The sequence below is a fragment of the Burkholderia sp. KBS0801 genome, from assembly GCF_005937855.2.
GTDB classification, from domain to species: Bacteria; Pseudomonadota; Gammaproteobacteria; order Burkholderiales; family Burkholderiaceae; genus Burkholderia; species Burkholderia ambifaria.
Genome location: NZ_CP042177.1, coordinates 2,102,827 through 2,333,512 on the forward strand (window position 1 = coordinate 2,102,827; position 230,686 = coordinate 2,333,512).

Genomic DNA, 230,686 nt, shown 5'->3' on the forward strand with positions numbered 1-230,686 from the left:
GGCGCACGCGCTCGTCGAGACGCACCGGCTGCGGCTGGCCGCGAAGCCGCTCGGCATCGTCAAGATCGACGCGAGCGAGGCCGCGATCGGGCTGCAGTTCGAGCCGAACCCGCCGATCGATCCGATGCGGATCATCGAAATGGTGCAGAAGCACCGGCACATCAAGCTCGCGGGCCAGGACAAGCTGCGCATCGAGACGCGCTCGCCCGATCTCGCGATCCGCGTGTCGACGATCAAGGAAACGCTGCGCGCGCTCGCGCCGCGCGCCGACGCCGCGACCGCGGCACGCTGAGCGCGCGGCCGAGATGCTGCACCGCATCGCGGCCGGCGAAGGCGGGCCGGCGCGTTTTTGAGTATGATTTTCCCATTCCTCAGACGGAGTTTTGCCATGTCCACTCTCGACGCGACGGCGCCGTCCGCCGCCGACCAAGGCGACGCTTCGCTCGTCAGCCTGCCCTGGATCAAGCAGCTGGTGTCGATGGACACGACGAGCCGCGTGCCGAACCTCGGCCTGATCGAAGCGGTGCGCGACGCGCTGGCCGCCAAGGGCATCGTGTCGACGCTCACGCACGATCCGCGCGAAGGCTGGGCCAACCTGTTTGCGACCGTGCCCGCGCACGACGGCTCGACCGACGGCGGCATCGTGCTGTCGGGGCACACCGACGTCGTGCCGGTCGACGGCCAGCAGTGGGACAGCAACCCGTTTGCGCCGGAAATCCGTGATGGCCGCCTGTACGGCCGCGGCACCTGCGACATGAAGGGCTTCATCGGCACGGCGCTCGCGCTGCTGCCCGAGATGCAGGCGACGAAGCTCGCGAAGCCGATTCATTTCGCGCTGTCCTACGACGAGGAAATCGGCTGCGCGGGCGCACCGCTGCTGATCGCCGATCTCGTCAAGCGCGGCGTGAAGCCGTCCGGCTGCATCGTCGGCGAGCCGACCAGCATGCGGCCGATCATCGCGCACAAGGGCATCAACGCGTACCGCTGCTGCGTGCGCGGTCACGCCGCGCACTCGTCGCTGACGCCGAAGGGCCTGAACGCGATCGAATACGCGGCGCGCCTCATCTGCCACATCCGCGACATCGCCGAGCGCTTCCGTGCCGAAGGCCCGTTCGACGAGCTGTACGACGTACCGTTCACGACCGCGCAGACGAGCACGATCCAGGGCGGCAACGCGATCAACACGGTGCCGGCCGAATGCCGGTTCGACTTCGAGTTCCGCAACCTGCCGACGCTCGATCCCGAGCAGATCTTCGCGCGCATCGAAGCGTATGCGCAGGAAACGCTGCTGCCGCAGATGCTGCGCGAACATCCGAACGCGGCGATCGAGTTCTCGAAGATCGCGGCGGCACCCGGCCTCGACGCGACGGAACAGGCCGCGATCACGCAGCTCGTGCGCGCGCTGACGGCCGACCAGGACAAGCGCAAGGTCGCGTACGGCACCGAGGCCGGCCTGTTCGAACGCGCGGGCATCCCGAGCGTCGTGTGCGGGCCCGGCAACATCGAGCAGGCGCACAAGCCGAACGAATATGTCGAGCTCGCGCAGCTCGCCGCCTGCGAGCAGTTCCTGCGCAAGTTCATCCGCAGCATGTCGGTCGACGCACACTGACTGCCCCCCGCCACGCCGGCCTGCGTGTGCGGGCCGGCCCCACCCCCGCCACCCGCCACGTCATGTCGACTGAACAACAGGGCACCGCCCATACGACGATCGACGGCGAGCCGATTCCGACGCTCGACGAAATCGCCGCGCAGCATTTCGCGTTGTCGCCGTGGGTCGCACGCACGCCGGTGTTCGAGCGCGCCGATCTCCCATCCCTCGAGGGCACGCACGTCAACTTCAAGTTCGAGCTGCTGCAGGCGAGCGGCAGCTTCAAGGCGCGCGGTGCGTTCACGCACCTGCTGGCCCTCGACGAAGCGCGCAAGAACGCCGGCGTCACGTGTGTGTCGGCCGGCAATCATGCGGCGGCCGTCGCGTATGCGGCGATGCGGCTCGGCAGCAGTGCGAAGGTCGTGATGTTCCATACCGCGAGCCCGACGCGCATCGCGCAGTGCAAGCAGTACCGCGCGGAAGTCGTGCTGGCCGGCAGCGCGTCGCAGGCGTTCGACCTCGTGCGGCGGATCGAGGCCGAGGAAGGCCGCTTCTTCATCCATCCGTTCAACGGCTATCACACGATTCTCGGCACCGCGACGCTCGGCTACGAATGGGCGACGCAGACGCCCGATCTCGACGCGGTGATCGTGCCGATCGGCGGCGGCGGGCTCGCGGCCGGCATGGCGACCGCGCTGCGGCTCGCAAATCCGCGCGTGCACGTGTACGGCGTCGAGCCGGAAGGCGCCGACGCGATGTGCCGCAGCTTCGCGGCGAATCATACGATCAAGATGAGCGCGATGCAGACCATCGCCGATTCGCTGATGGCGCCGCATACCGAGGAATACAGCTACCAGCTGTGCCGGCGCCACATCGACCGCATCGTCACGGTGTCCGACGACGCGCTGCGCGCGGCGATGCTGTTCCTGTTCTCCCACCTGAAGCTCGCGGTCGAACCGGCGTGCGCGGCGGCGCTCGCGGCGCTGCTCGGGCCGTTGCGCGAGACCCTGCAGGGCAAGCGGGTCGGCGTGCTGCTGTCGGGCACGAATACCGACCCCGCGACACTCGGCATGCATCTCGCGCACGCGAAACTGCAGCACTGAAGCTGCGCATGGCGCTGCGGGTTATCCCCAGTTTATGTTGACAGCCCTGTTGATAACCCGCCGGGCAAGCACGCAAGTGGTTGAGCGCGCAGCGTTTTACAAGCGCGAAGCGTGCCGGACGCGAAATAGGCAGATGACGCCGCCGACGCACGTGTGCTGACGCACGACGACACGCAAAAAAAAACGGGCGCCCGAAGGCGCCCGTCGCATGCGAAACATCCGCGTATCGCTTACTTGTTCTCGAACATGTCCATGATCTGCTGCTTCTCCTGCTGCGTGACGGGCGGCGGCGCAAGCCCGGCCGCGCCGGCCGAGCCGAGCGCGTCGTTCGCGCTGATCGCATTCTCGGCCGGGTTGATGTCCACGCTCCCGACGAAGCCGTTGCCCGGCGTGCGATCGGCGTAGTACAGCTCGCCGTCGACCGTCGTCAGGCCGTCCGGCATCGGCATCTGCTGCTCGGGCACGCCGTTCAGCGCGGTGCGCATGTAGTTCACCCAGATCGGCAGCGCGAGCTGCGCGCCGAATTCGCGGCTGCCGAGGCTCTTCGGCTGGTCGAAGCCCATCCACGCGACCGCGACGAGCGACTGCTGGTAGCCGGCGAACCAGCCGTCCTTCGCATCGTTCGTCGTACCCGTCTTGCCCTGCAGGTCGCCGCGACCAAGCGCGTTGGTGCCGGCGCCCGTGCCGGCCGTCGCGACCGTATGCAGCAGGCTGTTCATCACGTACGCGTTGCGACCTTCGATCGTGCGCGGCGCCGTGCCGCCGGCCACGACCGGCTGCGACCGCTGCAGCGCCTGCCCGTGCGCGTCGTCGACTTCGGCGATCAGGTACGGATCGACCTTGTAGCCGCCGTTCGCGAACACCGCATAGCCGGTCGCGAGCTGCAGCGGCGTGACGAGCCCCGCACCGAGCGCCATCGGCAGATACGGCGGCGTCTTCGCCGGATCGAAGCCGAAGCGCTGCGTCACGTACTGCTGCGCGTACTGCGTGCCGATCGACGCGAGGATCCGGATCGACACGAGGTTCTTCGAACGCTGCAGGCCGGTACGCATCGACATCGGGCCATCCGGCTGATCGTCGTCCTTCGGCTCCCACGCGGTGCCGCCCGGCACGCTCGGCGGGAAGTACAGCGGTGCGTCGTTGATGATCGTCGCCGGTCCGAGGCCCTTGTCGAGCGACGCCGAATAAATGAACGGCTTGAACGACGAACCCGGCTGGCGCCACGCCTGCGTCACGTGGTTGAACTTGCTCTTGTTGAAGTCGAAGCCGCCGACGAGCGAGCGGATCGCCCCGTCCTGCGGCGCGATCGCGACGAGCGCGCCTTCGACCTGCGGCAGCTGCACGACCTGCCAGCCCGTCTTGCCGTCCTTCAGCACGCGCACGATCGAACCCGGCTTGATCCGCAGCGTGGCATTCGCGCGCTGATTCAGCGCGCCCGACACGAAGCGCAGCCCGGCCGGGCCGATCGTCGTCGTCGCGCCGCCGACGAACTGCACCTCGACCGCATTCGGCGACGCCGCCAGCACCACCGCCGATTGCAGATCTCCGTTGTCCGGATGATCGGCGAGCGCGTCGTCGATCGCCTCGTCGCGCTCGTCGCCGGCCGCCGGCAGGTTGATCGAGCCTTCCGGCCCGCGATAGCCGTGGCGGCGCTCGTAATCGAGAATGCCGCGGCGCACGGCCTGGTACGCCGCTTCCTGGTCGGCCGAGTTGATCGTCGTCGTGACGGTCAGTCCGCGCGTATAGGTTTCGTCCTTGTACTGCTGGTACATCATCTGCCGCACCATCTCGGACACGTATTCGCCATGCACCGCATACTGGTTGCCCGGCGTGCGCACGCGGATCTCCTCCTTCACCGCCTGGTCGTACTGCGGCTGCGTGATGTAGCCGATCTCGAGCATGCGCTTCAGGATGTATTCCTGACGCACCTTCGCGCGCTTCGGATTGACGACCGGGTTATACGCCGACGGCGCCTTCGGCAGCCCCGCGAGCATCGCCGCTTCGGCGAGCGTGATGTCCTTCAGGTCCTTGCCGAAATACACGCGCGCGGCGGCCGCGAAGCCATACGAGCGCTGGCCCAGGTAGATCTGGTTCATGTACAGCTCGAGGATCTGGTCCTTCGTCAGCGCCTTCTCGATCTTGTACGCGAGCAGCATCTCGTAGATCTTGCGCGTGTAGGTCTTTTCACTCGACAGGAAGAAGTTGCGCGCGACCTGCATCGTGATCGTGCTCGCGCCCTGGCGCGCGCCGCCGTGCATCAGGTCGGCCACGCCCGCGCGCAGGATGCCGAGGAAGTCGACGCCGCCGTGTTCGTAGAAGCGGTAGTCCTCGATCGCGAGCACGGCCTTCTTCATCACGTCGGGAATGTCCTGGAAGCGCACGAGGCTGCGGCGCTCCTCGCCGAACTCGCCGATCAGCACGTGATCGGCGGTGAATACGCGCAACGGCACCTTCGGCTGGTAGTTGGTCAACGCATCGAGCGACGGCAGTTGCGGTGCCATCACGACGAGTGCGTAGCCGACGATCAGCGCGCCGACGACCGCGAGCGTCGCGAACAGTCCGACGAACCACAGCGCGACGCGCGAGCCGAACGAGCGGCGGCCGCCGCCGCCCCCGCCTCCACGGCGCTGCGTGCGGCGATCGTCGTCGCCGTTGTCGTCATCGGGGTAGTAGGCTCCCGACGGCGAACGGCGCAATGTGTAGTGAGGTTCGTTCCGGTCGGAAGAAGAAGGCGGTCGTTTGATAATTGGCATGTCGGAATGGCAGGCGGCGTGGCGCCCTCGGACGCATGCGGAAATGCAAGCGGATGAATCAGAGTGTGGTGCATCGTGGCAACTGTCACGTCGACAGACCCCGCCGCGCGGCGATCCGTTCCCGCGACGTGACAGCGCATTTTAATGAAATCGACCGGTTGACTTCGCGATTTTTTGTAAAAATTCCCGCACGGCCGTGATTTGCGGAACGTATTGGCCGCATGCTCCGCCTATCATGGACTCGCAGCCCGGCGCGTGCGACGGCGTGGCTTTCAAACGCGAAAGGTTCGAGTACGGCACACGCACGGCGCTTGAACTCCGGCGCTTAAGCCGTATTTAAGGAGCCGGCGGTGTAATATCCGCCGGCTCACGCGGGTCGGAACCGATTCGCGACGGGTACTGCCGCTCACGCGGCACCTTTCAACCACGGAGGATTTCATGTCGCTTTTCGACTCTATTTCGCGCACGATCAAAGGCCTGCTGAACGATGCGGCCGACTCGGTACAGGATCCGTCGCGCGACGCACGGCAGATCGTGCGGGAGCTCGACGACAGCATCGGCCGTGCCGAGAATTCGCTGATCGAGATCGAGGCACAAGTCGCGACCCAGCGCAGCAAGCGCGATGCGGCCGACGACAAGGTGAAGAAGTACGAAGACGGCGCGAAGCGCGCGCTGCAGGCCGGTGACGAAGCCCTCGCACGCGAGGCGCTCGCCGCGCAGTCGAACGCGGAAGCCGAACGCGATGCACTCGCGGCCGAGCTGACCACGCTCGAACCGTCGGTCGACAAGCTGAAGGGGCAGATCGCCGACATGCGGCAGCGTCGCAACGACCTGAACTCGCGCTCGAACATCCTGCAGGCGAAGCATGAAATCGCGCAGGCGAAGGACGTCGCGGCAACCGCGCTCGGCGGCATCGGCGGCAAGAACCTGTCCGAGGACCTCCAGAAGCTCGAGGACAAGGTCGCACTGCAGAACGCGCGCTCGGACGCACGCCTGAACTCGGCCGACACGTCGAGCGGCAAGGCGCTCGAGGACAAGCTCGCCGCGCTGAACAAGGGCCCGTCGGTGGAAGACCGCCTCGCCGCGCTGAAGAAGCAGCTCGACACGCCCGCGCAGTAACGGCAACCGCGCCGCGGCCCACCCGGCTCGCGGCGCGCATCGATCGTCAGGAGACGGGCGCTCGCGCCCGGTTCGACCATGAAGAAATCTCTCGCCGCACTCGGCTTCTCGCTGATGCTGCTGTCGTCCGCGGCATTCGCAGTCCCGTCGCTGCAGCAAGTCGAGCAGTCGATCGCCCAGCGCGACTGGCAACGCGCCGACTCGCAGCTGTCGCAAGTCATCGACGCCCACCCGAACAACGCGCATGCGCGCTACCTGTACGCGCAGGTGCTGGACCGCGAAGGCCGCGCGTCGGACGCGCTCGCGCAACTGCAGCGGGCGAAGTCGCTCGATCCGCAACTGCGCTTCACCGACGCGTCGCACTTCGCGCAGACCGAATCGCGCATTCGCGCGGACGCCGCGCGCGTGAGCGGCAACACACCGTCGGCCACGCAGGCCGGCTCGTTGCAGTCGTCGCTCGCGCCGGCCGCGCCGGTCGCGAAACACGGTCCGTCGACCGGCATGTGGATCGGCATCGCGCTGATCGTCGCGCTCATCGCGCTGGTGCTGCGCTGGACGCTGCGGCGCGCGCGCTCGGCCGACGACGGCCGCGCCGACGACGAACGCCGCACGCAATTGAAGCGCGCGACCGACGTGCTGAACGACATTCGTCCGCTGAAACTCGACGCGAAGCTGTCGACGGCGCCCGGCGCCGCCGCGCTCACCGGCGAGCTCGAAGGCATCGAGACCGATGCACGCACGCTCGTCGAAACGCTGTCGAACGGCAAGAACCCGGTGCCGCCGTATCGCATCGACGAACTCGAGCAGCGGCATGCGAGCGTGAAGGCACGCGTCGAAGGCCGCCCCGATCCGGGCGCGCAGCCCGCCGCGCCGGCGAACGGCAGCGGCTCCGTGTATGCGCAGGAAGCCGATCGCATGACCGGCACGCAAGGCCAGCCGTATCAGCAACCGCCATACCCGCAACAGCCGTATCCCCCGCAACCGTATCCGCAACAGCAGCCGCCCGTCGTGGTCCAGCAAGGCGGCGGTTTCGGCGGCGGGATGGGCGGGCTGCTGACCGGCGTGCTGCTCGGCGAAGCGATGTCGGGCGGGCGCGAGCGCGTGGTCGAGCGCGACGTGATCGTCGACGACCAGCGCCGGCGCCAGGAGAACAACGATCCGGGCTTCGACTTCGGTCGCGGCGACGATTCGAACTGGAGCGACGGCAACGGCGGCGGCGGTGTCGATCTCGGCAGCAACGACGACGGCTGGACCGACGACAACACCTGAGCATGCGCACGCGGGCGTCGACGCATCGCGCGACGCCCACCTCTCACGCCGCCATCCTTTCACTCCCGCGCACGCCGGCCGCCCGGCCGATCGCCGGCCGCGGATTTGTCAATCATTTCAAGACGGGCTACCGGCAATGGGGCACGTTCGCTATCATGCGGCCATCGGCGTGCCTCCGATCCCATCCGACGTTTCGCAGCCCTGCGCGTCGCGGCACGCCTTCCCCTAGCCTCAATCAGGAGAAAGCCGCTCATGAGCATAATCAAGGAATTCAAGGAGTTCGCCGTCAAAGGCAATGTGATGGATCTCGCCGTCGGCGTGATCATCGGCGGCGCGTTCTCGAAGATCGTCGACTCGGTCGTGAAAGATCTCATCATGCCGGTGATCGGCGTGCTGACCGGCGGTCTGGATTTCTCGAACAAGTTCGTTCTGCTCGGCACCATCCCCCCGACGTTCAAGGGTAATCCCGATTCGTTCAAGGACCTGCAAGCCGCGGGCGTCGCCGCATTCGGCTACGGCTCGTTCATCACCGTGGCGATCAACTTCGTGATCCTTGCGTTCATCATTTTCCTGATGGTGAAATTCATCAACAAGCTGCGCAAGCCGGAAGAAGCCGCGCCGGCCGCGACGCCGGAAGACATCGTGCTGCTGCGCGAGATCCGCGATTCGCTCAAGCAACGCTGAGCACCGCGCCACGCTGCATCTGCCGGGCCCGCAAAATGCGGGCCTTTTTCATGCGCGTGCCGCACGCCGCCGCGCGACGCTTATCTCACTTTTTTGTGACGCACGAATGCACGCGCGGGAAAAGCAGGTCTATGATGGAGACTAAACGACAGTACGGGCGCCGAGACGCTGGCTGTGTCGATCATCGTGGCAAGCGGGTCGACGGGAGACATTGATCGTCGTACCGCACGAGTGCAGCATTTTCGTGTGCTATAAAGGATCGACATGCGGCGTACATAGCCGGGAGTGGGTCGCATGAAAGTGCCGCATTTCTTGCAATTGTTTTTGAGGCGAGTGTTTATGTCCTTCCCGAAAAAACGTCGACGCGCGCAGCAGGATGGCCAGGAGTCATTCCTCGCGGTATTGCGCCATTCGAAACCGTTTGCGCAGCTCGACACCAAGATTGCCCGCGCCCGTGCGCAGGACGAACCCGTCCTCTACGCGCATGTGCTGCCCGGCCTCGACGTGCTCCTGTGCAGCGTGCGCGGCGCGCAGCCGCCCTATCCGGCCATCGCCGAATTGCGCAAGCGCTGCATCGAGTCGATCGCCAACGCGCTCGAACAGCCGCTCGACGGCCTCGAGAACGGCGGATATTGGTACGAGGCGAACGGCTTCGGCTTCCTCGTGTTCGCGAGCCGCGCCCGCGCGCGCATCCTGCCCGAATTTGGTGCGGGCACGAAGGCGAGCCTGCGCGGCGGCCTCGGACGCCAGAACGCCGGCGACACGACACCGCGCTCCCTCGGCTGAACCGACACCGACACGATGGGCCGCCTCCGGGGCGGCCCATCGGCCATTCAGGCTTCCCGCTTCACCGCCGCCACGCGCTCACTGCGCCGTCCCGCGCCCGTTGCCGGGCCGGACGATGTCGATGAACGCGGCGAAATCGGCGCCGGCGAGGCCCTGCGCGGCACCCAGCCGCAGCACCTGCTGCACCGTGGCCGACACGGGCATCACCGCGCCCGTGTCGCGCGCGGCGTCGGCGATCGCATCGACATCCTTCTGGAACGTGCTCAGCGCACCCATCGGCGGGTGGCCGCCTGACGTCATGCGCGGCACGAAAGTCTGCAGCAGCACCGAGTCGGCCCACCCGCCGGACAGCGCATCGGCCAGACGCGCGGCGTCGATGCCGCTCGCCTGCGCCAGGCCGACCGCTTCCGCGATCGCGGTCACCGTCGCGGTGACGATCGCCTGGTTGCACAGCTTCGCGGTCTGGCCCGCGCCCGCGTCGCCCATGTGCGTGATGCGCGACGCGTAGGCGTCGATCAGCGGCCGCACCGCGTCGAGGTCGGCCGCGGCGCCGCCCGCCATCACCGCGAGCGTACCGGCCTGCGCGCCGGGCACGCCGCCCGATACGGGCGCGTCGATCCAGCCGACGCCGAGCGCGGCCGCGCGCGCCGCGTAGTCGCGCGTCGTCGCAGGCGGAATGCTCGAATGATCGACGATGCGCTTCAAGCGTCGTGCGTTCGCATCGCCTGCAAGAAGCCCGTGCTCGCCGAACACGACGTCGCCGACCGCACGGCCGTCGAGCACGCACATGAACACCGTGTCGACTCGCTCGGCGAGTTCGCGCGGCGTGTCGACCACCTGCGCGCCGTCTTTTTCAAGCGCCTCGGCCTTGCCGCGCGTCCGGTTCCATACGCTGACCCTGTGGCCCGCCGCCAGCAAATGCCGAATCATCGGCGCGCCCATCAATCCCGGTCCGCAAAATCCGACTTCCACGATATTCCCGTCTCCAATTGAGGTTGCACTTGCCGCCCATCATACCTATCACTCAAGAAGCCGGACACGCGCGGCGCCGCTTCGGGGCCGCCACTTTCGCCGGCCATACCGACCACATACCGACACACCAGGGAGCGCATCATGAGCGACCACGTCTACAAGCTGATCGAACTGACCGGCTCGTCGCGGCAATCGTGCGACGACGCCATCCGCAACGCGATCTCGAAAGCCGGCAAGACGCTGCATAACCTGCACTGGTTCCAGGTGACCGAAACACGCGGCCACATCGAAGGCGACCAGGTCATCCACTGGCAGGTCACGCTGAAAGTCGGCATGCGCATCGACGACTGACGCGCCGCGCGCGGTGCCCTGACCACCGGATGCGTGCAATGCGCATCCGCGCGGCGCCCCGCCCGCCTGCATTGCGCTCCGTTCGGGCTCCGTGTCGAGGCCCGGCCGGCGGGCGTCTGCGGGTATCCATCTCTTGACGCTGGTTTTCGTTCATATTAAAAACCATATACCCCCACGCCCCCTCGATCAGCCCGGACATATAAACGGAGATATCATGAGTCAGCAACGCGAGGCGATCGACACGTACCTCTTGCGCGTCTTGCACACCTTGTTGATGGAGCGCAGCGTCACGCGCGCGGCCGTCAAACTGAACCAGTCGCAACCGGCGATCAGCGCCGCGCTGCGGCGCCTGCGCGACATCACCGGCGACCCGCTCCTCGTGCGCGGCAAGTCCGGCATGGTCCCGACCGAATACGGGCTGCGCCTGCTCGAACCGGTGCAGAACGCACTGCGTGAAATCGAGCGCATCAAGTTCCAGCAGCACAATTTCGACCCGGCCACGTCGATTCGCTGCTATCGGATCGGCTGCCCCGACTACCTGAACGTGCTGTTCGTGCCGACCGTCGTCGAACGCTTCCGCCAGGCCGCGCCGAATGCGACGCTCGAGTTCCACTCGCTCGGCCCCGCGTTCGACTACGAGCTCGCGCTGGAAGACGGCAAGCTCGACATCGTCGTCGGCAACTGGCCCGAGCCGCCTGAACAGCTGCACCTGTCGAACCTGTTCGTCGACGAAATCGTCTGCCTGATGAGCAACACGCATCCGTTCGCGAAGCGCGGCGGGCTCACGCTCGACCAGTACCTGAACGCGCCGCATCTCGCGCCGACGCCGTATTCGGTCGGCCAGCGCGGCGCGATCGACGTGCACCTCGCGCGCGAGCGGCTCAAGCGCCACGTGGTCGTCACGCTGCCGTACTTCAACCTCGCACCGTACGTGCTGGTGAAGTCCGACCTGATCTTCACGACGACGCGCCTGTTCGCCGATCATTACGCGAAGTTCCTGCCGCTGTCGGTCGTGCCGGCGCCGCTCGACTTCCCGCCGATGCAGTACTACCAGCTGTGGCACGAACGCTGCCACTATTCCGACGAAGTGCGCTGGCTGCGCAGCCTCGTCGCCGAAGCGACCCGCACGCTGATCGAGGCTTGATCGCGCCCGGCGCGCGCCGGTCAGGCCGTCGCGGTACGGCCTGGCAGCCGCAACCGCCGCCGCCCGCCTGATCCGCCGCGCGCGGCGCGAGCCCCGCGCCCGTGCGTCAGCGCGACGCCTCCACGAGGGCGTGCGCCAGGGCGTTGTGGCGCTCGATGACGGGCGGCAGGTCGAGCGTCGCGAGCCGCCCTTCCCGCACCACCACCTTCCCGTTCACCACCGTGTACGCCGTCTGCGACGGCGCGCAGAACACGAGCGCCGCGACCGGATCGTGCAGCGCGCCCGCGAACAGCGGCTGGCGCAGGTCGAACGCGGCGAAGTCCGCGGCCATGCCGGGCTTGAGCGCGCCGATATCGTCGCGGTTCAGCACCTTCGCGCCACCGAGCGTCGCGATCTCGAGCGCTTCCCGCGCGGTCATCGCATCGGGCCCGAAGCCGACCCGCTGCAGCAGCAGCGCCTGCCGCACTTCCGCGACCATCTGCGCGCCGTCGTTCGATGCGGAACCGTCGACGCCGATCCCGACCGGCACGCCCGCGAGACGCATCTTCTTCACCGGCGCGATGCCCGACGCGAGCCGCATGTTCGAACACGGACAGTGCGCGACGCCCGTACCGGTGCGCGCGAACAGGCCGATGCCCGCATCGTCGAGCTGCACGCAGTGCGCGTGCCACACGTCGTGGCCGACCCAGCCGAGATCTTCCGCGTATTCGGCGGGCGTCATCCCGAACTTCTCGCGGCTGTACGCGATGTCGTTGACGTTCTCGGCCAGGTGCGTGTGCAACGACACGCCGTAGTCGCGGGCCAGCACGGCCGCGTCGCGCATCAGGCCGCGGCTCACCGAGAACGGTGAGCACGGCGCGACGACCACGCGCAGCATCGCGTAGCGGCCTTCGTCGTGATAGGTCTCGATCAGGCGCTGCGCGTCGCGCAGGATGTCGGGCTCGCGCTCGACGACCGAGTCGGGCGGCAGCCCGCCGTCGCGCTGGCCGACGCTCATCGCGCCGCGGCTCGCGTGAAACCGCATGCCGATCCGGTGCGCGGCGCCGATGCTGTCGTCGAGCCGGCTGCCGTTCGGATAGATGTACAGGTGATCGCTCGACGTCGTGCAGCCCGACTGCAGCAGCTCGGCCATCGCGGTCAGCGTCGACACCTCGATCATCTCGGGCGTCAGGTGCGCCCAGATCCGGTACAGGTTCGTGAGCCAGCCGAACAGCTCGGCGTTCTGCGCGGCCGGCACCGCGCGCGTGAGGCTCTGGTACATGTGATGGTGCGTGTTCACGAGCCCCGGGATCACTAGGTGGCCACGCAGGTCGAGCACTTCGTCGGCGCTATCGGGCAGCTCGGCGCTCGGGCCGACCGCGACGATCCGGTTGTCTTCGATATAGAGCCCCGCGTCGCGCAGTTCGCGCCGCGTGTCGTCCATGGTCACGAGCACGTCGGCGTGCTTGACCAGCAGGGTTTTCGGGCGGGATGAAGATGGCTGTGGCGCGCGTGCGCCGGCGTGCTGCTCGAGGTTCATGCGTTCTCCGCGTCGTTCTGCCGCCGGGAGCCGCTCCCGGTGACGTTCACAAAGCCGTTCGAACGCTGATTCGCGGCACGCCCCGGTGCCTGCGTCCGTTCGAACGCGCTGGCCCGGTTACCCGGCGTGCACGCCGTCTTCGGGGTGCGCGCGGGCTCACGGCCCGACGTGCACGGCGGCAGCATCGCCCAAGCGCGCGCGGCGCACAATGCGCGATCCCGAATACCGCGCTTCACGGTTTCGATATGGTACGCCGCGCAGGGGGCGCCAAGCGCCGGAATCGCAGGCCGCGGGCCGCTCCCGGCGTGCCGTCGACAGCGGTTCATGCGCGGCGCATTATCTTTGATATCGCGCCCGTATTTGCGCGGGGAACCTTTTTACAATGCCTGCACGGCGCTCGCTTCACTCTCGCCGACGGGTATGTAGCCACGTGACGTGGAGCCTCGATCCGCCGCATAGTCAATGGATCGAGTCGCCGCCGAACCTCGCATTCACACAAGGACACAACGAATGGGAAAGCTCACTACCCACGTACTCGATACGGCGCACGGTCGTCCCGGCGCGGCCATCAAGGTGGACCTCTACGCGCTGGACGGCGAATCGCGCCGCGCGATCAAGACCGTGCTGACCAATAGCGACGGCCGCTGCGACGCACCGCTGCTCGAAGGCGCCGCGCTCGCCGCCGGCGAATACGAACTCGTATTCCATGCCGGCGACTACTTCGCGTCGCTCGGCGTGAAGGTGCCCGAACCCCGTTTCGTCGACCGCGTCGTGCTGCGCTTCGGCATCGCCGACACCGCATCGCACTATCACGTGCCGCTGCTCGTGTCGCCGTGGTCTTACAGCACCTATCGCGGCAGCTGACAGCGCACCGGCGCCCGACGCATCGGCGCCCGCATCAAAGATAACGATCTGAGTCTGGAGGAGTTTCATGGAAGGCTTCATCACCGATTGGCTGAACCTCGCGCTGCGATGGCTGCACGTCATCGTCGCCATTGCGTGGATCGGCGAGTCGTTCTATTTCGTCGCGCTCGACAACAGCCTGAAACCGCCGACCGACGCGAACCAGCGCAAGCGCGGCGTGTTCGGCGAGCTGTGGCATGTCCATGGCGGCGGTTTCTACAACATGCAGAAGTACACCGTCGCCCCGCCGGAAATGCCGGATGACCTGCACTGGTCGAAGTGGCCGTCGTACACGACCTGGCTGTCGGGCTTCTCGCTGTTCTTCGTGCTGTACCTGCTTGCACCGAACACCTACCTGATCGACAAGAGCGTGCTCGACATGGGCCCGGTCGTCGCCGTCGCGTCCGCGCTCGGCTTCCTCGCGGCCGGCTGGATCGTCTACGACTCGCTGTGCCGCATCCTCGGCACCAACGATCGCGTGCTCGGCATTTGCGTGGGCCTGTATGTCGTCGCCGCCGCGTATCTCGCGTGCCACATCTTCGCGGGCCGCGCGGCGTACCTGATCGTCGGTGCGATGCTCGCGACGATCATGTCGGCGAACGTGTTCTTCGTGATCATCCCGGGCCAGCGCAAGATGGTCGACAAGATGCTCAAGGGGGAAGAGCCGAACCCGATCTACGGCAAGCGCGGCAAGCAGCGCTCGGTGCACAACACGTATTTCACGCTGCCGGTCGTGTTCGCGATGCTGTCGAACCACTATGCGATGACGTACACGAACAAGTTCAACTGGGTCGTGCTCGTGCTGATCATGCTGGCCGGCGCGCTGATCCGTCAGTTCTTCGTGATGCGTCACCGCGGCCAGCAGCTGTGGTACCTGCCGATCGGCGGCGTCGCGCTGCTGTCGGGCGCGCTCGTGTGGACGATGCCGAAGCCGGTCGCACCGGAAGCGCAGGCCGCGAACGCACCGAAGATCGCGATCAACGACATCATGCCGATCCTGCAGCAGCGCTGCGTCGAGTGCCACTCGGCCAAGCCGACGCTGATGGGCAGCGCGCCCGCCGGCGTGATGTTCGACACGCCGGACGAAGTATCGAAGAACGCGCAGCGTATCTACGAACAGGCCGTGCGCCTGAAGGCGATGCCGATCGGCAACGTCACGCACATGACCGACGACGAGCGCGTGAAGCTCGCCGCCTGGTTCGAGGGCGGCGCGGTCAAGTAAGCCGCCGTGCGCCGGCGGTCGGTTGCCGCCGCATCCTCTCCGTTCGCGGGCCCGGAAACGGGCCCGTTTTTTTGCCTGTGCGAAACGCGTCGCCCGCTAGCCGCGCATCGCGTCGCGCTGCAGCGCGACGAGCGCATCGAGCGCGCGCGGGCCATCGTCGAACGGCACGAAGATGTGGTCATGATACGCAGCGGCCATCACGTTGCAGCTGATGCCGGCCGCGCCCAAAGCCCGCGCGAACGCGGCCGTCAGGCCGACCGCAGCGAGATCCGAATGCACGGTCAGCGTGATCCACGCGGCGCGAAACAGCACGGGCCAGCCGCGGCGTGCCGCAGTCTCTTCGTCGACGACGACCGTCATGCCTTCCGCTTCGCGGAACGTCGCGATCGCTTCGGATAACGATATTTCGGCATCGGCCGGCAGCGTGACGAATGCGAAGGCACCGCGATGCAGCTCGGGCTGCATCGTGCGCAGCAGGACGGCGAGGTCGTGTTCAGGTTGACTCATTGTGAACGGGTCCGGAACCGGACTTCGGGCGGTGGCGATGCGGGCACGATAGCACGCGGCACGCATAAAAAAACCCGCGCGGCGCGCGGGTTTCCTTGTTGCGTCGAACGGCAACGGCAGCAATCCGACTCTCAGGCCGTCAGCGCATGCAGCGCGTCCTCGGTGAGCCACAGCGATTCCTGCAGATCCTGTTCATTCAGGTTGAGGCCTTCACCGCCGCGATCGACGACGATGAAGTCGCTGACGCCGCCGAGTGCGATCAGCGGATGATGCCACACGCCCTTCGCGTAGTTCACGCCCTGCCACCCGCTCGTCACGAACGCGCGGATCTTCGACGGATCGAGATCGCCCGCCGGCGCGACGACGACCAGATACGGCTGCTCGTTCAGCGGCACGAACGCCTGGCTGCCGAGCGGATGGCGCTCGAGCATCTTCACCTCGAACGGCAGCGTGCGCGGCTGACCGCGGAACAGGTTGACGAGCGTGCGGCCGCCTTCGTCCGCCACATCGACTTTCGCGAGATCGTGAAAGCGGATCGTCGTGCCGAGGTTGATCGGAATCTGCTTCGCGCCCTCCGTTTCGATCACGTCGCCGAACGGCGCGAACGCTTCCCGGGTCAGCGGTTCGATGGCAAGCGTCTTCATTTGTCGAGCGTCCCCCACAGACGCACGCGCGATACGCCACCGTCCGGAATGATGTTCAGGCGGACGTGCGTCACCGGGCCCAGCGACGCGATTTCGTGTTCGAAATAATGCTGCTTGTCCATCTGCAGCTTCTGTTCGCCGAGCAGCACCGGCCAGAACATCGACTGCGTGATCAGCGAGCTGTCGGTGCCGCCCGACACGTACGCGGCCTGGATCGAGCAGCGGTCCGGATAGTTGCCCTTGAAGAACGCGGTATCGACTTCGATCTTGCGGATCACGCCCGGCTGCGCGAGCGCGATGATCGCCCAGTCGTTGCCCGGTTCGCGGCGGCGCCGGGTTTCCCAGCCGTCGCCCATGTTCACGCCGCGGCCCGGCAGCAGCAGGTTCGACGCGACGCCGAAGTGCTGGTTGTTCGCCGCCACCACGTAGCCGCCGTTTTCCATCGCCGCGAGGTCGAACTGCTCGGTCGCGCTCGCGCCGGCCCAGTCGAGCTGCGGCTGGCCGTACACGCGCAGGCGCGCGACGCCGCCGTCCGGATAGATGTTCACGCGCAGGTGCGTGAACGCACGCGCGTCGCTCGCTTCGACGTAGTGATGGCTGTTGCCCTGCAGCGTCGTCGACGGCACGATCTCGCACCACTCGGTCGCATGCGTCGGCGCGCCGTCGGCCACGTATGCGGCCTCGATCGACGCGGCCGGCGGGAAGTTGCCGGTGAAGTGGCTCGTGTCGATGTCGACACCCTTGATCACGCCCGGCCGCGCGAGCTTGACGATGCACCAGTCATAGCCCGTCGTGCGCTTGCGGCGCGTCTCCCAGCCGTCCATCCACTTGCCGTGATCGTCGTACTTGCCGGGGATGAACACCGCCGGCTCGGGGTTCAGCATCCGCTCCTTCGGCGCGAAAAAGTCGTCGCTGGCCTCGAGCGCCTGCGCACCGAGACGCGGGTCGGCGAGGTTCACGTAGCGCCGCGTGAAATCGGGTGCGTCGGGATCGAGAAGCGGAACAGCCATGATGTTTCCTTGTTTCAGTGAGGCGGTGTCAGGCCGCTGCGACGCAGCAGGCCGTGTTGCGGTGTCAGGCGTCGATCAGGTCGTCGAGCCGAAAGCGCGCGATCCGGTAGATCTGGTCCAGGCTCGCGCGCAGCTCCTCGGCGCGCGAATGATTCACGCGCGACTCGAAGTTCGCGATGATGCCGTGCCGGTCATAGCCGCGCACCGCGAGGATGAACGGGAAACCGAATTTCTCGCGATACGTGCGGTTCAGCGTCAGCAGCTTGTCGAACTCTTCCTGCGTGCACTGGTCGAGACCCGCGCCGCTCTGCTCGCGCGTCGACTCGGCCGTCAGCTCGCCGCGCACGGCGGCCTTGCCGGCCAGCTCCGGGTGAGCGTTGATCAGCGCGAGCTGGCGCGCTTCGCCGCCCGTCTCGACCGCATCCGACATCGTCTTGTGCAGCGCGTCGATGCTTGCGAACGGCCGCTCGGCCGCGGCGACCTCGGCCACCCACGGCGAATGTTCGAAGATTCCCGACAGCGCCGCGACGAATGCGCTCGGCGCCATCGTGTTGAGTTGATCCAACGTGTAACGCATCGCCTTCATGCTTTCCCTTCGTTTCGATGATTGGGCTGATACGGATGATGTTCACGCCAATGACGCGCGATATCGACACGGCGCGTCACCCATACGCGATCGTGCTGCTCGATGTGGTCGAGGAAACGCTGCAGCCCGCGAAAACGCCCCGGCCGGCCCAGCAGCCGGCAGTGCATGCCGATCGACAGCATCTTCGGCGCTTCGTCGCCCTCGGCGTACAGCACGTCGAATGCGTCGCGCAGGTAGTCGAAGAAGTGCTCGCCGGTGTTGAAGCCCTGCGGCGTCGCGAAGCGCATGTCGTTCGTATCGAGCGTGTACGGGACGATCAGCTGCGGCGACGTAGCGCCGCCCGACACCGCGACGTCCATCCAGAACGGCAGGTCGTCGCCATAGTTGTCGGAGTCGTACAGGAAGCCGCCGTATTCCGCGACGAGACGGTGCGTGTTCGGGCTGTCGCGGCCGGTATACCAGCCGAGCGGACGCTCGCCCGTCACGCGCTCGATCGCTTCCATCCCGAGGCGCATGTGCTCGGCCTCGAGCTCGGGCGTCATGCTCTGGTAGTGGATCCAGCGCCAGCCGTGGCACGCGATCTCGTGACCGAGTTCGACGAACGCGCGCGCGAGTTCCGGATAGCGCTCGATCGCCATGCCGACGCCGAACACCGTCAGCGGCAGCCCGCGCTTCTCGAATTCGCGCAGGATGCGCCATACGCCGGCACGCGAACCGTATTCGTAGATCGACTCCATGCTCATGTGGCGGTCCGGATACGCGGCCGCGCCGACGATTTCGGACAGGAACTGCTCGGAGGCAGGATCGCCGTGCAGCACGCAGTTCTCGCCGCCCTCCTCGTAGTTCAGCACGAATTGCACGGCGACGCGGGCACGCCCGGGCCAGTTCGCCTGCACGGGATGGCGGCCGTAGCCGATCAGGTCGCGAGGATAGTTGGGATCGAGTGACATGGGTTCGAAGTGCGACGAAAGCTTGCCGGAATAAAGGGTTCGCATCGACCCGCGCGTGTGCCGAAGGCCGGCCGCGCGGGCCGATGCGATGACGGCCCAGTGTAGCGAAAAGGTGCAGACGCGCCCATACAGCGGCGCAGATAGTGCAGGTCAGACGGTGTGTATGTGCGGGTGCGGCAAATCTGGCATCCGTTCCGGCTCGGCGCTCCCGCTGCACGCCATGGCGGCGGCCGGCGCGGCTGCCGATGCGGCCTCCGCCGGGCTGAAGCGCGCGAACTCGCCGTCATAGCGCTTCGCCAGCGGCCGCGCATAGTCGCCGCGCTTCGCGGTCGCGAGGCGCAGCGCGACGAGCGCCTCGGCCCATTTGACGGCCGCCGTCACGCCTTCCACGACCGGCGCGCCGATCTGCTGCTCGATCTCGTGCGCGAATTCGGCCATCCCCGCGCAGCCGAGCACGATCGCGTCGGCGCCGTCCTCGTCGAGCGCGCGCCGGCATTCGTCGACGATGATCCGCCGCGCGGCCGAACCTGGCCGGTCGAGCTCGAGCACCGCGACGTCGGTCGCGCGCACGTTGCGGCAGAAGCGCTTCATCCCGTAGCGCTCGGCGAGATGCCATGCCATCCCGCAGGTGCGCGCGAGCGTCGTGACGACCGAGAAGCCCGTCGCGACCACGCTCGCCGCGTGCATCGCCGCCTCGGCGATCCCGATCACCGGCCCGCGCGCGAGCTCGCGCGCCGCATACAGGCCCGGATCGCCGAAACACGCGATCACGTACGCGTCGCAGCCGTCGCGCTCGCCCTGTGCGACCTCGGCGAGGAGCCCGGGCGTCGCGAGCGCCTCGTCGTAATAGCCTTCGATCGACGGTGGCCCCATCGGCGGGCTCACCGCGACGATCTCGGTGCCCGCGGCCGCGACTTCACGCGCGCAACGGCCCATCGCATCCGTCATCCGCTGCGTCGTATTGGGATTGATCAGCTTGATCTTCATCGCGCGCTCCTCAGGCCTTCGTGCTCACGAGCAGCCGGTAGAACGCGAAGCCGAGCCCCGCGCCGATGAACCACGAGAAGTTCGCGGCGGCCTGCCAGCCCGGCACCATCACGCAGACGACCGCGATCACCGCGGCCGGCAGCAGCGCGGCGAGCGCGCGGCGGTTCACGCCGCCCGTGTACCAGTAGGTGCCGCTCTCCGACATCGTGTACAGATCGTCGCGCACGAGGCGGCCGCGCTTGACGAGATAGAAGTCGGCGATCAGCACGCCGTACAGCGGGCCGATGAATGCGCCGAGCACGTCGAGCGTGTAGTGGATCACGGCCGGGTTGTTGAACAGGTTCCACGGCGTGATGAAGATCGACGCGACGGCGGCGAGCATCCCGCCCGCGCGCCAGCTGATCAGCCGCGGCGCGACGTTCGAGAAGTCGAACGCGGGCGACACGAAGTTCGCGACGATGTTGATGCCGATCGTCGCGATCGTGAAGGTCAGCGCGCCGAGGATCACCGCGGTCGGATGATCGATGCGGCCGACCGTCGCGACCGGGTCGGTGATCAGTTCGCCGAACACCGGCAGCGTCGCGGCCGTCGTGATCACCGTGACGAGCGAGAACGCGAGGAAGTTGACCGGCAACCCCCAGAAGTTGCCGCGCTTCACGTCGCCGAACGAGCGGCAATAGCGCGAGAAGTCGCCGAAGTTCAGCATCGGCCCGGAGAAGTACGACACGACGAGGGACACGGCCGTGATCATCACCGGAATCACTTCCGCGCCGTGATACTTGACGCCGCCGAGGTTCAGGCCGATGTTGCGCCAGCCCGCGCGCCATACCATGTAGCCGGCCAGGATGAACATCACGACGTAGACGGCCGGGCCCGCGAAGTCGATGAACTTCTTGATCGTCTCCATCCCGTTCCAGAACACGAACGCCTGCAGCACCCACAGCAGCATGAAGCCGGCCCAGCCGACCGCGGACAGCCCGAGGAAGCCGTAACGATGGACGTCCGCATACGGCAGCCATTGCGGGAAGAACTTCAGCACGACGATCACGAGCGCGCTGGACGCGAGATAGGTCTGGATGCCGTACCACGCGATCGCGATCAGCCCGCGGATCACGGCCGGCACGTTCGCGCCGAGCACGCCGAACGTCGCGCGGCACGCGACCGGATACGGCACGCCGATCTGCTGGCTCGGGCGCGCGATCAGATTGCACAGCCGGTTCACGATCGTGATGCCGACGATCAGTGCGATCAGCACCTGCCAGCTCGTCAGCCCGAGCGCGAACAGGCTGCCTGCGAACACGTAGCCGCCGACACTGTGCACGTCCGACATCCAGAACGCGAAGATGTTGTACGAACCCCATGTCTGATTCTTTAGGGGTGCCAAATCTTCGTTGTACAAACGTCGACTGTAACCGTCCGGCAACGCGGAACCGCCGCCCTCGCCGCCTTCTTCCGCCGGATACGCGCTGTCGTGCGCCACACTGAACTGAGCCATGACTTCTCCTTGACGCGGCCGCCCGGCCGCTCCACCGTCATCGATATCGCTCCGGATCGTCGCCCGGAGTCGGACTGGCGGCCGGCGGCGCAAACCGCCGGCCTGCATTGCTCTCGTCGTGTGGCGCGCGGGCCGGTTCGCGTCGCCGCTCAGGCGCCGCCGAACACTTCGCGCAAATCGACCTGCCCTTGCGCGGGCCGGTCCAGCATCTTCAGTTCGACATGCTGCAGGTGGTGCGCCATCAGCGTCACCGCCCGCTTCGGATCCCCCGCTTCCAGCGCGCTCAGGATCTCGTCGTGGTCATCGCACGAGCACGGGCTGCGCCCGTGCGATTCGTACAGTGCCGACATCAGCGTCGAGCGTGCGACGAGCCCGTCGAGGCACTCGCAAAGCGTCGCATTGCCCGTCAGCGCCGCGAGCGCCGTATGGAATTCGCCCGACAGGCGGATCCACGCCGCGAAATCGTGCCGCTCGAACGCCTTGCGTTCCTTGTCGATCAGCGCGGCGACGCCCTTCAGCCGCTTCGCGCCCGGCCCCGTCGCGAGCCGCTCGACGACGGCCAGCTCGATGATCCGGCGCATCTCGAACACCTCGTGCACGTCCTGCAGCGTCGGACTCGCGACGAACGCGCCGCGGTTCGGCTCGAGATCGACCAGCTTGTCGGCCGCGAGCAGCGCGAGCGCCTGCCGGATCGTCCCGCGCTTCACGCCGAACACGTCGCAGAGCTGCGCCTCCGTCAGCTTCGCGCCGGGCGCGAGCCGATGCTCGAGGATCGCGGTGCGGATCCGCTCGGCGATCGCTTCGGGGCCGGCTGTACCGGACGCATGGGAATCGGGCTCGTTCATGATCTGCATCGTGTGATGGTCCTCATCCTAGGATGGACATAAAGATTGTCAACAATTCTTTTCTCTAAACTCGCACAATCCGTGTGCACGCCGTCGCGCCAGATCCGTGCATCGCGCACGAAACCCAGGCACACCGGTCGTTTCACGCTTATTCAATGCGGCTTACGGTGTATACCCTTCCGGCTATTTTGTTGACAAAAATGGTGCACGCCATGAGACAAACCCGATCGGTGGTGACGGAAATTTATGACCGTTAGTTGCACGCATACTCAAAGAAAAGGCGGGGAACCCCCGCCTTTCGATGGTGCCTGCCCAGCTTAGCCGAGATATGGATAGTCCGACAGCGTAAGCCGGAAACCGTGCGCATTCGCGACGAGCTGCGCCTGCGCGCCGAACGGCAGCGTCAGCAGGTCGGGCACATGGCCGAACTGCAGCCCCGTCACGACCGGGATGCCGATCACCGCGCGAACCTGGTCGATCATCGCCTGCATGTCGTAGCCGTTGTCGTAGTCGAACGGCCGCGCGCCCGTGAACTGCCCGAGCACGAGCGCCTGCTGGCGCGCGAGCAGCCCCGACAGATGCAGTTGATAGATCATCCGTTCGATCCGGAACGGCTGCTCGTTGACGTCCTCGATGAACAGGATGCCGCCTTCGATATCGGGCATGTACGGCGTGCCGACGAGCGACGTCAGGATCGCGAGGTTGCCGCCCCACAGCGTGCCCGTCACGTTCACGGTCTGCACCTGCGGCGCTTCGGTGATGATCGTCGTGGTCGGCTGCGACAGCGTCTGCCAGAAGTGTTGCATCGTGAAGTCGCTCGGTGTTTCCGCGCCGAAGTCGGCCGACAGCATCGGGCCGCCGAAGGTCTTGATGCGCGCCTTCGCGTACAGCGCGAGCTGGACCGCGGTGAAGTCGCTGTGGCCCACCAGCGCGATCGGCTGGTCGCGCAGGCGGCGCTCGAGCCCGCGATAGTCGAGCCCGTGCAGGATGCGGGCGGCACCGTAGCCACCGCGCACCGCGAGCCCGATGTCCGGCAGCGCACGCTCCGGATCCGCCAGCCGATTCAGGTCGCCTGCCCGCTCGCCGTCGGTCCCGCCGAAGCGCTGAAAGCGGCGCTGCGTCGCCTCGATGTTCTCGATGCGCTGTTGCGCGCCGCTCAGGCGTTCGAGCGCGCGATTGATCGCGTCGGGATCATGCGGATAACCGGACGGCGCCAGCAGGCGGATGGTGTAGGACGCGGCGGGCTGGAAGGACATGGCGGAAGGGTTCAGGGTCGTCAAACCTGCTTAGAGGGTCCGAACCGTCTCGGGTTCACGGAACCGGGCAGCCCGCCCCGCTTCGGGGGACGGGCGCGTTCGGGGGCGCGTGCTTATGACGCGCCGGCTTCGGCGTCGCGGGCGAGCCGCGCTTCGCGCAGCGCGCGGCGGCGTTCCGCGAAGAACGACTTCAGCGCGGCGCCGCACTCGTCGGCGAGCACGCCGCCGGTCACCTCGGTATGGTGGTTGAGCTGCGGATTCGCGAACGCGTCGATCACGCTGCCGCACGCGCCCGTCTTCGGATCGGCGGCGCCGTAGACGACCCGTGCGATGCGGGCGTGCATGATCGCGCCCGCGCACATCAGGCATGGCTCGAGCGTCACGTACAGCTCGCAGCCGGGCATCCGGTAGTTCTGCAGATGCTGCGCGGCCATGCGCAGCGCGGCCATTTCCGCATGGGCCGACGGGTCGTGCCCGCCGATCGGATGGTTGAAGCCGCGCGCGATCACCTCGTCGCCGCACACCAGCACCGCGCCGACCGGCACTTCACCGGCCGCGCGCGCCTCGTCGGCGGCGGCCTGCGCGAGACGCATGAAATGCAGGTCGCGCGCCGACACGGGTGCGGCTTCGGGAACGGGAGAATCGGTAGAGGCAGCGGATCCGGCTGCCGCGTCGTGCAGCGCGTCGACGCTCACATCGGCCCCGCTTCGGCGGGCATGTCGTCGAGCCCGCGCTCGCAGAGGCGCTCAGCGATGCGCCGGCAATAGTCGCGCGGCATCACCATCGGGCCGCCGCGCAGCGATTCGAGCGCCATGTCGAGCGCGAGGATCTTCGCCTGCAGCCGACAGCGCGCGGCGCGGTCGCTGACCGCCTGCAGTTCGTCCTGCAGGTTGCGCAGCGCGCGCAGTTGCTCGACGGCCGGCGGCACGAAGCCCGCGTTCTTCAGGATACGGTTGGCCACCCGCACCTCCTCGGGTACGAGCAGGTCGTCATCCAGCGCCTGCGGCGCGCCGGTACCCGGCAAATCGTCGAACTCGCCCCGCGCGGCGGCGGCGGCGATTCGTTGTTCGACCAGTGCGTCAAGCAGTCTCATCAGTCAATCGGAACAATGCGGCAGCCGAATTCTAGCAGGGTGACGCGTGTATGACAGGCCATTCGAACGGATGCTCGATATTGTGGTTTTAGGGGCCGAATCCGCGCGCATGCATGCCGATCGCCGCGACTTGCCGCTGTGCTGCGCCGCAGCAGGCTTCGCGGGGATTTGGCGCGTGTGTGGCCTGATTTGTGCATGCGCCGCCGCCCCCGGTTTTTTTTATTTTCGTCGGCACGAACTCGCAGTCGTCATCTCGCGGAAATCGCCATTTCAGAGCGGCCAGGTCATGCGGCAACCGGCTGCGAACGTTCCTTGGGAAACGGCCGGAACATCATCGCGACGAGGAACGCGCCGATGCCGATCGCGAACGATCCGAGGTACAGCCAGCCGTAGCTACCCAGCGCATCGACGATCAGGCCGCCGGCGACCGGCCCCGCCGCCATCCCGAGGCTGCCGGCCATCGCGCAGCCCCCGATCACGGTGCCCATCATCCGCAGCGGGAAGTTCTCGCGCGCGAGCACCGCATAGAGCGGCATCACGCCCGCATAGATGAAGCCGAACAGCGTCGCGACCGCGTAGAAGCCGTCCAGCGTGCGCACGAAGTAATAGCCGAGCGCGCCCAGCGCCTGCGCGAGCAGCCCCGCCACCAGCATGCGCTTCGCGCCGAGGCGGTCGCCCAGCAGCCCGAACGCGATGCGTCCGCCCATGCCGGCGAGCCCCTCGACGCTGTAGATCGACACCGCGGCGATCAGCGGGATCCCGCAGGTCACCGCGTAGCTGACCGTATGGAAGATCGGGCCGGAGTGCGTCGCGCAGCAGAAGAAGTTGGTCAGCACCAGCACGATGAACTGCGGCGAGCGCAGCGCGCCGCCGACCGACAGCGGCGCGGTCGCGGGCCCGCCCGCCGGCGTCGGCCCCGCGTGCGGCTCATCGAGCGCGGGCGCACGGCGCACGAGCAGCGACGCCGGAATCATCACGACGGCGGCCAGCGCGGCGATCGCCAGCATCGACGTGCGCCAGCCGTGACCCGACACGAGCCAGGCCGCGAGCGGCGCCATCGTCATCGGCGCCATGCCCATGCCGGCCGACACCAGCGATACCGCGAGGCTGCGGTGCGTGTCGAACCAGCCGGTCACGCAGGCCATCATCGGCGCGAACACCGCGGCCGTCGCACTCCCGACGGCCAGCCCGAAAATCAGCTGGAACGCGAGCAGCGACGGTGCACGGCTCGCGAGCGCCAGGCTCGCCGACAGCAGCACGGCGCCCGTCACGACCACCACGCGCGTGCCGATCCGGTCCGACAGGCTGCCCCAACCGATGCTCGCGAAGGCCATCGCGATGAAGCCGAGCGTCATCGCGGCGGAAATGCCGGTCATCGACCAGCCGGTGTCGCGTGCAATGGCCCGCAGGAACACGGGCAGCGAGAACATCGCGCCGATCGCGATGCAGCCCATCAGGCCGCCCGCGGCGACGATCACCCAACGATAGCGGGAATCAGGCATCTGGTCTCTCCTTTCTCTCCGTCGTACAGGCATCGATCAGGAACCGGACCGCGGCCGCCCGGCCAGCCCGGTCGATATCAACACGACGAACGGCGTACCGGAAAATCGACACGCACGACGCCGGCCAGCGCGAATGTCCGATCGTCGGCCACTGCGAGCGACCGACCGGGGGCAAATCCCGACGCGCATCGGCCGCGCCGCCGCGCCCCTTTTCCGGAATCGGAAAGTCGAAATCAGAAATCGTTGGTTGGGACGCGCGAGCGCGCTCACTACACTCGAGCCATCTTGTCATAACAAGTTGACCGATGACCCCACCCAACGTCGTGCCGCTGTCGGCGGCCCCGCTCTACGTGCAGATCAAGGACACGCTGCGCGCACGGATCCTCGACGGCACCCATGCGCCGCACAGCAGGATGCCGTCCGAGCACGAACTGTGCGCGATGTTCGACGTGAGCCGCATCACGGTGCGTCAGGCGCTCGGCGACCTGCAGAAGGAAGGCCTGCTGTTCAAGTTGCACGGCAAGGGCACCTTCGTGTCGAAGCCGAAGGCGTTCCAGAACGTGACGTCGCTGCAGGGCTTCGCCGAGGCGATGTCGTCGATGGGCTACGAGATCGTCAACCAGCTGCGCAGCGTTCGCACCATGAAGGCCGACCGCCATCTCGCAACGAAGCTGAACGTGCCGGAAGGCGCGGCGCTCGTCGAGATCCACCGCGTGCGGATGCTCAACCGCGAGCCCGTGTCGCTCGAACAGACATGGGTGCCCGAGGCGCTCGGCAAGCGGCTCGCGGGCGCGGATCTCGCGACCCGCGACATCTTCCTGATCCTCGAGAACGATTGCGGCGTGCCGCTCGGCCACGCCGACGTGTCGATCGACGCGATCCTCGCCGACGATGAAATCGTCGATGCGCTGCGCGTCGAGGAAAGCAGCCCGGTGCTGCGGATCGAGCGTCTGACGCATGACGCGTCGGGTACGCCGATCGACTACGAACACCTGTACTTCCGCGGCGACGCCTTCCAGTACCGGTTGCGCATCGATCGGCAGAAGGCGCTCCAACCTGCAAGGAACCCGCAATGAATACCCATGTACTCGAATACGACATCGTCGTGGTCGGCGGCGGCACGGCCGGCCCGATGGCTGCGATCAAGGCCAAGGAGCGCGACCCGTCGCTGCGCGTGCTGCTGCTGGAGAAGGCCAACGTGAAACGCAGCGGCGCGATCTCGATGGGGATGGACGGCCTGAACAACGCGGTGATCCCCGGCCATGCGACGCCCGAGCAGTACACGCGCGAGATCACGATCGCCAACGACGGGATCGTCGACCAGGAAGCCGTCTACGCATATGCGACGCACAGCTTCGCGACAATCGAGCAGCTCGACCGCTGGGGCGTGAAGTTCGAAAAGGACGGCACCGGCGACTACGCGGTGAAGAAGGTGCACCACATGGGTTCGTACGTGCTGCCGATGCCGGAAGGACACGACATCAAGAAGGTGCTGTACCGGCAGCTGAAGCGCGCGCGCATCGCGATCACGAACCGGATCGTCGCGACGCGCGTGCTGACCGACGCGCAGGGCCGCGCGAGCGGCGTGCTCGGCTTCGACTGCCGCACCGCCGATTTTCACGTGATCCGCGCGAAGGCCGTGGTCCTGTGCTGCGGCGCGGCCGGCCGTCTCGGGCTGCCGGCGTCCGGCTACCTGATGGGCACGTACGAGAACCCGACCAACGCGGGCGACGGCTACGCGATGGCGTACCACGCGGGCGCGGCGCTCGCGAACCTCGAGTGCTTCCAGATCAACCCGCTGATCAAGGACTACAACGGCCCGGCCTGCGCGTACGTGACGGGCCCGCTCGGCGGCTTCACCGCGAACGGCAAGGGCGAGCGCTTCATCGAGTGCGACTACTGGAGCGGCCAGATGATGTGGGAGTTCTACCAGGAACTGCAAAGCGGCAACGGTCCGGTGTTCCTGAAGCTCGACCACCTCGCCGAGGAAACGATCCAGACCATCGAGCAGATCCTGCACACGAACGAGCGGCCGAGCCGCGGCCGCTTCCATGCGGGACGCGGCACCGACTACCGGCGCCAGATGGTCGAGATGCACATCTCCGAGATCGGTTTGTGCAGCGGCCACAGCGCGTCCGGCGTGTACGTGAATGCGCGCGCGGAAACGACCGTGCCGGGGCTCTACGCGGCCGGCGACATGGCGGCCGTCCCGCACAACTACATGCTCGGCGCGTTCACCTACGGCTGGTTCGCCGGGCAGAACGCCGCCGACTACGTGGCCGGCCGCGATCACGCGCCGGTGGACGACGAACAGGTCGCCGCCGAACGCACCCGCGTGCTCGCGCCGCTCACGCGCGAGCGCGGCCTCGCGCCGGCGCAGGTCGAATACAAGCTGCGCCGCATGGTGAACGACTATCTTCAACCACCGAAGGTGACGCGCAAGATGGAAATCGGCCTGCAACGTTTTGACGGAATTACTGAGGATATCGAAGAAATCAAGGCGGATCACCCGCATGAACTGATGCGCGCGGCCGAAGTGCGCGCGATCCGCGACTGCGCCGAGATGGCCGCGCGGGCGTCGCTGTTTCGCACCGAGAGCCGCTGGGGACTGTATCACCATCGCGTCGACTTCCCGCATCGCAACGACGCCGAATGGTTCTGCCACACCTGGCTGCGCAAAGGCGTCGACGGCACGATGCGCAGCGAGAAGCGGTCGGTCGAACCCTATGTCGTGCCGCTTGCCGACGACGAACGCGGCGCGTACGCGCAGTTGCGCATCCGCGAACCGGCCGCACGCGCGGCCGTACTCTGACTCCGAGGAGCCTTACCGTGCCCCATACCCCGCACGACATCTTCCTGCGCAGCAGCGCGCCCGTGACGATCGACGAGGACCGCTGCATCGCCGACAAGGGCTGCACCGTCTGCGTCGACGTGTGCCCGCTCGACCTGCTCGCGATCGACGTGACCAAGGGCAAGGCGTACATGCAGTTCGACGAATGCTGGTACTGCATGCCATGCGAACGCGATTGCCCGACCGGCGCGGTCAAGGTGGACATTCCGTACCTGCTGCGCTGATGCCGCGCGCCGCCGGCGCGGCGCTTTCCCACTACCGTGCTCACGACACATGAAACCTGCGCTGCGCGTGCGTCGACATCACGCGCTGCTGCCTGGCGCTGCTTTGCCCCACGCGCCGGACTGCTACGAGTTTTCAACCATGACCGCTTCTTCCCCTACTTTCCCGCTGCCGGACGCACACGATTCCGACCATGCCGCGCTCGTCTCGCGCGTTGCCGCAGCCGATGCATCGGTGCGCCGCATTGCGCTGCTCGAACTCGCCGATCTCGAGGATCCCGCGCTCGTGCCGACCTTCGTCGCGGCGCTGCGCGACGATCCGTCCGCGGACGTACGCGGCGAAGCCGCACGTGTGCTTGCCGCGTGGGAACAACCCGATGTCGTCGATGCGCTGTGCCGTGCGCTGCTCGATCCCGACGACGGCGTGCGCGCGATCGCCGCGCAAAGCCTGTCCGAACTGAAGGACGTCGCGTCCGGCGCCGTGCTGTGCCGCTGGGCCGAACACGCCGAACCGTTCGTGCTCGTCGCCGTGCTGCGCGGCTTGCGCGAACTGCGCGATCCCGCCGCATTCGCGCCGGCGCTACGCGCGCTCGACGCGCCGGTGCCGGCCGTGCGCGCCGAGGCCGTCGCCGTGCTCGGCTGGCTCAAGGACGTCCGCGCGCTGCCGCCGCTCGCGCGCATCGCAACGACCGACACGCAAGCGGACGTGCGGCGCATCGCGATCGGAGCGGTGGGATTCGCGGCGCCCGACGACGCGGCCGTCGTCACCGCGTTGCTGGCGGTGCTACGCGACGCCGCGTGGCAGGTACGCGAGGAAGCCGCCGCGACGCTCGGCAAGCTGCGTGTCGCGGCTGCACGCGCGCAGCTCGTCGCCGCGCTCGACGACGATTACTGGCAGGTGCGCTTGCGTGCGGTGCGCGCACTCGGGCAATTGCGCGACGCGGCTACGGCGCCGGCCGTCGTCGGACTGCTGTCGCATGCGATCAGCAACCTGCGCAAGGAGGCGGCACTCGCGCTTGGCGAGCTGCGCGATCCGGCGACGCTGCCCGCGCTGCGCGGCGCGCTGGACGATCGCGATCCCGAGGTGCGCAAGGCCGTGCGGATCGCGATCGCGCAGGTCGGAGATGACGCACGATGATGATGCCGACCGAGATCCGCGTCGATCATGCGGCGCGTGCGTTGGTGCTGCACTGGCCGGACGGCGACACGCAACGCATCGGCTATGCGCGGTTGCGCAGCGATTGCCCGTGCGCCGGATGCCGGAAGATCCGTCTCGGTGGCGGTCGGGTCACCGCGCAACCCGGCCTGACGCTGGACGGCGTGGAAGCCGCCGGCTACGGCATCCGCCTGCTGTTCGGCGACGGTCATGCACGCGGCATCTATCCGTGGCCGTATCTGGCGGAACTCGGTAAAGACCGGGCGGATACGACCGCCTGCTTGTCGACGCAGCGCTGAGATGCCATCCCGGCTCGCACGGCACAAAAAACGCCCGGCAGGTTCCCCTGCCGGGCGTTCGCATCGTCCGATGCCGTGATTGGCTACCGAGGCACGCCTCGGCGCCGCATCACTCCCATTCGATCGTCGCCGGCGGCTTGCCCGAGATGTCGTACACCACACGGTTGATCCCGCGCACCTCGTTGATGATCCGGTTCGACGCACGGCCGAGCAGCGCGTACGGCAGGTGCGCCCAGTGCGCGGTCATGAAATCGGTGGTCTGCACCGCGCGCAGCGACGTCACGTAGTCGTACGTGCGGCCATCGCCCATCACGCCGACCGACTTCACCGGCAGGAACACCGCGAATGCCTGACTCGTCAGGTCGTACCAGGTCTTGCCGACGTCGGCCTCGCCGCACAGGCCGGCTGCCGCGTCCTGCGTCGTCGCGGTCGTGCCGCGCAGTTCCTCGATGAAGATCGCATCCGCGCGACGCAGCAAGTCCGCGTATTCGCGCTTCACTTCGCCGAGAATCCGCACGCCGAGGCCCGGGCCCGGGAACGGATGGCGGTACACCATCTCCGGCGGCAGACCGAGCGCGACGCCCAGTTCGCGCACTTCGTCCTTGAACAGGTCGCGCAGCGGTTCGAGCAGCTTCAGGCCGAGTGTTTCCGGCAGGCCGCCGACGTTGTGGTGGCTCTTGATCGTCGTCGCTTTCTTCGTCTTCGTGCCGCCCGACTCGACCACGTCCGGATAGATCGTGCCCTGCGCAAGCCACTTCGCCTTCGACAGCTTCTTCGCTTCGGCCTGGAACACCTCGACGAATTCACGGCCGATGATCTTGCGCTTCGCTTCCGGATCGGTCACCCCGGTCAGGTGGCCGAGGAACTGCTCGGATGCGTCGACGTGCACGACCTTCGCATGCAGGCGGCCCTCGAACATGTCGAGCACCATCTTGCCCTCGTTCAGGCGCAGCAGGCCGTGGTCGACGAACACGCAGGTCAGCTGGTCGCCGATCGCGCGGTGGATCAGCGCGGCCGCGACGCTCGAATCGACGCCGCCCGACAGGCCGAGAATCACTTCCTCGTCACCGACCTGCTCGCGAATCTTCGCGACGGCTTCCTCGATGTGGTTGCTCATGATCCAGTCGGGCTTCGCGCCGGCGATCTGCAGCACGAAGCGTTCGATGATCTGGCGGCCCTTCACCGTGTGCGTGACTTCCGGGTGGAACTGCACCGCGTAGTAACCGCGCGCCTCGTCGGCCATGCCGGCGATCGGGCAGCTCGGCGTCGACGCCATCAGCGCGAAGCCCGGCGGCAGCTCGGCAACCTTGTCGCCGTGGCTCATCCAGACCTTCAGCATGCCGTGGCCTTCGGCCGTCATGAAATCCTCGATGCCGTCCAGCAGGCGCGTATGGCCGTGCGCGCGCATTTCCGCGTAGCCGAACTCGCGGTGGTCGCTCCACTCGACCTTGCCACCGAGCTGCACGGCCATCGTCTGCATGCCGTAGCAGATGCCGAGCACCGGCACGCCGAGATCCCAAACAGCCTGCGGCGCGCGCAGTTGATGGTCTTCGTACGTGCTCGCGTGGCTGCCCGACAGGATCACCGCCTTCGGCGCGAACTCGCGGACGAACTCGTCGGACACGTCGTTCGGGTGGATTTCGCAGTAGACGTGCGCTTCGCGCACGCGGCGCGCGATCAGTTGGGTGACTTGCGAACCGAAGTCGAGAATCAGGATTTTGTCGTGCATGGCTGCGGACGGGATGAAGAGAATAAGAAAAGCAGCGCACGAAGCGCTGCGTCAATAACAGGGACAACGGCGTCGGGCGGCAGGCGGCTCGCGCGACGCATCGCCGGTCAATCCCGCGACGGCGGGCGCGCGTCGAATGCGACGCTGCCTGACAATCGGTCGGATGCGGCCGGCGTGGCTGCCGCGGCCGGCGCCGCAGGCGCGACCGGACGGCCGACGACCGGTTCGACCCGCTGCTGCGGTGCGGAGGCCGGCGCCGGTTCGACCGGACGCTTCGCATCGCGGGCCTCGAGCACCAGCGCCTTCTCGCGCCGCCGCACGGCCGATGCGAGCCGCACGCCGCCGAGGCCGAGCACGATCAGCGCAATACCGGCCATCGCCGACAGCACGCGGCCAGCGGCCGCGAGCGCGGGACCGTTGCCGGTGCCGAACGACCACACGACCGTCAGCACGCCGATCAGCCAGTTCACATGGCCGACCACGCGCGCGACCGGCGTCGTGAGTTCGCCGTTGACCGCCGCATGGAACGCGAGCCACGCGAGCCCGAGCAGCGCGATGCCGAACGCCTGGCCGAGCATCGCCGGCTGGATGTTCGCGAGTTGCAGCGCGTTGAACAGCGCCTGCCAGGGTGTCAGCACGAACAGCACGCCGAACCCCAGCAGCAGCATGGCATCGACGATCAGCACGGCTCGCAGCAGCGGTTTCATCGGCGATCAGTCCACGTGGTAGTTCGGTGCTTCCTTCGTGATCTGCACGTCGTGCACGTGCGACTCGCGCATGCCCGCCGCGGTGATCTGGACGAATTCGGCCTTGTCGTGCAGCTCGTCGATCGTGCGGCAGCCGCAGTAGCCCATGCTCGCGCGCACGCCGCCGACCAGCTGGAACAGGATCGCGTTGACCGAGCCCTTGTACGCGACGCGGCCTTCGATGCCTTCCGGCACGAGCTTGTCGATGTTCGCGGAGTTGTCCTGGAAGTAGCGGTCCGCCGCGCCGTCCTTCATCGCGCCGACCGAACCCATGCCGCGATACGACTTGTACTGGCGGCCCTGATACAGGAACACGTCGCCGGGCGCCTCTTCGGTGCCCGCGAACATGCTGCCCATCATCACCGCGTTCGCGCCGGCCGCGAGGGCCTTCGACACGTCACCCGAGAAACGCACGCCGCCGTCGGCGATGCACGGCACGCCGGTGCCCTTCAGCGCTTCCGACACGTTCGCGATCGCGCTGATCTGCGGCACGCCGACGCCCGCGACGATCCGCGTCGTGCAGATCGAGCCCGGGCCGATACCGACCTTGACCGCGTCCGCGCCGTATTCGACGAGCGCCTTCGCGGCAGCTGCCGTCGCGATGTTGCCGCCGATCACCTCGACGTGCGGGAAGTTCTGCTTGACCCAGCGCACGCGCTCCAGCACGCCCTTGCTGTGACCATGCGCGGTGTCGACGACGATCACGTCGACGCCGGCCTGCACCAGCAGCTCGACGCGCTCTTCGTTGTCGGGGCCGACGCCGACCGCCGCGCCTGCGCGCAGCTTGCCGTGTTCGTCCTTGCACGCATCCGGATGTTCGGTCTGCTTCGTGATGTCCTTGACGGTCATCAGGCCGCGCAGTTCGAACGCGTCGTTGACGACCAGCACGCGCTCGAGGCGGTGGCTGTGCATCAGCGCCTTCGCTTCGGCGAGCGGCGTGCCTTCCTTGACCGTGACGAGACGCTCGCGCGGCGTCATGATCGATTTGACCGGTTCGTCGAGGCGCGATTCGAAACGCAGGTCGCGGTTCGTGACGATGCCGACGAGCTGCGGGCCTTCGACGACCGGGAAGCCCGAGATGCCATGCTGACGCGACAGCGCGATCACGTCGCGCACCTTCATCTGCGGCGGAACCGTGATCGGGTCGCGCACGACGCCCGATTCGAAACGCTTGACTTTCGCCACCTCGCGGGCCTGCTCGGCCGGCGTGAGGTTCTTGTGGACGATACCCACACCACCCTGCTGCGCCATCGCGATCGCGAGGCGACCTTCGGTGACCGTGTCCATCGCGGCGGACACGAGCGGCATGTTCAGGGAGATGTTGCGGGTCAGCTTGGTCTTCAGGCTGGTGTCACGCGGGAGAACGTCGGAGAAGGCAGGAACGAGGAGCACGTCATCGAAAGTGAGTGCTTTTTGGATCAGACGCATGGCAAATCCTATGGGCGCAAAAGCGAATTATACGCGAAGCGCTGCGAATTTTCACAACACGAACAACGGGTTAGCCGCCTTCGAGCGTTCGGGGGCCGAATCGTTCGGATCGCCGTTCGGTTCGTTTTCGATCGCTTTTCGTTTCACCCGGGCATCGACCCATTCGCGCAGCCGGCCGGAATTCGGGCCGATCGAGCGTCATTGCCGTACAACGCGGCAACCGAAGGCGCCCCCGCTCGATGCGCGTCGGCGGCCTCGAGCGCCGCTAGGCGAGCCCCGCCGCGGCGCACGCGATCGTCGCTGCTCCGGCGCCGGTCGCGACGCCTCCGACGATCCGCGCGACGCGCTCGCCCGCCGGAACCAGCCGCTCGGCGGCGATGGCCACCGTCACGACCGACATCACGCGCAGATCCATCATGCCGGCCGCCAGTGCAACGGCCATCAGGTTCCCGCAGCAGGCGCCGCACCGCAGGGCAACCCGCACGCCGTGCCGCCATGCGGCGCCGGCCCCCGCCCGCCGCGCACCTTCGTCATCCGGTGCATGCCGGCAGCAGGCGAGCCGGCGCATCTTCCAGCCGGAAAACTGCAGCACGCCGGCGCCAAGCATGACCGCTCCGGCAGCAAACGGCATCGCGGCAGCAAGTGCGGACAGCCGCGTGGCGGCCGCCGCCAACGCCGCGCCGACAGGAAACACCACCGCACCGACCGTCATCCACACCGAGAAATACCCGGCGCCCACGATCGCGACGAACCATGCCGCACGCGCGTCGCCCACCGGGCCGAGGCTTTGCCGATATCGCCAGAGCATTGGCGCCAGCACCGGCAGCATCATCGTCACCGTCATCGCGCCCCACATGCCGGCGAACCCGGCGACCGCGCGCCCTGCCCGCCATCCGCACGGCCGGAGCCACGCGGCCGACAGCGTCCAGCCGCCCGCCATCGGCATGCCGCCGATCGCATCCATCGACGCGTGCTGCGCGAGCGTCGCCCACACGGCGGCGGCGAACACCGCGGCGAGCGCCGCGCCGAACGCGAGCCTGCCGCCAGCCGCAGCGCCGGTCGCAGCCGGTTTCGTCGCGATGTCCATCACTCGCTCCCGTTGCGGTTCCACCCGCACTCAACCGCGTGCGTATTCGTCATGACGACGCCACCACACGCCCGTCTCGTTGCGCCCGAGCGGCGCGCGATCGAGCCACTGGTACATGCCCCACAGTCCGTCGAGCCCGCGCGCGTAGGTCGAATACGTGTGATAGACGACGCCGTCCTCGCGCACGAACGCGCTCATCCCCGGCCGGTCGCGCGAGTACGTGGCGGCGTCGGTGCCGCACGTCGCCGCGAACTGCGCGACGGCGGCCGGCGGGGGGTCCATGTCCATCGCGTGGCCGGCCCGCGCGTAGTTGTATTCGACGTCGCCCGCGCGCTGCTGCGCTTCGGTGAACGACACGTTGAAGTCGAAATTGAACGCGCCGCCGTCCGACGATGCCCACGGAAAGCGCCAGCCCATCCGCTGCCGGTACGCGAGCAGCTTCGCGAGCGGCGCGCGCGACACCGCGGCGAGCGTCACGTCGTGGTTCGCGAGGTGGACCGCGAAGCCGTCGAAGCCATCGGCCAGCGCCGAGCACGACGGGCAGCCGGCCTTGTAGTCGGGGCCGAACATGAAGTGATAGACGAGCAGCTGCGAGCGGCCGCCGAACAGGTCGTCGAGCGTCGCCGGGCCGTGTTCGGTATCGAACCGGTAGGTCTTGTCGACGCGCACCCACGGCAGCGCCTGGCGCCGCCGCGCGAGCTCGTCGCTCTGCCGTGTCAGTGTCTTTTCCGCGTCGAGCAGCGCGCGGCGCGCGGCCAGCCATTCGGCGCGTGTTCCGGTGAGATGGGTCGTCATTGCGGGTTCCTCCTTGGGACAGGGATCCGGGCACGGCGCATCTGCCGTGTGCGTGGTGCTAGATTAGGGCCGGGCATCGGACGGCAGGGAGTGACAACTGTGTCGGGATTCGGATGGATTCGCTGATCACGGCCGCGGCGCGCGCGCTCGCGGCGGGCGACCCGCTCGGCGCGCTGAACCGCGTCGCGTTGCGCGACGACGCGCCGGCGCTCGCGTTGCGCGGCATCGCGATGGCGCAGCTCGGCGATTTCGAGCGTGCGCGGACGCTCGTGCGCGGCGCGGCCCGCGCATTCGGCGCGAAGGAGGCCGTCGCGCGGGCGCGCTGCGTCGTCGCGGAAGCCGAGATCGCGCTGGCGTCGCGGGATCTCGGCTGGCCGTCGCGGTCGCTCGACGCCGCCTGCGCGACGCTCGACGCGCATGGCGACCACGCGAACGCCGCGCATGCGCGCTATCTCGTCGTGCGCCGGCTGCTGCTGATCGGGCACGTCGACGACGCCGAACGCCGGCTCGCGAGCCTCGATCCCGCATCGCTGCCGGCCGCGTCGCGCGCGGCGCACGAACTGATCGCGGCCGGCATCGCGATGCGCCGCATCCGCCCGCACGCGGCGCGCCTGGCCCTCGCCCGTGCGCGCGCGGCCGCACATGACGCCGGCATCGCCGCGCTGACCGCCGAAGTCGACACGGCCGCGCGCGTGCTCGATACGCCGGCCGCGCGACTCATTGCGCGCGGCGCGTCGCGGCTCGTGCTGCTCGACGAGGTCGAGGCGCTGCTGGAATCGAACGCACTCGTCATCGATGCATGCCGCCACGCGGTGCGCGACGCGCGCACGACCGTGTCGCTCGCGCGCCGGCCGGTGCTGTTCGTGCTCGCCCGCATGCTCGGGGAGGCATGGCCCGGCGACGTGTCGAGAAACGCACTCGTCGCCGTGGCGTTTCGCGCGAAACACGCGGACGAATCGCATCGTGCCCGCCTGCGCGTCGAGATCGGCCGCCTGCGCGCGATGCTCCGGCCGCTCGCGAACGTCACCGCGACGCCGCACGGCTTCGCGCTCGAACCGCTCGGCCCGCGCGAGACCGTCGTGCTCGCGCGCCCCGTCGACGACCGCCACGCGGCCGTGCTCGCGCTGCTCGCCGACGGCGAGGCGTGGTCGAGTTCGGCTCTGGCCCTCGCGCTCGGTGCGAGCCAGCGCACCGTCCAGCGTGCGCTCGACACACTCGCCGAAGCGGACAAGGTGCAGGCGCTCGGCCGCGGCCGCGCGCGCCGCTGGATGACGCCGCCGCTGCCCGGTTTCGCGACGACCTTGTTACTCCCCGCGCCGCTGCCGGGCGACTAGGATGGCTACACCACCGACGAGGCGACAGACATGAAACGCTCCACCGCAAACATCCTCCGCGAATACGGCCCGTTTCCGGGCGGCGACGGCGTGCACGGCGTCACGTTCGACGGGCAGCACGTGTGGTTCGCATCCGGCGACAAGCTGAACGCGCTCGACCCGGAACGCGGCACGACCGTGCGCACACTCGACGTCGCCGCGCACGCGGGCACCGCGTTCGACGGGCGCCACCTGTTCCAGATCGTCGAGGACCGCATCGAGAAGATCGATCCCGATTCGGGCCGCGTGCTCGCGACGATCCCCGCGCCCGGCGGCGGCGCCGATTCCGGGCTCGCGTGGGCCGAAGGCACGCTGTGGGTCGGCCAATACCGCGAGCGCAAGATTCATCAGGTGGATCCGCAATCGGGCGCCGTGCTGCGCACGATCGAATCGAACCGCTTCGTCACCGGCGTGACATGGGTCGACGGCGAGCTGTGGCATGGCACGTGGGAGGCAGACGAGAGCGAGCTGCGGCGGATCGACCCGCGCACCGGGCAGGTGCTCGAGCAGGTCGACATGCCGCCCGGCGTCGGCGTGTCGGGGCTGGAGTCCGACGGTCGCGACACGTTCTACTGCGGCGGCGGCAACAGCGGCAAGCTGCGCGCCGTACGCCGCCCCGCGCGGTCACCCGCGGCGGGCGACGGTGCGGCGGCGGCCGAACCGGCCGAGGGCTGATCCGTCGATCATCGCAGCGCGTGCCTGCCCGCCCCGATCCGCGACAAACAGGACCGGATCGCGGTCGATCCCGAACCCCACCCGCTTCCGAGTGCAGGAATGAACAAGACGCACTCGCGCCGCCATCGCTAAGATGCGCGCTCGTCAGTCTTTCGTTCGGAGCAGTCGATGCAGCGCGGTGTGGTGTATGGCGTCCTGGCAGGCGCGTTGTGGGGCATGGTGTTTCTCGTGCCGCGGCTGATGACCGACTTCTCGCCGCTGCTGCTGAGCGCGGGCCGCTATGCGATGTACGGCCTCGTGTCGCTGGCGGCGGCGTTGCCGGCCGCCCGCTCGCCGCTCGCGCGGCTGACCCGCGAGGATCTCGTCGCGCTCGTGAAGCTCGCGCTCGTCGGCAACGTCGCGTACTACATGCTGCTGTCCGGCGCCGTGCACCTGATCGGCATCGCACCCAGCTCGCTGATCGTCGGCGTGCTGCCCGTGACCGTTACGCTCGCGGGCCTCGGCGACCACGGCGCGGTGCCGCTGCGGCGGCTCGCCGCCCCGCTCGCGCTGGTGATCGCCGGCATCGTCTGCATCAACGTCGATCTCTTCACATCGGAAGCCGCGCACGCGACGACGCTCGGCCAGAAGCTCGCCGGCATCGCGTGCGCATGCGGTGCGCTGGCAAGCTGGACCTGGTACGCGGTCGCGAACGCGCGCTACCTGCAGCGCCACCATCATTTCGGCGGCAACGAGTGGTCGGTGTTGTGGGGCGTCGTGACGGGCGTGATCGGCAGTCTCTGCTGGCTCGTGATCCTCGCGCTGCCGGCCGGCATGGCGCAGGCGGCCGTCCCGGCATCGCGCTGGCAGCTGTTCTGGCTGCTGAACCTCATGCTGGCGATCGGCGCGTCGTGGCTCGGCAACGGACTGTGGAACGCCGCGTCGAAGCGGCTGCCGCTCACGCTGGCGGGCCAGCTGATCGTGTTCGAAACCGTGTTCGCGATGCTCTACGCGTTCGTCTACGACCACCGGATGCCGCGCACGCTCGAGATCGCGGCGCTCGCGCTGCTGCTGGCGGGCGTCTATGCGTCGGTGCGCCGCCACGGCGACACGCACGCGGGCGGCGGCGCTACGCCCGGCCGCGCGAACGTCACGGCCCACTGATCGGGGCCGCGCCTGGTCTGACGAATCGGAACGAATGCGCCGGAGGGGTGCCGCAGCGACGCGTCAGCGCGCGTCCTTGTGCATCCACTTGCGGCCCTCGACGGAGCCCTCGCGGCGGGTCTTGTCGACGCGCCGCTGGCGCGCGAGCTTCGGATCGACGATCAACGGTCGGTAGATCTCGACCCGGTCGTGGTCGGCGAGCGGCGCGTCGAGCGGCGCGAGCTTGCCGAACACGCCGGTTTTCGCGTGGGCGAGATCGATCTCCGGGTGCAGCGCGAGCACCCCGCTCGCGTCGATCGCCGCGCGCACGGTCGCGCCTTCGGGCAGCGACACCGGAATCAGCGTCTGGCGATCCGGCAGCGCATAGCAGACTTCGATCGACAGCATCGTGTCACCCCTTCCCGTAGCGCTGGTCGGCGCGCTTCACGAACGAATCGACGAACGTGTTCGCGATATGGCTGAACACCGGCCCGATGATCTTCTCGAGCAGGACGCTCGAGAACTCGTAGTGCAGCGCGAATTCAATCTTGCACGCATCGGCGCGCAGCGGAATGAAGCGCCACGAGCCCGTGAACTTCTTGAACGGGCCGTCCGCGAACTCCATGTCGATCCGCGTCGGGCGCTGCTGCGTGTTGCGCGTCGCGAAATGCTGCTTGATACCCTTGAAGTTGATGTCGATGCGCGCTTCCATCCCGCGGTCGTCCTGACGGCGAATCTCGACGCCGCCGCACCACGGCAGGAAATTGGGGTAATCGGCCACGTCGGTGACGAGGTCGAACATCTGTTCCGCCGAATGACGGATCAATACTGTTTTCTGGACATCTGCCATAAATCGCGCGGCATCGCTCGAAGTGAGAACGCAAGGCCGGGCGATTCTCGCCCCGCTTTGCTAAAATCGTGATTTTAAACGAGTTGGCCCAATCCTTTCATGAGCATCATCGACAACAGGAAAGCGCACTTCGATTATCACATCGAGGAACGCTACGAGGCGGGGCTCGTGCTGGAGGGCTGGGAAGTCAAGGCGCTGCGCGCCGGGCGCGGCCAGATCAAGGAAGGCTACGTCGTCGTCAAGAACGCCGAGATCTTCCTGATCGGCACCCACATCAGCCCGCTGCCCGAAGCCTCGACGCACATCCACCCCGATCCGGTCCGCACGCGCAAGCTGCTGCTGCACCGCGAGGAAATCAAGAAACTGATCGGCAAGGTCGAGCAGCGCGGCTACACGCTCGTGCCGCTGAACTTCCACTACAAGGGCGGTCGCGTGAAATGCGACATCGCGCTCGCGAAGGGCAAGAAGCTGCACGACAAGCGCGAAACCGAGAAGAAGCGCGACTGGGAACGCGAAAAGGCCCGCATCATGCGCGCCGGTACCTGACGCACCCGATCCGCATCGCAAACGACACGGCCCGCTCGAAGCGGGCCGTGTTGCTTTGTATCGCGTGATTCGTGTGCATGCCGATCGAGCAGTTGATCAGCGCCCCGGATGACACCGTGCGCCGCCCGTCACCACGCAAAAGGTATCGCGATTCCACCGTGCGACGATTCGCCGCATGCTCCGCGCATGCCACGCCCGCCGGCGCCTGGAACCGCGCGTGCGCTCAGCCCTTCCCGCCCTCGGCCGGCACGGCGTTCTTGACGATCGTCAGCGCCGACGCGATCGCGGTGCCGAGATCCGACAGGTTCGCCGGCACGATCAGCGTATTGCCCTGTTTCGCGAGGTTCGAGAACGCGCCGACATATTGTTCGGCGACCTTCAGGTTCACGGCATCCATCCCACCCTGCGACTGGATCGCGCCCGCGATCTTCTGGATTGCCTGCGCGTTCGCCTCGGCCACCGCGAGAATCGCGGACGCCTCGCCCTGCGCCCGGTTGATCGCGGCCTGCCGCTCGCCTTCGGACTTCTGGATCGCGGCCTCGCGCGCGCCCGACGCGAGGTTGATCTGCTCCTGCTTGCGGCCTTCGGATGCGGCGATCAGCGCGCGCTTTTCCCGCTCGGCGGTGATCTGCGCCTGCATCGCGTGCAGTATCTCCTTCGGCGGCGTGAGGTCCTTGATCTCGTAGCGCAGCACTTTCACGCCCCAGTTCGCGGCGGCCTGGTCGAGCGCCGACACGATGTTGTGGTTGATGAAGTCGCGCTCCTCGAAGGTCTTGTCGAGTTCGAGCTTGCCGACCACCGAGCGCAGTGTCGTCTGCGCGAGCTGCGTGATCGCGAGCACGAAGTTGCTCGACCCGTACGAAGCCTTCATCGGATCGGTGACCTGGAAGTACAGCACGCCGTCGACCTGCAGCTGCGTGTTGTCGCGCGTGATGCAGACCTGGCTCGGCACGTCGAGCGGAATTTCCTTCAGCACGTGCCGGTAGGCGATCCGGTCGACGAACGGCAGCACGATATTGAGGCCGGGCGACAGCGTCGCGTGATAGCGCCCGAATCGTTCGAGCACCCACGCATGCTGCTGCGGCACGATCTTCACCGTCTTCGACACGATCACGATGGCGATGACGAGCAGGACGACCCAAATGATCAGCGAATCCATGAAATGTTCTCTCCTTGTTTTGTCCGTGGATGATCAGCGCGCGGGTTTCGCGACGACGACGAGGCTGTTGCCGCGCACGGCGCTCACCTGATACTCGTGTGCATCGTCACGCTCGCCGGTCGCGAGCTCGACGTCCCAGTCGGCGCCGCGATACTGCACGCGCGCGCGGCCGTCATGCCACGCGTCGACCGTCACGGTCGAGCCAATATCGAGATTGACGTCCGGATTCGCCGACGTGTCGCGTTTCTGCTTGCGCCCGAGCCCCGAGCGACGCAGCACGATCATCGCGATGATCGCGACCGCGGCGGCCGCCGCGACCTGCACGTGCGGCGCGAAACCGGCGAGCTGCAGCAGCGCGCCCGCGAGAAAGCCGAGCGCGATCATCAGCAGATAGAACGTGCCGGTCAGCAATTCGGCGACGACCAGCACGCCGACTCCGACCCACCAGAACAGATGCCCCGACATCATTGTGGTCTCCCGAAAAACAGCCCTCACGCCCGCCATGTTCGCGGTTCGGTGAGTACAAACAAAAACACCCCGGTGCCTACCGGGGTGTTTATAGCATGAACCTTGCATTCTGCCTTCATCGAAAGAGCGGCGGACCGCCCTTTCGTCGAGGCTGCGTTACCGACCGTTACTTCCGGTTGGCGAGCGCCTGCCACGTATCGATGATCGTGTCCGGGTTCAGCGAGATCGACACGATGCCTTCGTCGGTCAGCCATTGCGCGAAGTCCGGGTGATCGGACGGGCCCTGGCCGCAGATGCCGACGTACTTGCCCATCCGCAGGCAGGTATCGATTGCACGCTTCAACAGGAACTTGACGGCCGGGTCGCGTTCGTCGAAGTCGACGGCCAGCAGTTCCATGCCCGAGTCGCGATCGAGGCCGAGCGTGAGCTGCGTGAGGTCGTTCGAACCGATCGAGAAACCGTCGAAGTGTTCGAGGAACTCTTCGGCAAGAATCGCGTTGGTCGGGACTTCACACATCATCACGAGGCGCAGGCCGTTCTCGCCGCGCTTCAGGCCGAACTTCTCGAGCAGGCCGACGACGCGCTCCGCCTGCTTCACGGTACGCACGAACGGCACCATGATCTCGACGTTGGTCAGGCCCATCTCGTCGCGCACGCGCTTCAGTGCACGGCACTCCATCTCGAACGCCTGCGCGAAGTCTTCCGCGATATAGCGCGACGCGCCGCGGAAACCCAGCATCGGGTTTTCCTCGTCCGGCTCGTAACGCGAACCGCCGATCAGCTTCTTGTACTCGTTCGACTTGAAGTCGGACAGACGCACGATCACGGGCTTCGGATAGAACGCCGCGGCGATCGTCGCGACGCCTTCCGTCAGCTTGTCGACGTAGAACTGGCGCGGCGACGCGTGACCACGCGCGACGCTCTCGACCGCCTTCTTCAGGTCCTGGTCGATGTTCGGGTACTCGAGGATCGCCTTCGGGTGCACGCCGATGTTGTTGTTGATGATGAACTCGAGACGCGCGAGGCCAACACCAGCGTTCGGCAGTTGCGAGAAGTCGAACGCGAGCTGCGGGTTGCCGACGTTCATCATGATCTTGACCGGGATTTCCGGCAGCTCGCCGCGCTGCACTTCCGTGACTTCCGTCTCGAGCAGCCCGTCGTAGATCTTGCCTTCGTCGCCTTCCGCGCACGACACGGTGACGAGCGCGCCGTCCTTCAGCACGTCGGTCGCGTCGCCGCAGCCGACGACTGCCGGCACGCCGAGCTCACGCGCGATGATCGCCGCGTGGCAGGTGCGGCCGCCACGGTTCGTGACGATCGCCGCCGCACGCTTCATCACCGGCTCCCAGTTCGGGTCGGTCATGTCCGCCACCAGCACGTCGCCCGGCTGCACGCGTTCCATTTCCGACGGGTCCTGGATCACGCGCACGGGGCCCGCGCCGATCTTCTGGCCGATCGCGCGGCCCGTCGCGAGCACCTGCGACTGGCCCTTCAGCTTGAAGCGCTGCTCGGCCTTGCCGCTCGCCTGGCTCTTCACCGTTTCCGGACGTGCCTGCAGGATGAAGATCTTGCCGTCGCGGCCGTCCTTGCCCCACTCGATGTCCATCGGACGCTGGTAGTGCTTCTCGATGATGACCGCATACTTCGCGAGCTCGATCACGTCTTCGTCGGTGATCGAGTAGCGGTTGCGCTGCTCGTGCGGCACGTCGACCGTCTTCACGCGGCCCGGCTCGCCCGGCTGCGTGAATTCCATCTTGATCAGCTTCGAGCCGATCGAGCGGCGGATGATCGGGTACTTGTCCTGCGCGAGCGTCGTCTTGAACACGTAGAACTCGTCCGGGTTCACGGCGCCCTGCACGACGGTTTCGCCCAGGCCGTAGCTCGACGTGATGAACACGGCGTCCTTGAAGCCCGATTCGGTGTCGATCGTGAACATCACGCCGGCCGCGCCGACGTCCGAGCGGACCATGCGCTGCACGCCGGCCGACAGTGCGACCTCGGCGTGCGTGAAGCCCTTGTGCACGCGATACGAGATCGCGCGGTCGTTGTAGAGCGACGCGAACACGTGCTTCATGCGATCGAGGACGTCGTCGATGCCGACGACGTTCAGATACGACTCCTGCTGGCCGGCGAACGATGCGTCGGGCAGGTCTTCCGCGGTCGCGGACGAACGCACGGCGAACGACAGCTCGGCCGGCGAGCCGCTCTTCAGGATTTCGAACTGGGCGCGAATTTCCTCTTCGAGACGTGCCTGCATCGGCGCATCGACGATCCATTTGCGGATTTCGGCACCGGCTTCGGCGAGCGCCTTCACGTCGTCGATATCGAGCGACTCGAGACGCTTGGCGATGCGATCGGTCAGATCGTTGTGCTTGAGGAAATCACGGAAGGCGAGCGCGGTCGTGGCGAAACCGGTGGGTACGCGAACGCCTGCTTCGGAAAGCTGGCTGATCATCTCGCCGAGCGACGCATTCTTGCCGCCCACGATCTCCACATCGGTCATCCGCAACTGCTCGAACGGGATTACATACGCCTGGTCCTTTGCGACGTTTGCTGCGTTAGTCATACAAGCCCCTAAGTGTGAAAAAAATGCTCGATTGCGCAAGTGGGCTCGGACGCGGGCGCCTGCAAAAAGGCGCGGCGCGTCTTGCGCAACCTGTTGGAGAAACAATCGCGGCGGCGAAAAATCGTCCGACCCGATTTGCAAAAATCCCGGCAGAAGGGCGATATATTCAGACGAATCGCCGAACTTGCCGGGAGTTTTCGAATCGAGCGGCCAAGCCTGGGGCGCCGTTCGTATCCTGCCCCTGCAATTGCTTATCCAACAGGTTGCCGCTATTCTACCGTGCCGGCTGCCGGATGTGGCGCGACCTTGTCTCCGCGTCTGGAGGCGAACCTCCAGCCGCCCGCGCAACCGCCCTTCACGCTCGACGCCCAGATTCATGCTGCCTACCGTTTTCATCGTCTCCGACGGCACCGGGATCACTGCCGAAACCTTCGCGCATTCGATCCTCTCCCAGTTCGACCAGAAATTCCGTCTCGTGCGCCTGCCGTTCGTCGACTCGCTCGAGAAGGCCTATGCGACCGTCGAGAAGATCAACGACGCCGCCGTCCACGACGGCCGCCGCGCGATCGTCTTCACGACGCTCGTCGACAGCGAGTCGAACGACATCGTCAAGCGCTCGAACGCGCTCGTGCTGGACATGTTCCAGCGCTTCGTCGAGCCGCTCGAGCAGGAACTGGAGCTGAAATCGAGCCACGCGATGGGCCGCGGCCACCAGAACGCCGATACCGAGGAATACAAGACGCGGATCGAGGCGATCAACTTCTCGCTCGCGCACGACGACGGCCAGTCGAACCGCAACCTGTCCGAAGCCGACGTGATCCTGGTCGGCGTGTCGCGCAGCGGCAAGACGCCGACGAGCCTGTATCTCGCGATGCAGTACGGCGTGAAGGCGGCCAACTATCCGCTGATTCCGGAAGACTTCGAGCGCGGCAAGCTGCCGTCGGCACTGACGCCGCATCGCGACAAGCTGTTCGGGCTGTCGATCGACCCGCAGCGCCTGTCGGAGATCCGCAACGAACGCCGCCCCGGCAGCAAGTACGCGGCGCCGGAGAACTGCCGCTACGAGATCAACGAGGCCGAGGCGATGATGCGCCGCGAAGGGATCAAGTGGCTGTCGTCGACGCACAAGTCGATCGAGGAGATCGCGACGACGATCCTGCAGGAAATCCGTCTCGACCGGCAGTCGTACTGACGACCGGCGCACCGGCCGCCGTCAGGCCGCCGCCAACAGCAAAAAAGGCCGCGTATGCGGCCTTTTTTTCGTGATGCGGAATACGCAGCGGGCAACGCCGTGCGTCACGGCGTCATGTCATGTGCGCCGCTGCTGCCGCACCTGCTCGAACAGGCACACCGCCGCGGCGGCCGCGACGTTCAGCGACTCCATTCCGCCGGGCTGCGGGATCGTCACGCGATGCGTGGCCGCGTCGCGCCAGAACGCCGACACGCCGGCGCCCTCGTTGCCGAACACCCAGGCGACGGGCCCGGCCAGGTCGCAGTCGAAGACCGCTTGCGCGCCGTGCGAATCCGTCAGCGCGACCGGCACGTCGAGCCGCGCGGCGAGCGCATCCGGCTCGACATCCTCGTGGATCGACAGCAGGAAGTGCGCGCCCATTCCCGAACGCAGCACCTTCGACGACCACGCATAGGCGGTGCCCGGCGCGCAGAACACGTGCCGCACGCCGGCCGCGGCCGCGCTGCGCAGGATCGAGCCGACGTTGCCGGCGTCCTGCACGCCGTCGAGCACGACCGACGTGTGCGTGACGCGCTCGGGCAGCGGCTGCACGGGCCGGTCGACGAGCAGCAGGAAACCGACGCCGCTGACCACGTTCGACAACTGGCCGAACAGCGCGTCGGGCAGCGTGACGACCCGCTGCGCGTCGATGCGCGCGATGATCGCCTGCGCTTCGGCGTGCGCGAGCGCGCCTTCGGTCGCGACGCACAGCTCCGGTGTCGCGCCCGTATCGAGATACGCGGCGGCGAGATGGAAACCTTCGAGCAGCGCCTGGCCGCCGCGCCGCTGGTGAGACGTCGAGCCCGCGAGCGCCTTCAGGCGCTTGTACAGCGGGTTGTCGCGGGATGTAATGCTCTTCATCAGGGGCCTGTTCCCGCTAATCGCGGGCTTGCGAACGTGCGTTGCCAGCTGTCCCCGACGGGGAGCACCCTCGGGCGCGTGCGAGAAGCACGGCGCGCCGTCGGGCCGCGCCGAACCGGCGACGCGCGAAGTCGCCGGGCGGCCGGCAACGCACGTTCACGAAACTAAAAAAACCCTTTCCGGCGGGGCCGCCGGAAAGGCCGATCGTGGCGTCATGCTCGCGGCGAATATGCGAGGCATTCGCCGTGCCCCTTCCCTCGCGCTCGCCCCTTCTGGCGGCCGGCGCAAGCCCGTTCTCAGCGGGAACCGGCCATCAGGTCGAGCGCCTCGCGCACGGGCGCGAACGAGCGCCGATGCACTTCGCACGGGCCGTGCTCGCGCAGCGCGGCAAGATGTTGCGGGGTGCTGTAACCCACGTGCACGTTGAAGCCATACACCGGGAAGCGTTCATGCAGATCAACGAGCATGCGATCGCGCGTGACCTTCGCGAGAATCGACGCGGCCGAGATGCTCGGCACGAGCGCGTCGCCGCTGACGATCGCCTCGGCGCGCACCGTCAGCGTCGGACAGCGGTTGCCGTCGATCTGGGCAAGCGTCGGCAGCACCGACAGGCCCTCGACGGCCCGCTTCATCGCCAGCATCGTCGCGTGCAGGATGTTCAGCGTGTCGATTTCGTCGACGCTGGCCGACGCGACGCAAAACGCGCTCGCGCGCGCGACGATCAGGTCGTACAGCGCGTCGCGCTTCTTCGCGGACAGCGCCTTCGAATCGTCGAGCCCGTCGATCGGCCGCGCAGGATCGAGGATCACCGCGGCGGCCACGACCGGCCCCGCGAGCGGGCCGCGGCCCGCTTCGTCGACGCCGCAGACGATCTCGTCGGGCCGACTGAAGTCGAAACCGCCTTGCAGATCGGCCGACGCGCGGCGGCGTGGCACACGGATGGCCGTCATGCGCGCCCCCTGCGTTGCTCGAGCACGCGCACGACCGCTTCGGCGGCCTTCTCGGCCGTGTTCTGACGCAGCGACAGATGCATTTCGGTAAAGACTTCGGTCAGCGTGCGGCGGTTCGCATCGTCGCGCAGCTGCGTGAGCGTCGCATCGGCGAGCGCCTCGGGCGTCGCGAAATGCTGCAGCAACTCGGGCACGACGAAGCGCCCCGCCAGGATGTTCGGCAAGCCGACGTACGGCAGATAACCCTGCCGGCGCATGATCTGCCCGGTCAGCCAGGGCACCTTGTACGAGATCACCATCGGCTTCTTCAGCAGCGCGGCTTCCAGCGTGACGGTGCCGCTCTTCACGAGGATCGCGTCGGCGGCCGTCATCGCGACCTGCGAGCGGCCGTCGGTGATCGTCAGCGCGAGTTGCGGATGGGCATCCACGAGCGGCTGCAGCAGTTCGCGCAGCGCAGGCGTCGCCGCCGGCATCACGAACCGCACGCCGGGCTCGCGCTGCTGCATCAGCGCCATCGCCGCGAAGAACGTCGGGCCGATCAGCCCGATCTCCGAGCGCCGGCTGCCCGGCAGCACCGCGATCACCGGGCCGTCTGCGGGCAAGCCGAGCGCGATGCGCGCGCCGTGCGTGTCGGGCTCGAGCGGAATCTCGTCGGCGAGCGGATGACCGACATACGTCGAGGCGACGCCCGCCTTGTCGAGGATCGCCGGTTCGAACGGGAACAGGCACAGCATGTGGTCGACGGACTTCGCGATCTTCTTGATCCGCCCGCCGCGCCACGCCCAGATCGACGGGCACACGAAGTGGATCGACGGGATGCCCGCATCGCGCGCGGCCTGCTCCACGCTGAAATTGAAGTCGGGCGCGTCGACGCCGATGAACGCGTCGGGCCGCTCCGCGAGCAGCTGGCGCTTCAACTCGCCGCGAATCCGCAGGATCTCGGGAATCTGGCCCAGCGCCTCGACGTAGCCGCGCACCGTGAGCTTGTCCATCTGCCAGTGCGAGTCGAAGCCGTGCGCGAGCATCCGCTGCCCGCCGATCCCGTAGTAGCGGGTCGACGCGGGCAGCCGCTCTTGAAGCCCGCCGAGCAGCGACGCCGCGAGCAGATCGCCCGACGGCTCGCCGGCCACCATCGCGAGCCTGAGCTGATTGGTCGGGAGCGACATCGCTTAGCGGATGATGCCGCGTTGGGACGCGTCGATGAACTCGACGAACGCGGTGACCGCTGCATCGCCTTCACCGCCCGCGACCGCCAGCTCGCGCAACTGCACCTTCGCTTCCTCGAGCGACAGGCCGTTCTTGTACAGCAGGCGGTACGCACTGCGCAGCGCCGAGATCGCGTCGGGAGAGAAACCGCGCCGGCGCAAGCCTTCGACGTTGATGCCGTGCGGCTCGGCCTTGTTGCCGGCCGCGATCACGAACGGCGGCACGTCCTGCACGAGCGCCGACGCGCCGCCCAGCATCGAATGCGCGCCGATCCGCACGAACTGGTGCACGCCCGACATCCCGCCGATGATCGCGTAATCGCCGATCTCGACGTGACCGGCCATCTGCGCGTTGCTCGACAGGATCACGTTGTTGCCGACGCGGCAGTCATGACCGATGTGCACATAGGCCATGATCCAGTTGTCGTCGCCGAGCGTCGTCACGCCGACATCCTGCACGGTGCCGGTGTGGATCGTCGTGAATTCGCGGATCGTGTTGCGGTTGCCGATCACGAGCTTCGTCGGCTCGTCCTTGTACTTCATGTCCTGCGGACGGCCGCCGACCGACGCGTAATGGCCGATGCGGTTGTCCTCGCCGAGCGTCGTGTGACCTTCGATCACGCTGTGCGAGCCGATCGTCGTACGCGCGCCGATCGTGACGTGCGGCCCGACGATCGCATACGGCCCGATCTCGACGGACTCGTCGATCTGCGCGCCCGGTTCGACAATCGCGGTGGGATGAATCCTGGTCATGCGCCGTTGCCTCTCGATATGATGTGTCGCGTTGCTCGCGTTACGATATCCATGCGTGCCGCGTCGCTCAGGGCGCCGCGTCGGCCGTCTTGACCGTGCACATCAGTTCGGCCTCCGCCGCCACCTTGCCGTCCACTTCCGCCACCGCCTTGAACTTCCAGATGCCGCGGATGTAACGTTCGAACGTCACGTTCAGAATCAGCTGGTCGCCCGGTTCGACCACGCGCTTGAAGCGCGCGCCGTCGATGCCGACGAAGTAGTACAGCGTGTTTTCCGGATCCTTCGGCTGCTCTTCCGCGAACGTCAGCAGCGCGGCCGCCTGAGCGAGCGCCTCGAGGATCAGCACACCCGGCATCACCGGCCGCTTCGGGAAGTGTCCCTGGAAGAACGGCTCGTTGATCGACACGTTCTTCAGCGCTTTGATTCCCTTGTGCGGCTCGAGTTCGAGCACGCGGTCGACGAGCAGAATCGGGTAGCGGTGCGGCAGCAGCGTGAGGATCTTGTGGATGTCGAGATTGATTTTTTCAGTGCTCATGATGGTTCGTCTCACGCAGAGGCTGCGCGGTGGTGATGCAAAGGCTGAAGCGGGCCGCCGCGCGGCCCAGTCTGACAAACCGGGCCGGTAGCGCTGGCCGTGCCCGGTTTCTGGTCTCGCATGGCGTCGGTCAGGCGTCCGTGCCGCCCTGGGCGGCCAGTGCGGTTTCGAGCGCCTTGATACGCTCGCGCAGCTTGTCGAGGTTGCGCACGAGCGCGGCGCTCCGGTTCCATTCGCCGTGGTCGACGGCCGGGAATGCGCTCGTGTAGATGCCGGCCTTCGGCAGCGACTTCGACACGCCCGACTTCGCGGTGATGATGACATAGTCGCCGAGCGTCACGTGGCCGGCGATGCCTGCCGCGCCGCCGATCATGCAGTGGCGGCCGATCGTCGTGCTGCCGGCGATGCCGGCGCTGCCCGCGATCACCGTGTAGGCGCCGATCCGGCAGTTGTGGCCGATCTGAACCTGATTGTCGATCTTCACGCATTCGTCGATGACGGTGTCCGCCATCGCGCCGCGGTCGATCGTCGTGTTCGCGCCGATCTCGACATCCGGGCCGACCGTCACGCCGCCGACCTGCGGGATCTTGACCCAGCTGCCGGTGCGCGCCTCGCCGTCGCCGACGAAATCCGGCGCGAAGCCGAACCCGTCGGAACCGATCACGGCACCCGAATGGATGATCGCGCGCGGGCCGATCTTGCAGCCGTGGTACACCGATGCGTTCGGATACAGGTGCGAACCCGCGCCGATCGTCGTGCCGCGGCCGATGAACACGTTCGCGTCGAGCTGCACGCCGTCCTCGATCACCGCGCCGGCCTCGACCGTCACGTGCGGGCCGATCACCGCGCTCGCGGCAACCTGGGCGGCCGGATCGATCGTCGCGCTCGGATGCACGCCCGGCGCGCGCGGTGGCGTGGCGAGATCGATGAACATCTGCGCGACGCGCGCGAAATACGCGTACGGATTCGGCGTCACGATGAAATTGAGGGGGCCGGCCATCCGGGGGCCGGCCGGCTGGCCGTCAGTAGCCGCGCGCAGCTTTTCGAGATCCTTCGGTGCGATCAGCACCGCGCCGGCGCGGGTCGTCTCGACCTGCGACAGGTACTTCGGATTCGCGAGAAACGCGAGTTGCTGAGGGCCTGCCTGGTCGAGCGGCGCGAGGCCGCTCACCTTGCACTGGGCGTCGCCGGCGATCTCGCCGCCGAACCGCTTTACGAGTTCCTCGAGCGTCAATGCCATTCGTCGTCTGCTCCGTTCAGTTCGTCGAGCCGGACGCGAGCGCCTTGAGCACCTTGTCGGTGATGTCGATGCGCGGACTGACGTACACAGCTTCCTGCACGATCAGGTCGTAATTCTGCTGCTCGGCTATCTGCTTGATGACCTTGTTCGCGCGCTCCAGCACCGCCGCGAGTTCCTCGTTGCGGCGCTGGTTCAGGTCCTCGCGAAACTCGCGCTGCTTGCGCTGGAAGTCGGTGTCGAGCTGCGCGAGATCGCGCTGCTTCTGCGCACGATCGGCCGCCGACAGCGACGCACCGTTCTTGTCCAGCGAGTCGGACATCGACTTCAGGCGCGCCGCGAGGTCCTGCAGTTCCTTGTCGCGCTTCGCGAACTCGGCTTCGAGCTTCGTCTGCGCCACCTTGGCGGGCGCCGACTCGCGCAGGATCCGATCCGAATTGACCGCCGCGATGCGGGCGACGTCCTGAGCATGCGCCGTCGCCGCGCCCAAGGCCAGCGCAACGGTCAGCGCACACATCACTCGTTTCGAAAACTTACCGGTTAGCAAAATTACCCTCTCGTTGCTGTTGTCATGCGTTCGATCAGAACGCCGTCCCGATCTGGAACTGGAATTTCTGGTACTGGTCGCCTTCATGCTTCTGCAGCGGGAAGCCGAGGCTCAGCTTCAGCGGGCCGATCGGCGAGATCCACGCGAGACCCACACCGTAGCCGTAACGCAGGCCGTTCGCGCCGGTACTCGTGCCGCCCGGCGCGTTGCCCCACACGTTACCGCCGTCGAGGAACGTGAACACGCGCAGCGTACGGTCGTAGCCGGTGCCCGGCAGCGGGAACGTCAGCTCGATGTTGCCGACCAGCATCTTCGAACCGCCGATCGGGTCGTTCGTCTTCGTGTCGCGCGGGCCCAGCGAGCTCGGCTCGTAGCCACGCACGGAGCCGATACCGCCCGCGTAGTAGTTCTTGAAGATCGGGTACGGGTTGCCGATACCGTTGCCGTAGCCGCCTTGCAGGTTCATGCCCAGGATGAAGCCGCGCGAGAACGAATAGTAGTACTGCGCCTGCAGGTCGGCCTTGTAGTACTGGATCTTGCCGACCGGCACACCGTACTCGACGTTCGCCTGCGTGAAGTAGCCGCGGCTCGGGATCAGCGCGCTGTCACGCGCGTCGCGCGACCACGCGACGGTCAGCGGCACCGTGTTCGACACGCGGCCGAACTCGTTCACGTAATCCTGGTAGCTCTGCGGCGTGTTCGAGTCGACGTCGAGACGGTTCTGCTCGAAGCCCGCGCCGAAGTAGACGGTGTCGACTTCCGAGAACGGAATGCCGAACTTCAGGTTGCCGCCCGCGCTGATGATCCGGAAGCTCGAGCTCGTCGAATAGTAGAGCGGCTGGTACGTGCGGTAGTAGACGTCCGTGATCCGCTTGATGCCGTCGACCGTGAAGTACGGGTCGACCTGCGTGACGGTCAGCGTGCGGTAGCTCTTCGCGGTGTTGACGTTCACCGACAGGCTCGTGCCCGAGCCGAACACGTTGTCCTGCGACACGCCGGCCGACAGCACCACCTTGTCCGTCGACGAGAAGCCCGCGCCCAGCGTGATCGCGCCGGTCGGCTTTTCATCGACCTTCACGGTCACGTCGACCTGGTCGTTCGTGCCTTCGACCGGCACCGTCGTCACGTCGACGTTGGTGAAGTAGCCGAGACGGTTCACGCGATCCTTCGACAGCGCGAGGCGGTTCGAATCGAACCACGAGCTTTCGAGCTGGCGCATTTCGCGGCGCACGACTTCGTCGCGCGTACGCGTGTTGCCGACCACGTTGATGCGGCGCACATACACGCGACGGCTCGGATCGACGACGAGGTTCAGGTTCACCTTGTGGTTCGCCTGGTCGATGTCCGGCTGCGCGTTGACGGTCGCGAATGCGTAACCGTATTCGCCGAGCTTGTCGACGATCGACTTCGTCGTTTGCTGCAGCTTTTCGGCCGAGAAGCGATCGCCCGGCTTGATCTTGATCAGCTTGGTCAGTTCGGCTTCGCGATCGAGCAGGTTGCCCGACAGCTTGATGCCCGACACCGTGTACGGCTCGCCTTCGTGCAGCGTGACCGTCAGGTACATGTCCTTCTTGTCGGGCGAGATCGACACCTGGGTCGACTCGATGTTGAACTCGAGGTAGCCGCGGTTCAGGTAGTACGAGCGCACGGCCTCGAGGTCGCCCGTCAGCTTTTCCTTCGAGTACAGGTCGTTCTTCGTGTACCAGGAGAACCAGTTCGGCGTGGACAACTGCATCTCGTCGCGCAGCTTGCTGGTGCTGAACGCCTTGTTGCCGATGAAGTTGATCTGGCGGATCTTCGCGCTCGGACCTTCGGCGACCGCGAACAGGATCGACACGCGGTTCGCGTCGACCGGCGTGATCGTCGTCTTGACCTCGGCCGCGTAGAAGCCGCGCGTCAGGTACTGACGCTTGAGCTCCTGCTCCGCCTTGTCGACGAGCGCCTTGTCGTAGTAGCGGCCGTCGGCCAGACCCACCGCGCGCAGCGCCTTCGTCAGATTGTCCTTGTCGAATTCCTTCGTGCCGGTGAAGTCGATCGACGCGATGGCCGGACGCTCCTGCACCTGCACGATCACGACGTTGCCCTGGGTGGCGATGCGCACGTCGTTGAAGAAGCCCGTCGCGTACAGCGCGCGAATTGCTTCGGATGCCTTGTCGTCGGTGAAGGTATCGCCCTGCTTGATCGGCAGGTAGGCAAACACCGAACCCGCTTCGACGCGCTGCAACCCCTCGATCTTGATGTCTTGCACCACGAACGGTGCCGCTGCATGCGCCGCGAGGCCGTGCGCGGCGAGCGCGGCCGCTGCAACTGTCTTAGGTACAAAGCGATGAGGTTTGAACAACGTGCATCCCCAATATTTAGCTGCATCAAATCAGGCGGCGGCCGACTGGCCGCCGCCTGACGCTTCAGAAATGGATTAACCGAGCCAGGTCGTTGAACAGCGCGATCGCCGACAATGCGACGATGCAGATCAACCCGGCTCTTTGCAGAATCAGCTGCCAGCGCTCCGAAACGGCTTTCCCGGTCGCGGCTTCAACCAGATAATATAACAGATGCCCCCCGTCCAAAACGGGAATCGGCAGCAAGTTCAACACCCCGAGGCTAATGCTGACAAGGGCGAGGAACGACAGGAAGGCCGACGGACCGAGCCGCGCGCTCTTGCCCGCGTAGTCCGCAATCGTCACCGGACCGGACAGGTTCTTCAGCGACGCGTTGCCCGTGATCATGCGCCCGAACATCTTCAGCGAATAGACGGCGATGTCCCACGTGCGGTGCGCGCCGAGCCGCAGGCTCTCGATCGGACCGTAGCGCACGTCGACCGACGGCGTGTGCATCGACAGCGCCGCGCCGATGCGGCCGACCTGCTGGCCCGTCTCGTCGTCGCGCTGCGCCTGCGGCACGATCGACACCGTCTGCGTGGCGCCGCCGCGCTCCACGCGCAGATCGACCGCCTGCCCCGCGTGGTGCTTCACCGCGTCGATGAAGCGCGAGGCGCCGCCGATCGGCTTGCCGTCGAGCGCGAGCAGCTTGTCGCCGGCCTTCAGGCCCGCGCGCTCGGCCGCGCTACCGGGCTGCACCGACGCCACCGACAACGTGCCGCCGCCGGTCTCGAAGCCCAGGTGCGTCATGAAATCGTCGTCGAGCGCGCTTTCGGGAACGTTGCGCAGGTCGACGCGGAAATCGAACGTCGACGCGCCGCCGTCGCGCGCGCCGAGCACGACCTCGCGATGATCGAACGCGGCGGCCAGCAGCTTCCAGCGCAGATCCGACCACGACCGCACCGGCACGGCCTCGCTGCCCTGCGCATCGCCTGCGTGCACGTCACGGATCGAGACGATCGTCTCGTTGCCGTCGAAGCCCGCGCGGGCGGCCACCGTGCCGGCGGCCGGCGGCGCGAGCACCGCGGCCGGCTCGGTCACGCCGGTGGCGAATACAACGGAAAACAGGACGATTGCCAACAGGAAGTTCGCGATCGGGCCCGCGGCGACGATCGCGATGCGCTTGAACACCGATTGCCGGTTGAATGCCTGTGCGAGCTCCTCGGGCTTGATGTCCGCCCCCGGCTCGCGCTCGTCGAGCATCTTCACGTAACCGCCGAGCGGCAGTGCGGACAGCGTCCATTCGGTGCCCGTCCTGCGGCTGACCCAGCGCGCGACGGGCTGGCCGAAACCGATCGAGAAACGCAGCACCTTCACGCCGCACCAGCGCGCGACGCGATAATGTCCGTACTCATGCACGACGACCAGCACCCCGATCGCCACCGCAAACGCGATCAGTTCGACCAGCACGTTCATGAGCACCTCATTCAGACAGTACGCTCCACGCGGGGCGCAGGCGCTTTCGCAATGATCTCGGCGGCGAGGCGGCGTGCCTCGGCATCCGCCGCAAGGACGTCGTCGAGCCCGTTCGGGCTGCGGTTCGGCAGCGCGTTGAGCACCGCGTCGACCGTGGCCGCGATCGCCATGAAGCCGATCCGGCGCTCGAGAAACGCTTCGACCGCGATTTCGTTCGCCGCGTTCAACGCGGCGCTCGCGATACCACCCTCTTCAAGCGCCTTCAGCGCGAGCGCGAGGCACGGGAAGCGCGTGTAATCGGGCTTCTCGAACGACAGCTGCGCGATCTGCGCAAGGTCGAGCTGGTCGACGCCCGCGTCGACGCGCTCCGGAAACGCCAGCGCGTGCGCGATCGGCGTGCGCATGTCGGGGTTGCCGAGCTGGGCGAGCACCGAGCCGTCGCGGTACGACACGAGCGAATGGATCACGCTCTGCGGGTGGATCAGCACGTCGATCCGGTCGCCCGGCAGCCCGAAGATCCAGTGCGCCTCGATCACCTCGAGGCCCTTGTTCATCATCGTCGCGGAATCGACCGAAATCTTGCGGCCCATCACCCAGTTCGGGTGCTTGCACGCCTCGTCCGGCGTCACGTCGGCGAGCGTGGCGGGCTCACGCGTGCGGAACGGGCCGCCCGATGCGGTCAGGATGATCTTCGAGATCCCGCCGTGCTCGTTCTCGTCGCGCGGCATGCACTGGAAGATCGCGTTGTGTTCGCTGTCGACCGGCAGCAGGATCGCGCCATGGTCGCGCACGGCGTCCATGAAGATCGCGCCCGACATCACGAGCGATTCCTTGTTCGCCAGCAGGATGCGCTTGCCGGCGCGCGCGGCCGCGAGGCTCGGCGCCAGGCCGGCCGCGCCGACGATCGCCGCGACGACGGTGTCGCAGCCGTCGCTCTTCGACACGTCGACGAGCGCCTGCGGCCCGTACAGCACGATGGTCTTGCTGCCCGCCGCGCGCAGCTTTGCCTCGACGTGCGCCGCCGTGTTCGCATCGCCGACCACCGCGACTTCGGGCGCGAAGCGCAGGCACTGCTCGACGAGCTTGTCGCCGTTGCGGTGCGCGGTCAACGCATAGACCGAGAAACGCTCGGGATGGCGGGCGACCACGTCGAGCGTGCTGTCTCCGATCGAGCCCGTGGAACCGAGCAGTGTCAGACGTTTTTGCATAACAGAAATAGTGGTTTAACCAAGCAGCAGCATTGCGAGCGGCAGCACGGGCAGCAGTGCGTCGACACGGTCGAGCACGCCACCGTGCCCGGGCAGCAGGCCGCTGGAATCCTTCACGCCCGCCTGACGCTTGAGCAGCGACTCGAACAGGTCGCCGATCACGCTATAGGCGACCAGCAGCGTCAACGCCGCCCACGCGCCGGGCATCCCGTAGCGGGTGGCGAATGCGGAAAACAGGGTCGGCTCGGACCAGTGCGCCGCCATCGCGACACCCGCGACGACCATTACGGCGAACCAGCCGCCGATCGCACCTTCCCAGCTCTTCCCGGGACTGATCGTAATGGCCAGTTTACGCTTTCCGAAGGCCTTGCCCGCGAAGTATGCGCCGATATCGGCCAGCCAGACGACCAGAAGCAGCGACAACACGAACGGAACGCCCTCGGCGCGCGCCGCGACGAGCGCGTGCCAGCAGGCCGCGAACACGACGAGCCCGGCCGCGAGCAGGAACGCCCGCCACACGCCGCCCGCGAGCTCCGGCTTGCGCCGCAGCGAGAACGGGCCGACCAGCAGCCAGAACACGCCGGCTGCCATGAAAAGGGGACGGGACGACGACGCACCGACGCCGAGCGGCGCGGTCGCCGCGAGCGCGGCCGCGGCGACGATCGCATAGACGATGGAGCCGGTCGCGCCGAGCTTCAGCAGGCGCGCCCATTCCCACGCGGCGAACACGAGCACGACGCCGATCAGCGCGCCGAACGCGGTGAGCGGCGCGAACAGCGTCACCGGCAGCAACACTGCCAGCATCACGACCGCCGTGATCACACGGGTCTTCAGCATGAAAAGGAATCGGCGTTCTGCGATTGCGGTTCGAGCTGCGCGCTGGTGCGCCCGAAACGGCGCTCGCGCTCGGTATACGACGCGATCGCGTCGGCGAGCGCCGCGCCGTCGAAGTCCGGCCAGTATTTGTCGGTGAAATAGAATTCCGCGTACGCGAGCTGCCACAGCAGGAAATTGCTGACGCGCTGCTCGCCGCCGGTGCGGATGAAGAGATCGGGCTCCGGCGCGTAGGCCATCGCCAGGTGCGGCGCGAACGCGTCTTCGGTCACGTCGACCTCGCGGCCCTCGCGCACGGCCTGCTCGACGAGCTTCTTCGTCGCCTGCAGGATGTCCCAGCGGCCGCCGTAGTTCGCGGCGATCGTCAGGGTCAGACGGGTGTTGCGCGCCGTCTTGGTTTCGGCGCGGCGGATCAGTTCGCGGATGCGCGGCTCGAAGCGCTCGAGATCGCCGACCACCCGCAGGCGGATCCCGTTCGCATGCAGCTTGCCGATCTCGCGCTCGAGCGCGGTGATGAACAGCCGCATCAGGAACGACACTTCGTCGTTCGGCCGGCGCCAGTTTTCCGAACTGAACGCGAACAGCGTCAGGTATTCGACGCCGGCGCGCGCGCAGCCTTCGACCACCGCCCGCACGGCATCCACGCCGCGGGTGTGCCCCGCGACGCGCGGCAGGCGGCGTTCGGTCGCCCAACGGCCGTTGCCGTCCATGATGATCGCGATATGACGCGGCACGGCGCCGACGTCAGGCACGCGAACAGTAGAGCTTGTATAGGTCATGGCCGTTGAGACAGTAATGCGGAAAGAAGGCGGCGCGCGAGGACGATCGTCAGACCGTCATGATCTCGGCTTCCTTGCTCTGCACGAGCTTGTCGACTTCGGCAACGTGCTTGTCCGTCAGCTTCTGCACGTCGTCGCTCGCACGGCGCTCGTCGTCTTCCGAGATTTCCTTGTCCTTCACGAGCTTCTTGAGCGCTTCGTTCGCGTCGCGGCGCAGGTTGCGGATCGCGACCTTCGCCGTTTCGCCTTCGCTCTTGACCACCTTGGTCAGCTCGCGGCGGCGCTCTTCCGTCAGCGCCGGCATCGGCACGCGGATCAGGTCGCCGGCCGTCGCCGGGTTCAGGCCGAGATCGGCTTCGCGGATGGCCTTCTCGACCTTCGCGACCATGTTCTTTTCCCACGGCTGCACGCCGATCGTGCGTGCGTCGACGAGCGTCAGGTTCGCGACCTGCGAGATCGGCACCATCGAACCGTAGTAGTCGACCTGCACGTGATCGAGCAGACCGGTATGCGCACGGCCCGTGCGGATCTTCGCCAGATCGTTCTTGAACGCTTCGATCGAGCGCTGCATCTTCTGCTCTACGCCCTTCTTGACATCAGCGACACTCATTTCAACCTCCAAACCTTCAACCTTCAAAGAACGCGGGCCCCGCCCGGCGCGCGACGCACCACGGCCGGCGACCCACGCCGCTTGCCCGCATCCGCGGGAGTTTACACGTGGACGAGCGTACCTTCGTCCTCGCCCAGCACGATACGCTTGAGCGCGCCCGGCTTGTTGATCGAAAACACGCGAATCGGCAGCTTCTGGTCGCGGCACAGCGCGAAGGCCGTCGCGTCCATCACCTGCAGATTCCGGCTGATCGCCTCGTCGAAGCTGATCGTCGCGTAGCGCGTGGCCGACGGATCCTTCTTCGGATCGGCAGAATATACGCCATCGACCTTGGTCGCCTTCAGCACGACCTCGGCGCCCACTTCCGAGCCGCGCAGCGCGGCGGCCGTGTCCGTCGTGAAGAACGGGTTGCCCGTGCCGGCCGCGAAGATCACGACCTTGCCTTCCTCGAGCTGGCGGATCGCGCGGGGCCGGATGTACGGCTCGACGACCTGATCCATGCGCAGCGCGGACTGCACGCGTGCGACGATGCCGGCGTGGCGCATCGCGTCCTGCAGCGCCAGCGCGTTCATCATCGTCGCCAGCATCCCCATGTAGTCGGCCGTCGCGCGGTCCATGCCGGCCGCACCGCCCGCGACACCGCGGAAAATGTTACCGCCGCCGATCACGACCGCAAGCTGCGTACCGAGACCCACGACTTCGGCAATGTCCGCCACCATCCGTTCGATCGTCGCGCGATTGATGCCGAAGGCATCGTCGCCCATCAGCGCTTCGCCGGAGAGTTTGAGGAGGACGCGTTTATAGGCATTGGACATAGGGGCTTCCGAGCGACGAGAGGATGACAACCACGAACTGTAGGGGCGAAATACTGATTCGGGCAAGCGCCGACGGTCGGACCGGGGTTCCCGGCCGGCCGGCGGCGCCGCCGGCCGCGGCGGAGCGGACGCCCGCCGCGGATACTGCCTGACTGCTTACTGCTGCTTTGCTGCTGCGACTTGCGCGGCCACTTCGGCGGCGAAGTCGTCCTGGCGCTTCTCGATGCCTTCGCCGACGACGAACAGCGCGAACTTCTGCACCGTGGAATTCGCGGCCTTCAGCATCTGCTCGATCGTCTGCTTGTCGTTCTTCACGAACGTCTGGTTCAGCAGCGACACTTCCTTCAGGTACTTCTGGACGCTGCCGTCGACCATCTTCGCGACGATTTCGGCCGGCTTGCCCGATTCCGCAGCCTTCTGCTCGGCCACGCGGCGTTCCGTGTCGATCAGCTCCGCCGGCACGTCGGCCGACGACAGCGCGACCGGCTTCATCGCGGCGATGTGCATCGCGACGTCCTTGCCGACCTGCTCGTCCGCACCCGTGTACTCGACGATCACGCCGATGCGCGCGCCGTGCAGGTACGTCGCGATCTTGTTCGCGGTTTCGAAGCGCACGAACCGGCGGATCGAGACGTTCTCGCCGATCTTGCCGATCAGTGCCAGGCGCACTGCGTCGACCGTCGAGCCTTCCAGCGGCAGCGCCGACAGCGCGGCCACGTCGGCCGGGTTCTGCGTCGCGACGAGTTCTGCAACCGTCTTCGAGAATGCGAGGAAGTCGTCGTTCTTCGCGACGAAGTCGGTTTCGCAGTTCAGTTCGACCAGCGCGCCTGCATTGCCGCCGACGAACGATGCGACGACGCCTTCGGCCGTCACGCGCGATGCCGCCTTGCTCGCCTTGTTGCCGAGCTTGACGCGCAGCAGCTCTTCAGCCTTGGCCAGGTCGCCGTCGGCTTCCGTCAGCGCCTTCTTGCACTCCATCATCGGTGCGTCGGTCTTTGCGCGCAGTTCTGCCACCATGCTTGCGGTAATTGCCGCCATCATTCGCTCCTTGAGTCTGTATTCACCACGCCGCCCGCTTGGACGCGAACGGCCGAAAATCGTTTCCGGACCCGCGCCGATTCGGCGCGATCAGGTCCGGCGCACAAGCTTAAAAAAAGGGGGCCTGTTGAGAGCCCCCTTTTTGCGCCGGCTCGGGGCCAGTTACGCGTTTTCCTCGACGTACTCGTCGTCGCCGCGCGCCGCCTGGACCACTTCGTTGACCGCGTTCGCACGGCCTTCGAGGATCGCGTCGGCCACGCCTTCAGCGTACAGCGCGACTGCCTTGCTCGAGTCGTCGTTACCCGGGATCACGTAATCCACACCTTCCGGCGAGTGGTTCGTGTCGACCACGGCGATGACCGGCACGCCCAGCTTGTTCGCTTCCGTTACGGCGATCTTGTGGTAGCCGACGTCGACGACGAAGATTGCGTCCGGAATGCCGCCCATGTCCTTCACGCCGCCGATCGACTTCTGCAGCTTGGCGATTTCGCGTTCGAACAGCAGCGCTTCCTTCTTGCTCATCTTCTCGAGCTCGCCTGCCTCGACTGCCGCTTCCATGTCCTTCAGGCGCTTGATCGATACCTTCAGCGTCTTGAAGTTGGTCATCATGCCGCCGAGCCAGCGTGCGTTGACGAACGGCATGCCCGCGCGCTGCGCTTCCTGGGCGATCGTGTCACGCGACTGGCGCTTCGTGCCGACGAACAGGATCGTGCCGCGGTTTGCTGCCAGCTGACGCACGTACTTCTGTGCGTCCGTGAACATCGGCAGCGTCTTTTCGAGGTTGATGATGTGAATCTTGTTGCGGTGACCGAAAATGAACGGAGCCATCTTCGGGTTCCAGAAGCGCGTCTGGTGACCGAAGTGGACACCCGCTTCCAGCATTTGGCGCATCGTAACTGCCATGTAAATTCTCCACGAGGGTTGGGTCTTAAGCCGGCTGCCGTACCGCCGCGCGAACGCGCCCCGAAGGACCTTCGTTCCGCGCGGCCGGCACCCTTGGTTGCGCCGGCTTGCGATTCGGCACGTGCGAAAATGCGCGTGCCACAAGCCTTCCATCGCCATGCCGCCCCAAAACGAGGCAGGTTCGGCATTTGGATGTCGACTTAGCCAAAGAGTATAGCACGCCGATTTGTCGGCTCTCAAGTCGCTCGCCACTTTCGCTTGCCGCGCGGCAGCGGGCCGGACAATCCCCGAAAACCCGCATCGGCACCGCCGGCAGGGGCTGCGAGGCCAGCCATAAGGTGCGATAATCCGTCAATTCACCGCATTCCAGGCATACCTCGATGGCTATTACGCTCAAAAACGAACACGACATCGCCGAGATGCGCGTCGCCTGCCGTCTCGCGAGCGAAGTGCTCGACTTCATCACGCCGCACGTCGTCGCGGGCGTCACGACCGGCGAACTCGACCGGCTCTGTCACGAATTCATGGTCAACGAGCAGGGCACGATCCCCGCACCGCTGAATTATCAGCCGCCCGGCTACCCGCCCTACCCGAAGGCCACCTGCATCTCGGTCAACGACGTGATCTGCCACGGCATCCCGGGCGAGAAGGTGATCAAGAACGGCGACGCGCTGAACATCGACGTCACCGTGATCAAGAACGGCTACTTCGGCGACACCAGCCGGATGTTCATCGTCGGCGAGGGCTCGATCCTCGCGAAGCGCCTCGTGCAGACCACCTACGAGTGCATGTGGCTCGGCATCGACCAGGTCAAGCCCGGCGCGCACCTCGGCGACATCGGCTATGCGATCCAGAAGCACGCGGAAGCGCAGGGCTACAGCGTCGTGCGCGAATACTGCGGCCACGGCATCGGCACGGTGTTCCACGAAGATCCGCAGGTCGTCCACTACGGCCGTCCGGGCACCGGCATCGAACTGAAGGCCGGGATGATCTTCACGATCGAGCCGATGATCAACGCCGGCAAGCGCGACATCCGCACGATGCCCGACCAGTGGACGGTCAAGACGCGCGACCGCAGCCTGTCCGCGCAATGGGAGCACACCGTGCTCGTCACCGAGACGGGCTACGAGGTGCTGACCGTGTCGGCCGGCACGCCGGCACGCCCGGTGTTCGCGCAACCGGCCGCCGCGGTCTGAGCGCCGTCGCGCCCGCCCGCCTGCCCGCCCCCGACCTGAACGGCCACCCATGAGCGCTCACGCCGCCCCCTCGTCCGAAGCGCTGTCGCGGCGCGCCGAATTCAAGGCCGCCAAGGCCGACATGCTCGAGCGCTTTCGCAGCGCGGCGAACGTCGCGTCGCTGATGCACGCGCTGTCGAAACTCACCGACGACGCGCTCAAGCGCGTGTGGGACGACTGCGGATTGCCCGCGACGCTCGCGCTCATCGCCGTGGGCGGCTACGGACGCGGCGAGCTCGCGCCCTACTCCGACGTCGACATCCTCGTGCTGCTGCCCGACGCGCACGACCCGGCGCTCGACGCGCGCATCGAGCGCTTCATCGGGATGGCGTGGGATCTCGGCCTCGAGATCGGCAGCAGCGTGCGCACGGTCGCGCAATGCATCGAGGAAGCGTCGCAGGACGTCACCGTGCAGACCTCGCTGCTCGAGGCGCGCCGCATCGTCGGCAGCACCGCGCTGTTCGAGCGCTTCACCGTGCGGTATCACGAGGCGCTCGACGCCCGCGCGTTCTTCACCGCGAAGGTGCTCGAGATGCGCCAGCGCCACGCGAAGTTCCAGGACACGCCGTACAGCCTCGAGCCGAACGTGAAGGAAAGCCCCGGCGGGCTGCGCGACCTGCAGACGATCCTGTGGATCGCGCGCGCGGCCGGCTTCGGCAGCAGCTGGCGCGAGCTCGACACGCGCGGGCTCATCACCGAGCGCGAGGCGCGTGAGCTGCGCCGCAACGAAGGATTCCTGAAGACGCTGCGCGCGCGGCTGCACGTGATCGCCGGCCGCCGCCAGGACATGCTCGTGTTCGACCTGCAGACGCAGGCCGCCGAGAGCTTCGGCTACCGGCCGACGCAGGCCAAGCGCGCGAGCGAGCAGCTGATGCGCCGCTACTACTGGGCCGCGAAGGCGGTCACGCAGCTCGCGACGATCCTGATCCAGAACATCGAGGCGCAGCTGTTCCCCGCGACGAGCGGCATCACGCGCGTGCTGTCGCCCGATCGTTTCGTCGAGAAGCAGGGCATGCTCGAGATCGTCGACGACGGCGTGTTCGAACGCCATCCCGACGCGATCCTCGAAGCCTTCCTGCTGTACGAGGTGACCCGCGGCGTGAAGGGCCTGTCCGCCCGCACGCTGCGCGCGCTGTACAACTCGCGCGAGATCATGAACAACACGTGGCGGCGCGATCCGCAGAACCGCCGCGCGTTCATGCAGATCCTGCAGCAGCCCGAAGGCATCACACATGCATTCCGGCTGATGAACCAGACGAGCGTGCTCGGCCGCTACCTGCTGAATTTCCGCCGCATCGTCGGCCAGATGCAGCACGACCTGTACCACGTGTATACGGTCGACCAGCACATCCTGATGGTGTTGCGCAACCTCCGCCGCTTCGCGGTGGCCGAGCATGCGCACGAATATCCGTTCTGCAGCCAGCTGATCGGCAATTTCGAGCGCCCGTGGGTGCTGTATGTCGCCGCGCTGTTCCACGACATCGCGAAAGGCCGCGGCGGCGACCATTCGACGCTCGGGATGGCCGACGCGCGGCGCTTCTGCCGCGAGCACGGCATCACCGGCGACGACGCGGCGCTGATCGTGTGGCTCGTCCAGCATCACCTGACGATGAGCCAGGTCGCGCAGAAGCAGGACACGAGCGACCCGGAGGTCATCAAGCGCTTCGCGGAAGTCGTCGGCAACGAACGCTACCTCACCGCGCTCTACCTGCTGACCGTCGCCGATATTCGCGGCACGAGCCCGAAGGTGTGGAACACGTGGAAGGGCAAGCTGCTCGAGGATCTCTACCGCATCACGCTCGCGGTGCTCGGCGGCGCCAACCCCGACGCGCATTCGGAACTGAAGTCGCGCCAGGAGCAGGCGCTCGCGCTGCTGCGCCTCGAGACCGTGCCCGACGACGCGCACCGCGCGCTGTGGGATCAGCTCGACGTCGGCTTCTTCCTGCGTCACGACGCGGCCGACATCGCATGGCAGACGCGCGTGCTGTACCGGCACGTGAACGCCGAGACGGCGATCGTCCGCGCGCGGCCGTCGCCGATCGGCGACGCGCTGCAGGTGCTCGTGTACGTGAAGGACCGCCCCGACCTGTTCGCGGGCATCTGCGCGTACTTCGACCGCAACGGACTCTCCGTGCTCGATGCGCGCGTCAGCACCACGCGGCACGGCTATGCGCTCGACAATTTCATCGTCACGCAAACCGAACGCGACGTGCGCTATCGCGACATCGCGAATCTCGTCGAACAGCAACTCGCGACGCGCCTTGCCGAGACCGCGCCGCTGCCGGAGCCGTCCAAGGGCCGCCTGTCGCGGCTGTCCCGGACGTTTCCGATCACGCCGCGCGTCGACCTCCGGGCCGACGAGCGCGGCCAGTACTACATCCTGTCCGTGTCCGCCAACGACCGGCCGGGCCTTCTCTATTCGATCGCGCGCGTACTGGCCGAGCATCAGGTCGGCGTCCACGCGGCGCGGATCAATACGCTCGGCGAACGCGTCGAGGACATCTTCCTGCTCGATGGTGCCGGCCTGTCCGACAACCGCCTGCAGATCCAGCTCGAAACCGAATTGCTGCGCGCGATCGCAGTCTGAATGAATCCCAGCGTTTATGCGCACCAAATTAACCGTCAAGAATCCGCGTCCGGCGTCGCCGACCCGCGCACCCGTCCGCTCCGGCAGCCTCGTCGCTCGCAAGGCGGTGCGCCCCGCCGGGCCGCCCGCGGCCGACAAGCCGCCGCGCCCGAAGAAGGCCGCCGCGCCGGCAGCCGCCGGCGAACGCGCGTTCAAGCCGCGCGGCGCGGAACGCCCGGGCGCGGATCGTGCGCCGGCGAAGCGCGCACCGCGTGACGGCGGTGCGGAGCGTGGCGACGCGCGTCCCGCGCGTCCGTATCGCAGCGCCGAAGGCCAGCCCGATGCGCGGCCGCGCCGCGCGGGCGCCGAAGGCGGTGCACGCGCACCGTATCGCGACAAGGCGGAGGGCTACGGCGAGAAGCGCAGCTTCGGCGAACGCCGTACGTCGACCGATCGCCCGGCTCGCCGCAGCGATGACGATGCGCGGCCGCGCCGCGCAGGTGCCGAAGGCGGCACACGCGCACCGTATCGCGACAAGGCAACCGGCTACGGCGAAAAGCGCAGCTTCGGCGAACGCAGTACATCGTCCGACCGCCCGGCTCGCCGCGGCGACGACGATGCACGGCCGCGCCGCGCAGGCGCCGAAGGCGGCGCACGCGCGCCGTATCGCGACAAGGCAACCAGCGATGCACCGAAGCGCAGCTTTGGCGAACGCCGTACGTCGTCCGACCGCCCGGCTCGCCGCAGCGACGACGATACGCGCCCGCGCCGTGCAGGCGCCGAAGGCGGCGCACGCGCGCCCTATCGTGACAAGACAACCGGCGATGCGCCGAAGCGCAGCTTCGACGAACGCCGTACGTCGTCCGACCGCCCGGCTCGCCGCAGCGACGACGATACACGGCCGCGCCGCGCAGGCGCCGAAGGCGGCGCACGCGCGCCCTTTCGTGACAAGGCAATCGGCGACGCACCGAAGCGCAGCTTCGGCGAACGCCGTACGTCAACCGACCGCCCGGCTCGCCGCAGCGACGACGATGCACGGCCGCGCCGCGCAGGCGCCGAAGGCGGCGCACGCGCACCGTATCGCGACAAGGCACCCGGCTACGGCGAAAAGCGCAGCTACGGCGAGCGCGGCAACACCGAGCGCCGCTCGACGGCCACCGCGCCGAAGACCGCACAACCGGTCAAGCGCCGCGCCCCCGACATCGATCACGGCGACGAAACCGGCCTGATGCGCCTGTCGAAGCGCATGTCCGAGCTCGGCCTGTGCTCGCGCCGCGAAGCCGACGAATGGATCGAAAAGGGCTGGGTGCTCGTCGACGGCGAACGCATCGACACGCTCGGCACCAAGGTCCGTCCCGACCAGAAGATCGAGATCGACGAACGCGCGAGCGCCGCGCAGGCCGCACAGGTGACGATCCTGCTGCACAAGCCGGTCGGCTACGTGTCCGGTCAGGCGGAAGACGGCTACGAACCCGCGTCGGTGCTGATCACGCGCGCGAACCAGTGGAGCGGCGACCGCTCGCCGCTGCGCTTCTCGCCGCAGCATCTGCACGCGCTCGCACCGGCCGGCCGGCTCGACATCGATTCGACCGGCATGCTCGTGCTGACGCAGAACGGCCGGATCGCGAAGCAGCTGATCGGCGAGCAGTCGGACATCGACAAGGAGTACCTGGTGCGCGTGCGCTTCGGCGAACGGCTGCTCGACATCGACCAGCACTTCCCCGCCGAATCGCTGGCGAAACTGCGCCACGGCCTCGAACTCGACGGTGTCGCACTGAAACCCGCGATGGTGAGCTGGCAGAACGGCGAACAGCTGCGTTTCGTGCTGCGTGAAGGCAAGAAGCGCCAGATCCGCCGGATGTGCGAACTGGTCGGTCTCGAAGTGATCGGCCTGAAGCGTGTGCGGATGGGCCGCGTGATGCTCGGCGCGCTGCCGCAAGGGCAATGGCGCTACCTGTCGCCCGACGAGTCGTTCTGACGGCAGGCACGCACGCACGGCGTGCCCTGCAATGAAAAAAGCCCGCGCAAGCGGTAATGCCGTTCAGTTAAGGGACAGTGATGTGCCGAACGGCGTAACGCTTGGGGCGAGCTTTAACCACACGGGGGCATTCACGCCCCCGTTGTTTTTCCACGGTCTCGAACGCAAGGCGAGCGTGCAGGCGGTCGAGCCACGCCGGTATCTTGCCGAAGGCCGGGGTGACGGCAGCCCACATCATTTCGTGCTGAAAGACGTGCAATGCCCGTACGAAGCTGATGTCGGTCGGATCGAGTTTCGCCTGCCATGCGGCAGTGGCCATCTCGCGGCGAATCAGATTGTAGGCAATCAATGCGCCCCAGATCTCCTGATAGACCCCTTCGACGGTCCGGCTACGCAAGCTCAGCTCCGCACCGAGCATCGACTGCTTCAATTCTCGGTAGCTGGTTTCGATTTGCCAGCGGCGCCCATAGCAGGCGACGATATCGGCCGGTTTGAAGCGTTGGCGATCATCCAGCGAGGTCAGCAGCACGCGTTCGCGCCCGCGCGCATCGATGGTGCGAATCGCACGGACCTGCCAGAACTCCGGCAGTTCGGGAGATTGTTTGCGCGCCTGCGGGGACACGCGCATGCGTACTGTCGCATCGTCCGGCGTGCCGTCGATCACGTCCCATCGGGTATGGGATTTGGCCGGAATCAGGAAGTGGCGGTTGTGCCCATTCATCGTCAGGCCGCACAAGATCCGAGCGGCCAGAAAGCCCTTGTCGAATACCGTCAGTGAATTGTCCGGTATCTGCGGCAGCAGATCCTGGGCGTACACCATTTCGTTGGTGCCATAAGCGCCGAAGTTGATATCGGCCACCAGATGCGTCGGAATGGCAGTCAGCGTCACGGCCCGCACCTGCGGGTAACTGGCGACCTTGCCGCTGGCATAGCGTTGCGCGCCAAAGTGCTCACGATTGGCCGGGCTGTCGGCCGTGCGCAGCGTGGTGCCGTCCATCGCCCATAGACTCAATCCCTTGAATGCATGGCGTGCCGCGTCCTGCGTGGTCCACGCCCAGGCTGTCCGTTCGAACAGCCACGCCAGCGGCGCTTCGCCAATACGCTGGCGCGCCTGCGCCACGGCACTCTTGCTGACGAAGGGGACGACCTCGTTGGGCAGCGCCAGATCGAGACTGTCGAGTACCTCATTGATCGACCAGTGCCGGTACATGGCCAAGGCAATCACCAGCCAAACCACTTGTTCGGCCGGCAAGCGCCGACGGCGGATACTCGCGGTGCCCGTCGCCTCGATCGCATGCTCGATCCATTCTTGCGGCAAATGTTCCGCCAGCCGGCTCAGGTCCGGCGTGGGCTGTTGGGCTGCACTTAGATAGGTGAGGTGGCTGGAAAGCATCGCGCCAGAAGTTAACACCTCTGCGCACCGTTTACAACCACTCCTCCCAAAAACAAAAATGCCGTTCAGTCGCTTAACTGAACGGCATTACCGCGCAAGCGGGCTTTTTCGTTTCCGGCACGACGGCGCGAAACATCACGCACCGCCGCTTGCCGGGATCAGTCGTCGTCGGTCGGATCGAGCCCCGGGAACAGCACCTCGGTGAAGCCGAAGCGCGTGAAGTCGGTGATCCGCATCGGATACAGCTTGCCGATCAGGTGGTCGTATTCGTGCTGGACGACCCGCGCGTGGAAGCCTTCGGCGACGCGGTCGATCTTCGCGCCGAACTGGTCGTAGCCGCTGTAGCGCACCTTCGCATAGCGGCTGACGACGCCGCGCATGCCCGGCACCGACAGGCAGCCTTCCCATCCCTCTTCCATGTCCGGCGGCATGTATTCGAGCTTCGGGTTGATCAGCACGGTCTCGGGCACGGGCGGCGCATCCGGATAGCGGTTGTTGCTGCCGAAGCCGAAGATGATGATCTGCAGCCCGATGCCGATCTGCGGCGCGGCGAGCCCCGCGCCGTTCGCGTGATGCATCGTCTCGAACATGTCCGCGACGATCTCGTGCAGTTCCGGCGTGTCGAACTGCGCGACCGGCTTGGCGACTTCGAGCAGGCGCGGATCGCCCATCTTCAGGATCTCGCGAATCATGGGGTGTTGCCCTCCAGGAGTTGGTGCAGTCCGTCTTCGTCCAGTACGGGGATGCCGAGTTCCTCGGCCTTCGCGAGCTTGCTGCCGGCGTCGGCGCCCGCGACCACGTAATCCGTCTTCTTCGATACCGAGCCCGCGACTTTCGCGCCTGCCGCTTCGAGCATCTCCTTCGCCGCGTCGCGGGTGAGATTCGGCAGCGTGCCCGTCAGCACGACCGTCTTGCCGGCCAGCACGCCCTGTGGCGCCTTCGGCGCGGGCGGGCCTTCGGGCCACGTGACCTTGCCGGGCGCGCGCAGTTGCTCGATCACGGTGCGGTTGTGTTCTTCCGCGAAGAACTGGTGGATCGACTCGGCGACGATCGGCCCGACGTCGTTGACTTCGAGCAGTTCCTCGATCGACGCGTCCATGATCGGGGTCAGCGACCCGAAGTGCTTCGCGAGATCCTTCGCGGTCGATTCGCCGACATGGCGAATGCCGAGCCCGTAGATGAAGCGCGCGAGCGTCGTGTGCTTCGCCTTCTCGAGCGAGTCGAGCAAATTCTGCGCGGACTTCTCGGCGAACCGGTCGAGTTCCGCGAGCGTCGCGAAACCGAGATTGAACAGGTCGGCCGGCGTGCGCACGAGATTCAGTTCGACGAGCTGATCGATGATCTTTTCGCCGAGCCCGTCGATGTCGAGCGCGCGACGCTGCGCGAAGTGCCACAGCGCCTGCTTGCGCTGCGCCGGGCAGAACAGGCCGCCCGTGCAGCGCGCGATCGCCTCGTCCGGCAGCCGCTCGATCTTCGAGCCGCACACCGGGCACTCGGTCGGCATCACGAATTCGGCCGCGTCTTCCGGCCGGCGCTCGAGCAGCGCGCCGACGACCTCGGGGATCACGTCGCCCGCCCGCCGCACGATCACGGTGTCGCCGATCCGGATGTCCTTGCGGCGCACTTCGTCCTCGTTGTGCAGCGTCGCGTTGGTCACCGTCGCGCCGCCGACGAACACCGGTTCGAGCCGCGCGACCGGCGTGATCGCACCCGTGCGGCCGACCTGCACGTCGATCGCGACGAGCCGGGTCAGCGCTTCCTGTGCGGGAAACTTGTGCGCGAGCGCGAAGCGCGGTGCGCGCGACACGAAGCCGAGGCGATCCTGTTCGTCGCGCCGGTTCACCTTGTAGACGACGCCGTCGATGTCGTACGGCAACGACTCGCGCTTCTCGCCGACCTTGCGGAAGAAGCCGAGCAGGCCGTCGGCGCCGTACACGACCGCGCGCTCGCGGTTCACCGGCAGGCCGAACGACTCGTACCAGTCGAGCAGCGCGCTGTGCGTGTCCGGCATCGGCATGCCGTCGAGCACGCCGATCCCGTACGCGAAGAACGACAGCGGACGCTGCGCGGTGATCTTCGGATCGAGCTGGCGCAGGCTGCCGGCCGCCGCGTTGCGCGGGTTCGCGAATTCGCGCTGCTCGGCCGCGCGCTGGCGTTCGTTCAGGCGTGCGAAATCGCGCTTGAACATCAGCACCTCGCCGCGCACGTCGAGCAGGGCTGGCACGTGCGCGCCCTTCAGCTTCAGCGGGATCGAGCGGATCGTGCGGACGTTCTCGGTCACGTCCTCGCCGGTCGTGCCGTCGCCGCGCGTCGACGCCTGCACGAACACGCCGTGCTCGTAGCGCAGCGAGATCGCGAGCCCGTCGAACTTCAGCTCGCACGCATATTCGACCGGGTCCGTCACCGAGCCTGCGAGATCGGTCGTCTTGCCGAGCGCATCGGCGACGCGCTTGTCGAACGCGGCGATGTCCTCGTCGGCGAAGCCGTTGTTCAGCGACAGCATCGGCGCATCATGGACGACCGGCGTGAAACCGCCGGCCACTTCGCCGCCGACGCGCTGCGTCGGCGAATCGGGCGTCACGAGGTCGGGATGATCGGTTTCGAGTTGCTGCAGCTCGCCGAACAGTCGATCGTATTCGGCATCGGGCAGATCCGGCTGGTCGAGCACGTAATAGGCGTAATTCGCCCGCTCGAGTTGGTCGCGCAGCCACGCGGCACGCGCGTCGGGCTGGCTGGCTGGCGGTTCGGCTTGGGTTCGGGCCATGCTGGCGGCAAATTCGTTCTGAAAAATCGGATGTTCGATTATCTCAGTTTGACGCCGCGACGGGGGCACGCGATGCGTGCCGCGCAAGCCGGCTGGAGCCAGCGTGCGTGCGGCAGTGCAGCGACGGACGGCGGCACGAATGGCCACCGCCCGTGCAACGCGTTACTGGCTGAACAGGCGTCGCGTGACCGGCGAACCGGCCGGGATGCCCGCTTCCTCGAGCTTCGCGTACAGCTTCATCAGTTGCTGGTCGATCGCGACGAGCGTCGATTCCGGCAGCGGCCGGCGCGAATCGTCGACGACCCGCGCACCGATCCGCTCGGACAGCGACTTCGCGTAGTCGCACATCAGCCGGAACGGCAGGATGTCCTCTTCGGCAACCGGCACGTCGAGCACCAGCGTGATCATGTTGCCGCCCTTGTACGTCAGGTCATCGCGCAGGAAGTTCGTGTCGCCGAACTGCAGCATGAACACGGGGTTCTGCTTCGCGTCGAGCTTCACGAAACGCGTGCCGTCGCGCGACAGCAGCAGCCCGTCCTGCGATGCGACGGCCTGCACGTAGTTCGCCGACCACGGCGCGCCGTCCGACATCACGTTGATCGACAGCTGCGCGTCGCACTGCGCGGCAAAGCCGTCGAGCTCGCGCGCCATCGCGACCGTCTCCATCATGTCCGGGAATTCCGGTGCGCCGTCGATCGCATCGGCGAACTGCTGGACGCCCGTCACGAACTCGGAGAATTCGAGCTCGTTCAGCGCGCCGCTGCGGTTCGCGAGCTGCGCGGCCGCGCGCAGTTCTTCATAGCGCACGCCGTTCTGGAGCAGTTCCCACTGGCCGCCTTCCGGCTTGCCTTCGATATGCACGGGCTTGCTGCCCGCGCGGCGCAGCCGCTGCGCGGCCGGCAGGATCTTGTCGCCCGGCAGCGGGCCGCCGAGGCGAATCGGCACGATGCAGTCGATCCGGCGGTCGACGATCGCGGGCGGTGCCGACGAGATCGTCGTCGCGGCCGGCAGCACGGGTTCGGCCGCCTCGTTCGATGCGTCGCCGGCCGGCGCTTCAGATGCGGCGGCGACCGAACCTGCGTCGCCGGACTGCCTGGCCGGCTCGGCCGATTCCGGCGGCGTGTCGCCACCGGTGGCCTCGGCCTGCAGATCGGCCGGCATGTCGGCAGGCGCCGCGCCGCCGAAGGTCGGCTCGACGCGCGCCGCTTCCGCCGGCGTGCTCGCGGCGCCCGGCGCCGGTGCCGCGGGTTCGCGGCGCGCGGGCTGGCGCACCGGCTCGATGAACGGCAGCTCCTCGTCGCGCTCGGGGCGATTCATCGCCTCGGCCGCCTCTTCCGGCATCGGGCGCGGCATCCTGCGCCGCACCTTCGCGCCCTGCCACGCGTTGTAGACCACGACGCCGCCCACCACGACGGCGCCGGCGCCGATCAAACCGAGTGTCAACTCGTCCATGCACGCTCCATCAGCAATTCTTTTTCGTCGGACCCGCGAACGGGCGCCCATGCGCCGCGCGAACGCGGTCCGGTTTCGTCAAACGTCAATTCTGGGCAAAACCCGCGGCGGTTTCCATGTCCACCGCGACGATCCGCGACACGCCCTGCTCCTGCATCGTCACGCCGATCAGTTGCTGCGCCATCTCCATCGCGATCTTGTTGTGCGAGATGAAGAGGAACTGCGTCTTGTCGGACATCGCGCGCACGAGATTCGCGAAACGCTCGGTGTTCGCGTCGTCGAGCGGCGCGTCGACCTCGTCGAGCAGACAGAACGGCGCCGGGTTCAGCTGGAACATCGCGAACACCAGTGCGGTGGCGGTCAGCGCCTTCTCGCCACCCGACAGCAGGTGGATGGTCGCGTTCTTCTTGCCCGGCGGCTGCGCCATCACCTGCACGCCCGCATCGAGGATTTCGTCGCCCGTCATGATCAGCTTCGCCTGGCCGCCGCCGAACAGGCGCGGGAACAGGTCGCTGAAGTGACGGTTGACCTCGTCGAAGGTGCCCTGCAGCAGCGTGCGGGTTTCCTGGTCGATCTTGTGGATCGCGTCCTCGAGCGTCGTGATCGCATCGGTCAGGTCGGCCGACTGCGCGTCGAGGAACACCTTGCGCTCGCTCGCGGCCTTCAGCTCGTCGAGCGCGGCCATGTTCACCGGGCCCAGCGCGTTGATCGCGTTGTTCAGGCGCGTGACCTCGCCCTGCAGGTACGACGGTTTCAGGTCCGGCGTCAGCTTCTCGCGCAGCGCTTCCTCGTCGACCTCGGCGGTGGTGAGCTGCTCGGCAAACTGCTCGACGGACAGGCGCGCGGCTTGCTCCTTCAACTGCAGCTCGGTGATGCGATCGCGCAGCGGCTGCAGCGAACGCTCGGCGACGAGACGCTGCTCGTCCGACGCGCGCAGCTTCGCGGTCAGGTCGTCGAGTTCGATCCGCGCGGCCTGCAGCGCTTCTTCCTTGACCGCACGAATTTCGAGCGCGTCCTGCAGCCCCGTGTGCGCGGTCTGCTCGTTGATCGTTTCGAGTTCGGCGCGCGCGTCTTCCAGCGACGCGGCGACGCGCTCGCTCTGCTCGTGCGCGACCTGGATGCTGCGCTTGAGCTCGTCGATCCGCGTGACCGCGTTGCGCGCGGCGAAGCGCGCGTCGTTCGCGCCGCGCTCGAGATCGCGCGCTTCCTGGCGCGCGTGCGTCAGCGATTCGTCGAGCGCTTCGAACGCGAGCTGGTTGTCCTCGAAGCGCGCCTGCAGTTCCGCGAGTTCGCCGTCGAAACGCTCGAAGTTCGCTTCCGATTCGGCACGCAATGCGCGCTGCTCGTCGATCTGCGCGCCGATTTCCTCGAGTTCCTCGCGGATCTGCGTGCTGCGCTGCGTGTAGCGTTCATGCGCCTGCGCGAGCTTCAGCACGTCCATCTGCAGCGCGTGCACGCGCTGCGTCGCGCGTTCGGCCTGCGCGCGCACGTCGCCGAGCGCCTGCGTGGCCTGGGTGTGCGCGGCTTCCGCCCGCACCGCGGCCGTGCGGGCCTCGTCGGCGAGCAGCGCCTGCGCACGCACCTGGCGGCCCAGGTTCTCGATTTCCTGCTGGCGGGCCAGCATCCCGGCCTGCTCCGAATCAGCCGCGTACAGTTGCACGCCGACGCGCGTGACGATGTGGCCGGCCTTGACGACGAACGCGCCGCCTGCCGGCAGCTGCGTGCGCGTGGCGAGCGCCTGTGCGATGTCGTCGGCGACGTACACGTTGCCGAGCCAGTCGTTCAGCACCGCGCGAATGCCTGCATCGTCGATGCGTACGAGCGACAGCACCGGGCGCAGCCCGGCCGCGGCGGCCGGCGGTTCACCGGCGGCCGGCGGCGCGTAGAACGCGAGCTTCGCGGGCGGCGCATCGGTCGCGAACGCCTTCACCCAGTCGAGGTTCGACACTTCGAGCGCGGCGAGGCGCTCGCGCAGCACGGCCTCGAGCGCCGCTTCCCAGCCCGCTTCGACGTGCAGCTTCTTCCACAGGCGCGGCAGCGCGCCGAGTTCGTGCTTGTCGAGCCACGGCTGGATCTTGCCTTCGGTCTGCACGTTCTCCTGCAGCTGCTTGAGCGCGGCGAGCCGCGCCTCGAGCTGGTGGATCTGCGTGCTTTCGGCCTGCACGCGCTCCTGCGCGGCACGGCGTTCGCCGTCGAGGCGCGGCAACGCTTCCTGCGCATCGGCCAGGCGCGCCTGCGCCTCGGCGAGGATTTCTTCCTGCTCGGCGAGCTGCATGCGCAACTCTTCGAGCTGTGTTTCGTCCGGTGCATCGAGCCCGCCTGCCTCGGACTTCAGGCGCTCATGGCGCTGCTGAAGCTGCTGGAGCTGCTGGTCGGCATTGCGCTGGTGCGCGGCCTCGAGCTTCAGCGACTGCTCGGTCTGCGCAATGCGCGCGCGCTCGTCGTTGAGCTGCGCCTGCGCATCGCGCCACTTCGCTTCGAGCGCCGGCAGCGCGTCGTGCTTCGCGGCCGCGTTGTCTTCGGCGAGCGCGGCCTTCTCGTCGGCCATCGCGCGCGCTTCCTCGGCTTCCTCGAGCTCGTCCTGCGCCTTCTCGGCCTGCGCGCGCCATTGCTCGCGCTGCGCGTTCAACGCGGCGATCTGCGCCTGCACGCGGTTGCGCGATTCGACGATGAACTTGATCTCGGCCTCGAGGCGGCTCACTTCGGCGTTCGCCTCGTAGAGCGCGCCCTGCGCGCCCTGCATCGCGTCGCTCGCCGAGTAATGCGCGACCCGCAGCGTCTCGAGCTGCGACTCGACTTCGCGCAGCCGGGCCGTCTGCGCCTCGAGGTCGATCTGCGCCTGCTCGATCGCGCGCTGCTGCTTCTGCTGCTCGCTCGCGGCCTCGTTCTTGCGCAGCAGCCACAACAGGCGCTGCTTCTCCTCGCCGTCGGCGACGAGTTCCTTGTACTTGGTGGCGACGACGGCCTGCGCCTCGAGCTTCTCGAGGTTCGCGCCGAGCTCGCGGACGATGTCCTCGACCCGCGTCAGGTTCTCGCGCGTGTCGTGCAGGCGGTTCTCGGTCTCGCGGCGGCGTTCCTTGTACTTGGACACGCCCGCGGCTTCCTCGAGGAACACGCGCAGCTCTTCCGGCTTCGCCTCGATGATCCGCGCGATCATGCCCTGGCCGATGATCGCGTACGCACGCGGGCCGAGGCCCGTGCCGAGGAAGATGTCCTGGATGTCGCGGCGGCGCGCCGGCAGATTGTTGATGTAGTAGCTCGACGTGCCGTCGCGCGTCAGCACGCGCTTAACGGCGATCTCGCCGTACTGGCCCCACTGCCCGGCCGCGCGGCCGTCGGAGTTGTCGAAGATCAGCTCCACGCTTGCCCGGCTGCCGGGCTTGCGGGCGGTCGAGCCGTTGAAGATCACGTCCTGCATCGACTCGCCGCGCAGCTCGGACGCGCGCGACTCGCCGAGCACCCAGCGCACGGCATCGATGATGTTGGACTTGCCGCACCCGTTCGGGCCCACCACGCCGACTAGCTGGCCCGGAACCTGGAAATGCGTGGGATCGACAAAGGATTTGAAGCCAGCGAGTTTGATCGAGCTCAGACGCACGGCGGTATCGGATGTGAAGAAGGTGTGAAACGGAACGGGCCGCGACGCGCGGGGCCGGACGGCCCGTGTGCGCGATGCGCCCCGGAATTCAAAAGCGGGGCCGCGCGCATCCAGCGTTGGGCCCCGCAAACGGCTTCCATCATACCATCGCGCGTTCGCCGTCCCGCCCGTCGCCGGGTTTGCCCCGTGCGGGCGCGGCACGATGGACCCGGCTCGACAGCAGCGTCGCCAGCACGATGCACGCGCCGCCCGCCCACTCGCGTGCGCTCGGCAGTTCGCTCGCGAACACCCATGCGGACAGCGCGGTGATCACGATCTCGAACAGCATGATGATCGACGCGCGGTTGGCCGGCACGCGCGCAAGCCCGTACTGCACGAGCAGGTTGTTCACCGCGACCGTCACGCCGATCGCGACGATGATCAGCGCGGCGGTGCCGAGCTGGCTGCCGGCCGGCGCGGCCGGCAGCCCCTCGAACAGCGACGCGATCGCGCCGAACACCGCCGCGCCGCCGAACAGCGTCGCGGTGCGCATCTCGGCGCGCATCTCCGGCAGCTCGCGGCTCGCCTTGATCACGAGCACGTTGCTCATCGCGAAACTCAGGCCGGCCGCGAGCCCTGCCCATTCGGCCGGGTTGGCCGGCAGCGGCACGCCGAGCGTCGGCGACCACAGCATCAGCATCGCGCCGCCGATCGACAGCGCCGCAAGCCCCGCGCCGGCCCAGGTCAGGCGCTCGCGCAGCAGGAAATGCGCGTAGATCGCGGTCCACGCCGGCGTCAGGTAGAACAGCAGCATCACGCGCAGCACTTCGCCGTGGATCGTGCCCCACACGAAGCCGAGGTTGGTCACGCCGGCCGTGATCGCGATGCCCGGCAGCACCCAGTGCCAGCGCAGCGTCGCGATCGTGCGGTGGCGCACGACGATCACGAACAGGAACGCGACGAGGCTCGTCAGCGCGCTTGCCAGCGTGCCGGTGAGGCCGAGCGACGCAAGGATGCGCAGCGGATACCAGATCAGGCCCCATACCGAAGCGCCGATCAGGATGGCCAGCGTCGGCAGGCTGCCGCGTACCGCGTTATTCATTTGGTTCGATACCCTTTATTCGACCGGCCCGGCCGCCGCTCCGGCGGGCCGTGACCGCATTGCGTCACGCTATAATCGTCCGCTGCGAGCCGCGCGCCATCGGCGCCCGTTCGCAGCCGTGCGGCACCTGCGCCGCCCCTTTCGCTCCAAAACCGGCCGCGACGGCCGCTTCGCCCGTGAACCCTCGACTCGACTCGCTCCAGCCCTATCCCTTCGAAAAGCTGCGCGCCCTGTTCAAGGACGTGACGCCCGGTGCCGGTATGCCCGGTGCCGGTACGCCCGCTGCCGGTATGCCTGCTGCCAGCCTGAAACCGATCAGCTTCGGCATCGGCGAGCCCAAGCACCCGACGCCGGCGCTGATCCGCGAGGCCGTCGTGGCCGCGCTCGACGGCCTCGCGTCGTACCCGGCCACCGCCGGCTCGGACGCGCTGCGCACGTCGATCGCGCACTGGCTCGAACGCCGCTACGGGCTGCCGGCGATCGATCCGGCCACGCAAGTGCTGCCCGTGTCGGGGTCGCGCGAGGCGCTGTTCTCGCTCGCGCAGACGGTGATCGATTCGCGCGCGAGCGCGGACGGCAAGAAGGCGATCGTACTCTGTCCGAATCCGTTCTATCAAATTTACGAAGGCGCGGCGCTCCTGGCCGGTGCAGAACCCTATTTCGCGAACAGCGACCCGGCGCGCAACTTCGCGTGTGACTATGCGGCCGTGCCCGACGAGGTCTGGGCGCGCACCCAGCTGCTGTACGTGTGCTCGCCGGGCAATCCGACGGGCGCCGTGCTGACGCTCGACGACTGGCGCGAGTTGTTCGCGCTGTCCGACCGCCACGGTTTCGTGATCGCGTCCGACGAGTGCTATTCGGAAATCTATTTCGACGAAGCGGCGCCGCCGCTCGGCGGCCTGGAGGCCGCGCACCGCCTCGGCCGCGGCTTCGAACGGCTCGTGATGCTGTCGAGCCTGTCGAAGCGCTCGAACGTGCCGGGCATGCGCTCGGGTTTCGTCGCCGGCGACGCCGCGCTGCTCAAGAAATTCCTGCTGTACCGCACGTACCATGGTGCGGCGCTGTCGCCGGTCTGGCAGCACGCGAGCATCGCCGCGTGGAACGACGAGGCGCACGTGCGCGAGAACCGCGCGCTGTACCTGCAGAAGTTCAACACGGTCACGCCGATGCTGGCCGACGTGATCGACGTGAAGCTGCCCGACGCCGCGTTCTACCTGTGGGCCAACGTCGCGCGCACCGGCCTGTCGGACACCGAGTTCGCCCGCCGCCTGTACGCCGACTATAATGTGACGGTTCTGCCCGGCTCGTACCTGGCGCGCGACGCGCACGGCACGAATCCGGGCCGCGATTTCATCCGGATCGCGCTCGTCGCGGGCACCCCCGAATGCGTCGAGGGCGCGCAACGCATCGTCGATTTCTGCCGGGCTCTCGCGCGGTAAGACGTCCATCCCGATCAATTCCATTCATCTCCTGCGAAAACGAACATGTCGCAACAACTTCAGCAAATCATCGATACCGCCTGGGAAAACCGCGCCGAGCTGTCGCCGAAGGCCGCGCCGGCCGACGTCCGCGAAGCCGTCGCTCATGCGATCGAGCAACTCGACAAAGGCGCACTGCGCGTCGCCGAGAAGATCGACGGCAACTGGACCGTGCACCAGTGGCTGAAGAAGGCCGTGCTGCTGTCGTTCCGCCTGGAGGACAACGCGCCGATGCCGGCCGGCGGCTACTCGCAGTTCTACGACAAGGTTCCGTCGAAGTTCGCGAACTACACCGCTGAAGACTTCGCCGCGGGCGGCTTCCGCGTCGTGCCGCCGGCCATCGCGCGCCGCGGCTCGTTCATCGCGAAGAACGTCGTGCTGATGCCGTCGTACACCAACATCGGCGCGTACGTCGACGAAGGCACGATGGTCGACACGTGGGCCACGGTCGGTTCGTGCGCACAGATCGGCAAGAACGTGCACCTGTCGGGCGGCGTCGGCATCGGCGGCGTGCTCGAACCGCTGCAGGCGAACCCCGTCATCATTGAAGACAACTGCTTCATCGGCGCGCGCTCGGAAGTCGTCGAAGGCGTGATCGTCGAGGAGAATTCGGTGATCTCGATGGGCGTGTACCTCGGCCAGAGCACCAAGATCTACGATCGCGAAACGGGCGAAGTCAGCTACGGCCGCATCCCGGCCGGCTCGGTCGTCGTGGCCGGCAACCTGCCGTCGAAGGACGGCTCGCACAGCCTGTACTGCGCGGTGATCGTGAAGAAGGTCGACGCGAAGACCCGCGCGAAGGTCGGCCTGAACGAGCTGCTGCGAGGCGACTGATGGCCAAGCCGCGCACCGTGGTCGTCTACGGCATTCCGAACTGCGACACCGTGAAGAAGGCCCGCGTGTGGCTCGACGATCACGGCGTCGAGTTCGAGTTCCACGACTTCAAGAAGCTCGGCGTCAGCGCACCGCTCGTCGAGGACTGGCTGAAGGACGTGTCGCTCGACGCGCTCGTAAACAAGCGCGGCACGACGTGGCGCGGCCTGGACGATGCGATGAAGGCGGCCGCGGAAACGCGCTCCGGCGCGGTCGCGCTGATGATCCACAAGCCGTCGGTCATCAAGCGTCCCGTGCTCGTCGTCAACGGCCGCGTGAAATCGCTCGGCTTCGTGGCCGATCAGTACGCGGCGCTGTTTGCCGCCTAGGGCCGCCCGCGCTGCGCCCGCGCTGCACCTGCGGGTGCAGCCCGACGTCTCGTCACTGCCGGCCACCGCGCCGGCATTTTTTATCGAAAGTGGTCCGAACCATGTCCGCCACCCTAGCCCTTACCGAACAGCTGATCGCCCGCGCGTCCGTCACGCCCGACGACCAGCATTGCCAGCAGATCATGACCGAGCGCCTCGCCGCGCTCGGCTTCGAATGCGAGACCATCGCGTCGCACGGCGTGACCAACCTGTGGGCCGTCAAGCGCGGCGCCGACGGCCGCGACGGCAAGCTGCTCGCGTTCGCGGGCCACACCGACGTCGTGCCGACCGGCCCGCTCGAGCAGTGGACCTCGCCGCCGTTCGTCCCCGCGCATCGCGACGGCAAGCTGTACGGCCGCGGCGCGGCCGACATGAAGACGTCGCTCGCGGCGTTCGTCGTCGCGTCCGAGGAATTCGTCGCGGCCCACCCCGGCCACCGCGGCGCGATCGCGTTCCTGATCACGAGCGACGAGGAAGGCCCGGCCACCGACGGCACCGTGAAGGTCGTCGAACTGCTCGAAGCGCGCGGCGAACGCGTCGACTACTGCATCGTCGGCGAGCCGACCTCGAGCGCGGAACTCGGCGACGTCGTGAAGAACGGCCGCCGCGGCTCGATGTCGGGCGAGCTGGTCGTCAAGGGCGTGCAGGGCCACATCGCGTACCCGCATCTCGCGAAGAACCCGATCCACCTGCTCGCGCCGGCGCTCGCCGAGCTCGCCGCCGAACAGTGGGACGCAGGCAACGAATACTTCCCGCCGACCACCTGGCAGGTGTCGAACCTGCATGCCGGCACCGGCGCGACCAACGTGATCCCCGGCCACGCGGACCTGATGTTCAACTTCCGCTTTTCGACGGCGAGCACGGTCGAGGGCCTGCAGGCACGCGTGCACGCGATCCTCGACAAGCACGGCCTCGAATACACGCTGAAGTGGTCGGTGAGCGGCCTGCCGTTCCTCACGCCGCGCGGCGACCTGTCGAACGCGCTGGAGAACGCGATCCGCGCCGAGACCGGCCTTACGACCGAGCTGTCGACGACGGGCGGCACGTCCGACGGACGCTTCATCGCGCGCATCTGCCCGCAGGTGATCGAGTTCGGCCCGCCCAACGGCAGCATCCACAAGATCGACGAGCACATCGACGTGCGCTTCGTCGACCCGCTGAAGAACGTGTACCGACGCGTGCTCGAACAACTGATCGCCTGACGGAGCCTCGCATGACGACACCATTTGCAACTATTCGCGACCTGCTGCGCTACGCGGTCACGCGCTTCTCGAAGGCCAAGCTCGCATTCGGCCACGGCTCGGACAACGCGTACGACGAAGCCGCGTACCTCGTGCTGCACACGCTCGACCTGCCGCTCGACACGCTCGAGCCGTTCCTCGATGCGCGGCTGCTGCCCGATGAAATCGCGGCCGTGCTCGCGGTGATCGAACGACGCGCGACCGAACGCGTGCCGGCCGCGTACCTCACGCATGAAGCGTGGATGCACGGCCACCGCTTCTACGTCGACGAGCGCGTGATCGTGCCGCGCTCGTTCATCGGCGAGCTGCTCGACGACGGGCTGCAGCCGTATGTCGCCGACCCCGAGCAGGTCGGCGCGGTGCTCGAGCTGTGCACCGGCTCCGGCTGCCTCGCGATCCTCGCCGCCAGCGCGTTCCCGAACGCCGAGATCGACGCGGTCGACCTGTCCGACAAGGCACTCGAAGTCGCCCGGATCAACGTGAGCGACTATGGCCTCGACGATCGCATCACGCTGCATCGTGGCGACCTCTACGCACCGCTGCCCGCGTTCCGCGCCGAACCCGACGCGCGCTACGACGTGATCCTGACGAACCCGCCGTACGTGAACGCGACGTCGATGGCCGCCCTGCCGCCCGAGTACCGGCACGAGCCGGAGATGGCGCTCGCGGGCGGCGAGGACGGCATGGACATCGTGCGGCGCATCATCTCGGAAGCGCACAAGTGGCTGCACGACGACGGCGTGCTCGTCGTCGAGATCGGCAACGAGCGCGAGCACGTCGAAGCCGCGTTCGGCGGGCTCGAACTCACGTGGCTGCCCACCAGCGCGGGCGACGACACGGTGTTCCTGATCCAGGCGTCGGACCTGCCGCGCAAGGCCTGACGGCACGCCGCGGCCCCAACCGTGCGGCACGGCAAACCGCTGTCCCGCACGGTTGGGTAAGATGCGCGTAAGCGGCCGTCGCGCCGCACGACCTCAGGAGTCCGTCACGCGCCCATGACCCTCGACTGGCTACATCTCGGCACCCTGATCCTGGCCGTCCATGTGCTCGGGATCGTCGCGGCGTGTCACGCGCTCATGAACACGCGCACGTCGCAAGGCGCGATCGCGTGGGCCGTGTCGCTCGCCGCGATGCCGTACCTGACGCTCGTCCCCTACCTGTTCCTCGGTCGCAGCAAGTTCTCCGGCTACGTCGACGCGCGGCGCCACGAAATGGAGGCGTTGCGCACGCACACGCCGCGCGTGCCGTGGCTCGATGCGGACGCAACCAACGGGCCGGCGGCCGACGCGATTGGCCGGGCTGCTGTGCTCGCGCTCACGCGGCTCGGCGGGATGCCGTTCGTCGGCGGCAATTCGGTGCGCACGCTCGTCAACGGCGATGCGACATTCGAGGCGATCCTGTCGGCGATCGACTCGGCGCGCGATTACGTGTTCGTCCAGTTCTTCATCGTGCGCGTCGACGCGCTCGGCCTGATGCTGCGCGACGCGCTGCTCGCGCGCGCGGCAGCCGGCGTGCGCTGCTACCTGCTGTACGACAGCATCGGCTGCTTCGACCTGCCGCACAGCTACGTCGACACGCTGCGCCGCGGCGGCGTCGAGGTCCACCCGTTCGCGACCCACCGCAAGTTCGTCAACCGCTTCCAGCTCAACTTCCGCAACCATCGCAAGATCGTCGTCGTCGACGGCAATCGCGCGTTCGTCGGCGGACACAACGTCGGCGTCGAATATCTCGGCGCGAACCGGCGTCTGTCGCCGTGGCGCGACACCCATATCGAAATCCGCGGCCCGGTGGTCGCCAGCATCCAGTACGTGTTCGCCGAAGACTGGCACTGGGCCACGCAGACGCTTCCGCCGCTCGCCGCGCCGCCGGAGGCGCTGCCCGGCGACTCGATGCATTGCCTCGCCGTGCCGATGGGCCCGGCCGACAAGCAGGAAACCGGCTCGCTGTTCTTCGTCGGCGCGATCAACGCCGCGCACGAACGGGTGTGGATCACGACACCGTATCTCATACCTGACGAAGCGGTGATCGCCGCGCTCAAGCTCGCGGTGATGCGCGGCGTCGACGTGCGTATCCTGATCCCGTGCCGGCGCGACCACTACGTCGTGTTCGAGGCATCGAAGCTCTATGCGCGCGATCTAATCGACGCAGGCGTCAAGGTGTTCCGCTACCGGCCCGGCTTCCTGCACCAGAAAGTCGTGCTGATCGATCGCATCGCGGCCGCGGTCGGCAGCGCGAATCTCGACAACCGCTCGTTCCGGCTGAACTTCGAAATCATGGTGCTGACCGTCGATCGCGCGTTCGCCGATGAAGTCGGGGCCATGCTCGACGCCGATTTCGCGCAATCCTACGAGGTCGATGCGAACGAGTATCGGCACTCGCCCGCGTGGCGGCGCATCGCCATGCACGTCGCGCGCCTGTTCGCACCCATCCTGTAGCGTCCGTGGCGCTCGCGCGAGCGCCGGCCCGCCGTCGCCCGGATGGCGGCACCCGCTTTCGCACCGTCCGGCCCGGTATCGCGGTCACGGGCGGTTCGGTCCGCGCGGCCAGTTCACCGCTTCACGGTGTTACAGCAGCTTGTCGATATCCGCAGCGATTTCCTCGGGTTTCGTCGACGGCGCATAGCGCTTGACGATCCGCCCGTCGCGGTCGACCAGGAATTTCGTGAAATTCCACTTGATCGCCTTCAGACCGAGAATGCCGGGCGCCTCGTCGGTCAGATATCGGTACAGCGGATGCGCATGGTCGCCCTTCACGTCGACCTTCGCGAACATCGGAAAGGTGACGCCGTAGTTGCGCTCGCAGAACGCGCCGATCTGCGCGGCGTCGCCCGGCTCCTGCTTGCCGAACTGGTTGCACGGAAAGCCGAGCACGAAGAAGCCGCGCGCCGCGTACTGCTCGTACAGTTTCTGCAGGCCCGCATACTGCGGCGTGAAACCGCACTCGCTCGCGGTATTGACGATCAGCAGCACCTTGCCGCGGTACGCGTCGAGCGACGCCGGCTCGCCGGCGAGCGTCTCCGTGCTGAACGAATAGAGGGTGGACATCGGGCACTCCTTTGATGAGACCGGAACGACGTGGAGTCTAGGCGAAATCGCGCCGTTGCGGCATCTGCCGTTCGGCCGATATCCGGAGCGACGCGCGCGCAGTCTAGAATAGCGGTTTTCGTCAGTCATTCCCGCCGTGATCCGTTTCAATCAGTTCAGCCTTGCTCGAGGCACCAAACCGTTGTTCGAGTCGGCCTCGTTCGTGCTCAATCCCGGTGAAAAGGCCGGCCTGATCGGCGCGAACGGCGCCGGCAAATCGACGCTGTTCTCGGTCCTGCGCGGCGAGCTGCATTCCGACGCCGGCGATTTCTCGATGCCGCCGTCGTGGCGGATCGCCCACGTGTCGCAGGAAACGCCCGCGGTCGACCGCTCGGCGCTCGACTACACGCTCGACGGCGACACCGCGCTGCGCGAGATCGAGGCGCGCATCGCCGCCGCGTCGGCCGCGCATGACGGCGCGGCCGAAGCCGACGCGCACGCGGCGTTCGCCGACGCCGACGGCTATACCGCGCCGGCGCGCGCCGAAGCGCTGCTGCTCGGCCTCGGCTTCACGCTCGCGCAGACGCGCGAGTCGGTCGCCAGCTTCTCCGGCGGCTGGCGCATGCGCCTGAACCTCGCGCAGGCGCTGATGTGCCGCTCCGACCTGCTGCTGCTCGACGAACCGACCAACCACCTCGACCTCGACGCGATCGTCTGGCTCGAGGACTGGCTGCACCGCTACGCCGGCACGCTCGTCGTGATCTCGCACGACCGCGAATTCCTCGATTCGATCTGCAACGTCACGCTGCATCTGGAAAATCGCCAGGTGAAGCGCTACGGCGGCAACTACTCGCAATTCGAAGTGCTGCGTGCGCAGCAGCTCGCGCTGCAGCAAAACGCATACGAAAAGCAGCAGAAGACGATCGAGCACCTGCAGAGCTTCGTCGACCGCTTCAAGGCCAAGGCCAGCAAGGCCAAGCAGGCGCAGAGCCGGATGAAGGCGCTCGAGAAGATGGAACTGATCGCGCCCGCGCACATCGCGTCGCCGTTCACGTTCGAGTTCCGCACGCCCGACGCCGCGCCGAACCCGATGATGGTGATGGAAGACGTCCGCTGCGGCTACCATGCCCACGACGGCACGGACATCCCGATCGTCGAACGCGTGGCGCTGTCGATCCAGAACGGCCAGCGCATCGGCCTGCTCGGCGCGAACGGCCAGGGGAAATCGACGCTGATCAAGACGCTGGCCGGCACGCTCGCGCCGCTGTCGGGCCACGTGCGCGACGGCAAGGGCCTGACGATCGGCTATTTCGCGCAGCACCAGCTCGAAACGCTGCGTGAGGACGATTCGCCCCTCGCGCATCTCGCGCGGCTCGCGCCCGACACGCGCGAGCAGGAACTGCGCGACTTTCTCGGCGGCTTCAATTTCTCCGGCGAGATGGCGACGAGCCCGGTCGGCCCGTTCTCCGGCGGCGAGAAGGCGCGGCTCGCGCTTGCGCTGATCATTTGGCAGAAGCCGAACCTGCTGCTGCTCGACGAGCCGACCAACCACCTCGACCTCGAAACGCGTCACGCGCTGACGATGGCGCTCGCGCAGTTCGAAGGCACGCTGATCCTCGTCTCGCACGACCGCCATCTGCTGCGCGCGACCACCGACCAGTTCATGCTCGTCGCGAAGCACCGCCTGCAGCCGTTCGACGGCGACCTCGACGATTACCGCGACTGGCTGCTGCAGCACGCGGCCGAGCAGCGTGCAGCCGCGAAGGCCGACGGCGCGGCGACGACGGGCGCCGATCCGGGCGTCAACCGCAAGGATCAGAAGCGCCAGGCGGCCGAGGAGCGCCAGCGCCTGTCGCAGCTGAAAAAGCCGCTGCAGAACCGCATCACGAAGCTCGAAAAGGAAATGGAAACGCTGCACGCGGAAAAGGCGCGCCTCGACGCGTTCGTCGCCGATCCGGCCAGCTACGAGGCCGCGCGCAAGACGGAGCTGACCGACGCGATCCGCAAGCTAGGCGAGGTCAATAGCCGGCTCGAAACGGTCGAGGCCGACTGGCTCGCCGTGCACGAAGAGCTCGAGCAGATCGGCTGAACGCGGCCGGGGTGTCGTCCGGCGGTCGCTTGACCGGTGGCGCGGCATCCACGGCGGCGTCAATACCGACGAACCGGGCCGCCTGCATCCGGCCCGAAAACGACAAGGCCGGGCGCCCTGGCCCGGCCTCTTCATCGTGACTACGGCTGTCGTTGTCGGGTCGGCCATACGCCGCCCGCTCAACGCCGCGGCAACGTATCGCGCGGCAACTGCTCGTCATCGTCCATCAGGTGACGCCGCCCTTCGGTCGGCTGGCGGATCGCCGCGGCGACTTCGGCTTCCGTCACGTCCTCGGACACGACCCGGCGTGCGAGGCGCCCTTCTTCGTCGATCCACTCGACGATCCGGCATCCGCCGCCCCACGGGTGAACGATGGGCTCCGATACGCGGCAGCCGCGCAGGTTGTAAAGGCGTCCGCTGGCCGCATCCCCATACTGTTTGAACATAGGTTCCCTTCCATTGCGCGGTTCGACAATCCGGCAAAGGATAGGGAAAAGCGATGTCCGCCGGGTTACAGGAGCCTACATATTCTTTACAACCAATTACGCGACAGATCGTGGCCGGCCGCCCCGCACGGGTGCCGGCCACGCGCGGTCATTCGAGATCGCGCACGCGGTCGATCGCCTGCTCGATCCGCTCGACGGCCATCACGTTCAGCCCTTCGATCGGCTGCTTCGGCGCATTCGCCTTCGGGATCAGCGCGGCCGTGAAGCCGAGCTTCGCGGCCTCGCGCAGCCGTTCCTGACCACGCGGGGACGGCCGGATCTCGCCCGCCAGCCCCACCTCGCCGAATACGATCAAGCCCTTCGGCAGCGCCTTGTTGCGCATCGACGAATGAATCGCGAGCAGCACGGCGACGTCAGCGGCCGGTTCGGTGATCTTCACGCCGCCCACCGCGTTCAGGAACACGTCCTGGTCGAAACACGCGATGCCCGCGTGCCGGTGCAGCACCGCGAGCAGCATCGCGAGCCGGTTCTGCTCGAGGCCGACCGCGAGCCGGCGCGGGTTCGGCACGTGCGCCGTATCGACGAGCGCCTGGACTTCGACGAGCAGCGGGCGCGTGCCCTCCTGCGTGACGAGCACGCAGGAACCCGGCACGACCTGCTCGTGCTGCGACAGGAACAGCGCGGACGGGTTCGCGACGCCGCGCAGCCCGCGCTCGGTCATCGCGAACACGCCGAGTTCGTTGACCGCGCCGAAGCGGTTCTTGAACGCGCGCACGAGCCGGAACGACGAATGGGTGTCGCCCTCGAAGTACAGCACCGTGTCGACGATGTGCTCGAGCACGCGCGGGCCGGCGAGGTTGCCCTCCTTCGTCACGTGCCCGACCATGATGATCGCGGTGCCCGACTGCTTCGCGATGCGCGTGAGCTGCGCCGCGCATTCGCGCACCTGCGCGACCGAGCCGGGCGCCGACGTCAGCGCTTCCGAATAGACGGTCTGGATCGAGTCGATGACGGCGACGTCCGGCCGTTCCGCGTCGATCGCGGCCTGGATCTTCTCGAGCTGGATCTCGGCGAGCAGCTTCAGCTCGGCCGCCGGCGCGCCGCCGTCGAGCAGCGCGAGCCGTTGCGCGCGCAACGCGATCTGCGCGGCCGATTCCTCACCGCTGATATAGAGTGCGCGCCGCTCGTTCGCGATGTCCGCGAGCGACTGCAGCAGCAGCGTCGACTTGCCGATGCCCGGATCGCCGCCGATCAGCACGACGCCTCCCGGCACCAGCCCGCCGCCCAGCACGCGGTCGAATTCGCCGATGCCGGTGGAGAAGCGCGGCACGTCGGCCGCCTCGATGTCGACGAGCCGCTGCACCGGCGCCCGCTTCGCGAGCGACTGGAAGCGATGGGCGGCCGGCGACTCGGCAACCGATTCGACGAGGGTGTTCCAGGCCTGGCACGACGGGCATTGCCCTTGCCACTTCGGGGTTTGTCCGCCGCACTCGCTGCAGACATAGACGGTTTTCTGTTTCGCCACGCGTGCCGCCCTTATTCCGCGCGCACCGGCACGCGGCCTGCGACCGCGCACATCAGTTCATAGCCGATGGTCCCGCAATGGCGCGCGACGTCGTCGATCGGCAGCGCGTTGCCCCACAGCTCGACCCGCGCGCCGACCCCGGCCTGCGGGCACGGTGTGAGGTCGACCGTGATCATGTCCATCGACACGCGGCCGACGATCCGCGTGCGGATGCCGTCGACGATCACAGGCGTGCCTTCGGGCGCGACGCGCGGATAGCCGTCCGCGTAGCCGCACGCGACGACGCCGATGCGCATCTGGGCCGGCGCGGAGAACGTCGAGCCATAGCCGATCGCCTGCCCCTTCGCGATGGTCTGCACCGCGATCAGCTCGGACGCGAGCGTCATCGCGGGCTTCAACCCGGTGTCGGCGATGTCGGCCGACAGTCCCGACGGCGACGCGCCGTAGAGCATGATCCCCGGGCGCACCCAGTCGAAGTGCGTATCCGGATGCCACAGCACGGCCGCCGAATTCGCGAGGCTGCGCGCGCCGGCGATGTTTTCCGCGCCGCGCTCGAACGTCGCGAGCTGCTCGGCGACGCCGCGCTCGTTGTCGGCATCCGAAAAATGGGTCATCAACGTGATCTGGCCGATGCCGGGGCACGCACGGGCGCGCTCCCACGCGGCGCGGTATTTCTCCGGCGCGTAGCCGAGCCGGTTCATGCCGCTGTTCATCTTGAGCTGCACGTTGACGGGCTTCGACAGCCGCGCCGTCTCCAGCATCCGCATCTGCTCGTCGTTGTGGACGGTGGTCGTCAGGCTGTAGCGGTCGATCACGTCGATGTCGGTCGAGCGGAAAAACCCCTCGAGCAGCAGGATCGGACCGGCCCACCCCAGCTCGCGCAGCTTCACGGCCTCGTCGAGGTCGAGCAGGCCGAAGCCGTCGGTGCCGCGCAGGCCGGGAAACACGCGCGCGAGACCGTGGCCGTACGCGTTGGCCTTGACGACCGTCCAGACCTTGGACGGGCCGGCAAAGCGGCGGACGACGGAGAGATTGTTCGCGAGAGCGGCGGTATGGATGGTGGCGGAGATCGGGCGCGGCATGGGAAATTTACGTAAAGACGCTTGCGAATCATCAGCTTACCGCGCCTTTTGAGCACCGAAGCCGACAATTTGCGGAACGATCGGGGAATCTTGCTAGTCCGAATTGCCGTATTTTCGTGTTATAAAGCCGTGCGCACAACCCATTTCGAACGGAATAAGCCGATCGCATACCAGGCGGCCTACGCGGCCCTGCCGCAGCGACGAAAGCATCGCATCAGATGAAAAAAGGTTTTTACACCATCATGGCCGCGCAGTTTTTCTCGTCGTTGGCCGACAATGCGCTTCTCATCGCCGCCATCGCCCTGCTGAAAGACCTTCACGCCCCCAACTGGATGACACCGCTGCTCAAGCTGTTCTTCGTGTTGTCCTATGTGGTGCTGGCGGCTTATGTCGGTGCGTTCGCCGATTCGCGTCCGAAGGGGCGCGTGATGTTCATCACCAACTCGATCAAGGTGGTCGGCTGCCTGATCATGCTGTTCGGCGCCCACCCGCTGATCGCGTACGGGATCGTCGGATTCGGCGCCGCGGCCTACTCGCCCGCCAAATACGGCATCCTGACCGAGCTGCTGCCGGCCGACCGGCTCGTCGCCGCAAACGGCTGGATCGAAGGCACGACCGTCAGTTCGATCATTCTCGGCACCGTGCTCGGCGGCGCGCTGATCAGCCCGCACATCGCATCGCACGTGATCGCGCACACGCCCGCCTGGATCGGCACGCCCGCCGAAGCGGCGATGGCGATCATCATGGCGATCTACGTGATCGCCGCGATGTTCAACCTGCGGATCCCCGATACCGGCGCGCGCTACCCGAAGCAGGAGCGCGGCCCGGTCAAGCTCCTCACCGATTTCGCCGACTGTTTCATGGTGCTCTGGCGCGACAAGCTCGGCCAGATCTCGCTCGCGGTCACGACGCTGTTCTGGGGCGCGGGCGCGACGCTGCAGTTCATCGTGCTGAAGTGGGCCGAAGTCTCGCTCAACATGTCGCTGTCCGAAGGCGCGCTCCTGCAGGCCGTGGTCGCGGTGGGCGTCGCGGGCGGCGCGATTGCCGCAGCCGCACGCATCCCGCTGAAGAAGTCGCTGTCCGTGCTGCCCGTCGGCATCGTCATGGGCATCGCGGTCATGCTGATGGCGTTCTACACGCGCGACCTGTTCCCCGCGCACTGGGCCGTGCATTTCGGCCACCTGCGCCTGCCGGTGTACCTGATCGTCGCGTACATCTTCCTGATCGGCGTCGGCGCGCTGTCCGGCTATTTCGTGGTTCCGATGAACGCGCTGCTGCAGCATCGCGGCCATGTGCTGCTGTCGGCCGGCCACTCGATCGCGGTGCAGAACTTCAACGAGAACCTGTCGGTGCTCGTGATGCTGTGCCTGTATGCGGTGCTGGTCTGGCTCGACGTGCCGGTCGGCGTCGTGATCGTGCTGTTCGGCACGTTCGTCTGCCTGACGATGTGGCTCGTGATGCGCCGCCACCAGGCGAACCAGCGCCAGTTCGACTCGGTCGCGCTGATCGGCGAATCGCGGCACTGACGCTACACTGTCCGTTTCCGTCCGTCGGCGCCGGTCTTCGCACCGGCGTCTTGCCATCATGACGCACCCGATACCCAACGTCCTGACGATCGCCGGCTCCGACTCGGGCGGCGGCGCAGGCATCCAGGCCGACCTCAAGACCTTCTCCGCGCTCGGCGCGTACGGCGCGAGCGTGATCACCGCGCTGACCGCGCAGAACACGCGCGGCGTGAGCGGCGTGCACGCGCCGGACGCCGCGTTCGTGACCGCGCAGCTCGACGCGGTGTTCGACGACATCCGCATCGATGCGGTCAAGATCGGCATGCTCGCGAACGCGGCGATCGTGCATGCAGTGGCCGATGCGCTGCGGCGCTACGCGCCGCGCTTCGTCGTGCTCGATACGGTGATGATTTCGAAGAGTTCGCACGCGCTGCTCGCACCCGACGCGGTCGACGCGTTGCGCGACGCGCTGCTGCCGCTCGCGACCCTCGTCACGCCAAACCTGCCCGAAGCGGCCGCCCTGCTCGGCGACACGCCCGCGACGACCGAAGACGACATGGTGCGGCAAGGCCACGCGCTGCTGCAGGCGGGCGCGAACGCCGTGCTGATGAAAGGCGGCCACCTGCCCGACGCGGCCACGAGCCCCGACTGGCTCGTCGACGCCGCGCATGCCGTGCGGCTCGGCGGCACGCGCGTGCCGGTCAGCAACACGCACGGCACGGGCTGCACGCTGTCGTCGGCGATCGCCGCGCTGCTGCCGCAGCGGCCGGATCTCGAGAGCGCGGTGCGCGACGCGAAGGTCTACCTGACCGGCGCAATCGCCGCGAGCGGCCAGCTCGACGTCGGCCACGGCGTCGGCCCGGTCCATCACTTCCATCGCTGGTGGTAAGCGCCGGCTGACGCGGCGTCAGTCGTCCTGCGCGGCGAACGCCTGCGCGCGCGCCGGCCAGTCGTCCGGCACGATGAAGCCGCGCGCCGTCTCCCGCCACACACCATCGCAGTCCTGTCGATGCACGCCGATCAGCGCGGGCGCCTGGCGCGCCGTCAATACGGATGGCAGCTCAAGCGAATTCGCCAGCGGTTCGGGTGCGGCGTCGGCCGCCGCCCTCCGCGGCGCGAGCCAGGCCAGCCGCGCCAGCACGTTCCACGCCGCGCCGTCGGGTTGCGCGGCCGCCCAGGCCGGCCACTGCGCGTGCGTCAGCCAGAAGCCGCGCGGATGATCGGCCGCGATTTCCGCGCAGACCGGCGGCGGCGGCACACCGTGCGGATAGAACAGCCAGCCCTTGATGAACATCTGCGCATCGGACGGCGCGCCGTAGCCGAGCAGCGCAAACCCGTGGCGATCGCTCAACCGTAGCTGATGCTCGAGCAGCCGGCTGCGCTTGCGGTCGAGGCGATCGACGAGATTCGGACCGACGAAATCCGCGAGCGATGCGTCGCCCGCCACCGGCGCGCACAGGTAGCACTTCACGGCAAGCTCCCAGTGCAGGCGCTGCCCGCCCGGCGCATCGACGAGGAAATCGACCTCGCCGAGCGTCTTGCCGTTGCTGCGCAGCGGCAGATTGGCGGCGACGAGCCGCAGCGACGGCCCGTGCGTGAGGAAATATTCGAGCAGGCATTCGGCATAGCGTCCGAGCCGCACCGGCCGCAGGCCGTCGAGCGCACGGTGCAGCGGCTCGGGCGCGGCGTCGAGCGCGACGAGCCACGCTTCGACGGCCACCCGTTCGGGCGCATCCGACCACGGATGCGCGAGCGGCGCGCCGGGCGCCGCGGTGAGCAGGCTCGGGCTCGCGAGGAGCCAGCCCACATCGCGGACCGCGACATCGCGCAGCGTATCGACGAACGCGAACGCCGCGTCGTGCGTCATTGGGCGACCGGGCCGGTCGCGTCGGCGTCCCCCGCCTGCTGGAACGTATCGCGCGCAAGGCACAAGTCGGCCCACGCCTTCGACTTGTCCTGCAGGCTGCGCAGCAGGTACGCCGGGTGGTAGGTGACGATCACCGGCACGCCTTCGTAGGTGTGCACGCGGCCGCGCAGCGACGCGATGCTGGCATCCGTCTTCAGCAGCGTCTGCGCGGCGAAGCGGCCGAGCGCGACGATCAGCTTCGGCTTCACGAGCGCGACCTGGCGCTGCAGGTACGGCTCGCAGCGCGCGACCTCGTCGGGTTCGGGGTTGCGATTGCCGGGCGGCCGGCACTTGATCACGTTCGCGATGTAGACGTTCTCGCCGCGTTTGAGCGCCAGCGACTGCAGCATGTTGTCGAGCAGCTTGCCGGCCTGGCCGACGAACGGCTCGCCCTGCTTGTCCTCGTTCTCGCCCGGCGCTTCGCCGATCAGCATCCAGTCCGCTTCACGATCGCCGACACCGAACACGGTATTGGTGCGCTTCTCGCACAGGCGGCAGCTCGTGCAATCGGCGACGCGTGCGGCGAGCGTGTCCCAGTCGAGCATCGCCACCGGCGTTGCGGCAGGACGCGCTTCGTCCGGCGGCAGCGGCTCGCCGGGCGGTGTCGCGTCGAACCACGCGAAGTCGTCTTCGGTGGCCGGCGGCATGTCGTCCGCGGCGGCGGACGGCGCGGGCTCGACGGACGCACGGTCGTCGTCGATCGCGGCGCGAGCGGCCGTCTCTGTACGCGTATCCGCTTCGCCGCGCAGGGCCGCATTGCGAGCCGCGCCGCCCACCGGCGGCGTATCGTCACGCGAGACCACACGCGCAGTCGGCTGCGCTGCCAGCCGCGGTTTGGCCGCGCCGGATGCGCCGACTGCGTCGGCCGCGCCGGTTGCGGCCGCAACGGCGGACGCGTCGCCCCCTCCGCTGGATGCCGCAGCCGGTGTTTCGCCCGCTTCAGCGCTTTGCCCGCGCTGCCCGCGCCGCACCCAGATCTGCGCGAGACCCATTTCCTCGAGCGCTGCTTCAGCCCACGCCATGCGTGTCCCCTTCGTCCTTGTTCAGCGTCAGACGCATCACGATCGCGTCCTCCCGGCTGCGATGCCGCGCCGGATAGTAGTTCTTGCGCCGGCCGATCGTCACGAAGCCGAAGCGCTCGTACAGATGAATCGCGCGCGGATTGGACGGCCGCACCTCGAGCAGCACGCCGTCGAGCCGCTCCGCGCGCGAGATGCGCACCGCTTCGCGCAGCAGCGCGAGGCCCGCGCCCGAGTGCTGGGCGGCCGGTGCGACGCACAGGTTCAGCAGGTGCATCTCGTCGATCACCGGCATCAGCACGCAGTAGCCGACGAGCGCGCCCGTCACGTGGCGCAGGCACACGCCGAAATAGCCGTTGCGCAGCGAATCCTCGAAGTTGCCGCGGCTCCACGGGAATTCGTACGCGACCTGCTCGATCGCGACGACCTCGTCGAGATCGGCGTCGGTCATCGGCGACAAATAGCGGTCGCTCAGCAGTACACCCGTCATCCTTTCGCTCCGCCCGTCTGCGCGGCGCGCGCCGCGAGGCGCTCGGCGGTGGTCTGCGCGACCTTGTCGCGCACGTATTCCGGCGCGGCCTGATCGGCCGGCACCGTGCGGCCGGCGCGAAACGCGCGCAGCGCGGCATGCGCGACCGCCAGCGCATGCGGCAGCGCGTCGCCGTCGATCACGGCTGCGGCGGCGGCAGCCGGCAACTGCGCGCCGAACGCGGCCGCCGCGTTGCCCGCGAGCGTGAACGGCACGTCGGGCACGCCGACGCCACCCGGCGCATCGAGCGACGCCGGATGCAGCGTGCGCCAGTCGCCCGCCTGATCGTCCCACGCGAAATCGGCCCAGTACGCTTCGTCCATCCGCGCGTCGAGCGCGACCAGCACGCGCGTCGTGCCGGGCGCGCGCAGCCGCGCGTGCTCGGCGCATGCGAGCAGCGTGCTGACCGGCACGACCGGCAGCCCGCGCCCGAACGCGAGCCCCTGGGTAATGCCGGTCGCGGTACGCAGGCCGGTGAACGAGCCGGGGCCCGCGCCGAACGCGATCGCGTCGCAGTCGGCGAACGACAGGCCCGATTCGGCGAAGAGTTCCTGGATGGCCGGCAGCACGCGCGTGCTCGACACGGCGCCCGTTGGTTCGTGGCGGACCCAGGTTTGCGGGGGGGAAACGGCGTCATCGGCCGAAGCCGAGCGCAGCAGCGCGACCGAGCAGTATTCGGTCGACGTATCGATGGCGAGGAGCACTGTTTGCGTCATGGCCGACATTGTAATGCGGCGCCCCGCTCCCACGGGCGATCGGACCCGATCCACGTGCGTGCACCGCGCGGCCGGCGGTTTGGAAGGATCGCTCGACCCCGCGCGGCGCGGCGCTTGTTAAGATCGGCCGACTCGAAACCCTTACGGAGACACACGATGAGCGATCTCACCGCCCAATTCGACCAGGCCCAGGTCGACGTCAAGCAACTGCCCGAGCGACCGGGCAACCTGACGCTGCTGCGCCTGTACGCACTCTTCAAGCAAGCGACCGACGGCGACGCGCACGGCGACAAGCCGGGCTTCACCGATATCGTCGGCAAGTACAAGTACGACGCGTGGGAAGCGCTGAAAGGCACGTCGCAGGACGCCGCCAAGCAACAGTATGTCGAACTCGTCGAATCGCTGAAGAACGGCACGGCATCCTGACCGGATCGCCCTCCCCGCAATCGGCAATCAAATCAGTGGCGCAGCGCAGCAAATTTCTTTATAATGCGGCCTGCGTCACCCCCGCGCTCGGCTCGAAAGCCGTTCCGGCCAGACGCCTCGTAGCGTTATGCTCCAATCCGGTTTAGAACCTGTCCCCTCCTGCTTCGACCCTCGCGGTCGTCACTCATCAGGCTGGCGGCCCCCGCTCCTGAAGCGCGCCGCACCCAAAACAGCTTCTAATGCCTCATCCGCCGACGGTTCGGCGGATTGCACCCCCGTTTCCCGATTTGCTCGCTGAATCCGACGACTTGGGTATGCGCGATTGGCGCCGACGTTTCACCCACTGTGTTTCAAGGATTGTTATGACTTCGAGCATTAACTCCAGCCCGCTCAACGCGATCGCCGACCAGGCGCTCGGTCTCGACGACGCCGCCGTACCGGCCGCGATCGAACCGGCGTCGGACGAGCCCAGCTTCGCGTCGCTCGGGCTGTCGCCGGAGATCGTCTCCGCGCTGGAGGCCGCCGGCTATGTGAAGCCGACGCCGGTCCAACAGCGCGCGATTCCGGCCGGCATCGCCGGCCGCGACCTGCTGGTGTCGAGCCCGACCGGTTCGGGCAAGACGGCCGCCTTCATGCTGCCCGCGATCGAACGTTTCGCGCAGCTTCAGAAGACGCTGGCGCAGCAACCGCGCACGCCGCGCGAACCGAGCCAGGGCGACCGCCGCGTGCGCCGCCCGCAACCCGTCGCGCGCCCGGGCCTGCTCGTGCTGACGCCGACCCGCGAACTCGCGATGCAGGTCACGACGGCCGCATCGACCTACGGCAAGCACCTGAAGCGCCTGCGCACCGTCAGCATCCTCGGCGGCGTCGCCTATGGCCAGCAGCTGATGCTGCTCGCGAAGAACCCGGAAATCCTGGTCGCCACGCCGGGCCGCCTGCTGGATCACCTCGAGCGCGGCCGTATCGACCTGTCGGAACTGAAGATGCTCGTGCTCGACGAAGCCGACCGCATGCTCGACATGGGCTTCATCGACGACATCGAGACGATCGTCGCGGCAACGCCGGCGTCGCGCCAGACGATGCTGTTCTCGGCCACGCTCGACGGCAAGATCGGTTCGCTGACGGGCCGCCTGCTGAAGGACCCGGAGCGCATCGAGATCCAGCAGCGCCTCGAGTCGCGCACGAACATCGCGCAGACCGTGCACTACGTCGACGACCGCGACCACAAGGATCGCCTGCTCGATCACCTGCTGCGCGACGACGCGCTCGACCAGGCGATCATCTTCACGGCGACCAAGATCGACGCCGACCAGCTCGCCGGCCGTCTCGCCGACGCAGGCTTCGAATCGGCCGCACTGCACGGCGACCTGCCGCAGGGCGCGCGTAACCGCACGATCCGTGCGCTGCGCGAGCGTCGTGTGCGCGTGCTGGTCGCGACCGACGTCGCGGCCCGCGGCATCGACATCCCGGGCATCACGCACGTGTTCAACTACGACCTGCCGAAGTTCGCGGAAGACTACGTGCACCGTATCGGCCGTACGGGCCGCGCCGGCCGTTCGGGTACCGCGGTGAGCCTCGTGCACCACGCCGAACAGGGCGCGCTCAAGCGCATCGAGCGCTTCGTGCGCTCGCCGCTGCCGGTCAACGTGATCGAAGGCTTCGAGCCGCGCAAGGCACCCCCGCGCAACGGGAGCACCGGCGGCCGCGGCCGTCCGGGCGGCGGTAACGGCGGTCGTCGTTTCGGCGGCAAGCCGGGCGGCGGTCATGGCGGCGCCGGCCGCAGCTACGGCGGCGGCAATGGCGGCGGCTGGAGCGGCAAGCCGGGCGGCAGCCGTGACGGCGGCCCGCGTCGCGACGGCCAACGCAGCAGCGGCCCGCGTCGCAGCAACTCGGCGTCGTAAGCCCGCCCGGGCGGCTCCGGCCGCCCGACGGAGGGCCACCCCATCCGGCAGACCGGCGCACCCGCGCCGGTTTTTTTTCGTCCCGCCCCACATTTCACGATGCGGAAAATTTTTTTGCGTCGTAAAAAGTCATGCTGCGCGGCACAACCTTACGATTGCGAGATGGGAAAAATCGTTTCTCATTGCGAAACGTGATTTTCAACCATTTGATTTATAAATATTAAAAAATTTCGAGCTTCCTGAGATAGCCCCTGTTTCATGTCGGTCGGTTTGCCTAGACTCTTATACAAGACTTCGCGAAACGGCAGCACCCCGCTCCGCTTCGCGAACAGCATCCTCACCGTCCGATTCGACTCATCAGGCAACGCACCGTATCAAGGAGCTCATCATGTCGCGACAGCAACAGGCACAGGAACTGCAACAGCAATGGGAAACCGATCCGCGCTGGAAAGGCATCAAGCGCAGCTACACCGCTGACGACGTCGTTCGCCTGCGCGGCTCGATCGCCGTCGAGCACACGCTGGCCAAGCGCGGCGCGCAAAAGCTGTGGAGCCTCATGAACGAAGAGCCGTTCGTCAACGCGCTCGGCGCGCTGACCGGCAACCAGGCGATGCAGCAGGTGAAGGCCGGTCTCAAGGCGATCTACCTGTCGGGTTGGCAAGTGGCCGGTGACGCGAACGTCGCGGGCGAAATGTACCCGGACCAGTCGCTGTACCCGGCGAACTCGGTACCGCTCGTCGTCAAGCGCATCAACAACACACTGACGCGCGCCGACCAGATCCAGTGGTCCGAAGGCAAGAACCCGGGCGACGAAGGTTACGTCGACTACTTCGCGCCGATCGTCGCGGACGCGGAAGCCGGCTTCGGCGGCGTGCTGAACGCGTTCGAACTGATGAAGGCGATGATCGAGGCAGGCGCATCGGGTGTCCACTTCGAGGATCAGCTTGCGTCGGTGAAGAAATGCGGCCACATGGGCGGCAAGGTGCTCGTGCCGACGCGCGAGGCCGTCGCGAAGCTGTCGGCGGCGCGTCTGGCCGCTGACGTGATGGGCACGCCGACCGTGCTGGTCGCGCGGACCGACGCGGAGGCAGCGGACCTGATCACGTCCGACATCGACGACAACGACAAGCCGTTCCTGACGGGCGAGCGTACGGTCGAAGGCTTCTTCCGCACGAAGCCGGGCATCGAGCAGGCGATCTCGCGCGGCCTCGCGTATGCGCCGTACGCCGACCTGGTCTGGTGCGAAACGGGCAAGCCGGATCTCGAGTACGCGAAGAAGTTCGCCGAAGCGATCCACAAGCAGTTCCCGGGCAAGATGCTGTCGTACAACTGCTCGCCGTCGTTCAACTGGAAGAAGAACCTCGACGACGCGACGATCGCGAAGTTCCAGAAGGAACTGGGCGCGATGGGCTACAAGTTCCAGTTCATCACGCTGGCCGGCTTCCATGCGCTGAACTACTCGATGTTCAACCTCGCGCACGGCTATGCCCGCACGCAGATGAGCGCGTTCGTCGAACTGCAGCAGGCCGAGTTCGCGGCGGCCGACAAGGGCTTCACGGCCGTCAAGCACCAGCGCGAAGTCGGCACCGGCTACTTCGACGCGGTGACGCAGACGGTCGAGCGCGAGGCATCGACGACCGCGCTGCACGGCTCGACCGAGGACGAACAGTTCTTCGACGGCAAGAAGGTCGCGTAACGCGCGCAAGCGTCACGCCGATGCCCGCCCGTCACGCGACGGCGCGGCATCGGCGGCACCGAACAAAAATCAGGGAGGAGACGGCAGGCGCGCGGTGACCCGCGCGACCGGCCGCGCGCGGCCTGCGGCCGCCTGCAACGACGCGCGCCGGCTTCGTCCGGCGCGCCCTTTTTCAGCGGCGCTGCCGTGCCGCCGCCCGCGCGGCCACGGACAATGTCGCCGCTACCGATAGACGATCACCGGAATTTTCGTATGGGTCAGCACGCGCTGCGTCTCGCTGCCGATCAGCAGGCTGCCGAGCCCGCGGCGTCCGTGGGACGCCATGAAGATCACGTCGCAGCCGCCGCGTTCGGCCGCCTCGATGATGCCGAGATACGGCGACGGATGCACGCTCGTCCAGCTGTCGCACACGACGCCGGCCGCCTTCGCGGCTGCCTGCACCTCGTCGAGGTGCGCGCGCGCCTCGCGCTCGCTGCGCGCGCGGAAATCGGCGGGCGGCTCGATGATCACTTCGGAAAACGGCGAATACGGATACTGCGGCAGGCACGCGTAGGCCGTGACCTGCGCGCCGACCGCGCGCGCCAGGTCGATCGCGCCGTCGATCGCCTTCTGCGACAGTTCGGAACCGTCGGTTGGAACGAGGATGTGCCGGAACATCGCGCCCTCCTGCGTCAGACGCACCGCGCGCGCCGCGAACCCATGCGAGCCGGCCCCGGCGTGTCGCGCATGCCAGTTTCGATTGTAGTGCGCGAAACCGGACGGCCGGCGCCGTCAGCGGGTTCGCCCTCATATCGGAAACGCGCGGGCGGGCGCGCCCTACTCGCCCCAATATCCGGGCCGCTCGTACGTATGTTTCAGGTAATCGAGAAACAGCCGCACGCGCAGCGGCAGGTGGCGGCGCTGCGGAAACACCGCGTGGATGCCGATCGGCGGCGCCGCGAACGCATCGAGCACGCTGACGAGGCGGCCGGCCGCGATGTCGCCGCCGACCTCCCACCACGATCGCCATGCCAGGCCGTAGCCGGCGAGGCACCACTCGTGCAGCACTGCGCCGTCCGAGCATTCCATCGTGCCGTTCACGCGGATCGACACGACCTTGTCGCCCTCCTGGAACGCCCAGCCGCGCTGCTGGTTCGCGTTCGCGGCCAGCGCGAGGCAGTTGTGGCGCGCGAGTTCGGCGAGCGTGGCCGGCGTGCCGCGCCGTGCGAGATACGCCGGAGACGCGACGCACACGCGCCGGTTCTCGCCAAGCTTCAGCGATACCAGCGACGAATCGGGCAGCTCGCCGAGCCGCACCGCGCAATCGAACCCTTCGTTGACGAGGTCGACCATCCGGTCGGACAGGTCGAGCGTGACCGAGACGTCCGGATGCGCGCCGCTGAATTCGGGCACGAGGGGCGCAACGTGGCGCCGCCCGAAGCCGGCCGGCGCGGAAATGCGCAGGTGGCCGCTCGCCTTCACGCCGCCGGCGGACACGCTCGCCTCCGCGTTCTGCATGTCGTTGATGATCCGCTGGCAATCCTCGAGGAAAGCCGAACCCTCGAAGGTCAGCGTGAGCTTGCGGGTCGTACGCACCAGCAGCTTGACGCCGAGCCGCTCCTCGAGCGCGTCGAGGCGGCGGCCGATGATCGCCGGCGCGACGCCTTCCGCGTGCGCGGCCGCCGACAGGCTGCCCTTCGCCGCGACCGCGGCGAACGTTTCGATCTGTTTGAACCGGTCCATGACTCGAAAGGACGGCCATCCCGCCCTTCAAATAGCTTAAGCCGGTCAAGATTATGCATATGAAAGTAAAAGATCAAGTGATGATTAGCGTCTTTTTTAGTACATGTGATCACGAATAGAATCGACTCGACCTCTGAAACTGGAGCGCAAGGCTATGTCGGCCACAACGACACTCTCCTCTCCCGACGCAATCCTCTTCGACGCATTCGGCACGTTGTTCGACGTGCATGCGGTCGTGGCCGCGGCGGAGCAGATGTATCCCGGTCACGGGGAGCGGTTGTCGCAGCTGTGGCGACGCAAGCAAATCGAATACTCGCAGTTGCGCACGCTCGCCGATCCGGCCGGCGCCCGCTATCGCCCGTTTCGCGACATCACGCTCGACGCGCTGCGCTTCGCCGCGCGCGTGCTCGGCCTCACGCTGAACAGCGCGGCCGAGAAACGGCTGATGGACGAATACGCGTGCCTGTCCACCTACCCCGACACGCTGCCCGCGCTGCGCAAGCTGCGCGCGCTCGACCCGCGCCCGCCGCTCGCGATCCTGTCGAACGGCAACCCGGAGATGCTCGACATCGCGATCAAGAGCGCCGGCATGACCGGCCTGTTCGATCGCGTGCTGTCGGCCGACACGGTGCGCGCGTACAAGCCGAGTCCGGCCGTCTACGCACTCGGCACCGCGGCGTTCGGCGCGAACGCGCGCGACATCGTGTTCGTGTCGTCGAACGCGTGGGACGTCGCGGGGGCCGCCTGGTTCGGCTACACGACGTTCTGGCTCAACCGCACGGGCGCGCCCGCCGAGGAGCTCGGCGCGCCGCCCGACGGCACCGGCAGCGGCATGGCCGATCTGCTCGCCTTCCTCGCCACCCCGGCTCCGTCCGGCAGACCCGCAAACCGCGCGCGCCCCGGCCCGGGCGCATGACGGTCGCGGCGCTGCCGCCTTCCCCCTTCACCGAAACCGCAACTGACCGACCAAGGAGATGAGACTCATGAGCACCCCGATCACGCTGCCGCAAGGCATGGCGATCACCGGCGAAATCAAGCCGGGTTACGAAGCAATCCTGACGCCTGAAGCCCTCGCGCTCGTCGCGGCGCTGCACCGTACGTTCGAGCCGCGTCGCCAGACGCTGCTGCAGGCCCGCGTCGAACGCACCAAGCGCCTCGACGCCGGCGAACGCCCCGATTTCCTGGCCGACACGAAGGCGATCCGCGAAGGCGACTGGAAGGTGGCGCCGCTGCCGGCCGACCTGCAATGCCGCCGTGTCGAGATCACGGGCCCCGTCGAGCGCAAGATGATCATCAACGCGCTGAACTCCGGCGCCGACTCGTACATGACGGACTTCGAGGATTCGAACGCGCCGAGCTGGACGAACCAGATCGACGGCCAGATCAACCTGAAGGACGCGGTACGCCGCACGATCTCGCTCGAGCAGAACGGCAAGTCGTACCGGCTGAACGACAAGGTCGCGACGCTGATCGTGCGTCCGCGCGGCTGGCATCTCGACGAGAAGCACGTGACGGTCGACGGCCAGCGCGTGTCCGGCGGCATCTTCGATTTCGCGCTGTTCCTGTTCCACAACGCGAAGGAACTGATCGCGCGCGGCTCGGGCCCCTACTTCTACCTGCCGAAGATGGAAAGCCATCTCGAGGCGCGCCTGTGGAACGACATCTTCGTCGCGGCACAGGAAGCGGTCGGCGTGCCGCGCGGCACGATCCGCGCGACGGTGCTGATCGAGACGATCCTCGCCGCGTTCGAGATGGACGAGATCCTGTACGAGCTGCGCGAACACAGCTCGGGCCTGAACGCCGGCCGCTGGGACTACATCTTCTCGGCGATCAAGAAGTTCAAGAACGATCGCGACTTCTGCCTGGCCGACCGCGCGAAGATCACGATGACGGTGCCGTTCATGCGCGCGTACGCACTGCTGCTGCTGAAGACCTGCCACAAGCGCAACGCACCGGCCATCGGCGGGATGAGCGCGCTGATTCCGATCAAGAACGATCCACAAGCAAACGAGAAGGCGATGGGCGGCGTGCGCTCGGACAAGCAGCGCGACGCGACCGACGGCTACGATGGCGGCTGGGTCGCGCATCCGGGCCTCGTGCCGATCGCGATGGAGGAATTCGTCAAGGTACTCGGCGACAAGCCGAACCAGATCGCCAAGCAGCGCGACGACGTGCAGATCGAAGGCAGGAATCTGCTCGACTTCCAGCCTGAGGCGCCGATCACCGAGGCCGGCCTGCGCAACAACATCAACGTCGGCATCCATTATCTCGGCGCGTGGCTCGACGGCAACGGCTGCGTGCCGATCCACAACCTGATGGAAGACGCGGCCACCGCCGAAATCTCCCGCTCGCAGGTATGGCAATGGATCCGCTCGCCGAAGGGCGTGCTCGACGACGGCCGCAAGGTCACGGCGGAACTCGTGCGCGAATTCACGAAGGCCGAGCTCGACAACGTGAAGCGCTCCGTCGGCGGCAATACGCAGCCCTACGAGCGTGCTGCGGCGATCTTCGAACAGATGTCGACGTCGGAAGGCTTCACCGAATTCCTGACGCTGCCGCTGTACGAGGAAATCTGACGGCGCGGGCCGGGTCCTGCCGGCCCGGTCGTGCCCAACTTGCCCGCCGTCGGTCGCACCGCCGGGCGGCATGAAAAAAGCGCCCACCAGGGCGCTTTTTCCTTGCGGCGGCGCGGTTGGCCGCGCGGGCGTTCAGGCGGCTTCCCGCTCGCGCCGGTGCTGCACCCAGTCGCCCGACGCGATGCGCGGACGCTCGGCTGCCGCATGCGCGGCGACCGGATAGTAGACGCACGCGTACGTCCGGCCGCCGAGCTGGACGGTCACCGGCTCCTGCCGGAACAGCGTGTCGACGCCCGGATAGACGCGCTCGATCTCGTCGAGCACGGGCATCAACTGCTCGTCGATCTGGTAGACGTCGCCCCATACGAGCGACTGGCCGGCCGGCCCGGCGATCATGCCCGGGTACGTGCCGAAATCGTACAGTTCGCCCGGCAGCGCGGCCGCACCGAGCAGCGTCGGCGCAGCGATCCCGTGCCGCGCGGCCGCATGGCCGATGTCGTTGGCTTCTCCCGCTCTCAACGTGCCGTAGACGAATACGTAGCGCATCTTGGTTCTCCTCTTCGATTCAGGTGTTGCCGTGCCGGGCCGTCGCGGTCGCGCCGCGGGCACCGGCGTCTTCGGGGTGCCGCTCGCGCGACAACGCGCCCCCATCGGTAGACCGCGCTCGCGGCCCGATGTTGTTTGGCCCCGCGCGTCGTGCAGGCCCAAACTTGCGCGTGGCCGGAATGCGCGCGGCCCCATACAAAGTTCATTTGAACGGTGCATTATCGGCCGAAAAACCGCCGCATGCGCCTGCGCGGCGCCTTCTAAAATAACGGCATCGCCGCCGCGCCGACCGAGTCGTCCATGAATCCGCCTGCCCAAGCCGACACATCGAACCCCTACGACGTCATCGACATCCCGCCCGAGTTCGCGCCGACCCGCGTCCACCCGATGCGCGTCCGGGCGCGGCAGGTGGATGCCGGCCGGCGGATCCCGCTGCACACGCATGCGTGGGCGCAGCTCGCGTACGCGTCGCGCGGGGTGCTGCGCGTCGCGACGACCGGGACGACGTGGATGGTGCCGCCGTCCCGCGCGATCTGGGTGCCGCCGCACGTCACGCACGAAGTCGTGATCGTCGAGGACGCGTATCTGCGCACGCTGTATATCGACGAGTCGATCGTGCCGGACGGGCTCGATGCATGCCGGGTGGTCGAGGTGACGGGCTTGCTGCGCGAACTGATCGTCGCGCTCGACGCGCGCGACCTGAGCGATGCGCGCGAGCGGCTGCTGTGCGGGCTCGTGCTCGACGAGCTGAGCCGCGCCGAACCGCTGCCGCTCGCGGTGCCGATGCCCGACGAGAAACGGCTGCGCGTGCTGTGCGAGTCGGTGCTCGCGCAACCGGCGCATGCGGAATCGCTCGAGCACTGGGCAAGCGAGGTCGGCGCGAGCACGCGCACGATTTCGCGGCTCTTCAAGCAGGAGCTGGGCGTGAGTTTTTCGCAGTGGCGGCAGCAGGCGCTGCTCGCGCGCGCGATCCCGCTGTTGAACCAGGGGCGTCCGCTGTCGCATATCGCGCGCGAACTCGGCTACCAGAGCCAGAGTGCGTTTTCGGCGATGTTCCGGCGCGCGTTCGGCGAAAGCCCGCGCGCGTTCATGCTGCGCGGCTACGAGCACCGCGGCGCGGAAGACGGCATCGCGACGGACGACGCCCTCGACGACGACGACGCGTTCGGCACCGCCCGCTGACGGTCTCCGCGCTGCACCGTTATTCGCTCAGACCGTACGCACCATGTGGCGGATCGAGCCGAGCTGCGCCAGCCTCGGCCCGGTGACGCGGTAGCCCATGCGCTGGTAGAGCCGCGCGGCCGGATTGTCGACGAACACGCGCAACTGCAGTTCGTGCAGCCCGCGGGCGCGCGCCCAGCGCAGCGACATGTCGAGCATGTAGGTGCCGGCGCCCTGACCGCGATGACCGGCTGCAATCTGCACGTCGCGGATGTGGAGCGAATCGCCCTCCTCGGTCACGCGCAGCACGCCGATGCGTTCGCCGTCGGCTTCCAGGATGAAGTTTTCGGATTCGCGCCAGCTCGCATAGAACAGGTCGCTGCGCCAGACGAGTCCATGGCGCTTGTAATAGCCGCCCATGTTGCCGTGCGTGAGCGCCTCGGCAAACGGAAAATCGCCAGGCTCCGCGGGCCGGAGCTGATACAGCAATCGCAGGTCGGTCGGATCGAGCATCGCGCGGGGGTCAAGAACGCATTCCGCCACGATAGCGCAGTCGCGGGCGGATGCAATCGCGAATTTCTCGTAGCGGCGCACAACGGGTGATGCAAATGACAAAGCCCGCACAAGGCGGGCTTTTTCATTTTCTGGCGGAGCGGACGGGACTCGCCTACATCCCGCAGGCCGCGGCTGCGCGTGCACGCGCAGCCCTTCGAGTCCCGCCGGAAGCCGCGCAGGCGGCTTCCTCCACTCCGCAGTCACGCGCCCGCTTGCGGGCGCGAACGGAAACACAAATGAAAAAGCCCGCACAAGGCGGGCTTCTTCATTTTCTGGCGGAGCGGACGGGACTCGAACCCGCGACCCCCGGCGTGACAGGCCGGTATTCTAACCAACTGAACTACCGCTCCAGTTTTGCTTCTTGCCTGGCAGGCGTCGGTTACTTCCTGCCGGCGCATCGTTTGTTCGAACGACGCCGAAATCTGGCGTCCCCTAGGGGATTCGAACCCCTGTACTCACCGTGAAAGGGTGATGTCCTAGGCCTCTAGACGAAGGGGACAACGTACTGCTTACATCTTTAATACAAAAGCCCGTTCAAAACGTTCATTTGAACGGGCTTGTTCTGGCGGAGCGGACGGGGCTCGAACCCGCGACCCCCGGCGTGACAGGCCGGTATTCTAACCAACTGAACTACCGCTCCAGCTTTCTGCACCACCACCCGCAGGACCACGTTCATGTCCTGCAAGCGTTGCGACACTTCTACGAAACGCCGCTGAATCCTGGCGTCCCCTAGGGGATTCGAACCCCTGTACTCACCGTGAAAGGGTGATGTCCTAGGCCTCTAGACGAAGGGGACAGCGTACTGCTTACATCTTTAATACAAAAGCCCGCTCAAAAACGTCTTGAACGGGCTTCGTTCTGGCGGAGCGGACGGGACTCGAACCCGCGACCCCCGGCGTGACAGGCCGGTATTCTAACCGACTGAACTACCGCTCCAACTTTCTGCACCGTTACCTGCAGGACGTCGGTTACGTCCTGCAAGCCTCGCGACACTTCTACGAAACGCCGCTGAATCTGGCGTCCCCTAGGGGATTCGAACCCCTGTACTCACCGTGAAAGGGTGATGTCCTAGGCCTCTAGACGAAGGGGACATAATCTTTTCAGATCTGTCTGACTTTCGCTATTCACTCACCGCAACAGCGAAGGCCGAAATTCTAACTGCTTTAAATCATTTTGTGAAGCATTTATTACTACTGCCACTGCTTCACAAATCAATCCATTCTGCTCTGATGGTGGAGGTAAGCGGGATCGAACCGCTGACCTCTTGCATGCCATGCAAGCGCTCTCCCAGCTGAGCTATACCCCCTTGCAGAACAGAAATGAGATTATATGGACCGAATTTGAACTTGTAAATACCCTTTTTGCGATTGGAGCGAAATTTTTTGCGAAGCCGCGCCGCCCTCACGCGCGGACGGCCTCGCTCCCGCCCCCACCTCAGGCCAGCGCGGCCTCGATACGCGACACCACGACATCGCGACCGAACAGCACGAGCACCGCGTCGATCGACGGTGTATGCGTCGTGCCGGCCACCAGCAGGCGCACCGGCATCGCGAGCTGCGGCATCTTCAGCTTGTGCGTGCCGAGCGTCGCCTTCAGCGCGGCAGACACGGCCTCCTTCGTCCAGTCGGCCGCCTTCAGTGCGGCGGCGAGGTCGGCCAGCGCCGGACGCACCGCATCGGTCACGTGCTGCGCGAGTGCGTCGGCGTCCGGCGCCGGCACGCAGTAGAACATCGCGGCGCCTTCGGCGATCTCCTTGACCGTCGTCGCGCGATCCTTCATCAGGCCGACCACCGCGTCGAGCGCGGGGCCCGTCGCGATCGCCGCGTCCTCGATGCCGAGCGCGTCGAGGAACGGCTTGGCCAGCGCGGCGAGGCGCGCGTTGTCGGCTTCCTTGATGTAGTGGGCGTTCAGCCAGCTCAGCTTGCTGTGGTCGTACTGCGCGGGCGACTTGCCGAGATGCTCGAGGTCGAACCATTCGACGAACTGTTCGCGCGAGAAGATTTCAGCGTCGCCGTGCGACCAGCCGAGACGCGCGAGATAGTTGACGACGGCCTCCGGCAAGAAGCCGGCGTCACGATAAGCCATCACGCTCATCGCGCCATGCCGCTTGCTCATCTTCTCGCCCTGCTCGTTCAGCACGGTCGGCAGGTGCGCATAGACGGGCGGCTCGCCGCCGAGCGCGCGCAGGATGTTGATCTGGCGCGGCGTGTTGTTCACGTGGTCGTCGCCACGGATCACGTGCGTGATGTTCATGTCCATGTCGTCCACGACCACGCAGAAGTTGTAGATCGGCGTGCCGTCCGGGCGTGCGATCACGAGGTCGTCGAGTTCCTCGTTAGAGATCTCGACACGGCCCTTCACCGCGTCGTCCCACACGACCGTGCCGGTCAGCGGGTTGCGGAAACGCAGCACCGGCTTCACGCCGGCCGGCGGCTCGGGCAGCACCTTGCCCGGCTCCGGACGCCACGTACCGTCGTAGCGCGGCTTCAGGCCTGCCTCGCGCTGGCGTTCGCGCAGCGCGTCGAGCTCCTCGGCCGACATGTAGCACGGGTAAGCGAGGCCCTGCTCGAGCATCTGCGCGAGCACCTCGCGATAGCGGTCCATCCGCTGCATCTGGTAGATCGGGCCTTCGTCGAAATCGAGGCCGAGCCACTGCATCCCTTCGAGGATCGCGTCGACGGCTTCCTGCGACGAACGCTCGACGTCGGTATCCTCGATACGCAGCACGAACGTGCCCTTCATCTTGCGGGCGAACGCCCACGGATAGAGCGCGGAGCGGATGTTGCCGAGGTGGATGAAGCCGGTGGGACTCGGCGCGAAGCGGGTACGGACAGGACGGGTCATAAACGGTAACTCGAACGCCTGGGGCGCATGAATGATTCGACGCGGGATCGACGGCGGCAGCCCGGACTGCGATGGGGCCGGCCGCGCCCGGAACGGGAAAGAAGCCGGAATTATACTCGCGCCGGTCTTCGCGCCAAGCGCGCCGCTTGCTTTATGATGTGCGCGCCGCGGCCGCCAGCCGGCGCCGCGCCGGCCGCCGGGATTCCGCCGCACGGCCGCTCGGAACCTATCGCCGCCGCGGGCCGCACGGCCCGCCGCCAAGCCGCCGGAGAATCAATCGATGTCGTCCCCTCGCCTGTCGCGCCGTCACTTCACGATCGCGTGCGCGTCCGCCAGCCTCGCCGCCTGTACGTCGTTCGGCGACAAATCCCGTCCCGCGCAGTCGCAGGAAAAACCCGTGAAGATCGGCATCGCGCTCGGCGGCGGCGCCGCCCGCGGCTTCTCGCACATCGGCGTGCTGAAGGCGCTCGAGGCACGCGGCATCCCGGTCGAGCTCGTCGCGGGCACGAGCGCGGGCTCGGTGGTCGGCGCGCTCTACGCGTCCGGGATGAGCGCGCTGCAGATCAACAAGATCGCGCTCGACATGGATCAGGCGGCGATCAGCGACTGGGCGCTGCCGTTCCGCTCGCGCGGATTGCTGCAGGGCGTCGCGCTGCAGAACTTCCTGAACAAGACGCTCAACAACCGGCCGATCGAGAAGATGGCGAAGCCGCTCGGCATCGTCGCGACGGATCTGCAGAGCGGCCAGCCGATCCTGTTCCAGCAGGGCAATACGGGGCTCGCGGTGCGCGCGTCGTGCAGCGTGCCGTCGGTGTTCGAACCGGTGCGGATCGGCAATCGCGAGTATGTCGACGGCGGCCTCGTGAGCCCGGTGCCCGCGTCGTTCGCGCGCAAGATGGGCGCGAGCTTCGTGATCGCGGTCGACATCTCGGCGCGGCCGGACGGCGCGGCGACCAACAACCCCATCGAGATGCTGCTGCAGACCTTCACGATCATGGGCCAGACGATCAAGTCGTACGAGCTCGACAAGTACGCGGACGTCGTGATCCGCCCGAACCTCGCGGCGATGGGCGGCAGCGACTTCAACCAGCGCAACGCGGCCATCCTCGCGGGCGAGGAAGCGGTCGCGCGCATCATGCCGGAGCTGCAGCGCAAGCTCGCGGCGGCCCGCGGCGTCGCGGCGGCGTAATCGGACGCAGCGCGGCGCGCTGCCGCCCACGGCGACACTCCCGCCCGCCGGTTCCGCGCGCCTCAAAACAAAAAACCCTGCCGCCTTTCGGTGACAGGGTTTTTTCGATTCGGCGGAGCGCCGGCGAGCGTCAGTTGCTGCCGTTCGCGTCGTCGCCGATCGTCGCGCGCACGCGCTGGCGCAGGTCGTCGGCCTTCATCGGAAACTCCGATTCGAGCCGGCGCGCGCCGGTGAACCGCTTTTCCCAGTAGCCGTTGTCGAGATCGTCGACGCGAATGGTGCTGCCGGTCGACGGCGAATGCACGAACTTGTTGTCACCGATATAGATGCCGACGTGCGAGAACGTACGGCGCATCGTGTTGAAGAACACGAGGTCGCCCGGCTTCAGATTGCTCATGCTGACCTTCTCGCCCACGCGGCTCATTTCTTCCGCACGGCGCGGCAGCGACATGCCGAGCGTGTCCTGGAACACATAACGCACGAAGCCGCTGCAGTCGAGGCCCGAATCCGGCGAGTTGCCGCCCCAGCGATAGCGCACGCCGATCATGTTGAGCGCGCCGACGACCACGTCGCCTGCCTTGCCCGCCATGCCGGCGAGGAACGACTTCGCACCGCCGCTCGACGGCTGCGCGCTGGTCTGCTGGAGGGAGGAACCCGACCCGATCTGAGTCGAATTGCTGGCATTCTGGTTAAAACTGCTGACTTCGTCGGCGAACGCGCCGGGAGCTGCTGCGAACAGGGCGCCGATGAAGAGCCCGGCGATGGTGCGCGCGCATGCCTGGGTCAAGGATCGATGCTGCATTGGGCGATGGAATTTGCTTAAAAATCAGCTGATTGGCGGAAAATTTCGGTCGATACTAGCCAGCGCGTAATCGTTTGTCAAAACAAATTAATAAATACAATCGAGATAGTCAGACCATTGGCGGCCTATCACGCTTTCCAGACCGCTTTCAACAGCTTTTGTGTGTAAGGATGTGACGGTCTGGCGAAGATCTCGGCGACCTCTCCCGACTCCACGACGACCCCCTCCTGCATCACCGCGACGCGGTGCGCCATCGCGCCGATCACCTCCAGGTCGTGGCTGATGAACACATAGCCCAGGTTGTATTTCTGTTGCAAATTCGCGAGCAGTTTCAGCACCTGCTGCTGGATCGATACGTCGAGCGCGGACGTCGGTTCGTCGAGGATCAGGATGCGCGGCTCCAGCACGAGCGCGCGCGCGATCGCGATCCGCTGGCGCTGGCCGCCCGAGAATTCATGCGGATAACGATGCAGCACCGTGCGGTCGAGCCCCACTTCGCGCAGCACGGCCAGCGACTTCGCGCGGCGCGCATCCGGCGTCAGTTCCGGACGATGCAGTTCGAGCCCCTCGCCGACGATCCGTTCGATCGTGTGACGCGGAGAAAGTGAACTGAAGGGATCCTGAAAGACGACCTGCATGTTCGAGCGCAGCGCGGTCTGCTCCCGGCCGCGATAGGTCGACAGCGCGCGTCCCTGGAATTCGATTTCGCCGTGCGTCGTCTTCTGCAGCCCGAGCAGCGCCATCGCGAGCGTCGACTTGCCGGACCCCGATTCGCCGACGATGCCGAGCGTCTCGCCCTGCCGCACCGACACTGATACATCCGCGACCGCCGTCACGGGCACCGTGCCGAACCAGCCCGCGAAGCCCGGCCGCTTGCGCGCGAACTGCACGCTGACGTGGCGCGCGTCGAGCACGACGGGCGCAATGGGCATCACCGGCACGACCGCGCGCTGCGGGCGGCTGTTCAGCAGCCGCTGCGTATACGGATGCTCCGGCTGCGCGAAGATCCGCTCGACCGGCCCGGTTTCGACCAGCTTGCCGCGCTCCATCACCGCGACCCGATCGGCGAAGTGCCGCACGAGGTTCAGGTCGTGCGTGATCAGCAGGATCGCCATCCCGCGCTTTTCCGCCTCCTCGCGCTGCAGTTCGAGCAGCAGGTCGACGATCTGCGCGCGGATCGTCACGTCGAGCGCGGTGGTCGGCTCGTCCGCGAGCAGCAGGCGCGGCCGGCACGCGAGCGCCATCGCGATCATCGCGCGCTGCCGCTGGCCGCCCGACAACTGGTGCGGGTAGCTGTCGACGCGCTTCTCCGGCTCCGCGATGCCCGTGCGCGCGAGCAGCGCGATCGCGCGCTTGCGCGCCTCGGCCGCCGTCACGCCGTCGTGCAGCACGATCGTCTCGCCGATCTGCGCGCCGATCGTATACAGCGGGTTGAGCGCTGTCATCGGCTCCTGGAAGATCATCGCGATGTCCGAGCCGCGCAGCCCGCGCATCTCGCGCTCGCTCTTGCCGGCGAGGTCTTGTCCGGCCAGGCGGATCGTGCCGCTCACGTCGGCATCGCGCAGCAGCCGCAGGATCGCCAGCGCGGTCACGCTCTTGCCCGAGCCCGACTCGCCGACGAGCGCGACGCGCTCGCCGCGACCGATCGCGAGCGTCACGTCGTCGACGGCCACCGTGTCGCCGAAGCGCACATGCAGATGCTCGAGCGACAGCAGCGGTTCGCCCGATTTCGCTACGACCGTGTCGCTCATCGCTGGCCTCCCGCCGCGCGCACCGAGTCGGCGATCCGCGTGTCGAGCGCGTTGCGCAGCGCGTCGCCCATGAAGGTCAGCAGCAGCAGCGTCGCGACCAGCACGCCGAACGTCGACAGCGAGATCCACCACGCGTCGAGGTTGCCCTTGCCCTGCGCGAGCAGTTCGCCAAGGCTTGGCGTCGGCGGCGGCACGCCGAGCCCGAGGAAGTCGAGGCTCGTGAGCGCGAGGATCGCGCCGCTCATCCGGAACGGCAGGAACGTGATCACGGGCGTCAGGCTGTTCGGCAGCACGTGGCGCCAGATGATCTGCCAGTTCGTGAGCCCCATCGCGCGGGCCGCGCGCACGTAGTCCTGCGTACGGTTGCGCAGGAATTCGGCGCGCACGTAGTCGGCCAGGCCGATCCAGCCGAACAGCGACAGCAGCACGATCAGCAGCAGGAAGCTCGGCTCGAAGATCGACGCGAAGATGATCAGCAGGTACAGCTCCGGCAGCGAACTCCAGATCTCGATCAGCCGCTGTCCGACGATGTCGATGCGCCCGCCGAAGAAACCCTGCACCGCGCCCGCGGCGATCCCGAGCAGCGTGCCGATCACGGTCAGGATCAGCCCGAACTCGACCGACACGCGGAACCCGTACACGAGCCGCGCGAGCAGGTCGCGCCCCTGCGCATCGGTGCCGAGCCAGTTCTCGCGCGACGGCGGCGCCGGGTTCGGCACGCTCGAGAAGTAGTTCAGCGTGTCGTAGTAATAGCGGTTCGGCGGATAGACGACGAAGTTGCCCGGCGCCTCGAGCCGCTTGCGCACGTACGGATCGAGATAGTCGGCCTGCGCCGGGAAGTCGCCGCCGAAGGTCGTCTCCGGGTACGCATGGAACATCGGGAAATAGTAGTGATCGTCGTAGCGCACGACGAGCGGCTTGTCGTTCGACCACAGCGGCGCCGCGAGGCTCGCGGCGAACGCGACGAAGAAGATCACGAAGCTCCAGTAGCCGAGGCGCTGCTGGCGAAAGCGTTGCCAGACGCGGCGCGCGGGCGACGGCGACACGCGCGCACGCGCGGCGTCGACGCGGGACGACACGACGGCCCGGTTCATCGCGATCCTCGCCCGACCACGCCAGGCATGCGGATGGCTCGTTTCATGTCAGCGCTCCAGGTTGTCGAATTGAATGCGCGGGTCGACCCACACGTAGCAGAGGTCGGAGACCAGCTTGGTCGCGAGCCCGATCAGCGTGAACAGGTACAGCGTGCCGAGCACCACCGGGTAGTCGCGCCGCACGACCGACTCGTACGACAGCAGCCCGAGGCCGTCGAGCGAGAACAGCGTCTCGATCAGCAGGCTGCCCGTGAAGAACGCGCCGATGAACGCGGCCGGGAAACCGACGATCAGCGGCAGCATCGCGTTGCGGAACACGTGCTTCCACAGCACGGTGCGCTCGGCGAGGCCTTTCGCGCGCGCGGTCAGCACGTACTGCTTGCGGATCTCGTCGAGGAACGCGTTCTTCGTGAGCATCGTGATGACCGCGAAGCTGCCGACGACCGACGCCGTGATCGGCAGCGCGATGTGCCACAGATAGTCGAGCACCTTGCCGGCGAGCGACAGTTGCGCGAAGTTGTCCGACGTGAGCCCGCGCAGCGGGAACAGCTGCCAGAACGAGCCGCCGCCGAACAGCACGAGCAGCAGCACGCCGAGCACGAAGCCCGGGATCGCATAGCCGACCAGCACGACGAGGCTCGTCGCGACGTCGAACGGCGAGCCGTTGCGCACGGCCTTCGCGATGCCGAGCGGCACGGAGATCAGGTAGGTGACGAAGAACGTCCACAACCCGATGCTGATCGACACCGGCAGCTTCTGCACGATCAGCGACCACACGCTCTGATGACGGAAGTAGCTGTCGCCGAGATCGAAGCGCGCGAAGCGCTCGAGCATCAGCCAGTAGCGCTCGAGCGGCGGCTTGTCGAAGCCGTACAGCGCCTTGAGCTGCGCGAGCTGCTGCGCGTCGACGCCGGTATGCGCACGCATCCCGAACGGCGTCGCGCCCTGCTCCGTCGCGCCCTTGCGCAGTTCCTGCACGGCCTGTTCGACCGGGCCGCCCGGCACGAACTGGATCACGGCGAACGTGAGCGTGAGCACGCCGATGAGCGTCGGGATCATCAGCAGCAGGCGTTTGAGGATGTAGCTCCACATTGGGTGGCGACTCGCGATCGATAGGCTGGGTTGAACGAAGGGCCGGCGTGCTTCAGTGGCCGGGCTTGGCCCACCAGGTCGACACGACCCAGCCCTCGGCCGAATAGTACAGCGGCAGCGTCTGCGGATAGCCGAGCGTGCGCTTGTACGCGATCCGGTGCGTCGTGCTGTACCACTGGGGAACCGCGTAATAGCCGTGCATCAGCACGCGGTCGAGCGCGTGGGTCGCGTCGAGCAGCTCGTCGCGCGTCTGCGCGGTGCCGAGTGCATGCAGCAGCGCGTCGACAGCCGGCGACTTCAGGCCGATGAGGTTGTCCGATCCCGGCTCGTCGGCGAACTTGCTGCCGTAACGCGAGAACTGCTCGGCACCCGGCACCTGCACGCCCGGCAGGCGGACCGTCGTCATGTCGTAGTCGAACGCGTCGAGCCGCTTTTGCAGCAGCGCGTAATCGGCCGTCCGAAAGCGCGCTTCGATGCCGAGTTTCGCGAGGTTGCGCCGAAAGGCCGTCACGATGCCTTCCATCGCCGCGCCCGAATCGTCGAGGATCTCGAACTCGAACGGCTCGCCCTGCGCGTTGCGCAGCGCGCCGTCGCGGTAGGTCCAGCCGGCCTGCGCGAGCAGCGCGCGCGCCTTCAGCAGATTCGCGCGCAGCGAGCCCGGCGGGTTCGTGCTCGGTTGCGAGACCATCGGGCCGAACACCGCAGGATCGAGCTGCGCGCGCAGCGGCTCCAGCAGCTTCAGCTCGCCCGGGCCCGGCGTGCCGGTCGCCTGCAGGTCGGTGTCGGCGAAATAGCTGTCGAGGCGCGTGTACGCGCCATAGAACAACTGGCGGTTCAGCCATTCGAAGTCGAACGCGAGATCGAGCGCCTGGCGCACGCGCACGTCGCGAAACAGCGGCCGGCGCAGGTTCATGAAGAAACCCTGCATCCCCGCGCCGTTGTGCTGGCGGAATTCGCGCTTGACGAGCTCGCCGCTGTCGAAGCGCTTGCCGACGTCGCGCCGCGCCCAGTTGCGCGCGATGTATTCGACCAGCACGTCGTACTCGCCGGCCTTGAACGCCTCGAGCCGCGCGACGCCGTCGCCGTACAGCTTGTAGACGATCCGCTCGAAGTTGTGGGTGCCGACCCGCACCGGCAGGTCGGCGCCCCAGTACGCGGGATTGCGCCTATATGTAATGGTGCGGCCGTTGTCGTGGCGCTCGATCAGGTACGGGCCGCTGCCGATCGGCTGCTCGAACGCGAGCTGGTCGAACGGAATCCGCGAACCGTCCGCGCGCAGCCCCCACTTGCGCGAGAACACCGGCACGCCGCCGGCGATCAGCGGCAGCTCGCGGTTCGGGCTGCGGAATTCGAACCGCACGGTCGCGCGGTCGATCACGACGGCCTTCGCGATTTCGGCGAAATACGCGCCGAACTGCGGCGCGGCCTGCTTGCTCTTGAGCGTGTCGAACGAAAACCTGACGTCGTCGGCCGTGACCGGGTCGCCGTTCGAGAAGCGCGCGCGCGGGTTCAGGTGGAACGTGACCGAGCGGCGGTCCGGCGCGATCTCGATGTCGTCGGCGAGCAGCCCGTAGGCGGACGCCGGTTCGTCCGAACTGCCGGTCGTGAGGCTCTCGAACAGCATGTCGATGCCCGGCGCGGGGTTGCCGCGCATCGTGAACGGATTGAACTTGTCGAACGACGTCAGCCGGCTCGGATTCGCGAGCACGAGCGTGCCGCCCTTCGGCGCATCCGGGTTCACGTAGTCGAAATGCTTGAAGCCCGGCGGATATTTCGGCTCGCCGTACTGCGCGATCGCATATGCCGCATGCGCGGCCGTCGCGGCCAGTACCGCCTGTATTGTCCATACCGCCGCCGTGCGGCCGGCGGCGCGGACCGCCTGCGCGGCGCCGGAACGGATGCGCGCGGCGGCGGTCCGGGACGAACCCTTCGTCATAGAGGCCCTGTCGGTCGATTGAGGGGATGGAATGTAGGTCGATTCTACCCATTCAATTCGACGCCGAGCCAACTTGCTCGCGGTCGTGCGTGACGTTACCGCGCGGCGACCTCCGCGCGCGGCCGGCGCTGGCAAAAGAAAACCGCCACGCGGGCGGTTTTCTGTTGATGCGGCGCATGCGTCAGGCCTGCGCCATGTGCACTGTTTGTCGATCAGCGCCAGCCGTTGTGGCGGCCGTTGTCCCAGTGACCGTGACCACGATCGCCCCAGCCGCGGCCGTGATGGCGATACCACTCGTCGCGCCCCCAGTAGCGGCGGCCGTCCCAGTAGCGGTCGCCGTGCCAGCCGATCACGATCGCCGGGGCCGGCGCATAGACGGGCGCCGGTGCATACACGGGCGCCGGCTGGTAGACGACCGGCGGAGGCGGCGGCGCATACACGGGCGCAGGTGCGACGTAGACCGGAGCCGGCACGCCGACGTTGATCCCGACATTGACTCCCGCCATTGCTGCGCCCGACACGAGCAAGGCCGTCATACCGGTCAAGAGCGAGGCAACACGCAAAGTCTTCATGGATTCCTCTTCGAGTTGTTTCATGTGTGATTCGACTATAGCGGCAAGCGCCGTGCCCGCATATTTCAAGTTTGTAAGAACTGATGCGCGGGATGGCAACCGGAAGCGCAGCTAACGTCTTGTAACAATTGGCGGCGCGCCGCCATACCCGCCGTACCCGCCGGGCCGCCTTGCCACGTCGGCCGCCCTCTTCGTCCGTTCCGCCCGTTCCTAAAACATCTTTCATCCTGGCCCGCGCCCGGCGTTAACCCGCGCCACGCACACTGCGCGAGCCGATGCGGGCTCACGCCGCGCTTCGGCACCTCGCTGACAGGCCGGCGCCCCGCGCCGGCGGAGACCTCGCCGATGCTGAAACTCGTCCGACTCGCGCTCGCGCGCCCCTATACGTTCATCGTCCTTGCGCTGCTGATCCTGATCGCGGGACCGCTCGCGGCGCTGCGCACGCCGACCGACATTTTCCCCGACATCCGGATTCCGGTCATCAGCGTCGTGTGGAACTACGCAGGCCTGCAGCCGGCCGACATGGCCGGGCGCATCGTCACGTACTACGAACGCACGCTCGGCACGACGGTCAACGACGTCGCGCACATCGAGTCGCAGTCGTTCCGCAGCTACGGGATCGTCAAGATCTTCTTCCAGCCGAGCGTCGACATCCGCACCGCGACCGCGCAGGTCACGTCGATCTCGCAGACCGTGCTCAAGCAGATGCCGCCCGGCACCACGCCGCCGCAGATCCTCAACTACAACGCGTCGACCGTGCCGGTGCTGCAGCTGGCGCTGACGAGCGACACGCTCAACGAGCAGCAGCTCGGCGACTACGCGACCAACGTGATCCGGCCGCAGCTGCTGTCGGTCGCCGGCGTCGCGATTCCGTCGCCGTATGGCGGCAAGGTGCGCCAGGTGCAGATCGACCTCGATCCGCAAGCGCTGCAGGCGAAGGGGCTGTCCGCGCAGGACGTCGCGACCGCGCTCGCACAGCAGAACCAGATCATTCCGGCCGGCACGCAGAAGATCGGCCGCTTCGAGTACAACATCCGCCTCAACGACAGCCCGCTCACCATCGACCAGCTCAACGCGTTGCCGATCCGGACCGTCAACGGCGCGGTGATCTTCATGCGCGACGTCGCGCACGTGCGCGACGGCTTTCCGCCGCAAGGCAACATCGTGCGCGTCGACGGCCGCCGCGCGGTATTGATGAGCATATTGAAAAGCGGCTCGGCGTCGACGCTCGACATCATCGCCGGCGTGAAGGCGCAATTGCCGCGCATCGAGTCGACGCTACCGCCGTCGCTCAGGCTCGTCGTGATGGGCGACCAGTCGGTGTTCGTCAAGGGCGCGGTGAGCGGCGTCGCGCGCGAAGGGCTGATCGCCGCCGCGCTCACGTCCGCGATGATCCTGTTGTTCCTCGGCAGCTGGCGCTCGACGCTGATCATTGCCGCATCCATTCCGCTCGCGGTGCTGGCGGCGATCGCCGCGCTCGCCGCCGCGGGCGAGACGCTCAACGTGATGACGCTCGGCGGGCTCGCGCTCGCGGTCGGCATTCTCGTCGACGATGCGACCGTCACGATCGAGAACGTGAACTGGCATCTCGAACAGGGCAAGGACGTGCGCAGCGCGATCCTCGACGGCGCGTCGCAGATCGTCGCGCCCGCGTTCGTGTCGCTGCTGTGCATCTGCATCGTGTTCGTGCCGATGCTGCTGCTCGACGGCGTCGCGCGCTTCCTGTTCGTGCCGATGGCCGAAGCCGTGATCTTCGCGATGATCGCGTCGTTCGTGCTGTCGCGCACGTTCGTGCCGATGATGGCGCGCTACCTGCTGCGCCCGCACGCCGCGCATCCGGCGGCCGTGCTTGCGCCGCACGGCGCGCCATTCCCGACACCGCGATCGCGCAATCCGCTCGTCGCGTTCCAGCAGGGCTTCGAGCGCCGCTTCGCGGCCTTGCGCACCGGCTACCGTGCGGTGCTCGGCCTCGCGCTCGCGCACCGCGCGCGCTTCGTCGTGCTGTTCCTCACGGCGGTCGCGCTGTCGTTCGTCCTGGTGCCGGGGCTCGGCCGCAACTTCTTCCCGTCGGTCGATGCGGGCGAAATCGCGCTGCACGTGCGCGCGCCGATCGGTACGCGCATCGAGGAGACGGCCGCGCTGTTCGATCGCGTCGAGCGCACGGTGCGCGGCGTCGTGCCGCCGCGCGCGCTCGCGAGCATCGTCGACAACATGGGGCTGCCGAACAGCGGGATCAACCTCACGTACAGCAACAGCGGCACGATCGGCCCGCAGGACGGCGACATCCTCGTGTCGCTCACCGGCGAGCACGCGCCGACCGCCGACTACGTGAAGCAGCTGCGCACCGTGCTGCCGCGCGCGTTTCCGGGCGTCACGTTCTCGTTCCTGCCTGCCGACATCGTCAGCCAGATCCTCAACTTCGGCGCGCCCGCGCCGATCGACGTACAGGTGACGGGCCCCGATCTCGCGGCGAACCGTGCGTATGCGACCGAGTTGCTGCGGCGCATCCGCACGGTGCCGGGCGTCGCCGACGCGCGCGTGCAGCAGGCGTCGACCTATCCGCAGTTCACGGTATCCGTCGACCGCGCGCTCGCCGCCCAGCTCGGCATCACCGAGCAGGACGTCACCAATGCCGTCGTCGCGAGCCTGTCCGGCACGAGCCAGGTATCGCCGACCTACTGGCTCGATCCGCACAACGGCGTGTCCTACCCGATCGTCGCGCAGACACCCCAGTACCGGATGACGTCGCTGTCGGACCTGCGCGCGCTGCCCGTCACGGGCCGCTCGGGCGCGCCGCAATTGCTCGGCGGCCTCGCGACGATCGTACGCGGCCAGACCGACGCGGTCGTATCGCACTACGACATCGCGCCGCTGGACGACATCTTCGCGACGACCCAGGACCGCGATCTCGGCGCGGTCAGCGCCGACATCGAGCGCGTGCTCCACGCAAGCGCGGCCGACCTGCCGAAGGGGTCGCGCGTGACCGTGCGCGGCCAGGTGCAGACGATGAGCAGCGCGTTTGGCGGGCTGCTCGCGGGCCTTGCCGGCGCGGTGCTGTTGATCTATTTGCTGATCGTCGTGAACTTCCATTCGTGGCGCGACGCGTTCGTGATCGTGAGCGCGCTGCCCGCGGCGCTCGCCGGCATCGTGTGGATGCTGTTCGTCACCCGCACGCCGCTGTCGGTGCCGGCGCTGACGGGCGCGATCCTGTGCATGGGCGTCGCGACCGCGAACAGCATCCTGGTCGTCACGTTCGCGCGCGAGCGGCTCGCGCATACGGCCGACGCGACCGTCGCCGCGCTCGAGGCCGGCTTCACGCGCTTCAGGCCCGTGATGATGACCGCGCTCGCGATGATCATCGGCATGGCGCCGATGGCGCTCGGCCTCGGCGACGGCGGCGAACAGAACGCGCCGCTCGGCCGCGCGGTGATCGGCGGGCTGCTCTGCGCGACCGTCGCGACGCTCGTGTTCGTGCCCGTCGTGTTCAGCCTCGTCCATCGGGGCGATCGTGCGCCCCACTCCGAATCCCCGTCCCTCACTCCGGGAGAACAGCATGTCCACTGAATTCGACGTCCGTCCCCCCGCCACGCCGCGTTACCTGAAACCGCTCGCGATCGCCGGCGTGATCGCGGCACTCGCCGCCGCCGCGACCGGCGTCGTCGAACGCGCGCACGATGCGCGTGAAGTCGCCGCGTGGACCGCCAGCCAGGCGATCCCGACCGTCGCGACGGTCGCGCCGCAGCCGGCCGCCGCCGATGCGCTGGTGCTGCCAGGCCGCCTCGACGCCTATGTCGACGCGCCAATCTACGCGCGCGTGCCCGGCTACCTGCACGCGTGGTACGTCGACATCGGCGCGCACGTGAAGGCCGGCCAGTTGCTCGCGTCGATCGACACGCCCGACCTCGACCAGCAGCTGCAGCAGGCGCGCGCCGACCTGCAAAGCGCGACTGCGAACGAACGGCTCGCGGCCGTCACCGCCGCGCGCTGGTCCGAGATGCTCGCGCAGGATTCGGTGTCGCGGCAGGAAGCCGACGAGAAGCGCAGCGATCTCGATGCGAAACGCGCGGCCGTGGCCGCCAGCACCGCGAACGTGCGGCGGCTCGAGGCGCTCGAATCGTTCAAGCGCCTCACCGCGCCGTTCGACGGCGTCGTGACCGCGCGCAAGACCGATGTCGGCGCGCTGATCGACGCAGGCAGCGGCAACGGCGCCGAGCTCTTCACCGTCTCGGATGCACGGCGGCTGCGGCTCTACGTCCATATTCCGCAGGACGACGCGGGCGCGATCCATGCGGGCATGCATGTCGCGCTGACCGTGCCCGAGCGTCCCGGCACGACGTTCGATGCGACGCTCGCCGATTCCGCGCAGGCGATCGACCCGGCTTCCGGCACGCTGCTCGCGCAGTTCTCGATCGCGAACCCGGCAGGCACGCTGTTCCCCGGCGAATACGCGCAGGTGCGGATCGCGGTGGCCAACGCCGCGCACGCGCTGACGATTCCGGCGAGCACGCTGATCTTCCGCCACGACGGGTTGCAGATCGCCGTGCTCGACGCGACCGGGCATGCGCGCTTGCGCCACGTGTCGATCGCGACCGATCTCGGCACGCGCGTCGAGATCGCGTCGGGCCTCGCGGCGAGCGACCGCGTGATCGACAACCCGCCCGATTCGCTCGCGGATGGGGACCCGGTCCGCATCGCCGGCACCGCGACGAAGGAGCCTGCGCATGGCTGACCGTACGCTCGCTGCATGGCTCGGCAGCGTCGCGCTGCTCGCCGGCTGTTCGTTCGCGCCGACATATCACGCGCCGGCCGTGCCGGTGCCGGCCGCGTTTCGCGAAACCGGCCCGTGGGTCGATGCCGCACCGGCCGATCGTCTGCCGCGCGACGGCTGGTGGCGTGTGTACGGCGACGCGACACTCGACCGGCTCGAGCCGCTCGTCGCACGCGCGAATCCGGACCTCGCCGCCGCCGTCGCACGGCACGACGAAGCGGCCGCCTTGTTCGACGAGGCGCATGCCGCGTTGCTGCCGACCCTCGGCATCGGCGCCGAGACCGACCGCGACCGGCAGTCCGCGCGCCGGCCGCTGCGCGGCAGCGGGCAGCCCGACGTCTACGAATCGAACACACTCGATGCCGGACTCGGTTACGACATCGATCTGTGGGGCAAGGTCCGCAATACGGTCGCTGCCGGCCGCGACAACGCGCAAGCCGCGGTCGACGATCTCGCATCCGTGCGGCTCAGCCTGCAGGCCCGCGTTGCCAGCACCTACTTCGATCTCGCGGGACTCGATCGCGAAGCGGACTCGCTCGCGCAGACGATCGATGCATATCGCCGTGCGTGGCAACTGACGGTCAGCCGCCATCGCGGCGGCCTCGCATCGGGGCTCGACGTGTCGCGCGCGCAAACGCAGCTCGCGCTCGCGCAGGCGCGCGCATCCGACATCGCCGCGCGCCGTGCGCTCGACGAGCATGCGATCGCCGTGCTCGTCGGCGTATCCGCGTCGACGTTCTCGCTGCCGGCCGCCGCCGCGCTGCCCGCCGTTCCGTCGATTCCGACCGGGCTCGCGTCGACGCTGCTCGAACGCCGCCCGGACATTGCCGCCGCGGAACGCCGCGTCGCGGCCGCGAACGCACGGATCGGCGTCGCGCGCGCCGCGTACTTCCCGGACCTGTCGCTCGGCCTCGACGCCGGCTTCCAGAGCGACACGTTCTCGCCGTGGCTCGCCGCACCGAACGAAATCTGGTCGATCGGGCCGCGGCTCGCGACGACACTGTTCGACGGCGGCCTGCGTGCGGCGGGTGTGCGCCACGCGCGCGCGCAGTTCGCCGAACAGGGCGCACGTTACCGCAGCGTCGTACTGGCCGCGTTCCGCGAAGTCGAGGACGATCTCGCGCTGCTGCACCGGCTCGGAGACGAATCGGCGCAGGACGACGCCGCGCTCGTCGCGGCGCGGCAGTCGCTCGCGCTTGCGATGTCGCGCTATCGCGACGGTGCCGTCAGCTATCTCGACGTGGTCACCGCGCAGACGACCGAGCTCGATACGCAGATCGCGTCGCTCGACGTCGATGCCCGACGCCTGCAGGCGTCCGTCGCGCTCGTACGCGCGCTCGGCGGCGGCTGGCGCGACGCGCGTTCATGAACGTTTCTTCATCGGCGCGCCCGGTGTCCGACGCAGCGCGCCCGATAACGTGTGGCCTGCCGGCTTCGCATTCGCGGCGCCGGCGTCCGCCCTTCGCCAAGGATCACGCCATGAAGACACTACTGTTCGCCATCCTGCTCTGCGCCCTCTGTGTCGCGCTGCCCGGCCGTGCCGCCGCATCGCAATCCGCCGCGGCGAGCGCGCCGCAGACGCTTGCATCGACTGCCCCCGCGCGGGCGTCATCGCGCGATGCGTGGAAGGCGCCGCCGGTGGCGCCGCTCACGCGCGCCCAGGTGTATCGCGAACTCGTTCGCGCCCAACGCGACGGCCAGCTCGCGCAGCTCAACCGCGAGCTTTATTCGCACTGATCGCGCCGCAATGGCGACGCCGCGCGCGATGCCGCCGGCGTCCGTTCGGCGTTCTCAAGCCCGACCGATACCGCGTTATCAACTGCCGGTATCGAACCTGAATCCGAATCGCGCAACCGTTTCGATGCGCGCGGAGAACGCGTGCGCGACGAGCTTGCGCCGCAGCCGCACGACCAGCGCATTGACGGTTTCCGGTTCGATGTCGGCTTCGCCCCATGCGTAACGCAGCACGGCATCGCGCCCGACCGGCCGCCCGGCTTCGCGCAGCAGGCATTCAACGACACGGAACTCGCGGGCGCTGAGTGCGAGCCTGCGGCCGCGCTCCTCGAGCGCGCGCGTGGCCGCGTCGAGCCGCACCGACTCGCGCAACGCGATGACGCCCGCGCGACGCCACAGCGCGCGCAGGCGTTCGTGCAGTTCCACGAACGAACACGGCTGGGCAAGACACACGTCGCAGCCGGCCTGCAGCATCCGCGCACGCCGTGCGGGCGTCGCACCGACGACGAGTACTGCGATCGTCGCGCCGCCGGCCGACGCGGCAAGCCGCGGCAACATGTCGAGCAGCACGGCCCCGGCAGCCGCATCGGGTTCGACCAGCACGATCGCGTCGAAGCGGTCCTGCGTGGCCGCGAAGCAGCCGTCGCGCCACTCGTCGACACGCTCCACACCGTGCGTGCTTTCGCGGAACGCCTTGTCGAGCCGCGCCGCCTCGGGCGTCGGAGGGGAAATCAACAGGATGCGCATCGACCGTTTTCCCGCGCGCTCATCCGAGCGAGCGCGGCCAGCATTCGACCGTGATCGCCGCACCGGCCGGCTGCGCATCGCCGATCCGCAGCGCGAAGCCGTGCACCCGCATCACCGCCGACACGATGCTCAACCCGAGCCCCGAGCCGTTCACGTGACGCGTGCGCTCGCCGCGATAGAAGCGCTCGAGCACCGCGTCGCGCTCGCCCGGTGCGATCCCGGGCCCGGTGTCCTCGAACCGCACGAGCGGGCCGTTCGGCGTCGCGTGGAGCGCGACGCGCACGCGACCGCCGGGCGGCGTGAACTTGATCGCGTTGTCCGCGAGATTGCTGAACGCCTCGAACAGCAACGCGCGGTCGCCATGAATGCCGTCGACCGGCACCGCATCGAGCCCGAATGCGACGCCTCCCGCTTCGGCGAGCGGCTCGTACAGTTCGCACACGTCGCGCAGCAATGCCGCGACGTCCACCGCAGCAAACCCGCCGCGCCGGCTCAGCGTCCCGATCTCGGAGATGCGCAGCATCGCGCGAAAGCGCTCGAGCAGTCGGTCGGTTTCATCGCGTGCCGACGCCAGCAGTTGCGCCGACGCCGGATCGTGCGCGCAATGCGGCTGTTCGGCGAGCCGCGCCAGCATCGTATGCACGCGTGCGAGCGGCGTGCGCAGATCGTGCGCGATGCCATCGCAGGTGTGACGCACCTCGCCCATCAGCCGCTCGACTTCGTCGAGCATGTGGTTCACGAGATGCGCGAGCAGGTCGAGCTCGTCGTAGCGGCCCACCGGCAACCGCTTGCCGAGATCGCCCTCGGCGATCTGTCGCGTGACGCGCCGGATCGCGGCGACGCGGCGGATCTGCCGCATGCCGAGCATGCTGCCGCCCGCGATGCCCGCGAGCAGGATCAGCACGCCGCCGATCACGAGTCCGCGGATCGCGACTTCGCGAATCTGGATGAAATGGGACAGGTCGCGCGCGACCACCAGCGTCATCCCGTCGTCGCGGTGCACGGCCATCGCGCGCGTGATCGGCGCGGGCTGGCCGTCGAGCGGCACGAGCGTACAGTCAAGCGTGCGTCCGCGGCGATCCGTGCGCAGCGCGGGCGGCGTCGCGATGTCGCCGGCCACGCGGCGCCCGCTCGCGTCGAACAGTCCGTAGAAATTCGTATGCATGTGCTCGTGCTCGAGCCGCCGGTGAATCGCAAGCGGCAGCTCGGCGTCGGGGATCGAATCGAAGTAGATCAGTTGCCACGCGAGCACCTCGTCGGTGTCGCGCGCCATCGTGTGCGTCGCGGCGACGTTGATCACGCCCGCGAGCAGCAGCAGCGAAACCGAGAAGATCGCCGCGTACGCGCATAGCCAGCGAAACGTCGTCGTATGCCAGCGACGCGTGAAGTTCGCCGCACGGTCCGCATCCATCCGTGCCTCCGTCATCGGAGCATGTAGCCCGAGCCGCGCACGGTCTGGATCATCGGCACGGCGCCCGGCGGGTCGATCTTCTTGCGCAGCCGCCCCATGTGGACATCGATCAGGTTGGTGCCCGGGTCGAAGTGATAGCCCCACACGGCCTCGAACAGCATCGTGCGCGTGATCGTCTGCCCCGCGTTGCGCATCATGAATTCGAGGACGCGAAACTCGGTGGGCAGCAATGGAATCTCGTCGACACCGCGGCGCGCGCAGCGCGAAATGAGGTCGAGTTCGAGCGGGCCGACCGTCAACAACGTCTGCTGCGGCACGCCCGATGCCTGCCGGCGGCGCAACAGCACTTCAATGCGCGCGCTCAGTTCGCCGGAATCGAACGGCTTGGTCAGGTAGTCGTCGCCGCCCGCGCGCAGCCCGCGGATGCGCTCGTCGACGTCGCCGAGCGCGCTCAGCATCAGCACCGGCGTATCGATGCCGACCGTGCGCATCGCGGTCAGGATCGCGAGCCCGTCAGCACCGGGCAGCATCCGGTCGAGCGTGATCGCATCGTAGGATGCGCTCATCGCGCGCATCATTCCTTCGCGGCCGTTGTCGATCCAATCGACCTCGAACCCGCGCGCGGTCAGTTCGCCAACGATCTCGTTCGCGGTCACCGCATCGTCTTCGACCGTCAGTACTCGCATGTCCGTCCTCGCAATGGCTGTCACGACGCGCGTATCGATGCGCGCGCAACTATCGTAGCCGCATCGATCGCTTTTAGGCGTTAGATGAAAATTGCTTCATTCGGCATCGGGCGCATGCGGGTGAAACATGTTTCATCCGTGCGTCGCCCGCCCGGCCCTGCGTGCCGCCTACGCTGACGTCATGCGGCATCGGGCCGCGAATTCAGGAGCCACCGGATGAAACTGTCGATTACCGTCGCCTGCATGCTGAGCGCATGCGCCAGCACCGCCGCGTTCGCGGCGCCTCACCTGACGCCGCAGGAATGCAACGCCTACCCGTTCGTTCACACGCGGCACGAAGTCACCCATGCGGATCTCGTGCGCGAGCTGACTGAACTCGAGCAGGTCGGCTACGACCCGTCGCACAACAGCCCCTACTATCCCGACGATCTCGACGGCGCGCAGCAGCGGCTCGCCGCCGAATATCGCGCGGACTGCACGCATGCACTGACGGCGGACGCGCGCACGGACACGCACTGACCGGCGTGCGCGGCGCGCCGAAATGAAAAAAGGCGACACTCGCGTGCCGCCTTTCCTGCATGAATGCGCATGGAGATCGTCCGCTGCGCCGCGATGCCGCTCAGCGCGACATCATGTTCATGCTGACGTTGTGCATTACCCACAGCGTGCCGACGATCAGGATCGCCGCGGTCAGCACGGTGTAGCTGAACGCCATCACGTTCCAGCGCTGGCCGGACGAGCCGTTCATGTGCAGGAAGTACACGAGGTGCACGACGATCTGCACGAACGCGAGCGCGGCCAGCGCGATCAGCGATGCGTGCGGCGACAGCACGCCGCCCATCACGAGGCCAAACGACGCGGCCGTGAGCACCACCGACAGGATGAACCCGGCGACATAGCCGCCGACGCTGCCGTGCCCTTCTTCGAGTTGAGACGAATGCGAATGGGCCATTTAGATCACGCTCGCAAGATAGACAAAGGAAAACACGCAGATCCACACGATATCGAGGAAGTGCCAGAAAAGGCTCAGGCACGTCAGGCGCCGCAGGTCGCGATCGGTCAGGTCACCGCCGCGCAATACGATCTGCGCCGCGAGCACGATCATCCACAGCAGGCCGGCCGTCACGTGCAGCCCGTGCGTGCCGACCAGCGTGAAGAACGCGGACAGGAACGCGCTGCGCTGCGGGCCTGCGCCGTCTGCGATCAGGTGCGAAAACTCGCGCAGTTCCATCGCGAGGAACGCCGCGCCGAGCGCGAACGTCACCGCGAGCCATGCGAGCAGCGCGCCGCGCCGCTGCTTGTACGCGGCCAGCATCGCGAAGCCGTAGGTGATGCTCGACAGCAGCAGCGCGGCGGTTTCGACCGCGACGCCCGGAATGTCGAACAGGTCCTTCGCGGTCGGACCGCCCGCGTACTGGTTGCCGAGCACCGCGAACGTCGCGAACAGCGCCGCGAAGATCACGCAGTCGGTCATCAGGTACAGCCAGAAGCCGAACACCGAGTGCGACGGCGGATGGTCGTCGTGCTCGAGCAGGGTTGCGCTCAAGGTTTTCTGCAACATCAGTTGGCCTCCAGTTCCACGTCGTCGACACGCGTGGCCACGTGCGCCGCCGGTTGCTTCTCTTCGATCCTGCGCACTTTCGACGCCGGGATGTAATAGCCGTCGTTGTCACGCGAGCTGTAGACCACGAGCGTCGCGATGATGCCGACGAGGCCGCCGATCGCCATCCACCAGATGTGCCATACCAGCGCGAAGCCGAGCACCAGGCTGAAGACCGCGATGACGAGACCCGCACACGTGTTCGACGGCATGTGGATGTCGCGGATCGTCGCCGGGTTCGGCCGGCCGTCGCCGCGTGCCTTCATGTCGGCGTACGCGTCCAGCGTGCGCACTTGCGGAAGCACCGCGAAGTTGTAGTCGGCCGGCGGCGACGACGTCGCCCATTCCAGCGTGCGGCCGCCCCACGGATCGCCCGTCGTGTCGCGATACGCCGGCAGGTTGCGGTTGCGGATGCTGACGACCAGTTGCAGCAGCTGGCATGCGATGCCGATCGCGATCAGCACCGCGCCGAACGCGGCGACCAGCAGCCACGGATGCCACGCCGGGTTGTCGTAGTGGTTCAGACGACGCGTCATGCCCATGAAGCCGAGCACGTAGAGCGGCACGAACGCGACGTAGAAGCCGACCTGCCAGAACCAGAATGCGGCCTTGCCGAGCTTCTCGTTCAGCTTGAAGCCGAACGCCTTCGGGAACCAGTAGTTGAAGCCCGCGAGATAACCGAACAGCACGCCGCCGATGATCACGTTGTGGAAGTGCGCGATCAGGAACAGGCTGTTGTGCAGCACGAAGTCCGCGCCCGGGATCGCCATCATCACGCCGGTCATGCCGCCGAGCGTGAACGTGACCATGAAGCCGATCGTCCACAGCACGGGCGTCGTGAATTCGATCCGGCCGCGGTACATCGTGAACAGCCAGTTGAATACCTTCACGCCGGTCGGGATCGCGATGATCATCGTCATGATGCCGAAGAACGCGTTCACGTTCGCACCGGACCCCATCGTGAAGAAGTGATGCAGCCACACGAGGAACGACAGCACCATGATCGCGCAGGTCGCGTACACCATCGTCTTGTAGCCGAACAGCGGCTTCTTCGAGAACGTCGCGATCACTTCCGAGAAGATGCCGAACGCCGGCAGGATCAGGATGTACACCTCCGGATGGCCCCACGCCCAGATCAGGTTCAGGTACAGCATCGCGTTGCCGCCGGCTTCGTTCGTGAAGAAGTGCATGCCGAGGTAACGGTCCAGGCCGAGCAGCGCGAGCGTCGCGGTCAGGATCGGGAACGACGCCATGATCAGCACGTTCGTGCAGAGGGCCGTCCACGTGAACACCGGCATCTTCATCAGAGTCATGCCGGGCGCGCGCATCTTGATGATCGTCACGAAGAAGTTCACGCCGGTCAGCAGCGTGCCGACGCCCGAGATCTGCAGCGCCCACAGGTAGTAGTCGACCCCTACCCCCGGACTGTACTGCAGCTCCGACAGCGGCGGATACGCGAGCCAGCCCGTCTGCGCGAACTCGCCGATCACGAGCGACACGTTGATCAGGATCGCGCTGACCGCCGTCATCCAGAACGACAGCGAGTTGATGAACGGGAACGCGACGTCGCGCGCGCCGATCTGCAGCGGCACGATCAGGTTCATCAGGCCGACCATGAACACCATCGCCATGAAGAAGATCATGATCACACCGTGTGCCGTGAAGATCTGGTCATAGTGGTGCGGTGGCAGGTAGCCGGGCGCGTTGTACGCGAGCGCGAGCTGCATGCGCATCATGATCGCGTCGGCGAAGCCGCGCAGCAGCATGATCAGCGCGACGATGATGTACATCACGCCGAGTTTCTTGTGGTCGACCGTCGTCAGCCATTCCGTCCACAGCCATTTCCAGCGGCCGGTGATCGTCAGCGCGGCGAGGATGCCCAGCACGACCAGCCCCATGAAGGCGCCGGCCACCATGATGATGGGCTGATCGAACGGGATCGCCGATAGTGTGAGTTTTCCGAACATGCGTTACCCCTTCGTGCCGCAGGCGGCGTCCTTCAGGTCGAGAACGTGGCCGTCGTTGTATTTCGCGATGATGTTGTGGAAGAGCCGCGGATCCACCGACGAGAAGTAGCGCACGGGCGCCTTCTCGCTCGGCTGCGCGACGGTGCCGTATACGGTCGCGTCGAGCCGATCGGGCGACGCCTTCACCTTCTGCACCCATGCGTCGAACTGCTCGCGCGGCTCGGCGAGCGTGCGGAACTTCATGTCGGAGAAGCCGCGGCCGCTGAAGTTGGCGGACGTGCCCGCGTAGTCACCCGCTTCGTCGGCGATCAGGTGCAGGCGCGTCTGCATGCCGGCCATCGCGTAGACCTGGCCGCCGAGCTGCGGAATGAAGAACGAGTTCATCACCGAATCCGACGTGATGCGGAAGTTCACCGGCGTGCCGACCGGAATCGCGAGCTGGTTCACCGACGCAATGCCGAGTTCCGGATAGATGAACAGCCACTTCCAGTCGAGCGCGACGACCTCGACATCGATCGGCTTCACCGACGACTCGAGCGGCTTGTACGGATCGAGCTCGTGTGTGGTTTTCCACGTGAGCACGCCGAGGAACAGGATGATCAACGTCGGCACCGTCCAGATCACGACCTCGATCGCGGTCGAGTGCGACCAGTTCGGCGCGTAGGTGGCGTTGCGGTTCGATGCGCGGTAACGCCACGCGAACCACAGCGTGAGCAGGATCACCGGTACGACGACGACCAGCATCGCCCATGTCGAGGTGGCGATCAGCGCCTTTTCGGCGGCGCCGACACTTCCTTTCGGATTTAGTACATCTAAATTACAACCTGACAGGCTCAGCGCCGCGCCGATCGATATCAGCGCCGTCCAGCCTTTTGAAGCTCTTCTTTTCATCACACAGCCCGAGGGTCATTGAATCCGTTGCGTATGCCCGATGCGCATTCGATCCACGAAAGTGGCCGAATCATACGTCGCGCGAGTGCGATGAAAAACCGGTGGATGCGGCAAATCATCATTGCAGAATCTGTTGTGAGACAGATTGTCGCGGGGCAATTTCACGCAGCCGAAAAGCCGGCCGAAGACCGGGCGACAACGTTCGGGCGTTCGCGCCCGCCAAGATGGATGCGCGCACAACGACCGCATCGTCGTGCGATGCAGCCGTCGTGCGCGAGGTCATGCGATTCAGCCGTGCGCCGATGCCATGAACGCCGGCTGCGCCGGTGCAACGCCGCCCCCGGCCGGGAGCTTCGAACGGCTGGCGTCGTCGATCAGCCGTGCGACGGTCGGATCGATCGCGTCGGTGAACGGCTTCGGATCGACGCCGACCATCAGCACGATCAGCGCGAGCGACGCGAACATCACGATCTCGCGGCGGCTCAAGTCGGCGAGCTTCGCGATGCGCGGGCTGGCGACCTTGCCGAACACGACGCGCTTGACCATCCAGAGCGTGTACGACGCGCTGAGAATCAGCGTGAGCGCCGCGATTGCGCCGATCCAGAAGTTGACGCGGATCGCGCCCATGATGACCATGAACTCGCCGACGAAACCCGACGTACCCGGCAGGCCGACGTTGGCCATCGCGAACAGCAGCGCGAACGTCGCGAAGCGCGGCATCACGCCCGCCACGCCGCCGTATGCGTCGATCTCGCGCTGCTTCGTGCGATCCACCAGCACGCTCACGCAGAGCAGCATCGCGCCCGCGACGAAGCCGTACGACACGAGCTGCACGATCGCGCCTTCGACGCCGATCTGGTTGAACAGGAACAGCCCGAGCGTGACGATCCCCATGTGCGCGACCGTCGAATACGCGAGCAGCTTGCCGAGGTCGGTCTGCGCGAGTGCGATCAGGCTCGCGTAGACGATCGCGAACAGCGACAGCGCGATCACGGCCGGCGCGAAGAAGTGGCTCGCGTCCGGCGTGATCGGCAGCGCGAAGCGCAGGAAGCCGTAACCGCCGAGCTTGAGCATCGCGAGCATCAGCGCGGCGCCCGTCGGGCCGTCCGTGTAGACGTCGCGTAGCCACGTATGCACCGGCCACATCGGCACCTTGACCGCGAACGCTGCGAAGAAGCCGAGAAACACCAGCAGCTGCGGCGCGAAGCCGAGTTGCAGCGTGCGCCATGCGTTCATGTCGAACGTGTGCGACTTCGCGAACAGGTACAGCATCGCCATCAACAGCAGCAGCGAACCCGCGAACGAGATGAAGAAGAATTTCACGGCCGCGTAGACGCGATGCTCCCTGCCCCACGTGCCGATCAGCAGGTACAGCGGAATCAGCGTGGCCTCGAAGAAGATGAAGAACAGCAGCCCGTCCTGCGCGACGAACACGCCTACCATCAGCCCCGACAGGATCAGGAACGACGCGTAGTACTGCGCGACGCGCACCGTGATCGATTCCCACGACGCGATGACGACGACGAGCGTCGTGAAGGCGGTCAGCACGACGAGCCATAGCGACGCGCCGTCGATCCCGACGCGCCAGCCGGCGTTGAAGGCCGCGAGCCAGTCGCGGGTTTCGGCGAACTGCATCGCGGCCGAGTGCGAATCGAAACCGGTGACGAGCGGCACGACGGCGGCCAGCCCCGCGAGTGCGCCGACGAGCGCAATCAGTCTCGTGCGATGCGGATAACGGTCGGAGCCGGCACGCAGCAGGCACGCGCCGAACAGGATCGGAACCCAGATCGCCAGGCTCAGAAAGGGAAAATCATGCATGTCAACAGGCCTTGAGAGGGTCGCGCGCTGTAGTGGGAACAGACGTGACGATGGGAACGAAATCAAATCGACAGCTAGATTTCGTGGATCGCCAATGTTGGCAAAATGTAAAGCGGAATCAGGGCAAAGCTTGATGCCGCTCAAACGCTATCGGGTTAACCAGCATAAGGCGGTTGATTATTTTTTGCAGCGCAGCAGAGCTTGGTTTTGCGTTCTGTAGGTAGGCTTTTGATTTTTATGAGTAATTTTTTGTAGTGCGGGGCAGTGTCGATGGCCCGAATGGGTGCGACGCCGCATTTTTTTCGCACACGCTGCGCGCCAATGCGCAAGGACAGAATGTAGGGAGCGATGAATGGGAGCGACTCGATCCTTACACGGGCGCTTTCATTTTTATTTCAGCGAGCGCCGGGCGCAGTGATTCGCAACCTCGGAGGTCGCCGCGTACGTCGGCGAGCCGGTCGATGGGGTGTCGCTCCGAAAGGACGGTCAGTACGGAATGCCCGAGCGGTCCGTCCGGAAAGGAAGCCGAAAAAGAAAAAGCCCCGCAAGTCCGAGAACTTGCGGGGCTTTGTCACCGCTTTTGGCGGAGACGGAGGGATTCGAACCCTCGATCCAGGTTTTGGCCCAGATGCTCCCTTAGCAGGGGAGTGCCTTCGACCTCTCGGCCACGTCTCCCAAACTTTCGCTCGCACCAGGGAGGCAGTGCGACGAGAACGAAATAATATAGGGTTTCGAACCGCTCGTCAATTTCCGTGATGCATTTTCTTCAATGCATCACAAATAATTCACGCCGCCTGCTCGAGTTCGAATGCCTTGTGCAGCGCGCGGACGGCCAGCTCCATGTACTTCTCGTCGATCAGCACCGAAATCTTGATTTCGGACGTCGAGATCATCTGGATGTTGATGCCCTCTTCCGACAGCGTGCGGAACATCTTGCTCGCGACGCCCACGTGCGAACGCATGCCGACGCCGACGACCGACACCTTCGACACCTTCGGGTCGCCCTGCACGCGCTCGGCGCTCACATGGCCCTTCACCTGGTTGGTGAGGATGTCCATCGCCTTCTGGTAATCGCCGCGACCGACCGTGAACGTGAAGTCGGTCTTGCCCTCGACGCTCTGGTTCTGGATGATCATGTCGACGTCGACGTTCGCGTCGGCGACCGGGCCGAGGATCTGATACGCGATGCCCGGCTTGTCGGGCACGCCCATCACCGCAATGCGTGCTTCGTCGCGCTGGAACGCGATGCCGGAAATGACTGCCTTTTCCATGGTCTCGTCTTCTTCAAAAGTAATCAGGGTGCCCGAGCGCATTTCTTCGTCGAGCGCAATCAGCGGATCGGTCAGGCTCGACAGCACACGCGTCTTCACCTGGTATTTGCCGGCGAATTCGACCGAGCGGATCTGCAGGACCTTCGAGCCGAGGCTGGCCATTTCCAGCATTTCCTCGAACGTCACGCGGTCGAGGCGTCGCGCCTCTTCGACCACGCGCGGGTCGGTCGTGTAGACGCCGTCAACGTCCGTGTAGATCAGGCACTCTTCGGCATCCAGCGCGGCCGCGACCGCCACCGCCGACGTGTCCGAGCCGCCGCGGCCCAGCGTCGTGATGTGGCCGTCCGGATCGACGCCCTGGAAACCCGTGATGATCACGACCTTGCCGGCGTTCAGATCGGCCTTCACCCGCTCGTCGTCGATCGAGTGGATACGCGCCTTCGTGTACGCGTTGTCCGTCTTGATCGGCACTTGCCAGCCGGCATAGCTCACGGCTTCGACGCCGATTTCCTGCAGCGCGATCGACAGCAGGCCGACGCTGACCTGCTCGCCGGTCGACGCGATCATGTCGAGCTCACGCGGGCTCGGCTGGCTCGAAATCTCTTTCGCGAGACCGAGCAGACGGTTGGTTTCGCCGGACATCGCGGACGGCACGACCACCATCTGGTGCCCGGCCTGATGCCATTTTGCGACGCGTTTCGCGACGTTCTTGATGCGCTCGACCGAGCCCATCGAAGTGCCGCCGTATTTGTGTACGATGAGTGCCATTGTCGTTCTGAACTGGAGGAGAAGCCGCACGGGCGCGCTGGGCAGGCCGCGTTGCCGTTCGGTCACGCGGCTTGTGGCTGTGGACGGACGACGAGGGGGACGGCTGGGACGCAACACGCAAGCGTGACGGATTTTGCCCGGAAGGCCGATCAGGCCGCGCAAACCGGGTACGTCACGCGGAAAACCTGCACAAAACGCTCAAAAATCGAGCCGAGCAAACGTCCGAGCGTACCCGATAGAGGCCCGCTTGACAAGCCGCTCGCCCGTTTGGCAGGCGTTCCGGCGCTGTTTACCAAATGGTGAAAACCGGCGCGCGATCGCGCAGCCGCCAGCCTGCCGCCGCTACGCGATCAGCAAGTCGGGACGCCACTCGATCCGGCGCCACCCGCCTTCGCCGGCAAGCCCATCGCCATGATTCACGCCGAGCCGCGGGACGTAGACGAGCCGGTCGCCCGCGAACAGCAGCGGCACGTCGCGCTGCCAGGCCGGCACGCCGCGCTCCTGGAACAGGTTCTTCAGCGTGCGTCCCGGGCCGCCGGGCGACGTACGCAGCCGCTCGCCGCCCGCCCGGGCGCGCACGACGAGCGTTGCACCGCGCAGCAGCGCCTCCGGCACCGCCCCGTCGCTGCCGGCCTCGGCCGGCCCGAACACGAACGTGCCGCGCCACGCCGGCACGTGCCAGACTTCCTGTCCGTCCCAAGCGAGCGAGGCCTCCGGACGCGGCATCCCGGTGCCATCGTCGGCCGGGTCGGCACTGTCGCCGGCCTCCCAGTACACGACATCCCGATACAGCCGCAGGCACTGCCCCGCGTGATCGACCCGCAGCGCATGCGCGTCGTGCGCATCGCGCAGTTGCCGCATCATGTTCGCGAGCCGGCCTGCCGACGCACCGGGCAAGCCGAGTCGGCGCATCCAGAAACGCAGCAGGTTCGCGCCGCGCGTGTCGTCGAACGCGACCAGCGCTTCGCGCGACAGCGCGCGGCCGTCGTCGCGCGCGGCGCCGGCGAAATCCAGTTCTGCCAGGTCGTCGAGCAGCCGCTGCGCGGCGGCCGCATGCTGGGCCGCACGGCCCAGCGCATCGCGAAAACCGGGGAAGTGCATGGCGAGCGCGGGCAGCACGTCGATGCGCAACGCATTGCGCGCGTAGCGCGTGTCGGCGTTCGATTCGTCGTCGATCCACGCGAGCTCACGCTGCGCCGCGTAGCGCTCCAGTTGGGCACGCAACAATCGCAGGAACGGCCGCACGCGCTCGACGCTCGCGCCGTCGGGGCGATAGCGCGGCGCCATTGCGGCCAGGCCGGCGATGCCCGCGCCGCGCAACAGTTGCAGCAGCACGGTCTCGGCCTGGTCGTCCGCGTGCTGCGCGACCCACAGCCCCGCCACGCCGTGACGTTCGCACATCGCATCGAGCGCCGCATAGCGACGCTCGCGGGCGCTCGCCTCGATGCCGAGGCCGCTGTCGCGCGGCACGTCGACACGCTCCGATTCGAACGTGACACCGAGTCGCTCGGCCGTCGCTTGCGCATGCGCAACCCACGCGTCGGCGTTCGCACTCAGGCCGTGATGCACGTGCAGCGCGACGCAGCGCGACGCGCCGGCCACGCGCACGGCCGCATCGAGCAGCACGGTCGAGTCGAGGCCGCCGCTGTACGCGATCGCGATGCGCGCATCGGCCGGCAGATCGGCAAGCGCAACGCCGACCGCATCGAGTACGACGCGGTCGGCGAAGAGTTCGGTCGGGGGGATCACGAGACGGACGCGCGCCGGACGGCGCGCGATATGAACACGCCGGTCATGCGCCGGGCGTGGTTTCCTTGAACTTGCCGTAGGCCATCAGGCGCTCGAAGCGGCGCTCGCGCAGCGCATCGATGCTCATGCCCTGGAACTGGCGCAGCGAATCGGCAAGCGCGCGGCGCAGCAGCGCGGCCATGCCCTTCGGATCGCGGTGCGCGCCGCCGAGCGGCTCGTTGATGATCTTGTCGATCAGGCCGAGCGCCTTCAGGCGATGGGCGGTCAGGCCCAGTGCTTCCGCGGCCTCGGGCGCCTTCGCGGCACTCTTCCACAGGATCGACGCGCAGCCTTCCGGCGAGATCACCGAGTAGGTCGAGAACTGCAGCATCATCACGGTGTCGGCCACGGCGATCGCGAGCGCACCGCCCGAACCGCCCTCGCCGATCACGGTCGTGATGATCGGCGTCTTCAGCTCCGCCATCACGTACAGATTGCGGCCGATCGCTTCCGACTGGCCGCGCTCTTCCGCGCCGATGCCCGGATAGGCGCCCGGCGTATCGACGAACGTGAAGATCGGCAGCCCGAACTTCTCGGCGAGACGCATCAGGCGCTCGGCCTTGCGATAGCCTTCCGGACGCGGCATCCCGAAGTTGCGCGCCGCGCGCTCCTTGGTGTCGCGGCCCTTCTGGTGGCCGATCACCATGCACGGATGGCCGCCGAAGCGCGCGAGACCACCGACGATCGACAGGTCGTCCGCGAATGCGCGGTCGCCATGCAGCTCGTGAAAATCGGTAAACAGTTCCGCAACGTAATCGAGCGTGTACGGACGCTGCGGATGACGCGCGATCTGCGAGACCTGCCACGGCGACAGGTTCGCGTAGAGGTCCTTCGTCAGTTGCTGGCTCTTCTTCGACAGCCGCTCGATTTCTTCCGAAATATCGACAGCCGAGTCGTCCTGCACGAATCGCAACTCCTCGATCTTGGCCTCGAGTTCGGCGATCGGCTGTTCGAAATCCAGAAACGTGGTCTTCATGTGTTCGAATCCTTGGGTCTTGCGGCAGCGCGTATTCTACCCGCGCGGGCGATGTGCAAAACCGGCTCTCAACTATTGATGTTTAAAACCCGATAGCCATCAATCGGCGTCGGGCGCGTCGAGGCTGCGCCACATGTACCAGGTCGCGACGGTACGCCACGGCTCCCAGTTGGCGGCCACCTCGCGCGCCTCACTGCGCGTGACGGGCTCCCCGCTGAAGTAATTGACGCTGATCGCGCGGATCAGGCCCGGATCGTCGAGCGGCAGCACGTCCGGCCGCGACAGGTTGAAGATCAGGAACATCTCGGCCGTCCAGCGACTGATGCCGCGGATCTGCGTGAGTTCCGCGATCACGTCCTCGTCGTCCATCGACGTCCATTTGTCGACGTGCAGCGCGCCGGACACGAAGTGTTGCGCGAGATCGAGAATGTATTCCGTCTTGCGCTTCGACAGCCCGCATGCGATCAGCTTGTCCGCGCCGAGCCGGATGACCGGCTGCGGCGCGAGTTTCGGACACGCATCTTCAATGCACGCCCACAGCGCCTGCGCGGACGACACCGAGATCTGCTGGCCGACGACCGAACGCGCGAGCGTGACGAACGGGTCGCCGCGCTTCACGAGATGCGCGGGACCGAACTTCGGGATCAGTTTCTTCAGGATGCGGTCGCGCTTGACGAGATCGGCGCACGCCTTGTCCCAGTAGGCAGGACGCACAACGCCATCGGCGCCGTCGGCTGCCACCTCGGATGCTCGCACCTTGCGCACCGCGTCGGCGGCCGCCATCGCGGCCTCCGGCTGCGCCGCGTCCGCGCTCTTCGCGCGCGCGGGCCTCGCATGACCGTTGAGCGCGCCGTTCGGCACGGCGCGCGTCGCGTCCGTCTTCGCCGCCGGCGCGCGCCTGGCTGCCGGACGCGCGGCGACCTGGGTCGCGCGCCTGACCGGCGCTTTTCTTGCCGTTGCCATCTTGCCTCCTACCTGACGGATCGGTCAGTGGAACGCGCCGCGCTCATACGCGACGCCATTCGGTCGATCCGCCCGGTTTGTCTTCAAGAGCGATGCCGGCGTCGAGCAGTTCCGCCCGAATCCGGTCCGCTTCGGCATAGTCCTTCGCTTGTTTCGCCGCGACACGCGCGGCGATCTTCGCTTCGATCTCGTCGGCTGCGAGCCCGCCCGCCTGCGCGGCACCGGTGGCCTGCTGCAGGAACGCGCGCGGTTCGCGGCCGAGCAGGCCCAGCAGGCCCGCCAGTTGTTTCAGCTGCCGCGCGAGCGATGCATCGCGCGTGCGGTTGACCTCGCCCGCCAGTTCGAACAGCGTCGCCACCGCGACCGGCGTGTTGATGTCGTCGTTCATCGCGGCCGCGAAACGCTGCGCGTGCGGCTCGTTCCAGTCGAGCGCGAGCGCGTCGGGCTCGACATCCTTCAATGCCGTGTACAGGCGCGTGAGCGACGCGCGCGCATCGTCGAGATGCACGTCGCTGTAATTGAGCGGCGACCGGTAGTGCGTGCGCACGATGAAGAAGCGCATGACCTCGGCGTCGTACCGCTCGAGCACTTCGCGGATCGTGAAGAAGTTGCCGAGCGATTTCGACATCTTCTCGTTGTCGACCTGCACGAAGCCGTTGTGCATCCAGTAATTGACGAACGTCTGGCCGGTCGCGCCTTCGCTCTGCGCGATTTCGTTCTCGTGGTGCGGGAATTGCAGATCCTGCCCGCCGCCGTGGATGTCGAAATGCTCGCCGAGCAGCGTGCAGCCCATCGCGGAGCACTCGATGTGCCAGCCCGGCCGGCCCATCCCGTACTTCGATGCCCACGACGCACCTTGCGGGTCGTCCGCCTTCGCGCGCTTCCACAACACGAAATCGAGCGGATCTTCCTTCGCGTCGTTCGCGGCCACGCGCTCGCCCGCGCGCAGGTCGTCGAGCGACTTGCCCGAGAGCTTCCCGTAGTTCGCGAACTTGCGCACCGAATAATTGACGTCGCCGTCGGCCGCCTGGTACGCGTAGCCGTTCGTCTCGAGCTTCTCGATCATCCCGAGCATCTGCGGAATGAACTGCGTCGCGCGCGGCTCGATGTCGGGCCGCTGGATGCCGAGCGCGGCTTCATCCTCGTGCATCGCGCCGATGAACCGGTCGGTCAGCGACTTGATCGTCTCGCCGTTCTCGAGCGCGCGGCGGATGATCTTGTCGTCGATGTCGGTGATGTTGCGCACGTACGTGACCCGATAGCCGATCGCACGCAGCCAGCGCTGGACGAGGTCGAACACGACCAGCATGCGCGCGTGGCCCACGTGACAATAGTCGTAGACGGTGATCCCGCATACGTACATCCGCACTTCGCCGGACTGGCGCGGCACGAAGACTTGCTTGTCACGCGCGAGCGTGTTGTAGATGCGCAGTGATTCCATAGAGATGAACCGTGAGCCGAAGGAAACCGCCCTGGCGAGGCTCGCCCAGCATGCGAAACGGAAGCACCACCTGCTGCGGCACGACGCCGGGTGTCCTCGGTATCACATGGGGCGGTCAGGCTGCAAGCACAGCGGTGACGGCCACGAGAGGCAAAGAAAGACTGTCTACGGCTCGCCGGAACGCGCAGACGTTTTGTTAGAATGGCTCGGAGTATAACATTCCGATTTACGCCTATGAAACCTCATCGCGGCCGCGCGCCGAGCGCTGCGACCCTCGTTGCGACCGCCGTCATGGGCGTCGCACTGACGCTTTTCGCGGCCCCCGCGGCACATGCGCAGAAGGCCCCGGCCACCGCCGACGGCACGCCCGAAATCGACGCGTCGATCACCGGCAAGCAGTGGAAGCAGGCGCTCGCGCAACTCGACGCGCGCATCGCGGCGAATCCGCACGACGTGCAGGCGCAGTTCAAGCGCGGCACCGTGCTCGCCCGCCTGAACCGCGACGACGACGCGATCCAGCAGTTCGTCGCGATCACGCAGGCCTACCCCGAACTGCCCGAGCCGTACAACAACCTCGCGGCGCTCTACGCGAAGCACGGCCGCTACGACGAAGCGCGCAGCGCGCTCGTCACCGCGACGCAATCGAACCCGAGCTACTCGCTTGCATACGAGAACCTCGGCGATCTCTACCTGCGCCTCGCGGCCGAATCGTACAAGCGTGCGCAATCGCTCGGCCGCACGAGCGGCGCGACCGCGCAGCGCCTCGCCGATCTGCAGAAGATCGTGTCGCCGCCGAAAGCCGCGCCGAACGCCCGCGCGGTGAAGCCGGCCACGCGCGAGTACACCGATCGCGCCGCCGCGAACGTGAGCACCACCACGCTGCCGATGTCGCCGACGTTCCAGTTCAGCGGTCCGTCGGGCGCTCTGGCGGCGCCGTACGTCGCGCCGTCGCAATAAGCGGCGCGGCCTTCTTTCTCTCCCAACCTGAGGATCGCAATGAAACGTCTGTTGCTGGCGCTTGGCGGCGCCGCCCTTCTCGCGACCGCGCCTGCTTTCGCGCAATCGGCTACCGCGCACCCCGTCGTGCAGCTGAAGACCTCGCAGGGCGACATCCGCGTCGAGCTCTACCCGGAAAAGGCGCCGAAGACGGTCGCCAACTTCCTCGATTACGTGAAGGCCGGCCAGTACAACGGCACGATCTTCCATCGCGTGATCAAGGGCTTCATGATCCAGGGCGGCGGCTACAAGACCAACTTCGAGGAGAAGCCGACCCGCGCGCCGATCCCGCTGGAAAGCCGCAATGGTCTGAAGAACCTGACGGGCACGATCGCGATGGCGCGTACCAGCGATCCGAATTCGGCCACCGCGCAGTTCTTCATCAACACGGTCGACAACGGCGGCCTCGACTACCCCAACCCGGACGGCAACGGCTATGCGGTGTTCGGCAAGGTCGTGTCGGGCCTCGACGTCGTGAAGAAGATCGAAGGCGTGGCGACGACCTCGCGCGGCCCGATGCAGGACGTGCCGGCCCAGCCGGTCTTGATCGAATCGGCCAGCATCGTCTCGAAATAAGCACGTGCCGGCACGTCCGGCGCCACACGCGGCCGCGTCGCACGACCGGCCGCGTGCCATTTAAACCGCCTTACCGAAGGAATTCATCATGGTTGAACTGCACACGAACCACGGCGTAATCAAGCTCGAGCTGGACGCCGCGAAGGCACCGAAGACGGTCGAGAACTTCCTCAACTACGTGAAGAAGGGCCACTATGACGGTACGGTGTTCCACCGCGTGATCAACGGCTTCATGATTCAAGGCGGCGGCTTCGAGCCGGGCCTGAAGCAGAAGCCGACCGACGCGCCGATCGACAACGAAGCGAACAACGGCCTGAAGAACGACAACTACACGGTCGCGATGGCGCGCACGAACGATCCGCACTCGGCGACCGCACAATTCTTCATCAACGTGAACGACAACGACTTCCTGAACCACTCGTCGCCGACGCCGCAGGGCTGGGGCTACGCGGTGTTCGGCAAGGTCGTCGAAGGCCAGGACGTGGTCGACAAGATCAAGGGCGTCAAGACGGGCAACGCGGGCTTCCACCAGGACGTGCCGACCGATGATGTCGTGATCGAAAAGGCCGTGGTGGTCTGACGCACGGTTGTTACGGAGGCACTTCGATGTTGCAGGAGAGTCCGCCGCGAAGCGTCTCCGCGGGCGTGCCGGGCGAGCGCGAATACGCTCAAGCCGCACGCCCGTTCCTGTTTCTGTCCGATCTGCACCTGAGCGAGGCGATTCCGAAGACGGTCGCCGCGTTCGAGCATTTCGTGAAATACACGGCCGACAGCGCCGACTCGGTGTTCATCCTCGGCGACCTGTTCGAATACTGGATCGGCGACGACGTGCTCGACGACGATCCGTTCGCTGCACGCATGGCCGCGCTGATGCATACGTTCTCGGAGCGCGGCATCGCGCTCTACGTGATGCACGGCAATCGCGATTTCCTGCTCGGCCGGCGCTTCATGAAGGCGGCCGGCGCGATGCTGCTGCCCGACCCCGCGCTGATCATGGCGTTTGGCCAGCGCATCGTGCTCGCGCACGGCGACGCGCAATGCACGGCCGATCGCGGCTATCAGGTGTTCCGGCGGTTCGCGCGCAATCGCGTCGCGCAGGCGCTGTTTCTCGTATGGCCGTTCCGCTGGCGCCGTGCGCTCGCCGAGCGGATGCGCTCGAACAGCGAAGCGGGCCGGATGCGCCCCGTTTCGGCGATCTACGATGTCACGCGTGAAGGCGTGGCGGCGCTGTTCAAGAAGAGTCGCGCGAGTGTGATCATTCACGGCCACACGCATCGCCCCGCGCGCCACCTCGAACCGGGCGGGATTCGCTGGGTACTGCCCGACTGGGATCTCGACCACGGCCCGCGGCGCGGCGGCTATCTGCGCGTCGACGCCGAGGGCATCCACGCGATGCCGCTCGACTGACGCGATTGGTACGATCGGCGCGACTGTCGCTGCCGGCAGGCGCCGGCAAGCGCCGCGTTACGACTGGCGCTCGACCGCCTTGCCTTCCAGCACCGCCGACAGCCTGCGCAAATCGAGACGCGCCGCGTCCGCGCCCTGCAGCGTTTCCAGATGCGTGCCGAGTTGCTCCAGCGCCGCGACGATCTCGTCGACGCGCCGGCTTTCCTTCGCGGCGTGATCGATCAGCCCGTGAATCGCGAGCGACATCGGGTCGTCCGCGTTCGGCGTGATCCCGTATGCGCAGAACGCGGCGCGCTCGGGCTGCGGCTTCGGTTGCGCCGGCATCACGATGCGCGCCGGATTGCCGACCGCGGTGCCGCCTGCCGGCACCGGCTTCACGACGACCGCGTTCGAGCCGATCTTCGCACCCGCGCCGACCGTGAAACCGCCGAGCACCTTCGCGCCCGCGCCGACGATCACGCCGGCCTCGAGCGTCGGATGGCGCTTCGCGCCGCGCGTGAGCGACGTGCCGCCGAGCGTCACGCCCTGATAGATCGTGCAGTCGTCGCCGATGATCGCGGTTTCGCCGATCACGACACCCATCCCGTGATCGATGAACACGCGCCGGCCGATCGTCGCGCCCGGGTGAATCTCGATCCCCGTCAGGAAGCGTCCGGCCTGCGACGCGAAGCGGGCGAGCCAGTAGCGTTTCGCGCGCCAGCATGCATGGGCGAAACGATGGAGCACGAGCGCGTGCAGCCCCGGATAACAGGTCAGCACTTCCCAGGCACTGCGAGCGGCGGGATCCCGCTCGCGAATCGTCGCAACGTCTTCGCGCAGTCTAGTGAACATGATCTGGTCTGGGCTGGGGAAAAGGCCGGGCGTTATCGCGCCGGGTCATTTGCTTATGATGTCCGGCGATTGTAGGGCCAGTCGCGCGAGGCCGCACAACGTCGCCCGTTCACCCCGCCGGCGGCACGGGTATTCACGCGGGGCGCCCGTTGTCGCCGACCGACACGACCGCCGGTGGATTCGCGCAGGCCGGGCCGCAGTAATCGGGCGGCCGATGCGACGCGGCTGCGGCAGACGAAACGCGGCGGCCAAACGCGCAAGCGGCCGGCCGCCAGCCTACCGGCCGCTTACGCGTCGCCGGCAGGCGTACCCGACTTCAGCAGGATGTGCTTCGCGATGCCGCGCAGGATGTTGACTTCCTCGCGCTCGAGGCCCGTGCGCGCGAACAGGCGCCGCAGCCGCGGCATCAGCTTCTTCGGGTTGCGCGGGTCGAGGAAATCCAGTGCGACCAGCGCGTTCTCGAGGTGCGCGTACATCCGCTCGATCTCATCGCTCTGCGCGAGCGTGCCGACCTCGGCCTGCGCGTGGTGCAGCCCGCTCCCCTGCTCCAGGAACGCGACGCGCAGCTCGTACGCGAGCACCTGTATGGCCTGCGCGAGGTTCAGCGAGCTGTAGGCCGGATTCGCCGGGATGTGCGCGAGCGCGCTGCATTGCTCGACGTGCTCGTTCGCGAGGCCCGTGCGCTCGTTGCCGAACACGAGAGCGATATCGCCGGCGCCGACCTGCATGCACGCCTGCTCGGCGGCCGCGCGCGGCGCCAGCCGCGGCGGCCCGTATTCGCGTGTGCGGGCGGTCAGCGCGATCGACCAGTGGACGCCGGACAGCGCGTCGCCGAGCGTGGGCACGACATGCGCGGAGGCCAGGACGTCGTCGGCGCCGCTCGCCATCGCGATCGCCTCGGGGTCGTCCTGCACGTGCGGCACGCGCGGCGCGACCAGCACGAGCCGGGAGAAACCCATCGTCTTCAGCGCGCGGGCGGCCGCCCCGACATTGCCGGGATGGCTCGGCTCGACGAGCACGAAACGGGTGGACGTGAAACCGCCGGACGGCGGCGGGGACGAGGCCGCGCCGGATTCGGACGGCGCGGCGGGGTTCAGCGGAGTTTCCACTACATGTGACTCGGTTCATCGGAATGGCCGTATGGTAGCGCCATCGCCCCGGCAAACCCACCCGTCCGGACGGCCAGTGGGGTTTCCCCGCATCCCGGTCACCTTAAACGCTCGAAAATCGGGTAAAATCATGCGCTTACGCGTCGCATCTCGTGCCACGCGGTCGTACCCCGCTCTTTGTCAATTCGCGTCTCATCTCGCCCGGCACGTTTTGCGCCGTTCCAGGCGGTGTGTTCCACTTCGTGGCGGCCCGTGCCGCCGGCTACAGGATCCAGCTCATGCATCCCATGCTCAATATTGCTGTCAAGGCTGCGCGCCGCGCCGGACAGATCATCAACCGCGCCTCGCTCGACCTCGACTTGATCGAGATCCGCAAGAAGCAGCAGAACGACTTCGTCACCGAAGTGGACAAGGCCGCCGAAGAGGCGATCATCGAGACGCTGAAGACCGCCTACCCCGACCACGCGATCCTCGCGGAAGAATCGGGCGAATCCGAGAACGAATCCGAATTCAAGTGGATCATCGATCCGCTCGACGGCACGACCAACTTCATCCACGGGTTCCCGTACTACTGCGTGTCGATCGCGCTCGAGCACAAGGGCGTCGTCACGCAGGCCGTCGTCTACGATCCGAACAAGAACGACCTGTTCACGGCGACCCGCGGTCGCGGCGCGTACCTGAACGACCGCCGCATCCGCGTCGGCCGTCGCGACCGCCTGGCGGACGCGCTGGTCGGCACCGGCTTCCCGTTCCGCGAGAAGGACGGCCTCGACGCCTACGCGCGCCTGTTCACCGAAATGACCCAGGCCTGCACGGGCCTGCGTCGTCCGGGCGCGGCAGCCCTCGACCTCGCGAACGTCGCGGCCGGCCGTCTCGACGCATTCTTCGAGCAAGGCATCAACGTGTGGGACATGGCGGCAGGCAGCCTGCTGATCACCGAAGCCGGCGGCCTCGTCGGCAACTACACGGGCGACGCCGACTTCCTGCATCGCCATGAGATCGTCGCGGCGAACCCGAAGATCTACGCGCAGATGATCCCGATCCTGAACCGCTACAGCCGCGTGCATCCGGCAGCGGAATAAGCCCGGGCCGCGCCCGCGCGGCACGGCTTGCGCATCAACCACGCGCTGGCAGCGTCATGATGGAGCGCTCGTTGCCTTTCCGTTGTCCGGCGAGCGAAGTAATCTTCTCCACGGAGCGGACGCTTCCGGCGGCCGTCCCGACCTTGCCCGAGTGGCCCGGCCTGACCGGTGTACCGCCGCGCGTGCCGCGCTTTCCGATGCCGGATGATCGGCTTCGGGAATGCCCCGGCAGCGCACGCCGCCGCCGGCGCGCCGGCCCCCGCCTGTCTCAACACCGCCACGACTGCGTGGCGACCGTATCCGAATACTCATGTTACGGCTAAGCGAACTGAAACTCCCGCTCGATCACCCCGAGAGCGCTCTCGAAGCCGCGATTCGCGCGCGCCTCGAGGAGCTTGGCGTGGCGGCTGACGGGCTCCTCCGTTACACGGTGTTCCGCCGTGCGCACGATGCGCGCAAGCGCTCCGACATCAAGCTCACGTATATCGTCGATGTCGAGGTGAAGGACGAAGCGTCCGTGCTTCCGCGCCTCGCCGTCACGCCGCATTGCGGCGTGACGCCCGACATGGCGTACCACTTCGTCGCGAAGGCGCCCGAGCACGGCAATTTCCTGCGCCCCGTCGTCATCGGCATGGGGCCGTGCGGCCTGTTTGCCGGGCTGATCCTCGCGCAGATGGGGTTCCGTCCGATCATCCTCGAGCGCGGCAAGGCCGTGCGCGAGCGCACCAAGGACACCTTCGGCCTGTGGCGCAAGAGCGTCCTCAATCCCGAGTCCAACGTGCAGTTCGGCGAAGGCGGGGCCGGGACGTTCTCCGACGGCAAGCTATACAGCCAGATCAAGGATCCGCACCACTACGGCCGCAAGGTGCTGGACGAATTCGTCAAGGCCGGCGCGCCGGAGGACATCCTGTATCTGAGCCGGCCGCACATCGGCACGTTCCGCCTCGTCAGCATGGTGGAAAAGATGCGCGCGACCATCCACGAACTGGGCGGCGAAGTGCGCTTCGAAAGCCGGGTCGAGGACATCGAGATCGATCAGGGCAAGGTGCGCTCGCTGAAGCTGTCGAACGGCGAAACGCTGCGCTGCGACCACGTCGTGCTGGCCGTGGGCCACAGCGCGCGCGACACGTTCCAGATGCTGCACGATCGCGGCGTCTACGTCGAAGCGAAGCCGTTCTCGCTGGGCTTCCGGATCGAGCATCCGCAGGGGCTGATCGATCGCAGCCGCTTCGGCAAGTTCGCGGGCCACAAGCAACTCGGCGCGGCCGACTACAAGGTGGTCCACCACTGCAGCAACGGACGCGCGGTCTACAGCTTCTGCATGTGCCCGGGCGGCACGGTGGTCGCGGCGACTTCCGAGCCGGGCCGCGTGGTCACCAACGGCATGAGCCAGTATTCCCGCGCCGAGCGCAACGCGAACGCGGGCATCGTCGTCGGCATCACGCCGGAAGACTATCCGGGCGGCCCGCTCGCGGGCATCGCGTTCCAGCGCAAGTGGGAAGAGCGCGCGTTCGAACTCGGCGGCGGCGATTACAGCGCGCCGGGCCAGCTGGTCGGCGACTTCATCGCGGGCCGGCCGTCGACGTCGCTGGGCTCCGTGGTGCCGTCGTACAAGCCTGGCGTGCGCCCGACCGATCTCAGCACCGCGTTGCCCGACTACGTGATCGAAGCCATTCGTGAAGCGCTGCCGCAGATCGACAAGAAGATCGCCGGTTTCGCGATGCACGATGCGGTGCTCACCGGCGTGGAGACGCGCACGTCGTCGCCGATCCGGATCCGTCGCAAGGACGATTACCAGAGCGTGAACGTCGAAGGGCTGTATCCGGCCGGCGAAGGCGCCGGGTATGCGGGTGGCATCTACTCGGCGGCGATCGACGGGATCGAAGTCGCGCAGGCGGTGGCGCTCGATCTGGTGTCGGGGCGCGGGTCCTGATTGGTTGAGGAGACTCGGCGCATGCGGGTCGGTGCGCCGGGTGAAGCCGGATTTCAAATCCTGTCCGGGAAACGGAGCGAATCGCTGGGTTGGGCCGCCGGCTACCGATGGCAATCGGCGGCTACGGGCTGAACGGGGAACGTCGCGCTTGTTCGCGCTGAGCGCAAGCCTACGCCAAGACCTACGCTGCCCGTTGGGAGATGGGCCGTTACCGACCCTTCTCTGTCGTTCCACTCAGGCCGCCGTAGCGACCGCTATCGTGTGTAAAGCGGCCTCTGCCTGCCCGCGCGGGCGGTTTTTGCGCTCATGCAATGAGCCGGGCCCATCAGTCGTCCACGCATCATCCAGAGGTTGCTCGGGGCGAACAGCGTATGCAATTGCTGCGTGTTCTTCATCGGCCGCGATAGCGCACCGTCAGATGCCACCGTGCGCGGCGATGAACATGGCGACGGCCGACCGGCAATAGGATTCGATTTCGTTGTCGTCCTCTGCTCTCGCCTCATCGAAGCGTGCGATAAGCAGGAGATCGGATCCTTTGAAAAGCGCGGCAAACAATCGGGCGGACTGGAGAGCATCGGGCACGTTCAGCATCCCTTTAGCGTGCAACTGACGCAACACGGCCTCGATGTGGGCGATGACATGGGCCGGCCCGGCTTCGTAATGGAGCTTGCTTAACGACTTTTGATTCGTCTTGTCGGCCAAAACCATGGCTTCGACACTGCGGACGTCCGGGCTCAACAGCGTGCGAAGCAGGGAGGCCCCGACCGCCACCAGCTGATCTTCGGCCGAACCGTCAACGCCTTCAGAAAGGGCCTGCGGTGCAAATTGATCGCAGCGGGCCACCATGGCCGCGCTGAACAGCGCCTCCTTGTTCTCGAAGTGCCGATAGATGCTCAGCTTGGATATCTTCGCCCGCTGCGCGACCTTGTCCATGGTCGTCGCTTGAAAACCCAATTCCACAAAGAGTCCGCAGGCCGCGTCGACAATCGTTTGGCGAAGCGCCTCGTTGGCGGGCCGACCGCGCCGGCCCTGGCTGTTTTCAGTCACGGTAATTCCAGTACTTGACAGTATTCAAATTCTCGGATTAGGATACCACTGAGTATCGTAATATGCAAATCAAGGGCAGGTTTGAAACGGTTGTCCAGATCTGGTTTCCCCGGGCAGCCCGGCGATATCGAGCGGCATTGTCGAGCTGGTCAATACAGCATGGGCAACTTTCTCGCCAATGCCGAAGCCCTGCTCGCTGACCGTCTCAAGCGCGTATCGCCGGACGATATTGCACACCGCGCGCAGCCCGCCTCCATCCACAATACGGAGTCCTCACCATGTACGACGTCATCATCATCGGCGGCAGCTTTGCCGGCCTGGCCGCCGCCCTGCAGCTCGGCCGTGCCCGCCGCAAGGTCACCGTTCTCGATACCGGCCGGCCGCGCAATCGCTTTGCCGGCCACTCGCATGGCCTGCTCGGCCACGATCACAAGCCGCCACTCGACATCCTGGTCGAGGCGCGCCAGCAGCTGGCGCGCTATCCAACAATCAGGCTGGTCGATGCCCGGGCCGAGAGCGTGTCTGGCGCCATCGACGATTTCTGCGTCGTCACTGACGATAACGAAAGCCTAAGGGCGCGCCGCCTGATCCTGAGCTATGGCGTCGCCGACCAGATGCCGGATGTTCCGGGCTTTGCCGAAAGCTGGGGCACGTCCATCGTGCCCTGCCCGTATTGCGACGGCTTTGAAGTCGCCGGCCTGCATTGGGGCCTTGTCTGGTCCAGCCCGCAGTCGTACCAGTCTGCCAAGTTGTTCCGCGATTGGACTGACAAGTTGACTGTCTTCGCCGATGGGCATGACATTGCGCCCGATATCCAGGCCGATCTGGCGCGCCGCAACATACCTGTCGTCGATGGCCGGATCATCGAGGTCGCCCACCAGAAAGGCCATATCACCACCGTCAATCTCGATACCGGTCGCAACGTGGCGGTCGACGTCCTGTTCGCCAATCCGCGCAACAAGCCGTCGGCAAGCCTGCATGAATCACTGGGCCTCGCCACGGTGGATACGCCCACCGGCATCGTTCTCAAGGTTGACGAGCGCCGCCAAACCAGCATGCCCGGCATCTACGCCGCTGGCGACCTCGCCACGCCCTTCTTGCCATCGGTTACCCAGGCATCCTCGCAGGGCGCGATGGCGGGCATCTTCGCCCAGCAGTCGATGGTGGTTTGAGAGCACAGATTCCCTTCTCTTGTTGCGTCGCCGCCTTCGAAAAGGTTGGCGTAGATCGACGCGCTGAAGGGTGGATCGTCGAGTCAAGGAGAATGAAATGAACGCGTCCCACCCACGCACGTGAGAGCAAGAGAGGGGTGGATCCTCACGGGCCAACGGCATCGATGTGCCCAGGTGGAAAATGCACGCATTTCCCGGCAACCGGAGGATCCACGATGAACAGTATGGCCGTGGGCGTCGATATCGCCAAGAACGTGTTCCAGGTGCATTACGTTGATCAGGCAAGCGGCGAGATCGTGAACAAGGCGATCAAGCGTGCGAAGTTTCTGGAGCACTTCGCCAATCGTGAGCGGTGCGTAATTGGGATGGAGGCGTGTGGCGGTGCGCACCACTGGGCGCGAGCGCTGAAGCGGATGGGTCACGAGGTTAGGCTGATGCCGGCGGAGTTCGTGAAGGCATTCAATATCCGCAACAAGAACGATGCGGCAGACGCGCGAGCGATCTGGCTGGCGGTACAGCAGCCGGGCAAGCCGATAGCGGTGAAGACGGAAATGCAGCAGGCGATGTTGGCGCTGCACCGGATGCGGGAGCAGTTGGTGAAGTTCCGCACGATGCAGATCAACGGGCTGCGTGGACTGCTGACGGAATACGGCGAGGTGATGAGCCGCGGCCGGGCGGCACTGGACAAGGAGATACCGGCGGCGCTTGGCCGGATCGCGGAGCGTCTGCCAGCGGCACTGATCGATACGTTGCGCGAACAGTGGAATGGGTTGGCGCGACTTGACGAACAGATTGCCGAGATCGAGCGACGCATGCGCGATTGGAAGAAGGAAGACCGAGCAGTGCAAGCAATCAGTGAGATTCCTGGCGTGGGGTTGCTGACGGCGACCGCGGCAGTGGCCATGATGGGCGATCCGAAAGGGTTCAGATCAGGACGGGAATTTGCGGCGTGGGCGGGTTTGGTGCCCAAGCAGACAGGCTCTGGCGGCAAGGTGAACCTGCACGGAATCAGCAAGAGAGGCGACACGTATCTGCGCACGTTGCTGATTCACGGCGCGCGCAGCGTACTCACCCACGCGAAGGAGCCGGGGCCGTGGGTCGAGCAGATCAAGAAGCGACGACCAACGAATGTCGTGATCATCGCGTTGGCCAACAAGATGGCGCGGACGATCTGGGCGGTACTCGCTCATGAGCGAGCGTATCGGAAGGACTACGTCAGCATGAAACCAGCCTGATCGGTTCATGCGAGGTAGAAGATCAACATTTACAGGGTGAACGTCGAAAGGTTGCGCAGCAATCGAGTGTGATGACGAGCCAGGTAGGACCTGGGCCCGCCAAGCCTGAATGTCACCAAGAGCTTTGAGCTCGTTAGGAGAATGAGGCGCGGGCCAGCGGATTTCATAGGGGCCCGCAGCGGCAGTATCGACTGCATCAAGGCCGGATATAGAGCTGCAGCCATCCTGTCTGTCGGAACACACGAGAACTGTTGCAAACGGGACGCGTTCATATAGATGACATGGCAAAGCAAAGTGCGGATCAGGTGGGTGACTGGAATGGTCAAAGCGGGGAGCGCTGGGTCGCCAACCAGGCCCGGCTCGACGCTCTGGTGGCGGTGTTCGGCCAGGCCGCGATAGAAGCCGCCGCGCCCGCGACGGGCGAGCGCGTGCTAGACATCGGCTGCGGCGCGGGCGCGTCGACTCTGGCTCTGGCAGCCCGCGTCGGCGCGGGGGGCCAAGTGCTGGGCGTGGACATATCCGAACCGCTGATCGACCGAGCGCGCGCGCTTGCGCGACACGATACGCCGGTCCTGTTTCAGGTGGCCGACGCCAGCAGCGCAGAGCTGCCCGAGGGCGCGTTCGATATCCTGTTCTCGCGTTTCGGCGTGATGTTCTTCGACGATCCGACAGCGGCGTTCGCCCATATGCGACGCGCACTCCGGCCGGGCGGCCGGGTCGCCTTCGTCTGCTGGCGCGGTGCGGCTGAGAACGATTGGATGCGCGTGCCGGTGGGCGCGCTCAAGGGCATCCTCCCGCCGAGTGCGCTGCCCGATCCCGAAGCGCCCGGCCCGTTTTCGTTCGGCGACCGGGAGCGCGTGGCACGCATCCTGACGACGGCCGGCTTTACCGATATCGCTATCTCGCCCTTCGACGCGGCCGTCCGATTCGGCGAGGGCGAAACGCGGGACGCTGCGATCGACGACGCAGTGAAGATGACGCTTGAGGTCGGCCCGCTGTCGCGCGCGCTCGCTGATCAGCCCGACGACATCCGCGCCCGCGCCTCGGCCGCGGTTCGTGCCGCCTTCGCGGGCCTCCCCGGCGACCGGTCGGTGATGATCAACGGCGCGGCGTGGATCGTCATGGCACGCAATCCGGCAAGCTGACAGGTTACGTCGACCAATGTGTCAGAACCGGCAACTCCTCGTGTCTCGGGGAGGGGCTACCTTGAGCGCCGAACGGCCGGAACGCGGCGCTGATTGGCCATTGAGGGCGAAAAGAGCAGTGGCTCTTGATGGCCGCGCCCTGACGCTGACGCATGTAACGGTCGCTAGTCCCCCTTGTCCATGCGCAGCCGCCCAATCATGAAGCGCAGCTACACCCGGGAGCGTCTTTACGTTTGACCTGGTGGGTTCGAAAGGTCGGCGATAAGCTATCCGAAAACCCGAGCCCATACCACCCGAAGGCGTCGCGCGCGGTCTTCGAAGAGATATGAGGCCGCCAGCGTCAACAGACCTGAAATGGCACCCGTCACGATGTGCTCGACATAGGGGATACGGTAGTGACTCGTGTGCGAGTAGGCGTCGCCCAACGTTGTCAGGATGCCGACGATCAGCGCATTGCCGTATCGATTCCCATAGAGTTTCGCCACGGGCGTGAACGTCAAAAGTACAGCCAGGAGTCCCGTAAGCAGACCTGTATGAAATGCAATAGTCCAGTGCGCAACGCTCGTGATATTGCCCCAGCTCCCCGGCATGCAGGTCATGCACGCACTGGTGGGCTGCCAGAAACGCTGGATAAACAGTCCGACGCGGTGCTTCCACTCGATTGACATGATGCATTCCCGTCAATGCCGTCGCCACGGCCCTACGCCCCGCAATCGCCTTCGGTCGGCAGCACCCTGCCCTCACACGCCTTTCGGCAGGCGTACCGCGAATATTGTTTCGGTCTGGTCGGACCGCGCGTCAATACGGCCGTGGTGTGCCTTTGCGATTTCGCTGGCGATGAACAAGCCAAGCCCCAAGCCAACATCGTCACTGGGCAAGTCTGGTTGATGCGCTCCGCGCTGAAGCGGGTCGAAGATGCGATCCAGCGTGCACCGATCCATGGCCGGCCCACTGTTCCTGATTTCGATGAGCACTTCCGCATCAGCCGATGCTGCCATCACCCATACCGGTGTCTCGGGCGTTCCGTACTTGACGGCGTTGGCCACGAGATTGCTCAGCAACCGCTGCATTCGCTGATCGTCCCAGTCCCCTCGGAGATCGCCGCTTACCTCGAGATTGATTTCGCGATCGGGATGAGCCACCTGCAATTCATCGACCACATTGGCGAGCACACGGGCGAGATCGATATTGCGTGGAACGACGTTGATGCCTACCCCGAGCTGGGTCCGGTTGTAATCGCAGAGATCGTCAAGGAGGCCCTGCATGCGGCTGCCGCTTCTGATCAATCGCGCGGCAGCGTCCGATACCGCCTCCCCCGCATTGAGCGCGGCAAGATAGGACGCTGTTACGTGAATGGTCTGCAACGGCGTCCGCATGTCGTGACCCAGCATACCGAGCAACAAGTTGCGAGATTGCTCGACCTGTTCGGCGAAGAAAGCGAGCGATTCCGCCAGCGCCTGATCTATCGCTTCATTGAAGCGAATCATGTCGTCCAGATCAGGCGCGCTCGGCTTGCACTCGTCGACCCATAAGCGCAGCACACTGGCACGCAGCGCCCGGTACTCGGCCGCCAACTGGTTGATGTTGAAACCCCGCCGGCCGCGCAGAACGGCATGCGTCTGCGCGGCCGTGGCCTTCACCGGCTGGGGGGCGCGCCCCAACGATTTTTCATGTTGCTCTTCCCTTGTTTGCGGGGTCGTTATGTCCTTGGCTACGGCCTCCAGGATCTGGCGTGCTTGGTCGCGCAGCGCGAGCGAGTCCATGCTCCTGGCGGCTGGTAGCAGCGTGGCGGCAAACGCTTCCCACTGCACCAGGATCGGCTCTATGTTCCTAACAATGAAATCAGCTAGACGCATGTCGCCCTCATAACAGAATGACCGACGGGTGCTTCTGTCGTACTTGCGCGATATTAAGTGAATACCGGGGACCGGCGCAATTACATCGAAAGCAACGCATAATCCGGCCGTCTAATACCCGCTATCCCATGAACTGAGCATAATTTGGTCTGGCCAGCGGACGGGCGGACGCGCGCGAAACTGCTACTGCCAATGTGCCGGAACCAATGTCAAAGCGAACTTCGTGGTTACCCGTCAATGCAGGGATAAACTCGCCCACCGAAGCGATTTTTTGCAGTGGCAGCTGCGCCTTGGTCAGTTAAGGCTTAACTCAAAAGCTGCGCGGTAGCCTACGCCGCATTCCCGACGTTACGCTCTGCCATCACTTCCCTTTTTACTGAGATGTCACTTCGACGCATCAAAACCCTGACCGCGCGCAAAAGATGACGGTTATCGTCGGAATCGAATCTCGAGGCACGGGTACAGCAGATCCGGATCGATCGCCGACAGAATGAACCAGGTTGGCCGATATCTGATGGCAGGCCTCTCGTCCCGGCCGATTCCACAACCCCGCAACTGGCCAAACGGCGAACTTCGCGCGTCCCCGTCCGGGCCACTGGTAAACTCGGGCAACTCAAGCAACAACTTTACGCCGGATCTATGACCACGCTGTCGCCCGAGGCCTTCGCTGGCCACACCCCGATGATGCAGCAGTACCTGCGCATCAAGGCCGATCACCCCGACACGCTCGTCTTCTACCGGATGGGCGACTTCTACGAGCTGTTCTTCGAAGACGCGGAGAAAGCCGCGCGCCTGCTCGACTTGACCCTCACGCAACGCGGCGCATCGGCCGGCACGCCGATCAAGATGGCCGGCGTCCCGCACCACGCGGTCGAACAGTATCTGGCGAAGCTCGTGAAGATGGGCGAATCGGTGGCGATCTGCGAGCAGATCGGCGACCCGGCCACATCGAAGGGGCCGGTCGAGCGCAAGGTCGTGCGCGTCGTCACGCCCGGCACACTGACCGATGCCGCCCTGCTGTCCGACAAGAACGACGTCTACCTGCTTGCAATGTGCACGGGCCACAACAAGCGCGGCGTCGCGGTCAACATCGGCCTCGCGTGGCTGAACCTCGCGAGCGGCGCACTGCGGCTCGCCGAAATCGAACCCGACCAGCTCGGCGCCGCGCTCGAACGCATCCGGCCGGCGGAAATCCTGACGGCGGACGGCGCAACCGACGCGGTGCCCGCCGGCGCCGGCGCGATCAAGCGCGTACCGGCATGGCACTTCGACATCGCCTCGGGCACGCAGCGCCTGTGCGACCAGCTCGACGTCGCGGGCCTCGACGGCTTCGGCGCGCATTCGCTGACGAGCGCATGCGGCGCCGCGGGCGCGCTGCTGCTGTACGCGGCGGCCACGCAGGGCCAGCAACTGCGTCACGTGCGCAGCCTGAAGGTCGAGAACGAAACGGAATACATCGGGCTCGATCCGGCGACACGCCGCAACCTCGAGCTGACCGAAACGCTGCGCGGCACCGAATCGCCGACGCTGTACTCGCTGCTCGACACGTGCTGCACGACGATGGGCAGCCGCCTGCTGCGTCACTGGCTGCATCACCCGCCGCGCGCGTCGGTCGCCGCGCAATCGCGCCAGCAAGCGATCGGCGCACTGCTCGATGCGCCCGCGGACGCGAGCCTCGACGCACTGCGCAGCGCGCTGCGCCAGATCGCCGACGTCGAACGGATCACCGGGCGTCTCGCGCTGCTGTCCGCGCGGCCGCGCGACCTGTCGAGCCTGCGCGATACGTTCGCCGCGCTGCCGGCACTGCGTGAGCGCATCAGCGCGATCGTCGCGAACGCGGATGCGCTCACGCGCGTCGACGCGGCGCTCGCACCGCCCGCCGAATGCCTCGACCTGCTGACGAGCGCGATCGCCCCCGAGCCGGCCGCGATGGTGCGCGACGGCGGCGTGATCGCGCGCGGCTACGACGCGGAGCTCGACGAGCTGCGCGACATCTCCGAGAATTGTGGCCAGTTCCTGATCGATCTCGAAGCGCGCGAGCGCACCCGCACGGGCATCGCGAACCTGCGCGTCGAATACAACAAGGTGCACGGCTTCTACATCGAGGTCACGCGCGGCCAGACCGACAAGGTGCCCGACGACTATCGCCGCCGCCAGACGCTGAAGAATGCCGAGCGCTACATCACGCCCGAACTGAAGACCTTCGAGGACAAGGCACTGTCCGCGCAGGAACGCGCACTGGCCCGCGAGCGCGCGCTGTACGACGGCGTGCTGCAGGCGCTGCTGCCGTTCATTCCCGAATGCCAGCGCGTCGCGTCGGCGCTCGCGGAGCTCGACGTGCTCGCCGCGTTCGCCGAGCGTGCGCGCACGCTCGACTGGGTCGCACCGACCTTCACCGACGAAATCGGCATCGAGATCGAACAGGGTCGCCATCCGGTCGTCGAAGCGCAGGTCGAGCAGTTCATCGCGAACGACTGCCGGTTCGGCGCCGAGCGCAAGCTGTTGCTGATCACCGGCCCGAACATGGGTGGTAAGTCGACGTTCATGCGCCAGACGGCGCTGATCGCGCTGATGGCGTATGTCGGCAGCTACGTGCCCGCGAAGTCGGCCTGCTTCGGCCCGATCGACCGCATCTTCACGCGGATCGGCGCGGCCGACGACCTCGCCGGCGGCCGCTCGACCTTCATGGTCGAGATGACCGAAGCCGCCGCGATCCTCAACGACGCGACGCCGCAAAGCCTCGTGCTGATGGATGAAATCGGCCGCGGCACGTCGACGTTCGACGGCCTCGCGCTTGCATGGGCCATCGCGCGTCACCTGCTCGCGCAAAACGGCTGCTACACGCTGTTCGCGACGCACTACTTCGAGCTGACGCAACTGCCGGCCGAATTCCCGCAAGCGGCGAACGTCCACCTGTCGGCCGTCGAGCACGGCCACGGCATCGTGTTCCTGCACGCGGTCAACGAAGGTCCGGCGAACCAGAGCTACGGGCTGCAGGTTGCGCAGCTCGCGGGCGTACCGGCGCCGGTGATCCGTGCCGCACGCAAGCATCTCGCGTATCTCGAACAGCAGTCGGCCACGCAGAACACGCCGCAGCTCGATCTCTTCAGCGCGCCGCCCGCCGCGGCCGACGAACTCGAATGCGCGGATGCACCGGCGGTGTCCGCCATCCCGCACCCGGCGCTCGAAAAGCTGCGCGACATCGATCCCGACGACCTCAAGCCGCGCGACGCGCTCGACCTGCTGTACGAACTGCGCACGCTCGTCCGCTCGCACGATGCCGACGGGCACGCATAAACGCCTCCCGTCGGGCCGGCCGGCCCGCGCCGCAGCCGCCGCGCTGATCGCGGCGGTGCTCGCGCTGGCGCAGGCCGGCGCGCAGGCCGCGCCGCCCAAGCGTGCCGCCGCACCCTACTCGTTCGCGATCGTATCGGGCGTGATCGCCGCGCCGGCCGACGAACCGGCCGCACAGCGACTGCTCGAATCGATCGCGCGCGAGCGCAATCTGGCTTTCGTCGTCTATGCAGGCGACATCAAGGGCACGAAGGAAGCGTGCCGCGACGCGCTGTATACGCAGCGCGGTGCGATCCTCGACGCGTCGCGCGTGCCGCTCGTGTTCATTCCCGGCCACGACGACTGGGTGACATGCAACACCGCGGCCGGCGGCGGCTACGATCCGGTCGAACGTCTGGACTTCCTGCGGCAGACGCTGCTTGCCGACGCGGCGCTGCCCGACCCCGGCGCGCTGCAGATCACGCGCGAAAGCGAAGTCGCCCGGTTCCGGCCATATCGCGAAAACGCGCGCTGGATGCATGACGACGTCGTCTACGTCGCGTTGAACGCACCGGCCCCGAACAACCATTACCTGACGGCCGGCGGCCGCAACGGTGAATTCGAGGACCGCATCATCGCGAACGGCTTCTGGATCGACCATGCGGCCGAATATGCGAAGCGGCGCGAAGCGCGCGCAATGGTGGTGATTTTCGAAGGCGATCCGCAGTTCGATCGCTACGAGCGAGCCGAACGCTTTGCGTGGTTGCGCTTCAACCGGCCGCGCGTCCGTGATGGCTTCCACGAGTTGAAACGAACGCTGGTGAAGGCGGCGGCGACTTTCCGCGGGCCGATCCTGGTGATGCACGCGAGCAGCGAGCCGCTTGCGAATGGCTTCCTGATCGATCGCCCGCTGCATGCGGACGACGGTGTGCTGGTGGGAAATGTGACGCGCGTCGCGATCGGACCGCGTCATCCTGCGAATCAGTGGGTGAAGGTGAGCGTGTCGCCGGCACGGCAGACGATCTTCAACGTGAGCCTGCAGGACGTGCCGAAGAACCTGCCGATCCCGCCCGCCCTGCCAGCCGTGCCGCGCGACGATGTGCCGCTGCCGCAGATGCCGGAAATTCCAGCGTTGCCGGCACTGCCCGACTCGTCGTCGGTCGCGCCGCCGCTGCAAGGCGACGGCACGACGCCGGGTGCGCCGCCCCCTCCTTCAGGGCCGGCGCCCGGCCTGCCCGCCAGCTCAGTGCAGGGTCCGCCCTGACGGCGTGTCGCCGTCCTCGTCTTCGTCCTCGTCGACGATTTCGAGGCCTTCCGCGCCGTGCGCGTGCTCATGCTCGATCTCGTCCTCGGTCGCTTCGCGAACGTCCTTGACCGTGAGCGCAAAACGCAGCGCCATGCCCGCGAGCGGGTGGTTGCCGTCGAGCACGACCTTGTCTTCGGCGACGTCGGTGACCGTGTAGATCAGCGAATCCACTTCCTCGTCGCCGTCTTCCGGCGTGCCTTCGAACTGCATGCCCACTTCGAGCGGCTCGGGAAAACGATCGCGCGGCTCGATCTTCACGAGTTCGGGATCGTAGTCGCCGAACGCGTCCTGCGGCTCGAGCTGAACCTGAGCCTGATAACCGGGCTCGTGGCCGTCGAGCTGTTCCTCGATCTTGGGGAACGTGCCATCATAGCCGCCGTGCAGATAGACCATCGGCTCGTCGCTTTCCTCGATCAGGTTGCCTTGTGCATCCGACAACTTGTAAGTGACAGACACGACGGTGTTTTTTGCGATTTTCATCCAATTCTCCCAAATACAAGTCTCATTATACGATGCGCAACCGGTCTCAAGCCGAACCGCGGGATGCCGCTGCCGCCCCGCTCGGCGCGCCTCCTTCCGATCTTCCCACACCGCTGCTCGGCGGTCTCTCGCCGGCGCAATTCATGCGCCGCTACTGGCAGAAAAAGCCGCTGTTGATCCGTCAGGCGATCCCCGGCGTGAAGCCGCCGGTCACGCGCGACGCACTGTTCGAACTGGCAGCCGACTATGACGCCGAATCGCGACTGATCACCCATTTTCGTAACAAGTGGCAACTCGCGCACGGCCCATTCGAGCCGGGCGCGCTGCCCGCCGTGTCGCGCAAATCCTGGTCCCTGCTCGTGCAGGGGCTCGACCTGCACGTCGACGCGGCCCGCGCGCTGCTCGACCGCTTCCGCTTCATCCCGGACGCGCGCCTCGACGACCTGATGATTTCGTACGCGACGGACGGCGGCGGCGTCGGCCCGCACTTCGACTCGTATGACGTGTTCCTGCTGCAGGTCGAAGGCCGGCGCCGCTGGCGCATCGGCGCGCAGAAGGATCTGTCGCTGCAACCGGACGTGCCGCTGAAGATCCTCGAGCATTTCGAGCCGAGCGACGAGTGGGTGCTGGAGCCGGGCGACATGCTGTACCTGCCGCCGCACATCGCGCACGACGGCGTGGCCGAAGGAGAATGCATGACCTGCTCGATGGGCTTTCGGGCACCGTCCGCCGGCGAGTTGGGCGCGCAATTCCTGTACTACCTCGCGGAACGCGGCGGCCTGCGTGACGGGCGCGGCGACGCGCTCTACCGCGACCCGAAGCAGCCGGCGGTCGACACGCCGGCGCAACTGCCGCCGGCGATGGTCGATCGCGTCGCCGAGATCGTCGATGCGATCCGCTGGCGCAAGCGCGACGTCGCCGAATTCTTGGGCTGCTATCTGAGCGAGCCGAAATCTAGCGTGGTATTCGAGCCGCCGGCACGCCCGCTGTCCGAGGCGGCGTTCGTCACGCAGGCTTCTCGCCGTGGCGTATATCTCGACAGAAGGGCCGCATTGATGTATAACGCGCGATCGTACTTCATTAATGGTGAAGAAGAACCGCTCGAGCAAGCCGGCGAATGGCTGCCCGAACTGGCCAATCTGCGCCATATGGAGGCGAAACGGTTTGTAACACTCTCCCGGGCTCCCTCCATGACAGCCTTGCTGCACGAGTGGTATTGTGCGGGCTGGATACGGGTCGGAAACCGGATTTAGTGAGTTGCCCCGTATGCCCATGCAGATCAAATTCTGTATGGGAAAGACAACGTATTGACCCCGCATTTGTCGACGGTCGATAGGAAAGTGCATATAATTTCCGCCCAAGCCGTAGGGAAGATTCACGCTCTAGAAGTGCGTCTCCACCAGCGGCCCAGGTCGGTGTTGGAGCACATTACCGGTATTGTTTCGCGCTGTTGCTTACCTTTAACCATAAAAGGACGTGATCATGAAGAAATCCCTCCTCGTAGCTTCCCTGTTGGCTGCTGTTGCACTGGCTGCTTGCAACAAGAGCGCTGATCAAGCTGCTTCGTCGGCTGCTAGCGACGCATCGGCTGCTGCTTCGTCGGCTGCTTCGGCAGTTGCTGGTGCTGCGAGCGACGCTTCGGCTGCTGCTTCGTCGGCTTCGGCTGCTGCGAGCGATGCAGCTGCTGCTGTGGCGTCGGCTGCTTCGGCAGCGACGGCTGCTCCGGCTTCGGGCGCAAGCCAGTAAGCCTCAGCATCAGCTGAAAAAAAACCGGCCCTCTGGGCCGGTTTTTTTATGTCCGTCGGTTCCGCATCGCACGCCCGGCAGCCAGGACGGCCAAGACGCCGCCCGCCCCCCTCTTGCGCCCCTTGCGCGGCCGCTCAGCCGAGCGTCAGCCAGTCGAAGCCCGCGTCCTGCGTGGCGACGACCACCTCTTCTCCGTCCGTTCCGAGCACGCCGGCAAACGCCTGGCGGGCCAGCTCGGGCCGATTGTTCTGCTGGCTCAGGTGCGCCGCGACCAGATGCTGGAGACAGCTGCGTTCGAGCGACGCGAGGATGCCGGCGGCGGCATCGTTGCTCAGGTGGCCGTGATTGCCGCCGATCCGCGCCTTCAGCGACTGCGGATAGCGGCTGCCGGCCAGCATCGCGGTATCGTGGTTGGATTCGAGCACCAGCGCGTCACAGCCGCTCAGAACGGTCGTGATGTGCGGCGTGGCCATTCCGACGTCGGTCAGCACGCCGAGCCGGCGGCAACCGTCCATAAAGACGAACTGGAGCGGTTCCCGCGCGTCGTGGGGCACCGTATAGGGCATCACGGCCAGATCGCGTATCGCGGCCGTCTCATCGCCCCATAACACGTGGAGATCGACATCGGCCTCGTCCGCGCCCACCGCGCGCGCGGTGCCCCAGCTCATGTAGAGCGGCAGCGACCCGCGCCGCGCGAGCGTCAGCGCGCTGCCGACGTGGTCGCTGTGTTCATGGGTAACGAGGATTGCATCGAGATCGTCGATGCCGAGATTCAGGCGGCCGAGGCGGCGCTCGACCTCCTTCGCTGAAAAACCGCAGTCGAGCAGCACGCGGGTGGTCGTCGTGCCGCTCGCGACCTCGACGACCAGTGCGTTGCCTTCGCTGCCGCTACCGAGGCTGGCGAAGCGCACGCGGTCAGTTCAGTTCGGCGTGCAGCAGCGAAATGATCCGCTGCGCGTCCGACGAGTTGTCGACCTTGCCGCTGGCGTCGACCACCGCGACCTGCGTGCCGCTGCCCTGGGCGCGCACGTTGACGAGGTATTCCTTGCCGGGCTTGGCCGCCGCCGGGCCGCCGTAGAACAGCTTGCCGAACAGCCCGTCGCGCTTGAGCTCTTCCATCGTGTTCGCGTAGCGGACCGTGTACAGGCCCTTCTCGCGATCGCGATTGTCGACCGCGAAATTGGTACGGTCGAGCGCAAGACCGACGCGCAGCCATGCGCGGTCGAACGATTCAGCCAGCTGCAGCGTCGCGGCGCCGCTGCTCGCGTCGCCGACCTGCGCCGGCGCCGTCGCCGGACGCGCGTCCGTCAGCAGCTGCTTCGCCTGCGCGTCGCTCAGGCCGAACTTCTGCATCAGCTTCGACAGGAACACGGCCTCGAGCACCGGGTTGCGCGGACGCTCTTCCCAGCGCGACGACGTGCCGCCCTGCGGACCGACCATCATTTCCTCCATCGCGCTGTGCGTGATCGAGATGTCGGTGTTGCCGTTCGACGTGCGGTTCACGAGCGTACGGAAACGGTCGCGCGTGCCGGACGAGTATGCGAAATCGATGACCTTGCCGATCGTGCGGCGGAACCAGTCGTCGGGAATGTTCGCGCGGTTCTCGGCCCAGTCGGTGGCCATGATGCCGGTCGACGGTGCGTCGGTCTTCAGCGAGAAGCCGTTCTCCTGCCAGAATTCCTTCAGGATCGGCCACAGCTGCTCGGGCGTGCGCCCGTCGACGACGAGCCAGCGGCGGTCGCCGTCGCGCTCGATATGCATGCCGAGCGGATCCTGCGCGCTCGGGACGCCGTCGGTCGCGTTGCCGGCGGCCGTCGTCGCCCGCGGCGGCAGCGTACCAAGACCTGCGTTGCTCGGCGGCGCGACGAACTGCTGAGTCGTCGGCACCGGCTTCAGGTCGCTCGGCACGGCGAGCGGCGGCGCCGAACCCGTGTTCTTGTAGTTGACGCGGTCAGGAGCCAGATAGTCGTTCAGCGTATCGCAGCCGGCGAGCGCGCCCAGCGCCAGCGCCACCACCGAAACCTGGATGGCGCGAGATGAAAAGGCGAAACGTTTCATGAAATCCTTCGTCTTGCTAGAGCGCTCGTCAGGAGCGGCGCCGGACGGAGCCGGCCGGTGCGGGTTGATGAGGAGTGCCGGCGGCCGCAGGACGCGGCCGCCTGTGCATCAGGCGAGGACGCCGGCCTCGACGAGAGCCGAACGCACGACATCGTGACAGCGCTCGTCGAGCGGCGTAAGCGGCAGGCGGATGCCGCCCTGCATCTTGCCCATCGCCTGCAGCGCCCACTTCACCGGAATCGGGTTCGCCTCGATGAACAGGTTCTTGTGCAGCGACAGCAGCTTCATGTGCAGCGCGCGCGCCGTGGCGACGTCGCCGGCCAGCGCCGCGCGGCACAGGTCGCTCATCGCGCGCGGTGCGACGTTCGCCGTCACCGAGATGTTGCCGTGGCCGCCGAGAAGCATCAGCGCGATCGCGGTCGGATCGTCGCCGCTGTAGATCGCGAAATGCTTCGGCGCGGCCTTGATCAGGTGCGCGGCGCGATCGATGTTGCCCGTCGCTTCCTTCACGCCGATGATGCCCGGCACCTGCGCGAGGCGCAGCGTCGTCTCGTGCGCCATGTCCGCGACCGTGCGGCCCGGCACGTTGTACAGGATCACCGGCAGGTCGACCGCTTCGGCGATCGACTTGAAGTGCCGGTACATCCCTTCCTGCGTGGGCTTGTTGTAGTACGGCACGACCTGCAGCGTCGCGTCGGCGCCGACGGCCTTCGCGTGCTTCGTCAGTTCGATCGCTTCCGCGGTCGAATTGCCGCCCGCGCCCGCGATGATCGGGATGCGCTTCGCCGCATGCTCGACCGCCGTGCGGATCATCAGGATGTGCTCTTCGACGTTGAGCGTTGCCGACTCGCCACTCGTGCCGACCACGACGATTGCGTCGGTGCCTTCCGCGATGTGCCAGTCGATCAGTTTGCGAAACGCCGGCAGATCGAGACTGCCGTCTTCGAGCATCGGAGTGACGATCGCGGGGATGCTGCCGCGGATTTGAATGCCGTCTTGGGTGCCGTTAGCCATGAAACGCGATTGATTGATGTACCGGTAAACGTTGGATTGTAGCGGATTAGCCGGGCAGTTCGTAACGTGGAATTCCCGCCCCCGCCGTCGGGGTCGCGCCCTCACGTACCGCGCAGATGCGCTGCACGAACGCCTCGCGCGGCCCGGCGACGAATCCGTCCTCGTAGGCGACCACCCGCAGGCGGCCGCGCACGGCGTCCAGCAACTCGCCCGGCGCGAGCAGGAACGTGGGGTTGGACGGTTTGCCGACCGTTTCGTTTCCTTGCGCGAAGGTTTCGTAGATGAGCACCCCGCCGGGCGCCACCGCATCGAGCAGATGGGGCCAGAGCGGACGATGCAGATAATGGGTAACGATCACGGCCGCGAACGACTCTCCCGCCTGCAGCGGCCAGGGTGCGCCCTCGAGATCGGCGTCGCGCGCGTCGACGCCGGCGATCGCCCGCAATGCGGCCAGCGCGGCCGGATCGCGGTCGAGCGCGACGACCGGATGCCCGTGCGACGCGAACCAGCGCGCATGGCGGCCGCCGCCCGCGGCGACGTCGAGCACCGCACCGCCCGCCGGGACGAGCCGCGACCACCGGGCGACCCAGCGCGACGGCTCGGTCTGGGCGACGTGGCCGCCCGCGGCGACAATGACGGATTCGCGCATGCCTCAGCTCAGGTGTACGACAGGCCCATCGCCTCGCGCACGTCGCGCATCGTCTCGACCGCGTGCTTGCGCGCCTTGTCGCAGCCGTCCGCGACGATCGCGCGCAGCAGCGACGGATCGTCCATGTACTTCTGTGCGCGCTCGAGCATCGGCTGCTGTTCGCGCAGGATCCCTTCGACGACCGGCTGCTTGCAGTCGAGGCAGCCGATGCCCGCCGAACGGCAGCCGTGCTGCACCCACTCGTGCGTCGTCGCGTCCGTGTAGACCTGGTGCAGCTGCCACACCGGGCACTTGTCGGGATCGCCCGGATCGGTGCGGCGCACGCGCGCCGGATCGGTCGGCATCGTGCGGACCTTCTTCGTGATCGTCTCCGCGTCTTCGCGCAGGCCGATCGTATTGCCGTACGACTTCGACATCTTCTGGCCGTCGAGGCCCGGCATCCGCGACGCTTCGGTCAGCAGCGCCTGCGGCTCGACCAGGATGATCTTGCGCGCGCCTTCGAGATAGCCGAACAGGCGCTCGCGGTCGCTCATCGACAGGCTCTGCGATTCCTGCAGCATCGCGCGCGCCTGTTCGAGCGCCTCGTCGTCGCCCTCCTGCTGGTATGCATTGCGCAGCTCGTGATAGAGCTTCGCGCGCTTGCCGCCGAGCTTCTTCGCGGCTTCGAGCGCCTTCTCCTCGAAGCCTGGCTCGCGGCCGTACAGGTAATTGAAGCGGCGCGCGATCTCGCGCGTCATCTCGACGTGCGGCACCTGGTCTTCACCGACCGGCACGAGCGAACCGCGATACAGCAGGATGTCGGCGGCCATCAGCACCGGGTAGCCGAGGAAGCCGTAGGTCGACAGATCCTTGTCCTTCAGCTTCTCCATCTGCTCCTTGTAGGTCGGCACGCGCTCGAGCCAGCCGAGCGGCGTGCTCATGCCGAGCAGCAGCGCGAGTTCCGCGTGCTCGGGCACCTTGCTCTGGATGAACAGCGTCGCCTGCGCCGGATCGATGCCGGACGCGAGCCAGTCGATCAGCACGTCCCACACGTTCTTCTCGATGACCTCGGGCGTCTCGTAGTGCGTCGTCAGCGCATGCCAGTCGACCACGCAGAAGAAACACGGGTACTCGGACTGCAGCTTCACCCAGTTTTTCAGCACGCCGTGGTAGTGGCCGAGGTGCAGCGACCCGGTGGGTCGCATGCCGGAGAAAATACGATCTGGGAACATGATTGTCGTTAGAAAAGCGAGGCGAAGGGAGACAGGATGGCGCTCAGCACGCCGGCCGCGGCGTTCACGAGCGGACGCAGCCAGAAATTCGTCAGCACGCCCGTCGCGACCAGCGCGAGGACGATGATGAAACCGTACGGCTCGATGCGCGACAGCGCGATCGATTGCTTCGGCGGCAGCAGCGCCGCCAGGATCCGGCCGCCGTCGAGCGGCGGCAGCGGAAACAGGTTCAGCACGCCGAGCACCAGGTTCGCGCTGACGCCCGCGTAGGCCATCCGCGTGAAGAACGGCTCGTCGACGCCGGCCGCGGGCAGCACGATGGTCAGCATGCCCCAGATCAACGCCTGCACGAAGTTGCAGGCCGGGCCCGCGAGCGCGACCCACAGGCTGCCCCAGCGCGGATTACGCAGGTTGCCGAACGAGACCGGCACCGGCTTCGCATAGCCGAACAGGAACGCGCCGCCGGTCAGGAAATACATCGCGAGCGGAATCGCGATCGTGCCGAGCGGATCGATGTGGCGCATCGGATTGAAGGACACGCGCCCCATCATGTAGGCGGTGTTGTCGCCGAGCAGGCGCGCGGCATAGCCATGCGCGGCCTCGTGCAGCGTGATCGCGAAGATCACGGGCAGCGCGTAGACGGCGATGGTCTGTATCAGGGAAGCATCCATATCGCGTTATTGTAACAAGCGCACTCGCGCAAAAATGAACGGCGTGCGCTTACGCGGCCACGAGCCCGAACGGTTCGAGCGCGCCGCGCCCCGCGCGCACGAGCTGCGGCTCGTCGCCCGTCAGGTCGATCACCGTCGACGGCTCGCGCGGACACGCACCGCCGTCGATCACGAGATCGACCTGCTTCTCGAGCCGCGCGCGGATATCCTCCGGATCGTTGAGCGGCTCGTCGTCCGGCGGCAGGATCAGCGTCGTGCCGAGCAGCGGCTGCCCAAGCGATTCGAGCAGCGCGAGCGTGATCGCGTGATCGGGCACGCGCAGCCCGATCGTCTTGCGCGACGGGTGCGACAGCCGGCGCGGTACTTCCTTCGTCGCCTGCAGGATGAACACGTACGGGCCCGGCGTCACCGACTTGATCTGCCGGTACTGGCGGTTGTCCACCATCGCGAAGTTGGCCAGCTCCGACAGGTCGCGCACGAGCAGCGACAGGTGCTGCTTGTCGTCGAGGCCGCGGATGCGGCGCACGCGCTCGACCGCGTCCTTGTCGTCGAGGTGGCACGCGAGCGCGTAGCTCGAATCGGTCGGCATCGCGATCACGCCGCCCTTGCTGACGATGTCCGCGGCCTGCTTGATCAGGCGCGGCTGCGGATTATCCGGGTGAATCCTGAAGAACTGGGACATGGGGGCACGTAAAGGGGGAAAAGTCGGAGGCGGGCGCGACGGGCGCCGCGTGCGGCAAGCGGCCGCCGCGCGTCAGAGCCAGCGTTCCCAGACCGGTTTCAGGTCGGGCGGCAACGGCGGCAGGCCGCCGAGCTCGACGCGGCCCTCGCCCGGCGCGTGGAAATCCGAACCGCGCGACACCTCGAAGCCGAAGCGGCGGGCGACGTCCGCGTATTCGCGGTACTGGTCGGGCGTGTGGCTGCCCGTGATGACCTCGATCGCGCGGCCGCCGAGATCGATGAATTCGCCGAAGAACGCATCGAATTCGACCGGCGTATAGCGGTAGCGGCCCGGGTGAGCGACGACGGCCTCGCCGCCCGCCGCGCGAATCCACGAAACCGCATCGGACAACGTCGCCCAGCGGTGCGGGACGAATCCGGGCTTGCCGTCGCCGAGCAGGCGGTCGAACACGTCGGACGTGGATTCGGCATGGCCGTGCTCGACCAGAAAGCGCGCGAAGTGGGTGCGGGAGATCAGGTCGGGATTCGATACGTACTGCAGCGCGCCTTCGTACGCGCCGGGGATGCCGAGCGTCTCGAGCTGCGCGGCGATCGCCTGTGCGCGGGCGGCACGGCCGTGGCGCGTGCGATGGAGGCCGTCGACGAGCGTCGGGTTCGACGGATCGATGTGCAGCCCGACGATGTGAACCGTGCGCGACGCCCACGTGACCGAAATCTCGACGCCGCTCAGGTAGCGCATGCCGAGCGCCTCGGCCTCGCTGCGCGCCGCCGCCTGGCCGCCGATCTCGTCGTGGTCGGTCAGCGCCCACAGGGTCACGCCGCCGGCATGAGCGCGGCGCGCAACGTCGGCAGGCGACAGCAACCCGTCGGAAACATTCGAATGGCAGTGGAGATCGGCGTTCATTGGCGGTATGGCAGGTGAAGCTTCATTCTACTGCAATGCGGCAATTCCGCCGCCCGCCTGCCCTGCCGATACCGCCGCGGCCCTACGCGCAGAAGGCCTCGATCAGCGCCGCGATCTGCTCCGGCTGGTCGTGGTGCACCATGTGGCCCGCATCCTCGACGAGCTTTTCGCGCCAGTCCGGGAACGCGCCGAAGCGCGCCTTGAACTCCGGCAGCGGGATGTCGCCCGCGAGGTACGCGAGCGTCGGCGAAGCGACGGCCTCGACGTGCAGCACCTTCGCGCGCACCTGCTTCCAGACGGCCATCACCTCGTCGAGCCGGTACAACGTCGGGCCCGCCATCTTGTGCGCGGGGTCCGCGAGCAGGTGGTAGAGGCCGTCGTCGCCGCGCTTCGACCAGTGTGCGGCAAGGAACGCGGCGCGGCGCGGCTCGAGCCGCGGATTGGTCTTGATCAGCCGGGCCGCCACGTCGTCGAGCGACGCGTACGGGCGCAGCACCGGCGGCTCGCGCAGCTCGTCGAGCCAGCCGCGCAGCCGGCGCGGCGCCTGCTCGGCCCGCGCGGGGGCGAGCCCGAACCCTTCGAGGTCGACCACGCGCCGCACGCGCTCCGGCCGCGCGCCCGCGTACAGGCACACGACGTTCGCGCCCATGCTGTGCCCGATCAGATTGACTTCGCCGGTCGGCGCATAGTGATCGACGAGCGCATCGAGATCGCCCAGATATTCGTGGAACCAGTAATGACCGCCGCCGTGCCGTGCGACCGGCCAGTCGGACAGGCCGAAGCCGCGCGCATCAGGCGCGATCACCTGCCAGTCGCCCGCGAGCGCGTCGACGACGAACTGGAACGACGCCGCGACGTCCATCCACCCGTGCAGCATGAACAGCGTCGGCGCATCGGGCCGGCCCCAGCGCCGCACATGCAGCTTGACGCCGCGCACCGTGACGAAATCGGAAACAGAACTCGACGCACTCATTGCAGCCGCCAGAAAAAAGAATGATCGTTCGATTATAGCGGTGGCGCTTGCGTTCCGGCGACCGGCAGTCGAGGCCGCTCTCTAGCGATAGAGGGGCCGAGGCGCGCGCAACCGGCGCGTCGGAGGGGCGCGGCATGACGCCGAACGCTCGTGCGGCCGGCCTGCGGCAGCTTTCGCACCGCGGCACCGCGACAGCCGACGGCCCGCAGCCGCCCTAACCCGCCGCCTTGCCATCCGCCGCGTCCTGCGCGGCGAGCTCGTCCAGCTCCGCCTGCTCGAAGCCGGCGATGCGGCGCGCGTCGAAATTGAACGGACCGCGCAGCCGCGGCGCATGGTATTGCTCGGCCAGCTCGCGGTAGGCAGACACCGGATCGCGGCCCGCCGCGTCGCACAAATGCCGGAACCAGCGGTTCCCGATCGCGACATGGCCGATCTCGTCGCGCAGGATCACGTCGAGAATCGCCGCGGAGGCGTCGTCGCCGGCCTGCACGAGCCGCGCGCGGATCGGCGGCGACGCGTCGAGCCCGCGCGCCTCGAGCGTGCGCGGCACGAGCGCCATGCGCGCGAGCACGTCAGCCTTGGTCCGCTCGCACATCTCCCACAGCCCGTTGTGTGCGGGAAAATCGCCGTACGCATGCCCGAACTCGGCCAGCCGGTCGGACAGCAGCGTGAAGTGATAAGCCTCCTCTGCCGCGACCTTCAGCCAGTCCGCATAGAACGCGTCCGGCATCCGGGCGAAACGCCACACGGCATCGAGCGCGAGGTTGATCGCATTGAATTCGATATGCGCGAGCGCATGCAGCAGCACCGCGCGCCCCGCGGGCGAGCGCATGCTGCGACGCTCGAGCTGACGCGGCTCGACGAGCGGCGGGCGCGCCGGGCGGCCCGGCAGGTCGGCCGGCTCGTCCAGCTCGACCACCGGCGCGATCGCGGCCTGTCCGGCCGGCAGTGCGTCGTACAGCGCGCGGACCTGCGCGGCCTTCGCGGCCGGCTCGGACATCCGCAGCGCGTCGAGCGCGGCGCGGCGCACACAGCGCGGCGCGGCGGTGAAAGAAGAAGGCTCCATGTTCGTCAAAACGGGGGCACCATCCGTGCGCGTCGCGGGAGCGCATGCACGCGACGGTTTACAATACGCGTTTGTGCCGGGACGCAATGCAATGCGCCCGGCACGCCAGACGCGCCATTCTACCGGCGCCCATCATCGAAGAGACCAGGAGACTCCGTGACGATCTACAAACTGGGCGAGACGGCCCCGACGATCCACGAAAGCGTATTCGTCGCCGATACGGCGGCCATCATCGGCAAGGTCGTGCTGGAGGAAAACGCGAGCGTCTGGTTCGGCGCGACGATTCGCGGCGACAACGAGACGATCACGGTCGGCACCGGCAGCAATGTCCAGGAAGGCGCGGTCCTGCACACCGACCCCGGTTTTCCGCTGACGATCGCCGAAAACGTGACGATCGGGCACCAGGCAATGCTGCACGGATGCACGATCGGCGAAGGTTCGCTGATCGGGATTCAGGCGGTGGTCTTGAATGGTGCGGTCATCGGCCGCAACTGTCTGGTCGGTGCAGGCGCGGTCGTGACGGAAGGCAAGGTGTTCCCGGACAACTCGCTGATTCTCGGCGCCCCGGCGAAAGTCGTGCGCGAGCTGTCGGCGGACGACATCGCGCGACTGCGCGCCAATGCGAAGACGTACGTCGAGCGACGTGCGCATTTCAAGGAGCAACTCGTGCGGATCGGGTGATTCGCGCGATTTCAAGGAAGAAGAGTGAGCGACCAGTTACAGAAATTCATGTTCAATTCGGCACCCGTGCGCGGCGAGATCGTCTCGCTGCGCAACACGTGGCAAGAGGTGCTTTCCCGCCGTGACTACCCTGCTCCGGTGCGCACGGTGCTCGGCGAGATGATGGCCGCGTGTGCGCTGCTGTCCGCGAACCTGAAATTTCACGGCACCCTGATCATGCAGATCTTCGGCGACGGGCCGGTCCAGATGCTGGTCGTCCAGTGCAGCTCGGACCTGTCGATGCGCGCCACGGCCAAGTTCGCCGGCGACGCGGCGCAGACGATCGGCGACGACACGCGCTTCGCGTCGCTCGTCAACGCAAGCGGCCACGGCCGCTGCGTGATCACGCTCGACCCGGCCGAGAAGCTGCCGGGCCAGCAGCCGTACCAGGGCATCGTGCCGCTGAACGGCGTCGACGGTCCGCTCGAATCGGTGTCGCAGGTGCTCGAGCACTACATGCATCACTCGGAGCAGCTCGACACGCGGCTGTGGCTCGCGGCCGATCGCGACCGCGCGGTCGGCATGCTGCTGCAGAAGCTGCCGGGCGACGGCGGCATCGTGCCGCGCAACGCCGAGACGGACATCGATACCTGGGAGCGTGTGTGCACGCTCGGCGGCACGCTGTCCGCGAAGGAACTGCTCGAGGTCGAGCCGGAAGTCGTGTTCCGCCGGCTCTTCTGGCAGGAAAACGTGCAGCACTTCGAACCGGCCGGAACGCGCTTCCAGTGCTCGTGCTCGCGCGAGAAGGTCGGCGCGATGCTGCGCATGCTCGGTCGCGATGAAGTCGACAGCGTGATCGTCGAGCGCGGTCACGTCGAGATTCACTGCGAGTTCTGCAACCAGCGCTACGAGTTCGACCCCGTCGACGTCGCGCAGTTGTTCGCCGCGCCGGAACTCGCGACCGGCATCACGCCCGCGGCCGGCCAGCGTCACTGAGCCGCGCGCCCGTGCGCGCGATGCGGGCGCGGGCGCATAATGGACGCATGAGCGTGGCACGCACGGCTCGGTCGCCGCAGGCCCGGCCTTCGGCACAAGCCGCTTCTCGCTGTCGGCGCGCTGCTGGAGAGATACATGAATCACCCGTTCCGCACCTTCGTCCTGACCAGCGTCGCCGCCGGCACGCTGGCCCTCGCCGGCTGCGCGGTGCAGCCGCCTTCGTCGACGATACTCAGCCGCCTGCCCGAACCGGGCGCATCGGGCGGCCAGCCGCCCGCGCTGTCGAGTGCGGAACGCAAACGCTACGACGAAATCGACCGGCAGGTGCTGCGCGAGCAGAACGATGCCATGGCAGCCGAGGCAGCCGCGCGCGCGTGGGCGTATTACGCGCCGCCGCCCGTGACGGTCTACGGCGGCTATTACGGCGGCTGGGGAAACCGCTGGGGCACCGGCATCGGCTATGGCTATCCGGGCTGGTGGTGGTGATGCGCGAACGCGCCGATCGACCCGATTGAAAACCGGCAGGAAATAAAAAAGCGCGGCATTTCCCGCGCTTTTTCAATGGTTCGGACTGCCGTGCTCAGTGATGTGCTCAGTGATGCGCGGCCTTGCCCTTCTCGCCGCCGTGATGCCGCGACGGCTTTGCAATCGACTGCGGGTTCGGCACGACACGCACGGGCGCCGCGGACACGGCGCCGCGCGTCGACGTGTTCGACGGCGTGGTGTTCAGCGGCCCGGCCGGCGTGTTCGGCGACACGAACTGCACGAATACTTCGCCGTCCTTCACCATGCCCATCTCGTAGCGCCCACGCTCCTCGATGGCCGCGGTGCCGCTTTGCAGATCCTGCACTTCCCCCGCGATCCGTTCATTGCGCAGCTTCTCGTCCGCGTTCTTCTGCAGCTGATCGCCGAGTTGCTGACGCAATTCGTGCACCCGCAACCAGCCGCCGTGTCCCCACCATAGGGGGTACTGAATGAGCGCCAGCAAGGCAATCAGGACGACAGTGACAAGCCGCATGTAGGAAACGCAGATATAAGAAGCGCCGCTTCGCGCGAATGCACGGAGCGGCGTCGAGGTGACGAACCCGATAGTAACGCGTTAGCGCAGGTTATAGAAAGCCGATTTGCCCGGGTAGCTCGCGATATCGCCGAGATCTTCCTCGATACGCAGCAGCTGGTTGTACTTCGAGATGCGGTCGCTGCGCGACAGCGAACCCGTCTTGATCTGACCGGCGTTCAGGCCGACCGCGATATCCGCGATCGTCGAATCTTCCGTTTCGCCCGAGCGGTGCGAGATCACGGCCGTGTAGCCCGCGCGCTTCGCCATTTCGATTGCCGCGAACGTTTCGGTCAGCGTACCGATCTGGTTGATCTTGATCAGGATCGAGTTCGCGATGCCCTTCTCGATGCCTTCCTTCAGGATGCGCGTGTTCGTGACGAACAGGTCGTCGCCGACGAGCTGCACCTTCTTGCCGAGGCGCTCGGTCAGCAGCTTCCAGCCTTCCCAGTCGCTTTCGTGCATGCCGTCCTCGATCGACACGATCGGGAACTTGTCGGCGAGCGTCGCGAGGTAGTCGGTGAATTCGGCCGACGACAGTTGCAGGCCTTCGCCGGCGAGCTGGTACTTGCCGTCGTGGTAGAACTCGGAGGCCGCGCAGTCGAGGGCAAGGAGGACGTCTTCGCCCGCACGGTAGCCGGCCTTCTCGATCGCCTGCAGGATCGTCGACAGGCATTCGTCGTTGCTGCCGAAGTTCGGTGCGAAGCCGCCTTCGTCGCCGACTGCCGTGCTCATGCCGCGGTCGCTCAGGATCTTCTTCAGCGCGTGGAACACTTCCGCGCCGCAACGCAGGGCTTCACGGAACGTCGGCTGGCTGACCGGGACGATCATGAATTCCTGGATGTCGAGGCTGTTGTTCGCGTGCGCGCCGCCGTTGACGATGTTCATCATCGGGACCGGCAGCTGCATCGCGCCCGAGCCGCCGAAGTAGCGGTACAGCGGCAGGCCGGCTTCTTCGGCCGCTGCCTTCGCGACGGCCATCGACACGGCCAGCATCGCGTTCGCGCCGAGGCGCGACTTGTTGTCGGTGCCGTCCAGCTCGAGCAGGGTCTTGTCGAGGAACGCCTGTTCCGACGCGTCGAGGCCCATGATGGCTTCGGAGATTTCGGTGTTGATGTGCTCGACCGCCTTCAGCACGCCCTTGCCGTTGTAGCGGCCGGCTTCGCCGTCACGCAGTTCGATCGCTTCACGCGAGCCGGTGGACGCGCCCGACGGCACCGCCGCGCGGCCCATCGTGCCCGATTCGAGCAGCACGTCGCATTCGACGGTGGGGTTGCCGCGCGAATCCAGAATCTCGCGGCCGATGATATCTACGATTGCACTCATGGGTTTCCTCTGAGAATGACGATGGATTCTTCAAACTGCGACGACACGCGTGCCGAAACCGCTTTCGCTACAGACGCGCGAAGCCGCCGCAAGGTTCATTCGATCTTTAGTTGAAATCGTTTTCCAGGAACGGATGGCGCTTCACCGCCTGGTCGAGCGTGACGAGGGTCTCCAGCAACGCGCCCATCCGGTTCAGCGGCACCGCGTTCGGGCCATCCGACTTCGCTTCGGCCGGATTCGGGTGCGTTTCCATGAACAGGCCCGCGACGCCCGTCGCGACCGCGGCACGCGCGAGCACCGGCACGAATTCGCGCTGGCCGCCCGAGCTCGTGCCCTGCCCGCCCGGCAGCTGCACCGAGTGGGTCGCGTCGAACACGACCGGCGCGCTCGTCTCCCGCATGATCGCGAGCGAACGCATGTCGGACACGAGGTTGTTGTAGCCGAACGAGACGCCGCGCTCGCACGCCATGAAGCGGTCTTCCGACAGACCGGCTTCACGCGCCGCTTCGCGCGCCTTGTCGATCACGTTCTTCATGTCGTGCGGTGCGAGGAACTGGCCCTTCTTGATGTTGACGGGCTTGCCCGAGCGCGCGCACGCATGGATGAAGTCGGTCTGGCGGCACAGGAACGCGGGCGTCTGCAGCACGTCGACGACCGACGCGACCTGCTCGATCTCGTCGATCGAATGCACGTCGGTCAGCACCGGCAGGCCGAGCTGGCGCTTCACCTCGCCGAGGATCCGCAGGCCCTCGTCCATTCCGAGGCCACGAAACGACTTGCCCGAGCTGCGGTTCGCCTTGTCATAGGACGACTTGTAGATGAACGGCACGTTCAGCTTCGCGCAGATTTCCTTCAGGCGGCCCGCCGTGTCGATCGTCATTTGCTCCGATTCGACGACGCAGGTACCCGCGATCAGGAAGAAAGGCTGGTCGAGACCGACCTCGAAATCGCACAGCTTCATGCTTTCACTCCGCGCGCTTGCTTGTTGGCGAGCGCGGCTTCGACGAACGATTTGAACAGCGGATGGCCGTCACGCGGCGTCGACGTGAATTCCGGGTGGAACTGGACGCCGACGAACCACGGGTGCATCGAACGCGGCAGCTCCATCATTTCCGGCAGATCCTCGCTCGGGGTACGGGCGCTGATGATAAGGCCGCCGGCTTCGAGCTGGGGCACGAAGCGGTTATTGACTTCATAACGGTGGCGATGGCGCTCGTTCACGTCCTTGCCGTAGATCTCTTCGGCCATCGTGCCCGGCTTGATCGGGCAGCGCTGCGAGCCGAGGCGCATCGTGCCGCCGAGATCCGACTCTTCGGTGCGCGTCTCGACCTTGCCGTCGCGGTCGTACCACTCGGTGATCAGCGCGACCACGCGTTCCGGCGTTTCCGGATCGAATTCCGTGCTGTTCGCCTGTTTCAGGCCGACGACGTCGCGTGCGAATTCGATCACCGCGAGCTGCATGCCGAGACAGATGCCGAGGTACGGCACCTTCGACTCGCGCGCGTAGCGGATCGCCGCGATCTTGCCTTCCGTGCCGCGACGGCCGAAACCGCCCGGAACGAGCACCGCATCCAGGTGCTTCAGGCTGTCGACACCGTTCGTCTCGATCTCTTCCGAGTCGATGTATTCGATGTTGACCCTGGTCGACGTATGCAGCGATGCGTGGCGCAGTGCCTCGATCAGCGACTTGTACGACTCGGTCAGATCGACATACTTGCCGACCATGCCGATCGTGACTTCGTGCTTCGGGTTTTCCAGCTTCTCGACGAGCTCCGACCACATGCTCAGGTCGGCGTCCTTCGGCGACAGCTTCAGCTCCTCGCAGATGATCCGGTCGAGGCCCTGGTCGTGCAGCATCTGCGGAATCTTGTAGATGCTGTCGGCGTCCCACACCGAAATCACGGCGTCTTCCGGCACGTTGGAGAACATCGAGATCTTCTTCGATTCGTCGTCGGGGATGCGGCGATCCGCACGGCACAGCAGCACGTGCGGCAGGATGCCGATCTCGCGCAGCTTCTGCACGCTGTGCTGGGTCGGCTTCGTCTTCAGCTCGCCGGCCGTCGCGACGTACGGCACGAGCGTCAGGTGCACGAAGCACGCGCTGTTGCGGCCGAGGCGCAGGCTCATCTGGCGCGCGGCTTCGAGGAACGGCAGCGACTCGATGTCGCCGACGGTACCGCCGATCTCGACGATCGCGACGTCCGGCTCGCCGCAGGTGGCCGATGCCGCCCCGCGCTCGATGAACGCCTGGATTTCGTTCGTGATGTGCGGGATCACCTGCACGGTCTTGCCGAGATAGTCGCCGCGGCGTTCCTTGCGGATCACCGATTCGTAGATCTGGCCGGTCGTGAAGTTGTTGGCCTTGCGCATCTTCGTGCTGATGAAGCGCTCATAGTGGCCGAGGTCGAGGTCGGTCTCCGCTCCGTCTTCCGTCACGAACACTTCGCCGTGCTGGAACGGGCTCATCGTGCCGGGGTCGACGTTGATGTAGGGATCGAGTTTGAGGAGGGTGACTTTCAGACCGCGCGATTCAAGGATCGCGGCGAGAGAGGCGGCGGCAATACCCTTGCCGAGGGAAGAAACTACGCCGCCGGTGACGAAAACATATTTGGTCATCGCTGGATGCTCGCGGGAAAAACGGATTATACCGTAAAGCCCGCCCTTCTCTCAGCAATTGGCGCGATGATCGCGCCCCTTCGCGCCGTGCCGCACCGGCCGTGCGGGCAGACGCGAACCGACCGGCCGGTCGGTGCACCGCGCATGTGCAACGGCAGTGCACCGGACTGCGTCAGGCGCGCTTCGCGAGCGCCACGCTGTCGCGCGGCACGCCGCCCTCCGCCGCCTTCAGCGAATTCAGCATCCGCTGCAATGCGCGGGCCGTCTCGATCGGCCGCTCCATCGGGAACAGGTGGCTGCCCTCGAGCCATTCGATGCGCCCGCGCGCCGCGCGACGCGTCGCATCGAGCCCGACCTGCCGCACTTCGCGCGAGCGCGTGCCGGCGAGAAAGCCGAGCGGCACCGGCGCGCCGTGCGCGAGCCGCGGGCCGAGCGTGTGCGGCAAGGTCCGGTAGATCAGGTATTCGACCTGGCGGTCGAACGCGAGCGCGCGTTCGCCGTCGGCGCCCGCCTGCGGGATGCCGTAGTCGATGTAGTCAGACAGCATCCGTTCGTCCCAGCGGGCGAACGCCGGTTTCTCGTGGAAGTGCCGCCAGACTTCGTCGCGGCTCGTCCAGCGCGTACGCCGGTTGCGGGTCGCGGCCGCCGGCGACAGCCGCTCGTCGAGCCCGGCCCACTGGCTCGCGCGCAGCGCGCCGGCGCGCCAGCCCGCGATGATCGGCGAATCGATCATCACCACGCCGCGCACCCAGTGCGGCTTTTTCAGCGCGGCCATCAGCGACAGGTAGCCGCCGAGCGAATGGCCGACGAGCCAGACCGGGCGCTCGTAGCGGCCGCCGATGTCGTCGAGCAGCTGTTCGACGAGATGCGGCCAGTCGCGCGTCACCGGGTAGCGACGATCGTGACCGATGCGTTCGATGTAGCGCAGCTCGTAGTCGTCTGCCAGCTCGGCGAAGATCGTCCGGTACGTCGACGCCGGAAAACCGTTCGCATGCGAGAAGTGGATGATGTCCTTCAAACGCCAATGTCTCCTTTGTCGGTCACCGGTCCATCCAGTACCGTCGCTGCTCATCGCGATAACGCTCGAACGCGAACCCGCCGCCCGCCGGCGCGACGTCGAACCGCACGGCCCCGTCGCGATCGGTGCGCGGCAGCGGAATCCCGCGCGCCTCGTAGCGCGCGAGGACCGTCCGGTGCGGATGCCCGAAGCGATTGCGATAGCCTACAGGAAATACCGCGACGCGCGGCTCGACCGAATCGAGGAAAGGCTCGACCGACGACGTGCGGCTGCCGTGATGCGGAACGACGAGGATCTGCGCGGCCAGTGCGTCGCGCGCGTCGGCCACCAATCGCCGTTCGGCGCGCGCCTCGATGTCGCCCGTCAGCAGTGCCGACGTGCCGCCCGCGTCGATGCGCAACACACACGATTGCTCGTTCGACGGGCCGGCGCCTGCGACGCCGGGCGGCCACAGCATCGTGAAGACGACACCGTCCCAAATCCACCGCTGCCCGGCCGCGCACGGCAGCCGATCGGCCACGCCGGCCGCCTGCGCGTCGCGCCACAGCCGGTGTTGCGGCGCAATGCCGGCGAGCAGCTGGCGGACCTCGGCCGCCGCATAGACGGCCGCCGCGCCGCCCGCGTGATCGGCGTCCGCATGGCTGAGCACCAGCGAATCGATGGTCCGGATTCCGCGTGCGCGCAACGCCGGCGCAACGATCCGCGTGCCGGCATGGGTCGACTCCGCACCCGGCCCCGCATCGAACAGCAGGGTCCGGCGCGCGGTCTCGACCAGCACCGACGCGCCCTGCCCGACGTCGAGCACGGTCAGCCGGAAACCGCCCGGCGGCGGCGCATCGGGCGCCGGTGCGACCAGTGGCAGCCATGTGAGCGGCGCCGCCCAGCGCAGCGGCCAGCCGCGCGGCATCAATGCCCACCCGACACCCACGCATGCCAGCACCAGCACCGGCCAGTCCGGCATGCGCAGCCAGAACACGCCGGCCGGCCAGTCTGCGAGGTGCCGGAGCAGCGCCATCATCGGTTCGAGCGCCGCATGCGCGAGCCGGAATGCATATGCGTCCAACGGCGCGGGCAACCCGATACCGGCGAGGACGATCGGCGTCACGACGGAACTGACCCACGGAATCGCGAACGCATTGCCGAGCGGGCCCGATACCGAGATCTGCGCGAACCACGCGGCCGTGAGCGGCGCGAGGCCGAGCGTCACCGCGTACTGCACGCGCGTCGCCTCCGCGATCCGGTGCCCTGCACGCGTGCACCATGCGCGCGGCCGGCGCCAGCGATCGGCCGCGGCGGCGCCATCGGGCGCACTGTCGTCGCCGCCGTCGAATTCACGCACCGCGCGCCAGCCCGCCACCGCCATCAGGATCACGGCGACCGCCCCGAACGACAGCCAGAACCCGGCCGACAGCACCGCCCACGGATCGGCGATCAGCACGCCGCCGAGCGCCGCGCACAACACCGCGGAAGTCGGCACGCTGCGTCCGGCCAGATAGGCAGCCGCCCCGGCCGCGATCATCCACCACGCGCGCTGCGCCGGCACGTTGAAGCCGGCAAGCGCCGCATAGCCGGCGGCGGCCGTCAGCGCCGCCATGGAAGCGACGTAGGGCGCCGGCATCACGAGCACCGCGGCACGTCCGCGCCAGCGCAGACGCCGCCAGACCATCGACACGATCCCGCCCGCGATCGCGCCGACGAGCCCGACGTGCAGGCCCGAAATCGCGACCAGATGGCTCGTGCCCGTATTGCGCAGCACGCGCCAGTCGTCGTCGCCGATACCGGATTGATCACCGACCGCGAGCGCGGTGACGATGCCGCGATGGCGCGCGTCGTCGGGCCCATCGCCGAGCGCGTCGCCGATACGGGTGCGCAGCGCGTCGCGCAGCCGATCGATCGATGCGCGCCATCCTGCTGCACGCGCGTCGAGCAATTCCGCGCGCTCGGGCGCGACGACATAGCCGATCGCACGAATGCCCGCAGCCAGCCACGCCGCCTCGCTGTCGCGCACGCCGGGATTCGCCTCGGCATGCGGGCGCTTCAGCCGCACGACGAGACGCCAGCGCTGCGCCGCGCGCAAATCGGGAATCGCATCGCGTGCGGCGGGCGCGCCGTACGTGCGCCACGACAACCGGATCACCGGCGGGAAACGGGCGACGCCCGCGTCGTTCGATTCGACGGCCAACAGCAGTCGCGCGCCGGTGTCGTCGATCACCGGCAACCCACGGATCACACCCGTGACGGCGATGTCGCGCCCTTCCCATTCGACGGGCAGGCTGTCACGCAGCCGCCATTCGGCGCGCGCGGCCGCATAGCCGAATCCGATCGCACAGGCGGCGCTTGCGCACAGCATCCACCGGAGCGCGACGATCGCACGGGTTCGACGGCGCCGCGCACACCATGCGAGCAGCGCGCCGCAACCGGCCAGCACCGCCGCCCCGATTACCCAGCCGCTCGCGCCCGGCAACGCCGCCTGCCGCTGCAGCACGACGACGCCGAGCGCGAACGCGATCCACCCCACCCGCATCGCGCCTCCTCGTCGACCCGGCGCCGCCGATATCGATGCGGCGCCTTCCGGCAACGATTATGCGGACGAAAGTGCGAGGCGCGGCAGCGCGGCGAGCGCGTTAGCCGTTGTGGATAGGCACAAGGAGTGAGCATCGATCCCGCGCAGTTCGGCGAGCACGGCGCCGATGCGCGGCACCTGGCCGGGCGTGTTGCGGGACTTGTACGCCCACTCGGGCGCGATGTCGGGCGCGTCCGTCTCGACGACGATCGCGTCGAGCGGCAACTGCGTGGCGAGCCGGCGGATCTGCAACGCGCGTCCGAACGTCACGTTGCCGCCGAAGCCGAGGTGCAGCCCCTGCGCGAGATACGCATCGGCCTGCTGAAAGCTGCCGTTGAACGCATGCGCGATGCCGCGCCGCACACCGAAGCGACGCAACCCGGCGAGCACGCGGTCCTGCGACTTGCGTACGTGGCACAGCACCGGCAGGTCGAATTCGCGCGCGAGCTTCAGTTGCCCCTGATAGAAGAATTGCTGCCGTTCTTCATCGAGCCCCGGCACGAAGTAGTCGAGACCGATCTCGCCGATCGCGACGAAGCGCGGATCGTCGAGGCTCGCCTCGATCTCCATGCGCAGCCGGTCGAGATCGGCGTCGTGCGCCTGCGGCGTAAACATCGGGTGGATGCCGAGCGCATAGGCCGCACCGGGCGTGCGCTGCGCGAGTTCGCGCACCGTCGTGAAATTGTCGCGCCCGACGCTCGGGATCACAATGCGCGACACGCCGGCCGTGCGCGCCGCCTCGGCGACCGCGTCGCGGTCGGCATCGAATTCGCCGGCGTCGAGATGGCAATGCGTATCGATCCACATGGCGGTTTTCCTGCGCACTCGCCGCGCCGCCGGGACTCACCCGGCAGCGCAGCGGGAGCGCTCGTTCACACCGGCAGCGCCGGCTCCTCGTGCAGTACGCCGTCGCGCAAGCGCATGATGCGGTCGCAGCGCGCCGCGAGCTCGGGGTCGTGCGTGACGATCACGAAACTCGTTTCGAGTGTCTCGGACAATTCGAGCATCAGGTTGAACACCGTATCGGCCGTCGTGCCGTCGAGGTTGCCGGTCGGCTCGTCGGCGAGCACGCAGGCCGGCTTCGTCACCAGCGCGCGCGCGATCGCGACGCGCTGCCGCTCGCCGCCCGACAGCTCGCCCGGCCGATGCTTCGCACGCGGGCCGAGACCGACCCGCTCGAGCATCGCCTGTGCCTGCTCGCGCGCATCCTCCGTCGTCATCCGGCGAATGCGCAGCGGCATCGCGACGTTGTCGAGCGCGGTGAATTCCGGCAGCAGGTGATGGAACTGATAGACGAACCCGAGCGCGCGATTGCGCAACTCGTTGCGCTCGCGCTCGGCGAGCTGCGTAAACGGCTTGCCGAGCAGCGACACTTCGCCCGCGCTCGGTTCGTCGAGGCCGCCCAGCACGTGCAGCAGCGTGCTCTTGCCGGAGCCCGACGCGCCGACGACCGCGAGCTTCTCGCCACGCCGGACCGTCAGCTCGGTGTCGTTGAGCACCTGCACATTGAAGCCGCCTTGCACGAACGCCTTCGTGATCCCGCGCGCCTGAAGCACGTATTCCTGCATACCTGCCGAATCCTGTCTGATGGGTTGTCGTGAATCCGCGAATGCGGTGGCGCGATCATTCATAGCGCAGCGCCTCCGCCGGCTTCACCTTCGCGCCGCGCCAGCTCGGATAGAGCGTCGCGACGGCCGACAGCACGAACGCGATCAGGCCGATCTTGATCACGTCACCCGCGACGAGCTCGGACGGCAGCTCGCTGATGAAGTACACCGACGGCGGCAGGAACTGCACGCCGAACAGGTGCTCGATCATCGGGATCAGCCACGGAATGCTCCACGCGATCAGGCAGCCGAGCGCGACGCCCGACGCGGTGCCGACGAAACCGATCGTCACGCCCTGCACGACGAAGATCTTCATGATCGACCCCGGCTGCGCGCCGAGCGTACGCAGGATCGCGATGTCGGCCTGCTTGTTGGTCACCGTCATCACGAGCGACGACACGAGGTTGAACGCAGCGACCGCGATGATCAGCGTGAGGATGATGAACATCATCCGCTTCTCGATCTGCACGGCCGAGAACCAGGTCTTGTTCTGCTGGGTCCAGTCGCGGATGTACAGGCTGCCCGACAGCGTGTGCGACAGCTCGACCGCGACCTGCGGCGCCTTCTGCATGTCGGTGAGCCGCAGCCGCACGCCGGTCGGCGCGGACATCCGGAACAGCGCCTCCGCGTCGCGGATGTTGACCATCGCGAGCGTGCTGTCGTATTCGTAGTGGCCCGATTCGAACACGCCGACGACCGTGAACTGCTTGAGCCGCGGCATCATCCCGGCCGGCGTGATCGTGCCTTCGGGCGCGACCAGCGTGATCTTGTCGCCGACCGTCACGCCGAGGTTGCCCGCGAGCGCATCGCCGAGCACGATGCCGAACTGGCCGGGCACGAGCGCGGTCAGCTGGCCCGCCTTCATGTCCTTGCCGATGTCGGACACCTGCGGTTCGAGCGACGGCTCGACGCCGCGCAGCATCACGCCGCTCACCGCGTCCTGGCGCGTGAGCAGCGCCTGCGCGTCGACGTAAGGCGCCGCGCCCGTCACCGACGGATTGCGGCGTGCCTCTTGCGCGGTCAGTTGCCAGTCGGGCATCGAGCCGGTCGGCGAGAACACCTCGACGTGCGCGAGCACCGACAGCATGCGGTCGCGCACTTCCTTCTGGAAGCCGTTCATCACGGACAGCACGACGATCAGCGCCGCGACGCCAAGCGCGATGCCGAGCATCGACACGAGCGCGATGAAGGAAATGAAGCCGTTGCCGGTCGTGCGTTTGCCGGCGCGCGTGTAGCGCCAGCCGATCTGCCATTCGTACGGAAGTTTCAAGCGAATCCTTTCTGCTGGTTACGGCGGGGATGACGGCCCGCGCCCGGGAGCGCCATCCGGCGGCGGCCGGCCACCCGGGCGCGGTCGAAAAACGGTCGCCGGACGCAATCGGGCCGTCCGCCGGCCCGATCACGCGCGCAGTTTGCCATACAATGCGCACCATCATGCACGACCGACGCCTCCATTTCCTCGTTCCGTTCGCGCTGCCGTCGGCAGCCGATGCGGCCTCGTCCCTGCACACGCTGGACAGCCCCGCGCTCGAAAAGTTGCTGGCCCGCGCGAGCCTCGTCGAGCGCGTGGCCGGCGAGGACTTCCAGCGCACGCTGCCGCACGAGCGCTGGCTGGCCCGCCAGTTCGGCGCGAGCCGGGGCAACGCCGCCGACGAGGCGCCGCTCGCGCCCTACATGCTGCTGGCGGACGGCGGCGACCCGGGCACCCAGGCCTGGGCGTGCGTCGAGCCGGTGCACGTCCAGATCGCGCACGATCACCTCGTGCTCGTCGACCCGGCCAGCCTCGCGCTCGACGACGGCGACGCCGCCGCGCTGCTGGCGGTCGCGCGCCCGCTGATCGAGGAGCTCGGCGTACGGCTGGAAGCGCCGCAGCCGACCCGCTGGTACTTGTCCAGCGAACAGCTCGCCCGCCTCGCCGGCGCCGCGCCGCTGCGCGCGAGCGGCCGCAACATCGAAATCTGGCTGCCGCACGAGGCGCACACCGGCGAACGTTCGCGGATGTGGATGAAGCTGCAGAACGAAGTGCAGATGGCGTGGTTCCAGCACCCGGTCAACGAAGCGCGCGAAGCGCGCGGGTTGCCCGCCGTCAATTCGATCTGGTTCCATGCGCAAGGCACGCTGAAGCCGGTCGGCAAGCCGTTCGAGCGCGTGCTGTCCGCTTCCCCCGCGGCGCTCGGCCTCGCGCGCGCCGCGCAGGCCGAGGCCGGTGCCGCGCCGGCCGCCTTCGGTGCGCTGCCCGCCGCCGCCGGCGCGACGCTCGTCGAGCTGCCGGCGCTGTCCGCCCCGTTCATCGAACAGGACTGGGCACGCTGGCACGACGCGCTCGCCATGCTCGAGCGCGACTGGTTCGCGCCGACCCTCGCCGCGCTGCGGAGCGGCGAGCTGGCCAGCGTCGATTTCACGCTGTGCGGCGACACCAGCTCCGTGACGCTGCACGCGACGCGCGGCGACCTGCGCAAGTTCTGGCGCCGCCGCGCGCTGGCGTCCCTGTTCGAATGACCCCACTCGTATGACCCGGATCGTTACCCGCCCCGTCGCGCCCGCCGACGCAGAAGCGCTCGCGCGCCACGGCCTGCATCCCGTCCTCGCGCGGCTGTACGCGTCGCGCGGCGTGCAGTCCCCGACCGACATCGAGACCGCGCTCGCGCGCCTCGTGCCGCCCACCGAACTGAAAGGCTGCGCGGATGCCGCGGCGCTGCTCGCCGACGCGATCGCCAACAAGCGCCGCCTGCTGGTCGTCGCCGACTACGACTGCGACGGCGCGACCGCCTGCGCGGTCGCGGTGCGCGGCCTGCGGATGTTCGGCGCGCAGATCGACTACCTGGTGCCGAACCGCTTCGAATACGGCTACGGGCTCACGCCCGAGATCGTCGAACTCGCGGCCGCGCGCAAGCCCGACCTGCTGATCACCGTCGACAACGGGATCGCGAGCGTCGCGGGCGTCGAAGCCGCGAATGCACGCGGCATCGACGTGCTCGTGACCGACCACCACCTGCCCGGCGACGCACTGCCCGCCGCGCGCGCGATCGTCAACCCGAACCAGCCCGGCTGCGCGTTCCCGAGCAAGCACATCGCCGGTGTCGGCGTGATGTTCTACGTGCTGCTCGCGCTGCGCGCCGAGTTGCGCCGCCGCGGCGCGTTCGCGAGCAAGGAAGCCGAGCCGCGCCTCGACGGCCTGCTCGACCTCGTCGCGCTCGGCACCGTCGCCGACGTGGTGCGGCTCGACGGCAACAACCGCGTGCTCGTCGCGCAGGGGCTGCAGCGCATCCGCAACGGCCGCATGCAGCCGGGCATCGCCGCGCTGTTTCGCGCCGCCGGCCGCGAGGCGCGCACCGCCTCGGGCTTCGACCTCGGCTTCGGCCTCGGCCCGCGCCTGAATGCCGCCGGCCGGCTCTCGGACATGTCGCTCGGCATCGAATGCCTGATCACCGACGACATCGGCCGCGCGTGGGACCTCGCGCAGCAGCTCGACGTGATGAACCGCGAGCGCCGCGAGATCGAGGCCGGCATGCAGCAGCAGGCGCTCGCCGACCTCGCCGACATCGATCCGGCCGACGCGTGCACGATCACGCTGTTCAACCCCGAATGGCACCAGGGCGTGATCGGCATCGTCGCCGGGCGGCTCAAGGAGAAATTCCACCGCCCGTCGTTCACGTTCGCGCATGCGGACGAAGCCGGCACACGGGTCAAGGGTTCGGGTCGCTCGATTCCCGGCTTCCACCTGCGCGACGCGCTCGACCTGGTGTCGAAGCGCGAGCCCGACCTGATCGTCGCGTTCGGCGGCCACGCGATGGCGGCCGGCCTCACGCTCGGCACCGACGACGTGCCGCGCTTCGCGGCCGCGTTCGAGGCGGTGGCGCGCGAGTGGCTGTCCGACGACGCGCTCGCGCGCGTGATCGAGACCGACGGCGAACTGGAGGACGCGTATTTCACGCCGCAGTTCGTCGGGCTGCTCGACGAAGCCGTGTGGGGCCAGGGCTTTCCGGCCCCGCTTTTCTCCGGCGAGTTCGACGTCGTGTCGCAGTCGCTCGTGAAGGAAAAGCACCTGAAGCTGCAGTTGGCGCGCGGCCGCCAGCGCTTCAACGCGATCTGGTTCAACCACACCGAGCCGCTGCCGGCGAGCGCGCTGATCGCGTATCGCCTCGTCGCCGACACGTGGAACGGCGTGACGCGCGTCCAGCTGATCGTCGAGCACGCGGCCGGCTGAGCACCGGCCACCCGGCCCGCGCGCTCGCGGGCCGCATGCGCGCCGCGCCGAACGGGGCCACGGCGCGCATGCAAGCACACTCCGCGTCACCGGGAAACCCCGCCGATCGGCTATAATTCCGCTTTTTTACGAAGCAAGAACAGCGAACGATCATGGAAGCGGAACGTCTCAACGCGATCGAAAGCTCCCTGCTCGACCTGCGCACCCGCGCGGGCGAGCTTCGGGGGTATCTTTGACTACGACGCCAAATCTGCGCGTCTGACCGAAGTCAACAAGGAACTCGAAGACCCGAACGTCTGGAACGATTCGAAGAACGCCCAGGCACTCGGCCGCGAGAAGAAGCTGCTCGAAGGTGTCGTCACGACGCTCACCGCGCTCGATAGCGACCTGCGCGATGCGCTCGACCTGTTCGAGCTCGCACGCGAGGAAGGCGACGAAGACACCCTCATCGCATCCGAAGACGACGCGAAGAAGCTCGAAGCGCGCGTCGGCGACATCGAATTCCGCCGGATGTTCTCGAACCCGGCCGACCCGAACAACTGCTTCATCGACATCCAGGCCGGCGCCGGCGGCACCGAGGCGTGCGACTGGGCGTCGATGCTGCTGCGCCAATACCTGCGCTATTGCGAGCGCAAGGGCTTCAAGGCCGAAGTGCTCGAAGAGTCGAACGGCGACGTCGCCGGCATCAAGAACGCGACGGTCAAGGTCACGGGCGAATACGCATACGGCTTCCTGCGCACCGAAACGGGCATCCACCGCCTCGTGCGCAAGTCGCCGTTCGACTCGTCCGGCGGCCGCCACACGTCGTTCTCGTCGGTGTTCGTGTATCCGGAAATCGACGACTCGATCGAAGTCGAGGTCAATCCGGCCGACCTGCGCATCGACACGTACCGCGCGTCGGGCGCGGGCGGCCAGCACATCAACAAGACCGACTCGGCCGTGCGGATCACGCACATGCCGACCGGCATCGTCGTGCAGTGCCAGAACGACCGCTCGCAGCACCGCAACCGCGCCGAAGCAATGGCGATGCTGAAGTCGCGCCTGTACGAAGCCGAGATGCGCAAGCGCCAGGCCGAGCAGGACAAGCTCGAATCGAGCAAGACCGATGTGGGCTGGGGCCACCAGATCCGTTCGTACGTGCTCGACCAGAGCCGCGTGAAGGACCTGCGCACGAACGTCGAAATGAGCAACACGCGAGCCGTGCTCGACGGCGATCTCGACGACTTCATCAGCGCGAGCCTCAAACAGGGCGTGTAAGCGCCGCGGCGCGGCCTCTCCGGTCGCGCCCGCCCTTCCCGTTGCGTTGCCGCACCCACTCCGAATTCCGACCATCATGACCGAACCGACCCAAACGCAGCCCGCCGTCGCGGCGGACGAAAACCAGATCATCGCCGAGCGCCGCGAGAAGCTGCGCGCATTGCGCGAGCAAGGCGTCGCCTATCCGAACGATTTCCGGCCGACGCATCACGCCGCCGATCTCCAGGCCACCTTCGCCGACTCGGACAAAGCCGCGCTCGAAGCGAACCCGGTCGAGGTGTCGGTCGCCGGCCGCATGATGCTCAAGCGCGTGATGGGCAAGGCGAGCTTCGCGACGGTGCAGGACGGTTCGGGCCAGATCCAGTTCTTCGTGACGCCGAACGACGTCGGCGCGGAAACCTACGACGCATTCAAGAAGTGGGATCTCGGCGACATCGTCGCCGCCCGCGGCGTGCTGTTCCGCACCAACAAGGGCGAGCTGTCGGTCCAGTGCAAGGAACTGCGCCTGCTGTCGAAGGCGCTGCGCCCGCTGCCGGACAAGTTCCACGGCCTCGCCGACCAGGAAATGCGCTATCGCCAGCGCTACGTCGACCTGATCGTCACGCCGGAAACGCGCGACACGTTCCGCGCGCGCACCCGGACCATCGCGTCGATCCGCAAGTTCATGGACAACGCCGACTTCATGGAAGTCGAAACGCCGATGCTGCACCCGATCCCGGGCGGCGCCGCGGCCAAGCCGTTCGTCACGCATCACAACGCGCTCGACATGCAGATGTTCCTGCGCATCGCGCCGGAGCTGTATCTCAAGCGCCTGATCGTCGGCGGCTTCGAGCGCGTGTTCGAGATCAACCGCAACTTCCGGAATGAAGGCGTGTCGCCGCGCCACAACCCGGAATTCACGATGATGGAGTTCTACGCCGCGTACACCGATTACCGCTGGCTGATGGACTTCACCGAGCAGCTGATCCGCCAGGCGGCGATCGATGCGCTCGGCACCGCGACGATCCAGTACCAGGGCCGCGAACTCGACCTCGCAAAGCCGTTCCACCGCCTGACGATCACGCAGGCGATCCAGAAGTACGCGCCGCAATACACCGACGGCCAGCTGTCCGACGACGCATTCCTGCGTACCGAACTGAAGCGCTTCGGCGTCGACGTGTCGCAGCCGGCCTTCCTGAACGCCGGTATCGGCGCGCTGCAGCTCGCGCTGTTCGAGGAAACCGCCGAATCGCAGCTGTGGGAGCCGACCTACATCATCGACTACCCGGTTGAAGTGTCGCCGCTCGCACGCGCGTCGGATACGACGCCGGGCATCACCGAGCGTTTCGAGCTGTTCATGACGGGCCGCGAGATCGCGAACGGCTTCTCGGAGCTGAACGATCCGGAAGACCAGGCCGCGCGCTTCAAGAAGCAGGTCGAGCAGAAGGATGCCGGCGACGAGGAAGCGATGTTCTTCGACGCCGACTACATCCGCGCGCTCGAACACGGGATGCCGCCGACGGGCGGCTGCGGGATCGGCATCGACCGTCTCGTGATGCTGCTGACCGACAGCCCGACGATCCGCGACGTGCTGCTGTTCCCGCACCTGCGCCGCGAAGACTGACGCTCGTGCCTGCGTGTGCGCCGCGCCCCGCGGCGTGCACGCGTGCGGTTTGTAACCACGCGTAAATCCCGCCTGCCGGCGTCCGCCGGTTTGCGATCCTCCCCCGTTTTATCCCCTCGTCGCGACGGCCTTCTCCGGGTTTTCCCGATCACGCCCGCCGGTCCCCTGCTGCAATTCGTTACACCTTGATACGGTGCGCCGCGCGCCGGTAGACGACACTCCTGTTGCGTCACCACGCATGACCACGGGACCAGAACGCGGCGCCGGAACGCCAAGTCTGCTCGCTCCCGAAGCGTGGGATCCGGCCAGCGCCAATGTGCGGAGCCGGATCGACACCGGAGAAAAACATGGACAACCAGAATCAGACCACGCCGCAAAAGCAACGCCTCCACCCGCTCATCGCGACCGCGGCAGGCGCCGTCATCGTCGCCAGCCTCGCCGCCACCGCCGCGATCACGGGCATCTTCCCGAAGGCCAGCAGCAACAACGCGCAGAACGGCCAGACCCAGGCCGCGCTGATCGCGTCGCAGCCGGCCGTCGATACGGCTGCGGCAGCCAGTGCAGCGCTGGCCGCGCAAGCGCAGCAACAGGCAGCCGAACTGGCCGCGCAGCAGAAGGCTGAGCAAAAGGCCGCGGCCGAGAAGGCGGCGGCGGCACAAGCCGAACCGAAGCCCGCGCCGCGCCCGGCAGCCACGCACCGCCGCCACACGCCGGCACCGCAACCGCCGCAATATGCGCAACAGCAGTCCGCGCCCGCTCAAGCGGCCTATTGCCAGACCTGCGGCACGATCGTGTCGATCACGCAGTCGCGCACGCCGGGCCAGAGCTCGGGGATCGGCGCGGTCGGCGGCGCAGCCGCCGGCGGCCTGCTCGGCAACCAGTTCGGTCACGGCAACGGCCGCACCGCGATGACCATCATCGGTGCGCTCGGCGGCGGTCTCGCCGGCAACCAGGTGGAGAAGCAGGTGCGCGCGGAAACCGACTACCAGGTGCAGGTCCAGATGGAAAGCGGCGCGACGCGCACGTTCACGTACCACAGCCCGCCGCCGTTCGGCCAGGGTCAGCGCGTGCGGATCGAGAACGGCACGCTGGTCGGCGCGTAACGTGTAACGCATGACGAATCGCCGGGCGGCCGTTGTACCGCGCCGGAAATGAAAAAGGCTCGTGACAGCGTCACGAGCCTTTTCTTTTTGCGGGAGCGGCGCCGGGCGAGTGCCGGGCGCGAACCTCAGTCTTCGTCGTCGAAGTCGGATTCGTCGATCCAGTGAGCCTGGATCGCTTCGAGGATCTTCTCGCCCGAATGGCTGGGATCGTCGGAGAAGCCATCGAGCTCGATGACCCATTGGCGCAGGTCGACGAAATTGATCCGCTGCGGATCGACGTCCGGATGCTTGTCTGCCAGCGCGATGGCGATTTCGCGCGAATCGGTCCATTTCATGGCCTGCTCTCCCGTGTACGTGGCGAGTTCGTAGGCGGAACGCACATGATGCGCGCCGCCCGCCCCGCCGAACCGTCAGTGATTTTCCTTCGCGTGGTTGATCGAGTACTTCGGGATCTCGACCACCAGGTCCGAATCTTCCTGCACGATCGCCTGGCACGACAGGCGTGACGTCGGCTCGAGGCCCCACGCCTTGTCGAGCAGGTCGTCTTCGTCCTCTTCGGACGGCTCGAGATCGTTGAAGCCCTCGCGGATCACCACGTGGCAGGTCGTGCATGCGCACGACTTCTCGCATGCATGCTCGATCTCGATCCCGTGGTCGAGCAGGTTGTCGCAAATACTCTTGCCGGGCGTCGCGTCGATCACTGCGCCGTCCGGACACAGTTCGACGTGAGGCAGCACTACCAGTTGAGGCATGTCCGTTCCGTCAGTCAGGGTGCGGCGGCTGGCGCCGCACGGTTCAATAACGCACGGGCCGTCGCCGGCCCGCGCGCAGGTCGTTCGTTCAGATCTCGTCGAGCCGTCGGCCCGACAGTGCGCGCTTGATGCTCTTGTCCATCCGGCGCGCCGCGAATTCGTCGGTGCCGTCGGCCAGTGCCTTGGTCGCGGTTTCGATCGCGTCCGCGTCGTCGCCCTGAGCGATCGTGCGCAGCGCCGCGACGAGCGCGTCGACCTGCGTGCGTTCGGCGTCGTCGAGCAGTTCGCCGTCGGCCGAAAGTGCCGCCTGCGTCGCCTCGATCATCCGCTGGGCCTCGACCTGAGCTTCGCGCAGCGCGCGTGCGCGCATGTCGATCTCGGCGGTCTTGAAGCTGTCCTCGAGCATCTTCGCGATGTCGTCGTCGGCGAGGCCGTACGACGGCTTCACGACGACCGATGCCTCGACGCCCGAATGCTGCTCGCGTGCGAACACCGACAGCAGCCCGTCCGCATCGACCTGATAGGTCACGCGGATGCGCGCCGCACCGGCCGTCATCGGCGGGATGCCGCGCAGCTCGAAGCGTGCGAGCGACCGGCAGTCGGCGACCAGCTCGCGCTCGCCCTGCACGACATGGATCGCCATCGCGGTCTGACCGTCCTTGAAGGTCGTGAACTCCTGCGCACGCGCGATCGGAATCGTCGAATTGCGCGGAATGATCTTCTCGACGAGACCGCCCATCGTCTCGACACCGAGCGACAGCGGAATTACGTCGAGGAGCAGCCAGTCGTCGCCGCTGCCGCGATTGCCGGCTAGCAGATCGGCCTGGATCGCCGCGCCAAGCGCGACGACCTGGTCCGGATCGAGATTGACGAGCGGCGGCTGGCCGAAATACTTCGCGACCGCATCGCGGATCACCGGCATGCGCGTCGCGCCGCCGACCAGCACGACACCCTTGATGTCGGCCGGGGTCACCTGCGCGTCGCGCAATGCCTTGCGGGTCGGCGTCAGCGTACGCTGCACGAGCGGCTCGACGAGCGACGCGAACGTGTCGTGCGAGATCGTCTGCACGAGCCGCGCACCGTTCGACAGCGTCACGTCAAGCGACGCCTGTGGCGCGGACGACAGCGCTTCCTTCAGCACGCGCACGCGATCGAGCAGCAGGCGCACGTCCTCGGGCGCGAGCGCCTTCGCGTCGATGCCGGCCTGTGCGAGCACGTGACCGAACAGCACGTGATCGAAATCGTCGCCGCCGAGCGCGGAATCACCACCCGCGGCCAGCACTTCGAACACGCCCTTCGTCAGCTTCAGGATCGACAGGTCGAACGTGCCGCCGCCGAGGTCGTACACCGCGTAGAGGCCTTCGGCCGCGTTGTCGAGACCGTAGGCGATCGCGGCTGCGGTCGGTTCGTTCAGCAGGCGCAGCACGTTGAGGCCCGCGAGACGCGCGGCGTCCTTCGTCGCCTGGCGTTGCGCGTCGTCGAAATACGCGGGCACCGTGATCACCGCGCCGACCAGCTCGTCGCCGAGCGTGTCTTCCGCGCGGTAACGCAGCGTCGCGAGAATCTCGGCCGACACCTCGACCGGGCTCTTCACGCCGTCGATCGTGCGGATCTGCACCATGCCCGGCGCATCGACGAATTCATAAGGTGCGTTCGCCGCGCCTTCGACCTCGGCCTTGCCGCGGCCCATGAAGCGCTTGACCGACACGATCGTGTTGCGCGGATCGGTCGCGGCCTGCTCCTTCGCCTCGTGGCCGATGCGGCGGCCGCCCTTCTCCAGATAACGGACCACCGACGGCAGCAGCGCGCGGCCCGCCTCGTCCGGCAGCACTTCGGGCACGCTGTTGCGCACGGCCGCGACGAGCGAGTTCGTCGTGCCGAGATCGATCCCGACAGCGAGTCGCCGCTGGTGCGGCGCCGGCGCCATGCCCGGTTCGGAAATTTGCAGTAAAGCCATCTTGGTTCGTTCGGGCGCTCGGCCCGTTTGCTGCGCGTGCCGCGAGGCACGCGGTTAAGTTTCGAGGCGCTCGATCTGCGCGCCCACTTCCGACGCGACGCGTTCGATGAACATCAGCTGGCGCACGGCCTCGGCGGCGGCCTGGTCGGCCGCGCTGTCGAGCAGCGTGCCGAGGCGCTCGAGGCGCACGCGCTTCTCGTTGCGCAGTTCGGCGAGCAGCGCATCGAGCGCGTCGACGTTGCGGGCGGCCGCGGCATCCTCGATGCCTTCGCGCCACTCCATCTGCTGCATCAGGAACGCGGGCTCCATCGCGGTGTTGTTTTCAGCACCGATGTCGACGCCGCGCAGCGACAGCAGATAGGTCGCACGCTTCAGCGGATCGCGCAGCGTGCGGTAGGCTTCGTTCGCACGCGTCGCCCATTGCATCGCGATGCGTTTTTGCGCATCGCCGGCCGCCGCGAAGCGGTCCGGATGCACCTGCGTCTGCACCGTGCGATACGCGCTGTCGAGCGCCGCCTGATCGAGCGCGAATTGCGCCGGCAGGTGAAACAGATCGAAGTGGCTGTCTTTCAGCGAAACCATCGTCGCGTTCAATTCCGGTTCGTCACGCGGCAAACGCCGCACATTAAAAAGGCGGCCCGTGCCGCCTCTTGCCCGCATCGCGCGGAAGACCGCGCGTCAGACGCGGAACGATTCCCCGCAGCCGCACTCGTCCTTCACGTTCGGGTTGTTGAACTTGAACCCTTCGTTCAGGCCCTCGCGCGCGAAGTCGAGTTGGGTGCCGTCGATGTACGCGAGGCTCTTCGGGTCGACGATGACCTTCACGCCATGGCTCTCGAATACCTGATCCTCGGGAGCGAGCTCGTCGACATACTCGAGCTTGTACGCGAGCCCCGAGCACCCGGTCGTGCGAACGCCAAGCCGCAGGCCCACACCCTTGCCGCGACGGACGAGGTATTTCTGGACGTGCTGTGCTGCTTTTTCGGTCAGTGTAATTGCCATGATGTCCTTGCCGCGGCACGCCTGGGCCCGCCGCGATCCCTTCTAAGCGCCCCCAAACCTGTCGCTTCGCGCCAGGCCCCCAGAGGGGGTCAATAAAACTTGGGGCGGCCCAGCGTTTTATCGAGAAGCCGCTCGATGCCGCTCAGGCCGCAGCCTGATCGCCTTCCGTGGTGTCGTGGCGCTTCTTGTAGTCGGCCACGGCTGCCTTGATCGCGTCTTCCGCGAGAATCGAGCAGTGAATCTTCACCGGGGGCAGCGCAAGTTCTTCGGCGATCTGCGTGTTCTTGATCGACAGCGCCTCGTCGAGCGTCTTGCCCTTCACCCATTCGGTCACGAGCGAGCTCGACGCGATGGCCGAACCGCAGCCGTACGTCTTGAACTTCGCGTCTTCGATCACGCCGTCCGCGCTGACGCGGATCTGCAGCTTCATCACGTCGCCGCAGGCCGGCGCGCCGACCATGCCCGTACCGACCGCGTCGTCGTCCTTCGCGAACGAACCGACGTTACGCGGGTTTTCGTAGTGATCCAGAACCTTGTTGCTGTATGACATGACTCAGACTCCTTGACTCGTTACGTCTGCGTGCGCAAATTCGCCCGCGAATGTACTCAATGCGATGTTCAGTGCGCAGCCCATTCGATCGTCGACAGATCGATGCCTTCCTGGTGCATTTCCCAGAGCGGCGACAGTTCGCGCAGCTTCGCGATCTTGCTGTTCAGCAGGTTGATCACGAAGTCGACGTCCTGCTCCGTCGTGAAGCGGCCGACCGTGAAGCGGATCGAGCTGTGGGCAAGTTCGTCGTTGCGGCCGAGCGCGCGCAGCACATACGAAGGCTCCAGCGACGCCGACGTGCAGGCCGAACCCGACGACACCGCGACATCCTTGATCGCCATGATCAGCGACTCGCCTTCGACGAAGTTGAAGCTGATGTTCAGGTTGTGCGGGACACGGTGCTCCATGTCGCCGTTCACGTAGGTTTCCTCGATCTGCGACAGGCCGCGCAGCAGCTTGTCGCGCAGCATGCGGACGCGCTCGTTCTCGGTCGCCATCTCTTCGCGCGCGATGCGGAACGCTTCGCCCATGCCGACGATCTGATGCGTCGCCAGCGTGCCCGAACGCATCCCGCGCTCGTGACCGCCGCCGTGCATCTGCGCTTCGATGCGCACGCGCGGCTTGCGGCGCACGTACAGCGCGCCGATGCCCTTCGGGCCGTAGGTCTTGTGCGCCGAGAACGACATCAGGTCGACCTTCAGCTTCGCGAGGTCGATCTCGACCTTGCCTGTCGACTGCGCGGCGTCGACGTGGAACACGATGCCCTTCTCGCGGCAGATCTCGCCGATCGTCTCGATGTCCTGGATCACGCCGATCTCGTTGTTCACGTGCATCACCGACACGAGGATCGTGTCCGGGCGCAGCGCGGCCTTGAACACGTCGAGGTCGATCAGGCCGTCTTCCTTCACGTCGAGATAGGTGACTTCGAAGCCGTCGCGCTCGAGCTCGCGGCAGGTATCGAGCACGGCCTTGTGCTCGGTCTTCACCGTGATGATGTGCTTGCCCTTGCCCTTGTAGAAGTTCGCGGCACCCTTGATCGCGAGGTTGTCCGACTCCGTTGCGCCGGACGTCCAGATGATCTCGCGCGGATCCGCGTTCACGAGCGCGGCCACCTGCTCGCGCGCTTCCTCTACCGCGCGCTCCGCATCCCAGCCGTATGCGTGGCTGCGCGATGCCGGGTTGCCGAACTGCTCCCGCAGGTACGGCACCATCTTGTCGACCACGCGCGGGTCGACCGGCGTGGTCGCGCTGTAATCCATGTAGATGGGCAGGTGGAGAGTCTCTTGGGTCATCTGTCGCTCCGGGTATTCTGTGCAGGGACTATGTGCGTTATAGGGTGTGCGGGGTGTGCGGCGCGTGCGCGCTCACGAACTCGCGATGTTGAACACCGAATTGGGACCGAGCGGCATCGTGCGCACCGGTTCGGCCGGCGCCGCGACGGGCTCCGGCGTGCGCCGGTCGCGCAGCACCGCGGGTGCGCCCTCGCGTGCCCGCTGCTGATCGACGAGATCCTGCAGCGACACCGAATCGAGGTATTCGACCATCTTCTGGTTCAGGGTCGACCACAGCTCGTGCGTCATGCAATGGCCGTCGGGCTGCTTCGAGCCGTCGCACGTGCCTTTGCCGCCGCACTGCGTGGCGTCGAGCGGTTCATCGACCGCGATGATGATGTCGGCGACGGTGACGTCCTGCGCGCGGCGCGCGAGGTTGTAGCCGCCGCCCGGGCCGCGCACGGATTCGACGATTTCATGCCTGCGCAGCTTCCCGAACAACTGTTCGAGATACGAGAGCGAAATCCGCTGGCGCTGGCTGATGCCTGCAAGCGTCACCGGGCCCTGCTCCTGGCGCAGTGCCAAGTCAATCATCGCCGTGACGGCGAAACGGCCTTTGGTGGTGAGTCTCATGGTGTCTAGGGGACTGCAATCTTGACGATTTTGGTCAAGTATAAATATTTGACGATTTTAGTCAAGTATCCATGTCTGCGACAGGGTATTCGCAGCACGCTGAATACCTGGCCGCGCTCAGTGTCCGGTACGGCTGCGGAGCGCCCCAAGCAGGCCCGCGCACGCGCGCTCGACCTGGTCGAGCACCTGTTCGAAGCCCTGCGCGCCGCCGAAATAGGGATCGGCCACTTCGGTTTCGGCCGCGCCCGCCGCGAATTCCATCAGGAGGCGCACCTTGTCGCGATACTGGGGCGGACAGCGCCGGCGCAATTCCGCGAGATTGGCTTCGTCCATCGCCAGCAGCAGGTCGAATCGCTCGAAATCCGCCGCGCTCACCTGCCGCGCCCGTAGCGCCGACAGGTCGTAGCCGCGGGTACGGGCCGCCGCCTGCGCGCGCGTGTCGGGCGGTTCGCCGACATGCCAGTCGCCGGTGCCGGCCGAATCGATCGCGATGTGCTCGGCCAGCCCAGCCGCGTCCACCTGGTGGCGCATCACGCCTTCCGCGGTAGGCGAACGACAGATATTGCCGAGACAGACGAAACAGATCGCAACGCGGGTCATCGCACTATCGGAAAGCCGCGGCGAACCGCGTCGGAGAAGAACGCGCCATTATACAAAGGCGCCCGAAATCGCGCCGCCGCGCAAAGCGACGGCGGCGTGGCTTACAGCGCCTTGGGTGTGGCGAGCCCGACGTCGCCGGATGCGGCCGGCAGCGGTTGCGCCGCGTCGTCGACGAGCCCGAACGACACCGCGCGCGCCAGTTCGGCCGATGCCTGATGCACGGCGAGCGGACCACGCGACGGCGCGTCGGCCATCGCGTGCAGATAGGCGAGCGCGGCGAGCGGGACGACGATTGCCAGCGGCCAGTACATCGATATTGTCTTTTTCATGATGCGGCTCCTTGACCTCATTCCCCGAAACCCAATTCCGGGGACTACAGACGAGATTCTATAGACCGCATCTATCGAGATAAATACATAAATAGCGAACGCACTGTTGTCACCCGATGAACAGTCGTCAGCCGAGGTGGCTTTGCGATGCCGCGTACAGTTCGCGGAACGTGCGGCCGGTCGGGGTCGGCATGTCGCGCGTGTCCATCCAGCCGCCCATCATTGGCAGGCGCCGCAGCATGCCGCCGCTGCCGCCGAGCCGCTCGAGCACGCGCACCGCGAGCTTGGTCGTCAGCGCATAAAGCAATGGCCGCCGCGCGAAAAAGCCCCACGCGGCGAGTCCGGCTCGCTCGCGCCACGGTCGCAGATGCCGCTCGACCTGTTTCTCGCGCAGCGTGCGCAACAGGTGCGACAGCGGGATCCCCACCGGGCAGACGCTGTCGCATTCGCCGCACAGCGTCGCGGCCTGCGGCAGGTCGAGCGCACGGTCAAGCCCGACGTAGCTCGGCGTCAGCACCGACCCCATCGGGCCCGGATAGACCCAGCCGTACGCGTGCCCGCCGACCTTCTGGTACACCGGGCAATGGTTCATGCACGCGCCGCAGCGGATGCAGCGCAGCATCTCCTGGAATTCTCCGCCGATCAGGCCCGTGCGGCCGCCGTCGACCAGCACCACGTAGTTGTGCTCCGGGCCGTCCTCGTCGCCCGGGCCGCGCGGCCCGGTGAGCAGGGAGAAGTAGTTCGACGTCTTCTGCCCAGTGGCCGAACGCGGCAGCAGACGCATCGCGGTCGCTAGATCCTCGAGCGTCGGCAGCACCTTCTCGATGCCCGTCACCGCGACATGCACGCGCGGCATCACCGTGCACATGCCTTCGTTGCCTTCGTTCGTGACGATCGCGACCGAACCCGTCTCGGCGATCACGAAGTTGCCGCCCGTCACGCCCATGTCGGCCGACAGGAAATGCGGGCGCAGCACCTCGCGCGCCTCGCGCGTCATGTCGGGAATCTCGGTCAGCCGCTCGCGGTGATGCGTGCGCGCGAACAGGTCGGCGATCTCGTCCTTGTCCTTGTGCACGACGGGCGCAATGATGTGGCTCGGCGGCTCGTTGTCGTTGATCTGCAGGATGTATTCGCCGAGGTCCGTCTCGATCGACTGCACGCCCATCTCGGCGAGCACCGCGTTCAGGCGCATTTCCTCGGACACCATCGACTTCGTCTTGATGACCTTCTTCACGTCGTGGCGTCGTGCGATGTCGGCGACGAGCCGCGCGGCGTCCTCGGTTGTTTCCGCGAACAGCACCGTCGTGCCGCGCCGCGTCGCCTCGCGCTCGAACGCCTCGAGCCACACGTCGAGGTTCTCCAGCGCCCGGTTGCGGCGCGCCTTCAGCGCGGCGCGCGTCGCCTGGAAGTCGATCGCGGTCATTGCGTCGGCGCGCGCGGACACGAACTTCGTCGACAGCTTCTTCAGGTTCTGCTGCAAGCGCTGGTCGGCCAGCTTCTGGCCGGCACGCGCCTTGAAATGCATCGATTGGACTTGCATCGCGGTATCGGGGAAAAGTGAGCGAAACCGGGCGTCAGACGTCGCCCGCCAGCACCTGCGCGACGTGCAGCACGCGCGTGTCGCGGTCGCCGGTGCGGCGCAACCGCCCTTCGATGTTCAGCATGCAGCCGAGATCGCCCAACACGACGGCGCCCGCGCCGGACGCGCGCACGTTCGCGCATTTCTCGTCCGCGATGGCTGCCGAAATGTCGCCGTACTTGACCGCGAACGTGCCGCCGAAGCCGCAGCAGTGCTCGCAGTCCTTCATCTCGGTAACGGCCACGCCGCGCTGCGCGAGCAGCGCGCGCGGCTGCGCCTTCACGCCGAGTTCGCGCAGGCCCGAGCACGAGTCGTGGTAGGTGACGGGCCCCGCGAATTCGCCGGGCGCGAGCGTGACGTTCGCGACGTTCGCGAGGAAATCGGTCAGTTCGTAGACTTTCTGCTGGAATCGCACATAGCGCCCCATCAGTTCGGGGTCGTCGCGGAACAGGTCGCCGTAGTGCGCGCGGATCATGCCGCCGCACGAGCCCGACGGCGCGACGACGTAGTCGAACTGCTCGAACTCGCGCAGCGTCTTTTCCGCGAGGTCGCGCGCGAGCGCGCGGTCGCCCGAGTTGTAGGCCGGCTGGCCGCAGCAGGTTTGCGCCGGCGGCACGAACACCTCGTAGCCGGCGTCGCGAATCAGTTTCAGCGCGGAAAAGCCGATTTCCGGACGCATCAGGTCGACCAGGCAGGTCACGAACAAACCGACTCGCATACGCGCTCCTTCGAGAAAACGGCTCTCATTATCCGCCGTTTGGCCGGCAAGACCAACGCCGGCGCATGCGCAAGCATGCATGTCAGGAAACGAGGACTTCCTCGAACGGCGTTCGCTTTTTTCACAATACGAGATACAATCGACGCAACACCGCTTGACGCGTCAACCGATTCTCCCCCGACATGAGCCAACCCACCCCGGATTCCAAAACGTCGATCCAAGTGATCGAACGCATGATGCGGCTGCTGGACGCGCTCGCCGCGCACAGCGACCCCGTCAGCCTGAAGGAGCTTGCGCAGCGCACGGAGCTGCATCCGTCGACCGCGCACCGTATCCTCAACGACATGGTGACCTGCCGCCTCGTCGACCGCTCCGATCCCGGCACGTACCGGCTCGGCATGCGGCTACTCGAGCTCGGCAACCTCGTGAAGGCGCGCCTGTCGGTCCGTGACGCGGCGCTGATGCCGATGCGCGAGCTGCATCGCCTGACGGGCCAGACCGTGAACCTGTCGGTACGCCAGGGCGACGAAATCGTCTATATCGAGCGCGCGTATTCCGAACGCTCGGGGATGCAGGTCGTCCGCGCGATCGGCGGCCGCGCGCCGCTGCACCTGACGTCGGTCGGCAAGCTGTTCCTCGCGGTCGACGAAACGTCGCGGGTGCGCGCCTACGCGACGCGCACCGGGCTGTCCGGCCATACGCAGAACAGCATTACCGACATCGCGAAGCTCGAGCGCGAGCTGACGCTCGTGCGCCAGCAATCGTGCGCGCGCGACAACGAGGAACTGGAGCTCGGCGTGCGCTGCATCGCGGCCGGCATCTACGACGACTCGGGCAAGCTCGTCGCGGGTCTGTCGCTGTCGGCTCCGGCCGACCGCCTGCAGGACGCGTGGCTCGGCCAGTTGAGCCGCACCGCGCTGACCATCTCGGAATCGCTCGGCTACCGCCCCGCGCCCGCGAAGGAGACGGAAGGACTGCAGCGGCACGCATGAGCCGCGCCGCCCGCCCCACGGCGGCCGGACGAAAAAAAGCCCCGCGATTGCGGGGCTTTTTCTTTGCGGTAACCGTTGCGGCGGCAGACCGCCGCGACGCGATCAGGTGCCGCCGTTCGCCGTGTTGGCCGCCGTCAGGCGCTCGCCGCCGCCGGCGTCGAGCCAGTTGCGCAGGCGCGAGGCGTCGGCGAAGCGCGAATACTTGCCGAACGAATCCAGCAGCACCATCACCATCGGCCGGCCATGAATCGTCGCCTGCATCACCAGACATTCGCCCGCCTCGTTGATGAAGCCCGTCTTCTGCAGGCCGATGTCCCACGAGCCGTTGCCGCGGATCAGCGCGTTCGTGCTGTTGTAGACCAGGTTCCGCTTGCCCGTATAGACGTCATACGTCCGATCGGTCGAAAACTGACGAATCATCGGGTACTGGTATGCCGCATTGACCATCTTCACGAGGTCACGCGCGCTCGACACGTTCGAGCTCGACAGGCCCGTCGAATTCTCGAAGTGCGTGTCGTTCATGCCGAGCGACTTCGCCTTCGCGTTCATCGCGGCGATGAAGGCCGGACGGCCGCCCGGGTAGTAGCGCGACAGCGCGGCGGCCGCGCGGTTTTCCGATGCCATCAGCGCGATGTGGAGCATGTCCTCGCGCGACAGGACCGAGCCGACCGACAGGCGCGAGCCCGTGCCCTTTTCGTAGTCGCGATCTTCGTCGGTGACTTCGAGCTGGTCGGTCATCGGCGGCTTCGCGTCGAGCACGACCATTGCCGTCATCAGCTTCGAGATCGACGCAATCGGCACGACGGCGTGCGAATTCTTGTCGAACAGCGGCTCGCCGGTGTTCTGGTCGACGACGTACGCGACACTCGAGCGCAGCGCGAGCGCATCCGGCGTGTCGTGCAGGCCGAACGCCTGCCCGACCGTCGGGCGACGCGGCTGGAACGCGACCTTGCGCACCGCGCCGCGGTGGCCGTGCACGTTTGCCGCGAGCGTCATGCGCTTGCGCGATGCCTTCGCGCGCGGCGCGTCGGCCGACGCGACGTCGGCGGATTTGGCGGAGGCGGCCTTCACCGACTTCTTCGCGGACGAAGAGGAAGCGGCTTTCTTGGCGGCCTGGTGGGTCTTCGCAGTGGCGGCAAAGGCGTCAACCGGCGTGACGGACGCGGTGGTCGCCAGCAAGGCGACAGCGACCGACACAGCCGTGCCGAGCGTCATGCTCTGCAACAATCTGCGGGGTGAAAACGATTCGGCTTTCATTGGGGTCTGGACAAAGCGGGCGGGAGGTTTCCGCAAGTGTAGTTAAAGCTTAAAAAAAGAGCAATATTAGGCACTTACCGATCGTCGTTAAACCGGAATGTAAGGGTCGCCCGACGGTCCATCGATCGACCCTCCCGCTCCCATCGAAAAAATTCATGAGATGCGCTGCCCGACACTACCCGCCTCCCGATTACCACGCGGTTAATTGAGATAACGTCACTTTGACGGGAAATTAAAGCGGGGAAAGTACGTATCCGGCGCTCGATGGGCCTCCAGCACGGCTCTCGGCCACCACGTCGGCAGGTCACCCGGCACGCGCATTGAAACGGCGCGCTTTTCGACAGGAACAGAAGCATAACGTTCCACATGCCTGTCAGGTTTACCTGTGCATGATCATGGTGCGCCGCGCCTGCCCTGCCCGGGTGCGCACCATGTGAGAAAAAGCGGCTGAAACCGATTCCGAATGCGGGCGATAACTCATTGTTTTATCGATAATTTGTCGCAATTGTGCAACGCACAAAAAATGCTTGACAAGACTTTTCTGTGCCCTAGAATATGACTCATTGCTGCGATGCACAAAGCACGCGGCGCCGAGGTTCCCCAGCGTAGTGCCCTTTATATCCCTGCGATCGACGCGATCGCTTTTCAGGAGCTTGACATGTCCTTGCTGACCCCCGAGCAAATCGCCGCCGCCCAGAAAGCCAATCTCGAAAGCCTGTTCGGTCTGACGACCAAGGCGTTCGAAGGCGTCGAAAAGCTGATCGAACTTAATCTGCAGGTCGTGAAGTCGACGCTGACGGAAAGCCAGGAAAACGCACAGCGCCTGCTGTCGGTGAAGGACGCACAGGAACTGATCGCACTGCAAGCGAGCCTGTCGCAGCCGGTCGCGGAAAAGGTGCTGTCGTACACGCGTCACCTGTATGAAATCGCGTCGTCGACGCAAGCCGAGTTCGCGAAGGTTGCGGAAGCGCAATTCGAAGAGCAGAACAAGAAGGTCCAGGCGCTCGTCGACAACGTCGCGAAGAACGCACCGGCCGGTTCGGAAACGGCTGTCGCCGCACTGAAGTCGGCGCTGAACGCAGCGAACACCACGTACGAAACGGTCCAGAAGGCTGCGAAGCAAGCCGTCGAGATCGCCGAAACGAACTTCAACGCGGCTGCCGCTGTCGCGACGAAGGCTGCAAGCGCTGCTGCATCGCGCCGCTCGACCAAGCCGGCCGCGTAAGCGTCCCTGCTGCTGAAAAAGCCGCGCACTGCGCGGCTTTTTCGTTTGTGGCGCCGACACACCGCGCGGCCGGCCATCGTCGATGCATCGACGTGACACGGGCGGCGCTCCGCCATCGGCCTCGGGCAAAAGAAAACGCCGCCGTCCGGATGTTCCGGGCGGCGGCGTTTTTCATGGCCGGCGCGAGGCCGACCATGCCGGTCGAGTTACTTCTTGCGTTGCGGCGGCAGGTCGGTACACACGCCTTCGTACAGCTCGGCGGCCATGCCGACCGATTCGCCGAGCGTCGGGTGCGGATGGATCGTCTTGCCGATGTCTTCCGCGTCCGCGCCCATCTCGACGGCGAGACACACTTCGCTGATCAGGTCGCCCGCGTTCAGGCCGACGATGCCGCCGCCGATCACGCGATGGGTTTCCTCGTCGAAGATCAGCTTCGTGAAGCCTTCGTCGCGACCGTTCGCGATCGCGCGGCCCGATGCGGCCCACGGGAACACCGCCTTGCCGTACTTGATGCCTTCGGCCTTGCACTGGTCTTCCGTCTTGCCGGCCCACGCCACTTCCGGATCGGTGTACGCCACCGACGGGATCTGCAGCGCGTCGAAGTACGCCTTCTCGCCGTGCGCGGCTTCCGCCGCGACGTGGCCTTCATGCACGGCCTTGTGCGCGAGCATCGGCTGGCCGACGACGTCGCCGATCGCGAAGATGTGCGGGACGTTCGTGCGCATCTGCTTGTCGACATCGATGAAGCCGCGGTCGGTGACGGCGACGCCGGCCTTGTCGGCGCCGATCTTCTTGCCGTTCGGGCTGCGGCCCACCGCGACGAGCACGAGGTCGTAGCGCTGCGCTTCCGCCGGCGCCTTCTCGCCCTCGAACTTCACGTAGATGCCGTCTTCCTTCGCTTCCGCGCCGACCGTCTTGGTCTTCAGCATCACGTTGCCGAAGCGCTTCGCGTTGTACTTTTCCCAGACCTTCACGAGATCGCGGTCCGCGCCCATCATCAGGCCGTCCATCATTTCGACCACGTCGATCTCGGCGCCGAGCGTCGCATACACCGTGGCCATTTCGAGGCCGATGATGCCGCCGCCGATCACGAGCATCCGCTTCGGCAGTTGGCGCAGTTCGAGCGCGCCCGTCGAATCGACGACGCGCGGGTCTTCCGGCATGAACGGCAGCTTCACCGCTTGCGAGCCCGCGGCGATGATCGCCTGCTTGAACTTGACGACCTTCTTGCCGTTTTCGCCCTGCACTTCCATGTGATACGGATCGACGAATGCGCCGACGCCCGTGACGACTTCGACCTTGCGCGCCTTCGCCATGCCGGCGAGGCCCGTCGTCAGTTTCTTGACGACGCCGCCCTTGAAGTCGCGCAGCTTGTCGAGATCGACCTCCGGCTTGCCGAACGTGATGCCGTGCGATGCGAGCGCCGCGGCTTCGTCGATGACGAGTGCCGTGTGCAGCAGCGCCTTCGACGGGATGCAACCGACGTTCAGGCATACGCCGCCGAGCGTCGAGTAGCGTTCGACCAGCACCGTCTTCATGCCGAGGTCGGCTGAGCGGAACGCGGCCGAATAGCCGCCGGGGCCGGCGCCGAGCACGAGCATGTCGCACTCGATGTCGGCGGCGCCGCTGTAGCTGCCGGCTTGCGGCGCGGCTGCGGGAGCGGCTGCGGCCGGAGCGGGCGCAGCCGGTGCGGGTTTCGCTGCCTCGGGTGCTTTCGCGGGTGCGGCGTCGCCGGCTGCTGCTTCGACGATGGCGATGACGGTGCCTTGCGAGACTTTCTCGCCGGCTTTGACCTTGACTTCCTTGACTGTGCCGGCGACGTCGCTGGGCACTTCCATGGAGGCTTTATCGGATTCGAGCGTGATGAGCGTTTGTTCTTTTTCGATCACGTCGCCTGGCTTGACGTTGACTTCGATGACATCGACGCCGCTGAAATCGCCGATATCCGGAACCTTGACTTCGATGAGACTCATTACTGTCCCCTTCTTGATTAGCTGCTGACAGAGGCAGAGGGCTCAACCGCTGAACGACGGCCTGACTGGAGAACGGGGACTTGGGCAGGACCACCTTTGCTGTCCGCCCAAGGACGCGCCTTTCTTTTGGTTACTTTTCTTTGGAAGACAAAGAAAAGTGACCGCCGCCCCGCGCAGGGGCGACGCCAGCAGACCGTTAGCGAAACAGGTTCAACGACGAGGCATGGATGACCGACATAAACCCCACGCCCCCGCGAGCCCCTCTGCTCATCAAAGAATGATGCGACGGAAATCCCCGAGCAACGCTCCGAGATACGCATTGAACCGCGCGGCTTCCGCGCCATCGATCACGCGATGGTCATACGACAGCGACAGCGGCAGCGTCAGACGCGGCACGAACTGCTTGCCGTCCCACACCGGCTTCATCTGGCCGCGCGACAACCCGAGGATCGCGACTTCCGGCGCGTTGATGATCGGCGTGAAGTTGGTGCCGCCGATCCCGCCGAGCGACGAGATCGAGAAGCAGCCGCCTTGCATCTGGTCCGGCTTCAGCTTGCCGTCGCGCGCGGCCTTCGACAGCTCGGCCATTTCCTTCGCGATGTCGACGAGGCCCTTCTTGTCCGCATCGCGGATCACCGGCACGACCAGGCCGTTCGGCGTATCGGCAGCAAAACCGACGTGGTAGTACTGCTTGAACACCAGGTTGTCGCCGTCGAGGCTCGCATTGAAGGTCGGGAACTTCTTCAGCGCGGCGACGACCGCCTTGATCACGAACGCGAGCATCGTGAACTTCACGCCCGCCTTCTCGTGCTCCTTGTTCAGCTGCACGCGCAGCGCTTCGAGCTCGGTGATGTCGGCTTCGTCATTGTTCGTGACGTGCGGGATCATCACCCAGTTGCGATGCAGGTTCGCGCCCGAGATCTTCTTGATGCGCGACAGCGGCTTCGCTTCGAACGGGCCGAACTTCGAGAAGTCGACCTTCGGCCACGGCAGCAGGTTCAGCTCGCCGCCGCCTGCCGGCGCGGCTGCAGCAGCCGGTGCCGCGCGCTGGCCCGTCATCACGCCCTTCACGAAGCCCGTGATGTCTTCCTTCGTGATGCGGCCCTTCGGACCGCTACCCTGCACGCGGGCGACTTCGACGCCGAGTTCGCGCGCGAACTTGCGCACCGACGGCGACGCGTGGCTGGCGCGATACTCGCCCGACGGTGCGGCGGCCGGAGCGGCTGCAGCCGGTGCCGGCGCAGCCTGCGCGGGTGCCGGTGCTGCGGCCGGTGCCGGCGCGGCCGGAGCCGGAGCCGGTGCGCTCGCCTGCGGCGCGGCGGCTGCCGGGGCGCCGGCGGCGTCGAGCAGCACGATCAGCGTGCCTTCCGACACCGAATCGCCGACCTTGACCTTGATTTCCTTCACGACGCCGGCGGCCGGGCTCGGCACGTCCATCGTCGCCTTGTCCGACTCGAGCGTGACGAGCGACTGCTCCTTCTCGACCGTATCGCCGACCTTCACGCCGATCTCGATCACCGGGACATCCTTGTAGTCGCCGATGTCGGGCACCTTCACCTCGAGCGTGCCGCCCGACGCTGCCGGCGCGGCGGCCGGTGCCGCTGCGGCCGGTGCTGCCGGTGCCGGTGCGGGCGCTGCCGCCGGAGCCGGGGCCGCCGCCGGCGCTGCCGCGCCATTCACCTGCGCCGCGGCGCCGCCTTCGAGCAGGATGATCAGCGAGCCTTCCGACACGGAATCGCCCACCTTGACCTTCACTTCCTTGACCGTGCCGCCTGCCGGGCTCGGCACGTCCATCGTCGCCTTGTCCGACTCGAGCGTGACGAGCGACTGCTCGGGCTCGACCGTGTCACCCGCCTTCACGAGCACCTCAATGACGGGCACGTCCTTGTAATCGCCGATATCCGGCACCTTCACTTCGATCGCTTGACTCATCTTTTTGTGTCTCCATGGCCGCGCGCGCCCCTCCCGGAAGCGGCGCGCGGCATCACACGGCGCGTGTGCGTTAAACGGTCATCGGGTTGGGCTTGGACGGATCGAGGTTGTACTTGGCGATCGCGTCCGCGACCACCTTGCGCTCGATCGTGCCTTCGTCGGCCAGCGCGTTGAGCGCGGCGACGGTGACCCAGTGACGGTCGACTTCGAAGAAGTGACGCAGCTTTTCGCGGGTGTCCGAACGACCGAAGCCGTCCGTGCCCAGCACGACGAAGCGGCGATCGATCTGACCACGGATCTGGTCGACCAGCGCGCGCACGTAGTCGGTCGATGCGATGACCGGACCCTGCGTGTCCTTCAGGCACTTCTGCACGTGCGACAGGCGACGCTCCTCGGTCGGATGGAGCAGGTTCCAGCGCTCGACATCGTGGCCTTCACGCGCGAGTTCGGTGAAGCTCGGCACGCTCCACAGGTCGGCCGCGACGCCCCAGTCGTTCTTCAGCAGGTCGGCGGCGGCGATCACTTCGTTGAAGATCGTGCCCGCGCCGAGCAGCTGCACGCGCGGCGCCTTCTGGTCGGCGTCGGCCTTCTTGAACGCGTACATGCCCTTGATGATGTCGGCCGCCACGTGCTCACCCTGCGGAATCGCCGGGTGCTCGTAGTTCTCGTTCATCACCGTGATGTAGTAGTACACGTCTTCCTGCTCCTGCACCATGCGGCGCAGACCGTCCTGGATGATCACCGCGAGCTCGTAGCCGAACGTCGGGTCGTAGCTCACGCAGTTCGGCACCGATGCCGCCCACAGGAGCGAGTGACCGTCTTCGTGCTGCAGGCCTTCGCCGTTCAGCGTCGTGCGGCCCGCGGTGCCGCCGAGCAGGAAGCCGCGCGAGCGCATGTCGCCCGCCGCCCATGCGAGGTCGCCGATCCGCTGGAAGCCGAACATCGAATAGAAGATGTAGAACGGCACCATGATCTCGCCGTGCGTCGAATACGACGTCGCCGCCGCGATCCAGTCGCACATGCCGCCCGCTTCGTTGATGCCTTCCTGCAGGATCTGGCCGGTTTCCGATTCCTTGTAGAACATCAGCTGGTCGGAATCTTCCGGCACGTATTTCTGGCCTTCCTGGTTCCAGATACCGATCTGGCGGAACAGGCCTTCCATGCCGAACGTACGCGATTCGTCCGGGACGATCGGCACGACGCGCTTGCCGAGCGCCTTGTCCTTCAACAGGATGTTCAGGACCCGCACGAACGCCATCGTCGTCGAGATCTCGCGGCCTTCGCCCGTGCCCTTCAGCAGCGGCTCGAACGCGTCGAGCGCCGGCACCGGCAGCGAGGTCGCCTTTTCGCGGCGATGCGGCAGGTAGCCGCCGAGGTCCATGCGCTTCTGGCGCATGTATTCGAGTTCCTTCGAGCCTTCCTCGAACTTCAGGTACGGCACGTCGGCGATCTGCTCGTCGGCGATCGGCAGGCGGAACTGGTCACGGAACTTCTTCAGTTGCTCGACCGGCAGCTTCTTCTGCTGGTGCGTGATGTTCATCGCCTGGCCCGACTCGCCCATCCCGTAGCCCTTGATGGTCTTCGCGAGGATGACGGTCGGCGCGCCCTTCGTGTTGGTCGCTTCGTGGAACGCCGCGTAGATCTTGTGCGGATCGTGGCCGCCACGGTTCAGCGCCCAGATGTCGTCGTCCGACCAGTCGGCGACGAGCGCCTTCAGTTCAGGCGTGTTGAAGAAGTGTTCGCGAACGAACGCGCCCGACTCCGACTTGTACGTCTGGTATTCGCCGTCGACGACTTCCATCATGCGGCGCATCAGCGCGCCCGTCTGGTCGCGTGCGAACAGCGCATCCCAGCGGCTGCCCCAGATGACCTTGATCACGTTCCAGCCGGCACCGCGGAATTCCGATTCCAGTTCCTGGATGATCTTGCCGTTGCCGCGCACCGGGCCGTCGAGACGCTGCAGGTTACAGTTGATCACGAACACCAGGTTGTCGAGCTTCTCGCGGCTCGCCATGCCGATCGCGCCGAGCGATTCCGGCTCGTCGGTCTCGCCGTCGCCGAGGAACGCCCAGACCTTGCGGCCGGCCGTCTTCGCGATGCCGCGCGATTCCAGGTACTTCATGAAGCGGGCCTGGTAGATCGCCATGATCGGGCCGAGACCCATCGACACCGTCGGGAACTGCCAGAAGTCCGGCATCAGCCACGGGTGCGGGTACGACGAGATGCCCTTGCCGTCGACTTCCTGGCGGAAGTTGTCGAGCTGCTCTTCCGACAGGCGGCCGAGCAGGAACGCGCGCGAATACACGCCCGGCGACGAGTGACCCTGCACGAACACGAGATCGCCGCCGTGCTGGTCGGACGCCGCGTGCCAGAAGTGGTTGTAGCCGACGTCATAGAGCGTCGCAGCCGACGCGAACGACGCGATGTGGCCGCCGACGTTGGTGTCCTTGCCTGCGCGCAGCACCATCGCCAGCGCGTTCCAGCGCGTGTACGAACGAATGCGGTGCTCGATGTCCTGGTCGCCCGGGATCTTCGCCTGCGCGGCGACGGGAATCGTGTTGATGTACGGGGTGTTGGCGGAGAACGGCAGGTGTTCGCCGTGCATGCGGGCGAACTCGATCTGCTTTTCGATCAGGTAGTGCGCGCGGCCGGTGCCCACGGAGGAGATCACGCCATCGAGCGACTCGAGCCACTCGACGGTTTCTTGCGGGTCGTCGTCACGTTCGGCGGCGACATACTTCATCACTTCGTTCGGTACAGCGGACATTCTCGTCTCCTGGGTCCTGGAATGTGAGGATCGCTCTCATGCAGACGACGCGACGCGACCGGCTGCGGGCAAGCTCCGACGGATTGTAATGAGCGTGGACGGGCCCGCGCAACTGAATTTTCGAATTATGAGATCTTTTCTCGTAATGCGGAATATTGCTGCGCTGCACCCATCCGCTGGGCCTCCGCGGCGCGCGCCGCGGGCACAAATCCGTTTCCGTTCAACATATCCGGTATCGGTTTTCCATGTATTGCGCTGCGCTACAATCCTGCCATGTTGACCGATCGGCTTTTCGCACGCTCGGCGCGACCGTCGGGCCCGCCGGCGGAGTCGCAGCCGTCCCGTTGGCACCACGGACCGTGGTGGTCCAACTCCTATTTGCTGACGCCGCTGCTGTCGATCCTCGTGTTCCTCGTGGTGATGAGCCTGATTCTGTGGAGCCTCAATCGCCGCGAACAGCAGCAGCAGGAAGACACGCTGTTCCGTAACGTCGCGTGGGCGCAGCAGCAGATCCGCCTGTCGATGACGGGTGCGCAGGAGCAGTTGCAGGCGCTGTCGCGCGATCTCGCGTCGGGCCGCCTCGACCAGAACGCGTTCCAAATGGCCGTCGCGGACGTGATGCAGACGCATCCGGAAATCCTCTATCTGAACTGGTACACCGCGCCGGGCGTGCAGCGCTGGCCGGCCGTGCACCCGCCGCTGCTAGGCCAGCGGCTCGCGAAGCCCGGCGACGCGCAGATGCAGGACGCCGTGCGCGGCGCGTACGACGAAGCGCGCAGCACACGCCGCCAGGCCTATTCGCCGCTGATCTACGACGACTTCGGCAACGGCTTCATCACGCTGCAGACGCCCGTGATGCGCGGCGACCGCGAATATCTCGGCTCGATCGCCGCGGTGTTCTCGGTCGAAGGGATCCTGAAGCATGACATCCCGCAGGAGTTGTCGTCGAAGTACAAGATCTCGATCACCGACTCGAACAACCGCGAGCTGTCGTCCACGTCGACGCGCCCGCGCCTGCCGCGCGACTCCCATTACGACCTGCCGCTCGATCCGCCCGGCCAGGGGCTGACCGTGCGCGTGTACGCGTTCCCGCAGCTCACGAACCTGACCAACAACACGCTCGTCTGGCTCGTCGCCGGGCTGTCGTGCTTCGTGCTGTGGAGCCTCTGGAGCCTGTGGAAGCACACGCGCCAGCGCTTCGAGGCGCAGCAGGCGCTGTACGCGGAAGCGTTCTTCCGCCGCGCGATGGAAAATTCGGTGCTGATCGGCATGCGCGTGCTCGACATGCACGGCCGCATCACGCACGTGAACCCCGCGTTCTGCCGGATGACGGGCTGGGACGAAACCGACCTGGTCGGCAAGGTCGCGCCGTTCCCGTACTGGCCGCGCGACGCGTATCCGGAAATGCAGCGCCAGCTCGACATGACGCTGCGCGGCAAGGCGCCGAGCTCGGGCTTCGAGCTACGCGTGCGGCGCAAGAACGGCACGCTGTTCCATGCGCGCCTCTACGTGTCGCCGCTGATCGACAGCTCGGGCCGCCAGACCGGCTGGATGTCGTCGATGACCGACATCACCGAGCCGAAGCGCGCCCGCGAGGAACTCGCGGCCGCGCACGAGCGCTTCACGACCGTGCTCGAAAGCCTCGACGCCGCGGTGTCGGTGCTCGCCGCCGACGAAGCCGAGCTGCTGTTTGCGAACCGCTACTACCGCCACCTGTTCGGGATTCGCCCCGACGGCCATCTCGAGCTGTCGGGCGGCGGCTTCGACCGCGCGCAGGCGTCGTCCGACTCGATCGACATGGTCGACACGTTCGCGGGCCTGCCGGCCGCCGCGCTGACGAGCAGCACGGCCGACGCGCAGGAGGTGTACGTCGAGAGCATCCAGAAGTGGTTCGAGGTGCGCCGCCAGTACATCCAGTGGGTGGACGGCCACCTCGCGCAGATGCAGATCGCGACCGACATCACGACCCGCAAGAAGGCGCAGGAACTCGCGCACCAGCAGGAAGAGAAGCTGCAGTTCACGAGCCGATTGATGACGATGGGTGAAATGGCGTCGTCGATTGCTCACGAATTGAACCAGCCGCTCGCCGCGATCAACAACTACTGCTCGGGCACGCTCGCGCTCGTGAAGAGCGGCCGCGGCACGCCCGAGACACTGCAGCCCGCACTGGAAAAGACCGCGCAGCAGGCGCTGCGCGCGGGGATGATCGTCAAGCGGATCCGCGAATTCGTGAAGCGCAGCGAGCCGAAGCGCCAGCCGGCACGCGTCGCGGACATCGTCGCCGACGCGGTCGGGCTCGCCGAAATCGAGGCCAGGAAGCGCAGGATCCGGATCGTCACGGAAATCCTCGCAAGAATGCCTATTATTTATGTCGACCCCGTGCTTATCGAGCAGGTGCTGATGAACCTGATGAAGAACGCGGCCGAGGCGATGGCCGACGTGAAGCCGCCGACGGCGGACGGCGTGATCCGCGTCGTCGCCGACATCGACGCGGGTTTCGTCGACATCCGCGTGATCGACCAGGGTCCGGGCGTCGACGAAGCAACCGCCGAACGCCTGTTCGAACCGTTTTACAGCACCAAGTCCGACGGCATGGGCATGGGGCTGAACATCTGCCGTTCGATCATCGAATCGCATCGGGGGCGTCTGTGGGTGGTCAACAATGTCGAACCGGACGGCCGCATTTCCGGCGCGACATTCCACTGCAGCCTGCCCATTGGGGAACCCGCTGATCTCGGCCAAGGGGGGCGCGAGGCATCGGCATCACATACCGTTACGGGAGAACTATGAATAGCCCTGTCACCACCACTCAGGAAACCGTCTTCGTCGTCGACGACGACGAGGCCGTACGGGACTCGCTGCGCTGGCTGCTGGAGGCGAACGGCTATCGCGTGCAATGCTTCTCGAGCGCGGAGCAGTTCCTCGATGCCTACCAGCCGGCGCAGCAGGCCGGCCAGATCGCCTGCCTGATCCTCGATGTCCGGATGTCGGGCATGAGCGGCCTCGAGCTGCAGGAGCGCCTGATCGCCGACAACGCCGCGCTGCCGATCATCTTCGTCACGGGCCACGGCGACGTGCCGATGGCCGTGTCGACGATGAAAAAGGGTGCGATGGACTTTATCGAGAAACCGTTCGACGAGGCCGAGCTGCGCAAACTCGTCGAGCGGATGCTCGACAAGGCCCGAAGCGAAAGCAAGAGCGTCCAGGAACAGCGCGCCGCGAGCGAGCGTCTGTCGAAGCTGACCGCGCGCGAGCAGCAGGTGCTCGAGCGGATCATCGCCGGCCGGCTGAACAAGCAGATCGCCGACGATCTCGGGATCAGCATCAAGACGGTCGAGGCGCACCGCGCGAACATCATGGAAAAGCTCAACGTCAACACGGTGGCCGATCTGCTGCGCCTCGCGCTGTCGAAGAAGCAGGCCTGAACGTTACGTGCGGCCGCGGGCACCTGCCCGGCCGGCCGCACCCACGCACCCTCGGGCCGCGCAATGCGGCCCACTCGCGGGGGCGCGGCCCGGCGCTTGCTCCCGGGCGCCGGCATCGCCGCCATGACGCTTTCCTTGCATTCGCTGTCGGACGACAGCAGGCGACCGGTATAATTGCGTGCTTTGCTGCGGCGTTTCGTGCGCCGCACACCCGCATTCCAACTTCCCGGCAGGACCACCACCATGACAGCCCTCCTCATCGACGGCAACGCCCTCTCGAAGACCTTGCGCACGCAGGCCGCCCAACGCGCCGCCGCCCTCACCGCCCGCGGCCACCAGCCCGGTCTCGCGGTGGTCCTCGTCGGCGCCAACCCGGCGAGCGAAGTCTATGTGCGCAACAAGATCAAGGCGTGCGAGGACAACGGCTTCTTCTCGCAGAAGGATGCGTACCCGGACACGCTGTCGGAAGCCGACCTGCTCGCGCGCATCGACGAACTGAACCGCGATCCGAAGATCCACGGCATCCTGGTCCAGCTGCCGCTGCCCGCGCACATCGACAGCCACAAGGTGCTCGAGGCGATCGCGCCCGAGAAGGACGTCGACGGCTTCCACGTCGCGAACGCCGGCGCGCTGATGACGGGCAAGCCGCTGTTCCGTCCGTGCACGCCGTACGGCGTGATGAAGATGTTCGAAGCGCATGACATCCCGCTGCAAGGCGCGAACGCGGTCGTGATCGGCCGCTCGAACATCGTCGGCAAGCCGATGGCGATGCTGCTGCTCGAAGCCGGCGCGACCGTGACGATCTGCCACAGCAAGACGCGCGACCTCGCCGCGCACACGCGGCAGGCCGACATCGTGGTCGCCGCGGTCGGCAAGCGCAACATCCTGACGGCCGACATGGTCAAGCCCGGCGCGACGGTGATCGACGTCGGCATGAACCGCGACGACGCGGGCAAGCTGTGCGGCGACGTCGACTTCGCCGGCGTGAAGGAAGTCGCCGGCCACATCACGCCGGTGCCGGGCGGCGTCGGCCCGATGACGATCACGATGCTGCTGATCAACACGATCGAAGCCGCCGAGCGCGCCGCCGCGGCCGCCTGATCGCGCTGCCTGCCCAGCCGGTGCGCATTCGCGCGCCGGCATCTCGCCGGTCGCCGTCGCGGCCGCGCGTCACACCGCCACACCCCGCCGCGTTTCGCCCAATCCGACCCCGCGTCGCGCGTATCCAATCGCGTCGTTAGAAACTAACGATTGGAAAGCGCGCGATGCGCCCCAATAATGTCGGTATCGGGCGCCGCTGCTTCGCGCCTCACCCTTTTCACCCCGGTTCATCCGGCAACAGACAGGGAGTCTTAATGTCCGCCAGCGCCAATACCAATCCGCTTCTCGATTTCTCCGGCCTGCCCCGCTTCGGCGAGATTCGTCCGGAACATGTGACGCCCGCGCTCGACACGCTGCTCGACACCGCCAACCGCGCGGTCGACACCGCGAGCGCACCCGCGACGCCGGCGACCTGGGCCACGATCGTCGAGACGGTCGAGCAGGCGACGGAGCCGCTCGGGCGCGCATGGGGCGTCGTCGGCCACCTGAACGCGGTCGCCGACACGCCGGAACTGCGGGCCGCCTACGGCGAAAACCTGCCGCGCGTGACCGAATTCTGGTCGAGCGTCGGCCAGAACCTCGCGCTGTACGAGAAGTACAAGGCGATCGCCGCGAGCGCCGAATACGCGACGCTGTCCGCCGAGCGCAAGAAGATCCTCGACAACGCGCTGCGCGATTTCCGCCTGTCGGGCGCCGAGCTGCCGGAAGACCAGAAGCCGCGCTTCGCGGAACTGCAGGAGCAGCAGGCCGCGCTGTCGAAGGCGTTCTCCGACCACGTGCTCGACGCGACCAACGCGTATGCGTACTTCGCGCAGGACGAGGCCGAACTCGCCGGCCTGCCGGGCGACGCGATCGAAGCGGCCCGCGAAGCCGCGCAGAAGGAAGGCAAGGAAGGCTGGAAATTCACGCTGCACTTCCCGTCCTACTTCCCGGTGCTGCAATACGCGGAGAACCGCGCGATGCGCGAGACGCTGTATCGCGCGTATGCGACGCGCGCGTCCGAACTCGGGCCGCAGTACGGCGGCGGCAAGGCCGAATGGGACAACACGGCGATCGTCGCCGACGAGCTGAAGCTGCGCCGTGAAGAGGCGCAGATGCTCGGCTACCGCAACTTCGCCGAAGTGTCGCTCGCGCCGAAGATGGCCGAGTCGCCGCAGCAGGTCATCGCGTTCCTCGAGGATCTCGCGACGCGCGCGCGCCCGCACGCCGACAAGGACTGGGACGAACTGCGCGCGTTCGCCGCGAAGGAACTCGGCCTGACCGAACTCGCGCCGTGGGACGTCGCGTTCGCGGCCGAGCGGCTGCGCCAGCAGCGCTACGCGTTCTCGGAAAACGAGGTCAAGCAGTACTTCCCGGAACCGGCCGTGCTGAAGGGCCTCTTCACCGTCACCGAAACGCTGTTCGGCGTGCGGATCAAGCCGGACGACGCGCCGGTCTGGCACCGGGACGTGCGCTTTTTCCGCGTCGAGAACCGCGACGGTTCGCTCGTCGCGCAGTTCTATCTCGACCTGTATGCACGCGAAGGCAAGCGCGGCGGCGCGTGGATGGACGATGCGCGGGCGCGCGCGAAGCGCGGCGGCACCGTGCAGACGCCGGTCGCGTACCTGACCTGCAACTTCTCGGCGCCGGTCGGCGGCAAGCCCGCGTGCTTCACGCACGACGAAGTCATCACGCTGTTCCATGAATTCGGCCACGGGCTGCATCACATGCTCACGCGCGTCGACGAGCTCGGCGTGTCGGGCATCAACGGCGTCGAATGGGATGCGGTCGAGCTGCCGTCGCAGTTCATGGAAAACTTCTGCTGGGAATGGGACGTGCTGTCGTCGATGTCGTCGCACATCGATACCGGCGCGTCGCTGCCGCGCGAGCTGTTCGACAAGATGATCGCCGCGAAGAACTTCCAGAGCGGCCTCGGCACGCTGCGCCAGATCGTGTTCTCGATGTTCGACATGCTGCTGCACGTCGACTTCGACCCGGCCGGCGCGACCGGCGTGAACGCGTTCGCGCGCGAGATCAACGAGCGCTACCACGTGATCCCGCAGGCAGCGTTCTCGCGCTGGCCGAACACGTTCAGCCACATTTTCGCGGGCGGCTATGCGGCCGGCTACTACAGCTACAAGTGGGCCGAGGTGCTGTCGGCCGACGCGTACGCGGCATTCGAGGAAGCGGCTGCCACCAGCGGCAGCGTGCTCGACGCGGCGACCGGCACGCGCTATCGCCGCGAGATCCTCGAAGTCGGCGGCAGCCGCCCGGCGATGGATTCGTTCAAGGCGTTCCGCGGCCGCGAGCCGGAAATCGACGCGCTGCTGCGCCACAACGGGATGGCCTCCGCCGCGCACTGAGCACGCGCTGGCCGGCTCCGCCCGCAGCATCGGAAGGCACCGCTTCGGCGGTAATGCCGTTCAGTTAAGCGACTGAACGGCATTTTTGTTTTTGGGAGGAGTGGTTGTAAACGGTGCGCAGAGGTGTTAACTTCTGGCGCGATGCTTTCCAGCCACCTCACCTATCTAAGTGCAGCCCAACAGCCCACGCCGGACCTGAGCCGGCTGGCGGAACATTTGCCGCAAGAATGGATCGAGCATGCGATCGAGGCGACGGGCACCGCGAGTATCCGCCGTCGGCGCTTGCCGGCCGAACAAGTGGTTTGGCTGGTGATTGCCTTGGCCATGTACCGGCACTGGTCGATCAATGAGGTACTCGACAGTCTCGATCTGGCGCTGCCCAACGAGGTCGTCCCCTTCGTCAGCAAGAGTGCCGTGGCGCAGGCGCGCCAGCGTATTGGCGAAGCGCCGCTGGCGTGGCTGTTCGAACGGACAGCCTGGGCGTGGACCACGCAGGACGCGGCACGCCATGCATTCAAGGGATTGAGTCTATGGGCGATGGACGGCACCACGCTGCGCACGGCCGACAGCCCGGCCAATCGTGAGCACTTTGGCGCGCAACGCTATGCCAGCGGCAAGGTCGCCAGTTACCCGCAGGTGCGGGCCGTGACGCTGACTGCCATTCCGACGCATCTGGTGGCCGATATCAACTTCGGCGCTTATGGCACCAACGAAATGGTGTACGCCCAGGATCTGCTGCCGCAGATACCGGACAATTCACTGACGGTATTCGACAAGGGCTTTCTGGCCGCTCGGATCTTGTGCGGCCTGACGATGAATGGGCACAACCGCCACTTCCTGATTCCGGCCAAATCCCATACCCGATGGGACGTGATCGACGGCACGCCGGACGATGCGACAGTACGCATGCGCGTGTCCCCGCAGGCGCGCAAACAATCTCCCGAACTGCCGGAGTTCTGGCAGGTCCGTGCGATTCGCACCATCGATGCGCGCGGGCGCGAACGCGTGCTGCTGACCTCGCTGGATGATCGCCAACGCTTCAAACCGGCCGATATCGTCGCCTGCTATGGGCGCCGCTGGCAAATCGAAACCAGCTACCGAGAATTGAAGCAGTCGATGCTCGGTGCGGAGCTGAGCTTGCGTAGCCGGACCGTCGAAGGGGTCTATCAGGAGATCTGGGGCGCATTGATTGCCTACAATCTGATTCGCCGCGAGATGGCCACTGCCGCATGGCAGGCGAAACTCGATCCGACCGACATCAGCTTCGTACGGGCATTGCACGTCTTTCAGCACGAAATGATGTGGGCTGCCGTCACCCCGGCCTTCGGCAAGATACCGGCGTGGCTCGACCGCCTGCACGCTCGCCTTGCGTTCGAGACCGTGGAAAAACAACGGGGGCGTGAATGCCCCCGTGTGGTTAAAGCTCGCCCCAAGCGTTACGCCGTTCGGCACATCACTGTCCCTTAACTGAACGGCATTACCGCTTCGGCGGTGCCTTTTTTCATGGCGCGGGGGGTTCGGCATTGGTGGCGTTGGCGTTGGCAGCGTTACCGGCGGCGTCAGCACGGTCGGCTTCATCGTCGAACAACGAGAACTGCCCACGCCGCTCGGCCGTGTCCTCATCGATGCGCACCCCGACGCCCAGCAGCCGCACGGCCTGCGCGCGCCGCTGCAGCCCCTTCGCGAGCAGCGTGACCGCCGTCTGCGCATTCGTCGCGTCGGCCACGCATTCGACCGTCGTGCGCTGGAAATCGGCGAAGCGGATCTTCACGTACAGCTTGCGGATCGCGCGCGCCGCACCCGCACGCGCGATCCGCGCGTCGAGCTGCACGACGAGGCGGCGGATCTCGTCCGCGCACTGCTCGAGCGTCGTCAGGTCGGTCACATAGGTCGTCTCGACGCTGACTGACTTGCGCTCCTGGTCGGCCTGCACCGGCCGCTCGTCGATCCCGCGCGCCAGCTGGTACAGCCGCCGACCGAACGCGCCGAAGTCGCGATGCAGATCGATCAGCGACCAGTCGCGCAACTGCGCGCAGGTCTGAATGCCCAGCCGCTCGAGCCGCGCGGCCGTCACCTTGCCGACGCCGTGCAGCTTGCGCACCGGCAGCGCCGCGACGAACGCATCGACTTCATGCGGACGCACGACGAACAGGCCGTCGGGCTTGTTCCAGTCGGACGCGATCTTCGCGATGAACTTGTTCGGCGCGACGCCAGCCGACACCGTCACGCCCACCGTGTCGTACACACGCTGGCGAATCTCCCGCGCGATCAGCGTCGCGCTGCCCTGGCACAGTTCGGAGCCGCTGACGTCGAGATAAGCCTCGTCGAGCGACAGCGGCTCGACGTCGTGCGTGTAATCGCGATAGATCGCCATGATCTGCCGCGATGCCGCGCGGTACTTGTCCATCGCGGACGGCAGGATCAGGAGGTCCGGACACTTGCGCATCGCCAGCGCCGACGACATCGCCGAATGCACGCCGTAGCGCCGCGCCTCGTAGTTGCAGGTCGCGATCACGCCGCGCTGGTCGGGCCGGCCGCCGACCGCGAGCGGCCGGTTGCGCAGCGACGGGTCGTCGCGCATTTCCACCGATGCGTAAAAGCAGTCGCAGTCGCAATGGATGATCTTGCGCACGCGCGGCGGCGCGTCGCCAGGCGGCGGCTCGCGCGGAGAATCGGCAGGCGGGATGATGGTCGGATTCACGGTGCCGATACTGTACAAAAACACAGTGCCGGTTTCAACTGTCGCGTACCGCCTTGTTCGGTCGCCCCGTACCGGCGCGCTTCGCACGGATCGTACCGCCCGCGCGTACGGGGCGGCCCCTATACTCGTCTGCCACGACATACGAAACGCACAGGTGACGGATGAAGACGATCGGACTGATCGGCGGGATGAGCTGGGAATCGTCGGCGGAGTACTACCGGATGATCAATCGCCATTCGAAGGCGCTGCACGGCGGCCATCACAACGCGAAGAGCGTGCTGGTCACGGTCGATTTCGCCGAGATCGAAGCGCTGCAGCGCGCGCAGGACTGGGTCGCGCTCGGCGAACGGATGGCCGATGCCGCGCGTCAGCTCGAAGCGGCCGGCGCCGATCTCGTCGTGCTGACGACCAACACGATGCACCGCGTACACGACGCGATCGAAGCGGCGGTCGCGCTGCCGTTCCTGCACATCGCCGATCCGACCGGCGCCGCGCTGCGCGCCGCGGGCGTCGAGCGCGTCGCGCTGCTCGGCACGCGCTACACGATGGAGTTGCCGTTCTATGCGGAGCGCCTGCGTGACAAGTTCGGCCTCGACGTGCTGGTGCCGGACGAAGCCGCGCGCAACGACGTGCACCGGATCATCTACGACGAGCTGTGTCACGGCGTGATCGATGCGGCGTCGCGCGCAACCTACGTGGCGATCATCGATGAACTGGCGAAACGGGGCGCGCAAGCCGTGATTCTCGGCTGCACGGAAATCACGCTGCTGATCGGCGCGGCCGATTCGCCGCTGCCCGTATTCGATACGACTGCGCTGCATGCGAAGGCGGCGGTTGAGTGGGCGGCGCGCTGACCATCACGCGCCGCCGCACGGCGAACCTCGGCCGGAGGGCTGCGCGCTCGCCGGCCACCCTCACCGCGATTTGATGGCCGGATTATTCCACGCGGCATGAATCATTATCTTGCCCGTCACATCGCGTCGTGCCCGACGCCCCGCTCTCCCCCGCGCCACGTGGCCCGCGGGAACGGTCCGCGAATCGGGCGACGCGTGTTGCGCGGCGTCGCCGCTTCAATTGGTTATTCATTGGTAATAAAGTGGGCGCAAATTGGTATTCGGGTGGCATCGCTGCAATCGGTGCTGCTCGTGCGCTCTCTTTTCCACCAACGGGAAACCGGAACATGAAACGACTCAAGTCCACGGTCGCTGCGATGCTCGCCATGTCGACCATGCTCGGCGCACACGCCGACCCCACCATCCACGCGTCGGCCTCGACGACGCCCAACGGCGGTTTCGATCGCATGACGTGGGACATTACACCGGAGGTCGTACCGACCACGATCAACGCCAGTTACTACTGGGCCACCCAGGTGTCGTCCGAACATGGCAGCCACGCGATCTACACCGGCATCCAGCCGCGCACCAAAAGCACCAACGTCGTGATCTTCAGCGCGTTCGGCACCGGCACGACGCCGCTGTCGGCGAATTGCCGCGGCGGCGCCGACGGCGGCTCGGGCACCTCGTGCTCGATCGGCTATGCGTGGAAAACGGGCCATGCCTACCGGCTGCAAATGGTCCATGCGCAGGGCAATCGCGCCGACGGACGCTCGACCATCGAAGGCTTCATCACGGACGTCGCAACCGGCGTCACGACCCCGACCGGCAGCATCGCGGTGCCGGCAGACTGGGGTGGACTGTCGAACAGCGCTTCCGTGTTCGACGAGTTCTTCCCGTTCAACAGCGCGTCGAGCGACCCGATGCAGCGGCCGTGCGTGCCGTACGTACGCTACACGACGTCGCTGCCGCATTTCTATTTGAAGGACGTCGACTACCCGACGACCGAACGGTCGATCCGGCTGAATACAGGCAAGGACAAATGCGCGGCGCTGACCGGCACGCCGAACGCGCGGGCCACGCTCGTCAACACGTCGACTTACCTGATCGAGAACGGCTTCCTGCCGGGGAGCCCCGGCGCGCCGAAATGACATTCGGACGCTGAAAACAAAAAACCCGGCACGAGGCCGGGTTCCTGTCGACGAAGCGCGCATCGGTCATATGCGCTGCACATCGTCTGGTGTGCTTGGTTGCGGGGGTAGGATTTGAACCTACGACCTTCGGGTTATGAGCCCGACGAGCTGCCAGACTGCTCCACCCCGCGTCAGAGAAATAAATTATAGGGTGAGGAAGTACTCACGTCAATACCTTTGTCACAATTTCTTCGCGGGCCGCTGATATCGCGATGCGCGGTGCGTGCTTCGCATCGCGTGTCGCGCGCGTTCGCGCCCCGTGCTCGCGGTAAGATGGCGGCCTTCGCATTCACCCCGCACGCATTCCCGTTCATGAAAATCGCCACCTGGAACGTCAATTCGCTCAACGTCCGCAAGCAGCACGTGCTCGACTGGATCGCGCACAGCGGAACCGACGTGCTGTGCCTGCAGGAACTGAAGCTGCCGGACGAGAAATATCCGCGCGCCGATCTCGAGGCCATCGGCTACCGCAGCTGGTTCACGGGCCAGCGGACCTACAACGGCGTCGCGATCCTCGCGCGCGACACGCTCGCCGTCGACGAATCGGACATCGTGCGCAACATTCCCGGCTTCGACGATCCGCAGCAGCGCGTGATCGCCGTGACGGTCGAAGGCGTGCGCATCGTGTCCGCGTATTTCCCGAACGGCCAGTCGCCCGACTCCGACAAGTTCGTCTACAAGATGCAGTGGCTCGATGCGCTGCATGCGTGGCTGAGCGCCGAGATGCAGCGCTATCCGAAGCTCGCGCTGCTCGGCGACTACAACATCGCGCCGGAAGACCGCGACGTGCACGATCCCGCGAAATGGGAAGGCCAGAACCTCGTGTCGCCGCAGGAGCGCGCGCATTTCGCGAAGCTGCTCGAGCTCGGCTTCGTCGATGCGTTCCGCCGTTTCGAGCAGCCGGAGAAGACCTTCACGTGGTGGGACTACCGGATGCTCGCGTTCCGCCGCAACGCGGGGCTGCGCATCGACCACATCCTGCTGTCGCCGGCGCTCGCCGCCAACTGCACGTCGTGCGAAGTCGACCGCCTGCCGCGCACGTGGGAACAGCCGTCCGACCACACGCCCGTCGTCGCGGTCGTCTGCTGAGCACCCCGCCCGCTCGTGCCCGCGCTCAACCGCGCGCGGGCCCGAGATGGGCCCACAGGAAGCCGAATTCCGCCGCATCCGCTTCGGCACGCTCCAGATCGTCGGCGCTGCCGTGGCCACCGTCCGTGTTCTCCCAGTACCACACCCGTTCGTGTCCGAGCGCATGCATGCGCGCGGCCATCTTGCGCGCATGCGCGGGATGCACGCGGTCGTCGCGCGTCGACGTCGTCAGCAGCAGCGGCGGATACACGACCCCTTCGCGCACGCGGTGATACGGAGAATAGGCGGCCAGCGCCGCGCCCTCGCGCGAATCGTCCGGATCGCCGTATTCGTCGAGCCACGCGGCGCCCGCATGCAGCTTCGGATATCGCCGCATGTCGAGCAGCGGTACGCGGCACAGCACCGCGCCGAACAGCTCCGGACGCTGCACCATGCACGCGCCGACCAGCAGCCCGCCGTTGCTGCCGCCCTCGATGCCGAGCTGCGCGGCCGTGGTCACGCCGCTGCGGATCAGATCCTCGGCCACCGCGATGAAGTCGTCGAACGCACGCTGCCGATGCTCGCGCTGCGCGTCGACGTGCCAGCCCGGCCCGAATTCGCCGCCGCCGCGGATGTGCGCGAACACCGCGACACCGCCGCGTTCGAGCCATGCGATGCCCAGTGCATCGCTATAGCCCGGCAGGTTCGGAATCGCGAAGCCGCCATAGCCTGACAGCAGGCAGGGACGCGCGACGCGGGTGACGCCATCGGGGTGATCGAGCCCATCGAGTGCGTCACGCGGCCCGATCAGCGTGTACGGCACGACCGTGCCGTCGGGCGAGCGGGCATTGGCACGACGCACGACGAGCCCGGCCGCATCGAACCGCACCGGCGGCCGGTCGAGCAGCACGCGGCGCGACGCGGCATCGTCCGCGCGATCGGCCAGATCGGCAAGCCAGCATTCGGGCGGATCGAGATAGGTGTCGACGTCGACGTACACATCGTCGTTCAGCGTCGACTCGACCGGCTCGAGGTCGACTTGCGCGTCGCCCGGCCACTCGAATGGCCGCGCGTGCCACGTCCATGCGCCGTCCTCGCCCTGGCGCGGCTGCCACAGCATCGTGCGGTTTTGCACGTCGTCGAGCCAGCTCGCGATCAGCATCGTGCGGGTATGCGTCCATGTGCATGCGGACGTCGACGGCCGCGGCTCGAACAGCGTCGTGAGCTCACGCGCGCCGGCGAGGAACGCCTGCTCGCGGATCGCGAGCAGCGAGCCGCCCGCGTGACGCACGCCGCCGCAGTCCCAGTCGAGTCGCGGCTCCAGCACGAGCCAGCCCTCCCAGAAGCCGACCTCGACATGTGTCGGCACGTCGTAGCGCACCCACTCGCCAGCGTCGTTCAACCAGTACGCGTGTGCGTCGAAAAAATCGACGCTGCGCCACGCGACGTGGCGGCCGTCGATCGGATCGAACGCCGCGCCCGCGCTGATGTCGTCGGGTTCGCCGCGAAACACGACCGGCGCGTCGGCAAGCGGCGTGCCGCGTACCCAGCGGCGCGCGTCGTACGGGTAGCCGGCCGCGGTCGCGTGCGCTTCGCCGCGATCCCAGCTCACGTAGACGGTATCGCGGTCGATCCAGCCGACCGTGTGATGCCCGGGCTCGTCGATCGTGAACCCGTCGTCGACGAAACAGCGCTGCACGAGATCGAACTCGCGCACGACGACCGCGTCGGCGCCGCCCGGCGACAGCGACAGCAGCGCGCGGTCGCCGTCCGGGTACAGGATCGCGTCCTGCTCGAACACCCACGACTCGCCCTCTTGCGCGCCGAGCGCGTCGACGTCGAGCAGCGTTTCCCACTCGGGCCGGCCCGCGCGCCAGTCGTCCCAGCGGGCGCGGCGCCACAATCCCTTCGGGTGGAGATCGTCCTGCCACAGGTCGTACGCCCACTCGCGCCAGCGGGTCGGAATCACCGGGCGTTCGCGCGGCAGATACGCCTGTGCGAGCCGCGCGGTGAGCGCACGATACGCATCGTCGTCGCGCAGCGCGACACGCGTGCGCGCGTTCTGCTCGTCGACCCACGCGCGGGCGCGCTTGCTGTCGAGCGATTCGAGAAAACGGAAGGGATCGGCCCCGGCGGGCCAGCGGAAGGAATCGGACATGACGGATCGCATGTCTAGGCCAGATTCAAATGTCCGCTTCCCAGCTAAGTTGAAATGTCCGGGTTTGCGGGCTTGAGGTGTGTTTCTCTTGGGTTACAGATCACGCAGTGTCGAAGAGTGGATCCTGAACGGGCAGGGTGCTTACGCTTGCGTCGCTGTCCCTTGCAGACCGACGGCCAGGTTTGCGTGCGGGCTGTTGGTTCTGTCTGCGTTCAGCGAGATCCACGATCACTTTCTCGACGTCGGCCTGCGTGAACTCACGCTGCTTCTTTTTGTTCGGCTGAGAGGTGTTGCGGTTCGTCTTGGTCGAGTCGCCTCGATGCGTTCTGGATGGAGCTTTACCGATCCTGCTGTTATCGCGTTGCGCCTGGATCGCCTGAGCAACCTGGAGCACATGACTCAGGCGCTTGTGTTCGATAACAGCGGCTTGATCGATCTCGGCCAGCCGGTCGTACTGCCTGCAGAACAACACGCGACCCTCTGTTCGGAGTTCGATGCGCCCGTCCGGGTACTCCCAAACCTCAATCGTTCGATCGATCAGCTTCCGATTCTCCGGCGTATCGTCCAGCAAATACATCACTCGGTCGTACTGCACCGTCAGCGACTTCGTGACTTTCCGCGGCTCGCGCCACGTCAGCACCAAGTCGAGATTCTCATCGGCGCGCAGCGGCCGGTGTGCATTGAAGTCGCTCTTCGGCGGCTTTGCGAAGCGCGCGTTGTAAGCAGCCATGAAGGAGGGCGCGTAAGCGTTAGCGTCGGCCACCGTGTTGATCCCGCGTAGTCGCATCTCCTTGACCAAGCGATCCTGTAACGTCAGATGTGCTCGCTCGACTCGCCCCTTGGCCGGACTACTGTTTGCGCAAAACGTGTCGATGTTCAGCTCGTACATCGCTCGACCGAAATGCGTCACCCGATTACCAGTCTTGCCCGGCGTTGTATTGCGGAACACGCTGTACTTGTCGCTATAGAACGCACTCGGCTTGCCGTGGCGCTCGATGTACGCACGCGTCGCCTCGAAGTAGCTGAACGTCGATTCGGTCTGCGTGAAGTGCAGCCCCATCAGCCGGCTCGTCGCGTCGTCCACATACACCAGCAGCGTGCAGGCCGGCGCCCGTTCCTCGAACCACCGATGATCGCAGCCGTCGATCTGGATCAGTTCGCCCAGGCACGCGCGTCGTGCTCGCGGCTGATAGACCTTGGGCGGGCGTTGCCGGCGCGGCACCCATAGGCCAGCGTCGGTCATCAGCTTGCGAACCGTTTCCTTGGCCAGCCGAATGTCGTGGCATTCGTACAGCTTCTCGCAGGCCAACGTCGGTCCGAAATCGGCGTAGCGATCCCGGATGATCGACAGCACCCGATCAGTCATCATGCTATCCAGTCGGTTGTTGCTGGGCTTCGTGCGCCGTTGCGACACGAGACCTTGCGGCCCGTGCTCACGCAATCGGCCGACCAGTCGCCGGATCTGCCGCGTCGTCAACCCGAGTCGTTCGGCCGCGCGCCACGGCTGGAGCTTACCGTCCGCCACGTCCTGAATGACCTTGAACCTGTCCAGCTCGCACATCGTCATCGTGATCCGTTCCGTTGCAGCCATCGAAGCCTCCAGCGCTGGATTCCCAGCGGCCGGTCAGCTTACGATGGGTCGAAAAGCGGACATTTGAACTTAGCCAGAAGCGGACATTACAACTTAGCCGCTACATCGCACGTGACGGCAAACCGAGATTATGTCCGATCGCGGCATGCGCGATGCCCGCGCATGCCGCGACGGCGGCTCAAGGCTCCAGGTGCAGTTCCTGGATCTTGCGCGTGATCGTGTTGCGGCCGATGCCGAGCCGCTCCGCCGCCTCGACCTTGCGGCCGCGCGTGAAGTCGAGGGCCTCGCGGATCACGGCCGCCTCGAAGCGGCGCGCGAGCTCGTCCATCACGTCGGCCGAGTTCTCGCGCAACAGCCGCGCGACTTCGGTGCGCAGCCCGTTTTCCCACATCGGATAGCCGGCCGGCGCGCCGTTCGGCGCGGCCGCGACGGGCGCCGCCGTCAACGGCGCCGTACCGGCCGCCGGCGGCACGCGCAGCGTGTCGCCACCGCCAATGCTCGCGCCGCCGTGCGCATCGATGCCATCGGCCGTCGCAGTCACCGGCGAGCCTGCCGGCACGAGGTCGGGCGGCAGGTCCTTGATCTCGACCGTCTGCGCGGGCGCCATCACGGTCAGCCAGTTCGCGAGATTCTCGAGCTGCCGCACGTTGCCGGGGAACGACAACGACGTCAGGTACGCCAGCGCATCGTCGGACACGCGCTTGGGCTCGACGCCGAGATCGCGCGCACTCTTCTGCAGAAAGTGGCGCGTGAGCAGCGCGATGTCCTCGCTGCGTTCGCGCAGCGGCGGCAGCCGCAGCCGGATCACGTTGAGCCGGTGGTAAAGGTCCTCGCGGAACAGTCCCTGGCGCACGCGCGACTCGAGATTCTGGTGCGTCGCGGCGATCACGCGCACGTTCGCGCGCAGCGGGTTGTGGCCGCCCACGCGATAGAACTGCCCGTCCGACAGCACGCGCAACAGGCGTGTCTGCAGGTCGAACGGCATGTCGCCGATTTCGTCGAGGAACAGCGTGCCGTTCTCGGCCTGTTCGAAGCGGCCCTGGCGGGTCGTCTGCGCGCCGGTGAACGCGCCGCGTTCATGACCGAACAGTTCGGATTCGAGCAGGTCCTTCGGAATCGCCGCGGTGTTCAGCGCGATGAACGGTCCGTTCGCGCGCGGGCTGTGCCGGTGCAGCGCCCGCGCGACGAGCTCCTTGCCGGTGCCCGATTCGCCGGTGATCAGCACGGTCGCGGCCGAATGCGACAGGCGGCCGATCGCGCGGAACATGTCCTGCATCGCGGGCGCCTGGCCGAGCATCTCGGGCGCTTCGGCCACGCGCTCGTCCTGCGGCGCGCCGCCGCGCAGGCTTTCCTCGACCGCGCGGCGGATCAGCTCCACCGCCTTGTCGACGTCGAACGGCTTCGCGAGATATTCGAACGCGCCGCCCTGGAACGCCGCGACGGCGCTGTCGAGATCGGAGAACGCCGTCATGATGATGACGGGCAGGTCCGGTAGACGCTCGTGCACCGCCTGCAGCAATTCGAGGCCGGAGCCGCCCGGCATCCGGATGTCGGATACGAGCACCTGAGGCGTCTCGTGGTCGAGCGCGGCCAGCGCGTCGCGCACGTTCGCGAAACTCTTCGTCGCGAAGCTGTCCCGGGCGAGTGCCTTTTCGAGCACCCAGCGGATCGATTGGTCGTCGTCTACTATCCAGATCGGCTTCATAGGTCGGTCAGTATTGGTGAATCCGGTGAATCGCCATACCGCCGCTCAATGGTCGAGCGGCAGCAGGATCTGAAATTCGGTACGTCCCGGCCGGCTCTCGACCTCGATCATCCCGTCGTGCTGCTGCACGAAGGTCTGCGCGAGCGTGAGGCCAAGGCCGCTGCCGTCGTCGCGCCCGGACACGAGCGGATAGAAGATCCGGTCGCGGATCTCTTCCGGAATGCCGGGCCCGTTGTCGACTACATGCAAGTCCAGTGCCAACTTGTACAGTCGCTTCGCGACCGTCACCTTGCGCGCGACGCGCGTGCGCAGCTCGATCTTCGCGTCGCCCTGCGCGATCCGTTCGCGCAGCGCCTGCGCGGCGTTGCGCACGATGTTCAGCAGCGCCTGGATCAACTGCTCCTTGTCGCCGCGCAGGTCGGGCACGCTGACGTCGTAGTCGCGCTCGATCGTGAGGCCGCGCGGAAATTCCGCGAGCATCACCGCGCGCACGCGTTCGCACACTTCATGAATGTTCACGTCGCCGACGATATGCGGATGCCGGTGCGGCTCCAGCAAGCGGTCGACGAGCGTCTGCAGGCGGTCGGACTCCTTGATGATCACCTGCGTGTATTCGCGCAGCTCGCCGCGCTCGCGCTCGCTCAGCTCGAATTCGAGCAGCTGGGCTGCGCCGCGAATGCCGCCGAGCGGGTTCTTGATCTCGTGCGCGAGATTGCGGATCAGTTGCTTGTTGACCGCGGTGAGGTCGTGGATCCGTTCCTCGCGATCGGTGCGTGACTGCCGTTCGTTCTCGAACAGTTCGACGAGCACGAAATCGGGCGCGGTCTCGAGGAAGCCGACGATCGCATGCACGTGCAGCGCCTCGTGGCCGGGCCGGTCGAGCACCGTGTCGAGATGCGTCGCGTGAAAGCGCTCCTGGCCGATCGCGGTGATCGTCGCCGCGAGCTCGTTCGCGTTCGGAAAAATCTCGCCCCACGGCCGCTGCGCGAGCTGCCGCCGCGAGATGTCGAGCATCGCCTCCGCGGACGGGTTCGCGAACGCGACCCTGAGCGTCTTGCGGTCGAGCACGATCACGACCGTCGGCAGTGCCTCCAGCCCCGCAAGCAGGCCCGAGCGCGCGAGCCGCTCGTCTTCCGTCAGTCGCTCGGGCTGCCCCGTCTTCGCCTTGATCAGATTTTTCAGAGCCATCTTGCGTATCGTCGCGCCTCACCGGGTGGGAACATGAAAATTTGCGGAACAAAAAAGGGACGGCTGGACGCCGTCCCCTTTCAGACTCCGCGGTTCCCGCCGCAGGCCGCGCGACGGGAACGAACCGGCATGACGGCGCTCACTCGAAGCGCCATCGCCGATTACAGCGAGTAGTACATCTCGAACTCGATC

At 66.9% G+C, this 230,686-nt stretch carries 203 protein-coding genes, 9 tRNA genes and 2 pseudogenes (2 of these 214 running past the window's edge); 77 read left to right on the top strand and 137 right to left on the bottom strand.

The window, feature by feature from the left end:
* The 3 genes from mfd to FFI87_RS09960 all read left to right on the top strand — a co-directional run.
* Positions 1–292, top strand: the end of a protein-coding gene (gene mfd, locus FFI87_RS09950) for a transcription-repair coupling factor (RefSeq protein ID WP_138847549.1). Its footprint begins 3,266 nt before the window's first position; only the last 292 of its 3,558 coding nucleotides appear in the window; its start codon lies off the left edge, out of view; its stop codon occupies positions 290–292.
* Between the two features lie 96 nt (positions 293–388).
* Positions 389–1,609, top strand: a complete 1,221-nt coding sequence (gene argE / locus FFI87_RS09955; RefSeq protein ID WP_138847548.1) for an acetylornithine deacetylase — start codon at positions 389–391, stop codon at positions 1,607–1,609.
* Positions 1,610–1,671: 62 nt separating this feature from the next.
* Positions 1,672–2,691, top strand: a complete 1,020-nt coding sequence (locus FFI87_RS09960) for a threonine/serine dehydratase (protein WP_006752026.1) — start codon at positions 1,672–1,674, stop codon at positions 2,689–2,691.
* A gap of 230 nt (positions 2,692–2,921) precedes the next feature.
* On the opposite strand, the gene FFI87_RS09970 is transcribed toward FFI87_RS09960, so the two are convergent.
* The gene (locus tag FFI87_RS09970; protein WP_138847547.1) at positions 2,922–5,444 is read right to left on the bottom strand and encodes a penicillin-binding protein 1A; all 2,523 of its coding nucleotides are present in this window, start codon (positions 5,442–5,444) and stop codon (positions 2,922–2,924) included.
* A 438-nt stretch (positions 5,445–5,882) separates the two neighbouring features.
* On the opposite strand from FFI87_RS09970, the gene FFI87_RS09975 reads away from it, so the two are divergent.
* The 4 genes from FFI87_RS09975 (at position 5,883) to FFI87_RS09990 (ending at position 9,302) form a co-directional block, all read left to right on the top strand.
* The gene (locus FFI87_RS09975; protein ID WP_138847546.1) at positions 5,883–6,563 is read left to right on the top strand and encodes a PspA/IM30 family protein; all 681 of its coding nucleotides are present in this window, start codon (positions 5,883–5,885) and stop codon (positions 6,561–6,563) included.
* Between the two features lie 78 nt (positions 6,564–6,641).
* Positions 6,642–7,832, top strand: a complete 1,191-nt coding sequence (locus tag FFI87_RS09980; protein ID WP_138847545.1) for a tetratricopeptide repeat protein — start codon at positions 6,642–6,644, stop codon at positions 7,830–7,832.
* Between the two features lie 252 nt (positions 7,833–8,084).
* On the top strand, positions 8,085–8,516 hold the full coding sequence (gene mscL / locus FFI87_RS09985) for a large conductance mechanosensitive channel protein MscL (RefSeq protein ID WP_006760677.1): 432 nt from the start codon (positions 8,085–8,087) through the stop codon (positions 8,514–8,516).
* Positions 8,517–8,855: 339 nt separating this feature from the next.
* Positions 8,856–9,302 carry a hypothetical protein gene (locus FFI87_RS09990; protein WP_027784713.1) on the top strand — a complete coding sequence of 149 codons (447 nt, stop codon included), beginning with the start codon at positions 8,856–8,858 and terminating at the stop codon, positions 9,300–9,302.
* 78 nt (positions 9,303–9,380) lie between these two features.
* On the opposite strand, the gene FFI87_RS09995 is transcribed toward FFI87_RS09990, so the two are convergent.
* The gene (locus tag FFI87_RS09995) at positions 9,381–10,274 is read right to left on the bottom strand and encodes an NAD(P)-dependent oxidoreductase (protein WP_138847544.1); all 894 of its coding nucleotides are present in this window, start codon (positions 10,272–10,274) and stop codon (positions 9,381–9,383) included.
* Positions 10,275–10,415: 141 nt separating this feature from the next.
* On the opposite strand from FFI87_RS09995, the gene FFI87_RS10000 reads away from it, so the two are divergent.
* Together FFI87_RS10000 and FFI87_RS10005 are read left to right on the top strand one after the other, a co-directional pair.
* A complete protein-coding gene (locus tag FFI87_RS10000; RefSeq protein WP_006755984.1) occupies positions 10,416–10,625 on the top strand; it encodes a dodecin in 210 nt (69 codons plus the stop codon).
* Between the two features lie 214 nt (positions 10,626–10,839).
* Positions 10,840–11,769, top strand: coding sequence for a LysR substrate-binding domain-containing protein (locus FFI87_RS10005; protein WP_006762467.1), 930 nt, complete (start codon positions 10,840–10,842; stop codon positions 11,767–11,769).
* Between the two features lie 106 nt (positions 11,770–11,875).
* Here FFI87_RS10005 and FFI87_RS10010 read toward each other — a convergent pair whose 3' ends face one another.
* The gene (locus tag FFI87_RS10010) at positions 11,876–13,288 is read right to left on the bottom strand and encodes an 8-oxoguanine deaminase (RefSeq protein ID WP_012364097.1); all 1,413 of its coding nucleotides are present in this window, start codon (positions 13,286–13,288) and stop codon (positions 11,876–11,878) included.
* A gap of 510 nt (positions 13,289–13,798) precedes the next feature.
* On the opposite strand from FFI87_RS10010, the gene uraH reads away from it, so the two are divergent.
* Positions 13,799–14,152: a hydroxyisourate hydrolase gene (uraH, locus tag FFI87_RS10020; protein WP_012364099.1), complete on the top strand. Its 354-nt coding sequence runs from the start codon at positions 13,799–13,801 to the stop codon at positions 14,150–14,152.
* A 67-nt stretch (positions 14,153–14,219) separates the two neighbouring features.
* Positions 14,220–15,413, top strand: a complete 1,194-nt coding sequence (locus FFI87_RS10025; RefSeq protein WP_138847542.1) for a urate hydroxylase PuuD — start codon at positions 14,220–14,222, stop codon at positions 15,411–15,413.
* A gap of 96 nt (positions 15,414–15,509) precedes the next feature.
* Here the strand turns inward: FFI87_RS10025 and FFI87_RS10030 are convergent, their stop codons facing one another.
* The 12 genes from FFI87_RS10030 to FFI87_RS10090 all read right to left on the bottom strand — a co-directional run bounded on the left by FFI87_RS10030 (position 15,510) and on the right by FFI87_RS10090 (position 26,288).
* Positions 15,510–15,920, bottom strand: coding sequence for an ACT domain-containing protein (locus FFI87_RS10030; RefSeq protein WP_138847541.1), 411 nt, complete (start codon positions 15,918–15,920; stop codon positions 15,510–15,512).
* A gap of 131 nt (positions 15,921–16,051) precedes the next feature.
* A complete protein-coding gene (locus FFI87_RS10035; protein WP_012364102.1) occupies positions 16,052–16,564 on the bottom strand; it encodes an ureidoglycolate lyase in 513 nt (170 codons plus the stop codon).
* Positions 16,561–17,574: an allantoicase gene (gene alc, locus FFI87_RS10040; RefSeq protein ID WP_012364103.1), complete on the bottom strand. Its 1,014-nt coding sequence runs from the start codon at positions 17,572–17,574 to the stop codon at positions 16,561–16,563. The genes FFI87_RS10035 and alc overlap by 4 nt, the downstream gene beginning before the upstream one ends.
* Positions 17,575–17,638: 64 nt before the next feature.
* On the bottom strand, positions 17,639–18,160 hold the full coding sequence (uraD, locus tag FFI87_RS10045) for a 2-oxo-4-hydroxy-4-carboxy-5-ureidoimidazoline decarboxylase (RefSeq protein ID WP_011657193.1): 522 nt from the start codon (positions 18,158–18,160) through the stop codon (positions 17,639–17,641).
* Positions 18,157–19,110, bottom strand: a complete 954-nt coding sequence (gene puuE, locus FFI87_RS10050; protein ID WP_138847540.1) for an allantoinase PuuE — start codon at positions 19,108–19,110, stop codon at positions 18,157–18,159. The genes uraD and puuE overlap by 4 nt, the downstream gene beginning before the upstream one ends.
* 150 nt (positions 19,111–19,260) lie before the next feature.
* Entirely contained in the window at positions 19,261–20,097 is an 837-nt protein-coding gene (locus tag FFI87_RS10055) for an aspartate/glutamate racemase family protein (protein WP_138847539.1), read from the bottom strand.
* 10 nt (positions 20,098–20,107) lie between these two features.
* The gene (locus FFI87_RS10060) at positions 20,108–21,592 is read right to left on the bottom strand and encodes an NCS1 family nucleobase:cation symporter-1 (RefSeq protein ID WP_138847538.1); all 1,485 of its coding nucleotides are present in this window, start codon (positions 21,590–21,592) and stop codon (positions 20,108–20,110) included.
* A 149-nt stretch (positions 21,593–21,741) separates the two neighbouring features.
* Positions 21,742–22,446 carry a GntR family transcriptional regulator gene (locus tag FFI87_RS10065; protein ID WP_012364108.1) on the bottom strand — a complete coding sequence of 235 codons (705 nt, stop codon included), beginning with the start codon at positions 22,444–22,446 and terminating at the stop codon, positions 21,742–21,744.
* 308 nt (positions 22,447–22,754) lie between these two features.
* Entirely contained in the window at positions 22,755–23,693 is a 939-nt protein-coding gene (gene ldcA, locus FFI87_RS10075) for a muramoyltetrapeptide carboxypeptidase (protein WP_012364109.1), read from the bottom strand.
* A gap of 113 nt (positions 23,694–23,806) precedes the next feature.
* Positions 23,807–24,388 (bottom strand): tRNA adenosine(34) deaminase TadA, encoded by a 582-nt coding sequence (gene tadA / locus FFI87_RS10080; RefSeq protein ID WP_175711078.1) that lies wholly within the window; start codon positions 24,386–24,388, stop codon positions 23,807–23,809.
* The gene (locus FFI87_RS10085; protein WP_006760552.1) at positions 24,385–24,786 is read right to left on the bottom strand and encodes a DnaJ family domain-containing protein; all 402 of its coding nucleotides are present in this window, start codon (positions 24,784–24,786) and stop codon (positions 24,385–24,387) included. The genes tadA and FFI87_RS10085 overlap by 4 nt, the downstream gene beginning before the upstream one ends.
* 284 nt (positions 24,787–25,070) lie before the next feature.
* Positions 25,071–26,288: an MFS transporter gene (locus FFI87_RS10090; protein WP_138847537.1), complete on the bottom strand. Its 1,218-nt coding sequence runs from the start codon at positions 26,286–26,288 to the stop codon at positions 25,071–25,073.
* 305 nt (positions 26,289–26,593) lie between these two features.
* Between FFI87_RS10090 and FFI87_RS10095 the strand changes: the two genes are divergently transcribed.
* From FFI87_RS10095 to FFI87_RS10115, 5 genes are all read left to right on the top strand, one after another.
* Positions 26,594–27,364 carry a GntR family transcriptional regulator gene (locus tag FFI87_RS10095; protein ID WP_138847536.1) on the top strand — a complete coding sequence of 257 codons (771 nt, stop codon included), beginning with the start codon at positions 26,594–26,596 and terminating at the stop codon, positions 27,362–27,364.
* Positions 27,361–29,100 (top strand): fumarate reductase/succinate dehydrogenase flavoprotein subunit, encoded by a 1,740-nt coding sequence (locus tag FFI87_RS10100; protein ID WP_138847535.1) that lies wholly within the window; start codon positions 27,361–27,363, stop codon positions 29,098–29,100. Before FFI87_RS10095 ends, FFI87_RS10100 begins: the two co-directional genes overlap by 4 nt.
* A gap of 17 nt (positions 29,101–29,117) precedes the next feature.
* The gene (locus tag FFI87_RS10105; RefSeq protein ID WP_006755644.1) at positions 29,118–29,363 is read left to right on the top strand and encodes a ferredoxin family protein; all 246 of its coding nucleotides are present in this window, start codon (positions 29,118–29,120) and stop codon (positions 29,361–29,363) included.
* Between the two features lie 139 nt (positions 29,364–29,502).
* Entirely contained in the window at positions 29,503–30,498 is a 996-nt protein-coding gene (locus FFI87_RS10110) for a HEAT repeat domain-containing protein (RefSeq protein WP_138847534.1), read from the top strand.
* On the top strand, positions 30,495–30,815 hold the full coding sequence (locus FFI87_RS10115) for a gamma-butyrobetaine hydroxylase-like domain-containing protein (protein ID WP_012364115.1): 321 nt from the start codon (positions 30,495–30,497) through the stop codon (positions 30,813–30,815). Before FFI87_RS10110 ends, FFI87_RS10115 begins: the two co-directional genes overlap by 4 nt.
* 109 nt (positions 30,816–30,924) lie before the next feature.
* Here the strand turns inward: FFI87_RS10115 and guaA are convergent, their stop codons facing one another.
* The 5 genes from guaA to FFI87_RS10140 form a co-directional block, all read right to left on the bottom strand.
* The gene (guaA, locus tag FFI87_RS10120) at positions 30,925–32,544 is read right to left on the bottom strand and encodes a glutamine-hydrolyzing GMP synthase (protein WP_138847533.1); all 1,620 of its coding nucleotides are present in this window, start codon (positions 32,542–32,544) and stop codon (positions 30,925–30,927) included.
* A gap of 107 nt (positions 32,545–32,651) precedes the next feature.
* Positions 32,652–33,251, bottom strand: coding sequence for a hypothetical protein (locus FFI87_RS10125; RefSeq protein ID WP_138847532.1), 600 nt, complete (start codon positions 33,249–33,251; stop codon positions 32,652–32,654).
* A 6-nt stretch (positions 33,252–33,257) separates the two neighbouring features.
* A complete protein-coding gene (gene guaB / locus FFI87_RS10130) occupies positions 33,258–34,718 on the bottom strand; it encodes an IMP dehydrogenase (RefSeq protein WP_006761441.1) in 1,461 nt (486 codons plus the stop codon).
* Between the two features lie 265 nt (positions 34,719–34,983).
* On the bottom strand, positions 34,984–35,805 hold the full coding sequence (locus FFI87_RS10135) for a DUF2182 domain-containing protein (RefSeq protein WP_138847531.1): 822 nt from the start codon (positions 35,803–35,805) through the stop codon (positions 34,984–34,986).
* A gap of 30 nt (positions 35,806–35,835) precedes the next feature.
* Complete coding sequence (locus FFI87_RS10140; RefSeq protein ID WP_138847530.1) at positions 35,836–36,600, bottom strand: DUF899 domain-containing protein; 765 nt, start codon at positions 36,598–36,600, stop codon at positions 35,836–35,838.
* Between the two features lie 113 nt (positions 36,601–36,713).
* Between FFI87_RS10140 and FFI87_RS10145 the strand changes: the two genes are divergently transcribed.
* The 3 genes from FFI87_RS10145 to FFI87_RS10155 all read left to right on the top strand — a co-directional run bounded on the left by FFI87_RS10145 (position 36,714) and on the right by FFI87_RS10155 (position 39,791).
* Positions 36,714–37,934 carry a hypothetical protein gene (locus FFI87_RS10145; protein WP_012364120.1) on the top strand — a complete coding sequence of 407 codons (1,221 nt, stop codon included), beginning with the start codon at positions 36,714–36,716 and terminating at the stop codon, positions 37,932–37,934.
* Between the two features lie 30 nt (positions 37,935–37,964).
* A complete protein-coding gene (locus FFI87_RS10150) occupies positions 37,965–38,648 on the top strand; it encodes a glutaminyl-peptide cyclotransferase (protein ID WP_012364121.1) in 684 nt (227 codons plus the stop codon).
* A gap of 168 nt (positions 38,649–38,816) precedes the next feature.
* Positions 38,817–39,791 (top strand): DMT family transporter, encoded by a 975-nt coding sequence (locus FFI87_RS10155; protein ID WP_138847529.1) that lies wholly within the window; start codon positions 38,817–38,819, stop codon positions 39,789–39,791.
* 63 nt (positions 39,792–39,854) lie between these two features.
* Here FFI87_RS10155 and FFI87_RS10160 read toward each other — a convergent pair whose 3' ends face one another.
* Complete coding sequence (locus FFI87_RS10160) at positions 39,855–40,178, bottom strand: RnfH family protein (protein WP_006752170.1); 324 nt, start codon at positions 40,176–40,178, stop codon at positions 39,855–39,857.
* A 4-nt stretch (positions 40,179–40,182) separates the two neighbouring features.
* Positions 40,183–40,620: a type II toxin-antitoxin system RatA family toxin gene (locus FFI87_RS10165; RefSeq protein ID WP_138847528.1), complete on the bottom strand. Its 438-nt coding sequence runs from the start codon at positions 40,618–40,620 to the stop codon at positions 40,183–40,185.
* Positions 40,621–40,719: 99 nt separating this feature from the next.
* On the opposite strand from FFI87_RS10165, the gene smpB reads away from it, so the two are divergent.
* A complete protein-coding gene (smpB, locus tag FFI87_RS10170) occupies positions 40,720–41,166 on the top strand; it encodes an SsrA-binding protein SmpB (RefSeq protein WP_006752168.1) in 447 nt (148 codons plus the stop codon).
* Positions 41,167–41,389: 223 nt separating this feature from the next.
* On the opposite strand, the gene FFI87_RS10175 is transcribed toward smpB, so the two are convergent.
* The 3 genes from FFI87_RS10175 to ppsA all read right to left on the bottom strand — a co-directional run bounded on the left by FFI87_RS10175 (position 41,390) and on the right by ppsA (position 45,359).
* Positions 41,390–42,325 (bottom strand): SPFH domain-containing protein, encoded by a 936-nt coding sequence (locus tag FFI87_RS10175; RefSeq protein ID WP_011657272.1) that lies wholly within the window; start codon positions 42,323–42,325, stop codon positions 41,390–41,392.
* 33 nt (positions 42,326–42,358) lie between these two features.
* Positions 42,359–42,793, bottom strand: coding sequence for an NfeD family protein (locus tag FFI87_RS10180; RefSeq protein WP_011657273.1), 435 nt, complete (start codon positions 42,791–42,793; stop codon positions 42,359–42,361).
* A gap of 166 nt (positions 42,794–42,959) precedes the next feature.
* A complete protein-coding gene (ppsA, locus tag FFI87_RS10185; RefSeq protein WP_012364125.1) occupies positions 42,960–45,359 on the bottom strand; it encodes a phosphoenolpyruvate synthase in 2,400 nt (799 codons plus the stop codon).
* 376 nt (positions 45,360–45,735) lie between these two features.
* On the opposite strand from ppsA, the gene FFI87_RS10195 reads away from it, so the two are divergent.
* The gene (locus FFI87_RS10195; protein WP_011657274.1) at positions 45,736–46,551 is read left to right on the top strand and encodes a pyruvate, water dikinase regulatory protein; all 816 of its coding nucleotides are present in this window, start codon (positions 45,736–45,738) and stop codon (positions 46,549–46,551) included.
* Between the two features lie 117 nt (positions 46,552–46,668).
* On the opposite strand, the gene FFI87_RS10200 is transcribed toward FFI87_RS10195, so the two are convergent.
* The 16 genes from FFI87_RS10200 to rpsB all read right to left on the bottom strand — a co-directional run bounded on the left by FFI87_RS10200 (position 46,669) and on the right by rpsB (position 62,659).
* Complete coding sequence (locus FFI87_RS10200) at positions 46,669–47,451, bottom strand: TrmH family RNA methyltransferase (RefSeq protein ID WP_012364126.1); 783 nt, start codon at positions 47,449–47,451, stop codon at positions 46,669–46,671.
* 296 nt (positions 47,452–47,747) lie between these two features.
* Positions 47,748–48,401: a ribonuclease HII gene (rnhB, locus tag FFI87_RS10205; RefSeq protein WP_012364127.1), complete on the bottom strand. Its 654-nt coding sequence runs from the start codon at positions 48,399–48,401 to the stop codon at positions 47,748–47,750.
* On the bottom strand, positions 48,398–49,567 hold the full coding sequence (lpxB, locus tag FFI87_RS10210) for a lipid-A-disaccharide synthase (protein ID WP_138847527.1): 1,170 nt from the start codon (positions 49,565–49,567) through the stop codon (positions 48,398–48,400). Before lpxB ends, rnhB begins: the two co-directional genes overlap by 4 nt.
* Before the next feature lie 3 nt (positions 49,568–49,570).
* Positions 49,571–50,359, bottom strand: coding sequence for an acyl-ACP--UDP-N-acetylglucosamine O-acyltransferase (gene lpxA / locus FFI87_RS10215; RefSeq protein ID WP_012364129.1), 789 nt, complete (start codon positions 50,357–50,359; stop codon positions 49,571–49,573).
* 67 nt (positions 50,360–50,426) lie between these two features.
* Positions 50,427–50,894, bottom strand: a complete 468-nt coding sequence (fabZ, locus tag FFI87_RS10220) for a 3-hydroxyacyl-ACP dehydratase FabZ (RefSeq protein ID WP_006495559.1) — start codon at positions 50,892–50,894, stop codon at positions 50,427–50,429.
* 130 nt (positions 50,895–51,024) lie between these two features.
* A complete protein-coding gene (gene lpxD / locus FFI87_RS10225; RefSeq protein WP_138847526.1) occupies positions 51,025–52,134 on the bottom strand; it encodes a UDP-3-O-(3-hydroxymyristoyl)glucosamine N-acyltransferase in 1,110 nt (369 codons plus the stop codon).
* A gap of 16 nt (positions 52,135–52,150) precedes the next feature.
* A complete protein-coding gene (locus FFI87_RS10230; protein WP_041489826.1) occupies positions 52,151–52,648 on the bottom strand; it encodes an OmpH family outer membrane protein in 498 nt (165 codons plus the stop codon).
* Positions 52,649–52,712: 64 nt separating this feature from the next.
* Entirely contained in the window at positions 52,713–55,019 is a 2,307-nt protein-coding gene (bamA, locus tag FFI87_RS10235; RefSeq protein ID WP_138847525.1) for an outer membrane protein assembly factor BamA, read from the bottom strand.
* Between the two features lie 64 nt (positions 55,020–55,083).
* Complete coding sequence (rseP, locus tag FFI87_RS10240; protein ID WP_138847524.1) at positions 55,084–56,472, bottom strand: RIP metalloprotease RseP; 1,389 nt, start codon at positions 56,470–56,472, stop codon at positions 55,084–55,086.
* Positions 56,473–56,483: 11 nt separating this feature from the next.
* Positions 56,484–57,680, bottom strand: a complete 1,197-nt coding sequence (locus FFI87_RS10245) for a 1-deoxy-D-xylulose-5-phosphate reductoisomerase (protein ID WP_012364133.1) — start codon at positions 57,678–57,680, stop codon at positions 56,484–56,486.
* A 15-nt stretch (positions 57,681–57,695) separates the two neighbouring features.
* Positions 57,696–58,517: a phosphatidate cytidylyltransferase gene (locus FFI87_RS10250; RefSeq protein WP_012364134.1), complete on the bottom strand. Its 822-nt coding sequence runs from the start codon at positions 58,515–58,517 to the stop codon at positions 57,696–57,698.
* Positions 58,511–59,293 carry a polyprenyl diphosphate synthase gene (uppS, locus tag FFI87_RS10255; protein WP_138847523.1) on the bottom strand — a complete coding sequence of 261 codons (783 nt, stop codon included), beginning with the start codon at positions 59,291–59,293 and terminating at the stop codon, positions 58,511–58,513. Before uppS ends, FFI87_RS10250 begins: the two co-directional genes overlap by 7 nt.
* 49 nt (positions 59,294–59,342) lie before the next feature.
* Positions 59,343–59,903, bottom strand: a complete 561-nt coding sequence (frr, locus tag FFI87_RS10260; protein WP_006752152.1) for a ribosome recycling factor — start codon at positions 59,901–59,903, stop codon at positions 59,343–59,345.
* A gap of 101 nt (positions 59,904–60,004) precedes the next feature.
* Positions 60,005–60,718: a UMP kinase gene (gene pyrH / locus FFI87_RS10265; protein ID WP_006752151.1), complete on the bottom strand. Its 714-nt coding sequence runs from the start codon at positions 60,716–60,718 to the stop codon at positions 60,005–60,007.
* A 156-nt stretch (positions 60,719–60,874) separates the two neighbouring features.
* Complete coding sequence (tsf, locus tag FFI87_RS10270; protein WP_006752150.1) at positions 60,875–61,756, bottom strand: translation elongation factor Ts; 882 nt, start codon at positions 61,754–61,756, stop codon at positions 60,875–60,877.
* Between the two features lie 162 nt (positions 61,757–61,918).
* Positions 61,919–62,659, bottom strand: coding sequence for a 30S ribosomal protein S2 (gene rpsB, locus FFI87_RS10275; RefSeq protein WP_006752149.1), 741 nt, complete (start codon positions 62,657–62,659; stop codon positions 61,919–61,921).
* Positions 62,660–63,039: 380 nt separating this feature from the next.
* On the opposite strand from rpsB, the gene map reads away from it, so the two are divergent.
* The 3 genes from map to FFI87_RS10295 are packed head-to-tail and all read left to right on the top strand — an operon-like array spanning position 63,040 to position 68,438.
* Positions 63,040–63,855 (top strand): type I methionyl aminopeptidase, encoded by an 816-nt coding sequence (gene map, locus FFI87_RS10285; RefSeq protein ID WP_012364135.1) that lies wholly within the window; start codon positions 63,040–63,042, stop codon positions 63,853–63,855.
* A 49-nt stretch (positions 63,856–63,904) separates the two neighbouring features.
* Positions 63,905–66,481, top strand: coding sequence for a [protein-PII] uridylyltransferase (locus FFI87_RS10290; RefSeq protein ID WP_138847522.1), 2,577 nt, complete (start codon positions 63,905–63,907; stop codon positions 66,479–66,481).
* Between the two features lie 16 nt (positions 66,482–66,497).
* Positions 66,498–68,438: a pseudouridine synthase gene (locus FFI87_RS10295; protein WP_138847521.1), complete on the top strand. Its 1,941-nt coding sequence runs from the start codon at positions 66,498–66,500 to the stop codon at positions 68,436–68,438.
* A gap of 67 nt (positions 68,439–68,505) precedes the next feature.
* Here the strand turns inward: FFI87_RS10295 and FFI87_RS10300 are convergent, their stop codons facing one another.
* The 6 genes from FFI87_RS10300 to FFI87_RS10325 form a co-directional block, all read right to left on the bottom strand.
* On the bottom strand, positions 68,506–69,831 hold the full coding sequence (locus tag FFI87_RS10300; RefSeq protein WP_138847259.1) for an IS4 family transposase: 1,326 nt from the start codon (positions 69,829–69,831) through the stop codon (positions 68,506–68,508).
* Positions 69,832–69,989: 158 nt separating this feature from the next.
* On the bottom strand, positions 69,990–70,523 hold the full coding sequence (gene def / locus FFI87_RS10305) for a peptide deformylase (RefSeq protein ID WP_006755124.1): 534 nt from the start codon (positions 70,521–70,523) through the stop codon (positions 69,990–69,992).
* Positions 70,520–72,595 carry an NAD-dependent DNA ligase LigA gene (gene ligA / locus FFI87_RS10310; protein WP_138847520.1) on the bottom strand — a complete coding sequence of 692 codons (2,076 nt, stop codon included), beginning with the start codon at positions 72,593–72,595 and terminating at the stop codon, positions 70,520–70,522. Before ligA ends, def begins: the two co-directional genes overlap by 4 nt.
* Before the next feature lie 162 nt (positions 72,596–72,757).
* Entirely contained in the window at positions 72,758–74,047 is a 1,290-nt protein-coding gene (locus tag FFI87_RS10315) for a cell division protein ZipA C-terminal FtsZ-binding domain-containing protein (RefSeq protein WP_138847519.1), read from the bottom strand.
* Between the two features lie 85 nt (positions 74,048–74,132).
* The gene (smc, locus tag FFI87_RS10320) at positions 74,133–77,645 is read right to left on the bottom strand and encodes a chromosome segregation protein SMC (RefSeq protein WP_138847518.1); all 3,513 of its coding nucleotides are present in this window, start codon (positions 77,643–77,645) and stop codon (positions 74,133–74,135) included.
* A 139-nt stretch (positions 77,646–77,784) separates the two neighbouring features.
* Positions 77,785–78,726, bottom strand: a complete 942-nt coding sequence (locus tag FFI87_RS10325) for a DMT family transporter (RefSeq protein WP_012364141.1) — start codon at positions 78,724–78,726, stop codon at positions 77,785–77,787.
* 176 nt (positions 78,727–78,902) lie between these two features.
* Between FFI87_RS10325 and dapC the strand changes: the two genes are divergently transcribed.
* The 6 genes from dapC (at position 78,903) to cls (ending at position 85,121) form a co-directional block, all read left to right on the top strand.
* On the top strand, positions 78,903–80,165 hold the full coding sequence (gene dapC / locus FFI87_RS10330; protein WP_138847517.1) for a succinyldiaminopimelate transaminase: 1,263 nt from the start codon (positions 78,903–78,905) through the stop codon (positions 80,163–80,165).
* Between the two features lie 45 nt (positions 80,166–80,210).
* Positions 80,211–81,038 (top strand): 2,3,4,5-tetrahydropyridine-2,6-dicarboxylate N-succinyltransferase, encoded by an 828-nt coding sequence (dapD, locus tag FFI87_RS10335; protein WP_006478479.1) that lies wholly within the window; start codon positions 80,211–80,213, stop codon positions 81,036–81,038.
* On the top strand, positions 81,038–81,406 hold the full coding sequence (locus FFI87_RS10340; protein ID WP_006759624.1) for an ArsC family reductase: 369 nt from the start codon (positions 81,038–81,040) through the stop codon (positions 81,404–81,406). Before dapD ends, FFI87_RS10340 begins: the two co-directional genes overlap by 1 nt.
* Positions 81,407–81,507: 101 nt before the next feature.
* The gene (dapE, locus tag FFI87_RS10345; RefSeq protein WP_138847516.1) at positions 81,508–82,647 is read left to right on the top strand and encodes a succinyl-diaminopimelate desuccinylase; all 1,140 of its coding nucleotides are present in this window, start codon (positions 81,508–81,510) and stop codon (positions 82,645–82,647) included.
* An 11-nt stretch (positions 82,648–82,658) separates the two neighbouring features.
* Positions 82,659–83,567: a 50S ribosomal protein L3 N(5)-glutamine methyltransferase gene (gene prmB / locus FFI87_RS10350; protein ID WP_012364144.1), complete on the top strand. Its 909-nt coding sequence runs from the start codon at positions 82,659–82,661 to the stop codon at positions 83,565–83,567.
* 114 nt (positions 83,568–83,681) lie between these two features.
* Positions 83,682–85,121, top strand: coding sequence for a cardiolipin synthase (gene cls, locus FFI87_RS10355; protein ID WP_138847515.1), 1,440 nt, complete (start codon positions 83,682–83,684; stop codon positions 85,119–85,121).
* A gap of 129 nt (positions 85,122–85,250) precedes the next feature.
* Here cls and FFI87_RS10360 read toward each other — a convergent pair whose 3' ends face one another.
* A complete protein-coding gene (locus tag FFI87_RS10360; protein WP_138847514.1) occupies positions 85,251–85,730 on the bottom strand; it encodes a glutathione peroxidase in 480 nt (159 codons plus the stop codon).
* Positions 85,731–85,866: 136 nt separating this feature from the next.
* Here FFI87_RS10360 and FFI87_RS10365 point away from each other — a divergent pair, with 136 nt between their 5' ends.
* The gene (locus FFI87_RS10365) at positions 85,867–87,798 is read left to right on the top strand and encodes an ATP-binding cassette domain-containing protein (RefSeq protein ID WP_138847513.1); all 1,932 of its coding nucleotides are present in this window, start codon (positions 85,867–85,869) and stop codon (positions 87,796–87,798) included.
* Positions 87,799–87,977: 179 nt separating this feature from the next.
* Here FFI87_RS10365 and FFI87_RS10370 read toward each other — a convergent pair whose 3' ends face one another.
* The 3 genes from FFI87_RS10370 to alr form a co-directional block, all read right to left on the bottom strand.
* Positions 87,978–88,244, bottom strand: a complete 267-nt coding sequence (locus FFI87_RS10370) for a DUF2866 domain-containing protein (RefSeq protein ID WP_006754544.1) — start codon at positions 88,242–88,244, stop codon at positions 87,978–87,980.
* 148 nt (positions 88,245–88,392) lie between these two features.
* Positions 88,393–89,769 (bottom strand): DNA repair protein RadA, encoded by a 1,377-nt coding sequence (gene radA / locus FFI87_RS10375; RefSeq protein WP_012364148.1) that lies wholly within the window; start codon positions 89,767–89,769, stop codon positions 88,393–88,395.
* Between the two features lie 11 nt (positions 89,770–89,780).
* Positions 89,781–90,851 carry an alanine racemase gene (gene alr / locus FFI87_RS10380; RefSeq protein ID WP_012364149.1) on the bottom strand — a complete coding sequence of 357 codons (1,071 nt, stop codon included), beginning with the start codon at positions 90,849–90,851 and terminating at the stop codon, positions 89,781–89,783.
* Between the two features lie 218 nt (positions 90,852–91,069).
* Here alr and lplT point away from each other — a divergent pair, with 218 nt between their 5' ends.
* Together lplT and thiD are read left to right on the top strand one after the other, a co-directional pair.
* Entirely contained in the window at positions 91,070–92,377 is a 1,308-nt protein-coding gene (lplT, locus tag FFI87_RS10385) for a lysophospholipid transporter LplT (RefSeq protein ID WP_012364150.1), read from the top strand.
* 58 nt (positions 92,378–92,435) lie between these two features.
* The gene (gene thiD, locus FFI87_RS10390) at positions 92,436–93,245 is read left to right on the top strand and encodes a bifunctional hydroxymethylpyrimidine kinase/phosphomethylpyrimidine kinase (protein ID WP_138847512.1); all 810 of its coding nucleotides are present in this window, start codon (positions 92,436–92,438) and stop codon (positions 93,243–93,245) included.
* 18 nt (positions 93,246–93,263) lie between these two features.
* On the opposite strand, the gene FFI87_RS10395 is transcribed toward thiD, so the two are convergent.
* From FFI87_RS10395 to tsaB, 4 genes are read right to left on the bottom strand one after another with little or no spacing between them, the layout of a single operon-like run.
* Positions 93,264–94,223 (bottom strand): DUF1853 family protein, encoded by a 960-nt coding sequence (locus FFI87_RS10395; protein WP_138847511.1) that lies wholly within the window; start codon positions 94,221–94,223, stop codon positions 93,264–93,266.
* The gene (locus tag FFI87_RS10400; protein WP_138847510.1) at positions 94,220–95,284 is read right to left on the bottom strand and encodes a uracil-DNA glycosylase; all 1,065 of its coding nucleotides are present in this window, start codon (positions 95,282–95,284) and stop codon (positions 94,220–94,222) included. Before FFI87_RS10400 ends, FFI87_RS10395 begins: the two co-directional genes overlap by 4 nt.
* Positions 95,271–95,771: a ribosomal protein S18-alanine N-acetyltransferase gene (gene rimI, locus FFI87_RS10405; RefSeq protein ID WP_012364154.1), complete on the bottom strand. Its 501-nt coding sequence runs from the start codon at positions 95,769–95,771 to the stop codon at positions 95,271–95,273. Before rimI ends, FFI87_RS10400 begins: the two co-directional genes overlap by 14 nt.
* On the bottom strand, positions 95,768–96,535 hold the full coding sequence (gene tsaB / locus FFI87_RS10410; RefSeq protein WP_138847509.1) for a tRNA (adenosine(37)-N6)-threonylcarbamoyltransferase complex dimerization subunit type 1 TsaB: 768 nt from the start codon (positions 96,533–96,535) through the stop codon (positions 95,768–95,770). Before tsaB ends, rimI begins: the two co-directional genes overlap by 4 nt.
* 147 nt (positions 96,536–96,682) lie before the next feature.
* On the opposite strand from tsaB, the gene FFI87_RS10415 reads away from it, so the two are divergent.
* The 3 genes from FFI87_RS10415 (at position 96,683) to aceA (ending at position 100,549) form a co-directional block, all read left to right on the top strand.
* Entirely contained in the window at positions 96,683–96,952 is a 270-nt protein-coding gene (locus FFI87_RS10415) for an acyl-CoA-binding protein (protein ID WP_011657309.1), read from the top strand.
* A 362-nt stretch (positions 96,953–97,314) separates the two neighbouring features.
* Entirely contained in the window at positions 97,315–98,853 is a 1,539-nt protein-coding gene (locus FFI87_RS10420; RefSeq protein ID WP_012364156.1) for a DEAD/DEAH box helicase, read from the top strand.
* Between the two features lie 388 nt (positions 98,854–99,241).
* The gene (aceA, locus tag FFI87_RS10425; RefSeq protein WP_012364158.1) at positions 99,242–100,549 is read left to right on the top strand and encodes an isocitrate lyase; all 1,308 of its coding nucleotides are present in this window, start codon (positions 99,242–99,244) and stop codon (positions 100,547–100,549) included.
* 222 nt (positions 100,550–100,771) lie between these two features.
* Here the strand turns inward: aceA and FFI87_RS10430 are convergent, their stop codons facing one another.
* A complete protein-coding gene (locus tag FFI87_RS10430) occupies positions 100,772–101,206 on the bottom strand; it encodes a universal stress protein (protein WP_006755353.1) in 435 nt (144 codons plus the stop codon).
* A gap of 159 nt (positions 101,207–101,365) precedes the next feature.
* Positions 101,366–102,271: a LysR family transcriptional regulator gene (locus FFI87_RS10435; RefSeq protein WP_012364159.1), complete on the bottom strand. Its 906-nt coding sequence runs from the start codon at positions 102,269–102,271 to the stop codon at positions 101,366–101,368.
* 154 nt (positions 102,272–102,425) lie between these two features.
* On the opposite strand from FFI87_RS10435, the gene FFI87_RS10440 reads away from it, so the two are divergent.
* On the top strand, positions 102,426–103,187 hold the full coding sequence (locus FFI87_RS10440) for a haloacid dehalogenase type II (RefSeq protein ID WP_138847508.1): 762 nt from the start codon (positions 102,426–102,428) through the stop codon (positions 103,185–103,187).
* Between the two features lie 67 nt (positions 103,188–103,254).
* Positions 103,255–104,847 carry a malate synthase A gene (gene aceB, locus FFI87_RS10445; RefSeq protein ID WP_138847507.1) on the top strand — a complete coding sequence of 531 codons (1,593 nt, stop codon included), beginning with the start codon at positions 103,255–103,257 and terminating at the stop codon, positions 104,845–104,847.
* A 132-nt stretch (positions 104,848–104,979) separates the two neighbouring features.
* Here the strand turns inward: aceB and FFI87_RS10450 are convergent, their stop codons facing one another.
* A complete protein-coding gene (locus tag FFI87_RS10450; RefSeq protein ID WP_138847506.1) occupies positions 104,980–105,393 on the bottom strand; it encodes a gamma-glutamylcyclotransferase in 414 nt (137 codons plus the stop codon).
* A gap of 300 nt (positions 105,394–105,693) precedes the next feature.
* Here FFI87_RS10450 and FFI87_RS10455 point away from each other — a divergent pair, with 300 nt between their 5' ends.
* On the top strand, positions 105,694–106,575 hold the full coding sequence (locus FFI87_RS10455) for an AraC family transcriptional regulator (protein WP_138847505.1): 882 nt from the start codon (positions 105,694–105,696) through the stop codon (positions 106,573–106,575).
* A 27-nt stretch (positions 106,576–106,602) separates the two neighbouring features.
* Here the strand turns inward: FFI87_RS10455 and FFI87_RS10460 are convergent, their stop codons facing one another.
* The 9 genes from FFI87_RS10460 to gltX form a co-directional block, all read right to left on the bottom strand.
* Positions 106,603–107,067: a GNAT family N-acetyltransferase gene (locus tag FFI87_RS10460; protein WP_006762691.1), complete on the bottom strand. Its 465-nt coding sequence runs from the start codon at positions 107,065–107,067 to the stop codon at positions 106,603–106,605.
* A 315-nt stretch (positions 107,068–107,382) separates the two neighbouring features.
* Positions 107,383–107,459: transfer RNA gene (locus FFI87_RS10465), tRNA-Asp, on the bottom strand.
* Positions 107,460–107,532: 73 nt separating this feature from the next.
* Positions 107,533–107,608: transfer RNA gene (locus FFI87_RS10470), tRNA-Glu, on the bottom strand.
* A gap of 64 nt (positions 107,609–107,672) precedes the next feature.
* Positions 107,673–107,749: transfer RNA gene (locus FFI87_RS10475), tRNA-Asp, on the bottom strand.
* Between the two features lie 80 nt (positions 107,750–107,829).
* Positions 107,830–107,905 (bottom strand) — tRNA-Glu (locus FFI87_RS10480).
* Positions 107,906–107,968: 63 nt separating this feature from the next.
* Positions 107,969–108,045 (bottom strand) — tRNA-Asp (locus FFI87_RS10485).
* A 79-nt stretch (positions 108,046–108,124) separates the two neighbouring features.
* A tRNA-Glu gene (locus tag FFI87_RS10490) sits at positions 108,125–108,200 on the bottom strand.
* A gap of 139 nt (positions 108,201–108,339) precedes the next feature.
* A tRNA-Ala gene (locus tag FFI87_RS10495) sits at positions 108,340–108,415 on the bottom strand.
* 128 nt (positions 108,416–108,543) lie between these two features.
* Positions 108,544–109,953 (bottom strand): glutamate--tRNA ligase, encoded by a 1,410-nt coding sequence (gene gltX, locus FFI87_RS10500; RefSeq protein WP_138847504.1) that lies wholly within the window; start codon positions 109,951–109,953, stop codon positions 108,544–108,546.
* A gap of 280 nt (positions 109,954–110,233) precedes the next feature.
* Here gltX and FFI87_RS10505 point away from each other — a divergent pair, with 280 nt between their 5' ends.
* Positions 110,234–111,142 carry a patatin-like phospholipase family protein gene (locus tag FFI87_RS10505; RefSeq protein ID WP_012364163.1) on the top strand — a complete coding sequence of 303 codons (909 nt, stop codon included), beginning with the start codon at positions 110,234–110,236 and terminating at the stop codon, positions 111,140–111,142.
* Between the two features lie 130 nt (positions 111,143–111,272).
* Here FFI87_RS10505 and FFI87_RS10510 read toward each other — a convergent pair whose 3' ends face one another.
* The 6 genes from FFI87_RS10510 to FFI87_RS10535 all read right to left on the bottom strand — a co-directional run bounded on the left by FFI87_RS10510 (position 111,273) and on the right by FFI87_RS10535 (position 118,389).
* Positions 111,273–111,944, bottom strand: coding sequence for a C40 family peptidase (locus FFI87_RS10510; protein WP_012364164.1), 672 nt, complete (start codon positions 111,942–111,944; stop codon positions 111,273–111,275).
* A 128-nt stretch (positions 111,945–112,072) separates the two neighbouring features.
* Positions 112,073–113,695, bottom strand: coding sequence for an ABC transporter ATP-binding protein (locus tag FFI87_RS10515; protein WP_138847503.1), 1,623 nt, complete (start codon positions 113,693–113,695; stop codon positions 112,073–112,075).
* The gene (locus FFI87_RS10520) at positions 113,692–114,789 is read right to left on the bottom strand and encodes an ABC transporter permease (RefSeq protein ID WP_012364166.1); all 1,098 of its coding nucleotides are present in this window, start codon (positions 114,787–114,789) and stop codon (positions 113,692–113,694) included. Before FFI87_RS10520 ends, FFI87_RS10515 begins: the two co-directional genes overlap by 4 nt.
* 48 nt (positions 114,790–114,837) lie before the next feature.
* Positions 114,838–115,881, bottom strand: coding sequence for a microcin C ABC transporter permease YejB (locus tag FFI87_RS10525; RefSeq protein ID WP_012364167.1), 1,044 nt, complete (start codon positions 115,879–115,881; stop codon positions 114,838–114,840).
* Between the two features lie 52 nt (positions 115,882–115,933).
* Positions 115,934–117,817, bottom strand: a complete 1,884-nt coding sequence (locus FFI87_RS10530; protein ID WP_012364168.1) for an extracellular solute-binding protein — start codon at positions 117,815–117,817, stop codon at positions 115,934–115,936.
* Between the two features lie 212 nt (positions 117,818–118,029).
* Positions 118,030–118,389 carry a hypothetical protein gene (locus FFI87_RS10535; protein WP_012364169.1) on the bottom strand — a complete coding sequence of 120 codons (360 nt, stop codon included), beginning with the start codon at positions 118,387–118,389 and terminating at the stop codon, positions 118,030–118,032.
* A gap of 345 nt (positions 118,390–118,734) precedes the next feature.
* On the opposite strand from FFI87_RS10535, the gene FFI87_RS10540 reads away from it, so the two are divergent.
* The 4 genes from FFI87_RS10540 to FFI87_RS10555 all read left to right on the top strand — a co-directional run bounded on the left by FFI87_RS10540 (position 118,735) and on the right by FFI87_RS10555 (position 124,894).
* Positions 118,735–121,953, top strand: a complete 3,219-nt coding sequence (locus FFI87_RS10540) for an efflux RND transporter permease subunit (protein ID WP_138847502.1) — start codon at positions 118,735–118,737, stop codon at positions 121,951–121,953.
* Positions 121,943–123,118, top strand: coding sequence for an efflux RND transporter periplasmic adaptor subunit (locus tag FFI87_RS10545; RefSeq protein WP_138847501.1), 1,176 nt, complete (start codon positions 121,943–121,945; stop codon positions 123,116–123,118). The genes FFI87_RS10540 and FFI87_RS10545 overlap by 11 nt, the downstream gene beginning before the upstream one ends.
* Positions 123,111–124,526: an efflux transporter outer membrane subunit gene (locus tag FFI87_RS10550; RefSeq protein ID WP_138847500.1), complete on the top strand. Its 1,416-nt coding sequence runs from the start codon at positions 123,111–123,113 to the stop codon at positions 124,524–124,526. Before FFI87_RS10545 ends, FFI87_RS10550 begins: the two co-directional genes overlap by 8 nt.
* Positions 124,527–124,636: 110 nt before the next feature.
* Positions 124,637–124,894, top strand: coding sequence for a DUF4148 domain-containing protein (locus tag FFI87_RS10555; RefSeq protein ID WP_138847499.1), 258 nt, complete (start codon positions 124,637–124,639; stop codon positions 124,892–124,894).
* A 78-nt stretch (positions 124,895–124,972) separates the two neighbouring features.
* On the opposite strand, the gene FFI87_RS10560 is transcribed toward FFI87_RS10555, so the two are convergent.
* From FFI87_RS10560 to FFI87_RS10570, 3 genes are read right to left on the bottom strand one after another with little or no spacing between them, the layout of a single operon-like run.
* Positions 124,973–125,638: a response regulator transcription factor gene (locus FFI87_RS10560; protein WP_138847498.1), complete on the bottom strand. Its 666-nt coding sequence runs from the start codon at positions 125,636–125,638 to the stop codon at positions 124,973–124,975.
* 19 nt (positions 125,639–125,657) lie between these two features.
* A complete protein-coding gene (locus FFI87_RS10565; RefSeq protein ID WP_138847497.1) occupies positions 125,658–127,049 on the bottom strand; it encodes a sensor histidine kinase in 1,392 nt (463 codons plus the stop codon).
* 11 nt (positions 127,050–127,060) lie between these two features.
* The gene (locus tag FFI87_RS10570) at positions 127,061–127,735 is read right to left on the bottom strand and encodes a response regulator transcription factor (protein ID WP_011657329.1); all 675 of its coding nucleotides are present in this window, start codon (positions 127,733–127,735) and stop codon (positions 127,061–127,063) included.
* Positions 127,736–127,951: 216 nt separating this feature from the next.
* Here FFI87_RS10570 and FFI87_RS10575 point away from each other — a divergent pair, with 216 nt between their 5' ends.
* A complete protein-coding gene (locus FFI87_RS10575; protein WP_012364177.1) occupies positions 127,952–128,254 on the top strand; it encodes a DUF4148 domain-containing protein in 303 nt (100 codons plus the stop codon).
* Between the two features lie 100 nt (positions 128,255–128,354).
* Here the strand turns inward: FFI87_RS10575 and cyoD are convergent, their stop codons facing one another.
* The 7 genes from cyoD to FFI87_RS10610 all read right to left on the bottom strand — a co-directional run bounded on the left by cyoD (position 128,355) and on the right by FFI87_RS10610 (position 136,050).
* Complete coding sequence (gene cyoD, locus FFI87_RS10580; protein WP_012364178.1) at positions 128,355–128,687, bottom strand: cytochrome o ubiquinol oxidase subunit IV; 333 nt, start codon at positions 128,685–128,687, stop codon at positions 128,355–128,357.
* The gene (cyoC, locus tag FFI87_RS10585) at positions 128,688–129,296 is read right to left on the bottom strand and encodes a cytochrome o ubiquinol oxidase subunit III (protein WP_012364179.1); all 609 of its coding nucleotides are present in this window, start codon (positions 129,294–129,296) and stop codon (positions 128,688–128,690) included.
* On the bottom strand, positions 129,296–131,302 hold the full coding sequence (gene cyoB / locus FFI87_RS10590) for a cytochrome o ubiquinol oxidase subunit I (protein WP_138847496.1): 2,007 nt from the start codon (positions 131,300–131,302) through the stop codon (positions 129,296–129,298). Before cyoB ends, cyoC begins: the two co-directional genes overlap by 1 nt.
* A gap of 3 nt (positions 131,303–131,305) precedes the next feature.
* Positions 131,306–132,193, bottom strand: a complete 888-nt coding sequence (cyoA, locus tag FFI87_RS10595; protein WP_138847495.1) for a ubiquinol oxidase subunit II — start codon at positions 132,191–132,193, stop codon at positions 131,306–131,308.
* A gap of 288 nt (positions 132,194–132,481) precedes the next feature.
* Entirely contained in the window at positions 132,482–134,011 is a 1,530-nt protein-coding gene (locus FFI87_RS10600) for a NuoM family protein (protein WP_138847494.1), read from the bottom strand.
* Between the two features lie 581 nt (positions 134,012–134,592).
* Positions 134,593–134,686 (bottom strand) — tRNA-Ser (locus tag FFI87_RS10605).
* Between the two features lie 110 nt (positions 134,687–134,796).
* On the bottom strand, positions 134,797–136,050 hold the full coding sequence (locus tag FFI87_RS10610; RefSeq protein ID WP_006753708.1) for an aspartate kinase: 1,254 nt from the start codon (positions 136,048–136,050) through the stop codon (positions 134,797–134,799).
* On the opposite strand from FFI87_RS10610, the pseudogene FFI87_RS35335 reads away from it, so the two are divergent.
* Positions 136,033–136,270 (top strand): annotated as a pseudogene (locus FFI87_RS35335) (hypothetical protein); the annotation flags it as partial. The gene FFI87_RS10610 and the pseudogene FFI87_RS35335 overlap by 18 nt on opposite strands.
* 122 nt (positions 136,271–136,392) lie before the next feature.
* On the opposite strand, the gene tilS reads toward FFI87_RS35335, so the two are convergent.
* From tilS to cysS, 4 genes are all read right to left on the bottom strand, one after another.
* Positions 136,393–137,799 (bottom strand): tRNA lysidine(34) synthetase TilS, encoded by a 1,407-nt coding sequence (tilS, locus tag FFI87_RS10615; protein WP_138847493.1) that lies wholly within the window; start codon positions 137,797–137,799, stop codon positions 136,393–136,395.
* Positions 137,800–137,842: 43 nt separating this feature from the next.
* Positions 137,843–138,814 carry an acetyl-CoA carboxylase carboxyltransferase subunit alpha gene (locus tag FFI87_RS10620; RefSeq protein WP_006478433.1) on the bottom strand — a complete coding sequence of 324 codons (972 nt, stop codon included), beginning with the start codon at positions 138,812–138,814 and terminating at the stop codon, positions 137,843–137,845.
* Between the two features lie 99 nt (positions 138,815–138,913).
* Entirely contained in the window at positions 138,914–139,777 is an 864-nt protein-coding gene (locus tag FFI87_RS10625) for a DNA-3-methyladenine glycosylase family protein (RefSeq protein ID WP_138847492.1), read from the bottom strand.
* A gap of 43 nt (positions 139,778–139,820) precedes the next feature.
* Entirely contained in the window at positions 139,821–141,218 is a 1,398-nt protein-coding gene (gene cysS / locus FFI87_RS10630; RefSeq protein ID WP_006751620.1) for a cysteine--tRNA ligase, read from the bottom strand.
* A gap of 234 nt (positions 141,219–141,452) precedes the next feature.
* On the opposite strand from cysS, the gene FFI87_RS10640 reads away from it, so the two are divergent.
* From FFI87_RS10640 to FFI87_RS10655, 4 genes are all read left to right on the top strand, one after another.
* A complete protein-coding gene (locus FFI87_RS10640) occupies positions 141,453–142,175 on the top strand; it encodes a tetratricopeptide repeat protein (protein WP_041489829.1) in 723 nt (240 codons plus the stop codon).
* 39 nt (positions 142,176–142,214) lie between these two features.
* Positions 142,215–142,790 carry a peptidylprolyl isomerase gene (locus FFI87_RS10645; RefSeq protein ID WP_006760912.1) on the top strand — a complete coding sequence of 192 codons (576 nt, stop codon included), beginning with the start codon at positions 142,215–142,217 and terminating at the stop codon, positions 142,788–142,790.
* Positions 142,791–142,878: 88 nt separating this feature from the next.
* Complete coding sequence (locus FFI87_RS10650) at positions 142,879–143,370, top strand: peptidylprolyl isomerase (protein ID WP_006478428.1); 492 nt, start codon at positions 142,879–142,881, stop codon at positions 143,368–143,370.
* A gap of 26 nt (positions 143,371–143,396) precedes the next feature.
* The gene (locus FFI87_RS10655; RefSeq protein ID WP_012364187.1) at positions 143,397–144,197 is read left to right on the top strand and encodes a UDP-2,3-diacylglucosamine diphosphatase; all 801 of its coding nucleotides are present in this window, start codon (positions 143,397–143,399) and stop codon (positions 144,195–144,197) included.
* A 57-nt stretch (positions 144,198–144,254) separates the two neighbouring features.
* On the opposite strand, the gene cysE is transcribed toward FFI87_RS10655, so the two are convergent.
* Both cysE and FFI87_RS10665 read right to left on the bottom strand, forming a co-directional pair.
* Positions 144,255–145,028 carry a serine O-acetyltransferase gene (cysE, locus tag FFI87_RS10660; RefSeq protein ID WP_006751614.1) on the bottom strand — a complete coding sequence of 258 codons (774 nt, stop codon included), beginning with the start codon at positions 145,026–145,028 and terminating at the stop codon, positions 144,255–144,257.
* 287 nt (positions 145,029–145,315) lie between these two features.
* Positions 145,316–146,137, bottom strand: a complete 822-nt coding sequence (locus FFI87_RS10665; protein ID WP_012364188.1) for an RNA methyltransferase — start codon at positions 146,135–146,137, stop codon at positions 145,316–145,318.
* A 278-nt stretch (positions 146,138–146,415) separates the two neighbouring features.
* Here FFI87_RS10665 and FFI87_RS10670 point away from each other — a divergent pair, with 278 nt between their 5' ends.
* Positions 146,416–147,219 (top strand): inositol monophosphatase family protein, encoded by an 804-nt coding sequence (locus tag FFI87_RS10670; protein ID WP_006751612.1) that lies wholly within the window; start codon positions 146,416–146,418, stop codon positions 147,217–147,219.
* Positions 147,220–147,529: 310 nt separating this feature from the next.
* Positions 147,530–149,152, top strand: coding sequence for an NAD(P)/FAD-dependent oxidoreductase (locus tag FFI87_RS10675; RefSeq protein ID WP_138847491.1), 1,623 nt, complete (start codon positions 147,530–147,532; stop codon positions 149,150–149,152).
* 414 nt (positions 149,153–149,566) lie between these two features.
* Here the strand turns inward: FFI87_RS10675 and FFI87_RS10680 are convergent, their stop codons facing one another.
* Entirely contained in the window at positions 149,567–150,199 is a 633-nt protein-coding gene (locus FFI87_RS10680; protein ID WP_138847490.1) for a TetR/AcrR family transcriptional regulator, read from the bottom strand.
* A 278-nt stretch (positions 150,200–150,477) separates the two neighbouring features.
* Between FFI87_RS10680 and FFI87_RS10690 the strand changes: the two genes are divergently transcribed.
* The 3 genes from FFI87_RS10690 (at position 150,478) to FFI87_RS10700 (ending at position 153,751) form a co-directional block, all read left to right on the top strand.
* The gene (locus tag FFI87_RS10690; protein ID WP_138847488.1) at positions 150,478–151,371 is read left to right on the top strand and encodes an NAD(P)/FAD-dependent oxidoreductase; all 894 of its coding nucleotides are present in this window, start codon (positions 150,478–150,480) and stop codon (positions 151,369–151,371) included.
* Positions 151,372–151,586: 215 nt separating this feature from the next.
* On the top strand, positions 151,587–152,606 hold the full coding sequence (locus tag FFI87_RS10695) for an IS110 family transposase (RefSeq protein ID WP_138847487.1): 1,020 nt from the start codon (positions 151,587–151,589) through the stop codon (positions 152,604–152,606).
* A 281-nt stretch (positions 152,607–152,887) separates the two neighbouring features.
* Positions 152,888–153,751: a class I SAM-dependent methyltransferase gene (locus FFI87_RS10700; protein ID WP_138847486.1), complete on the top strand. Its 864-nt coding sequence runs from the start codon at positions 152,888–152,890 to the stop codon at positions 153,749–153,751.
* 266 nt (positions 153,752–154,017) lie between these two features.
* Here FFI87_RS10700 and FFI87_RS10705 read toward each other — a convergent pair whose 3' ends face one another.
* Both FFI87_RS10705 and FFI87_RS10710 read right to left on the bottom strand, forming a co-directional pair.
* The gene (locus FFI87_RS10705; protein ID WP_138847485.1) at positions 154,018–154,419 is read right to left on the bottom strand and encodes a hypothetical protein; all 402 of its coding nucleotides are present in this window, start codon (positions 154,417–154,419) and stop codon (positions 154,018–154,020) included.
* 72 nt (positions 154,420–154,491) lie between these two features.
* Positions 154,492–155,607 carry a sensor histidine kinase gene (locus FFI87_RS10710; RefSeq protein ID WP_138847484.1) on the bottom strand — a complete coding sequence of 372 codons (1,116 nt, stop codon included), beginning with the start codon at positions 155,605–155,607 and terminating at the stop codon, positions 154,492–154,494.
* 639 nt (positions 155,608–156,246) lie between these two features.
* On the opposite strand from FFI87_RS10710, the gene mutS reads away from it, so the two are divergent.
* Positions 156,247–158,904 (top strand): DNA mismatch repair protein MutS, encoded by a 2,658-nt coding sequence (mutS, locus tag FFI87_RS10715; protein WP_138847483.1) that lies wholly within the window; start codon positions 156,247–156,249, stop codon positions 158,902–158,904.
* Positions 158,885–160,144, top strand: coding sequence for a hypothetical protein (locus FFI87_RS10720; protein ID WP_138847482.1), 1,260 nt, complete (start codon positions 158,885–158,887; stop codon positions 160,142–160,144). Before mutS ends, FFI87_RS10720 begins: the two co-directional genes overlap by 20 nt.
* Here FFI87_RS10720 and FFI87_RS10725 read toward each other — a convergent pair.
* Positions 160,124–160,666: a peptidylprolyl isomerase gene (locus tag FFI87_RS10725; protein ID WP_105834238.1), complete on the bottom strand. Its 543-nt coding sequence runs from the start codon at positions 160,664–160,666 to the stop codon at positions 160,124–160,126. The two genes, FFI87_RS10720 and FFI87_RS10725, sit on opposite strands and share 21 nt — an antisense overlap.
* Positions 160,667–160,698: 32 nt before the next feature.
* Here FFI87_RS10725 and FFI87_RS10730 point away from each other — a divergent pair, with 32 nt between their 5' ends.
* Complete coding sequence (locus FFI87_RS10730; RefSeq protein WP_138847481.1) at positions 160,699–161,919, top strand: cupin domain-containing protein; 1,221 nt, start codon at positions 160,699–160,701, stop codon at positions 161,917–161,919.
* Between the two features lie 54 nt (positions 161,920–161,973).
* On the top strand, positions 161,974–162,219 hold the full coding sequence (locus FFI87_RS35340; protein ID WP_011657350.1) for a hypothetical protein: 246 nt from the start codon (positions 161,974–161,976) through the stop codon (positions 162,217–162,219).
* A gap of 20 nt (positions 162,220–162,239) precedes the next feature.
* On the opposite strand, the gene FFI87_RS34445 is transcribed toward FFI87_RS35340, so the two are convergent.
* The 11 genes from FFI87_RS34445 to FFI87_RS10790 all read right to left on the bottom strand — a co-directional run bounded on the left by FFI87_RS34445 (position 162,240) and on the right by FFI87_RS10790 (position 171,639).
* Positions 162,240–162,422, bottom strand: coding sequence for a hypothetical protein (locus FFI87_RS34445; RefSeq protein ID WP_011657351.1), 183 nt, complete (start codon positions 162,420–162,422; stop codon positions 162,240–162,242).
* A gap of 124 nt (positions 162,423–162,546) precedes the next feature.
* Positions 162,547–163,323, bottom strand: a complete 777-nt coding sequence (locus tag FFI87_RS10745) for an MBL fold metallo-hydrolase (protein WP_138847480.1) — start codon at positions 163,321–163,323, stop codon at positions 162,547–162,549.
* Positions 163,324–163,327: 4 nt separating this feature from the next.
* Positions 163,328–164,470 (bottom strand): outer membrane protein assembly factor BamC, encoded by a 1,143-nt coding sequence (gene bamC, locus FFI87_RS10750; RefSeq protein ID WP_006751603.1) that lies wholly within the window; start codon positions 164,468–164,470, stop codon positions 163,328–163,330.
* Between the two features lie 108 nt (positions 164,471–164,578).
* Positions 164,579–165,484 (bottom strand): 4-hydroxy-tetrahydrodipicolinate synthase, encoded by a 906-nt coding sequence (dapA, locus tag FFI87_RS10755; protein ID WP_006751602.1) that lies wholly within the window; start codon positions 165,482–165,484, stop codon positions 164,579–164,581.
* A 46-nt stretch (positions 165,485–165,530) separates the two neighbouring features.
* Positions 165,531–166,133: a class I SAM-dependent methyltransferase gene (locus FFI87_RS10760; protein WP_012364201.1), complete on the bottom strand. Its 603-nt coding sequence runs from the start codon at positions 166,131–166,133 to the stop codon at positions 165,531–165,533.
* 8 nt (positions 166,134–166,141) lie between these two features.
* The gene (locus tag FFI87_RS10765) at positions 166,142–167,344 is read right to left on the bottom strand and encodes a tryptophan--tRNA ligase (RefSeq protein ID WP_011657355.1); all 1,203 of its coding nucleotides are present in this window, start codon (positions 167,342–167,344) and stop codon (positions 166,142–166,144) included.
* Between the two features lie 8 nt (positions 167,345–167,352).
* Positions 167,353–168,015, bottom strand: a complete 663-nt coding sequence (locus FFI87_RS10770) for a site-2 protease family protein (protein WP_138847479.1) — start codon at positions 168,013–168,015, stop codon at positions 167,353–167,355.
* Between the two features lie 49 nt (positions 168,016–168,064).
* Positions 168,065–168,697 carry an L-threonylcarbamoyladenylate synthase gene (locus FFI87_RS10775; RefSeq protein ID WP_006762218.1) on the bottom strand — a complete coding sequence of 211 codons (633 nt, stop codon included), beginning with the start codon at positions 168,695–168,697 and terminating at the stop codon, positions 168,065–168,067.
* Positions 168,698–168,769: 72 nt separating this feature from the next.
* Complete coding sequence (locus FFI87_RS10780; RefSeq protein ID WP_138847478.1) at positions 168,770–169,600, bottom strand: 3',5'-nucleoside bisphosphate phosphatase; 831 nt, start codon at positions 169,598–169,600, stop codon at positions 168,770–168,772.
* Positions 169,601–169,682: 82 nt separating this feature from the next.
* Positions 169,683–170,573 (bottom strand): alpha/beta fold hydrolase, encoded by an 891-nt coding sequence (locus FFI87_RS10785; protein ID WP_012364204.1) that lies wholly within the window; start codon positions 170,571–170,573, stop codon positions 169,683–169,685.
* 214 nt (positions 170,574–170,787) lie between these two features.
* Positions 170,788–171,639: a ferritin-like domain-containing protein gene (locus tag FFI87_RS10790; RefSeq protein ID WP_138847477.1), complete on the bottom strand. Its 852-nt coding sequence runs from the start codon at positions 171,637–171,639 to the stop codon at positions 170,788–170,790.
* Between the two features lie 156 nt (positions 171,640–171,795).
* On the opposite strand from FFI87_RS10790, the gene FFI87_RS10795 reads away from it, so the two are divergent.
* The 3 genes from FFI87_RS10795 (at position 171,796) to FFI87_RS10805 (ending at position 173,781) form a co-directional block, all read left to right on the top strand.
* Positions 171,796–172,320: a gamma carbonic anhydrase family protein gene (locus FFI87_RS10795; RefSeq protein WP_006761906.1), complete on the top strand. Its 525-nt coding sequence runs from the start codon at positions 171,796–171,798 to the stop codon at positions 172,318–172,320.
* 24 nt (positions 172,321–172,344) lie between these two features.
* Positions 172,345–173,295 carry an Hsp33 family molecular chaperone HslO gene (gene hslO / locus FFI87_RS10800; protein ID WP_138847476.1) on the top strand — a complete coding sequence of 317 codons (951 nt, stop codon included), beginning with the start codon at positions 172,345–172,347 and terminating at the stop codon, positions 173,293–173,295.
* 135 nt (positions 173,296–173,430) lie between these two features.
* Positions 173,431–173,781, top strand: a complete 351-nt coding sequence (locus FFI87_RS10805; RefSeq protein ID WP_138847475.1) for a hypothetical protein — start codon at positions 173,431–173,433, stop codon at positions 173,779–173,781.
* A gap of 106 nt (positions 173,782–173,887) precedes the next feature.
* Here the strand turns inward: FFI87_RS10805 and ftsB are convergent, their stop codons facing one another.
* The 9 genes from ftsB to FFI87_RS10850 form a co-directional block, all read right to left on the bottom strand.
* Positions 173,888–174,313 (bottom strand): cell division protein FtsB, encoded by a 426-nt coding sequence (ftsB, locus tag FFI87_RS10810; RefSeq protein WP_012364208.1) that lies wholly within the window; start codon positions 174,311–174,313, stop codon positions 173,888–173,890.
* 81 nt (positions 174,314–174,394) lie between these two features.
* Positions 174,395–175,678, bottom strand: coding sequence for a phosphopyruvate hydratase (gene eno / locus FFI87_RS10815; RefSeq protein ID WP_006751590.1), 1,284 nt, complete (start codon positions 175,676–175,678; stop codon positions 174,395–174,397).
* 106 nt (positions 175,679–175,784) lie between these two features.
* Positions 175,785–176,639 (bottom strand): 3-deoxy-8-phosphooctulonate synthase, encoded by an 855-nt coding sequence (gene kdsA, locus FFI87_RS10820; RefSeq protein ID WP_126228151.1) that lies wholly within the window; start codon positions 176,637–176,639, stop codon positions 175,785–175,787.
* Complete coding sequence (locus tag FFI87_RS10825) at positions 176,636–178,294, bottom strand: CTP synthase (RefSeq protein WP_012364210.1); 1,659 nt, start codon at positions 178,292–178,294, stop codon at positions 176,636–176,638. Before FFI87_RS10825 ends, kdsA begins: the two co-directional genes overlap by 4 nt.
* Positions 178,295–178,466: 172 nt before the next feature.
* Positions 178,467–179,312 (bottom strand): alpha/beta fold hydrolase, encoded by an 846-nt coding sequence (locus FFI87_RS10830; protein WP_011657364.1) that lies wholly within the window; start codon positions 179,310–179,312, stop codon positions 178,467–178,469.
* A 22-nt stretch (positions 179,313–179,334) separates the two neighbouring features.
* Complete coding sequence (locus tag FFI87_RS10835) at positions 179,335–181,836, bottom strand: DNA internalization-related competence protein ComEC/Rec2 (RefSeq protein WP_138847474.1); 2,502 nt, start codon at positions 181,834–181,836, stop codon at positions 179,335–179,337.
* Positions 181,837–181,893: 57 nt separating this feature from the next.
* Entirely contained in the window at positions 181,894–182,682 is a 789-nt protein-coding gene (locus FFI87_RS10840; RefSeq protein WP_012364213.1) for a TatD family hydrolase, read from the bottom strand.
* A 65-nt stretch (positions 182,683–182,747) separates the two neighbouring features.
* Entirely contained in the window at positions 182,748–183,506 is a 759-nt protein-coding gene (lolD, locus tag FFI87_RS10845) for a lipoprotein-releasing ABC transporter ATP-binding protein LolD (RefSeq protein ID WP_011657367.1), read from the bottom strand.
* Positions 183,499–184,752 (bottom strand): lipoprotein-releasing ABC transporter permease subunit, encoded by a 1,254-nt coding sequence (locus FFI87_RS10850; protein ID WP_012364214.1) that lies wholly within the window; start codon positions 184,750–184,752, stop codon positions 183,499–183,501. The genes lolD and FFI87_RS10850 overlap by 8 nt, the downstream gene beginning before the upstream one ends.
* A 152-nt stretch (positions 184,753–184,904) precedes the next feature.
* On the opposite strand from FFI87_RS10850, the gene FFI87_RS10855 reads away from it, so the two are divergent.
* The 5 genes from FFI87_RS10855 (at position 184,905) to FFI87_RS10875 (ending at position 191,652) form a co-directional block, all read left to right on the top strand.
* The gene (locus FFI87_RS10855) at positions 184,905–185,981 is read left to right on the top strand and encodes a regulator (RefSeq protein WP_186381698.1); all 1,077 of its coding nucleotides are present in this window, start codon (positions 184,905–184,907) and stop codon (positions 185,979–185,981) included.
* A 10-nt stretch (positions 185,982–185,991) separates the two neighbouring features.
* Positions 185,992–187,689 (top strand): single-stranded-DNA-specific exonuclease RecJ, encoded by a 1,698-nt coding sequence (recJ, locus tag FFI87_RS10860; RefSeq protein WP_138847472.1) that lies wholly within the window; start codon positions 185,992–185,994, stop codon positions 187,687–187,689.
* A 152-nt stretch (positions 187,690–187,841) separates the two neighbouring features.
* Positions 187,842–188,946 (top strand): peptide chain release factor 2 gene (gene prfB, locus FFI87_RS10865; protein WP_138847471.1). Its coding sequence is split into 2 segments (ribosomal slippage): positions 187,842–187,922 and positions 187,924–188,946, totalling 1,104 coding nucleotides; the frame shifts between segments, so codons are not numbered across the junction.
* 76 nt (positions 188,947–189,022) lie between these two features.
* Entirely contained in the window at positions 189,023–190,549 is a 1,527-nt protein-coding gene (gene lysS, locus FFI87_RS10870) for a lysine--tRNA ligase (protein WP_011657372.1), read from the top strand.
* A gap of 347 nt (positions 190,550–190,896) precedes the next feature.
* Positions 190,897–191,652 (top strand): glycine zipper 2TM domain-containing protein, encoded by a 756-nt coding sequence (locus FFI87_RS10875; RefSeq protein ID WP_012364217.1) that lies wholly within the window; start codon positions 190,897–190,899, stop codon positions 191,650–191,652.
* A gap of 125 nt (positions 191,653–191,777) precedes the next feature.
* On the opposite strand, the gene iscX is transcribed toward FFI87_RS10875, so the two are convergent.
* The 12 genes from iscX to FFI87_RS10935 all read right to left on the bottom strand — a co-directional run bounded on the left by iscX (position 191,778) and on the right by FFI87_RS10935 (position 201,043).
* Complete coding sequence (gene iscX, locus FFI87_RS10880; protein ID WP_006754136.1) at positions 191,778–191,987, bottom strand: Fe-S cluster assembly protein IscX; 210 nt, start codon at positions 191,985–191,987, stop codon at positions 191,778–191,780.
* A 75-nt stretch (positions 191,988–192,062) separates the two neighbouring features.
* Entirely contained in the window at positions 192,063–192,404 is a 342-nt protein-coding gene (fdx, locus tag FFI87_RS10885) for an ISC system 2Fe-2S type ferredoxin (protein ID WP_011657374.1), read from the bottom strand.
* 88 nt (positions 192,405–192,492) lie between these two features.
* The gene (gene hscA, locus FFI87_RS10890; protein WP_012364218.1) at positions 192,493–194,361 is read right to left on the bottom strand and encodes a Fe-S protein assembly chaperone HscA; all 1,869 of its coding nucleotides are present in this window, start codon (positions 194,359–194,361) and stop codon (positions 192,493–192,495) included.
* Positions 194,362–194,415: 54 nt separating this feature from the next.
* Positions 194,416–194,943, bottom strand: a complete 528-nt coding sequence (gene hscB / locus FFI87_RS10895; RefSeq protein ID WP_041489934.1) for a Fe-S protein assembly co-chaperone HscB — start codon at positions 194,941–194,943, stop codon at positions 194,416–194,418.
* Between the two features lie 96 nt (positions 194,944–195,039).
* Complete coding sequence (gene iscA, locus FFI87_RS10900) at positions 195,040–195,363, bottom strand: iron-sulfur cluster assembly protein IscA (protein WP_006754132.1); 324 nt, start codon at positions 195,361–195,363, stop codon at positions 195,040–195,042.
* Positions 195,364–195,505: 142 nt separating this feature from the next.
* Positions 195,506–195,913: a Fe-S cluster assembly scaffold IscU gene (gene iscU, locus FFI87_RS10905; protein WP_011657378.1), complete on the bottom strand. Its 408-nt coding sequence runs from the start codon at positions 195,911–195,913 to the stop codon at positions 195,506–195,508.
* 68 nt (positions 195,914–195,981) lie between these two features.
* Positions 195,982–197,205 (bottom strand): IscS subfamily cysteine desulfurase, encoded by a 1,224-nt coding sequence (locus tag FFI87_RS10910; protein WP_011657379.1) that lies wholly within the window; start codon positions 197,203–197,205, stop codon positions 195,982–195,984.
* A 72-nt stretch (positions 197,206–197,277) separates the two neighbouring features.
* Positions 197,278–197,817, bottom strand: coding sequence for a Fe-S cluster assembly transcriptional regulator IscR (iscR, locus tag FFI87_RS10915; RefSeq protein WP_009691731.1), 540 nt, complete (start codon positions 197,815–197,817; stop codon positions 197,278–197,280).
* Between the two features lie 117 nt (positions 197,818–197,934).
* Positions 197,935–198,417 carry a low molecular weight protein-tyrosine-phosphatase gene (locus FFI87_RS10920; protein ID WP_041489830.1) on the bottom strand — a complete coding sequence of 161 codons (483 nt, stop codon included), beginning with the start codon at positions 198,415–198,417 and terminating at the stop codon, positions 197,935–197,937.
* Between the two features lie 101 nt (positions 198,418–198,518).
* Positions 198,519–198,746, bottom strand: coding sequence for a hypothetical protein (locus FFI87_RS10925; protein ID WP_138847470.1), 228 nt, complete (start codon positions 198,744–198,746; stop codon positions 198,519–198,521).
* A 127-nt stretch (positions 198,747–198,873) separates the two neighbouring features.
* Positions 198,874–200,286: a lactate utilization protein B gene (locus FFI87_RS10930; protein WP_138847469.1), complete on the bottom strand. Its 1,413-nt coding sequence runs from the start codon at positions 200,284–200,286 to the stop codon at positions 198,874–198,876.
* 34 nt (positions 200,287–200,320) lie between these two features.
* Complete coding sequence (locus FFI87_RS10935) at positions 200,321–201,043, bottom strand: (Fe-S)-binding protein (protein ID WP_138847468.1); 723 nt, start codon at positions 201,041–201,043, stop codon at positions 200,321–200,323.
* Between the two features lie 182 nt (positions 201,044–201,225).
* Here FFI87_RS10935 and FFI87_RS10940 point away from each other — a divergent pair, with 182 nt between their 5' ends.
* The gene (locus FFI87_RS10940; protein WP_011657384.1) at positions 201,226–202,035 is read left to right on the top strand and encodes an IclR family transcriptional regulator; all 810 of its coding nucleotides are present in this window, start codon (positions 201,226–201,228) and stop codon (positions 202,033–202,035) included.
* A 102-nt stretch (positions 202,036–202,137) separates the two neighbouring features.
* Here FFI87_RS10940 and pbpG read toward each other — a convergent pair whose 3' ends face one another.
* Complete coding sequence (gene pbpG, locus FFI87_RS10945) at positions 202,138–203,292, bottom strand: D-alanyl-D-alanine endopeptidase (protein WP_105786338.1); 1,155 nt, start codon at positions 203,290–203,292, stop codon at positions 202,138–202,140.
* A gap of 658 nt (positions 203,293–203,950) precedes the next feature.
* Here pbpG and FFI87_RS10950 point away from each other — a divergent pair.
* On the top strand, positions 203,951–204,517 hold the full coding sequence (locus tag FFI87_RS10950; RefSeq protein WP_006755449.1) for a phasin family protein: 567 nt from the start codon (positions 203,951–203,953) through the stop codon (positions 204,515–204,517).
* 206 nt (positions 204,518–204,723) lie between these two features.
* Here FFI87_RS10950 and lpdA read toward each other — a convergent pair whose 3' ends face one another.
* From lpdA to FFI87_RS35345, 4 genes and pseudogenes are all read right to left on the bottom strand, one after another.
* On the bottom strand, positions 204,724–206,490 hold the full coding sequence (gene lpdA / locus FFI87_RS10955; protein WP_138847467.1) for a dihydrolipoyl dehydrogenase: 1,767 nt from the start codon (positions 206,488–206,490) through the stop codon (positions 204,724–204,726).
* A gap of 270 nt (positions 206,491–206,760) precedes the next feature.
* Positions 206,761–208,422 carry a dihydrolipoyllysine-residue acetyltransferase gene (aceF, locus tag FFI87_RS10965; RefSeq protein WP_138847466.1) on the bottom strand — a complete coding sequence of 554 codons (1,662 nt, stop codon included), beginning with the start codon at positions 208,420–208,422 and terminating at the stop codon, positions 206,761–206,763.
* A 70-nt stretch (positions 208,423–208,492) separates the two neighbouring features.
* On the bottom strand, positions 208,493–211,189 hold the full coding sequence (aceE, locus tag FFI87_RS10970) for a pyruvate dehydrogenase (acetyl-transferring), homodimeric type (RefSeq protein WP_138847465.1): 2,697 nt from the start codon (positions 211,187–211,189) through the stop codon (positions 208,493–208,495).
* Positions 211,190–211,325: 136 nt separating this feature from the next.
* A pseudogene (locus FFI87_RS35345) lies at positions 211,326–211,543 on the bottom strand (hypothetical protein); the annotation flags it as partial.
* On the opposite strand from FFI87_RS35345, the gene fixL reads away from it, so the two are divergent.
* The 5 genes from fixL to FFI87_RS11000 all read left to right on the top strand — a co-directional run bounded on the left by fixL (position 211,463) and on the right by FFI87_RS11000 (position 219,524).
* Complete coding sequence (fixL, locus tag FFI87_RS10980; RefSeq protein ID WP_012364227.1) at positions 211,463–213,979, top strand: oxygen sensor histidine kinase FixL; 2,517 nt, start codon at positions 211,463–211,465, stop codon at positions 213,977–213,979. The pseudogene FFI87_RS35345 and the gene fixL overlap by 81 nt on opposite strands.
* On the top strand, positions 213,976–214,614 hold the full coding sequence (gene fixJ / locus FFI87_RS10985; protein ID WP_006493245.1) for an oxygen response regulator transcription factor FixJ: 639 nt from the start codon (positions 213,976–213,978) through the stop codon (positions 214,612–214,614). Before fixL ends, fixJ begins: the two co-directional genes overlap by 4 nt.
* 243 nt (positions 214,615–214,857) lie before the next feature.
* Positions 214,858–215,715, top strand: a complete 858-nt coding sequence (gene folD, locus FFI87_RS10990) for a bifunctional methylenetetrahydrofolate dehydrogenase/methenyltetrahydrofolate cyclohydrolase FolD (RefSeq protein ID WP_138847464.1) — start codon at positions 214,858–214,860, stop codon at positions 215,713–215,715.
* A gap of 254 nt (positions 215,716–215,969) precedes the next feature.
* Entirely contained in the window at positions 215,970–218,057 is a 2,088-nt protein-coding gene (locus FFI87_RS10995) for a M3 family metallopeptidase (protein ID WP_012364229.1), read from the top strand.
* 141 nt (positions 218,058–218,198) lie between these two features.
* A complete protein-coding gene (locus FFI87_RS11000; protein WP_138847259.1) occupies positions 218,199–219,524 on the top strand; it encodes an IS4 family transposase in 1,326 nt (441 codons plus the stop codon).
* A 34-nt stretch (positions 219,525–219,558) separates the two neighbouring features.
* Here FFI87_RS11000 and dinB read toward each other — a convergent pair whose 3' ends face one another.
* Positions 219,559–220,782, bottom strand: coding sequence for a DNA polymerase IV (dinB, locus tag FFI87_RS11005; protein ID WP_012364230.1), 1,224 nt, complete (start codon positions 220,780–220,782; stop codon positions 219,559–219,561).
* 137 nt (positions 220,783–220,919) lie between these two features.
* Here dinB and FFI87_RS11010 point away from each other — a divergent pair, with 137 nt between their 5' ends.
* Positions 220,920–221,612, top strand: coding sequence for an aspartate/glutamate racemase family protein (locus tag FFI87_RS11010; RefSeq protein ID WP_138847463.1), 693 nt, complete (start codon positions 220,920–220,922; stop codon positions 221,610–221,612).
* Between the two features lie 326 nt (positions 221,613–221,938).
* Positions 221,939–222,742 (top strand): DUF3472 domain-containing protein, encoded by an 804-nt coding sequence (locus FFI87_RS11015; protein WP_138847462.1) that lies wholly within the window; start codon positions 221,939–221,941, stop codon positions 222,740–222,742.
* A 96-nt stretch (positions 222,743–222,838) separates the two neighbouring features.
* On the opposite strand, the gene FFI87_RS11020 is transcribed toward FFI87_RS11015, so the two are convergent.
* A tRNA-Met gene (locus FFI87_RS11020) sits at positions 222,839–222,915 on the bottom strand.
* Between the two features lie 181 nt (positions 222,916–223,096).
* Here FFI87_RS11020 and xth point away from each other — a divergent pair.
* Positions 223,097–223,873 (top strand): exodeoxyribonuclease III, encoded by a 777-nt coding sequence (xth, locus tag FFI87_RS11025; RefSeq protein ID WP_192718664.1) that lies wholly within the window; start codon positions 223,097–223,099, stop codon positions 223,871–223,873.
* Positions 223,874–223,898: 25 nt separating this feature from the next.
* Here the strand turns inward: xth and FFI87_RS11030 are convergent, their stop codons facing one another.
* From FFI87_RS11030 to glnA, 5 genes are all read right to left on the bottom strand, one after another.
* Positions 223,899–226,010, bottom strand: coding sequence for a prolyl oligopeptidase family serine peptidase (locus FFI87_RS11030; RefSeq protein ID WP_138847461.1), 2,112 nt, complete (start codon positions 226,008–226,010; stop codon positions 223,899–223,901).
* 100 nt (positions 226,011–226,110) lie between these two features.
* Complete coding sequence (locus FFI87_RS11035) at positions 226,111–227,601, bottom strand: ISNCY family transposase (protein WP_138847460.1); 1,491 nt, start codon at positions 227,599–227,601, stop codon at positions 226,111–226,113.
* Positions 227,602–227,779: 178 nt separating this feature from the next.
* Entirely contained in the window at positions 227,780–229,306 is a 1,527-nt protein-coding gene (gene ntrC, locus FFI87_RS11040) for a nitrogen regulation protein NR(I) (RefSeq protein ID WP_138847459.1), read from the bottom strand.
* A 45-nt stretch (positions 229,307–229,351) separates the two neighbouring features.
* Positions 229,352–230,494 (bottom strand): nitrogen regulation protein NR(II), encoded by a 1,143-nt coding sequence (glnL, locus tag FFI87_RS11045; RefSeq protein WP_011657397.1) that lies wholly within the window; start codon positions 230,492–230,494, stop codon positions 229,352–229,354.
* A 161-nt stretch (positions 230,495–230,655) separates the two neighbouring features.
* Positions 230,656–230,686, bottom strand: partial view of a type I glutamate--ammonia ligase gene (glnA, locus tag FFI87_RS11050; RefSeq protein ID WP_012364236.1) — the 3' portion only. It continues 1,385 nt past the right edge of the window; the window shows 31 of its 1,416 coding nt (coding positions 1,386–1,416); the start codon falls outside the window, past its right edge — the gene reads right to left on this strand; its stop codon occupies positions 230,656–230,658.

Coding starts and splice junctions, on each gene's coding strand:
- argE (WP_138847548.1), top strand. CDS start 389: ATGTCCACTCTCGACGCGACGGCGCCGTCCGCCGCCGACCAAGGCGAC.
- FFI87_RS09960 (WP_006752026.1), top strand. CDS start 1,672: ATGTCGACTGAACAACAGGGCACCGCCCATACGACGATCGACGGCGAG.
- FFI87_RS09970 (WP_138847547.1), bottom strand. CDS start 5,444: ATGCCAATTATCAAACGACCGCCTTCTTCTTCCGACCGGAACGAACCT.
- FFI87_RS09975 (WP_138847546.1), top strand. CDS start 5,883: ATGTCGCTTTTCGACTCTATTTCGCGCACGATCAAAGGCCTGCTGAAC.
- FFI87_RS09980 (WP_138847545.1), top strand. CDS start 6,642: ATGAAGAAATCTCTCGCCGCACTCGGCTTCTCGCTGATGCTGCTGTCG.
- mscL (WP_006760677.1), top strand. CDS start 8,085: ATGAGCATAATCAAGGAATTCAAGGAGTTCGCCGTCAAAGGCAATGTG.
- FFI87_RS09990 (WP_027784713.1), top strand. CDS start 8,856: ATGTCCTTCCCGAAAAAACGTCGACGCGCGCAGCAGGATGGCCAGGAG.
- FFI87_RS10000 (WP_006755984.1), top strand. CDS start 10,416: ATGAGCGACCACGTCTACAAGCTGATCGAACTGACCGGCTCGTCGCGG.
- FFI87_RS10005 (WP_006762467.1), top strand. CDS start 10,840: ATGAGTCAGCAACGCGAGGCGATCGACACGTACCTCTTGCGCGTCTTG.
- FFI87_RS10010 (WP_012364097.1), bottom strand. CDS start 13,288: ATGAACCTCGAGCAGCACGCCGGCGCACGCGCGCCACAGCCATCTTCA.
- uraH (WP_012364099.1), top strand. CDS start 13,799: ATGGGAAAGCTCACTACCCACGTACTCGATACGGCGCACGGTCGTCCC.
- FFI87_RS10025 (WP_138847542.1), top strand. CDS start 14,220: ATGGAAGGCTTCATCACCGATTGGCTGAACCTCGCGCTGCGATGGCTG.
- FFI87_RS10030 (WP_138847541.1), bottom strand. CDS start 15,920: ATGAGTCAACCTGAACACGACCTCGCCGTCCTGCTGCGCACGATGCAG.
- FFI87_RS10035 (WP_012364102.1), bottom strand. CDS start 16,564: ATGAAGACGCTTGCCATCGAACCGCTGACCCGGGAAGCGTTCGCGCCG.
- alc (WP_012364103.1), bottom strand. CDS start 17,574: ATGGCTGTTCCGCTTCTCGATCCCGACGCACCCGATTTCACGCGGCGC.
- uraD (WP_011657193.1), bottom strand. CDS start 18,160: ATGAAGGCGATGCGTTACACGTTGGATCAACTCAACACGATGGCGCCG.
- puuE (WP_138847540.1), bottom strand. CDS start 19,110: ATGTCACTCGATCCCAACTATCCTCGCGACCTGATCGGCTACGGCCGC.
- FFI87_RS10055 (WP_138847539.1), bottom strand. CDS start 20,097: ATGAAGATCAAGCTGATCAATCCCAATACGACGCAGCGGATGACGGAT.
- FFI87_RS10060 (WP_138847538.1), bottom strand. CDS start 21,592: ATGGCTCAGTTCAGTGTGGCGCACGACAGCGCGTATCCGGCGGAAGAA.
- FFI87_RS10065 (WP_012364108.1), bottom strand. CDS start 22,446: ATGCAGATCATGAACGAGCCCGATTCCCATGCGTCCGGTACAGCCGGC.
- ldcA (WP_012364109.1), bottom strand. CDS start 23,693: ATGTCCTTCCAGCCCGCCGCGTCCTACACCATCCGCCTGCTGGCGCCG.
- FFI87_RS10085 (WP_006760552.1), bottom strand. CDS start 24,786: ATGAGACTGCTTGACGCACTGGTCGAACAACGAATCGCCGCCGCCGCC.
- FFI87_RS10090 (WP_138847537.1), bottom strand. CDS start 26,288: ATGCCTGATTCCCGCTATCGTTGGGTGATCGTCGCCGCGGGCGGCCTG.
- FFI87_RS10095 (WP_138847536.1), top strand. CDS start 26,594: ATGACCCCACCCAACGTCGTGCCGCTGTCGGCGGCCCCGCTCTACGTG.
- FFI87_RS10100 (WP_138847535.1), top strand. CDS start 27,361: ATGAATACCCATGTACTCGAATACGACATCGTCGTGGTCGGCGGCGGC.
- FFI87_RS10110 (WP_138847534.1), top strand. CDS start 29,503: ATGACCGCTTCTTCCCCTACTTTCCCGCTGCCGGACGCACACGATTCC.
- FFI87_RS10115 (WP_012364115.1), top strand. CDS start 30,495: ATGATGATGCCGACCGAGATCCGCGTCGATCATGCGGCGCGTGCGTTG.
- guaA (WP_138847533.1), bottom strand. CDS start 32,544: ATGCACGACAAAATCCTGATTCTCGACTTCGGTTCGCAAGTCACCCAA.
- FFI87_RS10125 (WP_138847532.1), bottom strand. CDS start 33,251: ATGAAACCGCTGCTGCGAGCCGTGCTGATCGTCGATGCCATGCTGCTG.
- guaB (WP_006761441.1), bottom strand. CDS start 34,718: ATGCGTCTGATCCAAAAAGCACTCACTTTCGATGACGTGCTCCTCGTT.
- FFI87_RS10135 (WP_138847531.1), bottom strand. CDS start 35,805: ATGGACATCGCGACGAAACCGGCTGCGACCGGCGCTGCGGCTGGCGGC.
- FFI87_RS10140 (WP_138847530.1), bottom strand. CDS start 36,600: ATGACGACCCATCTCACCGGAACACGCGCCGAATGGCTGGCCGCGCGC.
- FFI87_RS10145 (WP_012364120.1), top strand. CDS start 36,714: ATGGATTCGCTGATCACGGCCGCGGCGCGCGCGCTCGCGGCGGGCGAC.
- FFI87_RS10150 (WP_012364121.1), top strand. CDS start 37,965: ATGAAACGCTCCACCGCAAACATCCTCCGCGAATACGGCCCGTTTCCG.
- FFI87_RS10155 (WP_138847529.1), top strand. CDS start 38,817: ATGCAGCGCGGTGTGGTGTATGGCGTCCTGGCAGGCGCGTTGTGGGGC.
- FFI87_RS10160 (WP_006752170.1), bottom strand. CDS start 40,178: ATGCTGTCGATCGAAGTCTGCTATGCGCTGCCGGATCGCCAGACGCTG.
- FFI87_RS10165 (WP_138847528.1), bottom strand. CDS start 40,620: ATGGCAGATGTCCAGAAAACAGTATTGATCCGTCATTCGGCGGAACAG.
- smpB (WP_006752168.1), top strand. CDS start 40,720: ATGAGCATCATCGACAACAGGAAAGCGCACTTCGATTATCACATCGAG.
- FFI87_RS10175 (WP_011657272.1), bottom strand. CDS start 42,325: ATGGATTCGCTGATCATTTGGGTCGTCCTGCTCGTCATCGCCATCGTG.
- FFI87_RS10180 (WP_011657273.1), bottom strand. CDS start 42,793: ATGATGTCGGGGCATCTGTTCTGGTGGGTCGGAGTCGGCGTGCTGGTC.
- ppsA (WP_012364125.1), bottom strand. CDS start 45,359: ATGACTAACGCAGCAAACGTCGCAAAGGACCAGGCGTATGTAATCCCG.
- FFI87_RS10195 (WP_011657274.1), top strand. CDS start 45,736: ATGCTGCCTACCGTTTTCATCGTCTCCGACGGCACCGGGATCACTGCC.
- FFI87_RS10200 (WP_012364126.1), bottom strand. CDS start 47,451: ATGAAGAGCATTACATCCCGCGACAACCCGCTGTACAAGCGCCTGAAG.
- rnhB (WP_012364127.1), bottom strand. CDS start 48,401: ATGACGGCCATCCGTGTGCCACGCCGCCGCGCGTCGGCCGATCTGCAA.
- lpxB (WP_138847527.1), bottom strand. CDS start 49,567: ATGTCGCTCCCGACCAATCAGCTCAGGCTCGCGATGGTGGCCGGCGAG.
- lpxA (WP_012364129.1), bottom strand. CDS start 50,359: ATGACCAGGATTCATCCCACCGCGATTGTCGAACCGGGCGCGCAGATC.
- fabZ (WP_006495559.1), bottom strand. CDS start 50,894: ATGAGCACTGAAAAAATCAATCTCGACATCCACAAGATCCTCACGCTG.
- lpxD (WP_138847526.1), bottom strand. CDS start 52,134: ATGGCATTGACGCTCGAGGAACTCGTAAAGCGGTTCGGCGGCGAGATC.
- FFI87_RS10230 (WP_041489826.1), bottom strand. CDS start 52,648: ATGTGTGCGCTGACCGTTGCGCTGGCCTTGGGCGCGGCGACGGCGCAT.
- rseP (WP_138847524.1), bottom strand. CDS start 56,472: ATGAACGTGCTGGTCGAACTGATCGCGTTTGCGGTGGCGATCGGGGTG.
- FFI87_RS10245 (WP_012364133.1), bottom strand. CDS start 57,680: ATGCAAAAACGTCTGACACTGCTCGGTTCCACGGGCTCGATCGGAGAC.
- FFI87_RS10250 (WP_012364134.1), bottom strand. CDS start 58,517: ATGCTGAAGACCCGTGTGATCACGGCGGTCGTGATGCTGGCAGTGTTG.
- uppS (WP_138847523.1), bottom strand. CDS start 59,293: ATGACCTATACAAGCTCTACTGTTCGCGTGCCTGACGTCGGCGCCGTG.
- frr (WP_006752152.1), bottom strand. CDS start 59,903: ATGAGTGTCGCTGATGTCAAGAAGGGCGTAGAGCAGAAGATGCAGCGC.
- pyrH (WP_006752151.1), bottom strand. CDS start 60,718: ATGTCCAATGCCTATAAACGCGTCCTCCTCAAACTCTCCGGCGAAGCG.
- tsf (WP_006752150.1), bottom strand. CDS start 61,756: ATGGCGGCAATTACCGCAAGCATGGTGGCAGAACTGCGCGCAAAGACC.
- rpsB (WP_006752149.1), bottom strand. CDS start 62,659: ATGGCAGTTACGATGCGCCAAATGCTGGAAGCGGGTGTCCACTTCGGT.
- map (WP_012364135.1), top strand. CDS start 63,040: ATGGCTATTACGCTCAAAAACGAACACGACATCGCCGAGATGCGCGTC.
- FFI87_RS10290 (WP_138847522.1), top strand. CDS start 63,905: ATGAGCGCTCACGCCGCCCCCTCGTCCGAAGCGCTGTCGCGGCGCGCC.
- FFI87_RS10295 (WP_138847521.1), top strand. CDS start 66,498: ATGCGCACCAAATTAACCGTCAAGAATCCGCGTCCGGCGTCGCCGACC.
- FFI87_RS10300 (WP_138847259.1), bottom strand. CDS start 69,831: ATGCTTTCCAGCCACCTCACCTATCTAAGTGCAGCCCAACAGCCCACG.
- def (WP_006755124.1), bottom strand. CDS start 70,523: ATGATTCGCGAGATCCTGAAGATGGGCGATCCGCGCCTGCTCGAAGTC.
- ligA (WP_138847520.1), bottom strand. CDS start 72,595: ATGGCCCGAACCCAAGCCGAACCGCCAGCCAGCCAGCCCGACGCGCGT.
- FFI87_RS10315 (WP_138847519.1), bottom strand. CDS start 74,047: ATGGACGAGTTGACACTCGGTTTGATCGGCGCCGGCGCCGTCGTGGTG.
- FFI87_RS10325 (WP_012364141.1), bottom strand. CDS start 78,726: ATGAATAACGCGGTACGCGGCAGCCTGCCGACGCTGGCCATCCTGATC.
- dapD (WP_006478479.1), top strand. CDS start 80,211: ATGTCGCAACAACTTCAGCAAATCATCGATACCGCCTGGGAAAACCGC.
- FFI87_RS10340 (WP_006759624.1), top strand. CDS start 81,038: ATGGCCAAGCCGCGCACCGTGGTCGTCTACGGCATTCCGAACTGCGAC.
- dapE (WP_138847516.1), top strand. CDS start 81,508: ATGTCCGCCACCCTAGCCCTTACCGAACAGCTGATCGCCCGCGCGTCC.
- prmB (WP_012364144.1), top strand. CDS start 82,659: ATGACGACACCATTTGCAACTATTCGCGACCTGCTGCGCTACGCGGTC.
- cls (WP_138847515.1), top strand. CDS start 83,682: ATGACCCTCGACTGGCTACATCTCGGCACCCTGATCCTGGCCGTCCAT.
- FFI87_RS10360 (WP_138847514.1), bottom strand. CDS start 85,730: ATGTCCACCCTCTATTCGTTCAGCACGGAGACGCTCGCCGGCGAGCCG.
- FFI87_RS10370 (WP_006754544.1), bottom strand. CDS start 88,244: ATGTTCAAACAGTATGGGGATGCGGCCAGCGGACGCCTTTACAACCTG.
- alr (WP_012364149.1), bottom strand. CDS start 90,851: ATGCCGCGCCCGATCTCCGCCACCATCCATACCGCCGCTCTCGCGAAC.
- lplT (WP_012364150.1), top strand. CDS start 91,070: ATGAAAAAAGGTTTTTACACCATCATGGCCGCGCAGTTTTTCTCGTCG.
- thiD (WP_138847512.1), top strand. CDS start 92,436: ATGACGCACCCGATACCCAACGTCCTGACGATCGCCGGCTCCGACTCG.
- FFI87_RS10395 (WP_138847511.1), bottom strand. CDS start 94,223: ATGACGCACGACGCGGCGTTCGCGTTCGTCGATACGCTGCGCGATGTC.
- FFI87_RS10400 (WP_138847510.1), bottom strand. CDS start 95,284: ATGGCGTGGGCTGAAGCAGCGCTCGAGGAAATGGGTCTCGCGCAGATC.
- rimI (WP_012364154.1), bottom strand. CDS start 95,771: ATGACGGGTGTACTGCTGAGCGACCGCTATTTGTCGCCGATGACCGAC.
- tsaB (WP_138847509.1), bottom strand. CDS start 96,535: ATGTCGGCCATGACGCAAACAGTGCTCCTCGCCATCGATACGTCGACC.
- FFI87_RS10415 (WP_011657309.1), top strand. CDS start 96,683: ATGAGCGATCTCACCGCCCAATTCGACCAGGCCCAGGTCGACGTCAAG.
- FFI87_RS10420 (WP_012364156.1), top strand. CDS start 97,315: ATGACTTCGAGCATTAACTCCAGCCCGCTCAACGCGATCGCCGACCAG.
- aceA (WP_012364158.1), top strand. CDS start 99,242: ATGTCGCGACAGCAACAGGCACAGGAACTGCAACAGCAATGGGAAACC.
- FFI87_RS10430 (WP_006755353.1), bottom strand. CDS start 101,206: ATGTTCCGGCACATCCTCGTTCCAACCGACGGTTCCGAACTGTCGCAG.
- FFI87_RS10435 (WP_012364159.1), bottom strand. CDS start 102,271: ATGGACCGGTTCAAACAGATCGAAACGTTCGCCGCGGTCGCGGCGAAG.
- FFI87_RS10440 (WP_138847508.1), top strand. CDS start 102,426: ATGTCGGCCACAACGACACTCTCCTCTCCCGACGCAATCCTCTTCGAC.
- aceB (WP_138847507.1), top strand. CDS start 103,255: ATGAGCACCCCGATCACGCTGCCGCAAGGCATGGCGATCACCGGCGAA.
- FFI87_RS10450 (WP_138847506.1), bottom strand. CDS start 105,393: ATGCGCTACGTATTCGTCTACGGCACGTTGAGAGCGGGAGAAGCCAAC.
- FFI87_RS10455 (WP_138847505.1), top strand. CDS start 105,694: ATGAATCCGCCTGCCCAAGCCGACACATCGAACCCCTACGACGTCATC.
- FFI87_RS10460 (WP_006762691.1), bottom strand. CDS start 107,067: ATGCTCGATCCGACCGACCTGCGATTGCTGTATCAGCTCCGGCCCGCG.
- gltX (WP_138847504.1), bottom strand. CDS start 109,953: ATGACCCGTCCTGTCCGTACCCGCTTCGCGCCGAGTCCCACCGGCTTC.
- FFI87_RS10505 (WP_012364163.1), top strand. CDS start 110,234: ATGTCGTCCCCTCGCCTGTCGCGCCGTCACTTCACGATCGCGTGCGCG.
- FFI87_RS10510 (WP_012364164.1), bottom strand. CDS start 111,944: ATGCAGCATCGATCCTTGACCCAGGCATGCGCGCGCACCATCGCCGGG.
- FFI87_RS10515 (WP_138847503.1), bottom strand. CDS start 113,695: ATGAGCGACACGGTCGTAGCGAAATCGGGCGAACCGCTGCTGTCGCTC.
- FFI87_RS10520 (WP_012364166.1), bottom strand. CDS start 114,789: ATGAACCGGGCCGTCGTGTCGTCCCGCGTCGACGCCGCGCGTGCGCGC.
- FFI87_RS10525 (WP_012364167.1), bottom strand. CDS start 115,881: ATGTGGAGCTACATCCTCAAACGCCTGCTGCTGATGATCCCGACGCTC.
- FFI87_RS10530 (WP_012364168.1), bottom strand. CDS start 117,817: ATGACGAAGGGTTCGTCCCGGACCGCCGCCGCGCGCATCCGTTCCGGC.
- FFI87_RS10535 (WP_012364169.1), bottom strand. CDS start 118,389: ATGAAGACTTTGCGTGTTGCCTCGCTCTTGACCGGTATGACGGCCTTG.
- FFI87_RS10540 (WP_138847502.1), top strand. CDS start 118,735: ATGCTGAAACTCGTCCGACTCGCGCTCGCGCGCCCCTATACGTTCATC.
- FFI87_RS10545 (WP_138847501.1), top strand. CDS start 121,943: ATGTCCACTGAATTCGACGTCCGTCCCCCCGCCACGCCGCGTTACCTG.
- FFI87_RS10550 (WP_138847500.1), top strand. CDS start 123,111: ATGGCTGACCGTACGCTCGCTGCATGGCTCGGCAGCGTCGCGCTGCTC.
- FFI87_RS10555 (WP_138847499.1), top strand. CDS start 124,637: ATGAAGACACTACTGTTCGCCATCCTGCTCTGCGCCCTCTGTGTCGCG.
- FFI87_RS10560 (WP_138847498.1), bottom strand. CDS start 125,638: ATGCGCATCCTGTTGATTTCCCCTCCGACGCCCGAGGCGGCGCGGCTC.
- FFI87_RS10565 (WP_138847497.1), bottom strand. CDS start 127,049: ATGGATGCGGACCGTGCGGCGAACTTCACGCGTCGCTGGCATACGACG.
- FFI87_RS10570 (WP_011657329.1), bottom strand. CDS start 127,735: ATGCGAGTACTGACGGTCGAAGACGATGCGGTGACCGCGAACGAGATC.
- FFI87_RS10575 (WP_012364177.1), top strand. CDS start 127,952: ATGAAACTGTCGATTACCGTCGCCTGCATGCTGAGCGCATGCGCCAGC.
- cyoD (WP_012364178.1), bottom strand. CDS start 128,687: ATGGCCCATTCGCATTCGTCTCAACTCGAAGAAGGGCACGGCAGCGTC.
- cyoC (WP_012364179.1), bottom strand. CDS start 129,296: ATGTTGCAGAAAACCTTGAGCGCAACCCTGCTCGAGCACGACGACCAT.
- cyoB (WP_138847496.1), bottom strand. CDS start 131,302: ATGTTCGGAAAACTCACACTATCGGCGATCCCGTTCGATCAGCCCATC.
- cyoA (WP_138847495.1), bottom strand. CDS start 132,193: ATGAAAAGAAGAGCTTCAAAAGGCTGGACGGCGCTGATATCGATCGGC.
- FFI87_RS10600 (WP_138847494.1), bottom strand. CDS start 134,011: ATGCATGATTTTCCCTTTCTGAGCCTGGCGATCTGGGTTCCGATCCTG.
- FFI87_RS10610 (WP_006753708.1), bottom strand. CDS start 136,050: ATGGCACTCATCGTACACAAATACGGCGGCACTTCGATGGGCTCGGTC.
- FFI87_RS10620 (WP_006478433.1), bottom strand. CDS start 138,814: ATGAAGACCACGTTTCTGGATTTCGAACAGCCGATCGCCGAACTCGAG.
- FFI87_RS10625 (WP_138847492.1), bottom strand. CDS start 139,777: ATGGCAACGGCAAGAAAAGCGCCGGTCAGGCGCGCGACCCAGGTCGCC.
- cysS (WP_006751620.1), bottom strand. CDS start 141,218: ATGGAATCACTGCGCATCTACAACACGCTCGCGCGTGACAAGCAAGTC.
- FFI87_RS10640 (WP_041489829.1), top strand. CDS start 141,453: ATGAAACCTCATCGCGGCCGCGCGCCGAGCGCTGCGACCCTCGTTGCG.
- FFI87_RS10645 (WP_006760912.1), top strand. CDS start 142,215: ATGAAACGTCTGTTGCTGGCGCTTGGCGGCGCCGCCCTTCTCGCGACC.
- FFI87_RS10650 (WP_006478428.1), top strand. CDS start 142,879: ATGGTTGAACTGCACACGAACCACGGCGTAATCAAGCTCGAGCTGGAC.
- FFI87_RS10655 (WP_012364187.1), top strand. CDS start 143,397: ATGTTGCAGGAGAGTCCGCCGCGAAGCGTCTCCGCGGGCGTGCCGGGC.
- cysE (WP_006751614.1), bottom strand. CDS start 145,028: ATGTTCACTAGACTGCGCGAAGACGTTGCGACGATTCGCGAGCGGGAT.
- FFI87_RS10670 (WP_006751612.1), top strand. CDS start 146,416: ATGCATCCCATGCTCAATATTGCTGTCAAGGCTGCGCGCCGCGCCGGA.
- FFI87_RS10675 (WP_138847491.1), top strand. CDS start 147,530: ATGTTACGGCTAAGCGAACTGAAACTCCCGCTCGATCACCCCGAGAGC.
- FFI87_RS10690 (WP_138847488.1), top strand. CDS start 150,478: ATGTACGACGTCATCATCATCGGCGGCAGCTTTGCCGGCCTGGCCGCC.
- FFI87_RS10695 (WP_138847487.1), top strand. CDS start 151,587: ATGAACAGTATGGCCGTGGGCGTCGATATCGCCAAGAACGTGTTCCAG.
- FFI87_RS10700 (WP_138847486.1), top strand. CDS start 152,888: ATGGCAAAGCAAAGTGCGGATCAGGTGGGTGACTGGAATGGTCAAAGC.
- FFI87_RS10705 (WP_138847485.1), bottom strand. CDS start 154,419: ATGTCAATCGAGTGGAAGCACCGCGTCGGACTGTTTATCCAGCGTTTC.
- FFI87_RS10710 (WP_138847484.1), bottom strand. CDS start 155,607: ATGCGTCTAGCTGATTTCATTGTTAGGAACATAGAGCCGATCCTGGTG.
- mutS (WP_138847483.1), top strand. CDS start 156,247: ATGACCACGCTGTCGCCCGAGGCCTTCGCTGGCCACACCCCGATGATG.
- FFI87_RS10720 (WP_138847482.1), top strand. CDS start 158,885: ATGCCGACGGGCACGCATAAACGCCTCCCGTCGGGCCGGCCGGCCCGC.
- FFI87_RS10725 (WP_105834238.1), bottom strand. CDS start 160,666: ATGAAAATCGCAAAAAACACCGTCGTGTCTGTCACTTACAAGTTGTCG.
- FFI87_RS10730 (WP_138847481.1), top strand. CDS start 160,699: ATGCGCAACCGGTCTCAAGCCGAACCGCGGGATGCCGCTGCCGCCCCG.
- FFI87_RS34445 (WP_011657351.1), bottom strand. CDS start 162,422: ATGCTGAGGCTTACTGGCTTGCGCCCGAAGCCGGAGCAGCCGTCGCTG.
- bamC (WP_006751603.1), bottom strand. CDS start 164,470: ATGAAACGTTTCGCCTTTTCATCTCGCGCCATCCAGGTTTCGGTGGTG.
- dapA (WP_006751602.1), bottom strand. CDS start 165,484: ATGGCTAACGGCACCCAAGACGGCATTCAAATCCGCGGCAGCATCCCC.
- FFI87_RS10760 (WP_012364201.1), bottom strand. CDS start 166,133: ATGCGCGAATCCGTCATTGTCGCCGCGGGCGGCCACGTCGCCCAGACC.
- FFI87_RS10765 (WP_011657355.1), bottom strand. CDS start 167,344: ATGTTCCCAGATCGTATTTTCTCCGGCATGCGACCCACCGGGTCGCTG.
- FFI87_RS10770 (WP_138847479.1), bottom strand. CDS start 168,015: ATGGATGCTTCCCTGATACAGACCATCGCCGTCTACGCGCTGCCCGTG.
- FFI87_RS10775 (WP_006762218.1), bottom strand. CDS start 168,697: ATGTCCCAGTTCTTCAGGATTCACCCGGATAATCCGCAGCCGCGCCTG.
- FFI87_RS10780 (WP_138847478.1), bottom strand. CDS start 169,600: ATGAACGCCGATCTCCACTGCCATTCGAATGTTTCCGACGGGTTGCTG.
- FFI87_RS10785 (WP_012364204.1), bottom strand. CDS start 170,573: ATGAGTGCGTCGAGTTCTGTTTCCGATTTCGTCACGGTGCGCGGCGTC.
- FFI87_RS10790 (WP_138847477.1), bottom strand. CDS start 171,639: ATGGAGCCTTCTTCTTTCACCGCCGCGCCGCGCTGTGTGCGCCGCGCC.
- FFI87_RS10805 (WP_138847475.1), top strand. CDS start 173,431: ATGAATCACCCGTTCCGCACCTTCGTCCTGACCAGCGTCGCCGCCGGC.
- ftsB (WP_012364208.1), bottom strand. CDS start 174,313: ATGCGGCTTGTCACTGTCGTCCTGATTGCCTTGCTGGCGCTCATTCAG.
- eno (WP_006751590.1), bottom strand. CDS start 175,678: ATGAGTGCAATCGTAGATATCATCGGCCGCGAGATTCTGGATTCGCGC.
- kdsA (WP_126228151.1), bottom strand. CDS start 176,639: ATGAAGCTGTGCGATTTCGAGGTCGGTCTCGACCAGCCTTTCTTCCTG.
- FFI87_RS10825 (WP_012364210.1), bottom strand. CDS start 178,294: ATGACCAAATATGTTTTCGTCACCGGCGGCGTAGTTTCTTCCCTCGGC.
- FFI87_RS10835 (WP_138847474.1), bottom strand. CDS start 181,836: ATGCGGGTGGGGTGGATCGCGTTCGCGCTCGGCGTCGTCGTGCTGCAG.
- FFI87_RS10840 (WP_012364213.1), bottom strand. CDS start 182,682: ATGTGGATCGATACGCATTGCCATCTCGACGCCGGCGAATTCGATGCC.
- lolD (WP_011657367.1), bottom strand. CDS start 183,506: ATGAATGATCGCGCCACCGCATTCGCGGATTCACGACAACCCATCAGA.
- FFI87_RS10855 (WP_186381698.1), top strand. CDS start 184,905: ATGCGCACCATCATGCACGACCGACGCCTCCATTTCCTCGTTCCGTTC.
- recJ (WP_138847472.1), top strand. CDS start 185,992: ATGACCCGGATCGTTACCCGCCCCGTCGCGCCCGCCGACGCAGAAGCG.
- lysS (WP_011657372.1), top strand. CDS start 189,023: ATGACCGAACCGACCCAAACGCAGCCCGCCGTCGCGGCGGACGAAAAC.
- FFI87_RS10875 (WP_012364217.1), top strand. CDS start 190,897: ATGGACAACCAGAATCAGACCACGCCGCAAAAGCAACGCCTCCACCCG.
- iscX (WP_006754136.1), bottom strand. CDS start 191,987: ATGAAATGGACCGATTCGCGCGAAATCGCCATCGCGCTGGCAGACAAG.
- fdx (WP_011657374.1), bottom strand. CDS start 192,404: ATGCCTCAACTGGTAGTGCTGCCTCACGTCGAACTGTGTCCGGACGGC.
- hscA (WP_012364218.1), bottom strand. CDS start 194,361: ATGGCTTTACTGCAAATTTCCGAACCGGGCATGGCGCCGGCGCCGCAC.
- hscB (WP_041489934.1), bottom strand. CDS start 194,943: ATGGTTTCGCTGAAAGACAGCCACTTCGATCTGTTTCACCTGCCGGCG.
- iscA (WP_006754132.1), bottom strand. CDS start 195,363: ATGGCAATTACACTGACCGAAAAAGCAGCACAGCACGTCCAGAAATAC.
- iscU (WP_011657378.1), bottom strand. CDS start 195,913: ATGTCATACAGCAACAAGGTTCTGGATCACTACGAAAACCCGCGTAAC.
- FFI87_RS10910 (WP_011657379.1), bottom strand. CDS start 197,205: ATGACCCAAGAGACTCTCCACCTGCCCATCTACATGGATTACAGCGCG.
- iscR (WP_009691731.1), bottom strand. CDS start 197,817: ATGAGACTCACCACCAAAGGCCGTTTCGCCGTCACGGCGATGATTGAC.
- FFI87_RS10920 (WP_041489830.1), bottom strand. CDS start 198,417: ATGACCCGCGTTGCGATCTGTTTCGTCTGTCTCGGCAATATCTGTCGT.
- FFI87_RS10925 (WP_138847470.1), bottom strand. CDS start 198,746: ATGAAAAAGACAATATCGATGTACTGGCCGCTGGCAATCGTCGTCCCG.
- FFI87_RS10930 (WP_138847469.1), bottom strand. CDS start 200,286: ATGCAAGTCCAATCGATGCATTTCAAGGCGCGTGCCGGCCAGAAGCTG.
- FFI87_RS10935 (WP_138847468.1), bottom strand. CDS start 201,043: ATGCGAGTCGGTTTGTTCGTGACCTGCCTGGTCGACCTGATGCGTCCG.
- FFI87_RS10940 (WP_011657384.1), top strand. CDS start 201,226: ATGAGCCAACCCACCCCGGATTCCAAAACGTCGATCCAAGTGATCGAA.
- pbpG (WP_105786338.1), bottom strand. CDS start 203,292: ATGAAAGCCGAATCGTTTTCACCCCGCAGATTGTTGCAGAGCATGACG.
- FFI87_RS10950 (WP_006755449.1), top strand. CDS start 203,951: ATGTCCTTGCTGACCCCCGAGCAAATCGCCGCCGCCCAGAAAGCCAAT.
- lpdA (WP_138847467.1), bottom strand. CDS start 206,490: ATGAGTCTCATCGAAGTCAAGGTTCCGGATATCGGCGATTTCAGCGGC.
- aceF (WP_138847466.1), bottom strand. CDS start 208,422: ATGAGTCAAGCGATCGAAGTGAAGGTGCCGGATATCGGCGATTACAAG.
- aceE (WP_138847465.1), bottom strand. CDS start 211,189: ATGTCCGCTGTACCGAACGAAGTGATGAAGTATGTCGCCGCCGAACGT.
- fixL (WP_012364227.1), top strand. CDS start 211,463: ATGTTGACCGATCGGCTTTTCGCACGCTCGGCGCGACCGTCGGGCCCG.
- fixJ (WP_006493245.1), top strand. CDS start 213,976: ATGAATAGCCCTGTCACCACCACTCAGGAAACCGTCTTCGTCGTCGAC.
- folD (WP_138847464.1), top strand. CDS start 214,858: ATGACAGCCCTCCTCATCGACGGCAACGCCCTCTCGAAGACCTTGCGC.
- FFI87_RS10995 (WP_012364229.1), top strand. CDS start 215,970: ATGTCCGCCAGCGCCAATACCAATCCGCTTCTCGATTTCTCCGGCCTG.
- FFI87_RS11000 (WP_138847259.1), top strand. CDS start 218,199: ATGCTTTCCAGCCACCTCACCTATCTAAGTGCAGCCCAACAGCCCACG.
- FFI87_RS11010 (WP_138847463.1), top strand. CDS start 220,920: ATGAAGACGATCGGACTGATCGGCGGGATGAGCTGGGAATCGTCGGCG.
- FFI87_RS11015 (WP_138847462.1), top strand. CDS start 221,939: ATGAAACGACTCAAGTCCACGGTCGCTGCGATGCTCGCCATGTCGACC.
- xth (WP_192718664.1), top strand. CDS start 223,097: ATGAAAATCGCCACCTGGAACGTCAATTCGCTCAACGTCCGCAAGCAG.
- FFI87_RS11030 (WP_138847461.1), bottom strand. CDS start 226,010: ATGTCCGATTCCTTCCGCTGGCCCGCCGGGGCCGATCCCTTCCGTTTT.
- FFI87_RS11035 (WP_138847460.1), bottom strand. CDS start 227,601: ATGGCTGCAACGGAACGGATCACGATGACGATGTGCGAGCTGGACAGG.
- ntrC (WP_138847459.1), bottom strand. CDS start 229,306: ATGAAGCCGATCTGGATAGTAGACGACGACCAATCGATCCGCTGGGTG.
- glnL (WP_011657397.1), bottom strand. CDS start 230,494: ATGGCTCTGAAAAATCTGATCAAGGCGAAGACGGGGCAGCCCGAGCGA.